This is a genomic window from Myxococcota bacterium (genome assembly GCA_041389495.1).
In the GTDB taxonomy this organism is placed as follows: domain Bacteria; phylum Myxococcota_A; class UBA9160; order UBA9160; family UBA4427; genus JAWKRT01.
Window position 1 is genome coordinate 1 of sequence record JAWKRT010000005.1, and the last position, 230,000, is coordinate 230,000.

Consider the following 230,000-nt stretch of genomic DNA (forward strand, 5'->3'; position numbering starts at 1 on the left):
CGCTTCAGTCAGTCGGTGTGACTCCACCGCGTCGCGCGCGACGTCGCGACGCCGTCACCCACCCCGCGAGATCGCCTGCACGCCGATCACGTACTTCGAGTTTCTCGCGAGGCGGAGCGGGAAGCCCTGGACGATCGCGTTCGCGTGGGCGTGCTCGGCGACTGGGAACTTGAGCTCGACGACGATCGTGTCGGGGAGGTTGGCGCGGCGCTCGAGGTTGGGCGTGTCGCGGAGCTTCTGGTCGTGGACGCGCTGGTTCCAGTCGACGGTGAGGCGGACGGCGCCGTCGCCGGAGAGGAAATAGCGTCGGTCGTAGCGGTTGATCAGGACGGCGAGCGGGTGCGCGTCGAGCCAGACGCGGCCCGCGGGAGGGAGCGAGGCGCGCAGCGCGCGTCTTCGCGCGAGCCAGCCGCCCGGGGTGGTGGCGCGCAGGTCGAGGCCGGCCGTGCGGTAGGAGAGCTTCCAGCCGAGTCCGCCGCGGCGGCGCTTGATCTCGAGCGTGCCGCGCTCGGGCTCGTGCGTGTCGCCGTACCAGCGCCAGCGCACCTTCGAGCGGCGGCTCGTTCCCGAGAGGTTCTCGTGGAAGGTCGCGAGCGTGTAGCTGTCGAAGTAGACGTTGTTGATGCGGCGCGGCGGGTAGGGCTCGACGAAGCCGGCCCAGTGGCCGCGCACCCACTCGAGCACGAAGTCGCGCTGGTGCGCGGGCGCGACGAACTTGATCTCGTAGCGGAGCGCCTCGAGCGGGGGCGGGCCCGACGGGCGCGGGATCGCGAGCGCCTCGCTCACGCGCTCACACGCTCGGCAGCTGGTTCTGGTCGACGAAGGTGATGCCCGCGCCGGGGAAGCGCGCGCGGATGGCCTCGACCATGCGGCTCACGACCTCGGGGCTCGCGACGTCGACGAAGTAGGTGACCGAGAAGCCGCCGTCGCGCGTGTCGACGCGGCGCAGGTCGGCCGCGGCCGCGCTCTCGGACACGACGGCCGAGAGCGCCTCGAGCGGGCGCGGCGCGCCGTCGTCCGGCCAGTCGATCGACAGGTAGAGGCCCGTGTGCTCGCGGCCGCGGCGGCTCCAGCGCAGGAACGTGACGACGCCGAGGATGATCGCGAAGGCCGCGACGGTCGGGACGAACTGGTCGGCGCCGAGCCCGAGACCGCTGCCGATCGCGATGAAGAGGTAGGCGAGCTCTTCGGGCTCCTTGATGGGCGTGCGGAAGCGCACGATCGACAGCGCGCCCACGAGGCCGAGCGAGAGCGCGAGCGAGCTCTTCACGACGGTGATGATCAGGACCGTCGTGAGCACGATCAGCGGGAAGACCTGCGCGAACTCGCCGCGGTTCGAGAGCGTCGACCCGAAGCGCTCGAAGTGCCAGCGCAGGACGACCGACAGCACGGACCCGATGGCGAGCGCGATGACGAGCGCCGTCAGCGAGAGCGGCGCGCCGACGGGGAGATCGAGCCCGAGGCCGTTCATCGTCGCTGACCACTCCCTCGACGCGCAGTGGACCGGGGGCGGGGAGGTAGCACGGCGGCGGCGCAGCTGCCGACGCGCGGCCCCGTGCGCGGGCGGCGGACTCTACCATCCTGTAGAAAGACGGCGCTCCGGCGCGGCCGTGCCTCCGCATCGGGGCGGAAGCGCACCGGCAGCGCGGCGGAAGGCGCCCGCGGAACGCGCGCGCACTCCGCTACGCAATGGCGGTTTCGGGCCACGCACTTCCGACGCGCGGCTCGCGCCCGCGGCGTCGGACGGCACGGAGTGGGACGCGTTGAACCCGATCGCGAACGCACTCAACAAGCGCGTCTACCCGCGCCTCCCGATCGCGCTCCAGAACGCCGCGTGCACGGCCGCCGGCTACGTGCGCTTCCGGTCGCGCTTCAATCGGCACTTCTACCGGACGCTCGGCGACTGGACGCGCTCGCCGGGGCGCACGCTCGGCGAGCTCCACGCGCTGCAGCGCGAGCGGCTCGACGCCCTCGTGCGCAACGCGCGCGCGAACGTCCCCTACTACCGCGACCTGCCTCCGCCGTCCGACGCGCGCGATCCGCAGGACGCGATGCGCGCGACGCTGCGCGCCATCCCGCCGCTCGAGAAGCGCGCCTACCGCGACCAGCCCGAGGCCTTCCTCTCGCGCCTCGTTCCCGTGCACCGGCTCTACACCGCGCAGACGAGCGGCACGACGGGCACGGCGCTCACGCTGTGGCACTCGCCCGAGACGCTCGCGGAGGAGTACGCGACGGTGTGGCGCATGCGGCGCTCCGTCGGCGTCGACGTCAAGGACCCGTACCTGTCGTTCGCGGGCCAGATGCTCGTGCCGTTCGACCAGTCGACGCCGCCGTTCTGGCGGATCAACTACTACGGACGCCAGACGCTCTTCTCGATCTACCACATGACGCCGACGAATCTCCGCGACTACGTCGACGCCGTCCACGCCTCGCCCGCGCGCTACGTGCAGGGCTATCCGTCGTCGATCCACCTGGTCGCGCGCGCGATGCTCGAGGCGGGCCGGCCGCTGCCCCCGGGCCGGCTCGCGTGCGTCTTCACGTCGTCGGAGTCGCTGCTCGCGTTCCAGCGCGAGGCGATCGAGCGCGCGTTCGGCGCGCCGATCCGCGACCGCTACGGCGTGAGCGAGTTCGCCGTCTCGATGACGCAGTGCGAGGCCGGCCGACTCCACGTCGACATGGAGTTCTGCATCGTCGAGGTCGAGGTGACGGAGGAGACGGACGAGTACGAGCGCGGGCCGCTGCTGATCACGGGCCTCTCGCACGATGCGACGCCGATGTTCCGCTACCGGATCGGCGACGTCGGCACGCGCGCCAAGAAGCCGTGCGCGTGCGGGCGCGAGGGCGACTCGTTCCTCGAGGTCGACGGGCGCATCGAGGACTACGTGCTCACGCCGGACGGTCGCCTCGTCGGCCGCATGGACCACGTGTTCAAGGAGCAGCTCGCCGTGGCGGAGGCGCAGATCCGCCAGCGCGACACGGGCGAGATCGAGGTGCTGATCGTCCCGCGCGACGACTACAGCGAGGCGAGCGAGCGCAGCGTGATCCGCGAGATCCGCTCGCGGCTCGGCAGCGAGATCGGCATCCGCATCCGGCTCGTGTCGTCGATCCCGCGCGAGCCGAACGGCAAGTTCCGCGCGGTGAAGTCGAGGGTCGGGAGGAACGCCCCGTGACGGCGGCCGAGGCGGCCATGCGGCCCGACGTCGGCCTCGCGCGCGCGCGCCCGAGCTATGCCGGGCTCGCGCCGCCGTTCGGCCCGGGCGTGGCCTGGCCCGAGCTCGTCGCCGGCGGCCTCGCCGATCCCGCCGGTGCCGTCGGCGCGCCGAGCCCCGTCTACGCCGCCGTGCGCCGCGCGCTCGCGGGAGCGGGCCTCGACCGAGCGCGCTTCGGCACCGCTTCGTGGAACCCGCTCGGCGCGCTCGCGGCGCCGGGCAGCCGCATCGTGTTGAAGCCCAACTTCATCCGGCACTGGAACCCGTGCGCGGAGGGCACGCTCGACTCGCTCGTGACGCACGGCTCCGTGCTGCGCGCCGTCGCGGACTACGCCTGGCTCGCGGCGGGCGAGGCGGGCAGCGTCGTCGTCGCCGAGGCTCCGCAGCACGACTGCGACTGGGACGTCGTCGCACGCTTCGCCGGTCTTCCCGAGCTCGTCGCGCACTACCGCGCGCGACTCGGGCGCGAGCTCGAGGTCGTCGACCTGCGCCGCGAGTGCGTGCGCTACGAGGACGGCGTGATCGTCGAGCGGCGCGCGCTGCCCGGCGACCCGGCCGGCTACCGCCTCGTCGACCTCGGCGCGCGCAGCGCGTTCGAGGGCTCGGGCCTCGACCCCGCGCGCTTCCGCGGCGCCGACTACGACCCCGGCCCGACCACCGGCCACCACTCGGGGGGCCGGCACGCGTACCTGCTGTCCGAGACGGTGCTCGCGTCCGACCTCGTCGTGAACCTGCCCAAGCTCAAGACGCACAAGAAGACGGGCGTCACGCTCGCGCTCAAGAACCTCGTCGGCATCAACGGCGACAAGAACCTGCTGCCCCACCACTGCGTCGGCGGCGTCGACGAGGGCGGCGACGAGTATCCGGGAAGCGGCGCCCTCGACCGCTGGCGCAGCCGCGCGACCGAGGTCGCGCGGCGCCTGCTCTCGCGCGGCATCGGCACGCGGATCGTGCGCGCGGTGCGGCGCGCCGAGGATCGCGCGCGCGGCGCCGACTTCGTGCGCAGCGGCAACTGGCACGGCAACCGGACGACCTGGCGCATGTGCCTCGACCTGAACCGCGCGCTCTACTACAGCGACGCGTCCGGCGCGCACTTCGACGCCTCTGCGCCCGTGCGGCCGGTGCTCACGGTGCTCGACGGGGTGGTGGCCGGGGAGGGCGAGGGGCCGCTCGCGCCGCGCGACCGCGCGCTCGGCTGCGTCGTGGCCTCGACCGACCCCGTCGCGCTCGACCTCGTCGCCGTGCGCCTCATGGGCTTCGAGGCCGAGCGGATCCCCAAGATCGCGGAGGCGCTGCGCCGAGGCGGCCCGCTGCCCGTCACGTCGGTCGGGGCGCCCGGCGACGTGCGGGTGGTCGCGTTCGACGAAGGCTCGGACGCGCCCCGAACGCTCGGGCTCGACGCGGTGTCGGCCGATGCGGCCTTCGCGCCGCATCCGGGCTGGCGCGGTCACGTCGAGGCGCGCGGGCCCGAGGGCGGCGCGCGCGTGGACGGCGAGAGCCGGCAGGCGGGGGAGACGGCGCGATGTGCGGGATAGCCGGCTTCTCCGGCCGCTTCGACGCGGCCCTGCTCGACCGCATGAACGCGGCGATCGTGCACCGCGGGCCCGACGACGCGGGCACGGCGTTCGACGTCGCCGCCGGCATCGGGCTCGCGCACCGGCGGCTCTCGATCATCGACCTCTCGCCGCGCGGCCACCAGCCGATGGTCGACGCGACGGGCACCGTCACGGTCGTCTACAACGGCGAGATCTACAACTACCGCGAGCTGCGCGACGAGCTCGTCGCCGACGGCTACGCGTTCCGCAGCGACTGCGACACCGAGGTGCTGCTGAACCTCTACCTGCGCGACGGCGACAAGATGATGAGCCGTCTCAACGGCATCTACGCCTTCGCGCTGCACGACTCGCGCGACGACTCGCTGCTCGTCGTGCGCGACGGCCTCGGCGTGAAGCCGCTGTACTGGGCGGAGACCTCGCGCGGCTTCGTGTTCGCGAGCGAGATGAAGGCGCTGCTGCAGGAGCCCTCGATCTCGCGCGAGCTCGACCACGAGAGCGTGCGCCACCACCTCACCTACCTGTGGACGCCGTCGCCGCTCACGATGCTGAAGTCCGTGCGCAAGCTCGAGCCCGGGCACGCGCTGCGCGTGCGCGACGGGCGCGTCGAGCGCCACTGGAAGTTCTACGAGCTCCCGTACGAGCAGGAGATCGTCGACTGGCCGAAGGGCGACGCCGTCGTGCAGGTGCGCAAGTACCTGACGCGCGCCGTCGAGCGACAGCTCGTCGCCGACGTGCCGGTCGGCGCCTTCCTGTCGGGCGGGCTCGACTCGAGCGCGGTCGTCGCGCTCGCGCAGCGCGCGATGGGCACGCAGCGCCTGCAGTGCTTCACGATCGGCTTCAAGGACGCGCGCGCCGAGGTCGAGGGCATGGCCGAGGACCTGCCGTACGCGCAGCGCGTGGCCAAGCACCTCGACGTCGACCTGCACACGATCTACGTGGGCCCGGAGATGGTCGACGAGCTGCCCAACATGGTGTTCCACCTCGACGAGCCGCAGGCGGACCCGGCGCCCATCAACGCGCTGTTCATCAGCCGGCTCGCGCGCGAGCACGGCATCAAGGTGCTGCTCTCCGGCGCGGGCGGCGACGACGTGTTCACGGGCTACCGCCGCCACCGCGCGCTCACGATCGAGCGCTACTGGAGCTGGCTGCCGCTTCCGGCGCGGCGCGCGCTCGCGACCGCGGCCGGCCACGTGCGCCCCGCCAACGAGTTCCTGCGCCGGCTGTCGAAGGCCTTTCGCTATGCGGACCTCGACGGCGACGACCGGCTCGCCTCCTACTTCCAGTGGATCGACGGCGACCAGCTCGCGCCCGTCTTCCACCCGCGGCTGCGCGAGGAGTTCGCGCGCTCGCCGCGCAGCCCAGTGCTGCGCGCGCTCGACGGGCTGCCGAGGAGCGTCGCCCCGCTCAATCGCATGCTCTTCCTCGAGACGAAGTTCTTCCTCGCGGACCACAACCTGAACTACGTCGACAAGGTGTCGATGGCGAACGGCGTCGAGGTGCGCGTGCCGCTCCTCGACCCCGAGCTCGTCGCGCTCGTGGCCCGCCTGCCCGTCGGGTACAAGCAGCGCGGCAACACCGGCAAGTGGGTGCTGCGGCGCGCGATGGCGCCGTACCTGCCGCGCGAGGTGCTCTATCGCGGCAAGACGGGCTTCGGCGCGCCGCTGCGCAACTGGCTCCGCAGCGAGCTCGCTCCGCTCGTCGACGAGCTGCTCGCGGAGCGGGCGCTCGAGGCGCGCGGGCTCTTCGACCCGGCCGGCGTGCGCGCGCTGGTCGACGCCGATCGCGCCCGGCGCCAGGACGCGAGCTACACGATCTTCTCGCTGATGTGCATCGAGCTGTGGTGCCGCATGTTCGTCGACGTGCCCGCGCCGGCGCTCGCGCCGCGCGTCGAGTCCCGGAGGACGCGGTGAAGCAGGTCGTCCAGACGCCGCGCAGCGGCGCGCTCGAGCTCGTCGAGGTGCCGGCTCCGACGCCGGGGCCGGGCCAGGTGCTCGTGCGCACGCACTACTCGGTGATGTCGCCCGGCACCGAGAAGATGGCGATGGAGTTCGCGCGCAAGTCGCTGCTCGGCAAGGCGCAGAGCCGGCCCGACCTCGTGAGGCAGGTGGTCCGCAAGCTGCGCCACGAGGGCCCGCTCCAGACCTATCGCGCCGTGCTCGGGCGGCTCGACGCGCCGCAGCCGCTCGGATACTCGAGCGCGGGCGTCGTCGAGGAGTGCGGCCCGGGCGTGCGCGGCCTCGCGCCCGGCGACCGCGTCGCGTGCGCGGGCGCCGGCTATGCGAATCACGCCGAGCTCGTCGTCGTGCCCGAGAACCTCGTCGCGCGCGCGCCCGACGGCGTCGGCCTCGACGATGCGGCGTTCGCGACCGTGGGTGCGATCGCGATGCAGGGCGTGCGCCTCGCGCGCCCCGAGCTCGGCGAGGTCGCGGTGGTCGTCGGGCTCGGCCTGATCGGCCAGCTCGCCGTGCAGCTCCTGCGCGCGGCGGGCTGCCGCGTGCTCGGCGTCGACACCAACGAGGCGCGCGCGAAGCTCGCGCTCGACAACGGCGCCGAGTGGGTCGCCGCGCCCGGCTCGATCGCGCCGTCGTGGAAGGACGTCGCGACCGAGGGGCACGGCGCCGACCTCGCGGTCGTCGCCGCGTCCGCCGATTCGTCGGCGCCGATCGCGCTCGCGGCCGATCTCTGTCGCGCGCGCGGGCGCATCGCGGTCGTCGGCGCGATGCCGATGGAGCTCGACCGCCGCGTCTTCTACGACAAGGAGCTCGAGCTCGCGGTCAGCAAGTCGTACGGCCCCGGCCGCTACGACTACCGCTACGAGGAGCAGGGCTACGACTACCCGCTCGCCTACGTGCGCTGGACGGAGAACCGCAACCTCGGCGCGTTCCTCGCGCTCGTGCGCGCGGGCAGCGTCGACCCGAAGCGGCTCGGCGCCGAGACGGTCGCCTTCGACGACGCCGTCGCGAGCTACGAGTCGCTCGCGAGCGGGCGGAGCGCCGCGCTCTCGGTGCTCTTCCGCTATGCGCCGGACGCCGCGTCGGCGGCGCGCCGCATCGAGCTCGCGTCGCCGCGCGAGGCGAAGGACTCCGTCGGCGTCGCCTTCCTCGGCGCGGGCACCTACGCGAAGGGCGTGCTGCTGCCGGCGCTCGGGCGCGGCGCGGCCGTGCGGCCCGTCTCGCTCGTGACGGCGACGGGCGCCTCGGCGCGCAAGACGGCGGAGCGCTTCGGCTTCGCGCGCTGCGCGACGGACCCCGACGACGCGCTCGCCGATCCGTCGGTCGACCTCGTCGTCATCGCGACGCGGCACGACTCGCACGCGGAGCTCGCGTGCCGCGCGCTGCGCGCGGGCAAGGCCGTGTGGCTCGAGAAGCCGGTCGGCCTCGATCTCGACGAGGTCGACGCCGTCGCCGCCGCCGCGCGCGAGACCGGCGGCTTCCTCACCGTCGGCTACAACCGGCGCGCCTCGGCGCACGTGCGCGCGGTGCGGGACGCGTTCGCCGGGCGCGGCGCGCCGCTCTCGATCCAGTACACGGTGGCGGCCGGGCCGCCTCCCGCCGGCACCTGGATCACCGACCCGCGCACCGGCGGCGGGCGCGTCGTCGGCGAGCTCTGCCACTTCGTCGACCTGTGCACGCACCTCGTCGGCGCGCCGCCCGCGCGCGTGTTCGCGCAGGCGCTCGGCCGCGACCCGGAGCGCGACGACTCGGTCGTCGTGCAGCTCGGCTTCGCCGACGGCTCGGTCGCGAGCATCGGCTACCTCGCGCGCGCGAGCGCGGAGCTCCCCAAGGAACGCTTCGAGGTCTCGGGCGAGGGGCGCACGATGCGCTGCGAGAACTTCCGCTCGACGACGGGCCACGGTGCGCGCGGGCTCACCACGGTGAACCAGGACAAGGGCCAGGAGGCGGCGCTCGCTGCCGCCGTCGAGGCCGTCCGCGCCGGTGCGCCGTCGCCCATCCCGCTCGACGAGATCGTCGCCGGCGCGCGCGCGACGTTCGCCGTGCTCGAGTCGATCGAGACGGGGCGGGCGGTCGAGGTCGCGGGATGAGCGAGGCCGCGCCCGTCCCGATGTCCGGCGCGGCACCGGCGGAGCCCGCGCGGCGGCGCACCGAGGGCGGGCCCGACCTCCGCCTCGCGGCGATCCTGTTCGCGGCGATCCCCGCGGTCGCGTTCCTCGTGTGCGGCATCGCGTTCGCGTCGGGGACTCGCGGCGACGAGATGACCATGGTGGTGATCGCCATGTTCACGTTCGTCGTCGGCGTCCTGCCCATCGCCGTCCAGGCGCTGCTCCCGGCGAGCCGTCGCCACCTGTTCATCTCCCTCTTCGCGCTCGCCTTCCTCGTGTACTTCGTGCTGCCGGTGTTCCCGGAGTACTTCTGGAGCGACCACGAGGGCTTCCAGCGCGATCGCCTCATCAACATCGCCCCGGCCGACATCGTCAACGGTCAGCTCGCCGCGCTCGTCGCGCTGTGCTCGGTGCTCGCGGGCTTCGCACTGCCGCTCGGCAAGGTCGCGGCGGCCGTGCTGCCGTCGCCGCGGTACGACTGGGGCTACGCGAACACCCTGCTCATCGCCGTGCTGATGATCGCGTTCGGGTGGCTGATCTTCCTGCTCGGTCAGTTCGGACTGCTTCCGCGCGACCTCGGGACGGGCTTCCTCGGCACCCTCAGCTCGAGCTACTACCTCGGCAACGGCATGCTCGTCATCGCGGCGCTCCGACACCGCTCGCGCGCCGCGGTCCTGCTTCTCCTGGTGATGTTGCCGCCGTCGATGGGCTTCGCCTTCTTCACGGGCTCGAAGAAGCTCGTGCTCGCCCCGCTCGCGACCATCGCACTCGCCCACATCGTGACCACCCGACGCGTGCGAATCTCGTGGTTCCTCGGCGGCCTCGTGGCGATCACGTTCCTGTATCCGATCGCGCAGTTCTACCGCGACGTCGTCCAGGTCGGGAACCAGCTCGGCGCGGTCGAGGTGCTCCGCAATCCCGGTCGCGCCATCGGATTGTTGTCCGCGTTCGTGAGCTCGGTCGACTGGGGCGAGTACCTCCTCGCCGGGCTGAACGCGACGTCGTCGCGCATGAGTGCGCTCGGCATCCTGTCCGTGATCGTGCGCGACACGCCCGACGCGGTCCCGTTCCAGGGAGGCTGGACCGTCGGGCTCGTGTTCATCTCCTACATCCCGCGCATCGTCTGGCCGGACAAGCCGATCACCACGATCGGGCAGTGGGTCACCGACAACTACGGCGCGGGCCCGATCGTGACGTCGCAGACAGGGCCGTCGCAGGTCGGGGAGCTCTTCTTCAACTTCGGGTGGCCCGGCATCATCCTCGGGATGCTGGTGATCGGGATGCTCTTCCGCCTGATGAGCGAGATGGTGTTCCGGCCGAACGCACCGACGGTCGCGCTGATCACGGCCGTCACCGCGTTGTGGACGATCCTGCTGAGCCTGCAGGGCGCGCTCACGGGCCTGATCAACGGCTTCGTCTTCGCATTGATCCCGATCGTCGCCGCGCACCTGATCGTCCGCTTCGTGCTCGGTGGGCGGCCTGCGGCGCGAGGAGCGGAACCCTACTCCGCGTAGCCGAGGTTTCGCAGCAGCTCGATCGGGATGTCGGATTCGGTGTCGCTCTCGACGGGGTGCCAGTACGGAACCGCCGCCTCGAGCGCCGCTCGCAGTCGGTCCAGTCGCGCTCGATCGCTTCCGGCGACGTCCCGATGCTCGGTCGGATCGCGCAGGAGGTCGTAGACCTGCGTCGTCTCCCCGTAGCCGGACCAGACGAGCTTCGCGTCAGCGAGGTCGATTCCGCGTTGCACGATCAGCGTCTGGTACGGGCGATGCCACGCGGACGGAGTCCGGATGTACGACGATGCGTAGCGCTCGTCGCGCCGAAGGCGAACGCGCGCGTCGACCCAGCGATCGAGGGATTCCACGCGCTCGCCGCGCGGGCGGGCGGCGAGTCGAGGAAGGAGGTCGAAGAAGTCGCGGGCTTCGAGGCGTCCCCCGACCCGCTCCGCGGCGACGTCTTCGGCGCACAGGATCGCGGGGAGGTGGAGCAGCTCGGGATGGAGCGACAGGCCGTGCCCGAGCCCGCCGTGCTCGCCGAACTCCTCGCCGTGGTCGGACGTGAGGAACACGAGTGTCGACGGCCCGAGGGCGCGCACGGCGTCGCCGATGAGTGCGCTCACCTGACCGTCCGCGAACGACAGCTCGCGCTCGTACGCCCGGTGCGCGTTGGCCGGCACCTGGAGGTTGGCGTCGCTTCCGCCGCTGAGATAAGGCATGTGCGGGTCGAGGTAGTGCACGTACAGGAACAGTGGCCGAGCCCCCGGCGAGGTGCGCGCGCGCTCGGCCAGGAAGCGCCGGACGGCTTCGTTCACGTCGGTGGCGCGCGCGTACGGTGCAGTCGGAGAGTCGAGCTCCTCGAACCGGTCGAAGCCGCGGCTGAAGCCCGACGCGATGCCCACGTTCGCGTAGTTGGCCACGAACGCGGCAGTCTCGTAACCGGCGCGCCGCATCACCTCCGCGAGCGTCGTCGCACCGCTCGCGAGGCGAAGTCCGCGATCGATCGCTCCGTGCTCCTCGGGAAGGAGGCCCGTGAAGAACGAGGCCACCGACGGACGCGTCCACGGCGCATTCGCATGCACGTCGGCGAAGCGCACACACTTCGCTGCGAGCGCGTCGAGAGCGGGCATCGAGTGCGTGGTGTTGCCGTACTCCGCGAGCGAGTCCGCTCGCCAGGTGTCGACGAGCACGAAGACGAGACTGCGCGGGTCGAGGTCGCCGTTCGCGCTCGCGAGCGGCGACGGCGCCACGGGCGCGCTCGTCGACGCCGCGCGGCCGCGCGCCCATTCGGCCTCGCGCACGTCCTCGATCGGCGTCGCGAGCGCGTAGTACGCGGGCGTCCCGAGCAGGGTGTTGTGGCGGAGCAGGTGCCAGCGCGACCCGTCCGATGCGTGGAAGGCCAGCAATACCGCCGCGGGCGTCGCGATGAACCCCGATGCGGCCGTCGCAGCGAGAGGGGCGGCCGGAAGCGAAGCGCGCCCGCGATCGACGATCCACGCGTAGAGCAGACCGCCGAGGAGGGTCGCCGCGAGGACGCTCGCGCCGTCGTCGGGCCGGTGCGTGAGCTCGCGGACGTGCCACACCGCGACGGCGGCGACGCCGAGCGATGCCACCGCGCCGAGGGGGCGTGCGAGCCGCGCTGCGAGACGAGCCGTCGCGTGCAGGGCGACGGCGAGCGCCGCGTAGGCGAGTGCGACGGGGACGAGGTCGGCGGCCGGATGCGTGTAGCGATCGCACGCGAGCGCGAGGCCCTGGAAGCCGGCGGCAAGGGCGAGCGCCTCGGCGACGAAACGTACGCCTCCATGTCGCGCTGCGGATCCGTCACTCGCGGTCATGTCGCTCTCCGCTGACACCGGTGGGGGACTGTCGGGTCCACACGCTCCCGCGGCATCGCTCACGGTCCGCGACGGGTAGCGCGAAGCGCGGGTGGTTGCGCCTCACCGGCGGTCTCGCGGAGGACGGTGCACAGGGCGTCGACCGAACGTTCCCAGGTGAGCTCCGCGACGCGCCGCGCGCCGACCTCGACGCGGCGTGCGACATCGGGCCGCCCGACGAGCACGTCCTCGATCGCGCGTGCGACGTCGTCGGGATCGGTCGGGCGGAAGTAGCGCGCGGCGCCTCCCGCGATCTCGCGGAACGACGGCAAGTCGCTCGCGAGGATCGGTGTCCTCGCGAGCATCGCCTCGAGCAGCGGATGCCCGAAGGTCTCGAGCAGGGAAGGGAACACGAGCGCGAGCGCGCCGCGGTAGTACGCGAGCACCTGGGCGTAGGGTACGGCGCCGAGGAAGCGCACACGGCTCGCAACGCCGAGCCGGCGCGCCTCGGATTCGAGATGGCGCGCCCAGCCTGGGTCGAGATCGCGTCCGCCGGCGATCCAGAACTCGACACGCGGGTCGACGCGGAGCAGCGCCTCGAAGACGACCTCGAGATTCTTGTGTCGCTCGAGGTTCGCGGGCACGAACAGGTAGGGCGGGAGCGGGCCCTCGGCCGCGGCGGCGATTGGCGCCGTCTCGAACGCGGCGGCGTCGATCCCGTGCGGGACGATCGTGAAACGCTCCGGGGCGATGCCGACGAGCGGGCCGATCGCGTCGGCGGCGGCGCGCGTCGGCGTCACGACGCGCACGTCCGGTCGACGCACGCCGCGGCGGACGAGCCGGAAGAGGAGCCGCGTGCGCGGCGTGTCGTAGAAGCGACGGTCGTAGATGTTGAGATTGCGGAGCGCGACCACCGTCGGCGCGTGGCCGACCGCGGGGGCGACGTCCGCCGGGCAGTAGAGCACGTCGAACTCGCGCGCGGCGCGTGGGAGCCACAGCTGCTCGACGGCCACGCGTGCGAGCGTGCCCACGCCGCGCGACTCGGGCAGGTCGACCTCGATCCTCGGCAGCCCCGCCGCCTCCTCCGCGGACAGCCGACCCCGCGCGATGGCAACGTGGAACGAAAGGCCGCGATCGACGCGCGCGGCTTCGCGCAGGAGATTGCGCAGATAGCTCCGACTGCCGCCGGTCGAGGCGAGCGACAGCCCGTTGACGAGCACGCGGACGGACACGGCGGCGCAGGGTAGCGGCCCGGTGCGGGCCGCGGCTGGCAGCCGTGCCGACGATCTCCGATCCTCGCCGCGCCGGCTCCCCCACGAGAGATCGAATGCGGATCCGACCTTCGACCGCGCTCGTCTGCGCGCTCCTCGCGAGTGGCGGCGCCGCGCACGCCTGGGACATCTGGCCTTCGCCCTTCGGCGGCGGCGAGCGTCTCGACCAGCATCAGGACGAGACGGCCGACGGGAGCGCCGTCCACGTGCGGCCCGGCGCGCCGGTCGGCCAGACGTTCGTTCCGGACCGGGCCTTCCTCGCGCGACTCGACGTCGCGATCGGAAACCAACGCGACGAGCGTCCCGGGTGGATCGGTCTGTGGCGATGGCGCGGCTCGCGCGAGCGGACCGTCGCGAGCGACCCGCTGTGGAGCGATCGAGTCGATCTCGCGGGACCACCGAGCTTCGCGACGCGTTCCTTCTTCCCGATGCTCGCCGTCGAGCCCGGGCGCGCGCTCTACCTCGAGCTGCGCGCCGACGGGCGCGGCTCCTTCCGCGTGAAGCACTCGCCGGTCGGTGGAGACGCCTATCCGCGCGGCGGCGTGATCGGCCCTCCCGATCGGTCCTACGCGCGGTTCGACCTCTGGTTCCGGACGTTCGATCGCGGCGATCCGGCGGGCTCGCCCTCGATCGCGGACGATGGCTACGACGCAGCGCCGCGCTGGCGCCGGCCGAAGGCGCCCTCCTCGATCGCGGGGCGCGACGCATACCTCGCTCGCGTCCGCGCCTTCGCGGGCCATGTTCGCGCCGATGCCGTGCGCAACTGTCGGCAGCCCGACGGAGGCAACGCATTGCGCGAGGCGCTGCTGTACCGGATCTCGTGCGCCGACGGCGCATGCGACGAGACGCATGCACGGGCGGCGCGCGACATGCTGCGCGCGGTGTACTCGTGGCGGACGTGCTCTCACGAGGTGCATCCACTCGGCAGCCGTTGTGCTCGGCGCTGCGAGGCGTCGCCGAAGCCCTGGCCCGGCTGGATGCTCGAGCCCGCGCTCGCCGCACTCTGGCTCGAGTCCTCGCCGAGCTTCGGACCGGACGATCGCCAGCGCACCCGAACGCTCGTCGCGGAGGCCGCGCGGCGCGCATTCCCCGAACGCGAGCACGGGGCTTTCAATCGCGCGATGCAGGCCGCCGCGGCCTTCGCGCTCTCCGCTCGGCTCTCCCCCGACGACCCGGACGCGCCCCGATGGCGCGCCTATGCGGACGAGGTCTGGTCGGCGTTCTGGTCGGTGCGCGACACGCGAGAGGACTCCTCGAGCTACACGGGCGCCGTCTTCGTGCCGTCGCTGCTGCTCTACGCGGACGCTGCGGGCCGCGACGAGGAGCTGTGGCGAGACGCCGGATTCCGTCTGTTCGTGGACGGTCTCGCGAACACGATCCTCCCGGCCGGGCTGCCGGCGACGTTCGGCGACGGAGTCGGAGCGTCGCACGAGATCGGAGGTCTGGTCTGGCTCTTCGAGCGCGCCGCGACGCGCCTGCACGAGCCTCGGTATCGCTGGATCGCCCGGCGTCTCTTCGACTACCACCAGCGCTTCGTCGCCGATGCGCCGCCCGCCGCGGAGTCACTCCAGAAGTCGATCACGTGGCTCGGCCTCGCATGGCTCGACGCGGATCCGGCGCTCGCGCCGGTTGCCCCGACGGCGCTTCGCGATCGCCGCCTCGTCGATCCCGCGTCGGTGGAGCCGCGCTCGCTCGATCCGGGGGAGGAGTTCGTCCACGAGATCGCGCTGCCGCTCGACGCCGGTCCGCTCGCGGGTCTCGACGTCGACCTGCGCACGGCAACTGCCACGGAGCTGCGACTCGAGCTCCGCAGGGACGACGGCACCCGCGTCTTCTCCGAGCGTCGACCGATCCCGGCGGGAGCCCAGCGCGTCGAGTTCCGCCCGCTCGCGCCGGACGGCGAGGGCTCGTCGCGTTCGGGAGTCGGTGGGCCGCGCGCGCTCACGCTCGCGCTGCGAGCCGATGCCGCGCTCGAGCTCGCGAGTCGCGCGTCCGGGAGCGGTTCGGGGTGGCTGACCGTCGTACTTCTCGAAGGCGAGGGGTCGCGCATGGTCGAGCGGCGCGAGGGCGCGTTCCTGCCGAACGAGCGCCGTGTCGAGGGACGGTCGGACTTCGCCTTCGGCCCGGCGCGCGTGCCCTCGAAGCTGGTGCTGCGCTCGGGCTTCGCGGCCGACGACCTCGCGGCCGTTTTCAACCTCCTCAGCGCGTATGGGCACGGCCAGGAGGAGACGGGCGCTCTCGTGACGCTCATGGACGGCGGGTCGCTGCTCGTCGAGGACACGCCGACGCCCTATTGGGAGCACGAGCGGCGTCGTCACGACGAGTCGGTACCCGTCCTCCGTCGTTATTCCGGCTCGACCGCGGACGCGCCGGCGCCGCCGGCGGCGTCGGTCTCGGAGTGGATGGACGGTCGCGGTGTGACGATCGCCGCGATCGACTGGCAGGACCGCGGCGGTGCGCGCGCGACGGAGCAGCGCCGCGTGCTGTTCGTCAAGAATCGATTTCTCGTCGTGCGCGATCGCTTCCGGTTCGGCGGCCCGATGGTCGCGAGTGCAGGTGTCGTATGGCACGTGGGCTCGGTGCTCGGGCGCATGGGCGACGACTTCGACGCAGTGCTCCCCGCTCCACTCTCGAACGTGTGGGTGATTGCGAATCCCGCGCGCCATCTCTGGCTGTCGCTCGTCGGTCGCCCCGGTCAGCGCGCGCGCGCGTTCGTGGAGCCATCCTACCTGCCTCCCCCCGGCTGTTCGCGCCACCCGCTCGAGGCCTCGGTGACCGCCGAGTGTCGCCGCGGCTCGCCGTGGGTGATCGCGACGCGCTGGACGGGCGCGGCGCAGACGGGCGACGAGCTGTGGTTCGACGCCGTGCTCGTGCCGACCTCGCAAGGTCTCGATGGGCCGAAACGCGAGGACTCCGTCCGCGTCGTACGAGCGTCGGGGGCGGACCTCGCACTCGAGATCCGCATCGGGGACGAGCGGTGGTCGGTGTGCGATCGCCCGGGCACTGCCGCCGGTGCGCCGCGTGCATGCGGGGCCGACGTCGAGACGGACGCCGAGAGCGTCATCGCCCGGCGCGACGCGACAGGCCACTACCTGCTCGCCCACCGCGTCCGGACGCTCGACACGCGCGGCCTGGTTCGGCGATGGGAGACTCCAGCGACGATCGAGGAGGGTCTCGATCGCTCGCGCGATCGCGTCGCGGGCCCGTGAGCGGGCGGCGGTCGCCGACCGGCGCCCGTCTGGCGACTACGCGCCGGCCGTCGCGATGCGCGCGGCGATGCGCAGCGGCGCGAGCTCGGGCGCGGGGGCGGCGAAGGGGACCGCCTCCGCGACCGGGGCCGCCGTGCCGTCCCGGTCGCCGGCAGCGAGCTCGTCGAGCACGGCGAGCAGGGCCGCGGCACTCCGACGCCAGGTGAACTGCGTCACGCGCTCGCGGCCGCGTTTCACGAGTGCCTCGGCCGCGCCTCGCGCGAAGAGAGCCTCCTCGATCGCCTTCGCGAGTGCGCTCGGCGAGAAGGGATCGGCGTAGAACGCCGCGTCGCCCGCAATCTCGCGGAAGACGGGAATGTCGGCGGCGACGAGCGGGACGTCGGCCGCCATCGCCTCGAGGAGCGGGTGCCCGAAGGTCTCGAGGTAGGAGGGGAAGACGAACAGGTCCGCGCCGCGGTAGTAGCGCCGGATCTCCGCGTACGGCACCTCGCCGAGCAGGTGGATGCCTTCGGCGAGCTCGCCCGCGGCGTCGCGCGCTTCGCGCATCGCCGCGGCGGCGGCCGCATCCGGCTCGTCCCCGACGATCACGAGGTCGGGAACGTCCGGCCGGCGCTTCGCCAGCTCGACCCAGGCCTCGATCAGTCGCACGTAGTTCTTGTAGGGATAGACGGAGCTCACGGACAGGATGTACCCGCGCTCGTGCGGCTCGCGCTCCTCCCGCGCATCGCGCCACGGCGCCACGTCGATTCCGTGGTGGATGACCTTCCGGCGCGCGGGCTCGAGGCCGATCGCGTCGCCGATCCAGCTCGCCGAATCGCGGCTCACGAACAGGATGCGGTCGGCGCAGCGGGCGGAGAGCCGAGCCAGTGCGTTCAGCGCGAAGACGCGCGCGCGCTGGACCCAGGTGAGCCCCTGTCCTTCGCCGAGCGTGAACACGTTCGGATTCCGGAAGGCGGCCATGGTCGGGCAGCCCGCGTCGAGCGGAGCCATCTCGCCGGCGGAGAAGTACGCGTCCGCGCCCCACTCGCGCGCGAGGCGGCCTGCTCGGCGGTACGTGAACCGCAGGCGGTCGAGGAGGCCGAGCGCACCGAGGTACTCGACCTCGACGTTCGCGCACGGCGCGAGTGCAGCGGCCACGCGCGCATCCGCGCACAGCACCTTGAAGCGGTGGCGCGGCGCCTGGCGCGAGAGCTCGGGGACGATGTTGACGAGATAGGTGAAGCCGCCGCCGCCCTTCGCCATCGAGCCGTCGATCACGATGCGCCGGCCGCGCGCGTCCGTTTCCCGAAGCCGCACTCCGTCCTTCGTTCGTCCCACGGCCTTCCCTCGCCCCGGCCCGATGCGCCGGATTGCCTGCCTGGTGCGGGGTGGCTGCGCGGCGGCGTTTGTGGCAGGAATCGCCGCTCGCCTCGCGAGAACGCTCGGTCCGATGTGCAGTGGAATGCCGGCCGAACGCCGGGTCGCGCGGCTGCAGGCCCCCCGCCCGGGGAAGTGGTATCTGAGGTCCCGTGTCGCGTTCCGACGACGAGCTTCGCCCCGGTGACGCGACCGAGCCCGGCGCTGCAGGCGCGCTCGGCCGCCGGTTCCTCATCGGGACCGTGCTCCTCGGCGCCGGCAACACGGCCGTCTCGGTCGTCAACCTCGTCGTCGGCGTCCTGCTCGCTCGCTGGCTCGGGCCGGAGGAGTTCGGCCTCTTCGCCTTCGTTCTCGCGATCACGGAGGTGCTGAGCCTGTTCGGGGGGTTCTCGTTCGGCGTGGCCCTCATCCAGGCGCGAGAGGAGTCGCAGCGGCTCTACGACACGGCCTTCGCCGTCTACGCCGCGCTCGGCGCGGCAATGATCGCGACCGGCGCGGCGATCGCGGCCGTGCTGTTCGCGGTGCGCGGCCGCGAGGAGGCGGTCTTCCTCGTCGTGCTCGTCGGTGCGCGCTGGTTCCGGCTCACCGCGCAGGTGCCGCGCGCGAAGCTCGAGCGCACGCTGCGCTACGACCTGGTCACCCGCACGTCGGTGCTCGCGACCGGGCTCCCGAACGTCGTGGCCCTCGGTGTCGCGTGGATGGGCGTCGGCGCCTGGGCGCTCGTGATCCGCGACGTGCTGGTGAGCGTGCTCACCTACTTGCTGGAGAGCCTCGCGTCCGGCTACCGCTTCCGTCGCGACGTCGGTCGCGATGCGTACGCGCAGCTGATGGGGTTCGCGAAGCCCGTCTTCCTCGCGCGCGTGATCGACCTGCTCGTCGAGCGCGTCGACCGCGTCGCGGTGGGCGCGTTCCTCGGCAATGCTTCGGCCGGGCTGCTCGACCGCGCGCGCTTCCTCGCCGACGTGGGGCTCTACGTCATGCGCCCCGTCGAGCGCGCGAGCCTGAACCTGCTGTCGCGCGTGCAGGACGATGCGCGACGCTCGGCGCGTTCCTACGAGCTCGTGACCTACTTCCTCGTCCGCCTCATGTTCGCCGGCTCGATCGTGCTCGTGCTCGCGCCGGTCGAGACGCTGCGGCTCGTGCTCGGCGACGAATGGACGGGGGCCGCACCCGCGCTGCGCTGGCTCGGCCTCCACGGTGCCGTCTTCCCGGTCTTCACGATGACGAAGGTGCTCGTCCTCGCGCGCAACGAGGGAGCGCGCCTCGCGCGCATCTCGGCCGTGCAGGCGGCGATCCTGATTCCGGGCACGATCGCGGCCGCCTGGCTCGACCAGCTCGCCGCCGTCGCGGCCGTCGTCGCGTGCACGACCTGCGTCGGCACGGCGTTCATGTTGCGCTGGACGCGGGATCTCGCGGCGATGTCGTACCGCGCGGTGTTCGCGGTGCCGCTCGCAGCGGCGCTCGTCACCGCGGCGGCGGCGCTGGGGAGCGACGCGCTCGGCGGCGCGGACTGGATCGCGTGGTACGCCCGGCCGTTCGCGATCGGCGCGACGTTCGTCGTCGTGCTGCTCGCGGCCGAAGGGCGCCGGCTCGCCTCCGAGCTCGGCTACCTCCGCGCGCAGCTCGCGCAGGGGAGGGCGGCGTGATCGCGCGGCGCTGGCTGCTCGCGCTGACGGGCCTCGAGATCCCGGGCGGGATCGCATCGGTCGGGCGCACGATCGCGCGCGTCCTCGACGAGGAGATCGCGGCCGGGCGCGTCGAGCGCGCGGATCGCGTGCTGCTCTACGACGACGAACGGTCGCCCGCGCCACCCGCGCGCGGCGTGCAGTGGCGTGCGCGCGCACGCCAGCCCCTGTTCGCGGCAGAGCTCTGGCTCGCGCGCGTCGCGCTCCGCCCGGATCTCCTGCTCTTCGATCTCGTCGGGCTCGCGCGGAGCCTCGCGCTGCCCGGCCCTACGCCGTCCTACGCCGTCCTGTGTCATGGCATCGAGCTCGAACGCATCGAGCCCGGCAGCGCGCACGAGCGCGCGCTCCTCGGTGCGGCGCGCCTCGTCGCGAACTCGCAGACGACGGCGCGCTTCGTGCGCGAGCGCTTCCCGGCGGCGGCCGCGCGCGTGCGCGCCGCGCCGCTGTGCATCGAGCCGCGGCTCACCGACCGGTGGAGCGAGCAGAGGGCGGCGGCCGCGCGCGAGGGTGCGACCGGCGCCGCGGAGCGCGCGCATGACGCACCCGTCGTCCTGATCATCGGGCGCGTCTGGTCCGAGGAGCGCGGCAAGGGCCACGACGAGCTGATCGAGGCGTGGCCGCGCGTGCGCGCCGCGATCCGCGACGCCGAGCTCTGGGTCGTCGGCGACGGCGACGATCGACCGCGCCTCGAAGAGAAGGTGCGCGCGGCTGGGCTCGGCGACGCCGTGCGCTTCTTCGGCCGCGTCTCGGACGACGAGCTGGCGCGCTGCTACGAGCGCGCGTCGCTCTTCGCGATGCCGAGCCGGCAGGAGGGCTTCGGGCTCGTGTACGCGGAGGCGATGTGGCACGGGCTCCCGTGCCTCGCGAGCACGCGCGACGCGGGCGCCGAGGTGGTGCGCGACGGCGAGACGGGCGTGCTCGTGCCGTACGGCGACGTCGCGGCGATCGGCGCCGCGATCGCCGGACTGCTCGGCGATGCGGAGCGCCTCGCCCGGATGGGGCGCGCGGCCTTCGCCGAGGCGCGCGAGCGCTTCGGCTACGCGCGCTTCCGGCGCGACCTGCTCGCCGCCCTCGACCTGGGCGACGAACGTTAGGCGGCTGCCGGGGGCTTGAAGGCGACCGCGAGCAGGTTGCGCGTGAACACGTGGCCCGAGGCCTCGCCCGTCTCGGCGGCGGCGCAGACGCGGAGGGCGGTGCGGATCGCGCTCCAGAGGACCGCGCGCGCGCGGCTGCGCAGGCCGTGCGGGACGGGCGCGTCCTCGAACACGTCGACGCGCGCGAAGCCCGAGGCGAGCAGCAGCTGGCGCAGCGACTGGCGCGTGAATGCGAGCTCGTGCGTGAGGTCGCCGTACCGGACCTGGCCGAAGAAGGGCGATTCGCCGTTCGGGACGTGCACGATCCAGCGCCCGCCCGGCGCGAGCGCGCGGTGCACGGCGTCGACGAGCGGGATCAGCTCGTCGCGCGAGAAGTGCTCGAGCACGTCGAAGGCGACGACCGCGTCGAGCGCGCCGGCGGGCTGCGCCGCGAGCGCGGCGAGGACATCGCCGTGTGCGATGTCGTCGATCCCGAGCGCCCGCGCAGCAGCGACCTGCTCTGCCGACACGTCGACGCCCGCGACGTTCGCATAGCCGCGCTCGCGCGCGACGTGGACGAGCGCGCCGTAGCCGCAACCGACCTCGAGCACGCGCGCGTCGCGGTCGCTCGGGAAGTGCGCGTCGACGAGCTTGCGCAGGTAGGGGAGGCGTGGAGCGAGCCCGGCGAGGGTGGCCGGCGGGTGGGCCTGTCCGGCGGAGACGTAGCTCGCGTACAGACGCTCGCGCAGCGCGTCGCTCATCGAGAACTCCAGTCCCGCTCGTCGGCCGACGCGGTCGCGCGGCGGGGCGAGGCGTAGCACGCCTCACCTCTCGTTCCTACAATGCGGCGCTCCCGCTCCAACGCGCGAGGATGTCCGCCTGTCGTCCGATGCCTCGACACGCCCGCCTGCGCACCTCGCTCCGCTGCGCTGGATCGGCGCCGTCCTTCACGCCTGCCGCGACTTCCCGGGTCGCGACACGCTCCAGGTCCTCGTTCGCGATCGCATTCTCGCCATCGACGCCGAGATCGAGGGCGAGTGGGGGGGCGGACTTCGGTTCGCGGGCAACCCCCACGTCGACTCGAGCGTGCTCGAGCCGCTGCGGCTCCGGTTCGGCGCGCCGTCCCTCGCGCCGGTCTTCGACGCTGCACTGCGACCGGGGGACACGTTCGTCGACATCGGAGCCAACATCGGGGTCTACGCGATGTGGGCGGCGCGACTCGTGGGCGATCGCGGCCGTGTGTTCGCGTTCGAGCCGGTCCCGGGCACGCGTGCGCAGCTCGAGCGCAACGTCGTCGAGAACGGGTTCTCGCAGGTCGAAGTCGTGCCCAAGGGCGTGGGCGCGGAGCCGAGCACGTTGACCCTGCACGTCGTTCCCGGCTCCTCCGGGCTCAGCTCGCGCTATGCGCGCGACGACGCGGCATCCGTCGCAGTCGAAGTCGAGGTCGCGACGCTCGACGCGTTCTTCGCCGGCCGTGCAGCGCCGCGCGCGATGAAGATCGACGTCGAAGGAATGGAGCTCGACGTGCTGCGGGGCGCGGCCGGACTGCTCGCCTCCCCGACGCCGCCGGCGATCGTGTTCGAGGCGCACGCGCCGCACTTCGACCGCGCCGGAACGACCTATGCGTCGATCCTCGCGTATCTCCGCGACGCGGGTGGCTATCGCGTCTTCGCGCTCGGGCCGCGCGGCGTGTGCGCCGAGAGCGTGGACGCGGTACGGCCCGGCTCGGGCGACGTCCTCGCGGTGCGTACGGGCTGGGGGCCGCACGACGAGCTCCTGGCGCGCCTGTCGCGCGTGCGCTTCCAGCTCTGAACGACCCGCCGGAGCGACGCGCCCGCTACGAGCCGCATCCGGCGGTGCGTCAACGCGGGTCGGCCGTTCGCACCGCCTCGATCCGCGGCATCGGGTGGCCGCTCGCGCCGCCGAGCACGGTGTCGACCAGCAACGCGAGCCGGTGGCGGAACGTGTGCTCGCGCAGCGCGCGCGCGCGGCCGCGCTCGGCGATGGCGCGCCGCTCCTCCTCGCGCGGGAGGTAGTGGTCGAGCTTCGCGCGGAGATCCGCCATGTCGCGGAACGAGACGACCTCCTCGCCGTCGACGAAGAGGTCCGCGAGCGCCGGGCGCCAGTCGAGCAGCTGGAAGCCGCCGCAGCCCGCGATCTCGAAGGCGCGCGCGTTGAGACCCCAGATCTCCGCCGGGTTCAGGTTGTTGATGCACACCTTCGCGGCGCGGAAGGCGCGCGCCTTGTCCGCATTGGCGACGTAGCGGTTCTGCACCATCGGCGCGATCGCCTCGGTACGCATCCACAGCGGCGCCGGATGACCCCACAGCTTGACGTCGTAGTCGGCGAGTCGCGCAAAGAACTCCGCGCGATAGGTGTAGAGGTTGCCCGCGGTGCAGATGTCGCACCCGAAGGTCGCGCGTTCAGCGTCCGTGAGGGGAGGAGCGTCGTGTGCCTTCGGGTTGAACGCCTCGGGCAGGTAGTACACCGGCTTGTCGAGGGCTCGGCGCAACACGTCGACCGCATACGGATCCTTGAAGAAGAGCGCGTCGTAGGGGCCGTTCAGGAACCACGCGCGCCCGAAGCGCGAGATCGCGTCGGGGAACCAGAGCGCGATGGGCGCACCGGTCGCCTCGCGTACCCGCTCGATCTCTCGGGGATCGAGGTAGTCGTGGCAGACGATCGTCAGGCCGATCGGTTCGCTCCGCGCGACTTGCTCGAGCCGCCGTGTGAAGCGCGCGCGAGCGGCGGGGAGTCCGCTCGTGAGGTCGGCGAAGCGAGCGCGGACGGACTCGAAGCGCCGCCGGAGTGGCGTCGCATCGACGCGGAACGGAAAGCCGGTCTCGAAGCGGACGACGCGCGACCCCATCTCGGAGAGCGCATCCGCGATGTGAGCCGCGACCCCGTCACTCAGGAACTTGCCGACGACGAGTGCGGCTCCGCTCGGCAGCGGAGCGCCGGGCTCCGTCGGCGTGCGCGACGAGGGCGGAGTTCCGAGCGGCATGCGGGCGAGCCTAGCGAGCCCGGGCCTGCGCGCGCAGGTAGGCGAGCTCGCGGAGCGGGCGGCGACCCTCGATCGCGAGCACGAGCGCGGCGAACGCGACCGGCGGCAGCAGCGGAAGCGCGAGCGGCGGCAGGGCGTCGAGCGCGCCGGCGGCGCTCGCGGTGCGCAGGCCGGGCGCGACCACCGCGAGCACGGCGAAGGGCGTGACGAGGTCGGCGCGCGGAGGCGGCGCGACGCGTCGGCTGGCGCGCTGCCACGCGAGCGCGAGCGATGCGCACGTCGTCGCCAGCAGGGCGGCCGCCATGGCCGCGACGCTCCCGACCCACGCCGCCGCGCCGACGCTCGCGACGAAGACCGCGAGCTGCACGTAGCGCACGCGCACCATCTCGCGCACCGCGCCCGTGCCGTACAGCAGGTTCTTCGCGTTGTGGAAGACGGGGAAGAGCCCGGCGTAGAGCGCGAGCCAGCGCAGCACGTCGCCCACGTCGTCCCAGCCGTCGCCGTAGAGCAGGCGCGCGATCACGTCCGGGAACACGAGCAGCGCGGCCGCGCCCGCGAGCATCGTGCGCAGCAGGAAGTAGTTGGTGAGGCTCCAGGCGCGCGCGAGCCGCGCCGGGTCGCGTTGCACGCGCGCATAGAGGTTGAGGCTCAACCGCTCGACGGGCCGGGTCGCGACGAAGCCCGCCTCCGCGACGAAGCGCCCGGCGTGGTAGTAGCCGGCCGGCTGGTTGCCGAAGGCGAGCGCGACCGCGGCGCGGTCGAGCTGCTCGAGCGCGATCTCGATCGCGCGCGACCAGAACATGGGCCGCGCGAAGTCCATCAGCCGAGCCCTCGCCTCGGTGCTCCACGCGCCGCGAAAGCGGTAGGACGAGACGGAGAAGCTCGCGGCGGCGAGCAGGAGCGTCACGAGCACGTCGCGCCCCACGAGGCTCCAGGCGCCGAGCCCGCGCCAGGCGAGCACCACCGCGACGACGTTCGGCGCCGTCCCGACGACCGTGTTGATGCCGGACACCGCGCCGTAGCGCAGCGAGCGCTCGAGCTCCGCCTGCGGGACCTGCGCGAGCAGCCGGAAGACGCGTGCGAACGCGAGGGCCACGAGCATCCAGCCCGCGTCGGCCGACCGCTGCGCGCCGAGTACGGGCGCGGCGAGGGCGGCGAGCGCGAGACCGGCCGCACCCTGCAGCGCGCACAGCACGAGGGCCGTGTCGTACTCGCGCTGGCCGACCTCCTCGTCGGACTGGATCAGCGCGAACGAGATCGAGAACGCGCCGACCACGTTCAGCACCTGGTCGATCGCGAAGCAGAGCGCGTAGAGCCCGTACTCCGCGGGCCCGAGGAAGCGCGCGATCGGGATCTGCATCGCGAAGTTGGCGGCGTTGACGACGAGCTGGCTGCCGCCGAGGTAGACCGAGCCGCGGACGAAGCTGCCGCCGAGGCTCACGCGCCGTTCGCCTCGCCGCCGGCCCGGGCGACGAAGAGCTCGCCCGCGCCCTCGATCGCGTGCGCCCCGGCGCAGGCCGGGATCCATGCGGCGGCGCCGCGCGGGAGGGGGAGGGCGCGCCCTGCGCGCGCGTCGCGCACGCTCGCGCCGCCGCTCGCGCAGAGCACGATCTCTGCGGTGCCCGGCCCGTCCTCGCGCGCGAGCGGCCCCGACGCGAGGTCGTGCACCTCGAGCGCGAAGGCGTTCGTCGCGGCCGCATAGCGTCGCGAGCCGGGCCGCGACGTCGGCGCCGGGTGGAGCACTTCGGGCGGCCGCGTCTCGAAGTGCAGGTTCGCGAGCAGCTCGGCCGGGTCGACGTGCTTCGAGGTGAGCCCGCCGCGCAGCACGTTGTCGGAGCTCGACATGAGCTCGACGGCGACGCCGCGCAGGTAGGCGTGGATCTCGCCCGCGTCGAGGAAGAGCGCCTCGCCCGGCGCGAGCGCGACGTGGTGCATCCAGAGCGGGGCCAGCACGCCGACGTCGCCGGGGTAGTCGGCGGCGAGGCGCCGCACGAGCTCGGCGCCGGGCGACGCGTCGCGCGCTCCGCTGCGCGCCGCCTCCGCGGCGATCGCGCGCTTGTCGTCGTCGGCGAGCTCGAGGAGCGCGCGGAATCCCGTCGCGACGCCGCCGCGCTCGAGCGCGTCGAGCACGCCGCGCAGCGCGGGCGCGCGCAGCGGCGCGAGCGACTCGTGCACGCGCTCGGCGCGCCGGAAGCCGCAGAGCGCTTCGAATCGCGAGAGCGCGCACACGAGCTCGGGCTTGGCGTGCGGGTCGCGGTAGCGGCGGCGCGGGTCGTCGAGCGCGATGCCTTCGCGGTTCTCGCGCTCGAAGCCGCGCGCGGCGCGCTCGGCGTTGGGATGGGTCTGGATCGAGAGTGCGCGCTCGACGGCGAGCACCTTGAGCAGGAACGGGAGCTCGCCCCGGAAGGCGCGCGCCGTCTCGGCGCCGAGCGCGGCGGCCGGGTCGCGCGCGATCCACGCGTCGAGGGGCGTCGTCTCGACGCCCTCGTCGTCGAGCCACAGCGCGGACGGCGCGCTCGGATGCGCACCGAACCACAGCTCGGCCTCGGGCTCGGGCGTGGGCGACGGGCGGTGGCAGAGCTCGGCGAGTGCTCGGTGCGAGCCCCACGCGTAGCTGCGCACGCGCCCGTGCAGTCGCCGAATGCGGTCCAACGCCCGACCTCTCCGCCCGCCCGGCGCGCGGGCCCGGGCCGGTGCGCGCCGGATCGGACGCCGGCGCCCGTGTGCGCGCGCGTGCCGGTGGGTAGCGATTCCACAGCGACTTCACTACTTCCCGGCGCGCATGTGCGGCATCGCCGGCATCGTCCACCACCGCCGCTCGACCCGCGTCGACGAGGGCGAGCTCGTCGCGCTGCGCGACGCCCAGACGCATCGCGGCCCGGACGACGCCGGCGCCTGGCTCGACCCGAGCGGGCGCATCGGGCTCGGGCACCGGCGCCTCTCGATCATCGATCTGTCCCCCGCCGGCCACCAGCCGATGGCGACGGCCGACGGCCGCTTCCACGTCGTCTTCAACGGCGAGATCTACAACTTCCGCGCGCTGCGCAGCGAGCTCGAGCAGGACGGTGCAGTCTTCCGCACGGGCTCCGACACCGAGGTGCTGCTGCACGGCTACCGCGCGTGGGGGCTCGGCCTGCTCGACCGCCTGCGCGGCATGTTCGCGTTCGCACTGTGGGACGCCGAGACGCAGGAGCTCGTGCTCGCGCGCGACCCGCTCGGGATCAAGCCGCTCTACACGTGCATCGACGGCGACCGGCTCTGCTTCGCGTCGGAGGTGCAGGCGCTTCGCGGCGTCGTCGACGACGGCGGGCTCGACGTCGAGGCGCTCGCCCGGTACCTCGTCTGGGGATCGATCCCCGCGCCGCGCACGCTCTACCGCCGCATCCGTGCGCTGCCGGCCGGCGCCTACCTGCGCGTCGGGCGCGGCGGCGTCGACGGCCCGCACGCCTACTACGCGCTCGAGGACGCCTTCGGGCGCGCGCGCGCCATGAGCGACGTCGAGGCCGGCGTGCGCATCCGCGAGCTGCTGCGCGACAGCGTGCGCGCGCACCTCGAGGCCGACGTGCCGGTCGGGGCCTTCCTGTCCGGCGGCGTCGACTCGTCCGCGCTCGTCGGGCTGCTCGCCGAGCGCGACGCGCAGGTGCGGACCGTGACGCTGTCGTTCGACGTCGCGGCGCTCGACGAGGGGGAGCTCGCGCGCGAGGCCGCCCGCCAGTACGGCACCGACCACCGCGAGGTGCCGATCCGCGCGGACGACGTCCGCGACCGCATGCCCGATGCGATCCGTGCGCTCGACCAGCCGTCGGTCGACGGCGTGAACACGTACTTCGTGTCGGAGGCGGCCGTGCGCGCGGGCCTCAAGGTCGCCGTATCGGGCGTGGGCGGCGACGAGCTCTTCGGGGGGTACGGCACGTTCGATCGCATTCCGCGCATCCGCCGCGCGCACGACCGGCTCGACGTCGTTCCGCGCTTCGCGCTGCGCGCGGCGGCGCGCGCGGCGGAGTGGCGCGTCGGCGGGAGCGTCGCGGGCCGCGTCGCGAAGGCCCTGCGCCACGGCGGCGACGACGCGGGCGCCTACTTCGTCGAGCGCTCGATCTTCTCGGAGCAGGACGTGCGGCGGCTGCTCGCGCCCGACCTCGCGCACGCGGCGGAAGGCGCGGTCGACGAGCTGCGCGCGACCGTCGACGTCGCGCGCCTCGACGAGCGGGAGCGCGTGAGCGCGCTCGAGCTTTCGCAGTACCTGCGCTCGCAGCTGCTGCGCGACACGGACGCCGTGAGCATGCGGCACTCGCTCGAGGTGCGGACGCCGCTCGTCGACCGGACGCTGCTCGAGTCGCTGTGCACCGTGCAGCCGCAGCAGCGCCGCATGGGGCCGGCGAAGCGCTTCCTGCGCGAGGCGCCCGTACCGCCCGTTCCCGACGCGCTGTGGAACCGGCCGAAGCAGGGCTTCACGCTGCCCTTCGATCACTGGCTCCGCAGCGGCGGCATCGAGCTGCGCCTGCCGCGCCACGAGGCCCTGCGCCCCGACGCGATGCGCGCGCTCGAGCGCAGCTTCCGCGCAGGGCGCCTGCATTTCTCGCGCGTGTGGCTGCTGCACGTGCTCGCGCACTTCCTCGAATAGCGAGGCGGCTGCTAGCATGCGCGCCGCGCGCCGCGCCGCCGCGCGCGACATCCGCCGGAGCGCCGCCGTGCCCACGCGATCGCCGCAGCGAGCCCCGTCCGTGTCCGCGCCGCGCGTCCGCGCGCGGCGCCGCCGCGCGGTGGCCGCGCTCGTGCTCGTCGCCGCGCTACTGGTCGCCTCGCCCGCCGCCGCCTACATCGACCCGGGTACGGGCAGCATGCTCGTGCAGGCCCTCGTCGCGGGGGTCGCGGGCGCGGCGCTCGCGACGAAGACGTACTGGCGGCGCATCCGGGCGTTCTTCGGCGGCGCGCCGGACGACGACGCGGCCGCGCGGCGCGCGCCGGACGGGCGCGACGGAGCGGCGCGGAGCGAGCCGGACGACGCGTGACCCACGCGGCGGCGGCAACGCGCGACGGCGCCTCGTTCCGGGACCCGAGCGGCTTCGTCTTCCGGCGCGACGGCGTGCTGTACCGCCAGGTCGCCGCCCGCCATGCCGCGCACTACCGGCGCGCAGTCGATTCGGGGCTGTACGTCGATCTCGCGCGCGAAGGTCTCCTCGTCGCGCAGGAGGAGGTCGGCCTCGAACACGCGGCGGCGCCGGGCGCCGTCGCCGTGCTGCGGCCCGAGCCGTTGCCCTTCGTGTCGCACCCCTACGAGTGGGGCTTCGCCCAGCTGCGCGCGGCGGCGCTGCTCACGCTGCGCGTGCAGATCGAGGCGCTCGCGCGCGGGATGACGCTCAAGGACGCGAGCGCCTACAACGTGCAGTTCGTCGGGCACCGGGCGGTCTTCATCGACCACCTCTCGTTCGAGGTCTACGAGCCGGGGCGTCCCTGGGTCGCCTATCGCCAGTTCTGCGAGCACTTCGTCGCGCCGCTCGCGCTCGCGGCCCACGGCGACGTGCGCTGGCTCGCGCTGCTGCGGTCGTGGCTCGAGGGCGTTCCGCTCGACTTCGCGTCGCGCGCCCTGCCGTGGCGAACGCGGCTGCGGCCGGGTCTCTTCGCGCACCTGCACCTGCACGCGCGCTATCAGCGCGCGCACGCCGACGACGCGCGCGCGCCCGCCGAAGCGGGCCGGGCCGCGCGCGCGCGCGTGAGCGAGCGCGGGATGCAGGGGCTCGTCGCGAGCCTCGAGTCGACGGTGCGCGGGCTCGCGCTCGCACTCCCGACGACGGCCTGGGGCGACTACTACGCCGACACGAACTACGACGACGCGGCCTTCGCGGCGAAGCGCGCGGCGGTGGCGGGCGCGATCGACGGCGTGCAGCCGCGCCTCGTCTTCGACCTCGGCGCGAACACGGGCGTGTTCACGCGGCTCGCGAGCGAGCGCGGCGCCTACGCCGTCGCGTTCGACGTCGACGCCGCCGCGGTCGAGCGCGCGTACGAAGGCGCGGTCGAACGGCGCGACGAGCGCCTCCTGCCGCTCCGGCTCGACCTCGCGAACCCGAGCCCCGACCAGGGTTTCGCGCACGACGAGCGCGCGTCGCTCGCGTCGCGCGGGCCGGCCGACCTCGTGCTCGCGCTCGCGCTCGTCCACCACCTCGCGATCGGGGCCAACGTCCCGCTCGATCGCATCGCGGCGTACTTCGCGCGGCTCGGGCGCGCGCTCGTCGTCGAGTTCGTGCCGAAGTCCGACTCGCAGGTCGCGCGCATGCTCGCGACGCGGGAGGACGTGTTCCCCGACTACGCACGGGCGCCGTTCGAGGCCGCGTTCGCGCCCTGGTTCGCGATCGAGTCGGCGACCGCGATCGAGGGCTCGGAGCGCGTGCTCTACCGCATGACGCGGCGGGCGGGCTGACGCGCGCGATGGACGCGTCCGCGCGCATCGTCGTCGACGGCTCGACCGCCGTTCGCGGAGGCGGCTTCACCTACCTCGTGAACGTCGTGCCCCACCTCGTCGAGATCGCGCCCGAATGGCGCATTCGCGTCGTGCTGCGCCATCCGCCGCTGGTGCGCGCGATGCCGCAGGCGCCCAACCTCGAGATCGACGTGCTGCCGGCGGCAGGGTGGCTCGGCGCGTTCCGCTTCGTGTACCTCGAGGCGGCCCGTCGCGCCGCGCGGTGGGGGGCCGACCTGTACTTCTCGGCGGCCGAGTGGACGCCGCTCGCCGCGCCCTTCCCGACGATCGCGAGCTTCCGCAACCCGAACGCCTTCACGCGCCTCGACCAGGGCTGGCCGCTGCACCAGCGCATCCGGCTCGGGACGCTGCGTGCGATGGCCGCGCTCTCCGCGCGGCGGAGTGCGCGCATCCTCTTCGTCTCGCACGATTCCGCGCACTGGATCGGCGATCGGATGGGGATTCCCGAGGCAAAGCGCCGCGTCGTCCACCACGGCATCGACGTCGAGGCGTGGTCGCAGCCGAGCGGGGCGCGGCCGCTCGCACGGCCGTACTTCCTGTCGGTGAGCTCGATCTACCGCTACAAGAACTTCGTGCGGCTGATCGAGGCGTGGACACGCGCGGCGGCGGTCGAGCCCGAGCTTCCCGACCTCGTGATCGCGGGCGACGCGCACGACGCGGTGCACGCGCGCGACATGCAGCGTGCGCGCGAGGCGGCCGGCCCGCGCGCACCGCGCATCCACCTGCTGGGCGAGGTCGCGTACGCGGACGTGCGCGCGTGGTACGCGCACGCCGACGCCTTCGTCTTCCCGTCCTACCTCGAGACGTTCGGCCACCCGCTCGTCGAGGCGATGGCGAGCGGTCTGCCCGTGCTCGCCGCCGACATCCCCGTGTTCCGCGAGATCGCGGGCGATGCCGTCGCCTACGCGGACCCGTTCGAGGTCGCCGCGCTCGCGGACGGGCTGCTCGCGCTGGCGCGCGACCCCGCGCGCGCGGCCGCGCTCGGTCGCGCCGCGCGCGAGCGCGCCGCGGGCTTCACGTGGCGTCGGAGCGCGGAGGGGCTGCGCGGGCTGTTCGCCGAGGTGCTCGCCGAACGCTAGGCGCCCGTCGTCCGCGCGAGCGTGCGCTCGAGGAACGCGAGCATGCGGCGGGCGAGGGCGTCGCGGACGAACTCGCGCTCGACGAGCGCGCGCCCGTTGCGCGCGCGTCGCGAGGCCTCGGCGGGCTCGCGCTCGATGTGCTCGATCGCGGCGGCGAGCGCCGCGGCGTCCTCGGGCGGAATGGCGGTGCCCGCGTCGGCCTCGACCACGAGGCGCCGGCACTCGCCGTCGGGTGCGGCGAGCACGATCGGCCGCTCCTGCGCCCAGAACTCGAACAGCTTCGACGGGATGACGGTCTCGAAGACCGGGAGGTCGCGGAGCAGCACGAGCAGCACGTCGCTCGACGCGATCCACGCCGGCACCTCGGCGCGCGGGCGCAGCCCGAGCAGGTGCACGTTCTCGAGCCCGCGCTCGGCGACCTCGCGCTCGAGGGCCGCGCGGTCCGCGCCGTCGCCGATCAGTGCGAATGCGATGCGCGCGTCGCCACGGAGCCGCTCCGCGGCGTCGAGGATCGTGCGCAGGCCGTGCGCGAGGCCGAGCGTGCCGATGTACGCGACCACGCGCCGGCCCTCGAGACCATTCGCGCGCAGCAGCGCCTCGTCGCGCGGCTGCGGTGCGAAGAGATCCGGGTCGATGCCGTTGTAGACGAGCTCGATCCGTTCGCGCGCGATGCCGCGACCCGCGATGTGGTCGATGAACGCGCGCGTGTTGACGACGATGCCGGCGGCGCTCCGGTAGAGCGCGGTCTCGACGGCCTCGAGCACGCGCACGATCGCGGGGGAGCGCAGCTGGCCGAGCTGCACGATCGAGTCGGGCCACAGGTCGCGCACCTCGAGCACGAACGGGCGCCAGCGCAGCCACGACACGACGGCGCCCGCGAGCCCGCAGAAGAACTGCGGGCTCGTCGCGACGACGACGTCGGGCCGCTCGACGCGCAACGAGGCGAGCACGGCCGTGATCGCGAACAGCACGTAGTTCGCGGTGCGGCGCAGGAAGCCCTCGTTCGCGGTCACGTACATCCACGTGCGCACGACGTGGATGCCGTCGCGCTCCTCGCGCTGGAGCCAGCGGTTCTCGTAGCCGGGGAAGAGCTCGCCGCGCGGATGGTTGGGGACGCCGGTGATCACGGTGACGTCGTGACCGTCTGCGGCCCAGCGGCGCGCGTGCTCGTGAGTGCGGTTCGCCGGTGCGTTCACCTCCGGCGGGAAGTAGTGCGTGAGGAAGAGGATCTTCACGACGTCGCGCCTAGCGGGGGAGATACGGATCGAAGCGCGGGGTGAGGTCGCGCGCGAGATCGAGGATCGCGCGCTCCGCGGCCTCCTCGTCGCCCGCCTCGCCCTCGCGGAAGGGGGCGGTCAGCCGCACGAGGGCGCCGTCGCTGCGTCCGCGCGTCGCGCGATCCCAGAACTTGTACAGGATGACCTCGTGATTGCGCGCGAAGACGCGGCCGTTCGACTGGTACCAGAAGTACACGAGCGAGCGCGCGTCGCCCTTGGCGATGACGAAGCGCTTGGCCTCGCCCTCGAGGCCGCCCGAACGGATCGGGACGATCGCGCGGTTCATGATGCTCCAGCCGCCGCCCGGCAGGCAGTGCTCGGGCGGATGGATCGACGTCACCTTGTCGCCGCTCTCGTCGTAGCGCCGCACCTGGCTCGCGTGGTAGCCGACGTAGACGGTGACGGAGCGCGCGTCGCGGGGATCGCCCGCGTCGCGCGGCGCGAAGTCGCACAGCAGGTAGTCGGTGACGCCGAGGACGTCGTGGACCTCCTGCTCCATCTCGAGCGGCCGCGCACAGCTCCACGCGGCGAGGTCGCGCGGGAACGCCGCGAACGTCTCGCGCGGCGGCACGACCTCGCGCGTCCCGAGATAGGAGTAGACGAACGCGTTGAGCGCGATGAACGCGAAGGCGGCGGCGATCCGCGTCACGCGAGCGCCCTCCGCACGCGCGCGGGGAGACGCCTCCAGAGCTTCGAGAGCAGCGCCGCCTCGGCGAACAGGATCGCGAGCGCGATGACGTAGGTGGCGACACCCTGGAGCTCGTGCACGACGCCGGTGGCCGCCTGCTCGCCGTACGCGTGCGCGAGGACGCCGGTCAGCGCGACGCGGAACGCGTTCACCAGGATCGCGATCGGGATCGTCGATGCGACGAGGATGGCGCGTTCGCCGAGCGACTTGCGGAAGAAGTACGCGAACAGGACGCCGACCGTGACGAGCGCCGTGAGCGAGCGCAGGCCCGAGCACGCCTCCTCGACGAAGAGCGACGTCTGCGCGAGGTGGATGATGTTGCCCTCGAGGAGCACGGGGATGCCGAGCGCCTGCATCGCGGCCACCGCGGCCCGCGCCGCGACGAGCTGCAGCGGGAAGGCGACGACGTTCACGAGCGACTGCGGCAGCGGGATCATCAGGAAGAGGAACAGGAGCGGGAAGGCGAGGATCCGGAACACCTCGCGTCCCAGCAGCAGCAGCACGAGACCGATCAGCGACAGCACGAAGCCCGCGCGCATCGTCGTGAGCTCGACGCCGAGCCTTCCGACCGCGAGCGATGCGACGCCGAGCGCGAGCGGGACGAGGCCGAGCCAGCTCCCGTCGAGCGCGACGCGCCGGAGCTTCGCGCGCCGCTCCCACGCGAAGTAGAGCGCGAGCGGGGCGACGATGAACGCGTGCTGGTAGTCCTCGACCTGCGTCCAGTGGAGGACCATGTAGCGGAGGATCTGGCCGTACACGGCGACGAGTGCGGCGACGGCGGCCGCGAAGGCGACCCAGGTGCGGGAGCGCGCGCCCGCGTCGGCCGGGCGTCCGCCGCCGCGCGCCGGCGCGCTCGCGCTCATCGCGCTCCGCCGAGGTCGCGTTCGAGGACGTCGACGATGCGCTGCGCGGCGCGGCCGTCCCACTTCTCGGGGATGCGGCCCGCCTTCGTCTCGCCGGCGAAGAGTCGCGCGAGCTCGCGGCGCAGCACGGCCGAGTCGAGGCCGACGACCGTGTTCGTCCCGTGCGTCACGGTGACGGGGCGCTCGGTCGAGTCGCGCAGCGTGAGGCACGGGACGCCGAGCGCGGTCGTCTCCTCCTGCAGGCCCCCCGAGTCCGTCAGCACGACCTTCGCGTCGCAGACGAGCGCGAGGAACTCGAGGTAGCCGAGCGGCTCGAGCGCCGTGAAGCGCGGTGCGCGGCCGAGCCCGAGGCCCTCGATGGCCTTCGCGGTGCGCGGGTGCACGGGGAAGACGACGGGCAGCCGCTCGTTGAGCTCCTCGAGGATCTCGACGAGCTCGCGAAGGCGCGCCGGATCGTCGACGTTGCTCGGGCGGTGGAGCGTGACGGCACAGTAGGCGCCCGGGTCGAGGCCGAGCCGCGCGAGCACGTCGAGCCCGCGCGCGCGCTCGACGTTCGCGAGCAGGGTGTCGATCATGACGTTGCCCGCGAAGTGGATGCGCTCGCGCGGGATGCCCTCGCGCAGCAGGTTCTCCTCGCCCGCGGGCTCGGTCGTGAACAGCCACTCGCACACGACGTCCGTCATCAGCCGGTTGATCTCCTCCGGCATGCGGCGGTCGCCGCTGCGGAGTCCGGCCTCGACGTGCGCGACGGGGATGTGGAGCTTCACCGCGGCGAGCGTCGCGGCGAGCGTCGAGTTCACGTCGCCCACCACGAGCACGGCGTCCGGCCGTCGCTCGACGAGCTCGCGTTCGATGCGCGCGAGCACCTCCGCCGTCTGCGCGCCGTGCGCGCCGGACCCGACGCCCAGGTTCACGTCGGGGCGCGGGATCCCGAGGTCGCGGAAGAAGCCCTCCGACATCGCCTCGTCGTAGTGCTGGCCGGTGTGGACGAGGACGGGTTCGAAGCTCGCGCGCGCGTGCATCTCGCGCAGCAGCGGCGCGATCTTCATGAAGTTGGGCCGGGCGCCCGCGACGGCGAGGATGCGGATCTTCCGGTTCGGCATGCGCGCGCTGGTCTCCTCGATCCGGGACGGCCGCCGGACTTTCGTCGCGGGCGGGGTCCACTCCTTAGGGGTTCGGGGGGGCCGTCGTCCAGTCCCGCGCCGTCACCGTCTTCCGGCGTCCGTGCCCGTCGGGCAGCGCCTCGTCGCGGCGCCGCTGGGCCGCGAGCGGCCGCTCCCGCGACCGTCCCGTTCCGGGGCGGGAGGAATCCACATCGGATCGGATGCGCTCCCACCCGCAAGCTGGGTGTCCAGGTGCGCGTCGGCGGTGGCGGTTGCGAGAAATTTCGCTGTAAACGCGCCACCTGTGCCGCCGAAGAGGGAACCTACGTTCCCAGAGGAGACTCTTCTTCCCACAACGAGAAGAATCTTTCACACTTCGGGGCCCTTCTGCAGCTCCGGAGCGGTTCAGGCCCGGAGGAAGTCCCTAGCGCCGGTGCGCTCGAGGCCGCGGATCCGGAAGCGAATAACGAGCCGGCCGCTGCGAGCGCTGCCCGGAAAGGGACCCAGCCGGGTGAGGAAGACAGGTTCCATGGCGGAACGATTTCGCGTCCTGGTGATCGACGACGACCCGGGCATCCGGGACTACCTCGAGGCCGCGGTCTCGCGGCAGGGGTACGAGGTGTCTTCGGCCGCGACCGGCGAGGACGCGCTCGCGAAGCTCCACGAGTCGCGCCCCGACGTGATCACGCTCGACGTCGTGCTCCCCGGGATGGATGGGCTCGAGACGCTGCGCCGGCTCAAGCAGCGGCTTCCCGACGTCCCCGTCGTCATGCTCTCGGGCCACGGCCAGGCGCGCACGATCGTCGACGCGATGCGCCTCGGCGCCTCCGACTTCCTGCGCAAGCCGTTCGAGGTCGAGGAGCTCGAGATCGCGTTCCAGAAGGCGCTCGAGAACTCGAAGCTCAAGGAAGAGGTGGCCGAGCTGCGCGGTCGCGTGAGGAGCGAGGCCGAGATGCTCCTTCTCTGGGGGGACAACCCGCGGATGAAGGAGGTCCGCGAGATGATCGAGCAGGTCGCGGACACCGACATCACGGTGCTCATCCGCGGCGAGAGCGGCACGGGCAAGGAGGTCGTCGCCCGCGCGCTCTACCAGCTGTCCGGTCGTCGCTCGCGCACGTTCGTGAAGGTGAACTGCGCGGCGCTGCCGAGCGAGCTCCTCGAGAGCGAGCTCTTCGGCTTCGAGAAGGGCGCGTTCACCGGCGCCCAGAAGCGCAAGCTCGGCAAGTTCGAGTACGCGAACCAGGGCACCATCTTCCTCGACGAGATCAGCGAGATGCACCCGTCGCTGCAGGCGAAGCTGCTGCAGGTGCTCCAGGACGGCGAGTTCTCGCGGCTCGGCGGCGAGGCCGACGTCAAGGTCGACACGCGCATCATCGCGGCGACGAACCGCAATCTCGAGGAGGCGGTCAAAGAGGGAAGCTTCCGCGAAGACCTCTACTACCGCCTCAACGTGGTCACGGTGAACCTGCCTCCGCTCCGCGAACGCAAGGACGCGATCCCGCTGCTCGTCGAGCACTTCCTCGAGAAGTACAACGAGCAGTACCGCAAGTCGGTCGTCGCGCTGTCGGGCGAGGCCGTGGGACTGTTCATGCAGTACCACTGGCCCGGCAACATCCGCGAGCTCGAGAACATGGTGAAGCGCATCGTCGTGCTCGGGAGCGAGCAGGCGGTGCTGTCCGAGATCCACCTCGCGGAGCCCGAGGAGGCCGCGGCCGACGGCGGCGACATGCTCGACCTCTCCGCGCTCGGCGTCGACTTCGACGACGAGGACACGATGGACCTGAAGGCCATCTCGAAGCGCGCGGCGCAGATCGCCGAGAAGCGCGTGATCGAGAAGGTGCTCGGGCAGACGCGCTGGAACCGGAAGGAGGCCGCCGAGCGGCTCAAGATCTCCTACAAGGCGCTGCTCTACAAGATGAAGGAGAACGGCCTCTCGGAGGGCCGGTGAGGACGATGGGACGCGAGCGCATGGACATCGGAACGACTTCGCCGCTGCGCGCGGGGGCCCTGTGCGGTGCAGCGCTGCTCGCGAGCCTCACCGTGCTCGCGTGCGCGACGCCCGTCGAGCCCCCGCCCCCCGACCGCGTCGTCGGCGAGGTCGAGGAGTACGTGATCGGCATCCCCGACGTCCTCCAGATCACGGTCTGGAAGCAGGAGCAGCTCACGACCGAGGCGCTCGTGCGCAGCGACGGGAAGATCTCGATGCCGCTGCTGCAGGACGTGCAGGCCGAGGGGCTCACGCCCGACGAGCTGCGCGCCGTGATCGAGGAGCGCCTCGCCGAGTTCATCGTCGCGCCGCACGTGAACGTGCTCGTCAAGGACATGCGCAGCAACGTCGTCTCCGTCGTCGGCGGCGGCGTCGCGCGCTCGGGCCTCGTGCCCCTCCAGCGCAACACGCGCGTGCTCGACGCGATCGCGACGATGGGCGGCTTCACGCCCTTCGCGCGCAAGGGCGACATCCGCGTGCTCCGCAACCGCGACGGCCGGCAGGTCCAGTACGGCTTCGACTACGACGCCTTCATCAAGGGCCGTGCGCCCGGCTCGAACATGCTGCTCGAGCCCGGCGACACGGTCGTGGTCCCGGACTGACCGCCGTGGACTGCCGCGCGATGCGACACGGCCGGCGCCGCGCCGCCCTCGGAGGGCTCGCGATCGCGTGCCTCTTCGGTGTGCGCGCGTCCGCCGAGGAGGCGCGCTTCTCCGTCGTCGTCGACAACGAGTACAACTCGAACGTCGTGGGTCGTGCGCGCGGCGAGATCGATTCGTACCTGGTTCGCCTCGGGCCGTCGCTCGAGCTGAGCGACCCGTACGGACGGTTGACCTATGCGACACGCTATCTCGGTACGTACGCCTGGTACGCGAACGCATCCGGGCTCGACGCGTACGAGCAGCAGCTCGACGTCACCGGAGGCTACGCGCTCTCACCCCGCACGCGGATCGACGTGAAGGAGACCTTCCGCGATCTCCGCAACATCCGCTTCACGATCGACGAGAGTCGCAACGGCGCCGACACGCTCGACGGCGAGCGCGATCGGTTCCTCCGGAACACGCTCGACCTGCGGGTTCGGCACGCATTCTCCCGTCGCATCAGCGGCTCGATCGATCTCCAGAACGACTGGATCGACTTCGACGACGACCGGTTCCGCAACGACGCACTCACCATGGGGGCACGAGGAGGCCTGTCCTATCAGCTCACGCCCGCCGACTCCGTGGGTGTCTCGGGCGGATTCGCCTACCAGAGCTTCGCGTCGGTGAGAGGAGTGGCGGGCTCGCGGTCGCGCATCTGGGACGCCGCGCTCACGCTCGAGCACGTCTTCGACGAGTCGTTCCGCGTCGCCCTGTCTGGGGGACCGAGCTTCGTCGAGACCGATTCGGACACGCGCATCGCGTTCGAGAGTCCGTCGAGGAGCAGCGGCGACCCGCCGGAGTACCGCGACATCAACGCGTGCGACGTGCAGATCGGAGTGGGGCTGTTCCTCGCGAGCAGCTGCGACTCGCTTCCGGCAGGAGCCGCGCCGGCGTCGGGAACGTCGATCGTTCGCATCGCCCTCCCCGGTGCCGAGCCGACCCGCAACGACGCCACGTTCTTCGCGAGCGCGCTCCTCTCCAAGCGCTGGCAGGAGTTCGAGGTCACGCTGCGGTATTCGCGCGCCCAGTCGGTCGTGTCGGGCGAGGGCGGAACCTCGGTGCGCGATACCGTCCGCTTCAATCTCGACTATCGGATCGACGACCTCTGGAACGTCTTCGCCGGCACCGCGTGGACCCGCCGCGAACGCCTCGGGACGAGCGTCCAGGTCGCGGACGTCATCGTCACGGCATCGGCCACGGACCCCGGTTTTGCCTTTCCGGTCGCCGTCCTTACCGTGCGACGCCCCCGAAGTGCCCAGAACGAGCAGTTCACGACCGTGATCGGAACGACGAGGCGCTTCTCACGCCACCTCTCGGCCACGCTGGACTTCCGGCACCGCCTGCAGTCGCGCGAGAGCGCGGTCAACGATCAGCGGAACGTGCAGTGGTTCATCGTCGCTCTGCGACTCGACTACGACTTCGCCCCCATCCGCTTCTAGAGACGCACAGGAAGACCAGGTAGACAGGCCATGAACGTCGAATCCGGATTCCAGCTCGACCTCGCCGGAGCGCTGCGGCGCCGCGGTGTGATGATCGCTGCGACGGCAGGACTGATCTTCCTGGTCGGATTCTGGATCGCGATGGCGCTGCCCAACGAGTACCGAGCCTACGCGACGCTGCTCGTGCAGCCCCAGACGGTCGACCAGGGCCTGGTGAAGACGACGGGTGCCGAGACCGACCTCAACGACCGCCTGCACTTGATGAGCGCCCAGATCCTGTCGCGCCCGCGCCTCTCGCGCGTCATCGACGACCTGGCGCTCTACGAGGACGAGTCGCGCAGCATGACGCGCGACGAGGTCATCGACCTCATGCGCGACAAGGTCGCCGTCGTACCGGTCCTTCCCGAGCTCGAGGCGACGTTGCGGACCCGACGCGACATCGAGATCAACACGTTCCGCGTCGAGTTCGCGTCGGGCGACGCGCGCGTCGCGGCCAACGTCGCGCAGCGTCTCGCCAACGACTTCATCCAGGAGCACATCAGCGAGCGCGTGCAGGTCTCGCAGAAGAGCCTCGACTTCATCGCCGCCGAGCAGGAGCGGCTTGCGAAGCAGATCGCGGACGTCGAAGCGCGCATCGCCGAGGTCAAGGACGCGAACCCCGGGAGCCTTCCCGAGGACATGATGCAGACGCAGCGGCTGATCGAGCGCGCACACGAGGCGAAGCGGGTCGCGCAGCGGGACCTCGACACGGCGCGCAGTGACGAGGCCTTCTGGGGCAACCAGGCGAGAGCGAGCGACGGGGGCTCGGAGGACGTGAGCCCCGGGCGACGCCTGCAGCAGCTCGAGCTCGCGCTCGACGCGCTGCGCGCGCGCGGCTTCACGGAGAAGCACCCGGACGTGATCGTCACGCTGCAGGAGATCGCGGAGGTCAAGGAGAGCATCCGCCAGGACGCCGCCCGCGGCGCGCCGGCCGAGGGCGAGCCGAAGACGGCGACCCAGCGCGGCGCGCTCGCGCAGCAGCAGAGGGCCCAGACGCGAATCCAGACCGCCGAGCTCGAGATCGAGCGCCTGGATTCGACGATCGCGGACCTGCAGAAGCAGCTCGAGGCGACCCCGCGCGTGGCCGAGCAGCTCGAGGCGCTCACGCGCTCGCACCACTCCCTGAGTCAGCAGCTCGGCGACTTCAACAACCGCCGCCTCGAGGCCGAGGTGCGCGCGAACCTCGAGCGACGACAGCTCGCCGAGCAGTTCCGCGTCATCGAGCCCGCCTTCCCTCCGATGCAGCCGAGCGCGCCGAACCGCATCGTCATCCTGGTCGTCGCCCTGATGATCGGCATGAGCCTCGGCGTCGCGGCGGCCGTGGTGGCCGAGAGCGCGGACAGCTCGGTGCACGGCCCCGTCCAGCTGCAGAACGAGGTCGGCATCCCGGTGCTGGCGAGCATCCCGGCGATCCTGCTCGCACCGGACATCGCGGCGCGGCGGCGCCGGTGGCTGCGCAATCTCGGGGTCGCTGCGGCGATCACGCTGTTCATGATGCTCGGCGGCGTCGTCTCGTACTTCGTCGTCAACGGCGCGTCGGGAGGAGCGGTGGTCGAGGCCGACGACGAGGGCGCAGCAAAGGTGCGCGATCGCGCGCTCGATCTCCTGCGCGAGCCGGGTGCGCGGCGCGGCGACCGCGGCGGCGAAGCCGAGCCGGAGCTCTGACGTGTACCGGGAGTTCTACGGCTTCGTCCGCGACCCGTTCGAGCTGACGCCCGACCCGTCGTTCCTGCACCTCGGCGAGGCGCACCGCGAAGGGCTCGCGACGCTCGTCTACGGCGTGCGCTCGGGCAAGGGCTTCGTCCTGCTCACGGGCGAGGTGGGGATGGGCAAGACGACGCTGCTGCACGCGCTGCTCGGACAGCTCGATGCCGCGACGCCGTCGGCGTTCATCTTCAACCCGCGGCTCGAGCCACTCGACTTCCTGCGCATGCTGTTCGAGGAGCTCGGCATCGAGCAGAAGTGCGCGACGAAGGCGGAGTACCTGCTCGCGCTCAACCGGTTCCTCATCGAGAGGCTCGAGGCGGGAAGCCCGACGCCGCTGCTCATCGTCGACGAGGCCCAGAACCTCTCGGCCGAGATGCTCGAGGAGATCCGGCTGCTCTCGAACCTCGAGACGCCGCGCTCGAAGCTGATCCAGATCATGCTGGTCGGGCAGCCCGAGCTGAAGGAGATGCTCGCGCGGCCGGAGCTCCGACAGCTCCGCCAGCGCATCGCGCTGCGTCACGACCTGCGGCCCTTCGACGAGGCGGAGACGGAGCGCTACATCGCCGACCGGCTCGGGAAGGCGGGATACACGGGAGGCGGCCTGTTCAAGAAGGCCGCCCTGCGCGCCGTGCACGAGGCGTCCGGAGGCGTTCCGCGCCTCGTGAACTCGCTCTGCGACGGCGCGCTCCTGCTCGGCTACTCGCGCGGGCAGCGGACGATCGGGGCGGATGCGGTGCGCGAGGTCGCGGCCGACCTCGAGCTCGTGCCGCGCGCCGATGGCGACGGATCGAAGGGCGCGGAGTCGTCGTCGCGTCGACGAGGTTGGCTCGGGCTCTTCCGCTAGGCGGGCGAGAGCGATCGAGCGAGGAAGGGCGTATGGCCAAGGTCTACGAAGCGATGAAGCGCGCCGAGGAGGAGCGCAAGCGGAAGCTCGGCGCGGACGCGTCGGCGCCGGCTCCCGTGCACTGGGACGACGCCGCGAGCGACGTCCTCGACGAGCCCCAGCCGCGCGCGTCGTTCTTCCAGCGCTGGTTCCGGCGCAATCCCACCAACGCCGTGATCGACACGGCCAACGACGTCAACAAGCGGAGGATCGCGATCCTCCAGCCCGACTCCTACGTGGCGGAGCAGTTCCGGATGCTGCGCGGCCGGATCGATTCCGTCGCGGCACAGCGGCCGATCCGCACGATCGCGGTCACGAGCGCGAATGCGCACGAGGGCAAGAGCACGGCGTCGATCAACCTCGCCATCGTCACGGCGATGAGCCTCGGGCGACGCGTGCTGCTCGTGGACTGCGACCTGCGCCGCCCGAAGATCGCGACCTCGCTCGCCATCGATGCCCGGGCCGGGCTCGCGGAGATCCTCCTCGATCGCAACACGCTCGACGAGGCCGTCGTGAAGGTCGACAACCTGAACCTCGACGTCGTCGGCGTGCGGTTCCTCCCGCCGAACCCGTCGGAGCTCCTGGCGTCCCCGCGCATGCAGGCGTTCATCGAAGAGGCGGCGTCGCGCTACGACCGCGTCATCTTCGACACGCCGGCGACGCTCGGGCTTCCCGACGCGAAGATCGTGAGCGAGCTCTGCGACGGGCTCGTGATGGTCGTGCGCGCGGACGTCACGCCGCGCGAGGACGTGCACGCGGCACTCGAGGTGCTCGACCGCCGGCGCGTGCTCGGCCTCGTCCTGAACGGCGTCGACCAGACGCGCGAACGCTACGGCTACTACTGATCTCGCGCGCCAGGTGCCAACCCCCCGAGGCCCTCGTGAACCCGTTCCAGCTCATCCTTCCGTTCGTCGTGGCATGCGCCGTTGCGGCGATGTCGACGCCGGTCGTGTCGCTGCTCGCGCGGCAGATCGGCGCGATCGACCGGCCGAACGAGCGCAAGGTGAGCCGGCGCGAGGACATGCCGCTGCTCGGCGGTCTCGCGGTCGCGCTCGGGTGCGCCGTGGGGCTCGCGGCGGCCGTGATCGCGCTCGGCGAGGACTACGTCCGGATCGCGCAGATCGAGGGCTTCCTCGTCGGCGGCTTCGCCGTGCTCGCCGCCGGCGTGCTCGACGACCGGTGGACGCTCTCGCCGTGGGCGAAGCTCGCGTTCCAGGTCGGCGCCGGTCTGCTCGCCGTCCGCTACGGCTACGTGATCGAGTCGTTCCGCGAGCCGCTCACCGGCGAGGTGTTCGATTTCCCGTTCTGGTTCGCCGCGATGATCACCACGTTCTGGATCGTCGCGGTCTCGAACGCCATGAACCTCATCGACGGCCTCGACGGCCTGTCGACCGGCGTCGGCGCGATCATCGCCGCGACGCTCGCGATCATCTGCGCGCAGGCGGACCAGCCGGTCGGCATGATCCTCGGCGTCACGCTGGTCGGTGCGCTGCTCGGCTTCCTGCCGTTCAACTTCCCGCCCGCGCGCATCTTCCTCGGGGACACGGGCGCGCTCTTCATCGGCTACTCGCTCTCGCTCGTGGCGCTCGAGGGCTACGTCGGCGGCTACCGCAAGGCGTCGATCATGGCGTTCCTCGTGCCGCTGCTCGCACTCGCGGTTCCGCTGCTCGACACGGCGCTCTCGATCCTCCGCCGGTGGCGCGCCGGACAGCCGATCTTCGACGCCGATCGCCAGCACATGCACCACCGCCTGCTCGAAGCCGAGGGCTCCGACCGCGGCGCGGTGCTCGCGCTCTACTTCCTGACGGCGTGCTTCTGCGTGATCGCCGTGTCGTTCACGAAGCTCGAGGGCTCGGCAGCGTTCGTGTTCCTCGTCGCCGTCGTCGTGCTGACGGCGCGCCTGCTGCGGAACCTCGGTGTGCACCGCGCCGACGCCGCGAAGGCGACGCCGAAGGGAGGGAATGGCGCGTGAGCCGCGCACTCATCACGGGCATCACGGGCCAGGACGGCTCGTACCTCGCCGAGTTCCTGCTCGAGAAGGGCTACGAGGTGCACGGCATGGTGCGCCGCTCGAGCACCGAGACGTTCGAGCGCATCGCGCACCTCGAAGGGAAGGTCGTGCTCCATCAGGCCGACCTGCTCGACCCGAGCTCGCTCGTCGACGCCCTTCGGCGGTCGCGGCCGACCGAGGTCTACAACCTCGCGGCGCAGTCGTTCGTGCCGACGTCGTGGGCGCAGCCGTCGCTCACCGGCGAGTTCACCGCGCTCGGTGTCACTCGCCTGCTCGACGCGGTCCGCCAGGTCGACCCGACGATGCGCTTCTACCAGGCGTCGAGCTCCGAGATGTTCGGCCGCGTGCGCGCCACGCCGCAGAACGAGGACACGCCCTTCTACCCGCGGAGCCCGTACGCCGTCGCCAAGACCTACGGTCACTACATCACGGTGAACTACCGGGAGAGCTACGACCTGTTCGCGGTGTCGGGAATCCTGTTCAACCACGAGTCGCCGCGCCGCGGTCGCGAGTTCGTGACGCGCAAGGTCACGGAGCACGTCGCGCGCATCAAGCTCGGGCTCGCCGACGCGCTGCCGCTCGGCGACGTCGAGGCGAAGCGCGACTGGGGCTTCGCCGGCGAGTACGTCCAGGCGATGTGGCTCATGCTGCAGCAGGGCGCCGCCGAGGACTACGTGATCGGAACGGGCGTGCAGCACTCCGTGCGCGACTGCTTCGAGATCGCCTTCGCACGCGTCGGCCTCGACCCGGCGGACTTCGTCCGCGTCGACGAGCGCTTCCTGCGGCCGGCCGAGGTCGACACGCTGCTCGCCGACCCGCGCAAGGCGCAGGAGAAGCTCGGCTGGCGCGCGCGCGTCTCGTTCCGCGAGCTCGTCGAGATGATGGTCGACGCCGACGTCGAGCGGCAGGAGCGCGCGAGCGGGCGGCGCATCGGAGGCCCCGGGACGCGATGAGCGCGCGCGAGCACGTGCTGGTGACGGGAGCGGCGGGCTTCATCGGCTCGACGCTCGTCGATCGCCTGCTCGCCGAGGGGCGGACGGTCGTCGGCCTCGACTCGTTCGACCCGTTCTACCCCGCTCCGCTCAAGCGCGCGAACCTCGCCGCCGCCGCCGCGAGCTCGCGCTTCGAGCTCGTCGAGGGCGACATCCGGGACGCCGCGCTCGTGGAACGGCTCTTCGCGCGCGGCTTCGACGGCGTCGTGCATCTCGCCGCGCTCGCCGGCGTGCGACCGAGCCTCGAACGTCCGGCCGCCTACGCCGACGTGAACGTCAACGGGACGACGATCCTGCTCGAAGCCGCGGTGCGGCACGGTGCGCCGCGCTTCGTGTTCGCGTCGTCGTCGTCGGTCTATGGCGAGCGCAGCGACGGGCCCTTCCGCGAGAGCGACCGCGTCGACCATCCGATCTCGCCGTACGCCGCGACGAAGAAGGCGGGGGAGCTGATCGCGCACGCCTTCCATCACGCGCACGCCCTGTCGGTCGCGTGCGTGCGCTTCTTCACGGCCTACGGTCCGCGCCAGCGGCCCGATCTCGCGGTGCGGAAGTTCGCGGAGCGCATGCGCGCGGGCGAGCCGGTTCCGGTGTACGGCGACGGCTCGGCACAGCGCGACTTCACGTACATCGACGACGTCGTCGACGGCGTCGTCCGCGCGCTCGATCGCGGCCCCGAATGGGGCGTCTTCAACTTCGGCGCGGGGCGGACCGTGACGGTGGCCGAGATGATCGAGAGCCTCTCGAAGGCGCTCGGCGTCGAGCCCCGCATCGAGCGCCTGCCGCGGCAGACGGGCGACGTGTCGAAGACGTGGGCGGACATCGAGGCCGCGCGGGTCGCCCTCGGCTACGCGCCGCGGACGAGCTTCGACGACGGCATCGCGCGCTTCGTCGCGTGGCTGGAGGTGCAGGCGTGAGCGCGGATCGCGTGCTGGTCACGGGAGGAGCCGGCTTCATCGGCTCGCACCTGGTCGAGCACCTCCTCGCGGAGGGGCTCGAGGTCCGCGTGCTCGACGACTTCTCGCGCGGCTCCCGCGCGAACCTCGCGGCGGTCGGCGCGGCGGACTGCGAGATCATCGACGCTTCCGTCTGCGATGCGGACGCGGTCCATCGCGCCGCCAAGGGCGTCCGCTGGATCCATCACCTCGCCGCGATTCCATCCGTGGTCGAGAGCGTCGCGCAGCCGGCGCGCACGAACGCGATCAACGTCGAAGGGACGCTGCACGTCCTCGACGCCGCGCGGGCGTCGCGCGTCGAGCGGGTCGTGTTCGCGTCGTCCTGCGCGATCTACGGCGACGGGCCCGAGCTCCCGAAGCTCGAGACGCTGCCCCCCCGGCCCGCGTCCCCGTACGCGCTGCAGAAGCGGACGTGCGAGCAGTACTGCCGGCTGTACGGCGAGCTCTACGCGCTCGAGGCGGTACCGCTGCGCTTCTTCAACGTCTTCGGCCCGCGACAGGACCCGTACAGCGACTACGCGGCCGTGGTCCCGCGCTTCGCCCTGGCGGCGGTGCGCGGGGAAGCGGTGCGCATCTACGGCGACGGGGGCCAGACGCGCGACTTCGTCTACGTGGGCGACATCGCGCGCGCGTGCCACGTGGCCGCGCAGACCGCCGGCATCGCCGGCGAGATCATCAACGTCGCGCGCGGCGAGGCCACGTCGATCTCCGAGCTCGCGGAGCTCGTCGGTCGCTGCGTGGGACGTCCGCTCGCGATCGAGCACTTCCCCGAGCGCGCGGGCGAGGTGCGCGACAGCGTCGCCGACACCTCTCGCGCGAGTGGACGCATGGGCTTCCGGGCGGCGGTCGACCTCGAAGAGGGGCTCCGTCGCACGGTCGAGAGCTTCACGAAGGCCGAGCTCGACGAGGCGGCCGCGGCGGGCGCGCGCGCGCCCGAACGAAGGGAGAGCGCACGATGAACGTCACCGTCGTCGGATCGGGCTACGTCGGGCTCGTCACGGCCGCCTGCTTCTCCGAGTTCGGTGTCCGCGTGACCGCCGCCGACAAGGATGCGGACAAGATCGCTGCGCTCGAGCGCGGCGACATGCCCATCTACGAGCCCGGGCTCGACGACATCGTCGTGCGCAACGTCCGCGCCGGCCACCTCACGTTCACGACGGACACCGCGGAGGCGATCCGCAACGCGCTCGTCGTGTTCATCGCGGTCGGCACGCCGCCGGCGGCGGACGGAAGTACGGATCTCGCGTTCGTCGAGTCGGTCGCGCGCGAGATCGGCCGGCAGATCGACGGCTACAAGGTCGTGGTCACGAAGAGCACCGTTCCGGTCGGGACGGCGGCGCGCGTGCGGGCATGGATCCAGGAGGAGCTCGATCGCCGCGGCGAGCCGGCGAACTTCAGCGTCGCTTCGAACCCGGAGTTCCTGCGCGAGGGCGCCGCGATCGGCGACTTCATGCGGCCGGATCGCGTGGTGATCGGAACCGCACCCGGCGACGAGCATGCGCTCGCGATCCTCCGCGACCTGTACCGTCCGCTCTATCTCAACGAGACGCCCTTCGTGCTCACCAACGTCGAGACGGCGGAGCTCTCGAAGTACGCGGCCAACGCGTTCCTCGCCACGAAGATCTCCTTCATCAACGAGCTCTCGGGGCTCTGCGAGCGCGTCGGCGGCGACGTGCAGGCCGTCGCGCGCGCGATGGGCCTCGATCGGCGCATCGGCTCGAAGTTCCTGCACGCGGGGCCGGGCTTCGGCGGCTCGTGCTTCCCGAAGGACACGCTCTCCGCGGCGCACTTCGCGCGCGAGCTCGGACAGCCGTTCGAGATCGTCGAGGCGACGATCCGCGTGAACGAGCGCCAGCGCGAGCGCATGGTCGAGAAGCTGCTCGCGGCGTACGAGGGCGACGTCCGCGGCCGGACCTTCGCCGTGCTCGGCCTCTCGTTCAAGCCCGAGACCGACGACATCCGCGAGGCCCCCGCGATCGGGATCATCCGCGCGCTCCTCGCGCGCGGAGCGTCGGTGCAGGCGTTCGATCCGCAGGCGATGGCGGCCGCCAGCGCCGCGCTCCCCGACGTGACGATGTGCAAGGACGTCTACGAGGCGTGCTGCGATGCCGATGCGCTCGTCATCGTGACCGAATGGAACCAGTTCCGGATGCTCGATCTCGAGCGCGTGAAGGAGCGGCTGCGCGACCCCGTGATGTTCGACCTCCGGAACATCTACGACCCGGCGCGCATGCGCGAGGCCGGCTTCCACTACGTGAGCGTCGGGCGCTGAAGCGTGGCGCGTTCGAGCTCGACCTCGCGGCACTCGGACGCCGCGCCGCGCGCGGGCGCGAACGTGCACGCCGTGATCCTCGCGGGCGGCGCGGGAGAGCGCTTCTGGCCCGCCTCGCGCCGCCACCACCCGAAGCCGTTCCTGCAGGTGGTCGGCGGCAAGTCGCTGCTGGCGGCGACGCTCGAACGCGCGCGGCACTTCGCGCCGCCGGCGCGGACGTGGATCGTGTGCGGGAGCGAGCACGCCAGCGCCGTGCGCCGCGCGGCCGGACTGCCGCGCGGGCACGTCCTGGTCGAGCCGCGGCGTCGCAACACCGCGCTCGCGTGCGCGTGGGCGAGCCACGTCATCGCCGAGCGCGACGCCGACGCCGTCGTCGCCGTGCTCCCGGCCGACCATCACATCCCCGACGCGCGCGCGTTCGCACGCGACGTGCGCGCCGCGGCCGCCGCCGCGGCGTGCGAAGGTGTGCTCGTCACGCTCGGCGTCGTGCCGACGCGTCCCGACACCGGGTACGGGTACATCCAGGTGGGCGCACCGGTCGGGCCCGCGCACCCGCGCCTGCGGCGCGTCGCGCGCTTCGTCGAGAAGCCCGATGCCGCCCGCGCGCGACGCTACCTGCGCGGTGGTCGGCACCTGTGGAATGCGGGCGTGTTCGTCTGGCGCGCGGAAGCGCTCCTCGGCGAGGTCGAAGTCTGCGCGCCCGATCTCCACCGTGCGCTCGCGCCGCTTCGAGGCGCCTCCGCGCGCGGCCGCGCGGCGATCGAGGCGACCTATCGGCGCGCGCCATCGCTGCCGGTCGACGTCGCGGTGCTCGAGCGCAGCCGGCGCGTCTGGACCCTCCCCGTCGACTTCCACTGGAGCGACGTCGGGACGTGGGCATCGCTCGCCGCCGAGCTCGGTGTCGACGCGCGAGCCGGCGTCGCCGGGAACCGGGTCGTCGCCGGCGATGTCCTCTGCGACGGCGCCGCGGGAAACCTCGTGTGGGGCGATCGGCGGCTGATCGCATTGCTCGGTGTAGAAGGGCTCGCGGTGGTCGATACGGGCGACGTGATTCTCGTCACCCGGCTCGAGCGCAGTGCGGACGTAAGGCGCCTCGTCGCCGAGCTCGGAAGGCGCGGACGGGCCGATCTCACCTGAGGACGGCATCCTCCCGCAAGCCGGCGGCGAGTACCGGGGCGGGACCGGAAGGGGAGGGGTCGCTCATGTCGACGCGTTCGGAGGCGCTCGAGTCGCTTCGCTCCATCCAGCTCTTCAGCAAGGTTCACGACGACGATCTCGAGGCGCTCGCGCGCGTCGTGATCGAGCGTCGCTTCCCCAAGCACACCACGATCGTCGAGGAAGGGCTTCCCGGCGACTACATGTACGTGATCCGCGAAGGACGCGTGAAGGTCACGAAGGCGTCCGACGACGGGCGCGAGAAGATCCTGAGCTTCATGGAGACGGGGCACTTCTTCGGCGACATGGCGTTGTTCGACCAGGAGCCGCGGTCGGCGAGCGTCAAGACGCTCGAGGACTGCCGCGTGCTCGCGCTCTCGCGGCGCGACGTGCTCGACGTGCTTCGCCGCAGCCCCGACTTCGCGCTGTCCGTGATCGGCGCGCTGATCGCGCGGCTGCGCGAGACCGACGAGCAGGCGAGCTCGATGTCCTTCCAGCGCGTCAAGGCCCGCACCCAGGGCCTGCTCGACCGCATCGCGAAGACCGAGGCCGACGGGCGTCGCATCACGCCGGCGCTCACCCACCAGCAGATCGCCGACATGATCGGCACCTCGCGCGAGACCGTCACGCGCGTGGTCAAGCAGCTCAAGCAGGACGATTGGCTCCAGCAGGAGGGCAAGCGGTACGTCGTGCCCGTCGAGGGCTTCGACGCCGGCTACTCCTCCTGATCGCGCCCGCCGCGCCGCGCCTGCTCGCGCGGCCGTTCCCGCTCCTCCAGCACTCCCGCGCGCGGGCCGACACGGCCGGTCATGGGCGACGCGGGAAGCGAGCCGATCTTCGCGAACGCGCCCGCGATGCGGGAGGCGGTCGACGTCGCACGTCGGGTCGGCCCGGCGCGCTCGACCGTCCTCGTCACCGGCGAGACGGGCACCGGAAAGGAGCTCGTCGCCGCGCTCGTCCACGCGAGCTCGCCGCGTCGCGGCGGGCCGTTCGTCGAGGTGAACTGCGCGGCCGTCCCCGACACGCTGCTCGAGTCCGAGCTGTTCGGACACGAGCGCGGGGCCTTCACGGGAGCCGAGCAGCGCCGCCGCGGGCGCTTCGAACAGGCGAGCGGCGGCACGCTGCTCCTCGACGAGATCGGCGAGCTGTCCCTCGCGACGCAGGCGAAGCTGCTGCGCGTCCTGCAGGACCAGGCATTCCACCGGCTCGGCGGCACGTCGCTCCTGCGGACGGACGCGCGCATCGTCGCCGCGACGAACCGCGACCTCGAGGCGTGCGTCGCCGAGGGCGCCTTCCGACGCGACCTCTACTACCGACTCGCCGTCGTGCCCATCCACGTTCCCCCGCTGCGCGAGCGTCCACAGGACCTGATGCCGCTCGCCGAGCACTTCCGCGCGCGCTTCGCCCAGGAACTCGAGCGCGACGTCCGGTGTTTCAGCCCCGGCGCGATCGATCGGCTCCGCTCGCACGCGTGGCCCGGAAACGTGCGCGAGCTGCGGAACGCGATCGAGCGCGCGGTGCTGCTCTGCGAGGAGTCGCGGATCGACGCCGAGGACCTCTCGCTCGAACGATCCGGCCTGCGTGAGGCCGACGCCGGCTTCCGACTGGAGCTGCCCGACGGCGGCGTGTCGCTCGACGCGATCGAGCGTCGCGCCGTGCAGCTCGCACTCGAGCGAGCAGGCTATGTGCAAAAGGACGCGGCACACCTGCTCGGAGTCTCGAGGCGCAAGCTCAACTACGCGGTCCGGCGCATGGGCATCACGCATCCCACCTGGCGCCGGAACCGCAGCCGTTCGGACGGCGACACCTAGGCTCGGGCGCCGGCCACCCACGCGGAGGCACCGGCGCGCGTCTCCGCCGGGCTCGGGGCGTTCGCTCTTGCTGCCGGCGGGCCCATCGGATAGGTAGGGGCCCGCTCCAGGACCGGGATCGCCCGAATCCGCACCACGAGGACCGTCGCGATGCGTCTTCCGAAGCTCCGCTCCCTCCTCCCCGTTCTCTCCGCGGCCGCGCTGTGTCTCGCGCTCGCGGCGTGCAAGAGCGACGAGCAGAAGCTCGCGGAGTTCCTCGATCGCGGGAAGCAGGCGCTCGACGCCGAGAAGTACGACGAGGCGGTCATCGAGTACCGCAACGTCCTGCAGCTCGACCCCAATCATCCCGAGGCGCACTACGCGCTCGCGCGCTCCTACACCGCCTTGCAGAAGCTCAAGGAAGCGTACTGGGAGCTGCACGAGGCCGTCCGTCTCGACCCGTCCAACATCGACGCGCGCGTCTCGTTCGCGCAGTTCTCGCTGCTCGCGAAGGACTACGAGGAGGTGCTCGCGCAGGCGGACGCGATCGTCGCGCAGGAGCCCGATCGTGCCTCCGCCTACACGCTCCGCGGCGAGGCGCTCACCGCGCTCGAGCGCTTCGACGAGGCGGAGCAGGCCTTCGCGAAGGCGATCGAGGTCGCGAAGCCCGAGGACGCCCCGTCGCACCTGTCGAACATGGTGCAGTTCCAGAGCCGGCGCGGGAACCTCGAAGCGGCGCGCACGTACATCGACCGGCTCGTCGAGCTCGAGCCGAGCTTCCGCTCGTACTCGATCCTCGGGCGCCATCTCGTTCGCACCGGCGAGTCGGCCGGGGCGGAGGCGGCCTTCAAGAAGGCGCTCGAGGTCGCGAAGCAGTCGCGCTCGGTGGGCTACCGGAACCTCGCGGGCTTCTACTTCAACGAGGATCGGCTCGGCGACGCGGTCGCGACGCTCGAGAAGGGCATCGAGGTCGCCGACGACGACGGCAAGCTCGACCTGATCTACCTGCTCGCGCGCTTCTACATCTCGCAGGGCGACACGGAGAAGGCGGACGCGCTCGTCGAGCAGGCGACCGAGGCGAAGGCGGACGACGCGCAGCCGTGGCTCGTCCTCTCGGCCTATCGGGGCCGCCAGTCGGACTTCGACGGTGCCCTCGCGGCCGTGGACAAGGCGCTCGAGATCGACCCGAAGAACCGCGCCGCGCAGCTTCGCAAGGCCGAGCTCAAGGTCGACACGGGCTATCGCAACAAGGACGATGCCGCGATCGCCGAGGGCCGCGCGATCGTCGACGACGTGCTCGCGGTCGAGCCCTCGAACCCCGAGGCGCTCTTCGTCCGCGCGAAGATCGAGATGGCCGAGCTCGACCCGAAGGCGGCGGCCCAGACGCTGCGCTCGGCGCTCGACATCCGGCCGGACTGGGCGCAGGGGCGCTTCGTGCTCGGCTCGGCGCTCATGCTGCTCGGCGACCAGAACGGCGCCCGCGCCGAGCTCGCGCGCGCCGTCGAGCTCGACCCCGCCCTGCTCGAGGCGCGCCGCGCGCTCGCGCGCATCCACTCCGCGCTCGGCGAGCACGAGTACGCGATCGAGCAGGGGCGCGCGTACCTGCGCGAGAAGCCGGACGATGCGGCCACGCGCATCCTCGTCGCGCAGAGCCTCGTGAACCTCGGCAAGCGCGACGAGGCGTTCGCCGAGCTGTCGAAGATCCCGGAAGCCGATCGCGACGCCGACTCGTGGTACGCGGTGGGCCGCATGAACATGGTCGAGGGCAAGCTCGACGCGGCGCGCGAGGCGCTGCTCCGCGCCGATGCCGGACGGCCGAACCACCCGGACATCCTCGATGCGCTGCACCGCATCGACGTGCGGACGGGTCGCCTCGACGAGTCGCTCGCGCGCATCCGGAAGGCCGTCGAGGCCGAGCCCGAGAATCCGAAGCTGGCGATGCTCGAGGGCAACGCGGCGCTCGCACAGCGCGATCTCGCGGGCGCCGAGGCGGCCTACAAGCGCGCGGTCGAGCTCGACCCCGCCGACTCGTCGGCGTTCCAGCGGCTCGCGGGCTTCTACAGCATGACGAACCGCCTCGACGAGAGCGTCGCGACCTTGCAGCGGTCACTGGAGAAGAACCCGAACGACGCGCGCCTCCACGAGCGGCTCGCGACCCTCCTCGAGTACCAGGGCAAGGTCGACGACGCGATGCGCCACTACGAGGAGGCGATCGGGCTCGACTCCTCGCTCGGCGAATCCAAGAACAACCTCGCGTACCTGATCGCCGAGAAGGGCGGCGACCTCGATCGCGCACTCGATCTCGCTCAGGAGGCCAAGGCCCTGCTGCCGGACAACCCGAGCGCGGCCGACACCCTCGGCTGGGTCCTCTTCAAGCGCGGCATCCCGTCCGCGGCGATCGGCTACCTGCGCGAAGCGGTCGCCGGGTTCGGTGCCGAGGACGATCGCCTCGGGATCGTCCGCTACCACCTGGCCCAGGCCTACGAGGCGAACGAGCAGCCCGACAAGGCGCTCGAGACGCTCGAGGAGGCCCTCACCGCCGCGCAGCGCGGCGCGTCCAAGGGGCGTGAGCCGTCCTGGCTCGCGGACGTCCGCACGATGGCGGAGCGCTTGCGCAAGTCCTGACGCGGGCGCGTTCCTCACCGGGCCGCGCACCCCCGCGGCCGAGACTCGGTGAACCTCGATTGGAGCGGGCGCGGCCATCGGCCGCGCCCGCTCTCGCGTTTCTGTGGGCCCGCCCCCGTGACCCGGGGCACGAGCGGCCCCCCTCCGACCGGCGGGAGCCGCCCCGAAGCGTCAAGCCGCGATCGGGTGGGACCGATAGATGCCCGCAACACGTGGACTCGCGGAGCGCATTGCGCGTTCCGTTCGCTCGTGCGTCGGCCGGTGGGGCCGCGCGCGGCGACGAGGTGGCACGCCGACCGGCGTGCACGCGCGCCGCTCGGATGCGGCGAGCGTGGGAGGGGATCGCATGAATTCCTGGACGCGCGCGCTCGTGGCCTGCGCCGCCCTGTTCCTCGCGCCCGGTGCTTTCGGCGCCGACGATGGCGCGTCGGACGCCGGTTCGGACGCCGGCTCGGTCTGGGAGCTCGACAGCGGCGATGGTGCAGCTGCGCTCGCCCCGACCGAGGTCGCGCCCGCGGCTCCCGCGCCCATTCCCGCCGCTCCCGCGGACGACACGAGCGACGCCGACGCCGCGACGGTGGCCGAGGTCGCAGTGCCCGCCGCACGCGTCGAGTCGGCCGATCCCAGTGAAGTCGCGCCGGTTCCGAGCGCGGCTCCCGCACCTTCCGTCGAACCCTCGCTGCCCGCGTCCGCGTCCGTCGCGCGTCCTGTCGTTCGCTCCGGCACGCCCGCGGTGGACGCTGAGGGTCGTCGCGGCGTGATCCACGTGGTCGCCCGGGGCGACACGCTGTGGGCGATCTCGAACGCCTACCTGAAGACGCCGTGGGTGTGGCCGAGCGTCTGGAAGGACAACGGCGACATCGCGAATCCGCACCTCATCCATCCCGGCGAGCACATCTGGATCAGCTCGACCGAGATGCGCAAGGTGACGCCCGCCGAGGCGGCCGAGATGATCGAGGCGCAGTCGGAGCTCGAGGTCGCCTCGGACGTCGAGCTCGGCGAGGAGCTCCCGGCCGCGATCGACGAGGAGGAGATCGCGTTCGACGAGGAAGCCGCTCCCGCCGCGATCGGCGACGAGGACGTGATCGCCGTGGCGCCGCCCCCGTCGGTCGCGCTCTCTCGCGCACTCCGCATTCCCGGCGTCGACGTGTGGAGCTACGTGAGCGAGGACGTGCTCGAGGGTGCCACGAGCATCGTCTCGAGCGTGTCTCCGCGCACGCTGCTCTCGCAGACGGACACGATCGTGATCGGGCTCGGCGAGGGCGAGACGAAGGTCGGTGACCAGTTCGACGTCTTCGTCAACGCCGACCCCGTGCGCGATCCGCGCACGGGTCGCACGCTCGGCTACTACGTGGACGTCGCGGGCTGGGTCGAGGTGACGCGCGTCGAGGGCGACGCCGCGGTGGCCGAGATCCGCCAGTCGACCAGCGAGATCATGCGCGGGTACCGGCTCGTTCCGCGCGAGCCGATGCCCGAGGAGTTCGCGACGAAGGCGGCGCCGACCGATCTAGAGGCCCGCATCGTCTACGCGCCGAAGCGCCGCACGCAGCTCGGGAACCTCGACTACGTGTTCATCGATCGCGGCAGCGTCCACGGCCTCGAGATCGGCTCGGAGATCACCGTCTACGAGAGCGGAAACGTAGTGCGCGACCGCGCGCGCGGCGTCGACGTCCGCACGCCCGACAATCACGTGGCCGACCTCGTGATCGTGAGCGTCCAGCCGACGTCGGCTGCTGCGTTCGTGCTCGAGGCGCGCCGCGAGCTGCACATCGGCGACACCATCCGCAGCGGAGCCGTGAGCACGGTGACGATGCGCTGAGGGGGCGGCGCACCCGCGAGAGCGGGTACGCGGGAAGCGTCCGGAAGGGCGGCGCGGGCGACCGTGCCGCCCTTCGTGCTACTGAAGGACTCCCCGGTCCCCGGGACGCTCCCGTGCCCGATCGCTCGCACGTCCCCGCTTCGCGTCCGCCGTCCGGCCGGCGCGCCGGCGGCTCCGTTCTCGACTCCGCTGCCGCATCCGAGGGGCGCGCGCCCGATGCCGAGGCGAGCGCGCCGCTCGACCCCACCGATTCCCGGCCCCACCGCCGCGCCGAGCTGCTCGCGTGGCTGCGGCTGCAGGCGGCGCTCGGACTGCGTCCCGTCGACGCGATCGAGGGCCTCCGCGCCGGGCATGCGCCCGACACCCTGTGGCGGCTCGCCGACGCGGCGGGGCGGGCGCGGGCGCTTCGCGTTCGCGAAGGCGGCAGCGCGTGGCGCGCTCTCGTCCGTCACCGCGTGTGCGCCGTGCCCTGGTCGTCGCCCGCGTATCCCGCGCGGCTGCGGCCGCTGCGCGATGCGCCGCCCCTGCTCCTCGTGCAGGGCGACTGTGCCGCCTGGCGCCGCCCCTGCGTCGCGATCGTCGGCGCCCGCGCCGCGACGGGCTACGGGCGGGGCGTGGCGCGCGAGCTCGCCCGCGCGCTCGCGGCGCGCGGCGTCGTCGTCGTTTCCGGGCTCGCGCGGGGCATCGACGCGGCGGCGCACGAGGGCGCGCTCGATGCGGAGGGGGCGAGCATCGCCGTCCAGGCGCGCGGGCCCGACGACGTCTACCCGGCCGCGCATCGCGCGCTCGCGCTGCGCCTGCGCGAGCGCGGCGCAGTCGTCACCGAGCTCGGCCCCGGCGTAGCGCCGAGGCGCGCGTTCTTCCCGCTGCGCAACCGGCTCATCAGCGCGCTGGCCGGGGCCGTCGTCGTCGTCGAGGCGCGCCGGCGCAGCGGCTCGCTCGTCACCGCGCGGCACGCGGCCGACCAGGGCGTCGAGGTCCTCGCGGTTCCCGGCCGCATCGACGCGCCGACGAGCGAGGGAACGAACGAGCTGCTCCGCGACGGGGCGGCCGTCGCACTCGGCGCCGACGACGTGCTCGCGGCCCTCGGCATGGATCCGGAGCCCGCACCCGGGCCGTCCCGCGCCGCGGAGGCGGCCGACTCGCCGCTCGTGCGCGCGCTCCGCGATGCCCCCGCGACGCGCGACGAGCTCGCGGCACGGCTCGGCGCGCGTCCCGAGGCGCTCGCGCTCGAGCTCGCCGAGCTCGAGATCGACGGCCGGATCGCGCTCGAGCGCGACGGGAGGCTGCACGTTCGCACGCGCCGCTAGACTCGCCGGCCGAGCACGGAGGCCTCGGCTTGCCCACTTCGTCCACGAGCGGAGCTCATACGCGTGTCGCGGTCGTCGGCGCGGGGCTCGCGGGCTGCGAGGCCGCGTGGCAGATCGCGTCGCGCGGTGTTCCGGTCGTCCTCCACGAGATGAAGCCGCTGCGCCGCTCGCCCGCGCACGTCGCGGACGGTTTCGCGGAGCTCGTCTGCAGCAACTCGCTTCGCGGCGCGTCGCTGCACAACGCCGTCGGTCTGCTCAAGGAGGAGATGCGGCGACTCGGGTCGCTGGTGATGCGCGCCGCGGATGCGACGGCGGTGCCCGCCGGACGCGCGCTCGCGGTCGACCGGCTCGCGTTCTCGGAGTACGTCACCGACGCGATCGCGCGCCATCCCGCGATCGAGGTGCGGCACGCGTGCGTCGATCGGCTCCCCGAAGACGCGATCGCGGTGCTCGCGACCGGGCCGCTCACCGCACCCGAGCTCGCGCGCGAGCTGCGCGCGCGCACGGGCGAGGAGGACCTGTACTTCTACGACGCGATCGCGCCGACGATCTACGCGGACTCGATCGATCTCGACGTCGTCTTCCGCGCCTCGCGCTACGAGAGCGACGGCGACGGCGACTACCTCAACATCCCGCTCGATCGCGACGGCTACGAGGCGTTCGTCGACGCGCTGCTCGAGGCCGAGGCCGTCCCGCTCCACGCGTTCGAGGCGGAGCTCTACTTCGAGGGCTGCCTGCCCATCGAGGAGATGGCGCGCCGCGGCCGTCAGACGCTCGCCTACGGACCGATGAAGCCAGTCGGCCTCGTCGACCCGCGCACGGGCCGGCGTCCTCACGCCGTCGTGCAGCTGCGACAGGAGGACAAGGCGGGCGCGCTCTACAACCTGGTCGGCTTCCAGACGAAGCTGCGGGTGGGCGCCCAGCAGGCGGTGTTCCGCGCCTTGCCCGGGCTCGGGAACGCCGTCTTCGCGCGCTACGGCTCCGTCCACCGCAACACGTACGTGAACGCGCCGCGCTGCCTCGCGCCGTCGCTCGAGCTGCGCGGCCGTCCGGGGCTCTTCGTCGTCGGACAGATGGCGGGCGTCGAGGGCTACGTCGAGTCCGCGGCACTCGGGCTCGTCGGCGGCGTCAATGCGGCGCGACGCGCGCTCGGTCTCCCGCTCGCACTGCCGCCCGAATGCACGGCGCACGGCGCGCTCCTGCGCCACCTGCGCGACGCCGACCCCGCCCACTTCCAGCCGATGAACGTGAACTACGGACTCTTCGAGCCGCTCGCCGCGGAAGGCGGGGCCGCGCGCGGGCCCCGCCGGATGCGCCGCGCCGAGCGCAACGAGGCACTCGCCGCGCGCGCGCTCGATGCGATCGCGCACCACGCGACGCTCGTCGCGCCCGAGGGCGAGCGATGAGCGGCGGAGGCCGCGCGGACGCGCCGGCGCTGTCGCCGCGCTGGTCCGCGGCGATCGCGGACTTCGCGCGCCACCTGCGCGTCGAGCGCAACGTGTCGCCCCACACGATCCGCGCGTACGTCTCGGACGCCGAGCAGTTCGCGCGACACGCCGGTGTCGCCGCGCCCGGGGAGGCGACGCCGACGCAGCTGCGCGCGTGGCTCGCGAGCCTGCACCGCTCGCACGGTGCGGCGAGCATCGGGCGCAAGCTCTCGGGCGTGCGTGCGCTCTATCGCTTCCTCCTGCGCGAGGGCGCCGCGGCGCGCGATCCGAGCGTCGGCCTTCCGGCACCGAAGCAGGCGTCGCGGCTTCCGCGCCCGCTCGGCGTCGACGACTGCGAGGCGCTCGCCGACGCCGATGCACGGGCGGCGACCGACGAGTCGTCGCGCGATCGCCTGCGGCGGCTGCGCGACCGCGCGCTCGTCGAGCTGCTCTACGGGACGGGGATCCGCGTCGGCGAGCTCGTCGCGCTCGACGTGCGCGACGTCGACCCGGCCGCGCACCAGCTGCGCGTGCTCGGGAAGGGACGCAAGGAGCGCGTCGTGCCGGTGCCCGCGCTGGCGCTCGAGGCGCTGCGGGAGTGGCTCGATGCGCGCGCGCGGCCCGGGGTGCTGGGCGAGCCGCTCTTCGTGTCGTTGCGGCGCGCACGCGCGCGGGAGACCTCGGAAGCGCGCGGCGCGCCGGACGTGCCGTCGCCCGCGCGGCGGCTCTCCGACCGCGAAGTGCGTCGCGTGCTCGCGCGCCGCGCGTCGCGCGCGGGCATCGACGACCGCGTCCACCCGCACCGGCTGCGCCACAGCTTCGCGACCCACCTGCTCGACACGGGCGCTTCGCTGCGCGACATCCAGGAGCTGCTCGGCCACGCGAGCCTGTCGACGACGCAGAAGTACACCGAGGTCTCGGTGGAGCACCTGCGCACCGTGTACGACGGCGCGCACCCGCGCGCGCGCCGGGGGAAGGAGTGACGGAGTCGTGATGCCCGGAGAGCGAGTGCGCTCGACCACCGTCGTCGCCGTGCGCGGCGGCGGTCGGATCGCGATGGCCGCCGACGGCCAGGTGACGGTCGGCGACACGGTGATGAAGCAGCGCGCCGAGAAGGTGCGGAAGCTCGCGAAGGGCGGGGCGGTGGTCGGCTTCGCGGGGGGCGCGGCCGACGCGCTCACGCTGCTCGAGCGGCTCGAGGCGCGGCTCGACGCGCACCCCGGCCAGGTCCGGCGCGCGGCGGTCGAGCTCGCGCGCGACTGGCGCACCGACCGCATGCTGCGGCGCCTCGAGGCCATGCTGCTCGTCGGCGATCCGGACACGCTGCTCGTCGTCTCGGGCAACGGCGACGTGATCGAGCCCGACGACGGGATCGCCGCCATCGGCTCCGGCGGAAGCTATGCGCTCGCCGCCGCGCGGGCGCTCGCGCGGCACACCGACCTCGACTGCGAAGCGATCGCGCGCGAGGCGCTCGGCGTCGCGGCCGAGATCTGCATCTACACGAACGCCGACCTCCACCTCGTCGCGCTCCCCTAGCGTCGCGACGTCCCGACCGCGAGAGACCCGAACGTGTCCGACCCCGCAGAGACCCCGTCCTTCACGCCGCGCGAGATCGTCTCCGAGCTCGACCGCTACGTCGTCGGTCAGCGCGACGCGAAACGCGCGGTCGCGATCGCGCTGCGCAATCGCTGGCGCAGGCGCCGCGTGGCCGAGGAGCTGCGCGACGAGATCGCGCCGAAGAACATCATCATGATCGGCGCGACGGGCGTCGGGAAGACGGAGATCGCGCGGCGGCTCGCGAAGCTCTCGCAGGCGCCGTTCGTGAAGGTGGAGGCGTCGAAGTTCACGGAGGTGGGCTACGTCGGGCGCGACGTCGAGAGCATGATCCGCGACCTCACGGAGGTCGCGTTCGCGATGGTGACGGAGGAGCAGAAGCGCAACGTGCGGGCACGCGCCGAGGAGATCGCCGAGGAGCGCATCCTCGACGCGCTGCTGCCCCCGCCCGCGGCCGCGCCGCCGGCGCTGCCCGGGGGCGCGGCGGGGGCGGCGGGCGAGACCTCGCCGGCCTCCGGCCGATCCGAGACGCGGGAGAAGCTCCGCAAGCTGCTGCGACTCGGAGAGCTCGACGAGCGCGAGGTGGACGTCGAGCTGCCGGAGGAGCGCGCGGGCGCGCAGCTCTCGATCATGACGCCGCAGGGCTTCGAGGAGATGGGCGTCCAGTTCAAGGACCTGCTCGGCTCGCTCGTGCCGAAGCGCACGCGACCGCGCCGCATGAAGGTGCGCGCGGCGCGCGACGCCCTGACGGAGCTCGAGGCGCAGTCGCTGATCGACCCCGACGAGACGCGCGACCGCGCCGTCGCACGCGTCGAGCAGAGCGGCATCGTGTTCATCGACGAGATCGACAAGGTCGCGGGCCGGCAGGGCGGGGGGCAGGGCCCGGACGTGTCGCGCGAGGGCGTGCAGCGCGATCTGCTGCCGATCGTCGAGGGCTCGAGCGTCCAGACGAAGCACGGCATCGTGCGCACCGATCACGTCCTGTTCATCGCGGCCGGCGCCTTCCACGTCGCGAAGCCTTCGGACCTCATTCCCGAGCTGCAGGGGCGCTTCCCGATCCGCGTCGAGCTCGCGAGCCTCACGCGCGCCGACCTCGTGCGCATCCTCTCCGAGCCGGACAACTCGCTCGTCCGCCAGTACGCGGCGCTGCTCGCGACCGAGGGCACGACGCTCGACTTCCGCACGGACGGCATCGAGGCGATCGCCGAGATCGCCGCCGCGGTGAACGACGCGACGGACGACATCGGGGCGCGGCGGCTGCACACGGTGATGGAGCGGCTGCTCGACGAGGTGAGCTTCGACGCCCCCGACCGCCCGGCGCAGACGATCGTGGTCGACGCCGCCTACGTCCGGGAGCGGCTCGCCGATCTGGTCGCCGACCGCGACCTGTCCCAGTACATCCTCTGAGGCACCGCTCGGCGGCTGCGCTGCTTCACCGGGCGCGGCGGATCGGTTAGGTTCCGCCGCCGAGGGGAGAGGCATGGGCGACCCGACCGCGCGCATCCTCGTCTGCGACGACGAGAACTTCTACCGCGAGGCGATCCGGGACATCCTCGGCGCGGAGGGGCTCGAGGTCGTCGAGGCCTTCGACGGGGAGAGCGCGATCGAGCTCGCGGCCGATCCTTCGCTCGGCGTCGCGATCCTCGACATCCGCCTTCCCGGCATCGACGGCATCGAGGTGCTGCGCACGTTGCGCGACGCGCGCCCCGACATGCGCATCATCATGCTCTCCGCGCACACCGACCAGGAGCTCGTCCTCGAGGCGCTGCGGCTCGGCGCGAACGACTATCTCGCGAAGCCGCTCCACGACGAGGAGCTCGTGCTCGCCGTGCGCCGCGCGCGCGACGCGTTCCGCGTCGCGGACGATCTCGCGGCGCTGCGCGCGCGGCTCGCGCGGCTCGCGGACGCCTGCGACGCGCCCGGCCGCTGGGGCGTCGACGGCGACGCGGACGAACGTGCCGAGGCCGTCGCGCGCGCGGCCGTGGACGTCGCGGCCGAGGTCCTCGACGCCGCGAAGACGTCGCTGCTCTGGCTCGACGACTCGGGCGACACGCTGCGCGTCGCCGCCGCGCACGGGCGCAAGATCGACGCGGCCGACATGGACGGAGTCGCGATCGGCGAGGCCGTCGCGGGCGCGGTCTTCGCCTCGCGCTCCGCGGCGCTCGTCGCGTCGGCCCATCCGAGCGATCGCTTCACACCGCGCGACCCGGGCGAGCGCTACGACTCGGCGTCGTTCGCCGTCGCTCCGGTGGTCGCGGCGGGAGAGGCGCTCGGCGTCCTCTGCGCGACCGACCGCACGGGAGGCGGCGAGTTCGCGCCGGACGATCTCGTCCTGCTCCGCGCGCTCGCCGCGCACGTCGCCGCGCGCGTCCTCGCGGGAGAGGGCACGGCGGCCAGCGCCGAACGCGCCGTCGATCCGGGGTTCGACACGAGCGAGCTCGACGAGGGGGCGGCCGAGGCGGCGCGGCACGTCGCGAGCGTCGAGCGCGACGCCGATCTCGTGCGCGCGGTGTGCGAGGCGATGACGACCGAGGTCGAGCCGGCGCGGGTGTTCGCGAAGGGGCTCGAGGCCGTCGCGAAGGGGCTCGGCGCCGCGCCGGCCTCGCTCTTCCTCATCGACAACGCGGCCGACGTGCTCCGGTGCGAGGCGGCCGACGACGGCGGCGAGCGCGAGGAGCGCGCCGAGCTTCCGAAGCGCGGCGGGCTGACGGGGGCGGTGCTGCAGACGGGCCGCCTCGTCGCGACGGATGCGCCGACGGCCGACGCCCGCTTCGACGCGTCGATCGACACGCCGGCCGACGGGCGATCGGGGCCGATGGTGTGCGTGCCGCTCTCGCTGCGCGGCAAGGTGGTCGGCGTCTTCCGCGCCTTCCCGCGCGATGCGGCCGAGGCCTCGGCCCGCAGCGCAGAGCTCCTCGCGGCCGCGCTCTCGGCGGCGGTGCGCAACGCGCTCCTGTACCGTTCGCTGCTCGAATCGATCGACGAGGTCGCGGAGGCGCGCCGGGCGGCGCGGCGCTAGCGATCCCGGCCCGCGGGCCGCCGGCCGGGACGACGGCGTCCTTCGCGCGTCGCGCGGCGAGCCGGTCGCAGGTCGCGGTCCCTCGTCGTTCTCGACTCCCCCGGATCGGGTGGGGTCACTCCTCCGAAGCGCCTCCGCATCCACCGCTCTCGCTCGCAAGGATTCGCCGTGAAGGACCTCGTCGACAAGGCCGCCATCCTGATCGAGGCGCTGCCGTACATCCGGCGCTTCTTCGGCAAGGTGATCGTCATCAAGTACGGCGGCCACGCGATGACGGACGACGCACTCCGCGCGTCGTTCGCGACCGACGTCGTGCTGCTCAAGTACGTCGGCATCCAGCCGGTGATCGTGCACGGCGGCGGGCCGCAGATCGGCGCCACGCTCGATGCGCTCGGGCGCCAATCGACCTTCGTCGACGGTCGCCGCATCACCGACGACGCCACCATGGAAGTGGTCGAGATGGTGCTCGGCGGCAAGATCAACCGCGAGATCGTCGGGCTCGTGCAGCGCGGCGGCGGCCGCGCCGTCGGCCTCACGGGCAGCGATGGCGGGATGATCCAGACGCGCCTTCGCGACCCGAAGCTCGGCCGCGTCGGAGAGGTGGTCGGCGTCGAGCCGAGCGCGATCCGGGCCGTCGTCGATGCGGGCTTCATCCCGGTGATCGCGCCAATCGGTCTCGACCCGGACGGCCGCACGACCAACGTGAACGCGGACGAGGCCGCGGGCGCCATCGCGAGCGCGCTCCGCGCCGAGAAGCTCATGCTCCTGACGGACGTCGAGGGCGTGCTCGACCGCGAGGGGAAGCTGCTGCCGCAGCTCACCGTCGCGCAGGTCGATGCGCTCGTGCGCGAGGGCACGATCAAGGGCGGCATGATCCCGAAGGTGGAGTGCTGCCTCGACGCGCTGCGCGGCCACGTCGCACGCACGCACATCGTCGACGGCCGGATCAAGCACGCCATCCTGCTCGAGATGTTCACGGACGAGGGCGGAGCGGGAACGCTGCTGGTTCCCTGACGCGCGAAGGGGCCGCGCGACGCAGCCCCGAGAAGGCGCCCCGCGAAGGAGGAGGGAAGAGGTCGAGATGCGATTGCCGGCGCGGAGCTTCCTGACGATCGCCGACTGGAGTGCGGACGAGCTCCTGGCGATGCTCGCGCGCGCGCGCGACCTCCGGCGCATGTGGCGCGCGGGCGAGCGGCCGCAGACGCTGCTCGGCCGCACGCTCGCGATGTACTTCGAGAAGCCGTCGCTGCGAACCCACGTGACCTTCGAGGCGGGCATGACCCAGCTCGGCGGCCACGCGATCCTGCTGCGCCCCGAGCAGGTGGGCATCGGCACGCGCGAGAGCCCGACCGACGTCGCGCGCAACCTCTCGCGCTGGGTCGACGGCATCATGGCCCGCACGTTCAGCCACGCGCTCGTCGAGCAGCTCGCCGCCGAGGCGACGATTCCCGTGATCAACGGGCTGACGGACCTCCTGCATCCCTGCCAGGCGATGGCCGACCTGCAGACGGTCGCCGAGGTGATGGAGCCGAAGGCCGCGCGCATCGCCTACGTCGGCGACGGCAACAACGTCGCGAACTCGCTCCTGCTGCTGGCCGCGGTGCTCGGGCTCGACCTGCGCGTCGCGACGCCGCGCACGCACCGCCCCGCGCAGCGCATCGCGAAGCAGGCCGCGGAGCTCGCGCGCCGGAGCGGAGCGCGCATCGACGTGCTCGACGATCCGGTCGAGGCCGTGCGCGGCGCGAGCTTCGTCTACACCGACACCTGGACGAGCATGGGACAGGAGGCCGAGGCCGAGCAGCGCCGGCAGATCTTCGCCGCCTACCAGGTCAACGACGCGCTGCTCGCGCACGCGCCCGACGCGTGGGTGATGCACTGCCTGCCCGCCCACCGCGGCGAGGAGATCACGTCCGACGTGCTCGACGGCGAGCGGAGCCTCGTCTACGAGCAGGCCGAGAACCGGCTGCACGCGCAGAAGGCCGTGCTCGAGGCCGTGATGCTCGGGCCGCGCTAGCCGCCGCCCCGCGGTCCGAGACCGGATCGATCGGTCCAGATCGGGCGGCCGAGGTGCGGCACCGCCGCCGGCCGCGGCGCCGGTCCGGGCCGAGCGCGCGACACCCGCTGGCCGGCCGCGGGGCCCCGACTTCCCGCGCCTCTTGCCGGCTCACTGCTAACGCTGGCGCGGTCGCCCACCGATGGAGCCCCACGCGTGCGCGCGTCCCGCGCGCCGTCGGGGGGTGTCCGCATGCCGGACGGCTCGGAGAAGGATCGGGCGACGCGGATCCCGAGGCTCGGTGCCTCGGCGGATCCCACCGCGCTCGTCCTGAGTCCGACCGAGGGCTTCCTCCTGTCGCGCATCGACGGCGCCACGCCGTGGGGCGTGCTGCGCGCGATCGGCGGACTGACGCCCGACGAGGTCGACGCCCGCCTCGAGGCGTGGCTCGAGGGCGGCATCCTCGAGCTCGTCGACCCCGCCGCGCGGCGCCCGAAGCGCCGACTCGCACCCGGCGAGATCGACGAGGACGCGCTCGACGAATCGCTCGGCATCGACCTCGACACGCAGCGCCGCATCCTCGAGTTCGAGTCGCGCCTCGGCGCGGCCTACCACGACCTCCTCGGCGTCGCGCGCGACGCCGACGCGAAGGAGATCAAGCGCGCGTACTTCAAGCTGTCGAAGGAGTTCCATCCCGACCGCTACTTCCGGCGCGAGATCGGAGGCTATGCGAAGCGGCTCGAGGCGATCTTCAAGCGCATCCTCGAGGCCTACGAGCTGCTCTCCGACCCGACGGCGCGCGCCGAGGTCGAGAAGTCGATGTCCGCGGCCGCGGGTGCGCGGCCGCAGCCCGCGGCGCCGGTCGCGAGCGAAGGCGACGCGCCGACGGCCCCGCCGCGGCCGCTCACGAAGCTCGAGAGGCTGCGCGCGCGGATGCCGTTCAAGCTGCCCGAGTCCGTCTTCGCCGAGCGGCGCCAGCGCGCGCGCGAGTTCTTCGACGCCGCGCAGAAGGAGCTCGCGCGCAACCGCTTCATCGAGGCCGCGCAGACGATCCGTCTCGCGATCGCGTTCGACCCGTTCGAGGACGCGTACCGCGAGCGCTTCGGCGAGGTGCAGGCGCGCGCGGCCGAGCTTCGCGCCGAGGCCCTCGTCGCCGAGGCCGAGGAGGCGACGACCGCCGGCGGCATCGCGGACGAGAAACGCTATGCGCAGGTGCTCCGCCTCTACGAGGAGGCGCTCCTGTACCGCCCGCACGATCCCGCGCTGAACGATCGGGCGGCGCGCGCGGCCATCCAGTGCAAGCAGCTCACCAAGGCGGTCGAGTATGCGGAGACCGCGCTCGCGCACAGCCCCGACGTCGCGCAGCACCACGTGACGATGGCGCTCGTGCACCGGGCGCGCGGCAACCGGGGCCACGCGATCAACGCGCTCGAGCAGGCGCTCTCACTCGACAAGGGGCACGACGAGGGCCGCAAGCTGCTCGCCGTCCTCCGACGTGCGGCGGGCGCGGGCGGCTGAACGAACACGGATTCGCGGCGAGCGGGAGCCGGCCTCCCGCGCCGCGACACGCCTTCATGGAAGAGGGGACGACATGGGCCGAGTGATCGGTATCGACCTGGGGACGACGAACTCGGTCGTCGCGGTGATGGAGAACGGCCAGCCGGTCGTGATCCCGAACACCGGCGGCTACAAGACGACGCCGTCGATGTTCGCGATCTCGCAGGACGGCAAGCGCCTGGTCGGACACCTCGCCAAGCGCCAGGCGATCACCAACGCGCAGAACACCGTGTTCGCGTCGAAGCGCCTGATCGGCCGCCGCTTCGAGGCGCCCGAAGTCCAGAAGATGATCGACCTCTCGCCGTACGAGATCGTCGAGGGGCCGAACGGCGACCCGCGCATCAAGGTCGGGGCGAAGACGTTCACGTGCCCGGAGATCTCCGCGATCATCCTGCGCGAGATGAAGCGCGTCGCCGAGGAGTACCTCGGCGAGCCGGTCTCGGAGGCGGTCATCACCGTCCCCGCCTACTTCAACGACACCCAGCGCCAGTGCACGAAGGACGCCGGCAAGATCGCCGGCCTCGAGGTACTGCGCATCATCAACGAGCCGACGGCGGCCGCGCTCGCGTACGGAATCGGCCGCCAGGGCGAGGAGAAGATCGCGGTCTACGACCTCGGCGGAGGCACGTTCGACATCTCGATCCTCGAGATGTCCGACGGCGTGGTCGAGGTGCTGGCGACGTCGGGCAACACCTTCCTCGGCGGCGAGGACTTCGACCGTCGCATCGTCGCCCACCTCGTCGAGTGGTTCCAGAACGAGCAGCACATCGACCTGCGCCAGGACACGATGGCGCTGCAGCGGCTCAAGGACGCGGCGGAGAAGGCGAAGTGCGACCTCTCCTCGCGCGAGGCGACGGAGATCAACCTCCCGTTCATCGCGACCGACGCCGACGGCCCGCGTCACCTGAACTACGAGCTCACGCGGCAGCAGCTCGAGCAGCTCGTCGGCGGCATCGTCAACTCGACGCTCAAGAGCGTCGAGCAGTGCGTGAACGACGCCGGCCTGTCGCCCGGCGACATCGACCAGATCGTGCTCGTCGGCGGACAGTCGCGGATGCCGCTCGTGCAGCAGGCCGCGACGGAGTTCTTCGGGAAGCGCCCCCACAAGGGCGTGAATCCGGACGAGGTGGTCGCGCTCGGTGCGGCGATCCAGGCCTCGTCGCTCGTCGACGCCGACTCCAACATGCTCCTGCTCGACGTGACGCCGCTGTCGCTCGGCATCGGCACCTACGGCGGCCACTTCGCCCGCCTGATCGAGCGCAACACCACCGTTCCCGTCAGCAAGAGCCACATCTTCACGACGACGCGCGACAACCAGTCGGCGGTGAAGATCCGCGTGCTGCAGGGCGAGAGCGACACGGCGGCGGAGAACGACCTGCTCGGCGAGTTCGTGCTCTCGGGCATCCGGCCGGCACCGAAGGGCGAGCCCGAGATCGACGTGCACTTCGACATCGACGCGAACGGCATCGTGAGCGTCTCCGCGCGCGATCTCGCGACGGGCAAGGAGCAGTCGATCACGGTCAACGCGACGGGCACGCTCTCCGAGGACGAGATCAACCAGATCATCGAAGAGAACGAGCTCTACGAAGTGACGCTCAAGGGCTGAGGCGATCGACGAGATGGCTGCGAATCGCGACGAGATCGATCGCCTCCTGCGCGAAGGGCTCGACCTCTACGGCAACGACGACGTCGATGGCGCGGTGCACGCGTGGAAGCGCGTGCTCGAGCTCGACGCCGGCAACGCGGACGCGCGCGACTACATCGAGGCCGCGGGCGCGGAGCCCGCGCGCGGTGCCGCCGACACGGCGCACGACCGCCGCGATGCGACGCTGCTCGAGGAAGCGCTCGCGCTGGCCGCCGGCGGCGGGCTCGCGGACGCGCACGCGCTGCTCGAGGGGGGCCTGCGCGCCGACGACCTCGACCTCGAGTCGCTCGCCGTGCTCGAGCTCGTCCGCGCGCGCCTCCTGCCCGCCTATCGCGATCGCTTCGCGACCGGCGGCGCTCCGCGGCTCGCCGTGCCCGCGGGCGACCTCGCCCGCTATCACCTCCCCGCGCAGGCCGCCTTCCTCGTCTCCCTCTGCGACGGGCGCACGCCGCTCGACGACCTGGCGGAGGCGGCGGGGATGGACGAGTTCGACGTGCTCCACAACCTCGGTGGCCTCGTCGACTCGGGCCTCGTGAGCATCGCGTCGTGAACGCCGCCGGTGCCTCGCTGCTCGATTTCCTCGACGAGCCCGTGCTCGTCGGCGACCCCGAAGGCCGCGTGATCTACGCGAACCCGGCGTTCGAGGAGTCGTTCGAGTTCGGTCCCTCCGCGCGCGGCATGAGCTTCGCGCAGCTGTTCGAGGGGGGCGGTCGCGAGGCCTTCCTGCAGGCCGTCGCGCAGGTGTGCGAGACGGGTGAGACCGTGCGCTTCCGGCTGCGGGAGGAAGGGCGGGGCTACATCGGCGTCGCCTCGCCGATCGAGGCGGAGACCGACCGCGTCGGCGTCATCATCGCGCTGTCCGACGAGCCGTTCTCGCTGCAGCGCCTGCTCGGGCTGCAGCGCGACATCGACGAGCCGCTCGCCGAGGCCGTCGGCGCGCTCGAGGAGCTGCGCGAGCGCATCGGCGGCCCGGGGTCGCGCCACGTCCGCGAGGCGATCGAGGGGGCGCTCCGCTCGGCCGAACGCGCGCGCAAGGCGGCGGTCGACCTCCGCGCGCTGCTCACGGCGCAGAACGCACCGGCCACGAAGGGGCAGCGCGTCGACGCGACGCGCGCCGTGCGATCCGTGGCGAATCGCGCGCGCGGCGAGTGTGCGCGCGCGGGCGTCGAGCTCGACCTGCTCGCGCCGCGCTCGCTGCCGCCCGTCGAGGGCGATGCGCGCCATCTCGAGACGGTGCTGCTGCGCATGGTCCGCGATCGCGTCGCACAGTGCGACGCGGGCGAGCGCATCGTGCTGTCGCTGCGCGCCGCGCGCGTCCAGGGCGAGGAGTGTGCGGTCGTCGCGCTGATCGCGCCGAGCCTGCCCGAGACCGGCCCCGGCCTTCGCCGCGTGCGCGACTCGATCGCCGCCCTCGGTGGCTTCCGGCACGCCTGCGTCCAGTCCGCATCCGGTCGCGCGACCGTGATCCCGCTGCCGTTCGCGGAGGAGGACGAGGACGCGCGTCGCGCGTCGGCTCGTTAGTCGGCCTCGGCGAGGAAGCGCAGCAGGTAGGGGAGCGAGATCCGCATCGCGTCGACGTCGGGCGCGATCCGGCCTCCGAGCGCGAACAGATACGAGAGCGTCTTCGCGTAGAGCAGCAGGTCGTTCGGCAGGCGCAGCCCCGGCGTCTCGCCGAGCAGGCGCTTCGCCTCGTCCTTGAGCCCGAGCACCTGACCGCCCGAGAGCGCGAGCGCGCCACCCTGCTCGCGCAGCCGCTCGAACATCGCGGAGACGGCGCGCTCGACGCCGGGGCGCGCGCCGTCGGCGATCATCCCCATCTCGTCCATCCGCGACACCACCCCTTCGACGTCGCGCGCGATCACGGCGTGCAGCGCGCCGCGGAGCGCGCGGCGCAGCTCGGGTGCGAGCCGCCGCGACAGGCCGAAGTCGAGGAACAAGACTCGCGGCGCTTCCGCGGCGCCCGGCTCGTCGACGACGAACAGGTTCCCCGGGTGCGGGTCGGCGTGGAACAGGCCGTCGCGGAACACCATGCGCGCGTACGCGCGCACGAGCGTCTCCACGACGCGTTCGGGTGCGATGCCGCGCGCGCGCAGCGCGCCGCCGTCGCGCAGGTCGATGCGCGGGTGGTGCGTCATCGTGAGCACGCGCCGCGTCGAGTGCGAGGGCACGGCGCGCGGGACCACGATGCGGTCGAGCTCGGCGAGGTTCGCGGCGATCTCGGCGGCGACGCGCGCCTCGCGCTCGAAGTCGAGCTCCTCGCGCAGGCCCGCGGCGAACTCCTCGAGGAGCGGCTCGACGGCGTCGCGACGGTTTCGCGCGACGCGCCTCAGTGCGAAGCGCAGCAGCCGCAGGTCGCTCGGCAGCGCGGCCTCGATCCACGGGTACTGCACCTTCACCGCGACGTCCGTGCCGTCGTGGAGCCGCGCGCGGTGCACCTGAGCGATCGACGCGGCGCCGATCGGCGCGGGGTCGAACGTCGCGAACGACCGCGCGATCGGTGCGCCGAGCTGCTCCTCGACGAACCGCTCGACGACGCGGAACGGGAGCGGCGGCACGCGCTCCTGCAGCACGTCGAGCTCGGCGAGCGCGGCCGCGGGCAGCACGTCGTGGCGCAGCGACGCGAACTGGCCGGCCTTCGCGAACGCGCCCTTGAGCGCGCCCGCAGTGCGGGCGAGCCGACGCGCGCTCGCGACGAGGGCGCGTTCGCGCGCCGCGCGGCCGCCGCCGCGCGCGGCGAGGCGCCGGACACCGATCGCCACCGCGCACCAGGCGAGGCGCGCGGCCGCCTCGACGCCGCTCGCGCGCAGCCGCTCGCGCGCGCCGCGGGGCGTGCGCGAGCGCTCGATCGCCGTCGTCGTCGTGACCATCGGTCAGCTCCGCCGCGCGCTCGCGCGCCCGGTTCCGCGTCCGCGAACCGTCGACACTGCGCGAGGTTGGCCGCGAGACTGCTGCTTGACACTGTCCGAGCGCGCCGTTTAGATAGCTCGACCGATCGCGCGGCGGGCCCGGCCGTCGCCGCTGCCGCGAGCCGCACGGCTCCGGCGCTCACCGCACCGAGGGGTACCGCATGTCCCGCGCCCACTGGCTCGCGTCGGCCGTCCTCGCATCGCTCGCGACGTTCGGCTGCCACGAGGTGCACCTCGACTTCGACGTTCCGTCGGGCGACATCGAGGTGCTCGACAACCTGTTCTCGGTGTCGGCGCCCGACGCCGACCACGCCGTCGCCGTGGGCTACTACGGCGCCGCCTACTGGACGGACGACGGCGGCACGTCCTGGCACCTCGGCAACACGGGCACGCAGGCGCTCCTCTACAGCGTGTCGATGGCGGACGCGCAGCGCGGGTGGGCCGTCGGCCAGCGCGGGCTCATCCTCCGCACCGAGGACGGCGGGAAGTCGTGGGTGCAGCAGCCCAACCTGAAGGAGAAGGAAGGCTCCCACCTGTTCTCGATCGCCGCGATCGACGCGAACACCGCGGTCGCGGTCGGCGAGTGGGGCACGCGCATCCGCACCGTCGACGGCGGCGCCTCGTGGCAGGACCGCAGCTTCACGATCACCGAGGACCACCCGCAGTACGTGTGGCTCGCACCGGTCGAGAAGGAGCGCGTGCGCAACGGCGAGACCGTCTACGAGGACGTCGGGCTCAACGACGTCACGTGCCTGCGCGCTCCGTCGCAGGCGTGCTGGTTGATCGGGGAGTTCGGATACATCTTCTTCTCGACCGACGCCGGCGACACCTGGCAGCGGTCCGAGATCGCGGGCTCCGTCGAGATGGAGCCCGTGCGACTGTCGTTCAACGAGATCCGAGTCGCACCCGACGAGGCCGAACGCATCCGCGAGTTCGGGCGGTCGATCGTCGACTCGAAGCACCTCAACGTCGCGATCGAAGCGGTGGGCTCGAAGGAGGAGATGGACCGCCTCGGCCGACAGGCCGACGACGTCTTCCCGCTGTTCGAGATGCTCGAGGCGCGCGCCCGCGAGGTGATCGCGATCCTCGAGGACACGGACGTCGACTCCGATCGGCTCCGCATGCGCGGCCAGCCGCCGTGGGACTTCGAGGACTTCCTCGACGACGACCCGGGCTTCCTCGACCGCTACCTCGAGCGCGAGACGTGGGCGTACCCCGGCGTCAAGGTCCGCGTCATCCAGAACCCCTATCTGTTCACGGTGCGGTTCCGCGACGAGCAGCACGGCCTCATCTCGGGCCTCGGCGGCGTCGTCCTGCGCAGCGACGACGGGGGCCGCTCGTTCGAGTACGTGCGGATCGACCGGCAGCAGGCGCTGTTCGCGGTCGCGGCCGTCGAAGGCCGTGCGGTCGCCGTCGGCGAGAAGGGGCTCGTGCGCGTCTCGAGTGACGACGGGGCCAGCTGGCACGAGATGCCGGAGGGCACCTTCCCGAACGTCTTCACCTTCATGCGCGACGTCGAGTTCGCGCCGGACGGGACCCTCGGCCTGATCGTCGGGCAGACGGGGCGCATCTATCGCAGCCGCGACGCCGGCTTCCGCTGGGAGCTGGTGATGGGGCCGAGCGTGCTCCGGGGCGAGTCCGAGGACACGGGCGCCTGACGCCGCGCCCGGCCGGCCGAGCCGGGCGCGCTCTCGCGGACGCCGAGCGCCTCAAGGGCGTCCCCGCCGGTGCCGATGCGCCCGCAGCGACTCCGCGCGCCCGGATCGCGTGCGGAGTCGCGCCCCTCTCGACTTCCGGAGGAGCGCGGCAGGCGATGGCTTCGGTGGACCAGAGCGAACCGGTGCGCGCACCGGGGCCTGCGGGCGCGCCGCGCGCCGCGGCCATCGCTCTCGTCTCCGCCGACCCCGCCGTCGTCCGCGATGCCGAGGCGGCTCTCGCGCCCCTCGGCGACGTCGTCGCGACCGACGTCCCTCCGCCTGCCTCCGCGCTCCGCGCTCGCGATCTCGTCGTCGTCGACCTGGCGAGCGTCGCCTCGCCCGAGGAGGCCGCCGCGTCCGTGGCCCGACTCCTCGGTGCGACGGCGGCCGGCGCCATTCTCGCGCTCTGCCGGTCCGAGGCCGTCGCGGCCGCGCTCCAGGCCGGCGCGGCCGACGCCGTGCCGGCGCCGTTCTCCGCCCTCGAGCTCCGCTCCCGCGCCGCCCTCGCGCTCGAGCGGGCGCGCGCGAGCGCCGAGCGAGAGCGCCTCGCGGCGACCGTGCGCGCGCTCGAGGCATGCCGGGCGCTCGCGCCGTGCCTCGAGCCGGGCGAGGTGTACCCCGTCGCGCTCGATCTCGTGCTCGGTGCCGTCGGCGCGTCGCGCGGGTTCGCGCTCTTCCGCCGCCTGTCCGCGCCGCAGGGCGACGGCATCGCGTTCCGCGGCTTCCGCGAGGCGGAGGCGCGCGCGCTGCGCGTCGAGCTCGTGGAGTGCAAGCGCGTCGATCTCGCGCTCTTCCAGGACGTGCGCGCGAGCCGCCAGGGGCCCGCGCTCGAGGCGCTGCGCGCGGCGGGCGCCGACGCGCGCTCGCTCGTCGCGGTGCCGGTGCGCGGAGCGGAGCGCGAGGAGGGCGTGATCTGGATCGCGGACGACGCGGTCGAGCTCGGCGCGGCCGAGCTGCGGCTCGTCGAGACGATCCGTCAGCACGCCGAGGCCGCGCTGCGCAATGCGGAACGCTATGCGAACGCGAAGGAGAGGGCGTTCGTCGACGACGTCACCGAGGTGTACAACGCGCGCTACCTGATGTCGGCGGCCGACAACGAGATCCGCCGCGCCGAGCGCTACGGCAACTCGCTCTCCGTGGTGTTCCTCGACCTCGACCGCTTCAAGCTCGTCAACGACAGCCACGGCCATCTCGTCGGGTCGCAGACGCTGCGCAACCTGTCGAAGCTCCTGCTCGGCGAGATCCGCCAGGTCGACACGCTCGCGCGCTACGGCGGCGACGAGTTCACGATCCTGCTCGCGGACACGTCGCACGAGGCGGCGCTCATCGTCGCCGAGCGCATCCGCCGCCGCGTCGAGGAGCACCTGTTCGAGTGTCCGGGCGCCGCACCGCTGCGGCTCACCATCAGCGCCGGCGTCGCGAGCTTCCCCGAGCACGGGCGCTCGCGCGTCGAGCTGCTCGAGGCCGCGGACAAGGCGATGTACCGGGCCAAGTCGCTCGGCCGCAACCGCACCTGCTCGGCCCACGAGCTCGCCGGAGCCGAAGCCGTCGAGGGCGCCGCGCGGAGTGTTTGACCCGCGCGCGGCCGTGGGCTACCCAGCCGCGCGGTCCGGGCCCGCACTCGCGGGCCCTTCCCCGATGCTCGGCAGCCACCCGCTCCACTCCCGCGTCCGCGACGGGCGAGGGGAGCGGCCGGGAGCGGACGCGCTGCCGGCGGAGCACTTGGCTTGGGCGCGAAGCTCGACGGCATGACCGGTCTGCGCCGCACGCACGCCTGCGGCGCACTGCGCACGGACGCGATCGGCACCGAGGTCGTCGTCGCCGGCTGGGTCCACCGTCGCCGCGACCACGGCGGTCTCATCTTCGTCGACCTGCGCGACCGCGAAGGGCTCGTGCAGGTCGTCTTCCGCCCCGAGCAGGCGCCCGAGGTCCACGCGCGCGCACACGACTTGCGATCCGAGTGGGTCGTCGCCGTGCGCGGGACGGTCGAGCGCCGCAGCGCCGAGACGGTGAATGCCGACCTCGCGACGGGCGAGGTCGAGATCGCCGCGTCCGAGCTGCGCGTGCTGAACACGGCCACGCCGCCGCCGTTCCCGATCGAGGACGACGCGGAGATCGCCGAGAACACGCGGCTCGAGCACCGGCTCCACGACCTGCGCCGCCCGGTGATGCAGCGCAACATGCGCGTGCGCCACGAGCTCGCGCAGGCCGCGCGGCGCACGCTCAGCGCGCTCGGCTTCCTCGAGATCGAGACGCCGATGCTCGCGCGCTCGACGCCCGAGGGCGCGCGCGACGTGCTCGTGCCGAGCCGCCTCCAGCCCGGCGAGTTCTACGCGCTCCCGCAGTCGCCGCAGCTGATGAAGCAGATGTTCATGATCGCGGGCTTCGACCGCTACTTCCAGATCGCGCGCTGCTTCCGCGACGAGGACGGCCGCGCGGATCGCCAGCTCGAGTTCACGCAGATCGACCTCGAGCTGTCGTTCTGCGACGTCGAGGAAGTGCTCGCGGTGCTCGAGGAAGTGACCGCCGAGTGCGCGCGCAGCGCGGCGGGCGTCGAGCTCGCGCGCCCGTTCCGCCGCATCTCGTATCGCGAGGCGATGGATCGCTTCGGCATCGATCGGCCCGACACGCGCATCCGCCTCGAGCTCGTCGACCTGACGGACGTGTTCGCGACGAGCGAGTTCCGCGCGTTCCGCGGCGCCGTCGACGCGGGCGGCATCGTGAAGTGCCTGCCGATCGCCGACGCGGGCGACGCGCTGTCGCGCAGCGAGATCGACCGTCTCGAGTCGTTCGTCAGGAAGGAGCTCGGCGCGAAGGGACTCGGCTGGATCCGCATCCAGCCCGACGGCACCTGGCAGTCGCCGATCGCGAAGTTCCTCTCCGACGACGACAAGGCGCGCATCACCGAGCGCACCGGCGCCAAGCCCGGCCACGTGCTCTTCTTCCAGGCCGACGCGGCGGACAAGGCGAACGCCATCCTCGCGCGGCTGCGCGTCGACCTCGGCCAGCGGCTCGGCCGCGTCGAGGATCGGCCGTGGGACGTGCTGATCGTCGTCGACTTCCCGGTCTTCGAGCGCGACGAGAAGGGCGCGCTCACGTACGTGCACCAGCCGTTCGTCGCACCCGTCGACGAGGACGTTCCGCTCCTGTGGCAGGAGCCCGAACGCGTGCGCGGCACGCACTACGACGTCGTCCTGAACGGCGTCGAGCTCGGCTCCGGCAGCCTGCGCAATCACCGCAGCGACGTGCAGCGGCGCATCCTCGAGGTGATGGGCTACTCGCCGGCCGAGATGGAGGAGCGCTTCGGCTTCCTGCTGCGCGCGCTCGACGCCGGCGCGCCCCCGCACGGCGGCTTCGCCTTCGGCTTCGACCGCTTCGCCATGGTGCTGTGCGGCGCCGACAACCTGCGCGACGTGCTGGCCTTCCCGAAGACGCAGCGGGGCCAGGACCTCCTGATGCAGAGCCCGTCGCCGGTCGCGCGCGAGCAGCTCGACGAGCTGTCGCTGCGCGTCGTCGCACGGCCGAAGGCCTAGGGAGCGGCGCGCCGCGGCGCCTCGGCCGGCGCCCGCACACCCGCTCCGGCGTACGCTCCAGAACGGCGTTCCGCGGGCTCCTCCGGCCCCGTCTTCTGCATGGCGTCGGCCGCGTGAATCGCGTATCTACTGCGCCGCCATGACCACCACCGGAACCAAGATCACGCTGGATGCGAGCGGAGTCCTCTCCGTTCCGAACGACCCCATCATCCCGTTCATCGAGGGCGACGGCACCGGGCCCGACATCTGGGCCGCCTCCGTGCGCGTCTTCGATGCCGCGGTCGCGAAGGCCTACGGCGGCGAGCGCAAGATCGTCTGGAAGGAAGTGCTCGCCGGCGAGAAGGCGTTCAACCAGACGAAGAGCTGGCTGCCCGACGACACGCTCGACGCGTTCCGCGAATACCTCGTCGGCATCAAGGGGCCGCTCACGACGCCGGTCGGCGGCGGCATCCGCAGCCTCAACGTCGCGCTGCGACAGATCCTCGACCTCTACGTCTGCCTGCGCCCGGTGAAGTGGTACCCGGGTGTCCCGTCGCCCGTCCGCAGCCCGCAGGACGTCGACATGGTGATCTTCCGCGAGAACACCGAGGACATCTACGCCGGCGTCGAGTGGGAGGCCGGCACGCCCGAGGTCAAGAAGGTCCTCGACTTCCTCCAGACGCAGATGGGCGTGAACAAGATCCGCTTCCCCGGCTCGTCGGGCATCGGCATCAAGCCCGTGTCGAAGGAGGGCACGTACCGCCTCGTGCGCGCCGCCGTTCGTTATGCGGTCGAGAAGAAGCGCGCGAGCGTCACGCTCGTCCACAAGGGCAACATCATGAAGTTCACCGAGGGCGCCTTCCGCGACTGGGGATACCAGCTCGTGAAGGAGGAGTTCGCGGGGAAGGCCGTCGGCTGGGACGACTGCGGCGGCAACCCGCCGGCGGGCCAGGTGCTGATCAAGGACTCGATCGCGGACATCACGCTGCAGCAGGTGCTGACGCGCGCGAACGAGTTCGACGTGATCGCGACGATGAACCTGAACGGCGACTACCTGTCCGACGCGCTCGCGGCGCAGGTGGGCGGCATCGGCATCGCGCCCGGCGCGAACATCAACTACGACACGGGCCACGGCATCTTCGAGGCGACGCACGGGACGGCGCCCAAGTACGCCGGCCAGGACAAGGTGAACCCGAGCTCGGTGATCCTCTCGGGCGTGATGATGCTCGAGCACCTCGGCTGGAACGAGGCCGCGGACCTCATCGAGAAGGGCATCACGAAGTCGATCGCGAACAAGACCGTGACCTACGACTTCGAGCGCCTCATGGACGGCGCCACGAAGCTCAAGTGCTCGGAGTTCGGCGACGCGATCATCTCGAACATGGGCTGAGGCGCGGCCCCGCGCGGCGCGCCGCAGCCGGACGCACGAACGCACGAACGCACGAACGCACGAACGGAACGCACGGGACGGAGACTGGAAGGATGGCTCGACCGAAGATCGCTCTGATCGGGGGTGGCAACATCGGCGGCGTGCTCGCCGAGCAGATCGCGTACCGCGAGCTCGGCGACGTCGTGATCTTCGACGTCGTCGAGGGCCTGCCGCAAGGCAAGGCGCTCGACATGGCCGAGGGCGCGCCGCTCGTCGGCTCCGACGCGCACATCAGCGGCGCCAACTCCTACGAGGGCATCGCCGGCGCGGACCTCGTGATCATCACCGCCGGCCTCGCGCGCAAGCCCGGCATGTCGCGCGACGACCTGCTCGCCACCAACCTCAAGATCATGACGCAGGTCGCGGAAGGCGTGCGCACGCACGCGCCGAACGCCTACGTCATCGTCGTCAGCAACCCGCTCGACGCGATGGTCTACACGTTCAAGGAGAAGTCGGGCTTCCCGAAGAACCGCGTCGTCGGCATGGCGGGCGTGCTCGACTCGACGCGCTTCCGCAGCTTCGTCGCGTGGGAGCTCGGCGTGTCGGTCGAGGACGTGACGGCGCTCGTGCTCGGCGGCCACGGCGACACCATGGTGCCGCTCGTGCGCTACTGCACGGTGGCCGGCATTCCCGTCGAGAAGCTGCTCGCGAAGGAGAAGATCGACGCGATCGTCGAGCGCACGAAGGGCGCGGGCGGCGAGGTCGTGGCGCTCCTCAAGACGGGCTCGGCGTTCGTCTCGCCGGCGCTCTCCGCCATCGAGATGGCCGAGTCGATCCTCAAGGACAAGAAGCGCGTGCTCGCGTGCGCGTGCCTGTGCGAGGGCGAGTACGGCGTCGACGGGCTCTACGTCGGCGTGCCGTGCGTGCTCGGCGCGAACGGCGTCGAGCGCATCATCGAGGTCGAGCTGAACGGCGAGGAGCAGAAGCTCTTCGACGCCTCCGTCCACCACGTGAAGACGCTCGTCGACCAGATCCAGCTCTGAGCGGGGCCGGCCCGCACCCCGCCGACGGGGCTCGCCCGTCGGCTCCCCGCCTCTCGCGGAGGCCACTCCCGCGCGCGCCGCGCGCGAACGAGGATGCGCGATGAACGTTCACGAGTACCAGGCGAAGCAGCTGTTTCGCGACTTCGGCGTGGCCGTGCCCGAGGGCGGGCTCGCGGAGACGCCGGCCGAGGCGGAGGCCGTCGCGAAGCGCCTCGGCACGGGTGTCGTCGTCGTGAAGGCGCAGATCCACGCGGGCGGTCGCGGCAAGGGTGGCGGCGTCAAGCTCGCGAAGTCGCCCGGCGAGGCGAAGCAGCACGCGAGCGAGATCCTCGGCATGCAGCTCGTCACGCACCAGACGGGGCCCGAGGGCAAGCTCGTCCGCAAGGTCTACGTCGAAGCGGGCAGCGACATCGCGCGCGAGCTCTACCTCGCGATCACGCTCGACCGCGCCACCGAGGACTTCGCGATCATCGCGTCGACCGAGGGCGGCATGGACATCGAGGAGGTCGCCGCGAAGACGCCCGACAAGATCCAGACCGTCTTCGTCCACCCGAACGTCGGGCTGCGCCCGTGGCAGGCGCGCCAGATCGGCTTCGGCCTCGGGCTCGACAAGGACCAGGTCGCGAAGTTCGAGGCGTTCCTCGGCGCGCTCTGGAGCCTGTACGTCGAGAAGGACTGCTCGCTCGTCGAGATCAACCCGCTCGTGGTGACGAAGCAGGGCGACCTGTTCGCGCTCGACGGCAAGCTCAACTTCGACGACAACGCGCTCTATCGCCACCCGGACGTCGCCGCGATGCGCGACCCCGAGGAGGAGGATCCGCGCGAACGCGAGGCCAACGAGATCGACCTCTCCTACGTCGGCCTCGACGGCAACATCGGCTGCATGGTGAACGGCGCCGGCCTCGCGATGGCGACGCTCGACATGATCCACCACTGCGGCGGCCGGCCGGCGAACTTCCTCGACGCGGGCGGCGGCGCGGACAAGGAGAAGGTGAAGCAGGCCTTCAGCCTCATCCTGCGCGACGCCAACGTGAAGGCGATCCTCGTCAACATCTTCGGCGGCATCGTGCGCTGCGACCTGATCGCCGAGGGCGTCGTCGCGGCCGCGAAGGAGCTCGGCCTCCAGGTGCCCCTCGTCGTCCGGCTGCAGGGAACGATGGCGCAGGAGGGCCGCGCCATCCTCGCCGACTCCGGGCTCGACATCACTCCTGCGGAGACGCTCGCGGAGGCCGGCGAGAAGGCCGTGGCCGCCGCCAAGGGCGCGAGGTAGCTGGCCATGGCGATCCTGTGCGACAAGAACACGAAGCTCCTCGTCCAGGGCATGGGCAAGATGGGGCAGTTCCACGCGAAGCTGTCGATCGAGTACGGCACGAACGTCGTCGGCGGCGTGCACCCCGGGCGCGGTGGCTCGACCATCGAGGGCATCCCGGTGTTCGACACCGTGAAGGAGGCGGTCGAGAAGACGGGCGCGAACGCGTCCGAGATCTTCGTGCCCGCGTCCGGCGCCGCGGATTCGGTCGCCGAGGCGGCCGCCGCGGGGCTCGACCTCGTCGTCTGCATCACCGAGCACATCCCGGCGATCGACATGGCGAAGACGAAGGCCGCGCTGCGCGGCACGAAGGTGCGCGTCGTCGGTCCGAACTGCCCGGGGCTCGTGACGCCCGGCCAGTGCCGCATCGGCATCATGCCGGCGCAGATCACGCGCCCGGGCCCCGTCGGTGTCGTGTCGCGCTCGGGGACGCTGACCTACGAAGCGGTCGACCAGCTCTCGCGCCTCGGCATCGGCCAGAGCACGTGCGTCGGGATCGGCGGCGATCCGATCATCGGCAGCACGTTCGTCGACGTCCTCGCGCAGTTCGAAGAGGACCCCGACACGAAGGCCGTCATCATGATCGGCGAGATCGGCGGCAGCGCCGAGGAGACGGCGGCCGCGTTCATCCGCGACCACATGACGAAGCCCGTCGCGGCGTTCATCGCGGGCCAGAACGCGCCGCCCGGCAAGCGCATGGGCCACGCTGGCGCGATCATCGCGGGCGGCAAGGGCAAGGCCGCCGACAAGATGGCCGCGCTCGAGGCGTGCGGCATCGCGGTCGCGAAGGCGCCGAGCGAGATGGGCTCGACGCTCGCGAAGCACGCGGCGAAGGTGCTCTAGGCGGCGCGCGCCTCGCGCGCGCCGTTCCCGTTTCTACAATCGCGCTCCACAGGACGCGCGCGTCGCGCATCGCCGCGCGCTGCGTCGCGCCACGCTCCGCGCCTCGCCGCGCGCGCGGCGGCACGCCCTTTGCTCTTCCTCGTCGGGTCGACGACCGGCCTCGAGGGAGGGCTCGCACCATGACCATCTCCGCGGCGCTCGCGCTGCTCGGCGGGCTCGCGCTCGTCTTCGTCGGACGTCCGCTGCTGGGCGCCGCGGCCGCGTGCGCCGCGATGCTCGCGGCGTGGGCGGTGTCGGGCCCCGCGTCGTGGGCCGCGTTCGGCGCGGTCGCGCTCGTCTTCGCAGCGCTCGTCGTCACCTTCGCGATCCCGCCGCTGCGCCGCCGTCTCGTCACCCGTCACGTCCTGCCGCGACTCGCGCGCATGCTGCCGCGGCTCGGCGAGACGGAGCGCACCGCGCTCGAGGCCGGCGGCGTCGGATGGGACGGCGAGCTCTTCTCGGGCGCGCCCGACTGGAAGCGGCTGCTCGCCGAGGAGCGCGGCGAGCTCGGCGCGCGCGAGCAGGCGTTCCTCGACGGGCCGGTCGAGGCGCTCTGCGCGCGGCTCGACGAGTGGGACGTCACGCAGTCCGGCGACCTCCCCGACGACGTCTGGCAGCGTCTGCGCGACGAGCGCTTCTTCGGCCTCGTGATCCCCGAGCGCTACGGCGGCCTCGGCTTCTCGGCGCGCGGCCATGCCGCGGTGGTCGAGAAGCTCGCCAGTCGCAGCGTGACGGCGGCCGTCACCGCGATGGTCCCGAACTCGCTCGGCCCCGCCGAGCTCCTGCTCGCCTACGGAACCGAGGAGCAGCGCGAGCACTGGCTGCCGCGGCTCGCGCGCGGCGAGGAGATCCCGTGCTTCGCGCTGACGGGCCCCGAGGCCGGGAGCGACGCGGCCGCGACGCAGAGCGAGGGCGTCGTGTGCCGCGGCAAGTGGCGCTCGGACGAGGTGCTCGGGATCCGACTTCGCTGGAGCAAGCGCTACATCACGCTCGCGCCGGTCGCGACGCTGATCGGTCTCGCGTTCCGCCTGCGCGACCCCGACCACCTGATCGGCGAGCGCGAAGACCTCGGCATCACGTGCGCGCTCGTGCCCGCCGACCTGCCGGGCATCGAGATCGGCGACCGCCACGACCCCAACGGCGTGCCGTTCCAGAACGGGCCCATCGAGGGCGACGACGTCTTCGTCCCGATCGACGCGATCATCGGCGGTGTCGAGGGCGCGGGGCGCGGCTGGAAGATGCTGATGGAGTGCCTCGCGGCCGGGCGCGCCATCTCGCTCCCGTCGGTCTCGGTCGCGGGCGCGAAGCTCGCCGCGCGCGTCACGAGCGCCTACGCGATGGTGCGCGAGCAGTTCGACACGCCGATCGGACGCTTCGAGGGTGTGGAGGAGCCGCTCGCGCGCATCGCCGGCCTCACCTACGCGACGACCGCGGCGCGCAGCCTCGCGCTCGAGGGCGTCGACGCCGGCGAGAAGCCCGCCGTCCCGTCGGCGATCGTGAAGTGCTACTGCACGGAGAGCCTGCGCCGCATCGCCAACGACGCGATGGACATCCGCGCCGGCGCCGCGATCATGCGCGGCCCGCGCAACGTGCTCGGCCGCCTCTACGCGACGGTGCCCATCGCCATCACGGTCGAGGGCGCGAACATCCTCACGCGCTCGATGATCATCTACGGCCAGGGCGCGATCCGCTCGCATCCCTTCGTGCTCGCCGAGATGAGCGCGTCGCGCGACGGCGACCTCGCGGCCTTCGACCGCGCGTTCTTCGGACACGTCGGCTTCGTCGCGACGACGGCGCTGCGCGCCTTCGCGCTCGGACTCACGGGCGGCCGCCTGCAGCGCGGGCACTCGCCGCACCCGCTCGTGCGGCGCGGCTGCCGGCGCCTCGGACGCGCGAGCGCCGCGTTCGCGCTCGTGTCCGACCTGTCGATGGCGAGCCTCGGCGGCGAGCTCAAGCGCCGCGAGAAGCTGACGGGACGCCTCGCCGACGCGCTCGCGTGGCTCTACATCGGGTCGGCCGTCGTGCAGCGCTTCGCGCAGGACGGCGCGAAGGAGCGCGACCGCGCGCTGGCGCGCTGGGCGCTCGACCACGCGCTCTCCGAAGTCGACGCCGCGCTCGACGGCGTGCTGCGCAACCTGCCGTCGCGCGCACTCGCGCGCGCGGCGCGCGTCCTCGTCTTCCCGCTCGGTCGGCGCGAGCGCGGCCCCGACGACGCCGCGGGCACCGCGTGCGCGCGCGCGCTGCTCGACGACCCCGACGCGCGCGAGCACCTCACCGCCGGCATCCATCTCCCGCGCGGCGACGAGCCCGGGCTCGGCCGGCTCGAGAGCGCGCTGCGGGACGCGCGCGCCGCGCTCGCCGTCGAGGCCAAGCTGCGGCGCGCGGTCGCGGAGGGCCGCATCGAGCACGCGCCGGGGCGCGAGCTCGCCGAGCGCGCGCGCGCTGCGGGATGCATCGGCGACGACGAGCTCGCCGCGCTCACCGCGGCCGACCGCGCGCGCGACGAGGCGATTCGCGTGGATGCGTTCGCGCCGGGGGCCTACGCGGAGCTGCGGCGATGAGACCGGACGGCGCGCGGCCGCGGCGCGGGGCCGAGGGGCCGCGGGCGCCGGCGTCCGCGCGCGCGCCGCTGCGCTTCGCACGCCGGCCGGCGCGCGCCGGGCTGCTCGTCGAGGGCGAGAACTGCTGGCGCATCGCGCGCGCGCGCCGCCTGCGCTTCCTCGTCGACGGCGAGGAGACGTTCGCGGCGATCGCCGACGCGCTCGAGCGCGCGCGCCATCAGATCTGGCTCGTCGGATGGGACTTCCACAGCGAGGTCGAGCTGCGGCGCGGCGCGCCGCGCGCCGACGAGCCCGGCGAGTGGCCGACGGAGCTCGTCGCGCTGCTCGACGCGCTCGTGCGCGCGCGGCCCTCGCTGCGCGCGAACGTCCTCGCGTGGGACTTCGCCGCCCTCTACTCGCTCGAGCGCGAGTTCCTGCCCCTGCTCCGCTTCGGCGCGCGCACGCACCGGCGCGTGCGCTTCGCGATGGACGGCGCGCATCCGGCCGCGGCGAGCCACCACCAGAAGCTCGTCGTCGTCGACGATTCGATCGCGTTCGTCGGTGGGCTCGATCTGACCGCGCACCGCTGGGACACGCGCGCGCACGCCGCGGACGAGCCGCGGCGCACGACGCCGTCCGGCGCGCCGTACGGCCCGTTCCACGACGTGCAGGTGGCCGTCGACGGCGAGGCTGCGCGCGCCGTCGGCGCCCTCGCGCGCGAGCGCTGGCGGCGCGCGACGGGCGAGCGCCTGCAGCCGCCGCTCGTGCGCGGCGACGCCTGGCCGCCGCGCCTCGAGCCGAGCGCGCGCGGCGTGCGGGTCGGCATCGCGCGCACGGTCGCGAGCCACGCCGGCGCGCCGGAGGTGCGCGAGGTCGAGGCGCTCTACCGCGATGCGATCCGCTCGGCGCGCCGCTGGATCTACGTCGAGAACCAGTACCTGACGTCGTCGCGCATCGCGGGCTGGCTCGCGGAACGGCTCGAGGAGGCCGGCGGGCCGGAGGTCGTCGTCGTCGGCCCGCGCGCCAACGAGGGCTGGCTCGAGGAAGGAACGATGGGAACGCTGCGCGACGCCGTCGTGCGGCGGCTGCGCGCGGCCGACGCGAGCGGGCGCCGGCTGCGCGTGCTCTACCCCGCGCGCGCGGATCTGCCGTCCGGTGTCGGGATCAACGTGCACGCGAAGGTGCTCGTCGTCGACGACGAGCTCGCGCGCGTCGGGTCGGCGAACCTGTCGAACCGCTCGATGGGTCTCGACACGGAGTGCGACGTCGCGCTCGTCGCGCAGGGCGCCGACCGCACGCGCGCCGCGATCGCGCGCTTCCGCAACGACCTCCTGGCCGAGCACCTGGGCGTCGCGCGCGCGCGCGTCGCGGAGGCGCTCGACGTCACGCACTCGCTCGTGCGCACGATCGACGCGCTCGGCGCGGAGGGGGACGAGGCGCGCCAGCTGCGCCCGATCGAGGTCGAGACCGGGCCCGACGGAGCGGCGCTCGTGGATGCGATCGGCGCGGTCGACCCCGAGCACCCCGCGCCGCTCGAGGAGCTCGTCGAGCGCTTCGAGCAGGAGGCGATGCCGGCACCGCTCGCGACCGGGCCGTCGCCGCGCCGCCGCCTCGCCGGCCTGTTCGCAGTGCTCGCGGTCGTCGCCGTCGCGGCGCTGCTGTGGACGGCGACGCCGCTCGGCGATCGCATCGACGCCGCGCGGGTCGCCGGCGCCGTCGAGGCGCTCCGCCACTCGCCCGCGGGCCTGGTCGGCGTCGTCGCGCTGTTCGTCGTCGCGAGCCTGCTGCTCGTCCCGGTCACGCTGACGACGGCGGCGACGGGAGCCGCGCTCGGGCCCTGGCTCGGGGCGGCCGTCTCGTGGGTGGGCGTCGTGCTGGCCGCGATCGCCGGCCACGCGATCGGGCGCCGGCTGTGGCGCGAGACGGTGCGCCGCGTCGCGGGCGCGCGCGCGAACGCGCTGAACGAGCGCCTCGCGCGGCGCGGCGTGCTCGCGACGGTGATGGTGCGGATCGTCCCGATCGCGCCCTTCGCGGTGTTGAACCTCGTCGCCGGGGCGAGCCGCGTGACGCTGCGCGATTTCGCGCTCGGCACGGCGATCGGCACGCTGCCGGGATCGCTCGTGCTCGCCTTCGGCGGCGATCGCCTGCGCGCGGCGCTGGTCGCGCCGAGCGCGGCCAACGTCGCGCTCGCGCTGCTCGCGCTCGCCGCCGTCGTGGGCGCGGCCTTCGCCGCGCGCCGCATCCACGCCCGTTCGAGGGGCTCGACGGGCCGTGGCGCGCCGAGCCCCTGAGGCCGGCGCGACGCCGCACGTGCACGGGCCGCGCGCGGCCCGCGACGAGAGGAGGACCGACATGTCGCGACCGCGATTTCCCGACGATGCGCGCCCCGTGCGCCGTGGCCTCACGCTCTTCCGCATCGCGGGGACGGAGGTCCGCATCGACGTCAGCTGGGCGATCCTGTTCGCCCTGGTGCTGGTGAGCCTCGGCGCAGGGTTCCTTCCCTCGATGCATCCCGGCGCGTCGACGCCGGCGGTCTGGGCGGCGGCCGTCGTCGCGACGGTCGGCTTCTTCGCATCGATCGTCGCGCACGAGCTCGCGCACACGCTCGTCGCGAAGCGCGCGGGCATCGAGGTCCCGTCGATCACGCTCTTCCTGTTCGGCGGCGTCTCGCAGATCGCCGACGAGCCGCGCGACGCGCGCACCGAGCTGCGCGTCGCGGTCGTCGGCCCGCTCGCGAGCTTCGCGCTCGCGGCGGCGTTCGCGTCGCTCCACGCGGCGATGGCGGGCCTCGCCACGCCCCTCGCGGCGGGCGTGACGCTCTATCTCGCGTGGATCAACACGGCGCTCGGCGTGTTCAACCTGCTGCCCGGGCTTCCGCTCGACGGCGGGCGCATCCTGCGCGCGCTGGCGTGGTGGCGGACGGGGTCGCTGCGCCGCTCGACGCGCGTGGCCTCGAGCGCCGGCAAGGGCATCGCGGTCGGGCTCATGGTGCTCGGCGGGCTCGAGATCTTCTCGGGCGCGCTCGTCGGCGGGCTCTGGCTGATCCTGATCGGGCTCTTCCTGCGCGGAACGGCCGAGGCCGGCTACCAGAACCTCGTGCTCGTGCAGTCGCTCGCGGACGTGAGCGTCGGCGACGTCGCGATCGCCGACCCGGTCGGCGTCGCGCCGCAGCTGTCGCTCGACGACCTCGCCGAGCACTACTTCCTGCGCCACGGCTACCGCGCCTACCCGGTGCTCGACGGCGAGACGCCCGTCGGCATCGTGGCGGTGACCGCGCTGCGCGATCTCGATCGCGAGGAGCGCGCCGCGATGACGGTCAAGGATCGCATGACGCCGATCGACGACGCGCTCTGCATCGGACCGCAGGCGCCGCTGACCGATGCACTGAAGCAGCTCGCGCGCACGCGCAGCGGACGCCTGCTCGTCGTGCACGACGATCGCCTGGTCGGCCTGCTCACCAAGGATGCGGTCGCGCGCTTCCTCGAGATCCGCCGCGTGCTCGAGCCCGCCCGCGGAGAAGACGCGGGCGCGCGCGCGTGAGGGCGGTCTGGGGGCGCCCTCGCGCGCGCGCGCGTCGGCGAACGCGGCGCCGCCGATACAATGCGGGCGTGGGCGGACCCTTCGACACCGGCAGCCCCGGACCGCGCCTCCCGATCGCCGTCGCGGTCGTGGCGTGCGCGGTCTCGATCTGGATGTGGGACGGGCTGCGGACGAGCCGCCGCGAGCGCGTGCTCGCGACGACGAGCTCGATCGCCGCCGATCTCGACGACAGCGTCGTGCGCGACGTCGTCGCGGCGCGCTCCGTCCTCGCGTCGTTCGCGGCGCGCTGGGAGCGCGCGGGCGCGCGCGATCCCGACACCTGGCGCCGCGAGGCCGACACGCTCGTCGCGATGATCGACGGGCTCGACGCCATCGAGTGGCGCAGCGGCGACGCGCCCGACCGCGCCGCGACGAGCGACGAGAGCGTCGCGACCTACGAGATGCGCATTCCCGTAGAGCCCGGCGGTGGCGCGGCGTCGCCCGCGCCGCCGCTCGCGCTCGTCGCGCGCTTCGGCGTCGAGCGGCAGCTCGACTCGATCCTCGGCGAGCGCGCGCGCGGCTACGCGATCGACGTGCGGCGGGCGGGGCGGCGCGTCTTCGCGCGCGACCTCGAGGACGTCGGCGACGCCGCGGGCTGGTGGCACGCGACGACGACGATCCGCGTTCCCGACGCGGGCGCGTGGGAGCTCGAGCTGCGGCCGACGCGCGCGCTCGCGCGCACGACGCTCTGGCCCTATCCCGAGTACCTGCTCGGCGCGAGCATCGCGCTCTCCCTCGTGCTCGCCGTGCTCCTCCACGAGTGGCGGCGCGCGCGCCACCAGACGCGCGTCCTCGCCGCGAGCAACCGCCTCCTCGAGGACGAGCAGCGCGCGCTCGAGCGGCTCAACGTCGAGCTCGAGTCGCGCGTCGCCGAGCGGACCGAGGATCTCGAGGACGCGATCGAGGAGCTCCAGGCGTTCAACCACTCGGTCTCGCACGACCTGCGCTCGCCCCTCGGCGCGATCCTCAACTTCGCGGCGATCCTCGAGGAGGACTACGCGAGCCGGGCGCTCGACGACGACGGCCTCGCGCTGATCGGCCGCGTGCGGCGCAGCGCGCTGCGCGGCGTCGACCTGCTCGACGGGCTGCTGCACCTGTCGCGCGCGGGGCGCGCCGAGCTCGCGCACGACCGCGTGGACATGACCGCGCTCGCGCGCGACGCGTTCGCGCAGGCGCGCGCCGCCGAGCTCGACCACGGCGACGCCGAGCTCGTGCTCGAGCCGCTCCCGCCGGCGCGCGGCGACCGGCGACTGATCGGCGACGTGCTCGCCAACCTGTTCTCGAACGCGCTCAAGTACTCGCGCGGGAACGACAAGAGGCGCGTCGAGGTGCGCGGATGGCGCGACGGCGGCGAGCTCCACTACGAGGTGGCCGACAACGGTCGCGGCTTCGACATGCGCTATGCGGGCAAGCTATTCGGCCTGTTCGAGCGACTCCACGCGGACGACGAGGTCGAGGGCACGGGCGTCGGCCTCGCGACCGTCGCGCGCATCGTGCGGCGCCACCGCGGACGCGTGTGGGCGCGCGGCGAGATGGGTCGCGGCGCCGTGTTCGGGTTCGCGCTTCCCGAGCTCGGCGCGCCGGCCTCGGGCGCGGCATCGGAGACGGAATGACATGAGCGGCCGGGTGGACGTCCTGCTCGTCGACGACGACCGCGACGAAGTCGACGTGGCGCTGCGCGCGCTGCAGCGCTCGGGCGTCGACGCGAGCGTCGCCGTCGCGCGCGACGGACAGGAAGCGCTCGAAGCCCTCGGCCTCGAGGGCGACGGCGAAGTGCGCGCGCCGCGACCCGCGGTCGTGCTCCTCGACCTCAAGATGCCGCGCGTCGACGGGCTCGAGGTGCTGCGCCGCATCCGCGCCGCGGACGCGATCGCCGACGTCCCGGTCGTCGTGCTCTCGTCGTCGGACCGCGAGGCCGACGTCGAGCGCTGCTACGCGCTCGGCGCCAACAGCTTCGTCGTGAAGCGACACGATGCGCGCAGCCCGGGCGCGTACATCGCGGAGGCGGTGCGGTACTGGCTGTCGCTGAACCAGCCGCCGCCGGCGCGTGCGCGAGAGGGGCGGGGGAGGGAGCCGCGATGGCGGGACTGACGGCGTTGATCGTCGAGGACGACACCGACCTGCGCGAGAGCCTCGTCGCACTCGTCGCGCGGGAGGGGTTCGCGACGCGCGAGGCGTCGACGCTCGAGCGCGCGCGCAAGCTGCTCGACGCCGAGCCCGCCGACATGGTCCTGCTCGACCTCGCGCTCCCCGACGGCGACGGGCTCGACCTGCTCGCCGGCGACGACGCGGCGCGCGCCGGCGAGGTCGTCGTGACGACCGGGCGCGCCGATGCCGAGAGCGTCGTGCGCGCGCTGCGCGCGGGCGCGCTCGACTTCCTGCAGAAGCCCGTCGACCGCGCGCGCCTGCGCACGATCCTGACGAACGTCGCGCGCACGCGCGGGCTCAAGCGCGAGGTGGCGTCGCTGCGCGACGAGCTGCGGGAGCTCGGGCGCTTCGGCGCGCTCGTCGGGCGCTCGCAGCCGATGCGCGAGATCTACGACCTCGTCGCGCGCGTCGCGCCGACCGACAGCACCGTCTTCGTGACCGGCGAGAGCGGCACCGGCAAGGAGCTCGTCGCCGAGACGGTCCACCGCCTCAGCCGCCGCAGCGAGCAGCCGTTCGTCGTGCTCCACTGCGGCGGCGTCTCGCCGTCGCTGATCGAGAGCGAGCTGTTCGGCCACGAGAAAGGGAGCTTCACGGGCGCCGATCGCCTGCGGCGCGGCTACTTCGAGCAGGCGAGCGGGGGAACGCTCTTCCTCGACGAGCTGACCGAGATGCCGATCGAGCTGCAGGTGAAGCTCCTGCGCGTACTCGAGACGGGGTCGATCACGCGCGTCGGCTCGACGACGCCGATCGACGTCGACGTGCGCGTCGTCGCAGCGTCGAACCGCGAGCCGCACGAGGCCGTGCGCGACGGCGCGCTGCGCGAGGACCTGCTCTACCGGCTCTCCGTCTTCCCGATCGAGCTGCCGCCGTTGCGGGCGCGCGGCGACGACGCCGTGCTGCTCGCGGAGGTCTTCCTCGACGCGCTCAACGAGCGGGACGGGACGGGCAAGCGCCTCGGCGACGACGCGCGCGAGGCGCTCCTCGCGCACGACTGGCCGGGCAACGTGCGCGAGCTGAAGAACGCGATCGAGCGCGCGGCGATCCTGTCGGAGGAGCGCATCGACGCGAAGGCGCTGCCGGCGACATCGGCGCCCGGCGCCGCGTCCACGGCGCCCTCGGTCGCGATCGACGCGCGCGTCGGCGCCTCGATCGCGGACGTCGAGCGGCGCCTCATCCTCGCGACGCTCGAGGCGTACGACGGCGACAAGAAGCGCTCGGCCGAGGTGCTCGGCATCAGCCTCAAGACGCTCTACAACCGGCTCAGCGTCTACCGGGCGCGCGAGGAGGGCTGAGCGTGGCGCCGCGCGTCGAGCGCGACAGCATGGGCGCGATCGAGGTCGCCGACGACGCGCTCTGGGGCGCGCAGACCCAGCGCGCGCTCGAGAACTTCGGGCGCGCGGCCGAGCGCATGCCGGCCGCGATCGTGCGCGCCTACGGGATGCTCAAGCGCGCGGCCGCGGAGGCGAACCAGGCGCTCGGGCTGCTCCCGCCCGACGTCGCCGGCTGGATCGCGCGCGCGAGCGAGGAGGTCGCGCGCGGCGAGCACGCGGCCGACTTCCCGCTCTCGATCTGGCAGACGGGCTCGGGCACGCAGACGCACATGAACGTGAACGAGGTCGTCGCGAACCGCGCGAACGAGCTCGCGGGTGCGCCGCGCGGCGCGAAGGCGCCCGTGCACCCGAACGACCACGTGAACCTCGGGCAGTCGACGAACGACACGTTCCCGACCGCCATGCACGTCGCCGCCGCGCTCGCCGTCCGCGACGCGCTCGACCCCGCGCTCGACGCGCTGCTCGCGACGCTCGACGCGCTCGCCGCGCGGCACGCGGGCCTCGTGAAGCTCGGCCGCACGCACCTGCAGGACGCGACGCCGCTCACGCTCGGCCAGGAGATCGGTGGCTGGGCCGCCCAGGTGCGCACGGCGCGACGCGCGATCGCGGCCGCGCTGCCGCTCGTCCACGAGCTCGCGATCGGCGGCACGGCCGTCGGCACCGGGCTGAACGCGCACGAGCGCTTCGGGGACGAGGTCGCGCGCCGGCTCGGCGAGCGGACGGGGCTGCCCCTGCGCACCGCGCCCGACCGGTTCGCGGCGCTCGCCGGCCGCGAGGCGACGACCGCGCTCATGGGCGCGCTCGCGACGCTCGCCGGCGCGCTGCTCAAGGTCGCCAACGACGTGCGCTGGCTCTCCTCGGGGCCGCGCAGCGGCCTCGGCGAGCTCCGCATCCCGGCGAACGAGCCGGGGTCGTCGATCATGCCGGGGAAGGTGAACCCGACGCAGGCGGAAGCGCTCGCGATGGCGTGCCTGCACGTGCTCGGCAGCCAGACGTCGGTCGCGATCGCCGGTTCGCAGGGCAACTTCGAGCTCAACGTGTGCGCGCCGCTGATCGCCCATCACCTGTTGCAGGCGATCGACGTGCTGGCGGCGACCGTCGCGCACTTCGAGGCGCACTGCCTGCGCGGGCTCGAGCCCGTGCCGGAGCGGATCCGCGAGCACCTCGAGCGCTCGCTCATGCTCGTGACCGCGCTCGCGCCGCACACGGGCTACGACGCGGCGGCGCGCATCGCGAAGAAGGCGCACGAAGAGGGCCTCACGCTGCGCGAGGCGGCGCTCGCGCTCGGCGAGGTCACGGGCGAGGAGTTCGACCGGTGGGTGCGGCCCGAGCGGATGACCCGCCCGGGCCGCGAGGGGTGAGAGAGGCGAGGGTGTCTCAGCTGCGGCCGTGCTCGGCGCCGCTGCGCATCGCGAGGGCGACGTAGAGGCGGACGGGCATCGCGCCGTCCGCCGGCACGTCGAGGGTCCGACGCTCGGTGGCTCCACCGTCGCTGCGCGTCGCCTCGACGGTGTACCGGCCGGCGTCGAGCTCGACGAGCAGCAGCGGCCCGTTCGTGCGCGTGTCGAGCTTCGTGTTCCCGTCGGCGTCCGCGATGCGCACGTGCACGTCGCTCAGATAGGCGCCGCCCGGGTCGGTGAGCGTGATGCGCACGTTGTAGTCGCGCGCGGGCTCGGCGAAGAGCTCCGTCTGCTCGGCGTCGCCGACGCCACCGGTCACGAACTCGACGCCGTGCTGCATCTGCGGTGCGAGCGGCGGTGGCGGGCTCGCGTCCATGGCCGCAGACGGCTCGGCCCGCGCGCCCGTCGCCGCGGCGAGCAGGCCCGCCGCGGCGATGCCCACGGCTCGCAGCATCGCGTTCCTTCGTTCCATGTCGTGTCCTCCTTCTCCTTGCTTCGCCCACTTCGGGGCCTTCGCAGTCGAGGGCGCCGCGCGCGCCGGCGGGGGGGCGCGGCGCGCGCGGCGCGGGTCGGGCCGACGGGGCCGTGGGATCGCCGCGGTCACGCGGCGAGCAGCGGCACCACGGCCTCCGGCCCGTTGATCTCCGCACTGAAGCTCTCCTCGAGGTACAGCCAGACCTTCTCGTCGTCGTGCTTGCGGTAGCCGATCGACGCGTCGCGGCCGCACACGAGCTTGAAGTCGCCGCCGCGCAGGCTCGCGACGAGCCCGCCGCGCAGCGACGGTGCCCACACGACGGGCGCGTCGATCAGGCGCTGCACGTGGCGCAGCACCGGGTAGCCGGCAGCCGCCGCGCGATCGAGTCGCGCGTAGGCGGCGGGGCCGAGCGCCAGGGCGTACGGCCCACCGACGCCGGCCTCGCGCAGGAGCTCGAGGGCGTCGCTCACCGCGTCGCGCAGCTGCTCGGGCTCCTTCGGAAGCGCGATGCCGTCGTGCTGGGCGTCGGTGACGAGGCCCGGGATGTCGGCGTCCGCATAGCCTTCGAAGACGGCGGTGTCCTCGGCGGCGGCGAACGTGCGCGCCGCCTCGGCGAGCGGCTCGAGGTCGACGCGGCGCGCGCCGCGGTCGACGCGCTCGAGCTCGGCGCGCTCGAGCGCGAAGGGAACGCGCAGCTCGATCAGCGGGCGCACGACACGGCGACGCACGGTCGTTCCGCCGTCGGGAGCGCCCTCGAGCAGCTCGACCCGGCCGAGGTCGAGCGCGGACGTCTCCCAGCCGACGGGCCCCTCGAACTCGACGATGCGCCGCGCGGCGAGGTGGACGTTCAGCACGTCGCGCGCCTGCGCCTCGATGCGCTTCCAGGCCGCGCCGCTGATCGGTGCGAGGTGGCGGTTCAGCTCGATCACGAGGCTTCCTCCATGGCGGGCGGATCCGTCGGCGCGCCGCGCAGGCTCCCGATGCGGAGCGTGTCGTCGGGCGCTGCGTCGTGCGCCGCTTCGCCGCCGACGATGGCGCCGTCGCGGAACAGGAAGCGCCGCAGCAGCCGGTCGAAGCCCGGGTCGCGGCGGCGGATCCACTCGAGCGTCATGCAGGCGTGCTCCTTCTCCTCGTCGCGGCTGTGCGCGAGCACGGAGGCGAGCTCGTCGTCGCGCGTCGCGTCGACCCGCTGTGCGTACCAGTCGACCGCCTCGAGCTCCTCGATCAGCGAGACGAGCGCGCGGTGCAGGTCGACCGTCTCGGTGCTCAGCTCGTCGCGCGGCTCGTGCAGGTGCGGGGTCGACATCGATCCTCCCGGTGCGGCGCGCCCGAGGCGGGACGCCGGTTCGATGCGGCGGGAAGGAGCAAGCGACGTGCCAGCTGGCCGTGCGTCGCGTCGCGCGCGCCGCGCGCCTGGCACGCGGCTCGCACTCGCGAAGGAGCGGCTCCCGCGGCCGGCGATGGAGTCGTGAGTCGTCCGCCGCGATCGAAGGCGCGGGAGCTTTGTACAAACGACAGCGCGCGATGGGCGGCGGCATCGACGCGCGATGGAGGACGTCGCGATGGACTACCAGGACATCGTCGTTCCGTACGACTTCTCGGATCCCGTTCGCCCCGCGCTCGCCACCGCCGTCGACTTCGCGAAGCGCTTCGGTGCGCGTCTCCATCTCGTGCACGTCGTGCAGTGGCCGGCGTACACCTACGCCGCGTTTCCCGGCACGGGCGCGCCACCGGCGCCGGTCGGGCTGGCGGACGGCGCGGGCCGGCTGCTCGAGGACGTCGCGGGCGAGATCCCGGACGGCGTCGAGGTGCGCACGCACGTGCACGAGGGCTCGAACGTGGCACTCGTGCTGGCCGAGACGGCGCGCAAGCTCGAGGCCGACCTGATCGTGATGGGCACGCACGGACGCACGGGCTTCGCGCACGTGTTCCTCGGGAGCGTCGCCGAGCGACTGCTGCGCAGCGCGCCGTGCCCGGTGCTCGTCGTGCCCGCGGCCCGGGAGGAGTAGGCATGGAGACGCTGCGCGACGCGCTCCGGCGCTTCGAACGCGCGGGCTTCCGCGACGCGTTCCGCGCCGAGCGCGAGGGGCTGCGCGCCATCGCGGCGAAGCGCACGTACGCTCCCGAGGAGCTCGTGATCGACGAGGTCGCCCGCTTCGAGGGCGACACCGACCCGCAGGACGAGGCCGTCCTGTTCGCCGTGCGCGCCGACGACGGATCCGTGCGGGGCACGCTGGTCGCGACCTACGGTCCCCAGGGCGACGCGCGGCTCGCCGAGCTCGTGCATCGCCTCGAGACGGCGCACCGCGCGCGCACCGCGTGAGGGCGCGGTGTCGCAGTCGCCCGCGCGGCGCGCCCCCGCTATCTCCTCGCTGCGAGGAGGGCAGGCGATGCCGCTCGACAGCGTGAACCCGGCGACCGGCGAGCGCGTGGCACGCCGCGAGGCGATGCCCGCGCACGAGATCGAAGGCGTGCTCGAGGCGGCGCGGCGCGCGCAGCCCGCCTGGGCCGAGCGCACGCACGCGGAGCGCGCCGACGTCCTGCGCGCGATGGCACAGGGGCTGCGCGGCGACGTCGAGGCGCTCGCGGCACAGATGGCGACCGAGATGGGCAAGACGCTCGACGCGGGGCGCGGCGAGGTCGAGAAGTGCGCGTGGGTCTGCGACTACTACGCCGAGCACGCGGAGCGCTTCCTGGCCGCGGAGCCGATCGCGACCGACGCGACGTCGAGCTACGTCGCGTTCGCACCGCTCGGTGTCGTGCTCGCGATCATGCCGTGGAACTTCCCGCTGTGGCAGGTCTTCCGCTTCCTCGCGCCGACGCTCGCGGCCGGCAACGCGGGCGTCCTGAAGCACGCGTCGAACGTGACGGGCTGCGCGCTCGCGATCGAGCGTGTCGCGCACGCGGCGGGCGTCCCGCGCGACCTGTTTCGCGCGGTGCTCGTCGAGGGGCGCGAGGCGGGGACGTGGATCGAGCATCCGGCGATCGCGGCCGTGACGCTCACGGGCAGCACGCCCGCCGGCCGCGACGTCGCGCAGCGCGCGGGCCGCGCGCTCAAGAAGTGCGTGCTCGAGCTCGGCGGCAGCGATGCCTACGTGGTCCTCGAGGACGCCGACCTCGAGGCCGCGCTCGAGACGTGCGTGACGAGCCGCCTGATCAACGTCGGGCAGAGCTGCATCGCCGCGAAGCGCTTCGTCCTGCCGGCGCGGCACCGCGCGCGCTGCGAGGAGATCGTCGTCGAGGCGATGCGGCGGCGACGCGTCGGCGACCCGTTCGGCGACGCCGACCTCGGTCCGCTCGCGCGCGCCGACCTGCGCGACGAGCTCCACGCGCAGGTCGACGCGTGCCTCGCGCGCGGCGCGCGCCTCCTGCTCGGGGGCGAGGTGCCCGCCGGACGCGGCGCCTACTATCCGCCGACCGTGCTCACCGACGTCGCGCCCGGGATGCCGGCCTACGACGACGAGCTCTTCGGCCCCGTCGCCGCGCTCGTCTTCGTCGAGGACGAGGACGAGGCCGTGCGGGTCGCGAACGCGACGAGCTTCGGTCTCGGGGCCGCCGTCTTCACCCGCGACGTCGCGCGCGGCGAGGCGATCGCGCGCGATCGCCTCGAGGCCGGTTCCTGCTTCGTCAACGCGTTCGTCCGCTCGGACCCGCGGCTGCCGTTCGGCGGCATCAAGGCCTCGGGGTTCGGTCGCGAGCTCGGCGCCTTCGGCATCCGCGAGTTCGTGAACGTGAAGACGGTGGTCGTCGCCTAGCGACGTCGTGGCGCCGGGCGGTCGGCGACGGCATCGTCTCCCGCCCGGCGCGCGAAGCCCCTGCGCTCAGAGCTCGGCCGCGGGCACCGCACGGATGCGCTGCCAGTTCGACTGCGCCTTGCGGACGTTCCCCGCCACGTCCTTCGTCCACAGGCCCTGGATCTTCGTGTCGAGGTTCAGATAGAGGCGGTCGTCGACGACGGCCCACACGTCGGGGTCGCCGACGAACTTCTTGCCGACCGCGACTCCGTAGGCGCAGTAGCCGCCGAACGCCGGCGCATAGCGTTCCGGGTCGCCCCGGAACGTCTTCGCGTTCGCATCGCTCTGGAACAGGTAGGTCACTCCGTCGTGGACGACGACGTGGTTGCCGTTCCCGCGCACGGGCTTCTCGCCCGTGCGGTAGGAGACGACGTCGTAGCCGCCCGCGGCGACGACGCTGTGCGCGACGTCGCCGGGCACCGCGGGCGACATCGCGCGTGCGCTGGGAGTGGCGATCGCGAGGCTCGCGAATGCGAGCAGGGAGAGGAGAGCGTGGTTCATGGTCGGAATCCTCCTGGGCAGCGTGCCCGTTGCGTGCGCGCATGGATGTCGCGGTGCACGCGCCGGTCACGCGCAGCGCTCGCGCGCGGTGCGCGCGCAGTGCGAGCGGTCGCGCGTTGCGCGCGCGGTGTGACGCGCGCGCGCGCGCGGCATCGACTGCTTCCGATCACGTCCCGCGTCGCGGCCCGACCCGGCCGCGCGTGCGGCCCGTCGGGAGGAGCCATGCGAGCAGCGAGAGGGATCCGAGGAGTTCGAGGGGCCCGGCGCACCCCGGCGCTGCGCGCGCGCGTCGCCGCGCGACGTGCGGCCAGGGTCGTCGTCGCGGCGATCGCGGCGATCGCGGCGTCGACGTCCGGCGCGCAGGACGGCGGCGCGCCCGACGCCACGGGCGGCGCGCCGCCGCGCGCGCTCGACGGCTTCGCGCGCTTCGTCGGCGCCGACGGCTCGTTCCGCTTCGCGGGCGCGCGCGACACGGAGCGACTCGCGCACCTCGGCAGCTGGTTCGTACCCGAGGGCCCGGCCTCGGGGCTCCACCACGTCTACACGCAGCCCGAGGCGATCGCCGCGCACCGCGAGACGGGCGTCTTCCCGGACGGGACGGTGCTCGTGAAGGAGGTCGTCGACGTCGCGCGCGCCTCGTACACGACGGGGGCCGACGTCGCGTCGGCGACCGTGACGAAGCAGTGGTTCGTGATGGTGAAGGACGCGCGCGGCCGCTTCCCGGGGAATCCGCTCTGGGGGAACGGGTGGGGCTGGGCGCTCTTCGCGGGCGACGCGCCGAGCACCAACACCGCGCGCGATCTGCGGACGGACTGTCTCGCGTGCCACGTACCGGCGCGCGCGACGGACTGGGTCTACGTGCAGGGGTATCCCGCGCTGCGTCGCGCGACGCCGCCCACCGCGGAAGGAGAGGGCGGCGGCACCGCGCGCTGAGCGATCGCCTTCGTCGAGGCCTACTCGACCTTCCAGGTGTCGCCGCTGTGCAGCAGCTTCGCGAGGTCGCCGCGTCCGCGCTGCGCGATCGCGCCCTCGACCTGTGCGCCGAGCATCGTCTCGTAGCAGGGCTTCTCGACCGCGCGGAAGACGCCGACCGGCAGCGGGAAGCTCGGGCGGTGCAGGCTCGCGAGCTGGAACGCGTAGGACGCCGACGGGCTCGCCTCGTCGTGCACGACGACGCCCTTCGCGACCGGGTCCTCGCCCTCGGCGAGATCGACGACGTAGGGCTGGCCGTCGCGCATGCCGATGCCGCGGCGCGCGCCCGGGTCGCCGTACACGAGGGGCTGGCCCTGCTCGAGCACGATCGAGTTCGCGGCGCGCGTCTTCTTGTCCTCGACGTCGCCCCACGTCCCGTCGTTGAACACGGGGCAGTTCTGGAGGATCTCGACGAAGGCGGTGCCCTCGTGCGCGTGGGCGCGCCGCAGCGTCTCCTGCATGTGCGCGGCGTCGACGTCGATCGTGCGTGCGACGAACGTCGCGCCGGCGCCGATGGCGAAGGAGATCGGGTCGACGGGATGGTCGATCGAGCCGCCCGGTGTCGACTTCGTCTTGAGCCCGACCTCGGAGGTCGGCGAGTACTGGCCCTTCGTGAGACCGTAGATGCGGTTGTTGAAGAGCAGGATCTGGACGTCGAAGTTGCGGCGGATGGTGTGCAGCAGGTGGTTGCCGCCGATCGAGAGCCCGTCGCCGTCGCCCGTCACGACCCACACCGAGAGATCCGGGTTGCTGGCCTTGATGCCGCTCGCGAACGAGGGCGCCCGGCCGTGGATCGTGTGGAAACCGTACGTGTTCATGTAATAGGGAAAGCGGCTCGAGCAGCCGATGCCCGACACGAACACCACGTTCTCGCGCGGCACGCCGAGGTCGGGCATCACGCGCTGCACGTTGGCGAGGATCGAGTAGTCGCCGCAGCCCGGGCACCAGCGCACGTCCTGGTCCGAGACGAAGTCCTTGCGATTCACGTCGGCAGCAGCGGACATCAGCGGGCCTCCGAGGCGAGCGCCTTCTCGATCGCTTCGACCAGCTCCGCCACCTTGAACGGCTGGCCTGCGACCTTCGTGTACGGCTCCGCAGGGACGAGGTACTCGGCCCGGAGCACGCGCGACAGCTGGCCCGTGTTGAGCTCGGGGACGAGCACGCGCGGGTAGCGCCGGAGCACGTCGCCGAGATCGTTGGGCAGCGGGTTGAGGTGGCGCAGGTGCACGTAGGCGACCTTGTGCCCGGCGCCGCGCGCGACCTCGAGCGCCGCGGTGAGCGCACCCTTCGTCCCGCCCCAGCCGACGACGAGCAGGTCGGCGTCCGCGGGCCCGTCGACCTCGACCGGCGGGAGGTCCTGCGCGATGCGCGCGACCTTCTCCGCGCGCAACGCGATCATCTTCGCGTGGTTCTTCGCGTCGTAGACCACGTTGCCGGTCTTGTCGGCCTTCGTGAGGCCGCCGATCCGGTGCTCGAGCCCCTTCGTTCCCGGGATGGCCCACGGGCGCGCGAGCGTCTCCGCGTTGCGCTCGTACGGCAGGAACTTGACGTTGTCGCCCGCCGGCTCGCGCGCGGGCGCGAACTCCACCTTGCCGCGCGGAAGCGTCGCGACGTCCGGGATGCGCCACGGCTCGGCGCTGTTCGCGAGGTAGCCGTCCGAGAGGACGAAGACGGGCGTCATGTAGCGGACGGCCATCTGCGCGGCCTCGATCATGGCGTGGAAGCAGTCCGACGGCGAGGAAGCGGCGATCACCGGGATCGGGCTCGCGCCGTGGCGCCCGTACATCGCGAGCAGCAGGTCGCCCTGCTCGACCTTCGTCGGCGAGCCCGTCGACGGGCCGGCGCGTTGCACGTCGATCACGACGAGCGGGAGCTCGACCATCACGGCGAGGCCGAGCGCCTCCTGCTTGAGCACGATGCCCGGGCCGCTGCTCGCGGTGACGCCGAGGTGCCCGGCGAAGGACGCGCCGATCGCCGATGCGACGGCCGCGATCTCGTCTTCGGCCTGGAACGTCTTCACGCCGAAGTTGCGGTGGCGCGCGAGCTCGTGGAGCACGTCCGAGGCGGGCGTGATCGGATAGGCGCCGAAGAACACCGGCCGATCGAGCTGCACGCCGGCCGCGACCACGCCCCACGCGATCGCCGTGTTCCCGGTGATGTTGCGGTACGTGCCCGCCTCGATCTTCGCCTTGCCGACCGTGTACGAGATCGGGAAGAGCTCGGTGGTCTCGCCGAACGCGTGCCCGGCGCGGAGCGTGCGGAGGTTCGCCTCGAGCACCTCGCCCTTGAACTTCGAGGCGAGCCAGCGCTCGGTCGGCTCCATCGGCCGGTTGTAGAGCCAGTACAGGATGCCGAGCGCGAAGAAGTTCTTGCTGCGGTCGACGTCGCGCGCGCCGAGCCCGAGCCCCTGGAGCGCCTCGCGATTGAGCGTCGTGACCGGCACCTCGACCACGCTGAACCGCTCGCGCAGTGCGGGGAGCGGATCCTCCTCGTAGCCCGCGCGCGCCAGCGACTTCTTGTTGAACGCGTCGCTGTTGATCAGGACCATTCCGCTCGGGCGCACGTCCTCGACGTTGGCCTTGAGCGCGGCGGGATTGAACGCGATGAGCAGATCGATCTGGTCGGCGGGCGTGTGGATGTCCTGCGACGAGAAGTGGATCTGGAAGCCGGACACGCCGGCGAGCGTTCCGGCGGGCGCGCGGATCTCGGCGGGATAGTCGGGGAACGTCGACAGGTCGTTGCCCGCGAGTGCGGTCGACTCCGTGAACTTGGTTCCGGTGAGCTGCATGCCGTCGCCCGAGTCGCCGGTGAAGCGGATGGCGACGCGGTCGATCTCCTGCACGCGCTTGCCGCCGCCCGAACTCGTGGAGGCGTCGGCGTTTTCACGGGTCATGGGTGCCTTCTCCTGCGCGGATGTGGCCGAGGGCGGCCGATTGTATCTCGCCGCCTACCCCGCGAAAGGGCCGATAACGGCGCGGGCCCTCTCCGATCGAATGCGCGCGGCGTCGCCGAAAACCGCGTCGGCGCGGGGGATTGGCGCACGGAGTGCGCAGCGGCGAGCCTCAAGTCGCCGCGCGCCTTCGCCGATGGTTGCCGACATGTTTCACGTGTGTGCGGAGCCGTTCCTGTTCAGCGAGGCCGGCGTCCACGGCCTCTGCGTCTCGCTGAACACGCCCGTCCTCAACATCGAGGAGCTCCCCGTCGGGCCCGCGCGCGCGGCCATCGTGCTGTTCGAGAACGGATACGGCGAGCTGCAGCTCGGCGTCGGCGTACGTTCGATCGAGACCCGTCAGGTCGTCCTCTTCTCGTACCAGGACGCGATCCGCGCGCGTCGCTCGACCGCCCGCGCCATGGAGGCGGCGACGAAGTTCGCCGAGGGAATGGGCTTCCTGTTCGACGACGACCTCGTCGCGGGCGACCCGAGCGGCGGCCGCGGGCGCGCGATGCAGGTCTGGACCGAGCTCACGGACGTGCCGCACGTGCCCGAGGAGGTCGCACCGGCCTCGCCGGCGATCCCCAGGCTCTCTCCCGCGATTCCGCTCGAGCAGCCGCCCGAGGAGCTCGAGCTCGAGGAGCTCGTCGAGTTCGACCTCGGCGGCGATGCGCGCGACGACGACATCGAGGCGCCGTTCGGCGAGCCGGGCGCGCTCGCCGACGACGCGAGCAGCGAGCTCTGGCTCGACGACCTCACGCAGCCGACCGCTCCGGCGGCGCCCACACGGCCCGCCGCGACCGAGCGCGCGGCGGCGCCCGCAGGCGCGCCACCGGCTGCGCGCGCGCCCGCCGAGCCCGCGCCGCCGGCGCGTCGCGACGCCGCGAAGCAGCGAGAGGCGCCGCCTCTCCGCGAGCGCACGCGCGACGCCGAGCCGGCCGCGCCGACGACGTCGCAGCGCGTCGCCCTGTCCAAGTTCCGCCAGCCGCCGGCGCCCGATCGCTCGGCCCGCGAGATGCTCGCGGCCGCGCGGGCCGCCGCGGACGAGGAGCCGAACGAGACGAGCGCGAGCGGAGCGGCCCTCGGCCGCGTCGCGCTCGTGCGCAAGCGCGTGGGCGGCAAGGAGGGCGAGGAGCGCCCCCCGCTGCTGATGCGTCTGCTTTCCCAGTTCTAGGAGGCCGGACGCGGGGCGCACGCGCCGCCGCCGACCTCGGGAGGATCCGCCGTGCGGCTGCAGAATCGAAGCGCCCGGGTGCCCCGTCGCCGCGTGCCGCGCGCCGCGCGCGCGGTCGCACTCGTCGGCCTGCTCGCGCTCGGGAGCGCGTGCGTCTCGCCGCCGCGGGAGTCGGAGCCGCCCCAGGCGCCGCCGGCCGAGCGCGCGGCGGCGCGCCGCAACCTCGGCATCGACCACATCGTGAACGGCCGCATCGCCTGGGGGCTCCGCGAGCTCCAGCACGCCGAGTCCCTCTACGCCGAGGACGCGCTCACGCAGCTCTGGCTCGGTCAGGCGTTCCGCCTGCGCGGCCGCCCCGACGAGGCGCTCGCGCACGCGCGCCGCGCCGTCGAGATCGACCCGACGCACCAGGAGGCGCGGCTCAACCTCTCGACGATCCTCACGGACCACCAGCTCTACGCGGAGGCGATCGAGCACGCGCAGGTGCTCGTCGACGACCCGACGTTCGCCACGCCCTGGCGCGCGCTGACGAACCGCGGCTGGGCGCAGCTCAAGCTCGGCTACCTCGCGGACGCGCGCGCGAGCTTCGACGAAGCGCTCGAGTACGCGCCGAAGTACTGGCCCGCGCTGCTCGACCTCGGCATCCTGTCGTCCATCGAGCGAGACTACGTCGGCGCGATCCGCCATCTCGCCGACGTGGTCGCCCTCGAGCCGGGACCCGGCGCCGAGGCCGAAGCCAACTATCGTATGGCCGAGGCGTACGTCTCGATCGGGAGGCGCGATCGCGCGATCCAGCATCTGACGCTCGCGATCGACCGCGAGCCGAACGGTCGCTGGGGACGGCAGTCGCGCGCGTATCTGCAGCGGCTCCAGTAGGGCGGCTCCAGCCGGCTTCCGGGCGGGGCGGTCGCTCGCCGCGGGGCCTGGGGGCGAGGCCATACCGTGAGCGGACGCGCCGGCTCGCACCGACCGAGGCCGACCCCGAGCGCGGACGCGAGCGCGGCCGCCGAGCCGAACGCCTTCTCGATCGGCTCCTACCTGCAGCAGCAGCGACGCCTGCGCGGCATCTCGCTCGAGGACCTGTCGCTGCGGACGCGCATTCCGCTGCGCTCGCTCGAGCGGCTCGAGGCGGGCGCGTTCGACGGCGATCCCGACGGGTTCGTGCGCGGCTTCGTCCGCACCGTCGCCGACGGACTCGGGCTCGACGCCGACGCGACGCTCCTCCGCATGCTGCGCGAGCCGGCGACGGCCGGCGTGCTGTCGACCGGGCTCGCGCTTTCGGCGCGGCTGTGGCTCCCGCTGCTCGCGGTCGCGGCCGCCGTCGTGCTCGGCGCCGCCGCGGTGCGCTGGGTGGCGCGCCTCGGCACCGCGGTGCCGAGCGGGCCGGAGGTCGTGCTGCGACGCGACCCGGTGCGCGAGCTCGCCGAGGCCCAGGCGGCCGCGCTCGCGGCCGCGCCGCCCGAGTCGGCGTCGCACGTCGCGCGCGACGAGGAGGCGCTGATCGACTCGGCCGACGGCGCGCGGCGCGCTCCGCCGCCGGTGCCCACCTCCGTTCCCGCGCGCCGCCGCGACGACGCGCGTCCCCGGCCCGCGCCGCGCGCCGAGTCCCCGTCGCCGCCGCCGCCGCCGCCGCCGCCGCGCGCGCCGGCGGCGCCCGCCGCGCCGGCGCCCGCGTCTCCCGCCCCCGCCGTGCCGGCGCCGCCCGCGCCGGCGCATCCCTGACCGCGTGTCGGAGCTGCGGCTCAAGTCGGAGGCGGTGCTGCTGCGCGCGGTCGACGTCGGCGAGTCGGACCGCATCGTGCACCTGCTCGTTCCGGGCCGCGGGCGGCTGACGGCGATCGCGAAGGGCGCGCGCCGCAGCGTGCGCCGCTTCGCGGGCACACTCGACCTGTGCAACGTGCTGCGCGTGCACGTCGAGCGGCGCGGCCAGCGCGCGCCGCACGCGATGGCGCGGCTCGAGCAGGCGACGCTCGTCGATGCGCACCTCGGACTGCGCGCGATGCCCGCGCGCTTCGCGCTCGCTTGTTATGTCGTCGAGGTCGTCGACCGGATGGCGCCCGAGGGCGGCGTCGCGAGCGACCTGCGGAGGCTCTACGACTTCACGCGGAGGATGCTCGCGGCGATCGAGCACGCGGTGCCCGACGAGCGCTTGCGCCTGTGGGTCGAGCTGCGGGCGCTCGACGCGCTGGGCCTGCGGCCGGAGCTCCGCGTCTGCGTCGCGTGCGGGCGTCCGCCCGCGGCCGGCGCGAAGGTCGGCTTCCGGGTCGCGGACGGCGGCGTGCTCTGCGGCGCGTGCGCGCTGCGCAGCGACGGGCTCGTCCCGCTCCACCTCGGCACGGTGAAGACGCTCGAGCGCGTGCTCGCGCTTCCTCTCGAGGGGCTCGGGCGGCTCGCGATCCCGAAGGCGACGCTCGACGAGGCGCGCGCCGTGGTCGCGCGCTTCCAGCGCTTCCACGTCGGGATCGAGATTCGCAGCGAGCGGGTGCTCGACGGGCTGCTGCGCGCGCCCGCGCGCGCAGCGTCCTCTGCTTGACCGCTTCCTGCCCACGGGGAATACTCGCGCGCCCAGGAGATCGCTCCCCAACCCTCCAGACCGGGCGGCACACCGGCCCGCCCGGGCACGAACCGGTATCTCCACCCCATGAGTTCCGATCGCTCCGTGGATGCCGCCGATCGACCGGTGGCGATGGACAAGCTCGTGTCGCTGTGCGCGCGCCGCGGCTTCCTGTTCCAGTCGAGCGAGATCTACGGCGGCATCAACGGCTTCTGGGACTACGGGCCGCTCGGCGCGGAGCTCAAGCGCAACCTGCGCGAGCGCTGGTGGCAGTTCATGGTGCGCGCGCGCGAGGACGTCGAGGGCATCGACAGCGCGATCATCGCGCACCCGCGCACGTGGGAGGCCTCGGGCCACGTCGAGTCGTTCACCGACCCGATGGTCGACTGCCGGACCTGCAAGCGCCGCTTCCGCGCGGACCAGATCGCGGGCGAGCGCTGTCCCGAGGCGCCCGCGCAGCGCGCGATCACGGACTGCGACCTGACCGAGGCGCGCAACTTCAACCTGATGCTGACGACGCAGATCGGCGCGCAGGAAGGGACGGGCCAGACCGCCTACCTGCGTCCCGAGACGTGCCAGCCGATCTTCAACGACTTCAAGCGCGTGCGCGAGAGCGCGCGGCAGAAGCTTCCGTTCGGCATCGCGCAGATCGGCAAGGCGTTCCGCAACGAGATCACGCCGCGCAACTTCACGTTCCGCTCGCGCGAGTTCGAGCAGGCGGAGATGGAGTTCTTCTGCCATCCGTCGGAACGCGAGAAATGGTTCGACTACTGGCTCGCGGAGCGGCTGCGCTTCCACCGCGAGCTCGGCTTCCGCGAGGGAAGCCTGCGCACGCGCCCGCACGCCGCCGACGAGCTCGCGCACTACTGCGCGCGCGCGATGGACCTCGAGTTCCGCTTCCCGTTCGGCTGGCAGGAGATCGAGGGCATCCACGATCGCGGCGACTGGGACCTGTCGCGGCACAGCGAGTACTCCGGCAAGGACCTCGCGATCACGGACGAGGAGACGAAGGAGCGCTTCGTCCCGATGTGCATCGAGACGTCGGTCGGCGTCGACCGCACCGTGCTCGCGCTCCTGTGCGACGCGTACGACGAGGAGGCGCTCGAGGGCGGTGAGTCGCGCGTCGTGCTGCGCTTCCATCCCGCGCTCGCACCCGTGACGGTCGCCGTGCTGCCGCTGTCGAAGAAGCTGCGCGACGAGGTCGCGCCGATCGAGCGCGAGCTGCGGCGACACTGGAACGTCGAGGTCGACCACGCGGGCAACATCGGGCGCCGCTACCGGCGCCAGGACGAGATCGGCACGCCGTACTGCGTGACCTTCGACTTCGAGTCGGCGACGGATCGCTGCGTGACGGTGCGCTCGCGCGACTCGATGGAGCAGGAGCGCGTCCCGATCGAAGGGCTCGCGCGCGCGCTCCGCGAACGATTGGACCGCGCGGACCAGGAGGGGGCGCAGTGACCGGCAGGAAGAAGACCGCCCGACGCGCCGCGACGAAGAAGAGCGGGCGGACGGCGAAGGCGGCGTCGCAGCCGAAGAAGGCCAAGAAGGCGGGCGCGGCGTCCCGCGCCGCCGTCCGCGGCAAGGCAGCGGCGGGCAAGGGCGCGCGGACGCCGAAGGCGAAGAAGAGCGGGGCGGCGAAGGGCGCGGCGAAGACGCGCGCCGCGGCGGCGCCGCGCACGTCCGACCGCAAGGTCTACTTCTTCGGCGCCGGCAAGGCCGACGGGCGCGCCAACATGAAGGAGATCCTCGGCGGCAAGGGCGCGAACCTCGCCGAGATGAACCGGCTCGGCCTCCCCGTCCCGCCCGGCTTCACGATCTCGACCGAGGTGTGCGCCGAGTTCAACAAGCTCGGCGGCAAGCTCCCCGTGCGCGTCCGCGCCGACGTCCTCACGGCGCTCGCTCGCGTCGAGAGCGTCATGGGCACCCGCTTCGGCGACGCGAGCGACCCGCTCCTCGTCTCGGTCCGCTCGGGCGCGCGCGTCTCGATGCCGGGCATGATGGACACGGTGCTGAACCTCGGCCTCAACGACGCGACGGTCGAGGGGCTCGCGCACAAGGTCGACGCGCGCTTCGCCTACGACTCGTACCGCCGCTTCATCCAGATGTACGGCGACGTCGTGCTCGGCGTCCCGCACGACCGCTTCAGCCACCGTCTCGACGTCGCGAAGCGCGAGCGCGGCGTCGTGCACGACACGGAGCTCGACGCCGAGGCCCTGCGCACGCTCGCGCACGACTTCCGCGAGATCGTCGAGGAGGAGACGGGCGCGGCGTTCCCGCAGGACCCGGCCGAGCAGCTCTGGGGCGCGATCGGCGCGGTGTTCCAGTCCTGGCAGAACGACCGCGCGATCACGTACCGGCGCCTCAACGACATCCCCGAGAGCTGGGGCACCGCGGTCAACGTGCAGGCCATGGTCTTCGGGAACATGGGCGACGACTGCGCGACGGGCGTCGCGTTCACGCGCGATCCGTCGACCGGTGCGAAGAGCTTCTACGGCGAGTATCTGAAGAACGCGCAGGGCGAGGACGTGGTGGCGGGCATCCGCACGCCGCAGCCGATCAACGAGGAGAGCCGCACGGCCGACACGCGCGACCTCCCGACGCTCGAGCAGGAGATGCCGCGCGCGTACAAGGACCTCGTGCGCATCTACAAGGAGCTCGAGAAGCACTACCGCGACATGCAGGACATCGAGTTCACCATCCAGAACGGGAAGCTCTGGATGCTGCAGACGCGGAGCGGAAAGCGCACGACGGCGGCGGCGGTGAAGATCGCCGTCGACATGGCGAAGGAGCGGCTGATCACCCGCGACGAGGCGCTGATGCGCGTCGACGCGCGCGCGCTCGACCAGCTGCTGCACCCGACGCTCGACCCGGACGCGCCGCGGCTCGTGCTCGCGCGGGGGCTTCCGGCGTCGCCGGGGGCCGCGGTCGGCAACGTCGTCTTCTCGGCCGACCAGGCGGAGACGCACGCGAAGGCCGGCGAGAAGGTCGTGCTCGTGCGGATCGAGACGTCGCCCGACGACATCCACGGCATGCACGCCGCCGAGGGCATCCTGACCGCGCGCGGCGGCATGACGTCGCACGCGGCGGTCGTCGCGCGCGGCATGGGCAAGTGCTGCGTCGCGGGCTGCGGCTCGCTCGACATCGACTACGCGGCCCAGACCATGCGCGTCGGCGACCGCGTCGTGCGCGCCGGCGAGCCCATCACGATCGACGGGTCGACCGGCGAGGTGATGCTCGGCGAGGTCGCGACCGTGCTCCCGCAGCTCGGCGGCGCATTCGACGAGCTCATGGCGTGGGCCGACAAGGCGCGCAAGCTGCGCGTGCGGACGAACGCGGATTCGCCGCAGGACGCGCGCGTCGCGCGCGACTTCGGCGCCGAGGGCATCGGCCTCTGCCGCACCGAGCACATGTTCTTCGAGCCGGATCGCATCCTCGCCGTCCGGAAGATGATCCTCGCGGGCACGTCCGAGGCGCGCGAGGCGGCCCTCTCCGTGCTGCTGCCGATGCAGCGCGGAGACTTCATCGGGATCTTCGAGGCGATGGACGGCCTGCCCGTCACGATCCGCCTGCTCGACCCGCCGCTCCACGAGTTCCTGCCGCACACCGACGACGAGGTGCGCGAGGTCGCCGACGCGATGGGAGCGCCGCCGGCGAAGCTGCGCGCCGCGCTCGAGGGGCTGCGCGAGTTCAACCCGATGCTCGGGCATCGCGGCTGCCGGCTCGGCGTGACCTATCCCGAGATCTACCGCATGCAGGTGCGCGCGATCATGGAGGCGGCCGTCGACGTGGCCGAGCGCGGCGTCGTCGTGCGGCCCGAGATCATGATCCCGCTCGTCGCGCACCCGCGCGAGCTCGCGCGCCTGCGCGCGGACGCGGAAGCGGTGATCGCGGAGGTGCGCGCCGCGCGCGCCGATCGCGCGAGCGCGCGCGTGCGTCCGACGATCGGCACGATGATCGAGGTGCCGCGCGCGGCGCTGACGGCGGACGTGATCGCCGAGCACGCCGACTTCTTCTCGTTCGGCACGAACGACCTCACGCAGATGGGCTACGCGCTGTCGCGCGACGACGCAGGGAAGTTCCTGCCCGACTACATCGAGCAGGGCATCCTCGAGGACGACCCGTTCGTGTCGATCGACGTGGAGGGCGTGGGCCAGCTCGTCGAGATCGCGGCCGAGAAGGGGCGCTCGACGCGCGCCGACCTGAAGCTCGGCGTCTGCGGCGAGCACGGCGGCGACCCGAAGAGCGTGCGCTTCTTCGCGAGCGTCGGGCTCGACTACGTCTCCTGCTCGCCGTACCGCGTGCCGCTCGCGCGGCTCGCGGCCGCTCAGGCCGCCATCGAGGCGGCCGAGTGAGAGCGGGCCGCCGCGGCGTCGCACGCTGCGCGGCCGCGGCCTTCGCGGCGCTCGCGCTCGCGGGCTGCGCCGCCCCGGGTGCCGGCGGCCGCGCGACGGACGGCGATGCGATCGAGGTCGCGACGGAAGACGGGCGCCTCTCCCGGCTCGCCCGCGACTTCTACGCGCGCCTCGAGAACCGCCGCTTCAACAGCATCTCGACGTTCCAGGACCCCGGGCTGCACGAGCTCTTCCGGTCGCCCGAGGCCTACCAGGACTACTACGCCGACCTCGCCTACGACCTCGACGTCGCGCACTTCGAAGCGAGCCGGCCGACGAGCGTGGTGGTCGAGGGCGCGCGCCGCGAGAGCGAGCGGCGCGTCGTGCTCGAGGTGCGCTTCGTCGGCGAGAACGGGCTCCCGCTGCGCTGGTGGAAGGTCGAGCTCGTCCGCGAGGACGTCTGGGAGCGCGACGACGCGGGCCGCTGGTGGATCCAGCCGGGCAAGGTCTGATCGGGCTCGGCGCCCCGCGCCAGCCCGCTGCCCCGGGGACGCGCGCCGGCGTGGAAGACGCGTTCACGCCCGTGAGAAGCGCCGGCTACACAAACGGAAGCGATTTTCCCTCTCGTCGTGGTGAGAACGCCCTCCCTCATACGGGGGATGGCCGCGAGAAACCCTCGCTCGCTCGAAGGCTTGCGGAGGGAGTCGTCCGGAGGCCTGCGCGACGGGGAGCTGGCACGCGGCTTGCTCAACCCCACGCCCGAGGGCGTGAGCCCCACTCTTGGAAAGCGCAACGGTTTCGCGAGGATCGCTGGAGTAGAGGACGCTCGGGAACAGGGAACCGCGACTGCACCGCCCGAAGGGGCGACGCGACGCGGGCCGGAAACGGCAATCCCGGGCACCTCCTTCCCTCCAGCCACTGCGGCCCACCGGGCCGCAGCCGACGGATGTCGGGCCTCGCGCGACCCCGAGGAAGCGAGGCGACCGTGAACCACCGAAAGACCTGGGACTCCGATACCGAGCTCGTCGAGCAGATCCTCGGCGGCAGCGCCGAGCACTTCGATCTCCTCTACGAGGCGTACTTCCCGCGCGTGTACCGCTTCGCGCTGAAGCGCCTGCGCGACGCCGGCGAGGCCGAGGACGTGACGCAGGAGGTCTTCATGACGCTCCTGAGCGCGCTCCCTTCCTACAAGGGCGAGTCGTCGCTGATCGTCTGGATCTTCGGGATCACCCGCAACAAGGTGAATCGGCGCTTCCGCGGCGTGCGCCCGCGGTTCGAGTCGATCGAGGGCGGCGAGGCCTCGGAGGTCCCCGCGCGCGCGGCGTCGACGGAGGATGCCGTCGACGCGCGGCGCATCCTCGGCCGCTGCGAGCGCGCGATCGAGAACGACCTCACGCCGCTCCAGCGCCACATCTTCCAGCTCAAGCACCTTCGCGAGCAGCCCATCCGGGCGATCGCGCAGGCGCTCGGCAAGTCCGAGGACGCGATCAAGGCCAACCTCTACCGGATGCGCCGCTCCATCTCGGACGGCACGCCCGGGCTCGAGGCGCTGCTGCGAGGCTGAGCTGCGACGGCGGAGCTGCGAGAGGGAAAGCCTCCTCTCACTGCGAAATCTTCTGCCACATGGACCCGAAATCGGCCACTTAGCTGTGTGAAGCGGACGGGGGGAACCTTCTGACTTCACGGCCGGGAGGGCTGCGGTCGCAGCCGGACCGGCCACTGGGAAGGGGTGACGCGACGGAGTACCCGCGTTGCCCAGGACTCGTGCGACAACTGCGCCTGCTGCTCGAAATGCTGCCGTAGCACCGCCTGCGACGTCACAGCGCCTCGCCGCGATGAGCGACGAGGCCCTGCTCGACCACATCCGCCGGGGGAGCGAGCCGCACTTCGGCGAGCTCTACAACCGCTACTTCCAGCGCATCTACACGTTCGCCTACGTGCGCGTGCGCAATCACGCGGACGCCGAGGAGATCGCGCAGGAGACGTTCACCGCCGTGTTCCGCTCGATCGGGGCGTTCGGCGGCCGGTCGACGCTCCTCTCCTGGATCTACGGCATCGCCAAGAACACCGCGAACAACCACCTGCGTCGCGCGAAGCCGCACGACGCGCGCATCGACGACCTCGACGAATCGGTGATCGCGACGACCGACGCCTTCGAGAGCTCGCGGCCCGACGAGGAGTTCGAGCTGCACGCCTATGCGCGAACGGTGGCGGCGCGGCTCGACAAGCTCGCGCCCTGGCAGGTCGACGCCTTCTGCATGCGCCACTTCGACAACCTCTCGATCCCGGAGATCTGCGAGCGCACGGATCGCTCGAGCGATGCCGTGCGGTCGAGCCTCTACCGGGTGAAGCGCGTCTTCCTCGAGACCGTGGGAGCCGAAGCCCGATGAGCCGCCGCCCCGTCTCCCGACGCGCTCCGCTCCGCGCCGTCACGGCCTCGCCGGGCGTGTCCGCCGCGCTGCCGGCCGACGCCGACTTCGGCCTCGAGGCCGACGACGGCGACGTGCCCCTCGACGAGCTGCGCGAGTTCCTCTCCGCCGACCTGTTCGAGGTGCCGGCCGACCCCGGCTTCAAGAACCGCCTGCGCGAGAAGCTCTGGGAGCTGGTCGAGTCGCGCGCCTTCGGGTTCGGCCCGCCTCCGACGCGCGGCGACGACTGACGCGCGGCGCGCGCGCCCGCGCGTCGACGCGTTGCCCGCGCATTCGCGCGGGGTACCGTTGCGCGCCGTGCGCAACCCGTTCCGCCGCAAGCTGATGCAGGCGCGCTTCCTGCCCTTTGCGGCAGGCGGAGGGCTCGCGCTCGCGGCCGCCGCTCCGTCGCGCGCGCTCGTCGCGCTCGGCGTCGCACTCGTCGCGGCCGGCGTCGCACTCCGCACGTGGGCGGCCGGGCATCTCGAGAAGCGCGAGATCCTCGCGGTCTCGGGCCCCTACGCGCGGCTGCGCCATCCACTCTACGCAGGGACGCTCGCCATCTCGCTCGGCATCGCGGCGGTGCTCGGCGGTGTGGGAAGCGCGCTCGCGGCCGCGCTGCTCGCGGCGTGGTTCGTCGGGAGCTACTTCCCGCGCAAGGAGCGGAGCGAGAGCGACGCGCTCGAGGCGCGCTTCGGCGGCGCCTTCACGGCGTACCGCGCGCGCGTCCCGGCGCTGTGGCCGGCGCGGCGTTCGTACGCGCCGAGCCGCGAGGTCGCGTCGAGCGTCGACCTGTCCACCGGCTGGACGGCGCGGCGCTACGCCGACAACCACGAGCTCGCGACGCTCGCGGCCGTCGCGCTCGCGCTCGGCGTCGCGCTGCTGCGGGTGCGCGCGCTGCTCGGCGCGCCGTGAGCGGCGGCGCGCGCGGCGCGCCGCGCGTGCTCCCGACGCGGGCGGAGATCGCGCGAGCACCGTCGCGCCTGCTCAAGCGCGGCCGCGGCGCGAAGCCCGACGTGCTCGCGGTGGCGATCGCGGGCGAGACCCTCGTCGTGAAGGACTACGCGCCGCGCGCGGCATGGGTGCGCCGGCTCGTCGCTCCGCGCGTGCTCGCGCGCGAGGAGCGCGTCCACCGCGCCCTCGCTCCGCACGCGGCGGTGCCGGCGTGTCTGGGCCGCGTCGACGCGCTCGCGCTCGCGTTCGAGTACCGGCCGGGCGAGCCGCTGTCGCGCGCGCTCGCGCAGAGGCTCGGTGCCGATGCGAGCGCGCGCCTGCTCGAGCGCCTCGCCGACGCCGTCGCGCGCATGCACGCGCTCGGCGTCGTCCATCTCGACCTCCGCCACCGCGACAACGTGCTCTGCGATTCCGACGGGTGCCCCGTCCTCGTCGACTTCGCCTTCGCGATGTGCTTCCGGCCGGGGAGCTTCTGGTACCGCTGGTACCGACCGACCGTGCTCGTCTACGACGAGTACGCGATCGCCAAGTGGCGCGACCGCCTGCGGGAGGGAGCGCCACCGCGCCGGCGGAGCGCCTTCGGGCGGTGGCGGTCGCGGCGGCGCCGCGACCGCGGGCGCTAGTCGCTCGCGGCCGCGGGCCCGGGCTCGGCCGTCGGTGCGCGCACGCCGAGCGCCCCGACGTAGTGCCGGAACGTCTCGAGCGTGAGTCGCGCATCGTCGAGTGCGCGGTGCGGCACGGGGCCGTCGATCAGTCCGGCCGTGGTCGCCGCCTGGCGCAGCGACAGCGCGGGCACCTTCTCGCCCGCGACGAGCGACCAGGCGTAGAAGAGCGACGCCAGGTCGATCACGTGATAGTCGAACGGCGACGCGACTTCACAGGCCGCGAATGCGCGCTCGAGGAACATCACGTCCATGCGCACGTTCTGCCCGGCCGGGACGACCTTGCGAGCGTCCGGGTCGCCGGGCAGCGCGGCGCACATCGCGACGATCTCGCCGAGCGCCTGGCGCACGGGGACGGCGTCGGCCCAGAGCGCCTCGTCGTAGCCGAAGATCTCGCGGGCGCTCGCGGTCGAGCGCTCCATGCGGAAGCGGACCCGCCAGTGGCCGCACGCGAGCTCGGCCAGGCGGTAGTCCGTCAGGACGACGGCGATCTCGGTGATGTCGTGGGCGTCGGGGTCGAGGCCCCCGAACTCGCAGTCGAGCCAGGCAAAGGCGAAATCCGCCACGTCGGTCTCCGGGCGCCGGCCGCGGGCGACGGCGCTCGGCGGGGCGCGAGGCACGGGTCGACGCGCGAGGAAGGGTGGAGTGGTGCTCCCAACGGGACTCGAACCCGTGTTTGAGCCTTGAGAGGGCCCCGTCCTAGGCCGCTAGACGATGGGAGCACGCAAGAGAGGGCGGCAACCTACGGGTGACGCTCGGGGCTGTCAACGGCCGGCGCGCATTCGGCGCGGGCCCGCGCGCGCTCGGTTCCAGCGACGTCGATGCGCGCCCGCGTGAGGGGGCGCTGCCGCAGTCCGGCTCCGCGGTGACGAGGATCGTCACCCCTTCGAGCCGCGTGTTCAGCTCGGCTGCACCCGACCTACCACCGGCAACGCGCCGAGATTCCCGAGTGCTGGCTCAAGTTCGCGTCGCATCGCTGCCGATGACCTACGCCGCCTCCTGTCGCTTGGCACGAGCGTTGCTCAACGTGCCGTGTGACGGATGAACGTTGAGGGTCGCAGCCCAAGGTCGGGTCCAAGGCCCCAACCATCGAACGACAAGGTGCTTCACCCATGAAGAAGACCCTCCGCAGCCGCAAGGGCGGCTTCACGCTCATCGAGCTGATGATCGTGGTCGCCATCATCGGAATCCTCGCGGCGATCGCGATTCCGAACTTCCTCCGCTTCCAGCTCAAGTCGAAGACCTCCGAAGGCAAGGTGAACCTCGCCGCGATCCGCACGGCCGAGGAGGCGTACCTCGCCGAGTTCGGCGCGTACGTCGCCGACGTCCAGTCGCCGGCCGCCGCGCCGACGACGACCAAGCAGGCCTGGCCGAACCCGGCTCCGGTGGGCTTCGACACGATCGGCTGGGCGCCCGAGGGCGACGTGTACTTCGTGTACGCGGTCGCGATCGGTGCGGCGCCGCTGCAGTACACGGCCGACGCGATGGCCGACCTCGACGGCGACGCCGCGACGCAGATCTGGGCCTACGGCTCGGCTCCGGCGGGTGGTGCGGCGATTGCCGGCCCGCAGGGCTGCACGCCGGCACCGGCGAACTCGGTGGTCGGCTGCTCGGTCGGCGCCGGTAACTCGGTGTTCTAGTCCGACCGTCCGATTGCGAGGGGGGCCGGGCTCGCTCGGCCCCCCTCCTTCCTCCCCGCGAGCGCGCCGCGCGCCGCACCGACGAACGAACCGACGAGACGGGAACCAAGACGATGGACCGGCACAACGAGCGACGAAGCGGCTTCACCCTGATCGAGCTCATGATCGTGGTCGCGATCATCGGTCTGCTCGCCGCGATCGCGATCCCCTCGTTCCGCAACTACCAGTTCAACGCGAAGCGCACCGAAGCCTTCGCGAATCTCGCCTCCCTCGCCAAGTCCGAGGTGGCCTTCTTCTCCGAGTTCGGCGCCTACATCGGTGTCCCCGTCGCCGAGCCCGGGTTCACGCTCGGGAGCCCGCCCGGCCCGGTCAAGCGCAACGTCGCACCGGTCCAGGCCGCGTTCGGCGCGGTGGGATGGTCGCCCGACGGCGACGTCTACTACGAGTACGAGGCCGTCACGACGGGCTCGTACAACGGCGCGGACTGGGGCGGCTGCCCCTGCCCGACGTGCCTCACGCTCACGGCGTTCGGCGACGTCGACGGCAAGAACGGAGTCGGCGCCGTCATCTACGTCTCGCCCGACGCGACCGGAGCCGTGTCGTGCACGTCGGCGATCGGCGGCCTCGCGGCACCGATCGATCCCGCCACGGGCCTGCCCGTCTACAACCAGGTTCGCGCGTATCCCAAGACGCCGGGCGTCGCGGACGCGTACTGAGGAGGGAGTGGCGTCGCGCGCGACGCCGCCTCGGATCCTGCGCCAACGATTTCGGGGGGAATCGTCGTGCTGGCCACGGCCGCGAAGCTCATCGTCGCTGCCGCTCTCGTCGTCGCGACACACCAGGTCCACGAGCGGCTGCCGGCCCGGCTGCCGAGCGATCTCGGTGAGGAGTTCGTGCCGAGGCCGAGCGTCGCCAAGCTCGCCTCGCTCGGCTTCGACGCGGCGCTCGCCGACTACTACTGGCTGCGCGCAGTCCAGATCGTCGGCGGCGAGAACGGAGACGTCGGCCGCCACGCGCGCCTGATCGGGCGCATGGTCGACGTCGTCACGACCCTCGATCCGTGGGTCGACCACCCGTACCGCTTCGCCGCGGTCTGGCTCACCGACAGCCCCGAGAGCGTGCGGAAGGCGAACGACCTGCTCCGACGCGGCATCGAGCACCACCCCGACGAGTGGCGCAACCGCTTCTACCTCGGCTTCAACCTCTACTTCTACCTCGGCGAGAACGGCGCGGCGGCCGACGTGCTCGAGGAGACGATGGCGCTCGACGGCGCGCCCGCCTACCTGCCGCGTCTCGTGGCGCGGCTCCGCTCGCACGCCGACGACCTCGACACCGCCGCGCTCTTCCTGATCGAGCTCGCGAAGAACGAGCCCGACGAAGGACGCCGCGCGAACTACTACGACGCGCTCGACGAGATCGAGGTCGAACGCCGCGCACGCCGGCTCGACGACGCGCGCGCTCGCTTCCGCGAGCGCACGGGCCGCGACATCGAGCGCGTCGAAGAGCTCGTCGCCGGGCCGGACCGCGTGCTGCCGCAGCTCCCGAGCCCCGTGCCGTCGTCGGTGCCAGAGGCGCTCCGCCGCAATGCGCACTGGCGCGTCGACCGGGACCAGGATCGGATCGTCTCGACGTTCTACGAGCGCCGCTACGCGCTGTCGTTCCACGAGCGCGAGGCGAGGCGGCGAGACGAGTGGCTGGGAGAGAAGGCGCGCGGAGGGAACCGACTGTGACGCGGGAAGCGGAAGAGCACGTCGTCGTCGTCGAGAACGTGACGAAGGACGTGCGGCCCGGGCTGGGACTGCGACGGAAGCGGATCCTCCACGACGTCTCCTTCACCGTGCAGCGAGGCGAGATCTTCGGGTTCGTCGGGCCGAACGGCGCGGGGAAGACGACGACGCTCAAGGTGCTCATGGGGTTGATCCGCGCGACGAGCGGGCGCGCGCGCATCCTCGGCCACGAGGTGGGAGCGACCGCGTTCCGTCGCGAGATCGGCTTCCTGCCCGAGCACCCGACCTTCTACGACTACCTCACGGGCCGCGAGATCCTGCACTTCTACGCAAAGCTCTCCGGACTCTCCGCCGCCGAGCGCGACGCGCGCGTCGCGCTGCTGCTCGACTGGGTCGGTCTCGCGCGCGCGGCCGACGACCGGCTGCGCACGTACTCGAAGGGCATGGTGCAGCGCGTCGGCATCGCGCAGGCGCTCGTCCACGACCCGAGCGTCGTCTTCCTCGACGAGCCGATGAGCGGCCTCGACCCGATCGGTCGCAAGGAGATCCGCGACCTCGTCCTGCGCCTGCGCGAGGAGGGCAAGACCGTCTTCATGAACACGCACATCCTCTCGGACATGGAGATGGTGTGCGACCGGGTCGCGATCATCATCGGCGGCCGCATCCGCTACCAGGGCCGGATCGAGGAGTACCTGCGCACCGACGAGCACGAGGTCGACGTCGCGCTGACGGGCGTGTCGCCCGACCTCGCCGCCGCGCTCGAGGAGGCGTTCGAGGTCGAGCTGCGCGGCGTGCGCGAGCGCATCGAGCTGCGCGTGCCCGAGAAGGCGACCGAGCGGCTGCTGCGCCTCGCGATGGATGCGGGCGCTCGCATCGTCTCCGTGCAGCCCCACCGACCGTCGCTCGAGAGCGTGTTCCTCACCGCCGTGCGCGACGCCGAGCGCGGTGCGGTCGCCGCATCCGCGCTGCAGCAGGAGGAGACGCGATGAGCCCGATGCGCATCGCCACGATCGCCCACAACACGATCCGCGAAGCGGTCCGCCACAAGCTCCTCTACGCGGTGCTCGTCGTCTCGGTGCTGATGATCTTCGCGAGCGTGCTGATCTCGACGCTGTCCTACGTCGAGGGTACGCGCATCATGCAGGACTTCGGATTCGCGGCGATCCGCATCTTCAGCGCGGCGACGGCGGTGTTCATCGGGATCAACCTGCTGCACAGCGAGGTCGACCGTCGGACGATCTACACGATCCTCTCGAAGCCGATCTCGCGCGTCGAGTTCCTGCTCGGCAAGTACGCGGGCCTCGTCCTCACGACGTGGCTGATGCTCGCCGCGCTCGGAGCGATCTTCCTCGGCGTGTCGCTGCTCGCGGGCGCGCCCGTGCACGCCGGGCACGCCGCCGCGATGTGGCTCATCGCCGTGGAGCTCACGATCGTGGTCGCGATCGCGACGTTCTTCTCGTCGATCACGACCCCGATGCTCGCTGCGCTGTTCACGTCCGGCCTCTACGTCGCCGGCCATCTGACGCAGAACCTCTACCACCTCGCGATGGCCTCGGACGACGCGGGCGTGCAGCGCATGGCCGTGTGGATCTACCGCGTGCTGCCCGACCTCGAGCTCTACAACCTGACGGTGCAGGCCGTGCACGGGCTCGCGATTCCGGCGGGCGAGATCTGGCTGCCCGTGGCCTACGCGGCGCTCTACACCGCGATCCTGCTGATGGCGGCAAGTGCGCTCTTCGCGCGCCGCGACCTGCGCTGAACGTCGCGCGCGCGTCTGCGCGCGCGGCTATGGTCTCGCGCGGCGCGCGGCGCGCGCGAGGGGAGGGCGCGATGGGCGGTGCGGCGGAGTCGCTCGGCGGCGCTGCAGAGGTGCTGCTTCCGTGGCTCGCGGGCGTGTCGTTCGTCCTCGGCCTGCTGATCGGCTCCTTCCTCAACGTCGTCATCCACCGGCTGCCGCTCGGCGAGTCCATCGTGTCGCCGGGCTCGCGCTGCCCGCGCTGCGAGCGCGCGATCCGGCCGTGGGAGAACGTGCCGGTCCTGTCGTACGTCGCGCTGCGCGGGCGGTGTCGCGGCTGCGGCGTGCGCATCTCGCCGCGCTATCCCGCGATCGAGCTGCTGACGGGCCTCCTCTTCCTCGCGATCGCGCTCGAGTTCGGTGCGTCCGTCTGGACTCCGGTGTTCATGGCCTTCGCGGCGGCGGTCGTCGCCGCGGGCGCGATCGACGTCGACCACCAGATCATCCCGGACGAGATCTCGCTCGGCGGCCTCGCGGTCGGGCTCGTCGCGGTGCCGCTCGCGGCGATGGCCGACGGAGCGGCGCTCGCCGACGCGGTCGCGCACTCGTTCGTCGGCGCGCTCGTCGGCGGCGGCACGCTCTGGGTGGTCGGGTTCGCGCACGCGCGCGTCTCGGTCGCGCTCGGCCGCGAATTCGAGCACTGGCCGGGCGAGGGCGAGTCGCTCCCGACGCCGTCGTCGCTCGACTACTGGACCTGGTTCCCGGGCCTCGGGTTCGGCGACGTGAAGCTGCTGGCGATGGTCGGTGCGTTCCTCGGGCCGCTCGGCGTGATGACGACGATCGTGATGGCGTCGGTCGCCGGGCTCGCGCTCGGCCTCGGCTGGGCGCTCGTGACCCGGAGCTTCGCGAGCCCGTTCGGGTTCGCGCCCGCGATCGCCGCGGGGGCGCTCCTCGCGCTGCTCGCTCCGCCCGCCCTCCGGCTCTTCTGACGGCGCGCCGCGTCGCGCGGCCGCGGGTCGCTAGGCGGCGCTCGCCCGGTGCAGGCGCACGTGGAGTGCGCCGCTCGCGTCGACGACGATCGGCCCGCGCGGAGCGAGGCCGGCCCCGCGCGCGAGCGCGGCGAGCGAGCGCGGCCCGAAGGCGTTGACGTGCTCGAGCGGACGCAGCGCGTCGTCACTCGGCATCCAGTAGGCGCGTGCCGCGGCGTCGACCGCGCTCCGCCCGTCGGGCACGCGCACCGAGGCCGTCGCGTGCGGTGCGAGCGCGCGCGCGACGGCGCCGAGCATGGCGAGGGGGTCGACGGCGTGCTCGAGGACGCCGTCGCAGCGCGCCCACGCGAAGCTCGCCGCATCGAGCTCGCGCGCGTCCGCGACCGCCTCGAAGCCGAGCTCCGCGAGATGCTTGCGGCGGCGCTCGCAGAGCTCGACGGCCACGGGTGCGAAGCCGCGCGCGCGCGCGTCGAGGCAGAAGGCGCCGTCGCCCGCGCCGACGTCGAGGACGCGCGCGCCGGGCCGAAGGGCCGCGAGCGCGCGCTCGTCGTCGAACGCGGTGCGCGGGTCCGCGGCCGGCGCGTCGGCCGCGGCGTCGTAGAGCCGCTCGAGGCCCGGGGGCGTCAGCACGAAGCGCTGGAAGGCGAGCCCGCACACGTCGCAGCGATCGATCGCATGGCGTCGGCCGGCGAGCTCGCGCGCGCGCACGCGGCCCCGGTAGTGCGCGTCGACGAAGCGGCGGACGCTCGGGTGCTCGAACGGCACGGAGCGCAGCGCCGATACCGCGCCGGCTCCGCACACCGGACAGCGTTCGCGCTCGGCCATCGACGCCACGCCCGTCCTCCGGAGCGCGCCGTTCCCGTGCCGCGGTGCGGCGGCGACGCGCCCGGCACCGATCGGTCGCCCGCGCGCGCGACTCGAGGCGCGCGGGCCCGCGCGCGCGCTTTACGAGCCCGAACGGGTCGCCTACGCTGCGCGCCGCTCGTGGTCCCCGGTCGTCTAACGGCAGGACAGCGGACTCTGAATCCGTCAATGAAGGTTCAAATCCTTCCCGGGGATCCAGCGCGAGCGCCTCGCCCTCGCCATCCCGGACGGGCTCGGCGCGCTGCATCGGCGGCGCCCTAGGCGATCCGCTCCGCGGCCGCCGCGATGCGCGCGACGGCGCGCTCGCGAGGAAGCACCGCCACCGTCTCGAAGATGCCCGGCGACGCCGCACTGCCCGTGAGCGCGACGCGCACGGGCTGCGCCAGCTTGCCCATTCCCGGGCTCCCGTTCGCCGCGCGCACCGCCTCGAATGCGCCCTCGATCGCGGCGGCGGTCCACGGCTCGACCTCGGCGAGCGCGCATGCGAGCGCTGCGAGCAGCGGCTTCGCGTCGGGCTTCCAGTGCTTGGCGACCGCCTTCGCGTCGAGCTCGAGCTGGTCGTCGGCGACGACGAGCCACCGCGCCTGCGCTGCCATGTCGGCGAGCGTGCGGCTGCGCTCGCGCAGCAGCTCGAGCAGTGCGCGCAGCCCGGGCGCATCGTCGACCGCGCGCCCGGTGGCGGCCTCGAGGAACGGACGCACGCGCGCGAACAGCTCCTCGCCGTCGAGGCGCGCGAGGAACTGCTGGTTCTGCCAGTCGAGCTTTCCGAAGTTCGCCTGCCCGGCGGAGCGCCCGACCGCGTCGAGATCGAAGAGCGAGGCGAGCTCGTCGAGCGTGAAGACCTCGTCGTCGCCGTGCGACCACCCGAGGCGCGCGAGCCAGCTGCACATCGCCTCCGGCAGGTAGCCATCGTCGCGGAACTGCTGCACGGAGACAGGGTCGCGTCGCTTGCTGAGCTTCTTGCCCGATTCGCCCACGAGCAGGGGCAGGTGCGCGAAGACGGGCAGCTCGGCGCCGAGCGCGCGGTAGAGCGCGATCTGGAAGGCCGTGTTGATCTGGTGGTCGTCGCCGCGGATCACGTGGGTGATGCGCATGTCGATGTCGTCGACGACGACGGCGAGGTTGTAGAGCGCGGTGCCGTCGCTGCGCCGGACGATGCGGTCGCCGATCTCGGCGCCCGCCTGGCCGAGCGGCCCGAACACCGCGTCGTCCCAGCGCAGCGCGTCGTCGGGGTCGACGCGCAGCCGCACGGTGTGCGGGCCGCAGGCGGGGCCGTGCGCGGCGTCGCGGCAACGACCGTCGTACGTCCACTTGCCACCCGCGGCGATCGTCGCCTGCTTGCGCGCCTCGAGGTCCTCGGCCGTGCACGTGCAGCGGTAGGCGCGTCCCGACGCGAGCAGGCGCTCGACCGCGTCCGCATAACGTTCGCTCCGCTCGCTCTGGCGGTACGGGCCCTCGTCCCAGTGGAGCCCGAGCCACTCGAGGCCCTCGAGCACGCCGCGCTCGGAGGCGTCGGTCGAGCGCTCGCGGTCGGTGTCCTCGATGCGGAGCACGAAGACGCCCCGGTGGCGGCGCGCGAAGGCCCAGCTGAAGAGGGCGGTGCGGGCGCTTCCGATGTGCAGGAACCCCGTGGGGCTCGGCGCGAAGCGCGTGCGGACGGTCTGGGACGGCATGGGCGCGGCAGCATACCCCGCAGCGCTCCTTCCAAGTATGGAGGCCCCCGGGGTGGGGAAGGGGCGGCGCGCGCCTCCGCGTTGACTGGCTCCGGGGCCCGCGCTACTTCGGCCGCGCTCGCCGCGGCGCGCGGACTCCTCCGCCGTCGCCGCGTGCGGCGACGCCGCTCGCGAGGCCGCGCCGCTCGCCGCCCCCGGAGCCTCCGTGAAGCTCAACCTCGACCGGCTCGACGCGACGCCGTCGCATCACGCATTCGAGGCCACGGCGGCCTGGTGGGCCGAGCGCGTCGCCGAGGCCGACGAGGGCCCGTACGAGGTCGTCGCCCCGTTCCGGTTCGAGCTCGACGCGCACAAGATGGGCGAGGACGTGTACCTCGCCGGCGCGATGTCCGGGGCGCTCGAGCTCGAATGCGGGCGCTGCGTCGCGCGCTATCGTCAGGCGCTTCGCGAATCGTTCCGGCTCGTCCTCGAGCCCGCCCGCGGTCGGGTGCCGCTCGACCCGGAGGGCGACCTCGCCCTCCGGCGCGACGGGATGTGCCTGGGCGACGAGGTCGAGTCGGGCTGGTACCGCGGGAGCGAGATCCAGCTCGACGCGTGGTTCGCGGAGATCATCGCGCTCGCGATGCCGGTGCAACCCCTGTGCGACGAAGCGTGCAAGGGGCTCTGCCCGGTGTGCGGCGCGGACCGCAACGCCGGCGACTGCGGCTGCGTCGTTCGCGAGGATCGACCGCGGTCGCCGTTCGCGATGTTAGGCGCCTTGAAGGGCGCGTCCGATCCCAACCGAGGAGAATGAGCCATGGCGGTTCCGAAGCGCCGCACCTCCAAGTCCCGGCGCGACATGCGCCGCTCGCACCACGCCCTCGCGGCGCCGAAGCTCGCCAAGTGCCCCGAGTGCGGCGCACCGAAGCAGCCGCACCGCGTCTGCCCGGCCTGCGGCTCGTACAAGGGCCGCGCGGTCTTCGAGTCGAACGAGGAGTAGCCGGGCCGTGCTCGCGCTCGTCTTCCCCGGGCAGGGGTCGCAGGAGGTCGGCATGGGCCGCGACGCGTACGACGCGTCGCCGGCCGCGCGTGCCGTGTTCGACGCCGCGAACGCGGCGCTCGGCTTCGACCTCGCGCGCCTGTGCTTCGAGGGGCCCGAGGACGACCTGCGCCGCACGGAGATCCAGCAGCCCGCGATCCTCACGGTGAGCATCGCGCTGCTGCGCGCGCTCGAGGAGCGCGCGGCGGTCGCGCCCGCCTTCGTCGCGGGCCACAGCCTCGGCGAGTACTCGGCGCTCGTCGCCGCCGGCGCGATCGACTTCGAGGACGCGGTCGCGCTCGTGCACGCGCGCGGGCGCTTCATGCAGGAGGCGGTGCCCGAGGGCCGCGGCGCGATGGCCGCGGTGATGGGCATCGGGCCCGAGGAGACGGCGGAGGCGTGCGTGCGCGCCGCCCGCGAGACGGGCCTCGTCGTCGCCCCCGCCAACTACAACTCTCCGCAGCAGACCGTGATCGCGGGCGACGCGGCCGCGGTCGAGATCGCGTGCTCGCGCGCGAAGGAGGCGGGGGCGAAGCGCACGATCCCGCTCCCCGTGTCCGCGCCCTTCCACTGCGCGCTGATGGCGCCCGCGGCGAGCAAGCTCGCCTTCGAGCTCGAGCGCGTGCGCTTCCGCGACGCGCGTCCGCCCGTCGTGACCAACGTCGAGGCGGAGCCGAACCGCGAGGGCGACCGCATCGCGGGCCTGCTGCGCGAGCAGGTGACGGCGCCCGTGCGCTTCACCGAGATGGTCGAACGCCTGCGCGCGCTCGGCGTCGAGCGCTACCTCGAGGTCGGGCCGGGCAGCGTGCTGTCCGGGCTGATCGCGCGCATCGACCGGCGCGCGCGCCGCGCCGGCATCTCGTCGCTCGCGGATCTCGACGCGGCGGTGGCCTTCGTCGCGGAAGCCGGAGCCTGACGCGCGGCCGCGGCTTGCGCGTTCGTGGGTGACGGACCACGTTCTCGGCACCGTCGGCGTCGCGGCGCCGCGGAGGGGGGGAGGACATCCATGGATGTCGACGATCGGATGGCGGCGTTGATCGTGGAGCAGCTCGGCGTGTCCAAGGACGCGATCTCGCCGAAGGCGTCGTTCGTCGACGATCTCGGCGCCGACTCCCTCGACATCGTCGAGCTCGTGATGGCGATGGAAGAGGAGTTCGACGTCGAGATCCCCGACGAGGACGTCGAGCGCATGCAGACGATCGGCGACGCCCTCGACTACCTCAAGGAACGCATCGAGGCCTGACGCGTGCGCGCCGACGCGGAGCGCGTGGTCGTCACGGGCCTGGGCTGCGTCTCGCCGCTCGGCCTCGACGCGCCGTCGACGTGGGAGGCCGCGGTCGACGGGCGCGGCGGCGTCGCCGCGATCACGCGCTTCGACGCTTCCGAGCTTCCCGTGCGGTTCGCGGCCGAGGTGAAGGGCGAGCCCGACGCGGGCGACCTCGAGCCCAAGGAGCTGCGCCGCTTCGATCGGGTCGTGCGCTATGCGCTCGCGGCCGCGCGCGAGGCGCTCGCCGACGCCGTCCTCGAGCCGAGCGACGCGAACCGCGACCGCATCGGCGTCGCGATCGGGTCGGGCATCGGCGGGCTCGAGACGCTCACGACGAACCAGCAGGTCCTCATGGAGCGCGGCGCGCGCCGCGTGTCGCCGTTCACGATCCCGATGTCGATCGCGAACATGCCGAGCGGCTACGTGTCGATCGCGCACGGCCTCCGCGGACCCAACGTCGCGCACGTGAGTGCGTGCGCGTCGGGCGCGCACGCGCTCGGCGAGGCCGCGGCGTGGATCCGGAGCGGCGCGGCCGACGTCGTGCTCGCCGGCGGCGCCGAGGCGCCGCTCGCGCCGCTCGGCGTCGCGGGCTTCGCGGCGATGCGCGCGCTGTCGACGCGCAACGACGACCCCGCGCGCGCGAGCCGTCCGTTCGACCGCGCGCGCGACGGCTTCGTGATCGGCGAGGGCGCCGGCGTGCTCGTGCTGGAATCGCTCGCCCACGCGCGGGCGCGCGGCGCGCGCGTGCGGGCCGAGCTGCTCGGCTACGGCGCCGCCGCCGACGGGCTCCACATGGCCGCTCCCGACGAGACGGGCGAGAGCGCGGCGCGCTGCATCGCGCTCGCCCTCGCGGACGCGGGCCTCGACGCCGCCGCGGTCGACTACGTCAACGCGCACGCGACGAGCACGCCCGTCGGCGACGTGGCGGAGGTCGCCGCGCTGCGGACCATCTTCGGCGCCGCGCTCGAGGCCACGCCCGTCTCGGCGACGAAGTCGATGACCGGGCACCTGCTCGGTGCGGCGGGCGCGGTCGAGGCCGTCTTCTGCGTGCGCGCGATCGAGACGGGCCTCCTGCCGCCGACGATCAACCTCGACGACCCCGACCCGGACTGCGCCCTCGACCACGTCGCCGGCAAGGCCCGGCGCGCCGAGGTGCGCGTCGCGCTCTCGAACTCGTTCGGGTTCGGCGGCACGAACGCGGCGCTCGTGATCGGACGCGCCGACTAGCCGAGGGCCGGGTCGTGCCGGCGCGGCCGGCGGCGCGGCGGCGCTCCGGGGCCGGCGCTATGGTCCGCCGAGCCCCCACGGCCACCCACAGGTCGAGTGCTCCTGCTCCGGGCGTGTGCGTCGCGCCCGGCGGGCGCGCTCGTTCGCGCGTGCGGAGGCGCGCGGGCGCTGCCATCGGCCCACTTCGCCCACTTCGGACGCGATCGCGTCCCAGCCAGGGGAGACGACGACATGGCGAACCCCCCGAAGCCCGCCACCGAGCCGCTCGCGGTCGCCGACCCGCAGATCGCCGCGCTCGTCCGCCAGGAGGCGCGCCGGCAGGCGCTCTCGATCGAGCTGATCGCGTCGGAGAACTTCGTGTCGCACGCCGTGCTCGAGGCGGCGGGCAGCGTGCTGACGAACAAGTACGCGGAGGGCTATCCCGGGCGCCGCTACTACGGCGGCTGCGAGTTCGTCGACGAGGTCGAGACGCTCGCGATCGAGCGCGCGAAGCAGCTCTTCGGCGTCGACCACGCGAACGTGCAGCCGCACTCGGGCTCGCAGGCGAACGCGGCCGTCTACCAGGCGCTGCTCGACCCGGGCGACACCATCCTCGCGATGAACCTCGACCACGGTGGGCACCTCACGCACGGGAGCCCGGTCAACTTCTCGGGCAAGCTCTATCGCATCGTTCCCTACGGTGTGCGCCAGGACACCGGGCGCATCGACTACGACGCGCTGCGCGAGCTGGCGCGCGAGCACCGCCCGAAGCTCATCCAGTGCGGCGCCACCGCGTACTCGCGCACGATCGACTTCGACGCGTTCCGCTCGATCGCCGACGAGGTCGGCGCGCTGCTCTTCGCCGACATCGCGCACATCGCGGGGCTCGTCGCGACGGGCGTGCACCCGAGCCCGGCGGGCAGGGCGCACGTCTTCACGACGACGACCCACAAGACGCTGCGCGGCCCGCGCGGCGGTCTCATCCTGTGCGACGCCGACTTCGCCCGGAAGGTCGACAGCGCCGTCTTCCCGGGCGGGCAGGGCGGCCCGCTCATGCACGTCATCGCGGCGAAGGCCGTCGCGTTCAAGGAGGCGCTCTCGCCCGACTTCAAGACCTACTGCGAGCAGATCGTCGCCAACGCGAAGGCGCTCGCGGCGGGCGTGATGGAGCGCGAGTTCGAGGTCGTCTCGGGCGGCACCGACAACCACCTCTTCCTGCTGTCGCTCGTGAACCGCGACACCACGGGCAAGGCCGCGCAGCTCGCGCTCGAGCGCGCGGGCATCACGGCGAACAAGAACATGGTGCCGTTCGATCCGCGCAAGCCGATGGTCACGTCGGGCGTGCGCATCGGGACGCCGGCCGTCACCACGCGCGGCATGCGCGAGGTCGAGATGGCGGAGATCGCGCGGCTGATCGCGCGCGTGCTCGCGAACCCGGGCGACGTCGACGAGCTCGACGCCGTGCGCGGCGACGTCGAGGCGCTCTGCCGCCGCTTCCCCATGTATCCCGGCCGCTGGGACGACTAGGAGCCCGGCCCGCGCATGCGCTGCCCGTTCTGCGGGGACGAGACGACGCGGGTGATCGACTCGCGTCTCGCGAACGCGGGGCAGGAGATCCGCCGCCGACGCGAGTGCCAGGAGTGCCAGCGGCGCTTCACGACGCGCGAGCGCGTCGAGGAGCCGCTTCCCCGCGTCATCAAGCGCGACGAGCGCCGCGAGGACTTCGACCGCGCCAAGCTGCGCACCGGCATCCTGCACGCCTGCGAGAAGCGGCCGATCGCGACCGACGCGATCGAGCGCGTGATCGATCGCATCGAGCGCCGGCTCGTCGAGAGCGGCGAGCGCGAGATCGCGAGCGGCTGGATCGGGGAGCGCGCGATGGAGGAGCTGATCGCGCTCGATCCGCTCGCGGCCGTCCGCTTCGCCTCGGTCTTCCACGACTTCCAGCGCGCCGAGGACTACGACGCCTTCTTCGCGTCGCTCGCGCGCGAGGAGGGCTGACGCGTGCAGCCCGAAGCCGCGATGCGGCTCGCGCTGCGCGAGGCCGCGCGCGGGCGCGGCACGACCTTCCCGAACCCGTGCGTCGGCGCGGTCGTCGTGCTGGGCGATCGCGTGCTCGGCCGCGGGCACTCGCGCCCGGCGGGCGGCGCGCACGCCGAGGTGGTCGCGATCGAGCGCGCGGTGCGCGCGGCCGGCGCGGCCGCGGTGCGCCGCGCCACGCTCGTCGTCACGCTCGAGCCGTGCGCGCACTTCGGGCGCACGCCGCCGTGCACGGAGGCGATCGCGGCGGCGGGCCTCCGCCGGGTGGTCGTCGGCGCGCGCGACCCGCACCCGAAGGCGGGCGGCGGCGCGCGTGCGCTGCGGCGCGCCGGGGTCCGCGTCGAGCCGGGAGTGCTCGAGGACGCCTGTCGCGCGCACCACCGCGGCTTCCTGTCGGTGTGCGAGCGCGGGCGCCCGTGGCTCGCGCTGAAGCTCGCGAGCACGCTCGACGGCCGCATCGCGACGGCGTCCGGCGAGTCGCGCTGGATCACGTCGCCGCGCGCGCGCGCCTTCGTGCACGCGCTGCGCGCGCGCACCGACGCGGTGCTGGTCGGAACGGGCACGGCGCTCGCGGACGACCCGGCCCTCACCGCGCGCCGCGGCGCGCGCGTCGCCCGCGCGCCGGTGCGCGTGCTGGTGGACCGGCGCCTGCGCGTCCCGGTCGCCGCGCGGCTCTACACCGAGCCCCGCGGCGAGGCCTGGGTCGTGTGCGCGCGCGGCGCGCGCGGGCGCCGCGCGCGCGCGGACGCGGGCGCGCGCGTGCTCGAGGTGGCCGCGCGCGCCGGCGCGCTCGACCTGCGCGCCGCGCTCGAGCGGCTCGCGCGCGAGGGCCTGACCGAGGTGCTCTGCGAGGGAGGCGGCGGGCTCGCGGCCGGCCTCCTCCGCGCGGGGCTCGTCGACGAGATACATTGGCTCGTCGCGCCGAAGCTCCTCGGGGGCGACGCGCGGCCGGCGCTCGCGGCGCTCGGCCTCGGGCGGCTGCGCGACGCGGTCGCGCTCGAGGACGTCGCGGTGCGGCGGCTCGGCGACGACGTGCACGTCCACGGAACGACGGCGCAGGGGCGCGACGCGCTGCGCGCGACGCGGAGGCGACGGGGCGGGTGATGCGGCACTACGCGGCGAGCGGCGATGCGACCGGGCTGCGCTTCGGCGTGGTCGTCGCGCGCTTCAACCACCTCGTGTGCGTGCGGCTCCTCGAGGGCTGCGTGCGCGAGCTCGAGCGGCGCGGCGCCGAAGCGGACGCGATCGACGTCGCGTGGGTGCCGGGGGCCTACGAGATCCCGCACGCCGCGCGCTCGCTCGCCGCGAGCGGCCGCTACGACGCGATCGTCACGCTCGGCGCGGTCGTCCGCGGCGGCACTCCGCACTTCGACTTCGTCTGCCACGGCGTGACCGACGGCGTGCGCGAGGTCGTGCGCGACACCGACGTTCCCGTCGCGTTCGGCGTGCTGACCACGAACGACGTCGACCAGGCCTTCGAACGCACGGGCGGGCGCGACGGCGACAAGGGCGCCGAGGTCGCCGCTGCCGCGGTCGAGATGGCGCGACTGCGCGCGCAGCTCGGGCGCCGTCCGGGAGACGCCGCGTGACGAGTGCCGCCGGGAGTGCGCGCCACCGCTCGCGCGAGGTCGCCGTGCAGGTGCTCTTCGCGCTCGACGTGCACGTCGCGAAGGGGCCGGCGCCGCCGGCCGCGCAGGAGGTGTTCGACGACGTGGCCGCGCACTTCGAGATGCCCGAGGCGGCGCGCGCATTCGCGAAGGAGCTGGTCACGGGCGTCGCGCAGCACCGCGATGCGCTCGACGCGCTCGTGCGCGAGGCGGCGCGCAACTGGCGCCTCGAGCGGATGGCGGTCGTCGACCGCAACGTGCTGCGGCTCGCGGCGTTCGAGCTCGCGTTCAGCGACACGCCCGTCGAGGTCGTGATCGACGAGGCCGTACAGCTCGCGAAGCGCTACGGCGACGATCCGTCGCCGGGCTTCGTGAACGGCGTGCTCGACGGCGTCGCGCGCGCGACGCGGGGGGCGGGGCGGTGAGCGGCTCGCTCCGGATCGGGCTCGACACGCGGCCGCTCGAGCGCGTGGAGGCGGACGTCGCGATCGCGGGCGTCTTCGCGGACGAGCGCCCGCTGCGCGGCGCGGCGGGCCGCGCGGACTGGCGGCTGTGCGGACTGCTCACGCGGCTCGTTCTCGACGACCGGCTCGATGCCTCGCCCGGCGCCGCGACGCTCGTCGGAACGTCGGGCCGGCTCGCTGCTCCGGCACTGCTCGTCGTCGGGCTCGGCGCGCGCGCGCGCTTCGGCGCGCAGGCGCTCGAGGACGCGACGCGCTCGGCGGTCGCGCGCGCGGTGGCGCTGTCGAGCGCTCGCGCCGCGCTCGCGCCGTTCGGCATCGACGGCGACGAGCTCGTGCGCCACGCGCGCGCGCTCGTCGAGGGCGCGCTCGCGGGGCTCGGCACGGCGACGCTCGCCGTGCGGCTGTGCGTTCCCGAGGCGGAGGAGTCGCGCGTGCGCCGCGAGCTCGTGCGCGTCGTCCGCAGCGCCGCCATCGAGATCGAGCCGCCGGCGCCGACGGCCGACGGCGCGCGCGCGGGTGCCACGTCCCCGCCGTCGGCCGCTCCCCGCTAGCGCGCCCGGGCGCCGCGCGCGGCGCGACGCCTCCGCGGTTCGCCCCAGTACCCCGTGCCGGGCCGGTTCAGCTGTCGCGGCCGTCGGCCGATCGAACGCCCCACGCATTGCCCTGCGCCCCTGCGCTCCGCGTTCGGATCGCGGCGGGAGTCGCTCGGCCGTGGCTCGGAAGCGCCGAGCCCCGGAGAGACCATGAGCCTGATCGGCAGTCTCGAGGACCTGAGTCTCGGGGACATCCTGCAGATCATCAGCCTGTCGCAGAAGTCGGGAGTGCTCGCGCTGCGGTCGGGCGGCGGCGAGGGCCGCATCCGGTTCCGGGCCGGGCTCGTGTGCGCGGCGGCGACGAAGGCGCGGCCCGACGACCTGCGCGGGCTGCTCGTCGACGGCGGCTTCGTGCCCGCCGCGGAGTTCGAGGCGGCCGAGTCCGCGAGCGAGGGCCCCGCGGCCCTCGGCGACCTGCTCGTGGCGGCCGGCGTGATCGCGCGCGAGCGGCTCGACGCGCTCGAGCGCGAGGCCGTCGAGGCCGCCGTCGTCGAGATGTTCCAGTGGCGCACGGGCGACTTCAGCTTCGACGTGCGCGAGACGGCCGAGCCCGAAGACCCGAAGCTCGTGCTCGCCGTCGGCATCAACGCGCAGTACCTGGCGATGGAGGCGGCGCGCTTCGGCGACGAGAGCGATCGCGGCGCCGAGCCGGAAGAGGCGCTTCCCGAGCTCTCGGCGCACGCGATGTTCGGCGTCGTCGAGGACGACGACGCGAGCGACGAGGGAGCGGCCGCGTCGACGGACGCGGGCGAGGCCGACGTCGCTCCGGACGCGGTCGGCATCGTCGCATCGGCCGCCGTCGACCGCGCGCTCGCCGCGGAGGAAGCGGAGCTCGACGCGACGACCGGGGAGGACGAAGCCGAGCCGGAGGCGACGGCCGACGGTGGCGCGCAGCGCGATGCGGCCGCCGAGGCCCACGTCGCGCACGCGGCGCCCGAGCGCGAGCTCGATGCGGCATCCGCCGCGGGGGCCGCGACGGCAGTGCCGTTCGACGCGGCGCGCCCCGTCGTCGTGATCGACGCGGAGCTCCCGGCGCTCGAGTGGGCGAAGGCGGCGCTCGGCGATGCGTTCGAGCGCGTCCACATCTTCCAGCGCTCGGATCTCGGGCTCACGCGCATCCGCCAGTACCTCGCGCGCGCGACGCCGCCGATCGTGCTGCTCTCGCCGCACACGTCCGTCGACCAGCTGAGCGGCATCCGCAACGCCGCGGACTTCGTGCGCCGCCTCAAGCAGCAGGCGCCGCAGATCCGCATCGCCTGGCTCGTCGAGGACGGGACGGAGGCGGTCGCGAGCCCGCAGCCCGCGGATGCCGTCGCGACGCGGCCCGCCGGCCACCAGCTGCGCGCCGGTGCGGCGCGGCCCGCCGCTTCGGGTCTGGCCGGGGCGTTCGCCGACCTGGTCCGCGACCTCGCCCGCGGCGTCGAGCCCGGCCGCGCCGCCGGGCGCGCGGGCGCCGACGTCGCGGAGGCCGACCTCGAGGATCTGCGCCGCGCGACGCAGCACCTGCGCGATGCGTCGTCGCGCGGCGAGGTGCTGCCGCTCGTGCTCGACTTCGCCGCCCAGCGCTTCCGGCGCGTGGCGATGTGGATGGTGCGCGACGGTGTCGCGATCGGGATGGCGCAGCGCGGCCTCGCGCAGTGCGGCGGCCCCGACGACACCGCGCTGCGCGACGTGACGCTCGAGGCAGCGGCGAGCGCCTGGCTCGCGCGCGTGCTCGAGACCCGGCGCCCGGTGGCGGGCCCGCCGCGCAACGAGGGCGACCGGGCCCTCGCCCTGGCGCTCGGCGATCGGCTCCCCGAGCACGCGTACCTGGCTCCGATCGAGTCGAGCGGGCGCGTGGTCGCGGTCGTCTACGCGGACGACCTGCCGGGCGGCGCTCCGCCCGCCGACACGAGCGCGCTCGAGGTCGTCCTCCACCACGCGGGGCTCGCGCTCGACCGCGCCGCGCTCGAGCGCGCGCTCGCCGAGGCCGACCCCTCGCGCTGAGCCGCCGGCCCCGCCGTGGCCCGCTCCGGGGTACGCGGCGCGCGCGCGTCGAGGGGACGGAAGTCCCGGCGCCACCTCAAGAAACGCAGACCGTCGCCGATACGCAACGCGCCGCGCGTCCGCGCGACGCGGCGTGCGCCCGTCCGCGCGGAGGGGCCGCCGGTGCGCGCAGCGCCGGCCGACGGGGAGGCGACGTGTACAAGATCCTGATCGTCGAGGATTCCGCCACGATGCGGTCGATGCTCTCGACCGCGCTCGAGGAGCTCGACGTCCCGGTCAAGATCGCGGAGGCGTCGAGCGGCTTCGAGGCGCTGCGCCAGCTCCCCACCGACGACTTCGATCTCGTCGTCACCGACATCAACATGCCCGACATCAATGGGCTCGAGCTCGTCTCCTTCGTCAAGCGCAACGAACGTTATGCGGGCGTGCCGCTCGTGATCGTCTCCACCGAGGGCGCCGAGCGCGACCGCGCCAAGGGCATCGAGCTCGGCGCCGACGCGTACCTCGTGAAGCCCTTCGATCCCGCCGAGCTGCGCGACATCGTCGTCGCGCTGCTCGCGCGTGCCGGCGAGCGCGGGTAGGAGCGCGCGATGGCCGCCCGCCGGAGGTCGACGCGAGCCTCGAAGGCCCAGCGCGAGTTCGTCTCCGAGGCCGAGGAGGTGCTCGAGGCGCTGCGCACGGACCTCGCGCAGCTCGAGGACCAGCGGACCTCGCTCGGCGCGGGCGAGGTCGACCCGGATCTCGTGAATCGCATCTTCCGCTCGGCCCACTCGCTCAAGGGCATCAGCGGCATGTTCGGCTTCGACGCGATGTCGGAGCTGACGCACCACCTCGAGGACGTGCTCGACGGCCTGCGCATGGGCCGCGTGGACGTGGGTTCTCCCGCGCTCGCCGTGCTCGACGACGCCGTCGCCCTCGCGGCCGAGCTGCTCGAGCACGCGGGCGACGACGCGCACGCCGAGGCCGCGGCGAGCGCCGTGGCCGCCATGCTGCGCCGCATCGACGACGCGCTCGCTGCCGACGCGGGTGCTGCCGCGGCGCCGGAGCCGACGCTCGACCTCGACCCGTCGATCCAGCGCGCCCTCACGGAGTACGAGGAGCACCGGCTCGAGGAGAACGTGCGCAAGGGGCGCCACGTCTCGCTCGTCGACACGACCTTCGAGATCGCCACGTTCGAGGAGGGGCTCTCGGAGCTCTCGAACGCCGTGCGCGAGGTCGGCGAGGTGGTGTCGACGTTGCCGTCGCCGGGCGACGCGCCGGAGTCCCACATCCGCTTCTCGCTGCTCGTCGCGACGCGCGTCGACGCGGAGGAGCTCGCGCGTCGCCTCGATGCGCCGCAGACGACCGTGCGCGTCGTGCGCGCCGGGCAGGCGCCCGACGACGCGCCGCCCGCGAGCCCGCCGCCCGCGGCGGAGGTCGCGGCCGCGCTCCCGGAGCCGATCGAGGCCACGCCCGCGTCCGACGACGCCGCGCCCACGGCGCACGCCGGCGACGCCGCCGACGTCGAGTCGCTCAAGTCGCTGAGCGAGACGGTGCGCGTCGACATCCGAAAGCTCGACGAGCTGATGACGCTCGTGGGCGAGCTCGTGCTGCAGCGCTCGGCCGTCGACGTGATCGCGCAGCGGCTCGCCGCGGATCCCGCGACGCGCAAGGCGGGCGCCGAGCTCGGGAAGGTGCACAAGGCGCTCGCGCGCAAGCTGGCCGAGCTGCAGGCCGGCGTGCTCGACGTCCGCATGGTCCCGCTGCGACAGATCTTCGAGAAGCTCTCGCGCGTCGCGCGGCGGCTGAAGCGCGACCTCGCGAAGGAGGTGCGTCTCGAGTTCAAGGGAGCGGACACGGAGCTGGACAAGCTCATCGTCGAGGAGCTCGTCGACCCGCTCGTCCACCTCGTGCGCAACGCGTTCGACCACGCGATCGAGGGCGAAGCGGAGCGCGCCCGCATCGGAAAGCCGCTCGAGGGGCTCGTGCGCATCGAGGCCTCGCAGCGCGGGAACCACGTCGTGATCGACGTGGCCGACGACGGTCGCGGCATCGACCCCGAGCGCGTGCTCTCGCGCGCCGTCGCGCTCGGCATCGTCGACGCGGAGACCGCGCTGTCGCGCAAGGAGGTGCTCGGGCTCGTGTTCGAGCCGGGCTTCTCGACGCGCGACGAGGTCAGCGAGACGAGTGGCCGCGGCGTCGGGATGGACGTCGTCCGCGCGAACCTGACGGCGCTCGGCGGCGTCGTCGACGTCGAGTCGGAGCTCGGGGTCGGCACGACGATCGCGCTCACGCTCCCGATCACGCTCGCGATCATCCAGGCGCTGCTCGTCGGCGTCGGCGACCAGCGCTTCGCGATCCCGCTCAACGCCGTGCTCGAGACGCTGCTCGTGTCGCCGTCCGACATCCAGCGCAGCGAAGGGCGCGAGCTCCTGAACCTGCGCGGAGAGCCGCTCGTCCTGCGCCGGCTGTGCGACGAGTTCGACATCGCGTCGGCGGGCGCCGACGACGCGCTCTACGTCGTGGTGCTCGGTCTCGGCGATCTCCGCATGGGGCTCGTCGTCGATCGGCTCGAAGGCCAGCAGGACACCGTCATCAAGCCGATCCAGGGTCCGGTGCGCCAGGTGCGCGGCATCGCGGGCGCGACCGAGCTCGGCGACGAGGCGGCGGTGCTCGTGCTCGACGTCGCGAGCTTCGTCGAGGACGCCGTGCGGCGGAGGGAGGCGGCGTGACGCGAGCGTCCGACTGGCAGGCCGTCGCGCGCGACGCGTTCGGAGCGCGCGCGGGCGACGACGTCGTCGCGCAGCCGCCGATCGAGCTGCTCGCGATCGAGCTCGACGGCGCGTCCTACGCACTGCCCGTCGAACGCGTGCGCGAGATCGTGCGGCCGCGCTGCCTGACGCCCGTGCCGCGAACCCCCGACTGGGTGCTCGGCGTCGTCGCGCTGCGCGGCGAGGTGGTGCAGGTCGTCGACCTGCGGCAGCGGCTCGGGCTCGCGCCCGCGACCGTGGGCCGCGCGTCGCGCATCGTCGTCGTCTTCGGCGAGGACGACGGCATCGCCGGGGTCCTCGTCGACGCCGTGCGACAGGTGCTCCGCGTCGATGCGTCCGCGCTCCGTCCGAGTGCCTCGGCCGACGCGCGGGCCGTGTCCGAGATCTGCGCGAACGGCGACGCGTTCGTGTCCGTGGTCGATCTCGACCGGGTGCTCGGCGATGGCGACTGACCGGCGACTCGCGATCGACGAGGCGCGCGTCGACCTCGCGTGCTTCGAGGTCGACGGGCAGGTCTACGCGCTCGACGTCGCGCAGGTGCGCGAGGTCGTGCGATGCCAGGAGGTGACGCCGCTGCCGAAGGCGCCGGCGCTCATCGAGGGCGTCATCGACCTGCGCGGCACGATCGTCCCCGTGCTCGACCTCGGCCGCGCCCTCGGCCGCGCGCCCGTTCCCGGCGACGACCCGCGCGCGCGCATCGCGATCATCGCGGCGGACGGCCTCGTGCTCGGCCTGCGCGTCGCGGCGGCGATCGACGTGCTGCCCGTCGCGGCGAGCGCGCTCGAAGACCCGCCCGAGCTCGCGACGCAGTCGGGCTACGACGCGGTGAGCGCCGTCGTGCGACGCAGCGGGGCGGGCGGCGCGCCCGTGCTCGTGCTCTCCCTCGACCACATCCTCGAGTGCGTGCACCGCTCGAGCGTCGCCGGCGCCGCGGACGTCGCCGCGACGGCATCCGGAGGCCGCGCATGAGGGCCGCGATCCGCAGCGAGAACGACTTCCGGCGCGCGGTCCTCGCGATCGACCTCGGCGTCGGCATGGGCGCGCTCGCCGTCATGGTGTTCTACCTGGCGATGCTGCTCGACCTCGGCGCGGGCGAGTGGCGCGACTTCGCCGCCGCGCTCGCCGTGATCAGCGTGCTCGCCGGCGCCGGGCTCGAGCCCGTGCGGAGGCGGCTCCACGCTCCGATCCGCACCTACCTGCGCACGCCGCCCGACGCGCGCGAACGCGCGCTCGTCGAGTCGGCGTTCGCCGCGATCATGCGGCTGCCGCAGACGATGCTGCGGCTCACGCTCGTGAGCTGGGCCGCCTGCGGCGCCGCGACGTGCGTCGCGATGGTGGTGCTCGGCCATCCGTCGTGGCTCTTCGGCCAGCGGTTCTGGGGCATCGTCGTGTCCGCGACGGCCGGCGGCCTGATCTCGATGGGCTTCGTCTACTTCCTCACGAAGCGGGCCTTCGAGCCGCTGTGCGCGGAGATCGCGCGCGGTGTGCCCGACCCGGAGCGCCGGCGCGAGCTGGTGCGTCCCGTGCGGATCGCGCGCAAGCTGCAGTTCGTGGTGGCCGGCTCGGGCGTTGCCTCGCTCGTGTTCGCGATGGGCGTCGCGTACGAAGGCGCGGTGCGCGCCCTCGTCGACGAGGCGCTCTCCGACCGCGCGCGCGCGATCGAGGCCCTCGTACCGAATGCGGGGGCGGGCGACCTCGACGCGGCGATCGCGCGCACCTGGCCGGTCGCCGGAACCGCGCCGGAGGCGACGCGCTTCGAGCTCCTCGCGCCGAGCGCGCTCGCGACCTCGTTCGGCCTCGACGCGGGCGCGTTCGACGAGCGCGCGAGCGGCACCGCCCTGTCCGACGACGGCGAGCGCCTCGTGGCGTGGTCGCGTCTGGCCGACGGCCGCCTGCTCGTGGCCTCCGCCGAGGCGAGCACCGCACGGCGCGCGCTGGTCGGCCTGCGTCCGCTGCTCGCGGTCGTGCTCGTCACGGCGGTCGCGCTGTCGCTCGGAATCACGTGGATGCTCGCCGAGGACGTGCGCCGCACGGTCGACGTGCTCGCCGCCGACGCCGATCGGCTCGCCTCGGGCGATCTCGCGTCGGCGACGTGCGTCGAGTCGGAGGACGAGCTCGGCGACCTCGCGCGCGCGTTCGCGCGCATGGGCGCCTCGTTGCGAGCGACCGTCGCGCGCGTCGCGGAAGCGGCCGATCGCGTCGAGTCCGCGGCGTCGGAGATCTCGCGCACGGGCGCGAGCGTGGCGGAAGCCAATGCCGAGCAGGTGCGCCGCATCTCCGAGGCCGGCCAGCTCATGGAACGCATCCGCGACGAGGTCGGCGGCGTCGCGACCTCGGCGCAGCAGCTCGGCTACTCGGTCGAGGAGTCGAGCAGCTCGATCCTCGAGCTCGGCGCGGCCGGCCACGAGCTCTCCGAGACGGCGGGCGCGCTCTCGCAGCGCGTCGACGAGGTCTCGAGCTCGATCGAGCAGATGGTGCGCAGCGTGAAGCAGGTGGGTGCGACGGCGGAGGGGCTGTCGCAGGCCGCGAGCGAGACCTCCTCGAGCATGGAGGAGATGGCGAGCGCGATGCGCGCGGTGGACACGACCGCCGCGAAGACGGGCGATCTCGCGGCCGACGTCGTGCAGAGCTCGGAGAGCGGCGTCGAGAAGGTCCGGCAGACGATCGAGGGCATGCACGCGATCCGGGACGCGACCGACGCCGCGGAGAACGTGATCCGCGCGCTCGGCCGCCGCACCGACGAGATCGGCGCGATCCTCGACGTGATCGACGACGTCGGCGCGGAGACGACGCTGCTCGCGCTCAACGCCGCGATCATCGCGGCGCAGGCGGGCGAGAACGGGCGTGCGTTCTCCGTGGTCGCGGACGAGATCAAGGAGCTCGCCGACCGCGTGCTCGTCTCGACGAAGGAGATCGCGGACGTCGTCCGCGCCGTCCAGCTCGAGGCGTCGAACGCGGTGGGCGCGGTGGAAGCGGGGTCGGCCAGCGTCGCGCTCGGCGTCGACGTGGCCGCGGAAGCGGGCGTCTCGCTCGAGCAGATCGCGCGCGCGGCGCGGGAGAGCGGACAGCACATCGCGCGCATCGTCGCCGCCGTGCGAGAGCAGACGGCCGCCGCGGCCCACGTCGCCGCGCTGATGGATCGCGTGAACGGCGGGGTCGAGGAGATCCGCTCCGCGGGCGAGGACCAGGATCGCGGCAACGAGGTCGTCTTCCGCTCGGCGGTGACGATGCGCGAGATCGCACTCCAGGTGCGGCGCACCACCGAAGAGCAGAGCCGCGGCTTCGCGCGCATCCGCGAGACGACGGAGGGTGTGCGCGGGGCGGTCGAGTCGATCAACGCGTCGCTGCGCCAGCAGTCCGAGGCGTGCACGCAGATCGCGAGCTTCCTGGAGCAGGTCGAGGATCGCACGCGCGAGAACGACCGCTCCGTGCAGCACATGGGCGAGGCGATGAACGGACTCGCGCGCGAGGCGGAAGCGCTTCGCGCCGAGGTCGCGCGGTTCCGGATCTGAGGCGTCGGCGCGGCGGTCGAAGCCGACGCCGGCGGCGCAGGACGACAGGAGTGGATCGATGATTGCGGCATGTCCCCGATGTTCGGCGCGTTACCGCGTGGACCCGGCGCGAGTCGGCCCGCAGGGCGCGCGCCTGCGGTGCGCGAAGTGCGAGGCGGTCTTCCGCGTGCGCGCGCCGGAGCTCGCGACGCCGGCGACGCCCGGCGTCGTCGAGACGACGCGCCCCGACCCGCCGACGCCCACTCCGGCTCCCGCGCCCGCGCCGGCGCGCGCGGACCGCGCCCCTTCGCGGGCCGAGGTGCCGCCGAGCGCCGACGAGCGCGGCGTCGAGCGCGATCGGCTCGTGCTGATCGCCGACGCCGACGTCGACGAGGGCAAGCGCACCGCCGCCGCCGTCGCGGCGCTCGGACTGCAGCCGATCCTCGTGCACGACGGCGTCGAGGCGATGCTCACCATCCAGCGCATGCTGCCGCGCGCGGTCGTCCTCGATGCCGCGCTGCCCAAGATGTTCGGGTTCCAGGTGTGCGAGGTCGTGAAGCGCAACGACGCGCTGCGCGACACGCACGTCGTGCTGATCGGCGCGATCCACCACCGCGACCGCTATCGCCGACCGCCGAGCGAGCTCTACGGCGCCGACGTCTATCTCGAGCGCCCCGACGTTCCCGACGGCCTCGAGGACGTGCTGCGCCGCTTCGGGCTCGCCGTGCGCGCGCCCGACGCGCCGTCGCCCGTCGCCGCTCCCGCGCCGCGCGCCGTTCGGGAGCCCGCACCGGCGCCCGCTCCGGCCCCGCGGCCGAAGCCCGCGCGGAGCGCTCCGGAGCCGGTGGCGCGCCCCGCGGCGGCAGCGGCCTCGGTGTCCGACGAGCTCGCTGCCGAGCGCGCGAAGGCCGAGCGTCTCGCGCGCATCATCGTCTCGGACATCGTCCTCTACAACGCCGAGAAGTTCGACGAGGCCGTGCGCGGCGGTGGCGACGTCGTCGCCGCGATGGAGAGCGTGCTCGCCGACGGGCGCGACCTCTTCCGGCAGCGCATCGACGAGCGCGTGCGCAACGAGCGCGACTACCTCGACGACGAGCTGCAGCGCGTCGCGCGCGAGCGGAGCGGGCGATGAGTCGCGCGCACGCCGACCGCGCGTGCGGGAGCATCGACTACGACCTCGCGAGCGGGGACGAGGAGGTGCGACGCCTCGGCGTCGAGCGGCTCTCCGAGCTGCCCGACGACGAGGCGCTCCCCCGACTCGTGGCGAGCATGGGCGACGCGAGCTGGCGCGTGCGCAAGGCGGCCGTCGCCCGCGCGGCGACGCTGCGCGACGGCGACGCCGTCGTCGCGGCGCTGATCGCCGCGCTCGCCGACGGCGAGAACTCGGGACGCCGCAACGCGGCGGTCGAAGCGCTCATCGAGTGCGGTCCGCGCGCGGTTCCCGCCCTCGTCGGTGCGCTCGACTCCGAGGACGTCGACGTGCGCAAGCAGCTCGTCGACGTGCTCGCGGGTATCGGCGACGCCTCCGCAGGCCCCGCGCTGCGCGCGCGGCTCGCGGACGCCGACGCCAACGTGAGCGCCGCGGCGGCGGACGCACTCGGCGTGATCGGAGGCGACGGGGTCGGCGCGGCGCTCGCCGCGCTCGCCTCCGAGCCCGGCGCCGACGCACTCGTGCGCATCTCGGCGCTCCGTTCGCTCGGGCGCCTCGGGATCGCGATCGACGTCGACGTCGCCGAGCGGCTCGCGGGCGACGCGCTGCTGCGCCCCGCGGTCTTCGAGGCGCTCGGTGCGTCGGACGATCCGCGCGCGGCGGACTGCCTGCTCAAGGGTCTCGGCTCGCACGGTCGGACCTCGCGCGCGGCGGCCGTGGCGGGGCTCGTCGCGCTCCTCGGCCGCGAGGACGGCGGTGCGCTCGTCGCGCTCGCGGCCCGCGTCCGCGAGGTCGCGCGCAGCGAGCCGTCGATCGTCGAGGCGGTCGCCGAAGGGCTCCCGGCGAGCGACCTCGCGCAGCGCATGACGGCGATCCAGTTCCTCGCGGTCGCGGGAGGCGAGCGCGCGGCGCTCGCGATCCTCGAGGCGGCGCGCGACGAAGCGCTCGAGGAGCTCGCCGTGCGCTCGCTCGTCGACCTCGGCGCCGAGGCGGAGGCAGCGATCGAGGGTGCGTGGAGCGCGCTCGACGGCGCGCTGCGGCGCGTCGCGTGCGCCGTGCTCGGCGCGACCCCGGGAGACACGGGGCGGCGGCGGCTCGTGCAGTGCGTGGACGACGCGGACACGGGGACGCGGCTCGCCGCGATCGGCGCGCTCGGCGCGAGCGGCGACGTCGATTCCGTGCCCGCGCTGCTTCGCGCGCTCGACGCCGCGAGCGAGGAGGACGACGACGCCGACGACCACGCCGGCGCTGCGGTCGATGCGCTCGCGCGCATCTCCGAGCGCCGCAGCGGGGCGGCAGCGCGCATCGTCGACGGCATCGTCACGAGGCTCGACGGCGCCTCCGAGGGGTTCCGGTGCGCGGCGGCCGAGCTGCTCGGTCGCCTCGGTCGCGAGGAGGACGCCGCGCACGTCGCGCACCTCGCGCGCGACCCGAGCGCGGACGTCCGCAGGGCGGCGGTCGCGTCGCTCGCGCGGATCGCGGACGGCACCTGGCTCGAGTCGCTGCGCCTCGCGCTCGCGGACGAGTCGTGGACGGTGCGTTGCGCCGCGGCCGCTGCGCTCGGCGCCGCCGAACGCGAGGGCGTCCTCGACGACCTCGAGCGGCTCGCACTCGACGAGGACGCGCGCGTCCGCGCCGCGGCGGTGCGCGCCATCGGCGAGCACGGCGCGCGCGTGGCGAGCGTGCGCGAACGCGCGCGCGAGCGCATCGCGCGCGCATTCGGCGACGACGTCCCCGTCGCGATCGCGGCCGGCGAGGCGCTCGCCGCGTTCGGCGATGCCGCGGCTGCGCGCCTCGCGACCGCGTTGCTCGACCATCCCGTCCCCGAGGCCGTGCTCGCCGGCGTCGCGTGCATCCGCGAGCACGGCGACGCGAACGACGCGGCCGAGCTGATCGCCCTCGTCGGACACCCCGACTGGACGGTGCGCGCCGACGTCGTGCAGACGCTCGGGCGGCGCCGCGTCGCTCGCGCGGTGCCGGCCATCCTCCGGCGTCTCGAGGTCGAGCGCGACGCATTCGTGCGCGAGACGATCCTCGACGCGCTCCGCAGGCTCGAGGGCTAGCCCGCGATGGCGGAGACGGCGGCCACGACGATGACCGACGCGCAGTTCCGACTGCTGTGCGACGTCGTCCGCGCGCACGCCGGCCTCCACTTCGACGAGGGCACGCGGTACCTGGTCGAGAAGCGCGTCGCGCGACGCATGCAGGCGGTGGGCGCGACGAGCCTCTCCGCCTATCTGTGGTCGTTGCGCAGCCCGGGCCCCGGGAGCGAGGAGCTCGTCGCGCTCGTCGACGAGCTCACGACCAACGAGACGTACTTCTTTCGCGAGATCCGCCAGCTGCGCGCGCTCGTCGACGAGATCGTGCCCGAGCGGCTCGTCGCCGGCGGCGCGCGGCGCGGCCGCGGGCCGGTGCAGATCTGGTCGGCGGGGTGCGCGAGCGGCGAGGAGCCGTACTCGATCGTGATGCTCGCGCTCGAGGCCGGGCTCGTGCCCGGGCGCGACCTGCACGTCTATGCCTCCGACATCGCGCCTTCGGTGCTGACGAAGGCGCGCCGCGGCCACTACCGGCCGGCGTCGTTCCGGGAGACGCCCGACCCGCTGCGCGACAAGTACTTCGTCGAGAAGGACGGGCTGTTCCGCATCCGCGACGAGGTGCGCGCGTGCGTCGACTTCATCCACCTGAACCTGCTCGACCCGTCGAAGATCGCGCTGCTCGGCGCGATGGACGTGATCCTCTGCCGCAACGTGATCATCTACTTCGACGCGGCCACGAAGAAGCGCGTGATCGACACGTTCTACGAGCGCCTCGTGCCCGGCGGCTACCTGCTGCTCGGGCACTCCGAGTCGCTGATCACGGTCTCGACGGCGTTCGAGCTGTGCCACCTGCGCAGCGACCTCGTCTATCGCCGGCCGATCCCGGGCGAGGAGCGCGACGATCCGTGGCATCGCATCGCCGCGCACGCCGCGGCCGCCGTCGACGGCGGGCCGGAGGGCGGGCGATGAGGGCCCGGCCGACGATCCGCGCGCTCGTGATCGACGACTCGGCGTACAGCCGGCAGACGATCACGCGCATGCTCGCGGCCTCGCCGCTCGTCGAGGTCGTCGCGACCGCTCGCGACGGCGAGGACGCGCTGCGCAAGACGCTCGAGCTGCGCCCCGACGTCGTGACGCTCGATCTCGAGATGCCGCGCATGGACGGCTTCACGTACCTGCGGCTCGTCATGGCGCAGTGCCCGACGCCGGTGATCGTCGTGAGCGGTCGCGGCGGCGACGCCGACGTCTTCAAGGCGCTCGACCTCGGCGCGACGGACTTCATCGAGAAGCCGACGCCGCACGCGACGCCCGAGCTCGAATCGATCCGCGACGAGCTGATCCGCAAGGTGCACGCGACGCGCGAGCTGCGCATCGAGAAGGTGCGCGAGCGCATCGCGAGCCCGGCGCCGGCCGCGCCGCGCCGCGCGCGCGGCACGGCTCCGGGTGCGCCGCCCGTCGTGGTCGTCGGCTCGTCGACGGGCGGCCCGTCGGCGCTGATGCAGATCCTCGGCGCGTTCGCGGAGGCGCCGCCGTGCGCGATCGCGATCGCGCAGCACATGCCCGCCGGGTTCACGCGCGGCTTCGCCGAGCGTCTCGACCGCCTGACTCCGTTCCGCGCGCGCGAGGCGGAGGGCGGCGCGCGGCTCGAGCCGGGCTGCGTGTTCGTCGCGCCGGGCGGCCGGCACCTCGAGTTCGAGTCGGTGGGCGGACGCGTCGTGACGGCGCTGCGGCCCGACCTGCCGCGCGACAAGTACGCGCCCTCGGCCGACCGCCTGTTCGCGTCGGCGGCGAAGCACTTCGGCGCCGACGTGCTCGCCGTCGTGCTCACGGGCATGGGCGACGACGGGCGCGCCGGCGCGCTCGCGGTGAAGGCCGCGGGCGGCACGGTGATCGCCGAGTCCGAGGCGACCGCCGTCATCTTCGGGATGCCGCGCCAGGCGATCGAGGCCGGCGCGGTCGATCGCGTGCTGCCGCTGCACGAGATGCCGGCGGCGATCCTCTCCGGCGTCCGGTCCGTCGAGCGGGCGCAGACCAGGAAGGAATCCGTATGAGCGACGATCGCAACGACCTCGCGGACCGGGCCGAGGCGGTGCTCTCGGTGTTCCGCCGCGGCGCGGAGTTCACGAAGGAGCTCCTCGACGACAACCATCGCCTGCGCTCGCAGCTGCGCGAGACGCAGGAGCGCCAGCAGTGGGCGGCGCGCGACGACGGCGACTGGGCCAAGCTGCGCACCGAGCTGCTCGAGCGCATCGACCTCCTCGAGTCCGAGAACGAGTCGATGCAGCAGCAGCTGCGCGCGATCGAATCGGAGAACCAGCAGTTCGCCGCGCGCTACGTGGAGATCGAGGAGGAGAACAACAACCTCGCGAACCTCTACGTCGCGAGCTACCAGCTGCACTCGACGCTCGATCCGAACGAGGTGCTGAAGGTCATCCTCGAGATCGTGATCAACCTGATCGGCGCCGAGATCTTCTGCGTCTACCTCCACGATCAGAAGGAAGGCGCGCTCGAGCCCGTCGTCTCCGAGGGAGCGCCCGTCTCGCACTTCCCGCGCGCCCGCATGGGCGAGGGCTTCGTCGGCGGCGCGGCCGCCTCGGGAGACGTCGCGACGCGCGATGCGATCGCCGACGGGCGCGGCCCCGTCGAGGGCGGCGAGCCGCTCGTCGCGATCCCGCTGTGCGTCGACGACCGCGCGATCGGCGCGATCGCGATCTACTCGCTGCTGGCGCAGAAGGAAGGCTTCTCGGCGCTCGACCACGAGCTGTTCACGCTGCTCGCCGGCCACGCGGCGACGGCGATCTTCGCGTCGCAGCTCTACTCGCAGAGCGAGCGCAAGCTGAACACCATCCAGGGCTTCATCGACCTGCTCACCAAGTAGGGCGCGCTGCGCCGCACGCACCGGCGGAGCGCGCGGGCTCCGCGGAGGTTCGAACGATGGCGAAACACCGGATCCTGATCGTCGAGGACAGCCCGACCATGCGGCAGCTGCTCGTCTTCGCGCTCAAGCGCCTCAAGGACGTCGACATCGTCGAGGCGCAGGACGGCATGGACGGGCTGCGCAAGGTGACGAGCGACCACTTCGACGTGGCGCTGATCGACATCAACATGCCCGTCATGGACGGGCTCAAGCTGATCCACCTCATCCGCAGCGAGACGTCGATCCGCGACATGGCCATCTGCGTGATCACGACGGAGGGCGCGGAGGAGGACAAGCAGCGCGCGCTGCAGCTCGGCGCCGACGAGTACCTGACGAAGCCGATCCAGGCGAACAACGTGCTCGCGGTCGTGAAGGGGCTGCTCAAGATCTCCTGAGGTCGGCTGCGGCGCGCGGCGCCGCCCGACGCGCACGAGGGGGAGCGCGTGTCCGACGCTTCGAGGTCGACCTCGCAGTCCGGAACGGAGACGGGGAGGGGGGCGCGGGACGCGACCCCGCTGCCGCGAAGCGGTGCCGCGTTCGAGCGCGGCCTGAACGCGCTCCTCTCGGGCGCGTCGGCGCTCGCGGTCGTGCTCGTCCTCGCCTACCTGCGCTTCGCCGTCGCGCTCGACGCCGCGCAGTGGCTCGCGCTCGCGGCGGTGTGTGCCGGTGCCTTCCCCGTGCTGCTCGCGTCGAACCTCGTGTACAACCGCTGGTTCCTGCGGCCCATCGCGGCGTGGCTCGACGGCGACGCCGGCGCGTCCGCGCGGGCCGCGCACGACGCCGTGCTGCGGCTTCCCCGCTACCTGTGGGTGCAGGGCGCGATCACCTGGAGCGTCGGGAGCGCGCTCGTCGCCGCGCTCGCCCGCTGGGTCGACGACGCGATCGACGCGCGCACCGCGTGGGCGATCGCGCTCTCGGGGATCTCGGCGGGCTTCGTCTCGATCTCGCATCTCTACTTCCGCGTGAAGTCGCGCCACCGCGCGCTGCTCGCCGCGCTCGCCGCGCGCGCGCGCGAGGAGCGCGGCGGCTCGACGATCGCGCGGGCGCCCATCGTCCGGCTCCGCACCAAGCTCCTGACCGCCACGTGCGGCGTCGCGCTCGCCGCGACGGGGCTCGCGGTGTGGGTCGTCGTCGACGCCTCGGGCGTGCGCCACGAGCGCCGCGAGCTCGACCTGCTCGCGCGCGCAGTCGCCGCCGAGCTCGCCGACGCGCCGGCCGCGCTCGCGGCCGCGCGCGCGCGACTCGTCGCGCTCGGCATCGCCGATGCGCTGGCCCTCGTCGACGCGGATCCGCAGCGCGCGCCCGCGGAGCTCGCCGTCCCGGACGCCGGAGCCGTCGCCGCCGTCGTGCGCAACGGGCTCGCGCGCGGCGCGCGCGCCGGCGCCGAGCGCGTCGGTCCGGTGCTCGTCGCCTGGCACCGCCTGTCCGGCGCGGCGGGCGACCGCGCCCTCGTCGCGGTGGCGCCGCGGGTCGGCGCTGCGCTCGACGCGACCTCGCTCGCGCTCGTCGCCGCCATCGCCGCGGCGCTCGCGTTCGGCGTCGCGCACCTGCTCGCGCGCGATCTCGCGACGAGCGTCGACGACCTCCGGCGTGCGGCCGACGACGTGGCGGGCGGCGATCTCGGCCCGCGCGTGCGCGTCGACGCCGAGGACGAGCTCGGCGACCTCGGACGCGCGTTCGACGCGATGACGGACGCGCTGCGCGCCGCGGTCGCGGGCGTGGTCGCGACCGTCGACGGCGTCGAGTCGCAGGCCTCGCTGCTCGCGAGCGACGCGATGGACGTGGCCGCCGGCGCGAGCGCGCAGCGCCGCGGCATCGCCGGCGTCTCGGCGGCCCTCGACGCGGTGCGCGACCAGGCGGCCGAGATCGAGGCGAGCGGTCGCGACCTGCGCGCGGCGGTCGACGAGTCGGCCGGTGTGATCGCGGAGCTCGCCGCGTCGAGCCGCGCAGTCGAGGGAATGGCGGGCGCATTCGGCGAGCGCCTCGACCTGGCGAGCTCGTCGGTCGAGCAGCTCGTGCGGAGCGTGCAGAGCGTCGGCGCGAGCACGCGCGCGCTGTCCGACGCGGCGAGCCACACCGCGGGCGCGATGCGCGACACGGCGTCGGCGCTGCGCGACGCGGAGCGCGTCGCCGAGGACGGCGCGGCGCTCGCGCAGGACGCGATGGCCGGGGCGGAGCGCGGCCGCGCGACGGTCGGCCTCGTGCAGGACGGGATGGCGTCGATCCGCTCCGCGACGCACGGCGCCGAGGCCGTGGTCGGGCGTCTGGCGGGACACGTCGCGCAGATCGGAGCGATCCTCGACGTGATCGACGACGTCGCCGCCGAGACCAACCTGCTCGCCCTGAACGCCGCGATCATCGCCGCGCAGTCGGGCGAGCACGGGCGCGCGTTCTCGGTGGTCGCCGACGAGATCAAGGAGCTCGCCGACCGCGTGCTCGCGAGCACGAAGGAGATCGGCGCCGTCGTGCGCGCCGTGCAGAGCGAGAGTGCGAACGCCGCGGTCGCGATCGGCGAGAGCGCGCGCTGCGTGGACGCGGGCCTCTCGCAGTCCGCCGAGGCCGCCGTCGCGCTCGAAGCCATCGAGTCGACCTCGCGCGAGACGGGCCGCCGCATCGAGGCGATCGCCGCGGCGGTGCGCGCACAGGCGCACGCGGCGGCGGGCGTGGTCGACTCGATGGACCGCGTGCGCGTCGGCGCGGCCGAGATCGATCGCGCGATGGAGGAGCAGGAGCGCACGAACCGGCTCGTCCTCGACGCAGCCTCGGGCATCCGCGACCTCTCGGCCCAGCTCGCGCGCACGACGTCGGAGCAGACGCTCGGCACCGCGGCCATCGCGCACGGCGTCGAGGGCGTGCGCGGCGCGGTGGACGAGATCGAGGCCTCGGTGCGCGGCCAGATCGCGGCCTGCGCGGAGGTCGTCGCGTCGATCGGCGCGGTCGCCGACGGGACGGTGTCGCACGAGGAGGTCGCGCAGCGCATCGGCGTCGCGACGGCTGCGCTGCGCGAGCACGCGCACCGACTCCGGAGCGAGGTCGAGCGCTTCCGCGTCGAGGGCTAGCGCGCGCGTTCGCGCGCGCGGCGGCGCGACCGCGCGCGGACCTGCGGCGACGCGTCGGGGCGCGCACGCGACGCCGGAGCGCGCGGCCGCGCATGCTACGGTGCCGCGCGTGCGCTCCCCCGCCGTCCTTCGCGCGTTCGTGCACGTCCTCGCGATCGCCCTCGCCGCGAGCGGCTGCGGCTACACGCTCGTGCGGCACGCAGGGCCGCTCGCCGACGACGCGCCGCGCATGCTGCTGCGGACGCTCGACAACGACTCGACCGAGCCCGGGCTCGAGCGCATCGTGAGCGAGGCGCTGCGGCGCGAGTGGCTGCGGCGCGGGCGCTACCGCCTCGTCGCGGACCCGGACGCAGCCGACTGGCTGCTGACCGGACGCGTGCTCCCCGTGCAGGTGCGAACGGACACGCTGTCGCCCGTCGTGCTCGCGGTCGAGCAGACGCTCACGCTCGGCGTCGAGCTCACGGTCGCGCCGCTGCGCGCGCGGAAGGAGGGCGCGGCGGGCGCCGCGCTGCCGACGGCCACGCTGCGCGAGTCGGAGATCTTCTTCTCGAGCCCCGATCTCGAAGTCGGGCGCAAGAACCGCCGCGAGGCGCTGATGCGCGTCGCGGCGCTCGTCGCCGAACGCGCGCACGACGCCGTCGACCAGGAGATCGCGCCGTGACCCCGGGCGAGCTCGCCGCCGAGCTCGACGCCGGCACCGTCCGCCCGGCCTACCTGCTCGCGGGCGAGGAGGCGCTGCTGCGCGACGACGCGCTCGCGGCGATCGAACGCGCCGTGCTCACCGATGCGTCGCGCGACTTCAACCACGACCGGCTCGCCGGCGACGCGACCTCGCCGGCCGCGCTGCAGGACGCGCTCGCCGCGCTCCCGGTGATGGCCGCGCGCCGGCTCGTCGTCCTGCGCGACCCGGACGGGCGCCGCGCCGGCGCGAAGGCGCTGCTCGACGCGCTCGGCGACCTCGTCGCCGCGCAGCTCGCGCAGGCCGAGTCCGTCCTCGTCGTCGTCTGCGAGAAGCCGGACAAGCGACAGCGCTGGGTGAAGGCGTTCGGCAAGGCGCCCGCCGCGATCGTGGCGTGCGACGCACCGCGCACGGCGCGCGAGATCGCCGCGTTCGCGAAGGCGGAGGCGAAGCGGCAGGGCGTCGCGCTCGACGCGGGCGCGGCCGAGCGGCTGGCCGAGCTCGTCGGCCCCGTCCTCCTGCTGCTGCGCCAGGAGATCGCCAAGGCGGCGCTGCTCGTCGAGCCGGGCGCGAAGGTGACGGCGGCGATCGTCGAGGCGTCGACGAGCCAGCTGGCCGAGCAGCCGATCTGGGACCTGACGGACGCGATCGGGGAAGGGCGCACGGCCGACGCGCTGCGCCTGCTCGGGCGGATGGCGGACGTCGCGCCGCCCGCCGTGCTCGGCGCGCTCGCCTCGCACTTCCGCAAGCTCGCGCGCGTGCGGCACGGCGCGCGCGTCGCGGGGCCGCCCTTCGTCGCGCGCAAGCTCGAAGGGCAGGCGCGGCGCTTCACGCACGCGCGCATCGGCGCGTGCCTCGAGGCGATCCACGCGGCGGACGTGGCGCTCAAGGGCGGGAGCGCACTCGCCCCCGCGCTCGCACTCGAGCGGCTCGTTCTCGGGCTGGCTTCGTGAACGCGGGCGGGGCGGCCGCGCCGCCGGGTGCCCCGGCCGCCTAGCGACCGAGCGCGGCGAGCTGCTTGGCGAGCCGGCTGACGCTGCGGCTCGCACGGCGCGCCGGGATGACGCCCTTCGTCGCCGCCTTGCGGATGGAGCTCTCCGCGATCTTCAGCTGCGCCGCCGCCGCATCGGCATCGCCGGCCTCGACCGCCGCGCGGAAGCCCTTCACGTGCGTGCGCATCGTGCTCTTGATGTGCTTGTTGCGCTTGTTGCGGCGGAGCGCCTGGCGGGCGCGCTTGAGGGCGGACTTGTGGTTGGCCAACGGGTGGTTCTCCAGGTTCGTCGGAGGCGATCGGCTCCGGTCGGGTCGAGTCGTGTCGCCCGGCCGGCGGTGCGGCCGCCGCCTCGCGGCGGCGTACGGGCGGCGCGGGACCGGCTCGGGGCGCGCACCGGAACGGGCCCGGCCCGGTCCGGCGCGTCGAGGCTGCGCTTCGAGGCGCGGGAACATACGCGGGGGCCTCTGTGCTGTCGACGGGCGCGCGGGGCGCCGGCTCGGGCCCTCCCGCCGGTTCAGCCTGCTTCCACGGCGGCCGATAGGCGTCCGCGGGCGCGCCAGCGTCCGCGTTCCGCATGTCCGTCGGTGGAGGGGTCCCCGTGAACGCGAGGGTCGAGGTCGTGCGCAGGCCGTCGCTGGCGCGCGCGCGGACGCGCCGCGCCGTCGCCGTCGCGCTCGCCTCCCTGCTCGCGTCCGCGGCCTTCGGCGAGGGCCTCGCGCCCGACGGCGCCGGCGCGAGCGACCCGAGCCGCTCGGAGCCGCTGGCCGCACCGCCCGAGGTCGAGGGCCGCGATCCGGGCCGCTCGCCTGCCGCCGCCGTGCCCGCCCCGATCGCGCAGGTCGTGCACTCGGATCCCGAGGAGATCGTGGGCTCGGGGCTCCCCGAGGCCCCACCCGTCGACGGCTACCGCGACGATCTCGAGCGCAGCTGGTTCGGAGGCGGCGCGTCCATGACGAGCCGGGCGACGGCTGCGCGCGTGCGCAAGCTCGAGCTCGGTGCGCAGGCGGTGCTCGGGCCCGCGCACGCGCTGCTCGCCGAGCAGGGCGGCGGCGAGCTCGGGCAGGCGATGCTCGCCGCGAAGCTCGCGCCCGATCTCCCGCTCGCGCACGTCGCGCTCGCGCGCGCCCACTGGGCGGAGGGCGATCGCGGCGAGGCCGCACGCGCGTTCGCCGACGCGCTGCTCGCGATCCCGCGCAACCTCGAGGCCGCGCTGTGGCTCGCGAGCTCGGCCTTGTGGATCGCCGTGATCGCGTTCGCGCTCGGCGCCCTGGGCTTCGTCGCGCTCGCGAGCGCGAGTGCGCTGCCGCGCGCCGCGCACGATCTCGGTGACCTCTTCTCGAAGCACGTTCCCGCGTTCGGGCGCGCCGCGCTGCTCGGCGCACTCCTGCTCGTTCCCGTCGCCCTCGGAGAGGGCGTGCTCGGGCTCGCGCTCGCGCTGTTCGCGGTGGGCGTCGCCTACGGCACCTCGTCGCACCGCATCTCGCTCGCCGTCGCCGCGACGCTGCTCGTGCTCGCGCTCTTCCCGGTCGCCGAGATGGCGGGGCGCGTCGTCTCGATGTTCGCGGCCGACCCGGTCGCGGACGCCGCCTACTCGGTCGCGCAGGGGATCGAGACGGACGACGACGTCGCGCTGCTCGCGGACGCCGCCGCCGGCGACCCGCTCGCTGCGCACGCGCTCGCCGTGCGCGCGCGGCGGACCGGGCACCTCGACGAGGCCTATCGCCGCTACCGCGCGCTCGTCGAGCAGAAGCCGCGCGACCCGGTCGCCCTCACGAACCTCGCCAACCTGCAGTTCCAGCGCGGCGCCATCGACGAGGCCATCGCGCTCTACACGCGCGCGACGGCCGTGCACGACTCCGCCGTGCTCTGGTTCGACCTGTCGCAGGCCTACGCGCGCTCGTTCCGCATGGAGGAGTTCGAGACCGCGCTGCGCCGCGCGCAGGAGCTCGACGCGGACGTCGTCGCCGAGCTCTCCGGCCAGAAGGATCCGAGCCTGATCGCCGACCTGCCCCTCGACGAAGTGGCGCTCGCCGCGCGCATGTTCGAGCACGCGCGAGGCGACGCGTTCGCCGCGTGGCTTCGGCGACCGCTCGCGCCCGCGTGGCTCGGCGCCGACGGGAGGCATGCGGCGCTCGCGTTCGCCGGCGCGTTCCTCCTCGCGCTGATCGTCGGTACGCGGTTCGACCACGCGGGAGCCTGCAGGCGCTGCGGCGTCCGCATCTGCGCCCGCTGCGACGGCACGGTCTGGAACAACCAGACGTGCGAGAACTGCCACCGGCTCTTCAACCACCCCGAGACCACCGAGGGCGGGCTTCGCGCCGCGCGCCTCGCCGCGCTGCGCCGCCGCGAGGCGCGCGTCGAGCGGCTCGCGCAGGCGGTCGCGCTGGTGCTGCCCGGCGCGGGCGGGCTGCTCGCGCGGCGTCCGGACCTCGCGTTCGTCGCCGTGATGCTGTTCGCCTGGGCCGCGACGGCGTGGGCCTGGCGCGAGGGCGCGCTGCCCGACCCGCTCGTCGTCGGCGCCGCGGGTCCGGCCGTGTTCCTCGCGACGGCGGTCGCCTCCGGTCTCGCCTACGTCGTGCTCGTGTTCGCCGCGCTCGCGATCCGGAGGAGCCAGTAGTGGGCGCCGCGCTGAACGGGAACCTGCGCGACTTCGGCATCGCCGAGGTCTTCCAGCTCATCGGCCAGCAGCGCAAGACGGGCGTGCTCGAGATCGCGCACGACGAAGGCCGCTTCCGGCTCGCGTTCGACGCGGGCTCGGTGGTGAGCGCCGCGTGGGGCGGCGGTGCCGACCACGTCGCGCTCGCCGATCTGCTCGTCCGCTGCGGTCTCCTGACGCGCGAACGCGCCGCCGACCTCGGTCGCGCGAGCGTCGAGTCGGCGCGTCCCTATCACGTCGTCGCGGTCGAGCGCGGCGACGTCTCGCGCAAGGACATGGAGCAGATCGTCGAGCTCCTCACGCAGGACGTCGTGTTCCGCGTGCTGCGCTTCAAGACGGGGAGCTTCCACTTCTCGGCGCGTGCGGTCGAGCACGACCGGCCGCCGGAGAAGATGCTGGGCGCCGAGCAGATCCTGATGGACGGGCTCCGCATGGTCGACGAGTGGGGCACGTTCGCCGACCTCGTGCCGAGCGGCGACACCGTGTTCCGCCGCGCGGGGTCGTTCGAGCTCTACCGACAGCGCACGCGCGATGCGCGCGAGGCGGGCGAGCGCGCGGAGCGCGTGTTCCAGCTCGTCGACGGGCGCCTTCCGGCGCGTCGCGTGATCGACCTCTCGCGCCTCGGCACCTTCGAGGGCACGCGCGCGCTCGCGGCGCTGCACCAGTGCCGGGCCATCGAGGTCGTCGAGGGCGTGGCGCTGGCATCGGCGCCGCCGCTCGGCGCGCGCTTCGGCGCGGCGCTCGCGTCGTTGCGCTCGGCCGCGCTCGGCGCCGCGGCGCTCGCGCTGCTCGCGGTCGCGGGATGGGCCGTCGGCCGCCCGTGGATCGAGCCGCCCGCGCTCCCGGGCGTCGCGATCGAGACGTACCCGCTCGAGCGCGCGGCCGCGCGCTTCGAGCGGCGGCGCCTGCGCCACGCGCTCGACGCGCACCGCTACCGCTGGTCGACCTGGCCCGCCTCCCTGGCCGACGTCGCGGCCACCGGGACGCCGGGCGCGATGGCAGCGCCCGAACCGCGCGCCTACTCTTACGCGGCGCGCGGGCGGGACGTCGAGCTGATCGCTCCCGCGCAAGGCCCGGACCAGGCATTCGAGCAGCGCGGCATGCGCCATCCGCTGGGGGCGACGAGGTCGCCCGCTCGCTAGTCGCGCGCTCCCTCGCCGGAGCGCGCCGGGCCCGCGGCCCGCGGATGCCACGCCGCCGAGCGGAGTCGAACCTGCCCGAAGATCGCGCCCGCCAGACCCTCGTCTTCGACGACAACCACGCTGCGGCCCTGTTGTACGGCCCCGCCGAGGCGACGCTCCGCGCCGTCGAGGACGCCTTCGGTGTGTCGGTCCACGCGCGCGGCAACGAGGTGCGCGTGGTCGGCGCGGGCGAGGGCGTCGCGGCCGCGCGCAAGGTGCTCGAGGAGCTGTACGCGCTCGCGAAGGCCGGCCGCGACCTCGAGGCCTCCGCCGTGCGCGACGTGATCCGCATGGTCGACGAGCGCCCCGACGTGAACGTCGCCGAGGTGCAGGAGGACCTGCTCTCGACGGTCGGCGCGCGGCGCCGCATCGGCGCGAAGAACCTCGCCCAGAAGCGCTACGTCGACCTCATGCGCTCGCACGACGTCGTGATGGCGATCGGCCCGGCGGGCACGGGCAAGACCTATCTCGCGATGGCGCTCGCGGTCGCGGCGCTCAATCGCCACGAGGTGTCGCGCGTCATCCTCGCGCGGCCCGCCGTGGAAGCGGGCGAGCGGCTCGGCTTCCTGCCCGGCGACCTCGCCGAGAAGGTGAACCCCTACCTGCGTCCGCTCTACGACGCGCTCCACGACATGATGGACATGGGCCGCGCCGCGAAGCTCATGGAGCGCGGCGTGATCGAGGTGGCGCCGCTCGCGTTCATGCGCGGCCGCACGCTGAACGACTGCTTCGTGATCCTCGACGAGGCGCAGAACACGACGCCCGAGCAGATGAAGATGTTCCTCACGCGGCTCGGCTTCAACTCGAAGGCGGTCGTGACGGGCGACGTCACGCAGACCGACCTCGCGCCCGGCACGACGAGCGGCCTCGCGCAGGCGCTCGAGGTGCTGCGCGACGTCGAGGGCATCGGCGTCATGCGCTTCACGAACGCCGACGTCGTGCGGCACCCGCTCGTGCAGTCGATCATCGAGGCCTACGAGCGCTCCGAGGGTGCGGCGAAGCGGCGCGCGGAAGAGCGCGACGGCGGGCGATGAGCCTCGTCGTCGTCGGCCCGCCGCAGGGCGCGGCGCCGCGGCTCGACCTCGCGCGCCTGCGCCTCCGCGGCGCGGCGGCACTCGCGGCCGTCGATCGCGCGCGCGACGAGCTCGTGCTCTCGCTCGTCGACGACGCCGCGATCCGCGCGCTCAACGCGAGCTACCGAGGCAAGGATCGCGCGACCGACGTGCTGTCGTTCTCGCTGCTCGAGGGCGAGCACCGCGAGCGCCGCGGGCGGCTGCTCGGCGACGTCGTGATCAGCGTCGAGACGGCGCGTCGCCAGGCGCGCGCCGCGCGCCGCTCGCTCGACGACGTCGTCGCGCGCCTGCTGATCCACGGCCTGCTGCACGTGCTCGGCCACGACCACGAGCAGGACGCGGAGGCGCGCGCCATGCGCGCGGAGGAGCGTCGGCTCTGGGCGCGCGCATGCGCGTGAGCGCGCGCGGCGCGGCGATCGCGCTGGGCTACGTCGCGGCGACGGCGCTCGCGTTCCCGCATCCCGTCGGTGAACGCGTGCTCGACCTCGGGCTCGTGCTCGCGTGGCTCTCGCCCGCGTTCCTCCTGCTCGCGATCGACGGGCTCGCGCCCGCGCGCGCGCTGCGCCGGGGCTTCGCGCTCGGATGGGTCGCGCACGCGATCGTCCTCCACTGGGCCTGGGTCGTGACGGTGCGCTACGGGGGCGTCGACCCCGTGCTCGGCCTGCTCGCGCCGCCGGGCATGGCGCTCTATCCCGCGCTCTTCGTCGGCGCCTTCGCCGCGCTCGCGAGCGCGCTGCGCGCGCGCGGCGCGTCGGGCCCGTTCGCGCTCGCCGCGCTCTTCACGGCGCTCGACCACGCGCGCTCGTGGCTCCTCGGCGGCTTCCCATGGGCGACGATCGGGTACGCGCAGCACGAGAACCCGGCGCTGCTCGGGCTCGCGGCGGCGACCGGCGTGTACGGGCTGTCGTTCGCGGTCGCGCTCGGCGGTGCGGCGCTCGCGCGCATCGCGCGCGCGCGCCGCATCGACGCGCCCGCGCTCGCGGCGCTCGGTGGCGTCGCGCTGCTGCACGCGGCCGGCCTCGCGGTGCGCCCCGCGGAGATCCCGGCGGATGCGCCGCGCGTCCGCATCGGCGCCGTGCAGGGAAACGTCCCGCAGGACGCGAAGTGGGTGCGCGAGCGCTTCGCCACGACGCTCGCCGACTACGAGGAGGGAACGCGCGTCGCGGCCGAGCAGGGCGCGCGGCTCGTCGCCTGGCCCGAGTCGGCGATCACGCGGCTCCTCGAGCTCGACGGCGCCGTGCGCGAGCGGATCGAGTCGCTCGCGCGCTCGACCGGCGCTGCGCTCGTCGTCGGCTCGGTCGGCAGCGACACGGACGCGCTCGGCCGGGTCACCGACTACTACGACAGCGCCTTCGCCGTCGCGCCCGACGGAGGCTGGGTCGACCGCTACGACAAGACGCACCTCGTCCCGTTCGGCGAGTACCTGCCGCTGCGGAGCCTGCTCGAGCGCATCGCGACCGCGATCGCGACGGGCATCGCGAGCGGCGACGTCACCGCGGGCGAGCGACCGCGCGCCGTCGACGTGCCGCTCGCGGGCGGCGCGGCGGACGGGATCGAGGCGGCGCGCGCCGCCGGCCGCGCGCCGGCGTCCGTCCGCATCGGCATTCCCGTGTGCTACGAGCTCCTCTTCCCCGACCTGGTCCGGCGCTTCGCGCGCGACGGGGCGAGCGTCCTGGTCGCGATCACGAACGACGCCTGGTACGGTCGCACCGGGGCCCCCTACCAGTTCCTGGCGATGACGGCGCTGCGCTCGGCGGAGACGGGCCTGTGGACGGTCCGCGCGGCGAACACGGGCGTCAGCGCGGTGATCGACGAGCGGGGCCGCGTGCGGGAGGAGACGCGCATCTTCGAGCCGGCCGTGCTCGTGGCCGACGTGCCGCTGCGCACGGCCGCGGGCGGCGCGACGCCCTACGTCCGGTTCGGAGACGTCTTCGCGTACGGTTGTTATGTCGTTGCCGCGTGCGCCGGGCTCGTCGCGCGCCGCGGTGCGGCGCGCTCGGCGGGCGGCGCGGACGCCGCAGAGGGGTGAGGGGAGCGATGGCAGCGAAGGAGCGGAACGGAGCGGGCGACGCGGGGCCGGCGCTCGATGCCAACGAGGTCGACGAGCGCGTCGCCGCACTGCGGGCGCGCTTCGACGAGTTCCGGGGGCGTCTTTGACTTGACCGCGCTGCGCGCGCGCCTCGAAGCGCTCGAGGCGGAGTCCGCGCGCCCGGACCTGTGGAACGACCGCGACCGCGCGCAGCGCGTGAGCCGCGACAAGACGGCCGTCGAGCGCGAGCTCGCGCTCTACGACGAGCTCGCGGCGGGCCTCGACGACGTCGAGGCCCTGGCCGAGCTCGCGCGCGAGGAGACCGACGCCGAGACGCTGCGCGAGGCGGCCGACCAGTGCGAGCGCCTGGGCGACCGGCTCGCCGACGCCGAGCTGCGCCAGCTCCTCGGCGGCGAGTACGACGCGGCGACGGCGATCGTGTCGATCAACTCGGGCGCCGGCGGCACGGACGCGGCCGACTGGGCCGAGATGCTGATGCGCATGTACCTGCGCTGGGCCGAGCGGCGCGGCTTCAAGAGCGAGGTGCTCGACCTCCAGCCCGCCGAGGAGGCGGGCGTGCGCAGCGCGACCCTGCGCATCGAGGGCGACTACGCCTACGGCTACCTCCACACCGAGAAGGGCGTGCACCGGCTCGTGCGCATCTCGCCCTTCGACGCGCAGGCGCGCCGGCACACGGCGTTCGCGAGCCTCTCGGTCGTGCCCGAGATCGACGACGACGTCGACATCGAGCTCGACGAAGCGGACTGCCGCATCGACACGTTCCGCGCGAGCGGCGCGGGCGGCCAGCACGTCAACAAGACCGAGTCCGCCATCCGCATCACGCACCTGCCGACGGGCATCGTCGTGCAGTGCCAGAACGAGCGCTCGCAGCACAAGAACAAGGCGCAGGCGCTCAAGGTGCTTCGCGCACAGCTGTTCGAGCGGCGGCGGCGGGAGCAGGAGGAGCGCGTCGCGGCGCTCGCCGGCGAGAAGCGCGAGATCGGCTTCGGCAGCCAGATCCGCTCCTACACGCTGCACCCGCAGCAGCGCGTGAAGGACCACCGGACGGACGTCGAGATGGGCAACGTCGAGGCCGTCCTCGACGGCGACCTCGATCGCTTCATCCGCGCGACCCTGCTATGGCAATCGGCGCACAGGGCGCCCGCCGGCGCGGGAGCGGTGGCGGGCGCGGACGGGGGAGGCGAGCGATGAGCGAGTACGAGCGCGCGGCGCGCCGCGAGCGGCTCGACGCGCTGCGCGCGACCGGGGTCGACCCGTACCCGGCGCGCGTGGCGGCGACCGAGCCCGTGGCCTCGGTGCGCGCGCGCTTCGACGGCGCGAGCGCGGAGGCGCTCGACGAAGCGCCCGAGCGCGTCGCGATCGCCGGGCGCGTGATGGCGCAGCGCAGCTTCGGGAAGCTCGTCTTCCTGCAGCTGCTGCAGGACGGTGCGCGCATCCAGGTCTCGGCGCGCAAGCAGGAGATGGACCCGGAGGCGTTCGCCTTCGCGAGCCGGCAGCTCGACGTCGGCGACTTCGTGCGCGTCGAGGGCCGCGTGTGGCGCACGAAGAAGGACGAGCTCACCGTCGACGCTTCGCGCGTCGAGATGCTCGCGAAGAGCCTGCGCCCGCTGCCCGAGAAGTGGCACGGGCTGGCCGACGTCGAAGCGCGCTTCCGCCAGCGCTATCTCGACCTGCTCGTCAACGAGCGCGCGCGCGCGACGGCGCTCGCGCGCTCGCGCGTCGTGGCCGCGATGCGCGCCTTCCTCGACGCGCGCGGCTTCGTCGAGGTCGAGACGCCCGTGCTGCAGCCGCTCTACGGCGGCGCCGCGGCGCGCCCGTTCACGACGCACCACAACACGTACGACCAGGATCTCTACCTGCGCATCTCGGACGAGCTCTATCTCAAGCGACTCGTCGTCGGCGGCCTCGATCGCGTCTACGAGATCGGCCACAACTTCCGCAACGAGGGCGTGTCGCGGAAGCACAACCCCGAGTTCACGATGATGGAGTGCTACCAGGCCTACGCCGACTACGCGGACATGATGGACCTGACCGAGGCCATGGTGGTCGAGATCGCCGAGCGCGCGGTCGGCGCGCGCGCGATCGAGTACCAGGGCGAGCGGCTCGACCTGGCGCCGCCGGCGGGCTGGCCGCGCATCACGATGCGCGACGCGATCGCCGAGCACTGCCGCGGCGTCGACATCCTGGCCGCGAAGGACCTCGGCGCGCTGCGCGAGGCGGTGCGCGGCGCGGGGCTCGACCCGGGCGACGCGCCGACCTGGGGCGTGCTCGTCGACGAGCTCTTCAGCGCGCACGTCGAGCCGCGGCTCGTGCAGCCCACGTTCGTGACGCAGCACCCCGTCGAGCTGTCGCCGCTCGCGAAGCGCAGCGCCGAGGATCCGCGCGTCGTCGAGCGCTTCGAAGCGTTCGTCGCCGGCGTCGAGCTCGGCAACGCGTTCAGCGAGCTCAACGACCCGATCGACCAGCGCGAGCGCTTCGAGTCGATGCGCGCGGCGCACGACGCGGGCGACGAGGAGGCGCACCCGGTCGACGAGGACTTCCTGCTCTGCCTCGAGCACGGCATGCCGCCGACCGGCGGGCTCGGCGTCGGCGTCGACCGCCTCGTGATGTTCCTGACCGATGCGCCGAACCTCCGCGAGGTGCTGCTCTTCCCGCACGTGCGGCCGCAGGCGCGCGGCGCCGACGCCGATGGCGACGCCGCGAGCGACGCCGGCGACGGCGCGGACGCCGGCGGCGAGCGCTAGCGGCGGCGCGCGGAGATGGGCGAGGCGGCGGAGATCGGCGGCGCGGCCGCGAGTGCGTTCGGCTGGCTCGCCCCGCTGGCCGCGGCCGGAAGCTCGCTCGCACTCGCCTTCCTGGTCGGCCTGATCGCCGGTCTCGTCGCGCTCACCGTCGTCTTCCTGGGCTCGTCGATCGTCGTGCTCGAGCGCTTCGCGCGCGTCGTGCGCCGCCCGGGCTGGGTCGCCGTGTTCGGCGTCGCGCTCGCGGCGGGCGTGGCCGCGGTGCTCGTCCACGACCAGATGCCGGAGCTCGCAGGGCGTCCGTGGCGCGAGTGGCTCGAGGCGTGGGGCGCCGTCTTCGCGCGCGCGCTCGCAACGACGGCGATCGCGGTCGCGCTGTGCGCGGCCGCGCTGCGCTTCCTGCGTCCCGCGTGGCTCGCGCGCGGCGCCATGCTGTGGCTCGCGCTCGCGGTCGCGCTGTGGACGGCGGGCGCGAGCGCGGCGGTTCCCGTGCTCGCGCCGGCCGGCATGGGCGCGCTCTTCGCGCTCGTCCTCGCGTGGCGCCGCCGGCGGACGGCGCGCGGCCCGGTGCCGCCGCCCGGCGCGTTCGAGCGCGACGTGCGGCTCGCCGTGCTCGCGCTCGCGACCGCGCCCGCATGGGCGTGGCTCGCGGCCGGCGAGCCGGGTGCCGACGTCGCTTCCGCCGCGACGGCGCTCGCCGCGCTCTTCCTCACGCTCGTCGTCTTCGGCCTGCTGCCGCTCGCCGCGGCCGGGCTCGTCGCGCTGCGGCACGGCCCGGAGTGGTTCATCGCCGTCCGCTACCTCGTCGCGCGGCGGCGCCAGGTGTTCATCTCCGCGATCACGGCCATCTGCGTCACGGGCATCGCCGCGGGCGTGTGGCTCATCATCACCGTGCTCTCGGTGATGAACGGCTTCGAGCGCACGTGGCGCGAGGAGATCATCGGCAACCGCGCGCACTTCACCGTGCACAGCGGGTTCGGGCCGTTCGGCGACTACGAAGGCGTGCTGCGCGTCGTCGCCGGCGTGCCGGGCGTGACGGCGGTGTCGCCCTACCTCGACGCCGAGGGCATGGTGCGCACGCAGCACGGCGAGATCTTCGCGGTGCGGCTGCGCGGCGTGGACCCGGTGCGCGTCGGCGCGGTGACCGACCTGCGCGACGACCTGCGCGTCGGCTCGCTCGAGCAGCTCGCCGCGTTCGACGCCGAGGCGGCGCGCGGCGAGGGCGACGCCGGCATCCTCGTCGGCAGCCAGCTGGCGGCCGCGACGGGCGTGTCGCTCGGCGACTCGATCCTGCTCATCTCGCCCTACGGCGGCGCGCCGACGCCGCTCGGGCCGGCGCCGCGCCTCGCGCGCTTCCGCGTCGCCGGCATCTTCCAGTCGAGCTTCTTCCAGTACGACGAGGTCTACACCTACACGTCGCTCGCCGCGGCGCAGGACTTTCGGCGCTCGGGCGACGTGGTCGACGGGCTCGAGGCGCGCACGACCGACTTCTACCGCTCGCGCCAGGTCGCGGCCGAGGTCGTGCGCGAGCTCGAGTACCCGTTCTACACGCGCGACTGGAAGGAGTACTTCCCGGCCTTCTTCCAGGCGCTCAAGACCGAGCGCGTGATGATGTTCGTGCTGCTCAGCATGGTGATGGTGGTGGCGGCGTTCTCGATCGTCGCGACGCTCATCATGATGATCATGGAGAAGTCGAGCGACATCGCGATCCTGAAGACGATGGGCGCCGAGGACGAGAGCATCGAGCGCATCTTCGCGCTCGAGGGCACGCTGATCGGGCTCGGCGGGACGCTGCTCGGCGTGCTCGCCGGGCTCGCCGTGACGACGCGGCTCGACTGGGTCCAGCGCCAGATCGAGGCGCTCACCGGCATCGACACGCTGCCCGCGGAGATCTACCAGCTCTCGACGCTGCCGTCGGAGGTGAACCCGGTCGACGTGCTCGTGATCGCGTCGATCGCGATGGTGCTGTCGCTCGGTGCGACGCTCCTCCCGAGCCGGCAGGGCGCGCGCGTCGACCCCGTGGAGGGGCTGCGCCATGAGTGACGCACCGGCGCCCGCGCCGACCGGCTCGCCCGCGGCGGGCGGCTCGCCCGCGGCGGGCGAGGTGCTGATCCGCACCGAGGCGCTGCGCAAGACGTTCGCGACCGGCGACGCGCGCATCGACGTGCTGACGGGCGTCGACCTCGAGATCCGCGCGGGCGAGCGGCTCGCGATCGTGGGGCAGTCGGGCGTCGGCAAGTCGACGCTGCTGCACATCCTCGGCACGCTCGATCGCCCGACCTCGGGGCGCGTCGAGTTCCGCGGCGAGGACGTGTTCGGCCGCACGCCGTCCGAGCTCGCGCGCCTGCGCAACGCGTCGATCGGCTTCGTGTTCCAGTTCCACCACCTGCTGCCCGAGTTCAGCGCGCTCGAGAACGTGATGATGCCCGGGCTCGTGGCGGGCCGGAGCTTCGACGAGATGGGCGCGCGCGCGCGCGCGATGCTCGGCGAGGTCGGGCTCGCGCACCGGCTGACGCACGCCATCGGGAAGCTCTCGGGCGGCGAGCGCCAGCGCGTCGCGGTGGCGCGCGCGCTCGTGCTCGAGCCCGCGCTCGTGCTGGCGGACGAGCCGACGGGCAACCTCGACCCGGCGACGGGCGACCAGGTGGCCGAGCTGCTGCTCGACATGAACCGGCGCCACGGCACGACGCTCGTCGTCGTGACCCACAGCGCGCGGATGGCCGAGCAGCTCGGGCGCGCGATGGCGCTGCGCGACGGACAGCTGACGACATCGCTCGCGGGCGCCGCGCTCGTCTAGGCGGGCGCGCCCCGCGCGCCGGCCCGTGCGGCGCCGGGCGAACGCGGCGCCGTCGCCCGTCAAGTGTTCGGGAACACAAGGGAAACCCGAGCGGCTTCCTTGCCCGCCGCGCGCCTTCTGCGTACCATGCGCGCGCCTTCCGCCCCGCCTCCCGAGCGGGCATCTCCCCCACGCCTCCCCTCGCGCTTCGGAGGTCCCGCTTGTCGCGTCGCTCCCGGCTGCACGGCCTCGCCGCCGCGTCGACGAGGCGTGTCGGCGCGCGCCCGGCGCTCGCGTGCGCACTCGCGTGCGCGCTCGCCGTCGCTGCGCACGCCGCGCGCGCGCAGGACGTCGCGCCGGACGGTGCCGCGGGCGACGCCGAAGCGGCGAGCGCGACGGCACCGCGCGAGCTCGCCTTCGCCGTGCTGCCGTTCCGCGTGCACGCCGGCCGCAACGTCGCGCCCGTGCCGCGCCCGTTCGCCGAGCTGCTCGGCGAACGGCTCGCGACGCTCGACGACGTGCGCGTCGTCGGGCTCGGCCGCGCGACCGGGCTTCCGGCCGAGGACGCGTTCGCGGCGCTGTCGGACGCAGAGCTGCGGCGCATCGGGCGCGAGGTCGGCGCCGACGCGGTCGTCACCGGCAGCCTCACGCAGCTCGCCGGCCGCCTCAGCGTCGACGTGCGCGTGACGCCGACGTCGGGCGGTGCGCGCGCGCGCAGCCTCGTCTTCACGGCCGCGTCGGGCGAGGACCTGCTCGCGCAGCTGCCCGAGGTCGCGTCGCGCGTGGCGGCGACGTTCTCGTCCGGCGAGGCGTCGCCGCGCGTCGCGGCCATCCAGGTGCTCGCGCCGCCCGAGCTCGAGCAGTCGCTGCGCGCGCGGCTGCGGTCGAAGGTGGGCGAGCCGTTCGACCCGCTGCGCCTGCGCGACGACCGCGAGGCGCTCGAGGCCGACGCGCGCGTCGGCTCGGCGAGCGTCGAGACGCGCCGCACGGAGCGCGGCGTCGAGCTCGTGTACCGCGTCGTGCCGGCGGAGATGCTGCTCGGGGGCGGCGCGCGCGACGCGGGCGATGTCGTGGCGGAGGTGCGCGTCGAGGGCAACCGCCGCATCGAGGCCGACGCCATCCGCACGCGCATCCGCACGCGCGAGGGCGAGCCGCTGCGCGAGACGCAGGTCGCGGCCGACGTGCGCGACGTCTTCGCACTCGGGTTCTTCCGCGACGTGCGCGTCTACACGGAGCCCGGCGACGCCGGCGTCGTGCTCACCTTCGACGTGACCGAGAACCCGGTCGTCCGCCAGATCTCGCTCTCGGGCAACGACGAGGTCGACTCGGACGACATCCGCGAGGCACTCACACTCACCACCGGCTCGACGCTCGACTACCCGCTGCTGCACGAGAACGAGCAGCGCATCGAGGCGCTCTACCGCGCCCAGGGCTTCTACCTCGCGAAGGTGGAGAGCGAGGTGGACGAGGTCGCCGAGGGCTCCGTCGGCATCCTGTTCCGCGTGAACGAGGGCGAGAAGCAGAAGCTCCGCACGATCGAGTTCGAGGGCAACGAGGCCTTCGACGACGACGAGCTCGCCGACGACTTCAACGTCAAGACGTGGAAGTTCTACTCGCTCGCGACGAGCTGGTTCGACAAGACGGGTACGTACTCGGAGCCGATCTTCCTGCGCGACCTGCGCAGCGTGGAGAAGAAGTACACCGACGCTGGCTACCTCCAGGTCGAGATCGGCGACCCGGAGGTCGCCGCCGACGAGGACGGGCTGCGCGTGACCGTCCCGGTCTACGAGGGGCCGCAGTTCTCGGTCGGCGCGCTCGACGTCGCCGGCGACGAGACGGTCGACCTCGAGGCGCTGCGCGAGCGGCTGCGGCTCTCCGAGAAGGCCGTGTTCAACCGCTCGTACCTCACCGCCGACGTCGAGTCGCTCGAGCGCTACTACACCGACCGCGGCTTCTACTTCGCCAAGGTCGAGCCGCTCACGCGCCTCGACCCGGAGACGAAGACGGTCGACGTGCAGTTCCACGTCGAGAAGGGCCCCCTCTACTTCATCCGCCACATCGACGTGTCGGGCAACACGCGCACCGTCGACCCGGTGGTCCGCAACGAGATGCGGATCGTCGAAGGGCAGCTCTACTCCGCCCGCGCGATCCAGATCTCACAGGTGCGCGCGCGCAACCTCGGCTTCTTCGAGGACGTCGCGTTCGAGCCGCGCACGACCGCCGACCCGTCGCAGCTCGACCTCGACGTGACGGTGGCCGAGCGCCCGACCGGCTCGTTCAGCTTCGGCGCCGGCTTCTCGTCGCAGGACCGGCTCGTGCTCACCGCGTCGCTGTCGCAGGCCAACCTGTTCGGGCTCGGCCTCGGCGTGAACCTGTCGGCCGACATCGGCGGCCGCACGAACCGCTTCTTCTTCTCGTACCAGGACCCGTACTTCTTCGACTCGCAGTTCAGCTTCGGGACGACGGTGTTCCTGACCGACGTGCGCTTCCAGGACTTCGAGCAGCGACAGGCGGGCTTCGACCTGAGCTTCGGGCACCCGCTCTCCGAGGACAACACGTCGCGCCTGTTCCTCCGCTACGGCTACTCGCAGCGGCGCGTCCGCCAGGACACGGGCGTGAACGCGGCGGCGGTCATCTTCCGCGAGATCCTGCAGCGCAACGAGAGCAGCTCGACGATCGGCGCGTCCTATCGCTCCGACACGCGCGACGACCGCTTCTCGCCCGTCTCCGGCGACGTCGTCGGCCTCACGCTCGACTACTCCGGGCTCGGCGGCTTCACCAACTTCCTGCGCATCGAGGGACGTTATGCGCACTACTTCGGCGCGCCGGACTGGCTGCCCTACCGCTCGACCTTCGTGTTCTCGACGCGCGCGGGGTGGGCGATCCCGTTCAACACGATCGACGACTTCGACTTCGACGTGAACGAGGTCGCCGGCTGCCAGGCCGCGGGCGACTGCGTCAACGTGAACCCGCTCAGCCTGATCGACACGGACGTCGAGCTGCCGCTGACGGAGCGCTACTTCCTCGGCGGCGTGGGCGCGTTCCAGCTGCGCGGCTTCCGCGCGCGCTCGGTCGGGCCGCGGCGCGCCATCCTGCGCCGGAGCGGCGCGCAGGGGCAGGGCGACCTGTTCCTGCCGGTCGGCCGCGAAGTGAGCTTCGTCAACGGGCAGCCGCGCGGCGTCTGCAACGACCAGCGCGACCCGAGCACCGGGCTCAACTTCAACCAGGGCAACCGCAACGGCGTCTGCAACGACATCACCGACCGCGAGATCGACGACTTCGAGGACCTGAACGAGACGGATGTCGTCGGCGGCAACAAGTTCATCGCGTCGAGCTTCGAGTACCGGTTCCCCATCTCGGAGGAGGTCGGCCTCCAGGGCGTCGTGTTCGCCGACATGGGCAACGCCTTCGATGAGAAGGACGACAACCTGTTCGACGTCACGGAGTGGCGCTACGGTGTCGGCGGCGGCGTCCTCTGGTTCTCGCCGTTCGGCCCCCTGCAACTGGTCCTGGGATTCCCGCTGGATCCGCTCGCGATCGAGGACAGCCCCGTCTTCGAGTTCTCGGTCGGAGGCGCGGGGCTCTGACGGACGGCGAGCGGCGGCGCGCCTCGGTTCCCCTTCGACAGGGCCCCCCGCACCTCGGGCCCGCACACGGACGACGGAGACAGCACATGCGGTTCGGCAGCAAGGCGGTTCGGACGATCGGCGTCGCGCTCGCGGCGGGTGTCGCGCTCGCGACGGCTTCGCCCGCGGTGGCGGAGGACGCGATCAAGATCGGCGTCGTCGACATCGAGCAGGCGCTCGTGTCCACCGAGGACGGGAAGGCCGCGCGCGACGAGTTCGAGCGCAAGGTGCGCGAGGCCGAAGCGCAGCTCCAGCCCATGGCCGACGAGCTCAAGCGCATGCTCGAGGACGTGGAGAAGAAGCAGTTCGTGCTGTCCGAGGACGCGATCCGCCAGAAGCGGCTCGAGGTCGTCGAGCTGCAGAACAAGATCCAGAACCGCAAGCGCGAGATCGAGGGGCAGCTCCAGGTCGATCAGGAGCGGCTGATCGCGCCGATCCGCGATCGCCTCGCCACCATCATCGGCGACCTCGGTCGGCAGGACGGCTACACGCTGATCCTGCACCGGCGCTCGCCCGGCGTCGTGTACGCGCGCGAGGCGCTCGACATCACCGACAAGGTCGTCGCCGCCTACAACAAGAAGTAGCGGCCCCGGCGGCGTCCCCGACATGGCCGACGTGCACCCCACCGCCGTCGTCGAGAGCGGAGCCGAGCTCGCGGAGGACGTCCGCGTCGGCCCGTTCTGCTATGTCGGCCCGCACGTCGCTCTCGGCTCCGGCGTCCGTCTCGACGCCTACGCTTCCGTCCACGGCCGCACGCGCATCGGCGCGCGCACGCGCCTGCACCCGCACGCGTGCGTCGGCGGCGAGCCGCAGGACCGGCACGCCGACGGCGCGGGTCGCCTCGAGATCGGCTGCGACAACCAGATCCGCGAGTTCGCGACGATCCACGTCGGCACGGAGCGCGGCGGAGGCTGCACGCGGCTCGGCGACGCGAACCTCGTCATGAACAACGCGCACGTCGCGCACGACTGCCAGGTCGGGAGCCACTGCATCCTGACCGGTCCGGGCGGGCTCGCCGGGCACGTCACGATCGAGGACCACGCCGTGCTCGGCGCCTTCACGGGCGTCCACCAGTTCTGCCGCGTCGGCGAATCCGCCATGTGCGCGGGCAACGCCAAGCTGCGCAAGGACGCGCCGCCCTACGCGATGGTCGCGGGCGACGGCGCCCGCGTCGTCGGCCTGAACGTCGTCGGGCTGCGTCGGCGCGGCTTCGCGCCCGGGACCATTCGCGAGCTGAAGCACGCCTTCCACGTGCTCTTCAACTCGCGCCTGCTCTTCCGCGACGCGGTGAAGCGCGTGCGCGAGGAGGTGCCCGCCTCGCCCGAAGTCGCCCACCTGCTCGAGTTCCTCGAGCAGTCGCCGCGCGGCTTCTGCCGCTAGGCCGGCTCGGACCGCGACGCGAGATGGCGCGCACGGCGCGGCGGATCCCGTAGCATGCCGTCCATGGCGCAGCCGCTGGGACTGATCGCGGGCGAGGGCCGCTTCCCGCTCGAGGTGGCGCGCGCGCTGCGCGCGCGCGGCGAGCGCGTGGTGGCGCTCGGCCTGCACGGTCTGACGGACCCGGCCCTCGGCGCGAGCGTCGACGCCCTGCACTGGCTCGACCTCGGGCAGGTGGTGCGGGGCCTCGACGCGCTCGCCGAGGCCGGTGTGCGCGAGGCGGTGATGGCGGGGAAGGTGCCGAAGGCGCTGCTCTTCGCGCGCGCGGGCGGCGCGCACCTCGACGCGCTCGCGCGCGGCGCGCTCGACGCGCTCCCCGACCGCGCGGACGACACGCTGCTCGGCGCCGTCGCCGCCGTGCTCGCGGCGCGCGGCATCGCGCTGCACGGCCAGGCCGCGTTCACGCCCGAGCTGCTCGTCGAGGAGGGCGTCCTCGGCGCGCGCGCGCCGAGCGACGACGAGCGCGCGGACGTCGCGTTCGGCCTGCCCGTCGCGCGCGCGCTCGCCGGGCTCGACGTCGGGCAGAGCGTGCTCGTCAAGCAGCGCGCGGTGATCGCGGTCGAGGCGATCGAGGGCACGGACGCGGCGATCGCGCGCGCCGGCGCGCTGGCGGGGCCGGGCTGCGCGCTCGTCAAGGTCGCGAAGCCGCGCCAGGACGCGCGCTTCGACGTGCCCGTCATCGGCCCCGGCACCGTCGAGGCCCTCGCGGGCGCGGGCGCGCGCGCGCTCGCCATCGAGTCGGGCAGCGCCGTCCTGCTCGACCGCGCGCGCGCGATCGCGCTCGCGGACGCCGCCGGCATCGCGGTCTTCGGCCTCCCCGCGCTCGCTGCGCCGCCCCTCGACGCGGGAGCGCCGCGCGGCGCCCGGTCGGCCGCGCCGCCCTCGCGCGCACGCGCGGGCGGGGGCACGGCGTGACGCCGCTGCGCATCGCCGTCGTCGGCGCGGGCTACATGGGCAGCCGCCACGCGGAGCGCGTCGTCGCGCTCGCGGGCGAGCCGCCCGACCGCGGCGACGGCGCGGAGCGCGTGTCGCTCGTCGGCGTCGCGGACATCGATCTCTCCCGCGCGCGCGCGGCGGCGCGGCCCGCGCGCGCGATCGCGACGCGCGACGCGCGCGAGCTCGTCGCGCTCGCCGATGCCGTGCTGATCGCCGTTCCGACGCTCGCGCACTTCGAGGTCGCGCTGCCGTGGCTCGACGCCGGACGCGACGTCCTGATCGAGAAGCCGATCGCCGCGACCGTCGCGCAGGGCGAGCGCCTCGTCGCGCTCGCTGCCGAGCGCGGCGCCATCCTGCACGTCGGGCATCTCGAGTGGTTCAACGCCGGCATGCGCGTCGTGCGCGAACGCGTCGATCGCCCGCGCTTCGCGGAGGCGCACCGCATGGGGCCCTTCCCGGACCGCGCGATGGACGTCGACGTCGTGCGCGACCTCATGATCCACGACATCGAGATCCTCCAGCGCCTGCTCGGCGAGGAGCCCGCGACGGTCGACGCCATCGGCGTCGCCGTGCTGTCGCGCGACTTCGACATCGCGAACGCGCGCCTGCGCTTTCCGAGCGGCTGCGTCGCGAATCTCACCGCGAGCCGCGTGTCGGCGACGCCGACGCGCAAGCTGCGCTTCTTCCAGGACGAGGGCTACGTCGCGATCGACTTCCTCGCGCAGACGGCCGTCGCCTTCCGGCGCGAGCTGCCGTCCGAGGAGGGCGCGACGCCGAAGCTCTCGATGGAGCGGCTGGCGACCGATCGCACCGACGCGCTCGCGCTCCAGCTGCGGAGCTTCGTGCGCGCGGTGCGCCGGCGCGCGCCCGCCACCGTCGACGCGGCGAGCGGGCTCGCCGCGCTGCGGACGGCGCACCGCGTGCGCGACGCGATCCGACGAGGTGCCGCGCCGACCCGCCGGCCATGACGTCGGCCGTGCGCGCGCCGACCGTCCTCGTGTCGGCGGGCGATGCGTCGGGCGACCCGTACGCCGCCGCGGTGGTGCGCGCGCTGCGCGCGCGCCGCGGCGACCTGCACTTCGCGGGGCTCGGCGGCGAGGCGATGCGCGCCGCCGGTGTCGAGCTCGCCGTGCACCAGCGCGAGGTCGCGATCGGCGGCCTCGTCGAGGTGGCGGCGGGCGCGCTGCGTCTCGCGCGCGCGTGGCGCGCGCTCGGGCGCGTCGTCCGCCGTGCGCGCCCCGCGCTCGCGCTGCTCGTCGACACGGCCGACTGGAACCTGCGCCTCGCGGGTGCGCTCGCGCGCGCGGGCGTTCCCGTCCTCTACTACGTGCTCCCCCAGGTCTGGGCGTGGCGGAGCGGCCGTGCGCGCGTGCTCGCGCGCCGCTGTGCGCGGCTCGCGGTCATCCTCCCGTTCGAGCGCGACGTGTGGCGCGGGCACGGCGTGGACGTCGCGTTCGTCGGTCATCCGCTCGTCGACGAGGTCGCGTCGCTCGACCCGGGCGCGGGCCCCGCGCTGCGGCGCGCGCTCGGGATCGCGGCCGACGCGCGCGTCGTCGCGCTGCTGCCGGGGAGTCGCCGCAACGAGCTCGCCTACCAGCTCCCGCTCCAGCTCGCCGCGCTGCGCGCGCTCGCCTCGCGCGTGCCGCGGGTCGAGGCCCTGTTGCCCGTCGCGCCGTCGCTCGACGCGGCGCGCGTGCGGGCACGGCTCGCGCGGCACGCGCACGGAGCGCCGCGCGTGCACGTCGTCGAGCGCGCCGACGGCGCGCCGCCTGCGTCGCACGCCGCGCTCGCGGCCTGCGACGCGGTGCTCGCGAAGCCCGGCACGGCGACGCTCGAGGCGGCGCTGCTCGACCGGCCGATCGTCGTGGCGGGCCGCGGCCACGCGCTGTCGGCGGCGCTCGCGCGGCGGCTCGTGCGCGTCGACGCGTGGGCGCTCCCGAACCTCGTCGACGGCTCGCGCTTCGTCCCCGAGCTGCTGCAGGAGGACGCGCGCCCCGAGGCGATCGCGAGCGCGCTCGCCCCGCTGCTCGACGCGTCGCCCGAACGCGAAGCGCAGCGCGCGGGCCTGCGGCGCGTGCGCGACGCGCTCGGTGGCGGCGGCGCGGCCGAGCGCGTCGCCGACATCGCGGAGGACATGCTTGGGGCCGCTCGCGCATAGCATCACCGCTCTCGCCACGCTCGGCGCCGCGCCGTTCGGTGCGCTCGCGCTCGCCCTGGTGCCGCGCTGGCGCGTCGGGCTCGACGCGCGCCTCGGCGCGGTTCCGCGCGCGCCCGGCCGCGCGCCCGGAGGGCTGTGGGTCCACGCGGCGAGCGTCGGCGAGACGCGGGCCTGCGCGCCGCTCGTGCGCGCGTGGTGCGCGCGCGGCGAGTCGCTCCACGTCACGCACACGCGCGCCGACGCGCTCGCCATCGACGTCGGCGCGGATGCGCGCCGCACGTCGCGCGCGCTCGCGCCGCTCGAGCACCCGTGGTGCGCGGCGCGCGCGCTCGCGGCCGTCGCGCCGCGCGCGATCGCGCTGGTCGAGACCGAGATCTGGCCGGTCGGAATCCGCGTCGCCGCCGAGCGCGGCGTGCGCGTCGGCGTCGTCTCCGGCGCGCTCTCGGAGCGCTCGTTCGCGCGCTACCGCGCGCTCTCCCGCGTCTTCCGGCCGACCTTCGGCCGGCTCGCGTTCGTGGCCGCGCGCAGCGAGGCGGACGCGGAACGCTTCCTCGCGCTCGGCGTGCGCGCGGCAGCCGTTGCGGTGACGGGCGATCTCAAGGCGGAGCTCGCGGCGCGGCCGGCCGCGGCGCCGCCGGCCGCGCTCGTGCGCGCGCGCGGTGCGCTCCGGCTCGTCGTCGCGGGCAGCACGCACGAGGGCGAGGAGGAGGCGGTGCTCGATGCGTTCGCGCGCGTCGTGCGCGCGCGCACGGACGCGGCCTGCGTCGTCGCGCCGCGCGACGTCGCGCGCGCGCCGCGGGTCGTCGCGGTCGCGCGCGCGCGCGGCCTGCGCGCGCGACTCCGGAGCGCCGGGCTCGACCCGCCGCTCGCCCCCGGCGAGGTGCTCGTCGTCGACGGGCTCGGCGAGCTCGCGGCGTGGTACGCGGTCGCGCTCGTCGCATTCGTCGGCGGCACGTTTGCGCCGGTCGGCGGACACAACCTGTGGGAGCCCGCGCTCGCGGGGGCCTTCGTGCTGCACGGTCCGCGCATCGAGAACGTGCGCGACGCGGCGGCGGAGCTCGCGAGCAGCGGGGCGGCGACCGCGGTCGACGACGCGCGCGCCCTCGCGGCCGCGCTCGACGCGCGGCTCGCGGACGAGGCGGGAACGCGCGCGCGCGCAGCGTGCGCGCGCGCCGCGCGCGAGGCCGCGCCTTCTCCGCTCGCGCGCACGCTCGCGTGGGTCGACGCGCACGTCGGTGCCGGCCCGCCGGCTGCGGCACCGGTCCGGAGCGGCGCGTGAGCGGGCGCGCGCCGTGGCGCGGCGGGGTCGAGGACGAGAGCGTGCTCGCGCGCGTCGCGTTCGCTCCGCTCTCGCCGTTCGCCGCGCTCTACGCGCTCGGCGCGCGCGCACACCGCGCCGCGTGGGGAGCCGCGCCGCGCGCGGGCGCGCGCTCGATGCTCCGACCGGAGCGCCTGCCGTGCCGCGTCGTCGCGGTCGGGAGCGTCGTCGCGGGCGGAGCGGGCAAGACGCCGCTCGCGGCCTTCGTCGCGCGCGGTCTCGCGGCGCGCGGTCACCGCGTCGCCGTCGCGAGTCGCGGCTATGGGCGCCGCGGCGCGCGCGGACGCGAGCCGCTCGTCGTGTCCGACCGCGAGCGTCTGCGCGGCGACGTCGCGAGCTGCGGCGACGAGCCGATGTGGCTCGCAGCCGCGCTCCCGGGCGTTCCCGTCCTCGTCGCGCGCGACCGCGCGCGCGCCGGGCGCCTCGCGCACGCGCTGTTCGCGACCGACGTGCTCGTGCTCGACGACGGCCTGCAGCACCACCGCGTCGAGCGCGACGTCGCGATCGGCGTCTTCGACGCGGCGGCCGGGCTCGGCAACGCGCGCGTGCTCCCGCGCGGCCCGCTGCGCGAGCCCCTCGCGGCGCTCGGCGCGTGCGACGCGATCGCGGTCGTCGGCGGCGCGCTCCGCGCGCGCGACGAAGCGCTCGTGGCCGCCGCCGCGCCGCGGGCGGCGCGGTTCGCGGCGCGGCGCGACGTGGTCGGCGTGCGCGGGCTCGGGCTGCGCGAGAGCGCGCCGCCGTCGCTCCTGCGCGGCCTTCGCGCGGGAATGCTGTGCGGCATCGCGAGCCCGCGCTCGTTCCGCGCCTCGCTCGAGGCGGAGGGCGCGGTCGTCGTCGCGGAGCGCGTCTTCGCCGACCACCACCGCTTCCGCGCGCGCGACCTGCGCGGCCTGGGCGCGGCCGCGCCGCTCTGGCTCGCGACCGAGAAGGACGCGCCGAAGCTCCGCGCCGACTGGGCGCGCGCGGCGGGCGTCGACGTGCGCATCGTCGCGAGCCGCGCGCGCGTCGAGCCGGAGGCGCCGTTCTTCGACTGGCTCGAGCGCGCGCTGGCCTAACGAGAGGCGCGCGCGAGCGCGAAGCCCAGGCGGTGGAGGAGGACGCCGGCGCGGGCCCGCGGCCAGGCGCGGGTGAGCGCGCGGCCGAGGGCGTCGTCGCCGCGCAGGTAGGCCGCCGCGAAGGCCCGCGTCCCGGCCTCGCCGACGCGCTCCGCGAGACCCTGCTTGTGGAGCGAGCGCAGCAGGCGCGCGAGCTCGCGCGCGCGCCGGGCGGGCGAGGGCGCGGCGCCCGCGACCGCGCGGTCGAGGTCGACGACCCACGCGCGCGCTCCGTCCGCGTCGACGAGCAGGTTGCCGAGGTGGAGATCGGCGTGGCGTCCGCCCGCGTCGTGGAAGGCGCGCACGGCCGTGCCCGCGGCCGCTGCGACGCGCGCGACCTCGTCGGGCGTCGCGGCCCGCAGCTGCGGCGCGGGCGGCGCGGCGTCGTCGATGCGCACGCTCGCCACCACCGCGTGCCAGCGGCGCGCGCGCGCGGTGCGGCGCGCGACGGCGAACGCGGGCTCTGCGACGGGGGCTCCGCGGTGCCAGAGTGCGACGTGCGCGCGCAGCTCGGCGAGCGGACGTGCGGGCGTGGGGAGCGAGCGCGCGCGCAGCCGCGCCAGCAGGCCGCCGGGCGCGTACGCGCGAGCGACGATCGACACCTCGATCCCGTCTTCGTCGTGGGCTTCGTCCTGGTCTTCGCCGCCGCGGCCCGACGCGCGGCGCGCTGCGAGCACGGCGACCGGCGCGCGGCCGGGGGCCTCTCCGCCGCGCATCGCGCGCGCCGCCGCGTCCCGCGGTGGCGCGGCGAGCGCGAGCCAGGCGTCGCGCGGCCCGTGCGCGAGCGAGCGCGCCGCGTCGAGGAAGGCCGGCGTCGCGAGCAGCGCGACATCGCCGCGCCGCAGCTCGTGCAGGCCGTCGCGCACCGTCACGGCGCGACCCGACGCCCGCCGCGCCGCAGCACGACGAGCGCGACGATCGCGGTGACGAGCATCGGGACCCAGATCGCGAGCGCGGGCAGGATGCGGTGCTCGCGCGTGAGGTAGCGACCGAGGCTCGTGAGGCCGTAGAAGCCGAAGACGGCGGCCGTGCAGGCGAGGATCGCGAGCGAGCGAGAGCGGCGCGGCGTCGCGAGCCCGAGTCCGATCGCGACGAGACCGAACGCGGGAGCCGCGAGCGGAGCCGCGAGACGGCGGTGTCGCTCGAGCTCGTACAGGTCGCGGCGCGGCTTGCGCACGCCTTCGAGCGTCTGCCCGGCGTCGATGCGCGCGATGACGCGGGCGAGCTCGTGGAACGCGAGCTCGTCGGGGTTGCGGCGGTCGTGGCGATCGTCGAGCAGGCTCTCTGCGGCGACCGAATAACGAGCGGTCTCGAAGCGGACGCTCCGCACGCGCGGGGGGGCCTCGTCCGGCGCGTCGATCGCGATCGTTCCCCGCTCGAGCGAGAGGTGCAGCACGCCGGTCGCGTCGTCGCTCTCGAGCCGGCCGCCGCGCGCGAACAGGGCGAACGAGCGCTCGGGCGTGGTGCGATCGTAGATCACGATGCCGTGCAGCTCGCCCTCGGCCGTGCGCTCCTCGACGAAGATCACGCGGTCCTCGACGCCGCGGAAGCGCCCCTCCTGCACGATGCTCCCGCGCAGGGCGAGCTCCGTCAGCATGCGCCGCAGCGAGACGCGCGCGTGCGGCTCGACGTCGCGCACGAGCCAGCCGGTCAGCGCGACGACGGCGAGCCCGAGCGCGAGCGCGGGGACGACGAGCGCGGTGAGCCCGTTGCCGAGGCTGCGCATCGCGAGGATCTCGCGCCCGGCCGCGAGCCGTCCGACGGCCAGCGTGACGCCGAACGCGAACGCCATCGGGAGCGCGTGCGGAGCGAGGATCGCGAAGACGTACTGCAGCACGAGCAGCGCGTGCGGGCCGTCGAGGCCGACCTCGAGCAGCGTCTCGAGCCGCTCGAGCAGCTGCTGGCAGACGAGCACGAAGGCGATGCCGGAGAAGCAGAGCAGGGTGAAGAGCGACATCTCGCGCGCCAGGTAGAGCGACAAGGTGCGCGGGAAACGCATGCCGGCGTATCCTACTCGCGGCTCCATCCCCAGGCGAGGCCGTGCCCGACTCCCTCCTCCACCGCGCCCCGCTCCCCGCGCACGCACGACGCGTGCTCGTGATCCGCCTCGGCGCGCTCGGCGACGTCGTGCGCACGCTGCCGGCGGTCGCGCTGCTGCGCGCGCGCCGGCCCGGGCTCGCGATCGACTGGCTCGTCGAGGAACGCGCGCGCGGGCCCCTCGAAGGCTTCCGCGCCGTCGATCGCATCGTCGAGCTGCCGCGTCGCGCGCTCGTCGCCGACGTGCGGGCCGGCGCGCTCGGGCGCGCGGGCGCGCGGCTGCGCGCCGTCGTGCGCGCGCTGCGCGCGGCGCGCTACGACGCCGCGATCGACTTCCACGGCATCGCGAAGAGCGCGTTGCTGGCGCGGCTGTCGGGCGCGCCGCTCCGCTACGGCTATGCGCGGCCGCACGCGCGCGAGGGTGCGTGGCTGCTCGCGACGCATCGCGCGCGGCTCGCGCGCGGCGAGCTCTCGCGCCACGCGCGCAACCGCGCGCTGGTCGACTTCGCGGCGCCGGCGGCACCGACGGCGGAGGGCGAGGACGGCGAGGGTGGCAGCGCGCGCGACGAGCGCGCGGCGCTCGCGCACGCGTTCGCGGTCGACGCTCGCGCGCGCGCCGCGCTCGCGCACGCGCTCGCCGGCGGCGGCGCGGTCGCACCCGCGCGTCCGCCCGTGCTCCTCCATCCCGGAACGAGCGCCGGCGCCGCGCACAAGCGCTGGACGCCGGACGGATTCGCCGCGCTCGCGGCGCGGCTCGCGCGCGCGGGGGAGCGCGTGCTCGTCGCGCGCGGCCCCGGCGAGGACGCGCTCGCGCAGGCGATCGTCGACGCCGCGGGCGGCGCCGCGGCGCTCGCCCCCGCGACCGCGACCTTCGCCGATCTCGCCGCGCTCGCGTCGCTCGCGTCGGTCGTCGTCGCGCCCGACAGCGCGGCGATCCACGTCGCGTCGCTCGTCGGCACGCCGGTCGTACAGCTCGTCGGCCCGACCAACCCGGTCGAGAACGCGCCGGGCGAGGGCGCGCCGTGGCGGCGCGTGCGCGCCGCGCGGCCGCTCCCCTGCGCACCGTGCCGGCGCGGCTGCGCGGCCGCGGCGTGCATGCGCGCCGTCCGCGCCGCGGACGTCGAACGCGCGGTGCGCGAGCTCGTCGGCCCCCGGCGCGCCGCGTGCGGGGCCACGGTCGAGGCCGCGGTCGAGGTGTCTCGAGCGACGGAGGGCGCGGCGGCGGCCCGCGCGACCGGCGGCGCGGAGGCGACCGCGCGCGCGGAAGGTCGCGCCCGCGACGGCGCGCGCGCGCGCGCGTGACGGCGTCCGGCGAGCGCCTCCCTGCGACCGGTGCGGCGCGCCTCCCCGAGCGCATCGCGGCGCGCGTGCCGGCGCTCGCGTCCGGGGACGGTGCCGCGCGCATCGCCGTGCGCCTTCCCAACTGGACGGGCGACGCCGTGATGGCGACGCCCGCCCTGCGCGCGCTGCGCGCGGGCTTCCCGCGCGCGCGCATCAGCGCGCTCGTGCGCGAGGGGCTCGCGCCGCTCCTCGAAGGGCTCGCGCACTGCGACGAGGTCGTGTCCCTGCGGTCGTGGCGCCGCGGTGCAGTCGCGCTGCTCGACGAGGCGCGCGCGCTGCGCGCGCATCGCTTCGACCTCGGCGTGTGCCTGCCCGACTCGTGGTCGTCCGCGCTGCTCCTGCGCGCGGCCGGCGTCGCGTGCGTGGTGGGCCACGCGCGCGCGGGGCGAGCGCCGCTGCTGCACGTCGCGGTCGCGCCCGAGCGAGCGTGGGGGCCGCGGCGGCGCGTGGCGCGGGAGCTCCGCGCCCTGCACGTCGTCGAGGCGATCGGATGTCCGCCGCGCGGCACGCACCTCGAGCTCGCGATCGGCGCGCGCGACGCGAGCGAGGCCGATGCGCTGCTCGCCGCGGGCGGCCTCGCGCCGCGCGATGCGTTCGTCGCGCTCGCGCCCGGCGCCTCGTACGGCGACGCGAAGCGCTGGCCGCCCGCGTCGTTCGCGCGCGTCGCGGACGGCCTCGCGGAGATCGGCGTGCGCGCCGTCGTCGTCGGCGCGCCCGAGGAGGCCGAGCTCGCTCGCGCGGTCGCGCGCGCCGCGTCGTGCGAGGTCGTCGATCTCGTCGGACGAGCGGGGCTCGGCGCGCTCAAGGCCGTGCTCGCTCGCGCGCGCGCGCTCGTCGCGAACGACGCGGGCGCGCGGCACGTGGCCGTCGCGGTGGGGACGCCGGCCGTCGTGCTGTTCGGGCCGACCGACCTCGCGCGCACCGACTGCAACCTCGAGCGCGTGACGCCGCTCGCGACCGACGTGCCGTGCCGTCCGTGCGGGCGGCGGAGCTGCCCGATCGACGGCCGCTGCATGGCGGGCATCGCGCCGGAAGCCGTGCTGCAGGCGGTGCGCAGCGCGCTCGCCGGCGCGACCTAGCGCCGCGCTCGCTCCCGCGGCGCATCGCCGCGAGCTCGGCGTCGGTACCGCCGTGCGGTGTGCGCGCGGCGGGCTCGACGCCGATCGCCAAAGCTGGAACCCTTGCGCCCCGCGCTCCGCCCCGGCCCTCGCGCACCGCGCGCGCCGCGCGTCGCGCCTCGCAGAGGAATCCGCGCTTGGCTCGACGCCACGACGACCACGAGCGCGCCCGCACCGGCGCGGTCGCGCCCCGGCGCGCGGCGCGCGCAGCCCGCGCGGACGCGCCTGCTCCGGCGCGGTCGCGGGCCGGCGCAAGGCTCGACCGCCGCCGCATCGAGCGGCTCCTCGATCGCTTCCCGACGCTCGAGATCCTGGTCGTCGGCGACGTCGTGCTCGACGAGTACCTGATCGGCGACGTCTCGCGCATCAGCCCCGAGGCGCCGGTGCCCGTCGTGCACGTGCGGCGCGAGGCGACCGCGCTCGGCGGCGCGGGCAACGTCGTGCGCAACGTCGTCGCGCTCGGTGGGCGCTGCCGGCTGTGCTCGTGCATCGGCCGCGACGCGGACGGCGACGAGGTGATGCGCCTGCTCGCCGCGCTCGGCGTGCCGGGCGACGGCGTGCTGCGCGTCGCGGGGCGCCCGACGACGCGCAAGTCGCGCGTCGTCGCGCAGAGCCAGCAGATCGTCCGCGTCGACCGCGAGACGCACGAGCCGCTCGCGAAGTCGGCCGCGAAGGCGCTCGCGGAGGCGGTGCGCGGCGCGGCCGCGACGGCCGACGGCGCGATCCTCGAGGACTACGGCAAGGGGCTCTTCACGCGCGCGACGATCCGCACCACGATGCAGATCCTCGCCGACGCGGGCGTGCCCGTCGCGGTCGACCCGAAGGACGAGCTCGCGCCGTTCCGCGGCGCCGAGCTCGTGAAGCCGAACCTGCGCGAGGCCGCACTGCTCGCGGGCGCGCGCGACGCGACGCCGCGCGACCTTCCGCGCATCGCCGCGCGGCTGCGCGCGAAGCTCGGCGGCGCCAAGCTCGCCATCACGCGCGGCGCCGACGGCATCCAGCTCTTCGAGGGCACCGACCCGGGCGAGGGCGTGCACGTCGCCGCGCCCCGGCGCGAGGTGTTCGACGTGCAGGGCGCGGGCGACACGACGATCGCGGCGCTCGCGCTCGCGCTGCGCGCGGGCGCCACGTTGCGCGAGGCCGCGGTCGTGGCGAACGCGGCGGCCGCGACCGTCGTCGCGAAGGTCGGAACGGCGACGGCGTCGCGCGACGAGGTGCGCGCGCAGCTCGCCGACGCGATCGCGGTCGCGGAGGCGTCGGCGTGATCCGCAGCATGACGGGCTTCGGGCGCGCGGACTTCGCGGTCGGCGAGCTCGCGTTCGAGGTCGAGGTCCGCTCGGTGAACCACCGCTATCTCGACGTGCGCGCGAAGCTCCCGCGCGTGCTCGCGCGCTGCGAGGCCCGCGCGGTGGCCGCCGTCCAGGCGCACCTGCAGCGCGGCAAGGTCGACATGACGATTTCGCACGCGTCGTCGTCGGCGGCGCCGGCGCGGCTCGAGATCGACCGCGAGGCCGCGGGGCAGTACGTCGAGGCGGCGCGCGAGCTCGCGCTGCGCTTCCACCTCTCGAACGAGCTCGACGTCGCGACGCTGCTCGCGCTCCCGGGCGTCACGCGGCTCACCGAGCCCGAGCTCGCCGAGGACGAGCTCGAGCGCGCGCTCGACGACGGCGTCGCCCGCGCGCTCGCGGCGCTCGACGCGATGCGCGAGCGCGAGGGCACCGCGCTCGCGAGCGAGCTCGACGGGCGGCTCGAGCGCGTCGCGGCGCTCGCGGGCGAGCTCGAGAGCCGATCGGACGTCGTGCGCGAGGCCGTGCGCGAGCGGCTGCGGCGGCGCGCGCGGCAGCTCGAGCAGGACACGGGCCTGCTCGACGAGGCGCGCCTGCACCAGGAGATCGTGCTCGCGGCCGATCGGCTCGACATCACCGAGGAGGTCGTGCGCCTGCGCAGCCACGTCGACCAGTTCCGCGCGATCGTCGCGGAGGCGGGCCGCGCGACGCCCGTCGGGCGCCGCCTCGACTTCCTGCTCCAGGAGATGGGCCGCGAGGCGAACACGACGGGCTCGAAGGCCAACGACGCGGAGCTCGCGCACTTCGTCGTCGAGCTCAAGACGGAGCTCGAGCGCGTGCGCGAGCAGGTGCAGAACGTTGAGTAGCGCGCGGAGCCGGACGGGCCCGGCCGCGCGCGACGCGGCCGAGGGCGGCGGCTTCGAGGCGCCGCGCCTGTTGAACATCGGCTACGGCAATCTGCTCGTCGCCTCGCGCGTGATCGCGATCGTGGCCTCGCAGTCCGCGCCGATGCGGCGGCTGCGCGAGGAGGCGGCCGAGCGCGGGAAGCTCGTCGACGCGACGCAGGGGCGGCGCACGCGCTCGATCCTGATCACCGACAGCGACCACGTCGTGCTCTCGGCCGTGAACCCCGAGACGCTCGCCGCGCGCCTCGCGCCCGGGGACGGCGGCGCGTGAGCGCTCGCGAGCGCGGGCGCCCGTTCCTCGTCGCGGCGCCGTCGGGCACGGGCAAGACGACCGTGTGCCGCGAGGTGATGCGGCGCGACCCGCGTCTGCGCTTCTCGATCTCGCACACGACGCGCGCGCCGCGCGCGGGCGAGGTGGACGGCGAGCACTACCACTTCGTCGACGTCGCGACGTTCCGGCGCATGGTCGACGCCGGCGCCTTCCTCGAGCACGCCGAGTACGCGAACAACCTGTACGGCACGAGCTGGGCCTCGCTCGAGACGCCGCTCGCGCAGGGCTACGACCTGCTGCTCGAGATCGAGGTGCAGGGGGCGAGGCAGGTGCGCCGCAAGCAGGGGCGGCACGGGCTCGACGTGTGCTTCATCTTCCTGCTCCCGCCCTCGCGCGCCGAGCTCGAGCGCCGCCTGCGCGCGCGCGGCACGGACTCCGAGGACGCGATCGGGAAGCGTCTCGCCGTCGCCGACGTCGAGCTCGAGGCCGCCGAGATCTTCGACTACGCGGTCGTCAACGACGAGCTCGCGACGGCGGTCGAGGACGTGCTCGCGATCGTCGGCGCGGTGCGCGAGGGCCGCGCGGCCGCGATCGCGGAGCGCTTCGGTCGCGAACGCGTGGTGGAGCGCTGGCGGCGGACGGCCGAGGAGGGCGCTCTGGGCGTCTAGCCCGCTCCGCGCTCGATTGCCGAGCGCGGGCGCGCGCCGGTACCCTCGCCCGCGGACCCGGACGGCATGCTGCGCTTCAACGACATCCTCGACCGCATGCTCGAGAGCCAGCCCGACGTCGACGTCGCGCTGCTGCAGCGGGCGTACGTGTTCTCCGCCAAGGTGCACGAGGGCCAGGAGCGGCTCTCGGGCGAGCCGTATCTCGTGCATCCGCTCGAGGTCGCCGGCCTGCTCGTCGACATGCACGCGGACGACGTGACCGTCGCCGCGGGCCTCCTGCACGACACGCTCGAGGACACGCTGACGACGCGCGACGAGCTCGAGCGCAGCTTCGGCGAGCCGGTCGCCTTCCTGGTCGAGGGCCTCACGAAGATCGCGAAGCTCGAGTTCACGTCGGCGCGCGAACGGCAGGCCGAGAACTTCCGCAAGATGCTGATCGCGATGTCGAAGGACATCCGCATCCTGCTCGTGAAGCTCGCCGATCGCCTGCACAACATGCGCACGCTCGAGCACATGCGCGAGGACTCGGCGCGGCGCATCGCGCAGGAGACGCTCGACATCTACGTGCCGCTCGCGCACCGGCTCGGCATGCAGTGGGTGAAGCGCGAGCTCGAGGACCTCGCGTTCCGCACGCTCCACCCCGACATCGCGGCCGAGCTCGAGTCGCAGCTCGCCGGCCGGCGCGACGAGCGCGAGCGCTACATCGAGGAGGTCATCGGCGTCCTGTCGGCGAAGCTCGCGCAGGCGGAGGTGCCGGCCGAGGTCGTGGGCCGCGTCAAGGACGTCGCGTCGATCCACGCGAAGATGGAGGCGCAGGCGCTCTCGCTCGACGAGCTCTACGACGTGATCGCGTTCCGCATCGTGATCGAAGGCTCGGTGGCCGCCTGCTATCACGCGCTCGGCCTCGTCCACACCACGTGGCGCCCCGTGCCCACGCGCTTCAAGGACTACATCGCGAACCCGAAGCCGAACGGATACCAGTCGCTGCACACGACCGTGATCGGGCCCTACGGCGAGCGCATGGAGGTGCAGATCCGCACGCGCGAGATGCACCGCGACGCCGAGCTCGGGATCGCCGCACACTGGAAGTACAAGGCCGGTCGCATCGACGCCGGCAAGGACGACGCGAAGTTCGCGTGGCTGCGCCAGCTGCTCGAGTGGCAGCGCGAGATCGCCGACCCGCACGAGTTCCTCGACGCCGTGAAGGTCGACCTCTTCCCGGACGAGGTCTTCGTGTTCACGCCGCGCGGCGAGGTGATGAACCTGCCCGTGAACGCGACCGCGCTCGACTTCGCGTACGCCATCCACAGCGACATCGGCGACCACTGCTCGGGCGCGCGCGTGAACGGGCGCCAGGTGCCGCTCCGCCACGCGCTCCACGACGGCGACACGGTCGAGATCCAGACGAGCCCGACGCAGTTCCCGCGCCGCGACTGGCTCGAGTTCGCCGTGTCGAGCAAGGCGCGCGCGCGCATCCGCCACGCGATCCGCCACGCGCAGCGCGAGCGCAGCCGGGAGATCGGCCGCGGCATCCTCGAGTCCGAGCTCAAGCGCCGCGGGCTCGCGCTCGCGCGCTTCGAGAAGGGCGGACAGCTCGCCGAGCTCACGGCCTCGACGCTCAAGCGCGGCGGCTCGGTGGCGGACCTCTACTCCGCGATCGCCTACGGGCGGCAGTCGGCCGGACCGATCGCGACCGCCCTCGAGAAGACGCTCGGCGCCGCGGCCGCCGAGCCGACGCCGGCGCCCCCTGCGCCCGCGGCGCCGTCGCGCTCGCTGCGCTCGCTGTTCCGGCGCGAGCGCCGCGACGCCGACCGGCCGGGCGTCGTGGTGAGCGGCCACCCCGACGTGCTGGTGCGCTTCGGCGGGTGCTGCGAGCCGCTGCGCGGGGACGAGGTGACGGGCTTCGTCACGCGCGGCCGCGGCGTCACCGTGCACACGAAGGATTGTCCGCGCATCTTCGAGCTCGACCCCGAGCGCCGCATCGAGGTCGACTGGGACGACGGCGGCGACGAGATGCGCAAGGCGCGCGTGCGCATCCTGTCGCGCGACCGGCCGGGCATCCTGGCGGAGATCAGCCGCTCGATCTCGGCGGCCGGCATCAACATCGGCTCGGCCAAGATCACGACGGAGTCGGGCGGGCCGGCCGTGCTCGAGTTCGAGCTCTGGGTGAAGGGCGTCGGTCAGCTCCGCGACGTGCTGAAGCAGGTCGAGAAGGTGAAGGGCGTGCAGTCGGCCGAGCGCGTCCGCACATGAGGCCGCGGCTCTCGGTGTGCGTGATCGCGTGCGACGAGGAGCACGTCCTGCCGCGCTGTCTCGACGCGATCGCCTTCGCCGACGAGCTCGTCGTCGTGATCGACGCCAAGAGCAGCGACCGCAGCGAGTCCATCGCGCGCTCGCGCGCGCAGCGCGTCGAGGTGCGGCCCTACGACGGCGACATCGGGCAGAAGAGCGCGTGCACGAGCCTCGCGACCGGCGACTGGATCCTGGTCGTCGACCCCGACGAGGTCGTGCGGCCCGAGCTCGCGCGCGAGATCGCCGCGCGGGTGGCGGACGACGGAGGCGGCCGAGCGGGCTTCGAGATCGACCGTCTCACGTGGCATCTCGGCCGCTGGATCCGCCACGGCGACTTCCACCCGGACTGGACGCTGCGCCTGTTCCGCCGCGACGCGCATGCCTGGCAGGGCCGCGACCCGCACGGCCGCGTGGCCGTGCGCGGCGCGGTCGGTCGCATCCGCGGCGCGGGCCGCGTGATCGAGCACTACAGCTACCGCGACGTGGCCGACCACGTCGCCCGCGTGCAGCGCTGGAGCGCGCAGGCCGCGCGCGCGCTCCGCGCCGAAGGGCGGCGCGCGCGCGCGATCGACCTCGCGCTGCGTCCCGCCTGGCGCTTCTTCCGGGGCTTCGTCCTGAAGCGCGGCTTCCTCGACGGCCTCGCCGGGCTCGAGATCGCGTCGATGAACGCGTTCTACGTGTTCCTCAAATACGCGAAGCTGCGCGAGCTCGAGCGCCTCGAGCGCGGCGGGTGAAGGTCCTCTTCGCGACCAGCGACTGGAAGTGGACGGGGCCGGCGGCGCCGATGCTCGAGGCCGCGCGCGCGCTCGCGGCGCGCGGGCACGACGTCGCACTCGCGTGCCCCGAGGCGCCGGAGGGCGAGCGGGGCGTCGCCGACGAGGCGCGCGCGACCGGCTTCGGGCCTTCGCTCGAGCTCGCGCGCGCGCGCGGCGTGCACCCGCTCGCCGACGCGCCGGACGCGCGCGCTCGCGGCGCTCGCGCGCGCGCGGCGCTTCGACGTCGCCCACGTCTGGCACACGCGCGCGCACGCGCTCGCGCTGCGCGCGCGCCTGCGCGCGGCAGGCGCGGCGCTCGTGCGCGCGCACGCCTCGGGCCTGGCGCCTCGCGCCGCCTCGTTCGAGCGCCTGCTCCTCGAGCGCGGCTGCGACGCGCTCGCGTGCCCGAGCGCGCGCTGCGCGCGCGCACGGCTCGCGAGCGATGGCGCACGGCGTCGCGGGCGCGGTCGACCTCGCGCGCTTCGCCCCGCGCGCGCCCGCGGCGCGCGCGCGCGTGCGCGCCGGCCTCGGGCTCGACGCCGCGGCACCGCTCTTCGGTGTCGTCGCGCGCATCCAGCGCCACCGTCGCTTCGACCTCGTGCTCGACGCGGCCGCGGCGCTGCGCGCGCTCGCGCCGGGCGCGCGCATCGCGATCCTCGGGCGCGGCACGCACGCCGAGGCGCTCGTCGACGCGCCCGTGCGCGCGCGCGGCCTCGGCGACGTCGTCGTGCGGCTCGGTCGGCGCGACGCCGACTACCCGGACGTGCTCGCGGCGCTCGACGCGCTGCTCTTCCTCGTGCCGGGCTCGGACGGCGGATGCCGCGCGGTGCTCGAGGCCGCCGCGTGCGGCGTGCCCGTCGTCGCGTCGCGTCGCGGCGCGCTGCCGGAGCTCGTGGCCGCGGGCGGAGCCGCGGCGGGCGTGTGCGTGGACGAGGGCGCCGATGCGATCGCCCGCGCGCTCGCGTCCGTCGCGTGCGCGGGCGACGCCGCGGCGCGCGAGCGCGCGCGGAGTGCCGTCCGCGCGCACGCGGAGCGCGCCTTCGCGCCGGCGCGGCTCGCGCGCGACCTCGAGGCGCTCTACGAGGCGGCGCGGGCGCGCCGCGCGGGCGCGCCCGCTCAGACCGACTCGTGCTCCGCCTGCAGCGAGACGAGCTCCCTGTAGAGACCTTCGCGTGCGACGAGCTCGTCGTGCGTCCCCTGCTGGACGATGCGGCCGCCCTCGAGCACGAGGATGCGGTCGGCGCGCCGGATCGTGGACAGCCGGTGCGCGATCACGAACACCGTGCGGCGTCCGCGCAGGGCGTCGAGCGCGTCCTGGACGATGCGCTCGGTCTTGGCGTCGAGCGCGCTCGTCGCCTCGTCGAACACGAGCACCGACGGGTCCTTCATCAGCGCGCGCGCGATCGTGATGCGCTGGCGCTGACCGCCCGAGAGCATGACGCCGAACTCGCCGACGGGCGTCTCGTAGCGCTCGGGCAGCTTGTCGGCGAACTCGTCGACGTGGGCCGTGCGCACGGCGGCCTCGAACGCGGCCTCGTCCGCGCCGGGACGCGCGTAGCGGATGTTCTCGCGGATCGAGGTGTCGAACAGGAACGGCTCCTGCGTCACGACCGCGATCTGGTCGAGATAGGAGTCGCGCGTCGCGTCGCGCAGGTCGACGCCATCGATGCGGATCGCGCCCTCGTCCGGGTCGTAGAAGCGCAGCAGCAGGTCGGCGAGCGTCGTCTTCCCCGCGCCGGTCGGGCCGACGAGCGCGACGACCTCGCCGCGCCGGGCCGAGAACGACACGTCGTGGATCACGCGCCTTCCGCGGTAGCCGAAGCTCACGTGGTCGAACACGATCTCGCGCTGCATCGGCCCGATCGCGACGGCGTCGGGGCGGTCGGCCGCCTCTTCGGGCTCGTCGAGGATCTCGAAGAAGCGCTCGGTCGAGGCGAGCGCGTCCATCAGCTCGGGCCAGCTCTCGGAGACCTTCTTGATCGGCGCGTAGGTCATCGCGGCCGCGAGCACGAAGGCCGAGAGCCCGCCGACGGTGAGCCCCCAGATGTCGTTCATCACGAGGTAGCCGCCGACGAACACGATGCCGATGCCGGTGCCGCTGTTGAGCAGCTCGATCGTCGACCGCGAGAGCGTGCCCTGCAGGACGACCTTCATCTGCTTCTGGTAGAAGCGCCGCGCCGCGGCGTGGAACGAGTCGCGCTCGAGCGCCTCGCCGCGGAACGCCTTGATCACCTTGATGCCCGACAGGATGTTCGCGAGCCGCTGCGTCACCTCGGACAGCTTCTGCTGGCGCACGGCCGCCTTCTTGCGGATGCGCCGCGCGAAGAAGCCGAGCACGAGCGCCATGAGCGGCAGCGAGAGCAGCGACAGCAGCATGAGCTTCCACGACAGGAAGAGCATCGTCGCGAAGCCGCCGATCACCGAGATGAACGACTGCAGCAGCTCGTAGAAGACGAGCCGGTTCGCGCGCTGCGCCTGGGCGGCGTCCATCATCGTGCGCGTGAGCGTGTCGCCCGTGTTGACGGAGTGGTGGCGCGTGAGCGGGAGGCGCAGCAGCTTCGCCGTGAGCTCCGTGCGGATGTCGAGCAGGATGCGGCCGAGCGCGAGCTTCGTGAGGAACGTGCGCCCGAAGAGGCTCACCGGCATGATGAGCACGAGGCCGAGCGCGATCAGCGTGAGGCGCAGGAAGGCCGCGAAGTCGCCGCTCGGGATGACGTCGTCGAGCAGCGGCTTCAGCAGGTAGGCGCGGCCGTTGCGGCCGAGCGTGAAGAGCAGCGCGAAGCCGGTCGCCGACAGCAGCAGGGGCAGGTAGGGACGCGCGTAGACGACGGTGCGGCGCAGCAGCGCGAACGCGCTCACCGTGCGGTCGGGAGCGGGCCCCGCGTCGCCCGCGCCCTCGTCGTCGAGTGCGATGCCGTCGAACGTGTCCACTGCGCTCGGAGCTCCCGTTCCCGTCCCGCGTCGTCGTCGCGGCCGCGATCGCGTGCCGCCGCGCGCGGGCGCGATCGATCGGCGCCGTGTCTCCGGGGGGTGTCGCTAGGCGAGGTCGGCGGCGATCGCGTCGCCCGAGCGCCAGCCGAGCACGAGATCGCCCTCGAGGCCGAGGCCCGCCAGGGCCGGGCGGTCGAGACGGTACACCGGGGGGCGGCTCGACACTCGCAGCTCCGCCTCGGCGGGCCACGTGCCGCCGGCCGGCAGCTCCTCGAGCCATTCGTCGTCGTCCCAGCGCGGAAGCTCCGTGCGGACGCGCTCGAGGCCGGCGGCCGCGAACGGCATGAGCTCGCGCAGCGCGGCCTCGACGCGCGCGGCCGCGTCGGCGGGCGTCTCGTCGGCGGCGGGGAGCGTGCGGACGACGAGGTCGACGCGCTCGGCGCGCGGGCCCGGCGCGTGCACGGCGAGGCTCGCGACGCCGTCCTGCGGATCCTTCGCGTCGGGGCGCGTCAGCAGGACGACGCGCGCGCCCATGCCCTCCGGCAGCCCGGCGGCCGGCGCGCGGTAGTGCAGGACGAGCCGCCGCGCGGCGCCCGGAGCGCGCGCGCCGAGCGCGCGCGCGATCGGCGCGGCGGCGCTCGCATCGTCCGCGCGGCCGCCGGCGCGCGACGCGGCGTCGGCCGCGATCGCGGCCGCGAGCGCGCTCGGCGACACGGCGACGACGAGCGCCTTGCCGAGCCACACCTCGCCCGATTCGCGCAGCGCGAGGCCCGGCAGGCCGTTCGCGTTCACGAGCTCGAAGGCGGCGCCGCGCACGCTGCGGAGCTCGCCGTAGAGGCTCTCGACGCGGCGGCGGAGCACGTCGAGCAGGCCCGGCGACCCGGGCTCGACGCAGGCGCCGCCGGCCTGCGCGTCGCCGAGCACGCGCGCGCACGCCTCGCCGGAGGGCCCGCCGCTCGCGTGGCCGGCGAGCGCGCGCACCTGCGCGGCGAACACGCGGCCGAGCGCGGCCGGCGCGTTCGCGACCTCCGGCGGGAGGCCGCGCGCTCCGCGCGGTGCGGTGGCGGGGGCCGGTGCGGCGCCGCGCGCGAGCGCGCGCAGCCCGCCGCTGCGGACGACGGGCGACGCGAGCAGGTGCTGGCGCTCGAGCTCGCCGGCCTGCGCGAGCGCGTCGACGAGCGCGCGCGCCTCCTCGGGCTTCGCGAGCCCCCACGCGACGAGCTCGTCCGCGCCGTGCGCGAGCCCGCCGACGTCGAGCCGCAGCTCGGGGCCGACGACCTGGTAGGCGAGAGCGTCGGGCTGGAAGCGGCGGCGATCGATCAGCGGCAGCTTGAGCTCGCGCAGCGTCGCCTCGAGCGCGCCGCCGTTCTGCGCGCCGGCGAGCAGGAAGGGCTCGCGCAGCGGCGCGGCGAGCTTCGCCGCGGCCTCCTCGCCGACGACGAGCACGCGGTGTCCGTGGAGGCCGATGCGCGCGGCCGCGACGAGCGCGGGTACGCCGCTCCCGAGCACGATCGCATCCCAGCGGCGCGCTCGGTGGCGCGCGTCGATCGCGATGGAGCGCAGCGCGCTCATCCCTCGCCCGGGCCGGCCGCGCCGCCCGCGTCCGCCGCGAACCCCGGGTCGAGGAGGAGCGGCGGCTCGCCTTCCTTGCGCCGCTCGACCGTTCCGATCCGGTAGGCGCGCTCGCCCTGCGCGCGCAGGCGCTCCGCGACGTCCTCGGCCTGGTCGCGCGGCACCGCGAGCACCATGCCGATGCCGCAGTTGAACACGCGCAGCATCTCGGCCTCGGGGATCTCGCCGTGGCGCTGGATCCACCCGAAGACGCCGGGGCGCGGCCAGGCCGTCGGGTCGATGCGCGCGCGCACGCCCTTCGGGAGGATGCGGTGGACGTTGCCGTCGAACCCGCCGCCGGTGATGTGCACGATGCCGTTCACGGTGAAGTCGCGGATGACGTTGAGCACGGGCTTCACGTAGATGCGCGTCGGCGCGAGCAGCGCGCTCGCGAGCGTCTGGTTGGTGCCCTCGAGCTCGCCGAACAGCTCGAACTTCCCGGCCGCGAGGCCCTCGTCGAGCACGCGGCGCACGAGCGAGTAGCCGTTGCTGTGGAAGCCGCTCGACGCGATGCCGACGAGCGCGTCGCCCTCGCGGACGGTCGAGCCGTCGATCACCTTGTCGCGGTCGACGACGCCGACGCTGAAGCCGACGAGCTCGAGATCGCCCTCGCCGTACATGCCGGGCATCGTCGCGGTCTCGCCGCCGAGCAGCGCGCAGCCCGCGCGCTTGCAGCCCTCGGCGAGCCCGCGCAGCGCGTCGGCCGCGATCTTCGTGTCGAGACGACCCATCGCGATGTAGTCGAGGAAGATCACGGGCTCGGCGCCCTGGACGACGAGGTCGTTCACGACCATCGCGACGCAGTCGATGCCGATGGTGTCGTAGCGGCCGATCTTCGCGGCGAGCCGGAGCTTCGTGCCGACGCCGTCGGTCGCGGCGACGAAGATCGGATCCGCGTAGCGGTCGGGCGCCTTGAAGAGCCCCGCGAAGCCGCCGATCGACGACAGCACCTCCGGCCGGAAGGTGCCGCGCGCGATCTCCTTCACCTCGTCGATGAAGCCCTCGTCGTGGTCGAGGTCGACGCCCGCCGCGGCGTACGCGGGCGCGCTCGGAGTGCGCGAGGCCTTCGCGCTCGGATCGTCGCTGCTCATGGAACCTTCCGGGGGAGGATCGGGCCGGATGGGTAGCGAAGTGCCCGCCCCGCTGCGACTGCGCGCCCGCGCCGAACGACACGGCGCCCGGCGCGGAGGATGCCCCGCCGCCGCCGGCTTTTCGTCGCGCATTCGCCGGCGGGGGCCTAGATTGCGCGCGTGGCGATCGCGGTGGTGATCCCGGCGAAGGACGAGCACCTCGCGATCGGCACGGTCCTCGAGCGCGTGCTCGCCGGCGATTCCGGTGACGTGTCGGATGGCGTGTCAGATGGCGCGTCGGGCGTCGGGCCCGCGCGTCCGCCGGAGTCGCCGGGCGGCGGCGACCCTGCGTCGACGCCGCGCGCGGCGTCGCCGGCGCTCGACGTCGTCGTCGTCGACGGGGGGAGTCGCGACGCGACGCGCGAGCTCGCGCGCGCGGGGGGCGCGCGCGTGATCGAGTGTGCGCCCGGGCGAGCGCGGCAGCTCCAGGCGGGGCTCGAGGCCGCAACGGGAGAGGTCGTGCTGTTCCTCCACGCCGACACGCTGCTGCCGCGCGGATGGCGCGCCGCGGTCGCGCGCGCGCTCGACGACGCGCGCTGCGCGGCGGGTGCGTTCGCGCTCGGCTTCGAGCGCACCGGCGCCACGCCCGCGCAGACGCGCGCGCTCGCGCGCATCGCGCGCGCGGGGAACGCTCGCGCGCGCTGGCTCGGCCTCCCGTTCGGCGACCAGGCGCTCTTCGCGCGCCGCAGCGCGCTGCGCACGATCGGCGGCATTCCGCAGGCGCCGCTCTTCGAGGACGTCGACCTCGTGTGGCGGCTGCGGGGGTGCGGGCGCGTCGCGCTGCTGCGCGAGTGCGTCGAGACCTCGCCGCGCCGCTACCTCGAGCGCGGCGCGGCGCGCACGGTCGCGGCGCACGCGGTCGCGCTCGCGGGCTGGGCGCTCGGCGCGCCGCGCGCGCCGCTCGCGCGGTGGCTCGGGCGATGAGCGCCGCGGCCCCCGCGCACGGCGCCGGCGGCGCGGTCGCCGAGGCGAGCGACGGCTCGGTCCGTCACGCCGTCCGGCGCCTGTTCCGCTACGTGCGCCGCCATCCCGTCTACTACTCGGTCTGGGCCGGCGCGACGCTCGCCTACATGGCGTGCTTCCTCGCCATCCCGGTGCTCACGGGCCGCGTCATCGACGCGGCGATCGCGGGCCTCGGCGAGGGCGTCGTGCGGACGCGCGCGCTGTGGCTGTTCGCGGCGGCCGTCGTCGCGGCGACGCTGCGGTACTTCTCGCGCGTGCTCGTCTTCGACGCCGCGCGCGAGGTCGAGTACGAGATGCGCAACGACCTGTTCGCGCACCTGCAGCGGCTGCCGCAGTCCTTCTACGCGCGCTGGCGCACCGGCGACATCATGAGCCGCTGCGTCAACGACCTGAACTCGGTGCGCCTGCTGCTCGGCCCGGGGCTCCTCACGACGCTGTCGGCGCCCGTCCAGTTCGCGGGCACGATCGGGATCATGGCGACGCGCGACCCGCTGCTCGCCGTGCTCGTGCTCGTCCCGTTCCCGAGCTTCGTGTTCATCGCGCGCTACTTCGGCTCGCGCATGTTCGCCCGCAACCTGCTCGTGCAGGAGGGGCTCGGCGAGATGTCGAACCAGGTGCAGGAGGCCGTCTCCGGCATCGCGGTCGTGAAGTCCTACGCGATGGAGGACGAGCAGGCGCGGCGCTTCGACGCGAAGAACCGCGAGCTCTACCGCCGGCAGCTCGGGCTCGTGCACGTGAACGCGGGCATGCAGGCGGTGATGATGCTGCTGCCGGCGTTCGCGATGTTCGTCGTGCTGCTCGTGGGCGGGCGGCTCGTCGAACGCGGCGGCCTCGCCGTCGGGCAGTTCTTCGAGTTCACGATGTTCGTCTACCAGCTGTCGTTCCCGACGTTCATCCTGGGCTGGACGGTCTCGATGCTCCAGCGCGGCGCGGCCGCCATGCAGCGCATCGACGAGGTGCTCTCGATCGACCCGTCGATCCGCGACCGCGAGGTCGACGACGTGCGCGAGCTGCGCGGCGAGATCGAGTTCCGCGGCCTGACGTTCTCCTACGACCTCCCGGGCGAGGACGCGGGCAGGGCGGAGGCGCTGCGCGGCGTCGACCTGCACGTGCCGGCGGGCACGTCGCTCGGCGTCGTCGGGACGGTGGGGTCGGGCAAGACGACCCTCGCCGCGCTCGTGCCGCGTCTCTACGAGGTGCCGGACGGCCAGCTCTTCCTCGACGGCGTCGACGTGAACCGCATCCCGGTCGCGACGCTGCGCCGCGGCATCGCGGCCGTGCCGCAGGACTCGTTCCTGTTCTCGATGTCGCTTTCGGACAACGTCGCCTACGGCGACCCGGACGCGCCGCGCGAGCGCGTCGAGGAGGCGGCGCGCCGCGCGCAGCTCGCGAAGGACGTGGCCGAGCTGCCGGAGGGCTACGACACGCTCGTCGGCGAGCGCGGCGTGATGCTCTCGGGCGGCCAGCGCCAGCGCACCGCGCTCGCGCGCGCGCTGCTCCTGCAGCCGCGCATCCTGATCCTCGACGACACGCTGTCGGCGGTCGACGCGGCGACCGAGGCGGCGATCCAGGAAGGGCTGCGCGAGGTCTTCCGCGGCCGCACGGTGATCGTCGTCGCGAGCCGCGTGAGCTCCGTGCGCGCGTGCGACCAGATCGCCGTGCTCGACGACGGCGAGATCGTCGAGCGCGGCACGCACGAGCAGCTGCTCGCGCGCGGCGGACTCTACGCGCGCCTCGCGCGCGAGCAGGCGGAGGAGGCGGCCGAGCCCGCGCCCGGCGCGTCCGCGCGCGCGGACGGCGGCCGGGAGGCGCGCGCGTGAGCGTCGCGCTCCACGAGGAGGAGTCGCTCGGCCGCGCCTACGACGTGCGCCTGCTGCGCCGGCTGTGGGCGTACGTGCGGCCCTATCGCGGCCAGGTGGTCGCGACGCTCGCGCTCGTCGTCCCGATGTTCGCGGTCGAGGTCGCCCAGCCGTTCCTCGTGAAGCGCGGCGTCGACGGCTTCGTGTCGCGCTACGGCGTCGTCGAGCACGCACCGAGCGGGCTCGATCGCACGATCGAGGCCGTCGGGCTCGCGGGGCCGATCGAGGCGATGCTCGACGCGCCCTTCGGCATCCCGCCCCTCGCGTGGCTCGCCGTTCTCTACCTGTTCTTCGCGATCTCGCTCGGGCTCATGCAGTACCTGCACATGGTGCTGATGACGATGACGGGCCAGAACGCGATGCGCGACCTGCGCCGCGTCGTGTTCGACCGCATCCAGAAGCTCCACATGGGCTTCTTCGACGACTACCCGGTCGGGCGCCTCGTCACGCGCACGACGAACGACGTCGAGAACATCTCCGAGATGTTCTCGGCCGGCATCGTCGCGCTCGTCACCGACGTCGCGAAGATGGCGGGCTTCGGCATCGTGCTGTGGCTCGAGTCGCCGACGCTCGCGTGGAAGTCGTTCCTGGTCGTTCCCGTGCTGGCGATCGGTGCGTCGATCTTCCGCTGGAAGGTGCGCGAGGCCTTCCGCGACGTGCGCGTCCGCATCGCGCGCATCAATGCCCACATCCAGGAGACGGTGACGGGCATGAAGGTCGTGCAGCTCTTCTCGCGCGAGGAGCGCAACCTGCGCGACTTCGACGCGATGAACGCCGGCCACCGCGACGCCTGGCGCCGCTCCATCCACTACGACGCGCTCCTGTTCGCGACGGTCGAGGCCGCGAGCCAGATCACGATCGCGATCATCCTGTGGGCGGGCACGGGGATCGCGTCGCCCGGCGTCCTGTACTTCTTCATCGATCTCATGCGGCGCTTCTTCATGCCGCTGCGCGACCTGTCCGCGAAGTACTCGGTGATGCAGTCGGCGATGGCGAGCGCCGAGCGCATCTTCCAGCTCGTCGACACGCGGGTCGCGATCGAGGACCCCGCGCCCGACGACGTCGTCGTGCCCGCCGCGCGGCGCGGCGAGGTCGAGTTCGACGACGTGTGGTTCGCCTACGACGACGCGGACGCGGCGGCGGGGGCCTGGGTGCTGCGCGGCGTCTCGTTCCGCGTCGCGCCCGGCGAGAAGGTCGCGCTCGTCGGCGCCACCGGCGCGGGCAAGTCGACGATCATCGGTCTGCTGACGCGCCTCTACGAGGTGCAGCGCGGCGCGGTGCGGATCGACGGCGTCGACGTGCGCCGCATGCCGCAGGCGGAGCTGCGCCGTCGCGTGGCGACGGTGCTGCAGGACGTGTTCCTGTTCAGCGGCACGGTCGCGGAGAACATCGGGCTCGGGCGCGCGGACGTCCCGCCGGACGCGATCCGGCGCGCGGCCGCGGCCGTGCGGGCCGACCGCTTCATCGAGCGCCTGCCGCACGGCTACGACACGCCCGTGCGCGAGCGCGGCACGAACTTCTCCGCCGGTCAGCGCCAGCTGCTGTCGTTCGCGCGCGCGCTCGCGCACGGCGCGGACATCCTCGTGCTCGACGAGGCGACGAGCTCGATCGACACGGAGACCGAGGCGCTCGTGCAGCGCGGCATCCACGTGCTGATGGAGGGGCGCACCGCGATCGCGATCGCGCACCGGCTCTCCACCATCGAGGACGTCGATCGCATCTACGTGCTCGATCGCGGCCGCATCGTGGAGCAGGGCTCGCACCGCGAGCTGCTGCGCAGCGGCGGCCGGTATCGGGAGCTCTACGAGCTGCAGGTCGAGGCGCAGGAGCCCGCGGCGTGAGCCGCGCGCGCCGCGCGCTCTTCGCGGTCGTCGGCCTCGTGCTCGCGGTCGCGATCGTGGAGGCGCTCTCCTGGATCGCGCTCGCCGCGCTGCGCGAGGAAGCGGCGGGCGCCGCGGCGCCGTCTTCGGCCGAGGCCCGGGGTGGCGAAGCGGCGGGCCGCCGAGACGGCGCGCAGGCCGAGGACGCGGGCGGCGACGCCGCGGGGGCGGAGGCGCTCGACGCCGCGGCGCGCGCGCAGCGCGCGGAGCGGCGCCGCTACTGGGCCGTGCACCCGTACGCCGGCTACGTCGCGGCGCCGGGCTCGCCCGTCGAGTTCGGCGACGCCGTGCCGGGCCTCGCGGTCAACGCCTACGGCTTCGTCGACACCGCCGGGCCGCTTCGCGAGCGCGCTCCCGATCGCGTGGTGGTCGCGGTCGCGGGGGGCTCGGTGGCCGAGCGCTTCGGCCTCGAGGGCACGGCCGCGTTCGAGAGCGCACTCGCGCGCGACCCTCGCTATGCGGGCAAGCGCGTCGAGTGGGTGCGCCTCGGCCTCTCGGGGTGGAAGCAGCCGCAGCCGCTCACCGCGATCGCCTACCTGCTCGCCGACGGCGCGCAGATCGACGTGCTGCTCGAGATCGACGGCTTCAACGAGATCGCGCTGCCGCGCATCGACCTCGTGAGCCACGGCGTCGCCGCCATCTTCCCGCGCTACTGGAAGCAGCAGACGGCGCCGCTCCCCGACGCCGCGATGCTGCGCCGCATCGCCGAGATCGAGCGCCTCGAGCATCGGCTCGACGCGCTGCTCGAGGCGCCGTCGGGCGCGCTCCGCTTCTCGGGGCTCGCGCGCCTCGTCGCGCTCGTGCGCGCGCGCCGGCTCGACGCGCAGGTCGCGCGCGCGCATGCCGACTTCGCCGCCGCGGCGCGCGCGCGCGCCGACGGAGCTCCGATCGGCCCGTACCGGGAGTACGCGAGCCGCGTCGAGCTCGCCGAACACCTCGTCGGCATCTGGGCGCGATCGTCGCTCGGCCTGCACGCCCTCTCGCGCACGTTCGGCTTCCGCTACGTCCACGTGCTGCAGCCGAACCCGCACGTGCCCGACACCAAGCCGCTCTCCGAGTCGGAGCGGGCCCTCGTCGCCGACGCGACGATGCTCTACCGCGACGACGCGCGGGACTTCCACCCGCTGCTGCAGCGCGCCGGCCGCGAGCTCGCCGCGAGCGGCGTCGAGTTCGTCGATGCGACGCGCGCCTTCGAGGCGCACCCCGAGACGCTCTACGTCGACAGCTGCTGTCACTTCGGCCCGCGCGGGAACGAGATCCTCGCGGAGCTCGTCGCCGGGGCGATGCGGGAGCGCGATCCCCAACCCCGCGATGCGCGCGGCGTCACTCGGCCCCGGTGAGCCTTCCGAGGAGACCGGAGACGAGTCGCCGCAACCGCTGCGGATCGGCGAAGCGCTCCTCGACCGGGCGTCGCGACCGGGTCTGCTGCAGGAAGGTCTCGAGGTTGTCGCCGCCGTTGCGGATCGAGTAGAGCACCCGTCCGTCGAGGTCGACGATCTCGAGGTCGAGACACGCGTTGACGACGAGCGTGGCGGACTCGCCGATGCTCCACGAAGCCGGCCAGTAGAGCGTGTCCCAGCGCCCGCAGACCGGCGCCTCGCGCCCGTCGAGCCGGCGGATCTCGACGGCCAGGGTCGTGTAGAGCACCGCGTCGGCGCGGTGGACCGCGGCGAGCTCGCGGTAGGTGGCCTCGCGCACCGCGTCCCACTTGTCGCCGTCGGCCTCACCCGTCTTCGGGTCGTAGAGCCCGCCGACGGCCTCGGCAGCCTCCCGCCACGCGGTCTCCATCGCGTCGGCGCCGACGACTTCGAAGCCGCTCCCGGTGAGGTCGGACGCGATCAGGGCGTGGACCCGCTCCTGCACGGCGGCGCGGTCGACGAGCCCGTTCGGCGCCCGCAGCGATGCGAGGGCGATGCGGCGTACCCGCGCGCGCAGCTCCTGCTCGGGTATGCGGAGGGGGTCGTAGCCGCCGGCGCCCTGGCAGGCGATCGTCCACGCCGCCAGGGCGAGGGCCGCGCCGCACCTAGCAAGCCTGGGCGCGGCGCGCGTCCGTCGCGCACGCGGCGCGGCTTGCGTTCGCGTTCCGCCTCCGTCCACAGGCTTCCCCGTCGTTAGGCCCGCGCATGATACAGTACGCGGGATGCCTCGTTGCCGCGCTCCGTCGGCGTTCGCGATCGCAGGGCTGCTGCTCGTGGCTCCCGCCGTCGGCGCGCTCGCAGGGGACGAACCGGTCTTCGCGAGCGGCGCGCGCCTCTGCCTCGAGTCCGTCGCGATCCCCACCGGTGAAGCCGACGATCCGCGGCGCGCTCGGCTCGAGGACGCGCTCGTGGAGTACCTCGAAGCGTCGTCGTTCGCGGTGCGTCGTCCGAGCGAGGTCGCGCCGCGCCTCGAGGCGCTCGTCGAAGCGCGGCCGCCGTACATCGACACGGCGACCGGCGAGCGTCTGCCCGAGGTGTGGGACGCCTTCCTCGACGGCGTCGCGGCGGATCTGCGCGACGAGCTCGGTTGCGACTTCCGCGTCGAGGCGCGCATCGTGCAGGTCGCCGCGCCGTTCCGCAACGGCAGCGCGCGCGTGGACGGCAGGACGATGCAGGTCTCGTCGCCCGGGCGCGTCGTCCGCAACGTCTTCGCCGGTGTGAACGAGTGGGGGTGGGTTCCCGCCCTCTCGCTCTGGGTCGAGGTGACGGACCTGCGCGGCGAGCTCGTCGCGTTCCGGAGCGCGGGCGTCGAGCCGCTCGTGAGCCTCGCCGTCCTCGTCGACCAGGATCTCAAGCCCGAGGATGCCTGGCTGTCGAACCCGAAGGACGTCGGCCTGGCACTCGTGCTCGCGCTCGGGCTCGATGCCGAGCTGCTCCTCGAGCGCGGCGTGCCGGGCGGTCGTCGGCGATGACCCCGTGACGGGCGCGCGTCGCGCGGGAGCCGCGGTCGCGATGGTCGGTGCCTTCGCCGTCGCGGCATGCGTCTCGCCGCCGCCCCCGCCGCCCGTTCCCGAGGTGGCGGGTTGGGATGCCGTCCCGGGGACGGGCGAGGCGGAAGCCCGGAGCGAGATCGCGCTGCGCGAGCGCAGCGACGCGGCGCATGCGAAGGTCGCCGAAGCGGATCTGCTCTTCGTCGACGCGCGGCTCGACGCCTATCTCGTCTCGGTGGTCGGCCGGCTCGAGGCGGGGGCGGGACTCTCGCTGCCCGAGGCGGCGCCCTCGGTCGCGCCGTTCGTGCTCCGGGCGCCGTTCCGCAATGCGTTCGTCGATGCCGCCGGTCGCATCTACCTCACGACGAGCCTGCTCGCGGCGCTCGAGAACGAGGCGCAGCTCGCCGGCCTGCTCGGCCACGAGCTCGCGCACTTCGTCGCTCGCGACGACTCGCGCGAGGACGCCTATCGCGCCGTCACGACGTCGACCGTGCATCGCATGACGCTCTCGCGCGACTCCGAACGGGCCGCCGACGCGCGCGCCGTCGCCTGGATGTCGGCAGCCGGGTACGACGCGCGCGAGATGGCGGCGATGCTGCATCGGCTGCAGGAGGGCGAGCCGATGCGCGGCGGCGTCGTGCTCGCGTGGGAGAGCCATCCGGCGATGCCGGAGCGCGTGCGCGAAGTGCGCGCGCTCGCCGCGTCGCTCGAGCGCGCAGGCGCGGCGGAAGAGGCGGACGCGGCCGATCCGCGAGGTCGGCGGGCGTACGAGAGCGTGCTCGCGCCGGTGCTGCGCGAGGCCGTCGACGTCGAGCTCGGAGCGAACCGGCTCGACGCCGCGTGGGAGGCCGTCGAGCGCTGGACCGCGGTCGCTCCCGCGAGCGCCGACGCCTTCCATGCGAAGGGGTGCGTCGCCGCGCGCCGGGACGACGCGCGCCGCGCGGCGCCGGCGGTGAGCGAGGCGTGGGAGCACGCGCTCGAGCTCGACCCCTCGCACCCCGACGCGCTGCGCGATCTCGGGCTCGCCCTCCGCCGGGCCGGGGACGCGGAGCGCGCGCGCGAGCTGCTCGTCCGGTACCTCGAGGTCGCGCCCGAGGCGTTCGACCGCAAGCTGATCGAGCGCCTCCTCGAGCGCGAGCCGGCGGCGCGTTAGGCGGGCGAAGGACGGCTTCCCGGGCTCGCGCGGGAACCATCCCGCACCGGAGGGCGTCCACGCCCGGGTCTCCCGACGCCGATCGAGGTCCGCCCTGACCGCGCACGCGCCCCCGTCGCACGCCCTCGAGGCCCCTTCCGCCGCGCACGGCGCCCGCCGGGCGCGCGCGTCGTCCGCGCGTCGCGCACCGGGACGGGTCGCCGGCGATCCTCGCCACGCGCAGATCGCGGTGCTCGCGACGCTGCTCGCCGCCGGCGTCGCGTGGCTCGACCTCGACGTGCGGCCGGCGAACGCGGCCGCGATCCTCGCCGCGGCGCAGGCCGCGCAGCTCCTCGTCGCGCGCGCGCGCGGCGAGCGCTTCGATCCGCGCAGCGCGCTGATCTCGTCGCTGTCGCTCTGCCTGCTGCTGCGCACGGGGAGCGCGACGACCGCCGCGGCCATCGCCGCCGTCTCCGTCGGCAGCAAGGCCGTGCTGCGCGTGCGCGGCAGGCACGTCTTCAACCCGACGGCCTTCGGCCTCGTCGTCGGGCTCGTCGCGAGCGACGACGTGTGGGTGTCGCCGGGCCAGTGGGGGCAGGCCGCGTGGGCGGCGTTCGCGATGGCGAGCGCCGGTGTCGCCGTCGTGCACCGCGCGCGGCGGAGCGACGTGACCGTCGCCTTCCTCGCCTGCTATGCGGGCGGTCTCTTCGCGCGGGCCGCGTGGCTCGGCGACCCGCTCGCCATTCCGCTCCACGCGCTGCAGACGGGCGCGCTCGTGCTGTTCGCGTTCTTCATGATCTCGGATCCGCGCACGACGCCCGACGCGCGCGCCGGGCGCATCGCGTTCGCGGCCGCGGTCGCGGCGGGCGCGCTCTTCGTGCAGTACGGCCTCTTCCGGCCGAACGGTCTGCTCCTCTCGCTCGTCGCGTGCGCGCCGCTCGTGCCGCTGCTCGACGCGCTCGTCCCCGCGCCGCGCCACGCGTGGCGTCCCGGCTCTCCCGCGAACCTTCCAGGAGGCATCCGATGATCCGCAACGCGCTCTTCCGATCGCTCGGCGTCGCCGCCGCGGCGGCGTGGCTCTCGCTCGCGGTGACCGCGTCGTCCGACGCGTTCTGCGGCTTCTACGTCGCGAAGGCCGACACGAAGATCTTCAACCGCGCCTCGCAGGTGGTGCTCGTGCGCGACGAGGACCGCACGGTCGTCACGATGGTCAACGACTTCCGGGGCGACCCGCGCGAGTTCGCGGTCGTCGTCCCGGTGCCGACCGTGCTCGCGGAAGGGCAGATCCACGTCGGCGACAAGGCCGTCGTCGAGCACCTCGACGCGTACACGTCGCCGCGTCTCGTCGAGTACTTCGACGGGGATCCGTGCGCGCCGGTCTACCCGATGGCGGCGATGCGGGCCGAGGCCGCGGACGGCGCGAGTCGCTTCACGCAGGCGAGCGAGCGGGCGAAGTCGCTCGGCGTGGCGATCGAGGCGTCGTACACGGTCGGCGAGTACGACATCCTGATCCTCTCGGCGAAGGAGAGCGCGGGCCTCGAGACGTGGCTGCGCGAGAACGGCTATCGCATCCCCGACGGCGCGGCGCCCGTGCTCGGCAGCTATCTCAAGCAGGGCATGAAGTTCTTCGTCGCGAAGGTGAACCTCGAGGAGCAGGCGAAGCTCGGCTTCCAGAGCCTGCGCCCGCTGCAGGTCGCCTACGAGTCGCCGAAGTTCATGCTGCCGATCCGGCTCGGCACGGTGAACGCCGAGGGCCCGCAGGAGCTGTTCGTCTACGCGCTCACGCGCAAGGGGCGCGTCGAGACGACGAACTACCGCACGGTGAAGCTCCCGACCGGCGACGAGATCCCGCCGTTCGTGAAGGACGACTTCGCGCGCTTCTACCGCGCGATGTTCGACGAGCAGACGCGCCGCGAGCGCGGCGCGGCCGTGTTCCTCGAGTACGCGTGGGACATGGCGTGGTGCGACCCGTGCGCGGCCGACCCGCTGACGCCGAAGGAGCTGCGCGACCTCGGCGTCTTCTGGGTGCCCGCGCCGAGCGGGGAGTCCGGGCCGCGGGACGCGCGCTCGCCGCGCATCGCGCCGCCGCCGTTCGGGGCGCCCGTCGACGTCTTCGTGACGCGCCTCCACGTGCGCTACGACCGCGACGCGTTCCCCGAGGACCTCGTGTTCCAGACGACGGGCGACCGCGAGAACTTCCAGGGGCGCTACGTGCTCCGGCACGCGTTCGCGGGCGAGGCGACGTGCGACGCGGGCGTCGCCTATCGACGCGGGCTCCCGAAGCGCTTCGAGGACGAGGCGCGCCGGCTCGCGAACCTCACGGGCTGGGACATCGCCGAGATCCGCGAGCGGCTGCCGCGCGTCGACGGCGTCGAGCCCGCGCGCGCGGCGGACGACGAGCGCACGTGGTGGGAGCGGCTCTGGGGCAGCGAGGGCTGAGCCCGGCACGCGGTCAGCGCTCCGCAGCGCGCCGCGGCGGGCGGACGTCGAAGACGTCCGGGGCGCGCTCGCGGATCGTCACGCCGGCGAAGCGGCCGAGCAGGACGCCGAAGCGCGCCGCGCTCGCGCGCAGCGTCTCCTCGGTCACGCCCGGGAAGCGGTGGCGTTGATAGTCGGCGCTGTTGCGGTTGCCCGGGATGCGCGCGCGCGCGCGCTTGAACACCGCGCGCCCCTCGGCGTGCAGCCACGCCGCGGCGCGCGCGAGCGGGCGTGCCGGCGCGAGCGGCCGGCCGGCCGCGTACAGGTCGTCGAGCACGTCGAGGATGCGGTCGCACGCGAGCTCGCCCGAGAGCGACGCCATGTGGCGGGCCGCGCGGGCGTCGCGCTCGGCGTCGCCCGCGCTCGGCGCACCCGCGAGCACCGCGCGCACCTCGGCGACGAGCGCGTCGAGGTCGGCGACGCGGCGCGACAGCGCGTTCGGCAGCTCGCTGTCGAAGCCGGCGCCGGGGATCGGCTCGTACGCGAGCGCGGGCACGCCGAGCGCGTAGGCCTCGACGCCGGTCGTGCAGCCGCTGTGCACGAGCGCGCGCGCGGCGAGCAGCCAGGGCAGCACGTTCCCCTTCTGCGCGACGGCGACGTTGGCGTGCTGTCGGGCGATCGCCTCCCACGGCGCGTGCTTCTCGACCGGGTGCGGACGCACGACGATCGCGAGGTCGGGGAAGGCCTTCGCGAGCGTCGGCACCATCTCGCGGAAGGCGTCGAACATGGCGCCGCGGTAGACGACGAGCGCCTCCGCCGCGGCGCGCTCCTCCGGCGTGTGCTCGCCGGGCGGGAGCGGCGGCGCGCCGCTCATCGCGTCGACGTAGTGGTTCACGAGCCCGAAGTTCGTGTTCACGAGCAGGAAGTCGCCGTGGCGCGCGCGCAGCGCGGCGACGTCGTCCGCGAAGGTGGCGCGGAGCTCGGGACGCGTGAGGTCGAGCCGCGGGTTGCCCGTCGCGTGCACGGGCGGCACGCCGCCGCCCGGGAACGCGCGGATCTGTGCGGCGTCGTCCTCGCCCCAGGCGAAGAAGGCGCGCACGTGCGCGAGGGCGGCGGCGGACAGTCGCCGCCGGTACCAGAACGCGGCGTTCGGATTGCGGACGAGCGACTCCTCGTCCCATGCGACGATCTCGCTCCCGAGCCCGCGGTAGATGCGGAACATCCGCTCGCTCAGCGCGCGCGCGCTCTTCGCGACGTAGACGCCGCGGGGGAGGCGCGCCGCCTCCTGGTGCAGCGTGGCGCGCGCGCCCAGCACGCACGGGTAGCCGCGCTCGGCCGCGGCGAGCGCGAAGAGCAGCTTCGCGTCGAGCTCGCGCACCTGGTTCTCGACCGGGAGCAGGAGGGTGGGCCGCTGCGCGCCGGACTGCGTCTCGCGGGGATCGTGGGCCACGACGCGGCTCCGAGTAGCACGGATCGGCGGCGGACGGCGCCGGGCGCGAAGCCGCGCGCGCGTCCGGGCGTGACGCCGTGCGCCGCCGGGCGGTCGCGTCCGTGCGGGGGCGTGCGCGCTCGCTCCCGGGCGCGGGCGGGCGCACCGGTCGGGGCTGGTCGCGCGCGGACGAAAGTGGAAACTACCGCGGATCCCCCTCGACCCGGTCCCGCCGCCCGCGCGGCGCGCGCCCGCGCGCGCGTTCGCCCGAGGTGGAGCCGCGTCGAGGGTCGGCGCTCCCGCGCGGGGCGGCCGAACGAAGCCGGACACGACCGGACGCAGAGGAGCGCGATCGAGCATGCCCGAGACGAAGCCGACGGCGACGAAGTGGGGCCTCCCGGAGGAGGTCCTCTTCTGCAAGCGCTGCGTGATGTCCAACCAGCGGCCCGCGAGCTCGCCCGAGTTCCGCAAGGACAGGTCGGCCCCGACGCGCGTGTCGGGCTTCGGCAAGGACGGCGTCTGCGACGCCTGCCGCTACGCGGAGTTCAAGGCCACGATCGACTGGGAGGCGCGCGAGGCGGAGCTGCGCGAGCTGTGCGACCGCCACCGGCGCAGCGACGGCCGCTACGACGTGATCGTTCCCGGCAGCGGCGGCAAGGACTCGATCTTCGTCAGCCACATGCTGAAGTCGAAGTACGACATGAACCCGCTCACCGTGACGTGGGCGCCGCACATCTACACCGACATCGGCTGGCGCAACATGCAGAACTGGATCCGCGCCGGCTTCGACAACGTGCTGGTCACGCCGAACGCGAAGGTGCACGCGCACCTCACGCGGCTCGCGTTCGAGAACCTCGTCAACCCGTTCCAGCCGTTCATCATCGGGCAGAAGAACGTCGCGCCGCGCGCGGCGCTCCAGTACGACGTCGACCTCATCATGTACGGCGAGAACCAGGCCGAGTGCCACGACTCGTTCGATCAGAACGCGAGCCCGCTGATGGACCCGTCGCACTTCACGCGCACGTCGACGACCGAGCCGCTCTTCTTCGGCGGCGTCCCGTGGGCCGAGCTGCCGGCCGAGGGCATCCCGCACAAGGAGATGGGCCCCTACCTCCCGCTGCTGCGCGAGGACTGGGACGGCCGCGGCATCGAGGTGCACTACTTCAGCTACTACGCGAACTGGTCGCCGCAGGCCTCGTACTACTACGCCAAGGAGAACGCGGGCTTCGAGTCGAACCCCGACGGCCGCAGCGAGGGCACGTACTCGAAGTACGCGAGCCTCGACGACCGCATCGACGGCCAGCACTACTACACGATGTACGTGAAGTTCGGGCAGGGGCGCGCGATGAACGACGCCTGCCGCGACATCCGCGACGGCATCATCACGCGCGAGGAGGGCGTCGCGCTGTGCCGGCGCTTCGACGGCGAGTTCCCGGGCAAGTACTTCGCCGAGGTGCTCGACTACATGGGCATCACGGAGGAGCGCTACTGGGAGGTGATCGACGCCGCCCGGTCGCCGCACCTCTGGGAGCATCGCGACGGCCAGTGGGTGCTCACGCATCCCACCGTGTGACGGCCCGGCGCGCGCGCGACGCGCGATCCGGCGGGAGCGCGCAGCGCGCGCGAGGGTGACGCCCGGGAATGGCATCGTCGAAGTGGAAGACGTGGGACGAGCTCGCCGAGACGCTCCGCGACAAGCGGGTCGTCTTCTGGGGCGCGTCGAACTGGATCGAGCGCATGCTCGAGAAGCTGCCCGTCGCGCCCGAGCGCGGCGCGATCGTCGACAACAACCCGAACAACCACGGCATCCGCTACTGCGGCTTCGACGTCCACCCGCCGAGCTGGCTCGAGGGCCAGCCGCGCGACGCGATCTACGTCGTGATCTGCACGGTCAACTACGCGAGCGTGATCGACGAGCTGCACGCGCGCGGGTTCGTCATGGGCGAGGAGTTCTGCTGCAACCCGCTGCTCAACGAGCGCAAGGCGAAGGACGACCTCAAGTCGCTCGCCCGCAAGGTGCTCGTGAGCTCGCCCGAGCACGCGTCCACGGCGACGCGCGGCGGGGGCATCTACGAGGTCGACACGGCGAGCGGCGACGTGCGCAAGCTCTACGCCGGCAAGTGCCGCGGCATCTCCTACATGGGCGACGACCTGCTCGCGATCGACATGCTGCGCGGGCTCGTCGTGCTCGACCCGGAGTTCCGCGTCGCGCGTACGATCCCGCTGCCGCCGAACTCGGAGCCGCACGGCGCGCACTACGACCCGTCGTCCCGGCTCGTGTTCGTCGGCCAGCCCGGACGCGACTCGATCGGCGTCTACGACATGGCGAGCGGCGTGCCGGTCGACGAGTTCTTCCTCTCCGGCAAGTGGGCGCGCAACAAGAAGGACAACCACCACGTCAACGACTGCTGGGTGGGAGCCGACGACACGCTCTACGTCTCGATGTTCTCGTTCTCGGGGAACTGGCTCCACGAGGCCTACGACGGCGGCATCCTCGAGCTCGACAAGCGGACGGGCGAGATCCGCGGCCCGGTCGTGACCGGCCTCTGGATGCCGCACAGCGTGGCGCTCTTCGACGGCAAGCTCTGCTACGTCGACTCGATGCGCGGCGAGCTGCACGACAACAGCTGGAACGTGCTCGGCAAGTTCCCGGGCTTCATGCGCGGGCTCGACTACGACGGCCGCTACTTCTTCGTCGGCTCGACCGAGCACCGCTACCCGGAGAAGCTCAAGGGCGCGTCGCTCAACATCGGGCTCGACACGGGCTTCGTCGTCTTCGACCCCGAGTCGCGGATGTCGCGATTCTGCCCGCTGCCGCAGACCGAGGCCGTCCATTCGCTGACGCTGCGCCGCGAGAACGGCGTGCCCGTCGGCCGCGGATGAGCGCCGGCCCCTCCGTCCTCGTCGTCGACTACGCGCTCGGCAACCTCGAGAGCGTGCGCCTCGCGCTCGCGCACGTCGGCGTCGAGGCGGCGACGAGCGGCGATGCGGGGGCGGTCGCGGACGCGGCGGCGCTCGTGCTGCCCGGCGTCGGCGCGTTCGGCGACGCGATGCGCGCGCTCGAGGAGCGCGGCCTCGCGCGCGCGCTGCACGACTTCGCCGCGAGCGGGCGGCCGCTGCTCGGCATCTGCCTCGGCATGCAGCTCCTGCTCGGCGAGAGCGAGGAGTTCGGGCGCCACGAAGGCCTCGGCCTCGTCGCGGGTCGCGTGCGGCGCTTCCCGTCGCCCGTGCTCGGCCCTGACGGCCGCTACGGACCGGGCGCCAAGGTTCCGCAGGTCGGCTGGAACCGCATCGCGCCGCCGGACGATCGCCGCGACGCGTGGCGCGGCTCGCTGCTCGACGGCGTCGCGCCGGGCGCGCACGTGTACTTCATGCACTCGTACTACGCCGAGCCGGCGAGCCGCGACGTCGTCCTGTGCGAGACCGACTACGCGGGCGTGCGCTTCTGCTCGGGGCTCGCGCGGGGCAACGTCACCGGGCTCCAGTTCCACCCGGAGCGCAGTGGCGAGCCCGGGCTCGCGATCTATCGCGCGTTCGCCGCGCGCGTCGCGGCCTGAGCGCGCGTCGCCGCCGCGCTCACGCGCCCGGCTCGCGCCCGAGCATCCGCAGCGCGTTGTCGCGCACGATCATCCGCAGCTCGTCGTCCGTGAGGTCGCGCGCGAAGGTGCGCACGAGGTCGGCGGAGTGCGGCCACGTCGAGTCCTGGTGCGGGTAGTCGATCTCGAACGTGATCTGCTCGAGGCCCACGTCGCGGCGCGCGCGCACGCCGAACGCGTCGTCGAAGAAGCACCCGTAGACGCGGCCGCGGAAGTAGTGGCTCGGCGGCTCGGTGATCGCGGGGTCGAGGCCCGCCCAGGCGCGCGAGCGGTGGAAGAGCGCGTCGACGCGTTCGAGGAGGAAGGGGATCCAGCCGATCTGGCTCTCGCTGTACGCGATGCGCAGCCGCGGGAAGCGCGCGAGCACGCCCGACAGCAGCCAGTCGGCGAGCGACGTCTGTGCGTTCGCGAACGTGAGCGCGATCGTCACGCCGGGCGGCGCGTCGGGCGACGACGTCGGCATCTTCGAGCCCGACCCGATGTGCATGCACACGACGGTCGACGTCTCCTCGCACGCGGCGAAGAGCGGGTCCCAGTGGCCCGTGTGGATCGACGGCAGGCCGAGGTTCGCGGGCAGCTCGCTGAACGTGACGGCGCGGACGCCGCGCGCCGCGTTGCGGCGCACCTCCTCGGCGGCGGCGACCGGGTCCCACAGCGGCACGAGGCACAGCGGGATCAGCCGCCCGCCCGAGTCGCCGCACCACTCGTCGACCATCCAGTCGTTGTAGGCGCGCACGCACGCGAGCCCGAGCTCGCGGTCGGGCTGCTCGTGGAAGAGCTGCCCGCAGAAGCGCGGAATCGTCGGGAAGCAGAGCGAGGCTTCGGTGTGGTTCGCGTCCATGTCGGCGAGCCGCGCCTTCGGCTCGTGGCAGCCCGGGCGCATCGCCTCGAAGCGGATCGGGTCCATCGTGAGCGCCTCGGGCGGGAAGCCCGCGCACGCCATCACCTGCGGAATCGGGAAGACGCCGCCCGCGAAGAGCCAGACATCGGTCGGCGGGCCGTCGCCGCCGAGCGCGAAGGCGAGACGTCCGTCGCGATAGGTGCTCGTCACCGGTGACTCGACGACGCGCGGGCCGCGCTCGCGGAAGCGCGCGGGGAGCCAGCGCTGCCAGACGTGGGGCGGCTCGACGACGTGGTCGTCGACCGAGACGAAGCGCGGGATCGCGCGCTCGGGGCCGGCGTCGGGGGCGGCGTCGGGGGCGAGCGTCACGGGGCGACCTCCGGAGTGGGAGCGGAATCGCCGCGAGTCTACCCGCCGCGGTCGCGCGCGGACGCGTCGACGCGCCAAAGCGCCAAAGCGCCGACGCGCGGGCGGCGGAGCGGCGCGGGTGGATCGGGTAGCGTGCGGCGCCGCGCGGCCCGCGCCGCGGCCCCGACCCTGCTTCCGCACGCGCAGCCACGCGCGAGCGCACTCGCGAGGACGCCATGCAACCGCTCGCCGCCGAAGGCCCGAACGCGCAGCAGATCACCTACTGGAACGAGGTGTCGGGCGCGAAGTGGGTCGCCCTGCACGAGGTGATCGACGCGCAGATCGAGCCGCTCGGAACGGCGGCCATGGATCGCGCGGCGCCCGCGCCCGGCGAGCGCGTGCTCGACGTCGGCTGCGGGTGCGGCCAGACGAGCCTCGAGCTCGCGCGGCGCGTCGGGCCGTCGGGCGCGGTGGAGGGCGTCGACATCTCCGCGCCGATGCTCGCGCGCGCCCGCGAGCGCGCGCGCGACGCCGGGCTCGCGAACGCGCGCTTCCACCAGGCCGACGCGCAGACGGCGCGCTTCGGCGGCGACGCCGAGGGCGCGCTCCCGGCCGGCTTCGACCTCGTCTTCTCGCGCTTCGGCGTGATGTTCTTCGCCGATCCGCAGGCCGCGTTCGCGAACCTGCTGGGCGCGCTGCGTCCGGGCGGCCGCATCGCGTGGGCGACGTGGCAGGCGCTCGCCGACAACCCGTGGATGCGCGTGCCGATGGCCGCGGCGGCGGCGCACCTGCCGAAGGCCGACCCTCCGCCGCCCGACGCGCCCGGCCCGTTCGCGCTCGCCGACGCGGCGCGCGTCGAACGGCTGCTCCGCGCCGCGGGCTTCGAAGACGTCGCGCACGAGTCGGTCGTGCGCGAGCTGCGCGTGGGCGGCGGCGGCACGCTCGACGAGGCCGTCTCGTTCCTCGTGCAGATGGGGCCGATGGGCGCCGCGCTGCGCGACGCGACCGATGCGGTGCGCGCCGCGGCGACGGCGGACGTGCGCGTCGCGTTGGCTCCGTACTACGACGGCACGGCCGTCCGGCTGCCGGCGGCGTGCTGGGTCGTGACGGCGCGGCGGCCCGCGACCGCTCGCTAGGCGTGGCGAACGCGTGACGGGAACGTGACGAATTCGCGGGACGGCCTCGTTCCGCGCGATTCGCGCGCCGCATGCGGGTCGAGGCGGCCCGACGATCCGTAGACTCGTCCGTCATGGCCACGGCACGGCGAGTCGATCGCGAGGCGCGCAGCGCGCTGGCCGTGCTCGCGCTGGTCGCCGTCGCGTTCGCCGCCTACGCGCCCGCCTACGCCTACGACTTCGCGAAGTGGGACGGGTACGTCTGGGACGACGACGACCACTACCTGCACGACCCCCTGATCGCCGCGCCCGACGGCTGGTGGCGCATCTGGCTCGATCCGCGGCCCGGGCTCGTCGGGACGCAGGGCGGGGCGGCGGTCTGGAACTACTGGCCGCTCACGCGCGGCTCGCTGTGGCTCGACCGCCACCTGTTCGGCGAGCTCGCGCCGGGGCGCCCGAACCTGTTCGCGACGCACGTCGCGAACGTCGCGCTGCACGCGCTGAACGCGGTGCTCGTGTTCCTCGTGCTCCGCGGGCTCGGCGTGCCGGGCGCGCTGCTCGCGGGCTTCGTGTTCGCGGTGCATCCGGTCACCGTCGAGAGCGTCGCGTGGATCACCGAGCGCAAGAACCTGCTGTCGACGGCCTGCTTCCTGCTCGCGGTCGACGCGTGGCGGCGCCTCGCGGCGGGAGGCCGCGCGCGCTGGTACGTCGCGACCGCGGCGTTCCATCTGCTCGCGCTGATGGCGAAGACGTCGACCGTCGTGCTGCCGGTCGTGCTCGGGCTGCTCCACTTTGGCGCGCGCCGTCGCTTCGACGCGCGCACGTGCGCGCGCCTCGCGCCGCTCTTCGCGATGTCGCTCGTCGCCGGCGTCACGAGCATCGTGTTCGAGCGGGACTTCATCGACGCGGGAGGCGCGGTGACGGCGAGCCTCGCGGAGCGCGTCGCGATCGCGATCCGGATCCCGTGGTTCTATCTCGCGAAGGTCGTCGCACCGGTGGGTCTCGCCTTCAACTATCCGCGCTGGCGCATCGACGGGCTCGGCGCGCTCGAGATCGCGCTCGGCGCGGCGACGGTCGGGCTCGCGTGCGGGGCCTTCGCGCTGCGCGACCGCCACCCGCTCGCGCGTCCCGTCGCCGTCGGGCTCGGCGCCTTCCTCGCCGGCCTCTTCCCGGTGCTCGGCGTCTTCGACCTCTACGGCATGCGCTACGCGAACGTCGCGGACCACTGGCAGTACCTGCCGTGCATCGCGCCGATCGCGCTGATCGCGGCCGGCGTCGCGCGCGCGAGCGAGCGCCTCCCGCGCGGCGGTCGCGCGGCGCGCGTCGCGATCGGCGCCGCCGCGGTCGCGGCGCTCGGCTCGCTCACCTTCGTGCAGAGCGGCGCCTACCGCGACGCCGCGACGCTCTGGCGGCACACGATCGAGCAGCAGCCGCGATCGGCGATCGCGCACAACAACCTCGCGACGCACCTGCGCGAGGCGGGGCGCCCGGACGAGGCCGAGACGCACTACCTGCGCGCGATCGAGGCGGACCCGCGCTTCGTCGAGCCGTACGTCAACCTCGGGAACCTGATCGACGCGCGCACGGGCGACCGCCGGCGGGCCGCGCCGTGGTGGCGGCGCGCCCTCGAGCGCGACGCCGCGCAGCCCGTCGCGCTCTACAACCTCGCGATGACGGCGATCGACGCGCAGGACCTCGCGACCGCCGAGTCGCTGCTCGTGCGCGCGCTCGATGCGCAGCCGACGTTCGCCCCCGCGCTCGACCTGCTCGGGCAGCTCTACCGCCACCAGCACCGCGAGCGCGCGCTCGCGGCGCGCGTCGAGCGCGCCCGCGCCGTCGTCGCGGCGCGGGAGGCCGGCGGGCGCGGCATCGCCGCGCGCATCTGGCTCGCGATGGGAGCTGCGCTCCTGGCGGTCGCCGTCGTCGCGGCGCGCGAGCGGCGCGCCGCGGCGCGCGCGGCCTAACGTCGTACCTCGATGCCGCGCGCCGCGAGCGCCTCCTTGACGGCGCCGACCGAGCTCCCCTCGATGCCCGAGCGCCGCTGCAGCTCGGCCGCGTGTCCCGTCCCCGTGCCCTCGGGCGGCGAGAGGTCGGCGCGGTCGCGCAGCGCGCCGTAGTGGAGGAGGCCGGCGACGCACACGGCGTCGGCGCGACCGTCGACGACCGCGTCGACGACGTCGCTCGGCGCGCCCGCGCCGCCGCTCGCGATCACGGGGATCGACAGCGACTCGGCCAGCGCGCGCACGAGCGCGAGGTCGTAGCCGCTCCCGGTGCCCTCGCGGTCGATCGCGGTCACGAGCAGCTCGCCCGCGCCGAGCGACTCCGCCTCCTTCGCCCAGCCGAGCACCTCGCGGCCGGTCGCCTCGCGGCCGCTGTCGGTGAAGCACTCGTAGCTGCCGTCGCGCCGCTGCTTCGCCTGGATCGACACCACGATCGTCGACGAGCCGAAGCGCTGCGCGGCCGCGCGCACGAGCTCGGGCTCCGCGATCGCCTGCGTGTTGAGCGCCACCTTGTCGGCGCCGGCGCGCAGCACGTCGCGGATGTCGTCGAGCGAGCGCAGGCCGCCGCCGACGCAGAGCGGCACGAAGATCTCGCGCGCCGTCGCCTTCACGATGTCGAGCAGGCTGTTGCGGCCGTAGAGCGACGCGACCGCGTCCATGTACACGAGCTCGTCGATGCCCTGCTCGTAGTAGTGGCGCGCGAACTCGCCCGGCAGCCCGAGCGCGCGCAGACCCTCGAGATGGATGCCCTTCACGAGGTTGCGCCCCTTCACGTCGAGGCGCGCGATGACTCTCACCGACATGACCGGCCAAGCTAGCGCGCGCGAGCCCCCCACAGGGAGCCGAACGCGGGCCCGCTCCGCGAACGAGACCGGATCCCGCACGCGACGCGCCGCGACGACCGCGCGCATCGCGCGCACGCACCCACCGGGAGCGGGGCGCGGGCCGGCGCAGCGAACTCGAGCGGACCCCGCGCTCCCGAGCCACGACCGGGCCCCGGCACGCGACGCGCGCGCGACGGCCGCGCGCATCGCGCGCACGCACCCACCGGGAGCGGGCGCGGGCCGGCGCAGCGAACTCGAGCGGACCCCGCGCTCCCGAGCCACGACCGGGCCCCGGCGCGCGACGCGCCGCGACGGCCGCGCGCATCGCGAGCACGCACCCACCGGGAGCGGGGTGCGGGCCGGCGCAGCGAACTCGAGCGGACCCCGCGCTCCCGAGCCACGACCGGGCCCGGCGCACGCGACGCGCCGCGACACCGCGCGCATCGCGCGCACGCACCCACCGGGGCGGGGTGCGGGCCGGCGCAGCGAACTCGAGCGGACCCCGCGCTCCCGAGCCACGACCGGGCCCCGGCGCGCGACGCGCCGCGACGGCCGCGCGCATCGCGCGCACGCACCCACCGGGAGCGGGGCGCGGGCCGGCGCAGCGAACTCGAGCGGACCCCGCGCTCCCGAGCCACGACCGGGCCCCGGCGCGCGATACGCGGGGGAGCCATTCGCGGAGCCGGCCCGCGCCCCGCTCCCGCGCGCACCGGCTCCCGCGAGCATCGTCTCCCGCGAGCGCTCGGTCCCGAGCCCGGCCTCACCGCAGCCGTGTCGCCGACGTCACCGCGCCGCCGCCGACCCGCGCCGATCAACCGCCGTCTCGTGAGCCGTTTGTTGCACCTCCGCGCGGCGGAGTGGTACTTAGGAGTCCCCCCCACAGGAGGCCGTGCGGCGCTTCGGCGTCGTCCGGTCGCCCGGTCCCCGTTGGAACCGGGAGCCCAGGGTCGCTTCGGCCGCTCGACCCATGGATGGGCCCCCAGCGCGGCTTCGCTCGCGCGGTGCGTCGCACCGCGTCGTCGTTCCGCGCGCGCCGGCCAGCGTCGAGGCGTCGAGTGCGCATCAAGTCGCTCCAGCTCCACGGCTTCAAGTCCTTCGTGGACCGCACGCTGTTCACGTACGACGACGGCATCACGGCCGTGGTCGGCCCGAACGGCTGCGGGAAGTCGAACGTGGTGGACGCCGTGCGCTGGGTGATGGGCGAGCAGTCGCCCCGCAAGCTGCGCGGCAAGGGGATGGAGGACGTGATCTTCGCGGGCTCGGAGACGCGCCCGCCGATCGGCATGGCCGAGGTGGTGCTCACCTTCGACAACCGCGACGGCACCGCGCCCGAGCCGTTCACGACCGTTCCCGAGATCGAGATCGCGCGCCGCCTGTACCGCTCGGGCGAGTCCGAGTACCGCATCAACAAGCAGGCGTGTCGGATGCGCGACATCCAGGACTTCTTCCGCGACTCGGGCATCGGCGCCAAGGGCTACACGATCGTCGAGCAGGGAAAGGTCGCGGAGATCGTGTCTGCGAAGCCCGAGGAGCGGCGCATCCTGATCGAGGAGGCCGCGGGCATCTCGAAGTTCAAGGCGCGCCGGCGCGAGGCGGAGAGCAAGATGGCCTCCACCGAGCAGAACCTCGTGCGCGTCAACGACGTCCTCGGCGAGATCCGCCGCCAGATCGCGTCGCTCGAGCGGCAGGCGAAGAAGGCGGCGAAGTACAAGCGGCTGCAGGAGACGCTGCGCATCGTCGAGCTGTCGCTCGCGCAGGACGAACGCGCGGAGCTGCTCGGCCACGTCGAGCGCGCGAGCGGCCAGCTCGCGCGGCTGCGCGACCAGGTGACGGCGCTCCAGACCAACCTCGCCGAGCGCGAGCTCGCCGTCGAGAACCAGCGCATCCAGCTCACGGAGGCCGAGAAGGCCGTCGCGCGCGGGAGCGAGGCGCTCTATGCGCTGCGCAGCGAGATCAAGGAGCTCGAGGGCCGCATCGAGTTCGCGCGCCGCGAGCGCGAGAGCATCGACGAGGCGAACGCGGGGCGGCGCGCCGAGATCGGGCAGCTCGTGCAGCAGCGCGACGCGGCGCGCGCGGAGGCGGAGGAGAGCGAGGCCGAGCTCGCGCGGCTCGAGGCCGCGGTCGCCGGCGAGGCCGACGCGATCGCGTCCGCCGAGGCCGAGGCGCGCGCGGCGACCGAGGCGCTGCGCGCGCTCGAGCGCGAGCGCGACGCCGCGAACGAGGCGTTCGTCGACGTGCTGACGACGATCGCGCGCGGTGAGGATCGCGTCGCGGGCATCCAGGATCGGCGCGACGCGATCGCGCAGCGGCTGCGCACGGCGGATCGCGACCTCGAGGTGCAGCAGACGCAGGCGGCCGAGGCGACGCGCGACCAGGACGCGCTCGAGGAGGGCCTGCGCAACCTGCTCGCCGAGCGCGACCGCTTCCAGGAGTCGCTCCTGCGCGCGATGCAGCGCCACGACGCCGCGCACGCGGCGGTGCGCGGCGCCGGCGTCGCGCTGCGCGAGAAGCGCGAGCGGCTCGAGGCGCGCCGCGCGCGGCTCGCGTCGCTCGAGGAGGTGACCCGCAGCCTCGAGGACGTCGGCGAGGGCGCGCGCCACCTGCTCGGCGGCGGCGACGAGGCGCGCGCGCGCTTCGGCCTGCGCGGGCTCGTGCGCGACCTGCTCGAGGTCGACGTCGAGGTCGAGCGCGCCGTCGAGGCCGTGCTCGCGGAGCGCGCCGAGGCGATCGTGGTCGACCGCGCGGAGGGCGCCGTCGAGGCGCTCGCCGCGCTTCGCCGCGACGAGGCCGGGCGCGGCGTGTTCGTCGCCGCGGGCCACGGCGAGCGGCTCGCGACCGGGATCGTGCCGCTCGGCGCGCCGCTCGCGTCGCGCGTGCGCGCGCGCGCGGGCTTCGAGGGCCTGGTGCGCCGGCTGCTCGACGACGTGTATCTCGTTCCCGATCTCGCCGAGGCCGTCGCCCGCTACGGGCACGGCGACGTGCCCGCGACGTTCGTGACGCCGCAGGGCGACGTGCTCGAGCGCGGCGGCGTGATCCGCGGTGGCGGCGGCGCGGCCGCGTCGAGCGGCGCGATCGGACGCGTGCGCGAGGTGCGCGAGCTCGGCGAGGAGGTGGCGCGCCTCGAGGGCGAGGTGGCCGCGGCCGAGGCGGCGCTCGCCTCCGCCGAGAGCGAGTCCGCGCGCGCCGGCGAGGAGCTCGAGAACCTGCGCAACCGCCACCACACCGCGGCGCTCGCCGTGACGAGCCACGAGAAGGATCTCGACCGCTCGAAGGAGCGCGTGAAGACGCTCGGCGACGCGCACGAGACGCGCGTGGCGGAGCGGGCGGAGCTGATCGCGGAGAGCGAGGCGCTGCAGGACGAGCTCGCGCGCCTCGGCGGCCAGCTCGACGCGCGCCGCGGCGAGCGCGCCGAACGCCAGCGCGCGCTCGACGCGCTCGGGCTGCGCATCCACGCGGGCGCGCGCGACGTGTCGCGCAACGAGAGCCGCGTCGCCGAGCTGCGCGTCGCGCACGCGAGCCGCGTCGAGAACCGCGACCGGCTGCGCGCGGCGTGCGAGCGCGCGCAGGGCGCCGTGGCCGAGACGGGCGAGTGGATCGCGCGGCGCGAGCGCGAGATCGAGGCGGCGACCGAGCGCTTCGGCAAGCTCGCGTCGACGATCGCGGACGCGGAGACGGCGCTGGCCGCGAAGCTCGAGGCCGAGGAGGACGCGCGCGTCCGCAGCGAGGAGCTGCGCGACGAGTACGAGCGCATCGCCACCGCGCTGCGCGGCGTCGAGGACGAGGTGCGCGACGTGCGCGGGCAGCTGTCCGCGCAACGCGAGGAGGCGAGCGCGGCCGAGCTCGCGCTGCGCGAGAACGAGCTGCGCCTGCGCCACCAGGACGAGCACGTCCGCGAGAAGTGGGGCGTCGACCTGGCGACGTGGGCGCCCCCGAGTCCCGACGACGTCGAGGGCGGCGAGGACGAGGCGGCCGACGCGCTCGCGGCGGCCGAGGCGGCGGACGGCGACGCGGGCGACGGCGACGAGGGCGACGAGCGCGGGACGGCGAGCGAGGCCGCGCAGGCGCGCCGCGACGCGCGCCGCAACGCGCAGCTCGCCGGCCTGCCGCGCGAGGAGCGCGAGCGCGAGCTCGCGCAGCTGCGCGGCCAGCTGCAGTCGCTCGGCGACGTGAACCTCGGCGCGATCGAGGAGCACGAGGAGCTCGCCGAGCGCTTCCGCTTCCTGTCCGAGCAGAAGACCGACCTCGAGGCGACGATCCACTCGCTGCGCGAGGCGATCGCGCGCATCAACCGCACGAGCCGCAAGCGCTTCCGCGAGACGTTCGAGGAGGTGAGCAAGCGCTTCGCCGAGAACTTCCCGCGCCTGTTCGGCGGCGGCCAGGCGAGCCTCCAGCTCACCGAGTCGGAGGACGTCCTCGAGGCCGGCATCGACATCATGGCGATGCCGCCCGGCAAGCGGCTGCAGAACGTGAACCTGCTGTCGGGCGGCGAGAAGACGATGACGGCGCTCGCGCTGCTCGTCGCCGTCTTCCAGGTGCGCCCGTCGCCGTTCTTCCTGCTCGACGAGGTGGACGCGGCGCTCGACGACGCGAACGTCGGCCGCTTCAACCAGCTCATCACGGAGCTCGCCGTCTCGTCGCAGTTCCTCGTCATCACGCACAACAAGCGCACGATCGAGGTCGCGGACGTGCTCTACGGCGTGACGATGGAGCAGAAGGGCGTGAGCAAGCTCGTGTCGGTGAGCCTCACCTAGCGTCGGTCATTCGTCCCCGCGCACCGGCGCGGCTCCCGGCGGTGGTGTCAGCGCCTGGTAGTCCGCTGCCCGCCGCTCGAGGGCGAAGCCCGGTCGCGGCGGCCCCTCGAACACCGTGAACCGGTAGTCGGGCGTGAGCTTCGCGAGCGCGCCCGGGAGGCGGCGCTTCATCGCGGCGTCGCGGTCGCGGCCGAGCTCGCCGCGCCGTTCGACGTCGATCGAGTGGCCGACGGCGTCGATCGCGGCCGCGAGCTGCGCGCGCTGCGCGAGGAACGACCCGACGTAGCCCGTGACGAGGAAGACGCGCTCGAAACGCGGCGGCACGCCGCGCGCGGCCGCGCAGTCGACGCCGTGGTACCAGTCGGGCGCCACGCTGCAGGCGACCCACGGGTCGTCGCTCGCGCGCGCGTGCTCGTGCAGCGCGAACGCGAGCGCGGGATCGTGGGTGAAGAAGACGGCCGGACGGCCGCGCGCGGTCGAGCGCGCGAACGCGACGACCTCCTCGTAGTGGTCGTTGAAGCCCGTCTTCGAGGTGCCGACGCGAAGCCACAGGTGCGCGAGGCTCGTCGCGATCCACGCGGCGACGAGCGCGACGACCGCGCCGCGCAGCGCGCCGCGCCGGACGCGCTGCCATGCGAACGCGAACAGATAGGCGAAGAGCGGCCCGAGCACGACGAAGCTGCGCGGCTTGCGCCCGAGCCCCGTCGCGAGCGCGAGTGCGAAGAGCGCGGCGTAGACGCCCGCGATCGCGACCCACGCGGGCTGCGGGCCGCTCGCGAGCCCGCGCGTGCGCGCGTGGCGAACGAGCGCGGAGGCGAGGAGTGCGAGCAGCGGCAGCGTCGCGACCCCGAAGACGACGGCGAGCGGATGCCACGGGAGCAGTGGCTCGCCGACGACCGCGCCGGGCACGAGCTTGAGGAGCACCATCAGTCGGTTCGCGACCTGCGCCTGCGTCGCCTGCATGTGCACGTGCCACATCGGGGACAGCTGCGGCGCGAAGGCGAAGGCCGCGATCGCGAAGGGGAGGGCGAGGCGCGCGAGGCGCCGCGGGCGTGCGGGCGCGATGCCGAAGCGAAGGGCCACGCCGACGGCGAGCGCGACGGCGAACGGGATCGTCAGGTAGTTGAGGTAGAGCATGCCCGCGAGCGCGAGCCCCGCGCCGACCTGCGCGGGCAGCGTCGGGACGAGCGCATCGTCGTCGTCGTGTCGTCGTGCGGGTGCGCCGCGCGTCGCCGGCCGAGACCGAGGGCGAGCACGAGCGAGACGAGCGCGAGCGCCGTCCACGCCGGCTGCCAGCGCAGCGACGTTCCCCACATCGCGACCTGCGGGTGCAGCACGGCGACCGCCGCGAACAGCGCGCGCGCGCCGCCGCGGAGCTCGCCCTCGCGCAGCAGCGCGGCGACGAAGAGCGCGAGGCTCCCGTAGAGCAGCGCGATCGGGCCCAGCATCGCGCGCCGCGGCGAGCCGGCGAGGCCGAGGAAGAGCCGCCCGAGCGCGTACTGTCCGGGCGGGTGCACGTCGTGCGCGTTCGCCTCGCGCCAGAGATCCGCATAGCCCTGCGTCGCGAGGCGGAACGACGCGACCTCGTCGTCGTAGAGGTTGCGCGTCGCTGCGAAGGCGACGGCGAACGCGACGCCCGCGGCGAGCGCGATCCACGGCGCCGCGGACCGTGCGCGTCGCGCCGCGCTCGCGAGCGGCGCTCGGCCGGGCGCGGCGGCATGCGCCACGTGGGCGGGGTCGGCGGGCGCGGACACGGCGAGGGAGCGTAGCGGCGCGCGTCGCGTATTCTCCCGCCCCCGATGACCGGCAACGAGCTCGCAGCCTGGATCGCGTCGCATCCCGAGGCGGTGGCCCTCGCGATCGTCGCGCTGTCGCTCGCGGCCTTCGCGCTGGTCCGCGCTCTCGAGCCGGCGCCGCGGCCCGACGTGGAGTCGGCGCCGCGGCCGAAGCGCGCCGGCGGCGCGGCCCGCGGATCGCGCGCCGGCCCCATCGCCGACGCAGACCGCACCGCCGTCGCCGCCCGCGCCGCCGGCCGTCCGCGCCGAAGGACCCGCGCCGACGGCTTCGCCCGCGCCGGTGGCTCCGTCGGCGCCAGTGGCTCCGCCCGCGCCGCTGCCTGCGCCGACGCGCGCGCGCGAGGACGCGCTCGCACCTCCGGTCGCTCCGGCTCCCGAGCCGGCTCCCCCGTCGCGCCCGCCGCGCCGCCGCCTGCGCCGCGCTCGGCGCCGCCGCCTGCCGCGCTCGGCGCCCGCTGCGGCCGCGCCGGCACCCCGCTCCGGCGCCCGCTGCCGCGGCGCCCGCCGCTGCGCCGCGCGCGCCGCTGCGCGAGCGGCTCGCGCGGACGAGCGGCGCGTTCGTCGGCCGGCTCGGCTCGATGCTCGGCGGCCGCAAGGTCGACGACGACGTGCTCGAGGAGCTCGAGGCGCTGCTGTTCACGGCCGACCTCGGCGTGCCGACGGCGGAGTCGCTGCTCGAGACGGTGCGCGCGAAGGCGAAGGGGCGCGACGCGAGCGAGGTGCGCGGCGTGCTGCGCGCGGCGATCGCCGAGAAGCTGGCGCGCGTCCAGCCCGAGGGCGCGCCGCTCGCGACGCGCGGTGCGCCGCACGTCGTGCTGGTGCTCGGCGTGAACGGCTCGGGCAAGACGACGACGATCGGCAAGCTCGCCGGTCGCTATGCGCGCGCCGGCAAGAAGGTGGTGCTCGGCGCGGGCGACACCTTCCGGGCCGCGGCGATCGAGCAGCTCCAGGTCTGGGGCGAGCGCGTGGGCTGCGACGTGGTGGCGGCGAAGCAGGGGAGCGACCCGGCCGCCGTCGCATTCGACACGGTGAAGGCCGCCATCGCGCGCAAGGCCGACGTCGCGATCATCGACACGGCCGGCCGGCTCCAGACGAAGAAGCCGTTGATGGAGGAGCTCGGGAAGATCCACCGCATCCTGTCGCGGGAGCTTCCCGACGCGCCGCACGAGGCGCTGCTCGTGCTCGACTCGAACACCGGGCAGAACGCGATCTCGCAGGCCGAGCTCTTCACCGACGTCGCGAAGGTGACGGGCCTCGTGCTGACGAAGCTCGACGGCACGGCGAAGGGCGGCGTCATCGTCGGCCTCGCCGACCGCTTCGGCATCCCGGTGAAGTACGTGGGCGTCGGCGAGGGCGTCGAAGACCTGCGCGACTTCGACGCCGGCGAGTTCGTTGCGGCGCTCTTCGGCGAGGACGCCTGAGACGCGCGCCCGCCGCGCGCGGCGGAGGGAGCGACGACGCATGGCCCGCTACGTGATGGCGCTCGATCAGGGGACGACCTCGTCGCGAGCGATCCTGTTCGACGCGCGGGGCGCGGTGGTCGCCGTCGATCAGCACGAGTTCCCGCAGCACTTCCCGAAGCCCGGCTGGGTCGAGCACGACGCGCACGAGATCTGGGACAGCCAGCTGCGCGCCGCGCGCGGCGTCCTCGCGAAGGCGGGCGCGTCCGCGGCCGACGTCGCCGCCATCGGCATCACGAACCAGCGCGAGACGACGCTCGTGTGGGACCGCGCGACCGGCGAGCCGATCCACCGCGCGATCGTCTGGCAGTCGCGACAGACGGCGCCGATCTGCGAGGCCCTGCGCGAGCGCGGCCTCGCCGACCACGTCGCGCGCACGACCGGCCTCGTGATCGACGCCTACTTCTCGGCGACGAAGGTGCGGTTCGTGCTCGATGCGGTGCCGGGCGCACAGGCGCGCGCCGAAGCCGGCGAGCTGTGCTTCGGGACCGTCGACAGCTGGCTCGTCTGGAAGCTCACGAACGGCGCCGTGCACGCGACCGAGTACTCGAACGCGTCGCGCACGATGCTCTACGACATCCGCGCGCTCGACTGGGACGCGCGCATGCTCGAGGAGCTGCGCATCCCGCGCGCCATGCTGCCCGAGGTGCGCGACTCGAGCGGCGTGTTCGGCACCGCGGACGCCGCGTGGCTGGGCGCGGAGGTTCCGATCGCCGGCATCGCGGGCGACCAGCAGGCGGCGCTCTTCGGGCAGGGCTGCACGCGGCCGGGCCTCGCCAAGAACACGTACGGAACGGGCTGCTTCCTGCTGATGAACACGGGCGCCGAGGCGCCGGCGTCGACGACGGGCCTCGTCACGACACTCGCCTGGGGGCTCGGAGGGCGCGTCGAGTACGCGCTCGAGGGCAGCATCTTCGTCGCGGGTGCGGCCGTGCAGTGGCTGCGCGACGGGCTCGGCCTCGTGCGCGAAGCGGCGGAGACGCGGGCGCTCGCCGAGTCCGTGCCGGACACGGGCGGCGTCTACCTCGTGCCCGCGTTCGTCGGCCTCGGCGCACCCTACTGGGACGAGCGCGCGCGCGGCGCGCTGCTCGGCATCACGCGCGGGACGAGCCGGGCGCACGTCGTGCGCGCGACGCTCGAGTCGATCGCCTACCAGACGCGCGACGTCGTCGAGTGCGTGCAGCGCGACGCGGGCATCGCGCTCGGGCGGCTGCGCGTCGACGGGGGCGCGTGTCGCAACGACTTCCTGATGCAGTTCCAGGCCGACGTGCTCGGTGTCGAGGTGGAGCGGCCCGGCGTGCTCGAGGTGACGGCGCTCGGCGCCGCCGCGCTCGCGGGCCTCGGCGTCGGCTTCTGGCGCGACGCCGACGAGCTGGCGGGAACGGCGAGCGTCGAACGCGTGTTCGCGCCGCGCCTCGGGGCGGCCGAGCGCGACGCGCTCTACGCGGGCTGGAAGCGGGCGGTCGAGCGCTCGCTCGCGTGGGCCGACGCGTGAGCGCGCGCGCTCCCCTCGTCATCGCGCATCGCGGCGCCTCCGCCTATCGGCCCGAGAACACGCTCGTCGCCTACGAGCTCGCCGTCGAGATGGACGCGGACATGATCGAGATCGATCTGCACACGACGAAGGACGGCGTCGTGGCGATCTCGCACGACGCGACGCTCGAGCACCTCGGCGCGCCCGGCGAGGTCGGCGACTACACGATGGCCGAGCTGCGCGCGCTCGACGCCGGCGAGGGCCAGCGCATCCCGACCCTCGACGAGGTGCTGGATGCGTTCGCGGCGCGGATCCCGTTCAACCTCGAGCTCAAGATCGGGACCGAGCGCGCGTACCGCGGAATGGAACGCGTCGCGCTCGATGCGGCCCGGGCGCGGGGTGTGCTCGCGCGCACGCTCTACTCCTCCTTCTACGACGGCGTGCTGCGCGTGCTGCGCGACGAGGCGCCGGAGGCGCGCATCGCCGTCCTCGTCGACTGGAAGCACCCCGAACGCATGTTCGAGCGCGCGATCGAGCACCGCGCCGAGGCGATCAACCCGTTCTTCGGGCTCGTCGACGCGGAGTTCATGCGCCGCGCGAAGGGCGAGGGGCTCGCGGTCCATCCGTACACGGTCGACGAGCTCGACTGGATGGAGCGGCTGCTCGACCTCGGCGTCGACGGCCTGTTCACGAACCGCCCGGATCGCATGCGCGCGCTGCTCAAGGATCGGGCACGCACGTGAGGCCCGCGGGGCCACCGCGCTCCGATCGGTTGACAAGCGCGGCTCGCTTCGACTAGGGTGATCCGTCCGAAAAACATCGGACTCTCGCGTACTTCGGCGCCCCAGCCTGCTCGGGCGGTCGGCGGCAGGCGGTCGTCGCGAGCCGGTCGATCGGCGGATCGGTCGGCGAGAGGGCCGCAGGCGCGCGGCCCGCCCGGATCCCGATCGCAGAGGAGCTCTTCCGCACGTCGCGTCCCCGGCGCGGCCCGCGAGAAGAGTGTCCGCGCGATCGGAGCGCGAGAGTCCCGTGCGAGTCAGGTGAGAGCGCAATGAGCGAATTCGGTCTTCCGCGCAAGCAGGGCCTCTACGACCCGGCGAACGAGCACGACGCGTGCGGCGTCGGCTTCGTCGCGCACATCAAGGGCGCGAAGTCGCACGACATCGTCGAGATGGGCCTCGAGACGCTGCGCAACCTCGAACATCGCGGCGCGTGCGGCTGCGATCCGGATTCGGGCGACGGCGCCGGCATCCTGATCCAGATGCCCGACGCGTTCCTGCGGCGCGAGACGCGGGCGCTCGGCATCGAGCTTCCCGAGGCCGGCGCCTACGCCTGCGCGATGGTGTTCCTCGCGCTCGACGAGAGCGCGGCGACTGCGCAGAAGGCGGAGTTCGAGCGCATCGTGCGCGAGGAAGGCCAGCGCGTGCTGGGCTGGCGCGCGGTTCCGAACTCTCCCGCCGCGATCGGTCCGGTCGCGCGCGAAGGGCTGCCGCGCATCGAGCAGCTGTTCATCGGCGCCGCCGACGGCGTCCGCGAGCTCGCGTTCGAGCGCAAGCTGTACGTGATCCGTCGCCTGGTCGAGAAGGCGAACGCGAGCGACGAGCACTTCTTCTACGTGCCGAGCTGCTCGAGCCGCACGCTCGTCTACACGGGCATGCTGATCTCGCGGCAGATCCACGACTTCTTCCCGGACCTCGCCGACCCGGCGCTCGTGTCCGCGATCGCGCTCGTCCACTCCCGCTACAGCACGAACACGATGCCGACGTGGTCGCTCGCGCATCCGTTCCGGTACCTCGCGCACAACGGCGAGATCAACACCCTCCGCGGCAACCGCAACTGGATGCTGGCGCGCGAGGGCACGATGGCGTCGGACGCCTTCGGCGACGACCTCCACAAGCTCTACCCGATCATGCGCGACGGGGCTTCGGACTCGGCGCAGTTCGACAACGCGCTCGAGTTCCTCGTGCTCACCGGCCGGGAGCTTCCCGAAGCGATCCTGATGATGATCCCGGAGGCGTGGGAGAACCGGGACGACATGGATCCCGATCTCCTCGCCTACTACGAGTACCACTCGTTCCTGATGGAGCCGTGGGACGGCCCGGCGTCCATCGGCTTCAGCGACGGCAAGCTGATCGGCGCCGTGCTCGACCGCAACGGCCTGCGCCCGAGCCGCTACATCGTGACGAAGGACGACATCGTCGTGATGGCGTCCGAGGTCGGCGTGATCGAGATCGAGCCCGAGCGCGTGCTGCAGAAGGAGCGGCTCCACCCGGGCAAGATCTTCTGCATCGACCTCGAGGAAGGCCGCATCATCGAGGACGCGGAGATCAAGCGTCGCTACGTCGAGCGCCGGCCGTACCGGGAGTGGGTGGAGCGCAACCGGCTCGTGCTGTCGGACCTCCCGACGGCCGAGGTGCCGGTCGAGCACGGCAACCCCGAGCAGCGCTTCACGCTGCAGCAGGCGTTCGGGTACACGATCGAGGACATGAAGATCCTGCTCGGGCCGATGGCCGAGCAGGGCAAGTGGCCGATCGGCTCGATGGGCAACGACGAGGCGCTCGCCTGCCTCTCGGACCGCCCGCGGCTCCTCTACCACTACTTCAAGCAGCTCTTCGCGCAGGTCACGAACCCCGCGATGGACTCGATCAACGAGCGCCCGGTGATGGCGCTCTACTCGACGCTCGGCGCCGAGCGGAACCTCCTCGAGGAGACGGAAGCGCACGCGCGCATGATCCGGATCGAGCACCCCGTCGTCACGAACGAGGAGCTCGAGCGGCTGCGACAGATCCGCGCGGACGGCTTCCGCAGCGTCACGCTGCCGTGCCTGTTCAAGGTGGCGGACGGCGGAGACGGCCTGCGCGGTGCGCTCGACGCGCTGTGCGCCGCGGCCGAGCAGGCGGTGCGCGACGGCGCCAACATCCTGATCCTGTCGGACCGCGGCGTCGGGCCGGACCTCGCGCCGATCCCGATGCTGCTCGCGACGGGCGCCGTCCACCACCACCTGATCCGCAAGGCGCTCCGCACGAGCTGTGGCCTGGTGTGCGAGACGGGCGAGGCGCGCGAGGTCGCGCACGTCGCGCTGCTGATCGGGTACGGCGCCGCCGCCGTGAACCCGTACCTCGCGATCGAGACGATCGAGGAGATCGTCGAGGACGGCGTCTACGTCGCGGCCGGCCTGGATCGCGACGAGGCGATCCACAACTTCGTCTACGCGAACGACAAGGGCCTGCTCAAGACGTTCGCGAAGATGGGCATCTCGACGCTCGCGAGCTACCGCGGGGCGCAGATCTTCGAGGCGGTCGGGCTCGACCGCGCGCTCGTCGACCGCTGCTTCGCCGGGACGGCGTCGCGCGTGTCGGGCGTCTCGTACGACGTGATCGCGCGCGAGTGCGCGATGCGGCACGAGCGCGCCTTCCCGGGCGACGCCTACGCGTATCCGGAGCTCGACGCGGGCGGCTCGTACCAGTGGCGCGCCCGCGGCGAGCGCCACACGTTCAACCCGGACACGGTCTCGCGCCTCCAGATCGCCGTGAAGCGCGGCAGCTACGAGGACTACAAGGCGTTCTCGAAGGCGGCCGACGGCGAGGCGGAGTCGGCGTGCACGTTGCGCGGGCTGTTCACGTTCAAGGAAGACCGCCCGCCCGTGCCGCTCGACGAGGTCGAGCCCGCGAGCGAGATCGCGAAGCGCTTCTGCACGGGCGCGATGAGCTACGGCTCGATCTCGCTCGAGGCGCACCAGTCGCTCGCGATCGCGATGAACCGCCTCGGCGGCAAGTCGAACACGGGCGAGGGCGGCGAGGACCCGGATCGCTTCACGCCCGACGCGAACGGCGACCTGCGCCGCAGCGCCATCAAGCAGGTCGCGTCGGGACGCTTCGGCGTGACGAGCCACTACCTCGTGAACGCGGACGAGCTGCAGATCAAGATCGCGCAGGGGGCGAAGCCGGGCGAAGGCGGCGAGCTCCCGGGCCACAAGGTCAACGAGACGATCGCGCGCGTGCGCCACTCGACGCCGGGCGTCGGCCTCATCTCGCCGCCGCCGCACCACGACATCTACTCGATCGAGGACCTCGCGCAGCTGATCTACGACCTCAAGAACGCGAACCGCTACGCGCGCGTCAGCGTGAAGCTCGTGTCCGAGACGGGCGTGGGGACGATCGCGGCGGGCGTGTCGAAGGGGAAGGCGGACGGCGTCCTGATCTCGGGCCACGACGGCGGCACGGGCGCGTCGCCGCAGGCGTCGATCAAGTACGCGGGCCTCCCGTGGGAGCTCGGGCTCGCCGAGACGCAGCAGACGCTGGTGCTCAACGATCTGCGCGGGCGCATCCGCGTGCAGACGGACGGCGGCCTCAAGACGGGACGCGACGTCGTGATCGCGGCGCTCCTCGGCGCGGACGAGTTCGGCTTCGCGACCGCACCGCTCGTCGCGCTCGGCTGCATCCTGATGCGCGTGTGCCACCTCAACACGTGCCCCGTCGGCATCGCGACGCAGGATCCCGAGCTGCGCAAGCGCTTCGCCGGGCAGCCGGAGAGCGTGGTGCGCTACCTGCTGTTCATCGCGCAGGAAGCGCGCGAGTACATGGCGAAGCTCGGCTACCGCACCGTCGACGAGATGGTCGGGCGCGTCGAGCGGCTCGACGTCAACCGCGCGGCGTCGCACTGGAAGAGCCGGGGCCTCGACTTCTCGGACCTCTTCCACAAGCCGGACGTCCCGCACTCGATCCACAACGATTCCGGGCAGACGCTCGCACGCGAGCTCGAGAGCGTCCTCGACATGCAGCTGCTCGAGCGCGCGCGGCCCGCGCTCGAGCGCGGCGAGAAGGTGGTGATCGAGCTTCCGATCCGGAACACGGACCGCACCGTCGGGACGATCCTCGGCTCCGAGGTGTCGCGGAAGTACGGAGCGGAGGGGCTGCCCGAGGACACGATCACGATGCGCTTCAAGGGGAGCGCGGGCCAGTCGCTCGGCGCGTTCTGCACGAGCGGCCTCACGTTCGAGGTCGACGGCGACACGAACGACTACTGCGGCAAGGGGCTGTGCGGCGGCCGCATCGTCGTCCGCGTGCCGGCGGGCGCGACGTTCGACCCGTCGACGTCGATCATCACGGGCAACGTCGTGCTCTACGGCGCGACGAGTGGCGAAGCCTACTTCCAGGGCATCGCGGGCGAGCGCTTCGCGGTCCGCAACAGCGGTGCCAACGCGGTCGTCGAGGGCGTCGGCGACCACGGCTGCGAGTACATGACGGGCGGGCGCGTGATCGTGATCGGGCCGACGGGCCGCAACTTCGCGGCGGGCATGAGCGGCGGAATCGCCTACGTGCTCGACGAGGACGGGCGCTTCGCGAGTCGCGTGAACCCCGTCACGGTCGAGCTCGACCCGCTCGAGAACGAGGACATCGAGCTGATCCAGCGCATGCTGCGGCGGCACTTCCAGTACACGCGGAGCCGCAAGGCGGACGAGGTGCTGCGGAAGTGGGACGCGATGGCGCCGAAGTTCGTGAAGGTCTTCCCGCAGGACTACAAGCGCGCTCAGTCGGAGCGGATCGCGGCGGAGAGCGGCAATGGGTGATGTGCGTGGCTTCCTGAAGCACGGGCGCGAGAACACGCGCTACCGAAGCGTCGAAGAGCGGCTGCACGACTACCGCTGCGTGCAGGAGGATTTCCCGCGCGACGTGCTGCAGACGCAGGCGTCGCGCTGCATGGACTGCGGGATCCCGTTCTGCAACAACGGCTGCCCGCTCGGGAACATCATCCCCGACTTCAACGACCTCGTCTTCCGCGACAAGTGGGAGGACGCGCTCGCGCGGCTGCACTCGACGAACAACTTCCCGGAGTTCACCGGGATGGTGTGCCCCGCTCCCTGCGAGCAGGCGTGCGTGCTGGGGATCAACCAGGATCCGGTCGCGATCAAGCAGGTCGAGTGGGAGCTCGTGCGGCGCGGGTGGGACGAGGGTTGGATCCAGCCCGTGCTCCCGGCTCGCCGGACCGGTCGCTCGGTGGCGGTCGTCGGCTCGGGGCCGTCCGGGCTCGCGGCCGCCCAGCAGCTGGCCCGTGCCGGCCACTCCGTCACGGTGTTCGAGAAGAACGATCGCGTCGGCGGGCTGCTCCGCTACGGCATCCCCGACTTCAAGCTCGAGAAGGTGCTCATCGATCGGCGCGTCGAGCAGATGCGCGCCGAGGGCGTCGTCTTCCAGACGGGCGTCCACGTGGGCGTCGACCTGTCCGTGCCCGAGCTGCGCAAGAGCTTCGACGCGATCGTGCTCGCGCTCGGCTGCGAGAAGCCGCGCGACCTCCCGGTCGAGGGCCGCAGCCTCGACGGCGTGCACTTCGCGATGGAGTTCCTGCCGCAGCAGAACCGGCGTGTCGCCGGCGACGAGGTGCCCGCGTCGGAGGCGATCCTCGCGACGGACAAGCACGTCGTCGTGATCGGCGGCGGCGACACCGGCTCGGACTGCATCGGCACGTCGCACCGCCAGGGCGCGAAGTCGGTCACGTCGCTCGAGCTCCTTCCGACGCCGCCGAAGGGGCGCCACGCCTCCGAGCCGTGGCCGCTGGCGAAGAAGTACTACTTCAACGTCTCGAGCTCGCACGTCGAAGGCGGCGAGCGGATCTACGCCATCCAGACCACGCGGCTCGAGGGCCGGGACGGGCGCGTCACCGCGCTGCACGCGATCGAGGTGGCGTTCGACCGCGACGAGCTCGATCGCCCGATCATGTCGTCGATGCGCGAGGTGCCGGGGAGCGAGCACGTGTTCCCGGCCGATCTCGTGCTGCTCGCGATGGGCTTCGTCCATCCCGTGCGCGAGGGACTGCTCGCGGGGCTCGGCGTCGATCTCGACCCGCGCGGCAACGTCGCCGCCGACACCCGCACGTTCGGGACGAGCGAGCCGGGCGTCTTCGTCGCCGGTGATGCGCGCCGTGGCCAATCCCTCGTCGTATGGGCGCAGTGGGAAGGGCGGGAGTGCGCGCGGCAGGTCGATGCCTTCCTGATGGGGAGCACGCGGCTCCAGTCGCGCAACGCTGTCTACTAGGCGCGCCGTCGCGGAGCGCGCACCGCGCGAGCTGGTTCCGAACGCAGTTTGAGTATCGAGCGCGTTGCTGCGTTCGCAGCAGCGGTCGTCGTGCTTGACGCCACCGCGCACGCGCCGGATGATGTCGCTTCGTCGACGGTCGGCGCGACGATCCGCCGGGGAGCACCGGCGTGCGGAGGGGCGCGTGACCACATCGCGCAGCGGCGACGCCTTCGATCTCGCGAGATTGGCTCGCGCGGTCGAGTCCCTCATCGACCACCGCGATGGGCTCGAGCTCCAGGTTGCCGCGCTCCACGACGAGTTGGCCGTGCGCGATGCGCGCATCGCGGCTCTCGAAGCGGAGCTGGCGACCGCTTCCGCGCGCCGCGGGGCGGCCGTCGAGCGGATCGACGCGCTGGTGGCGCGCCTCGAGCAGCTCGACGAGATGCTCGACCGCACCGAAGAGGGCTCCGGTGACAGCGATGCGGCCTCGCCGTCGCGGCCGACCGCGGGAGCGATGCCGTCGTGAGCGCGGCCAGACGTTCGATCGCGGTGCGGATCTCGGGCAACGAGTACCGGATCCGCAGTGACGCGGACGAGGACGCACTGCAACGCGTCGCGCGCTACGTCGACGAAACGATGGAGCGCATCCGCACGCGGACGGGTGCCGTCGACTCGCTCGAGATCGCGCTCCTCACGGCGCTCAACATCGCGCGCGAGCTGGTCGAGCTCCGAGGCGAGCGCGCCGCCGCGCCGCCGCCCGAGGCGCTCCGCGCGCTCATCGAGCGGGTAGAGGCGGCCGTGCCGTCGAGTGGCGCTCCTCGCTGACGACGGGCGGGCCATGGACTCCGTCGCACGCGCGAAGCGCGAGCTGCGGCTCGCGATGCGCGCGCGCGCGCTTCCCGCGCCGGGCTCGGTCGCCCGCGTCGAAGCGGGTCTCGCGGCAGCGGGCTCGGTGGCATCGCTGCCGGCCTTCGAGCGCGCGGAGACGATCGCGCTGTTCGCGTCGATCGGGCGCGAGATCGCGACGCGCCCGCTCTTCGAGCGGGCGCGCGCGGCCGACAAGCGCACTCTCTTCCCTCGGATCGTCCGCGACGCGCACGGCCCGTCCGCGCACATCGAGCTCGCGCCGATCGATGCCTGGGACGAGTTCGTGATCGGCGAGCTCGGTGTTCCGTCGCCACCGCCAGGCGCGCGGACGTACACGCTCGACGAGGTCGGGCTCGTGATCGTGCCGGGGCTGGCCTTCGACGCCGCGGGCGGGCGCCTGGGCCGCGGCGGCGGATTCTACGATCGGCTCCTCGGCCGCGATCCGGTCCCGTTCACCTGTGGGCTGGCCTACGCTGCGCAGCTCGTCGACGCGGTGCCGATGGCGGCGTGGGACGTGCGCGTGCGCGCCGTCGCGACGGAGCGAGGCTGCGTGATCGCGGCCGGCGCGCAGGCCATCGGCGACCGGTGCGGCGAGGAGAGCGGACGGGCATGAGCGGCGGTGTGAAGGCCGAGGTCGAGCGGCAGATGGCGGAGATCCGGCGCGGGTGCGTCGAGATCTACGGCGAGGACGAGCTGCGCGAGCGGCTGGCCGAGTCCGTGACCGAGAATCGTCCGCTCCGCGTCAAGCTCGGCATGGATCCGTCGTCGCCGGACCTCCACCTCGGCCACACGGTCGTGCTCCGAAAGCTGCGCACGTTCCAGGAGCTGGGGCACCTGCCGATCTTCCTGATCGGCGACTTCACTGCGCGGATCGGCGATCCGTCGGGACGGAAGAAGACGCGGCCCGCGCTGTCGAGCGAGCAGGTCGCCGAGAACGCGCGCACCTACGTGGACCAGGTGGCGCGCCTCCTCGACGTCGAGCGCGCCGAGGTGCGGTTCAACAGCGAGTGGATGGATCGGCTGACTCCCACGGACTTCATCCGCCTCTGCTCGACGCAGACGGTGGCGCGCCTGCTCGAGCGGGACGACTTCGCAAAGCGCTATGCGGCCGGAGAGCCTATCTCCGTGCACGAGTTCCTGTACCCGTTCGTGCAGGGATACGACTCGGTCGCGCTCGAAGCCGACGTCGAGCTCGGCGGAACCGATCAGACGTTCAACCTGCTCATGGGGCGGGATCTGCAACGCCACTACGGACAGCGCACACAGGCGGTGCTCACGTTTCCGCTCCTCGTCGGGACCGATGGCAAGGAGAAGATGTCGAAGAGCCTCGGCAACTGTGTGGGCATCACGGACGAGCCCGCAGATGTCTTCGGCAAGATCATGAGCATCTCCGACGAGTGCATGCTCGACTACGTCGGCATCCTCTCGTTAGGCGAGTGGCCGGAGGTGGAAGCCGGCGCGGCGGAGCAGCGCGCGGGGCGGGGTGCGCCGATGGAGCTCAAGCAGGCTCTCGCGGGCCGTGTCGTGGAGAGGTTGCACGGCCGCGACGCGGCAGTGGACGCGCGCGAGCACTTCCGTCGGGTCGTTCAGTCGCGAGGCGTGCCCGAGGACGTTCCCGAGACGCGTCTCCCGCTCGGCGGCGGTCCGGACCTGGGGCTCCTCGAGGTGCTCGAGGCGGTCGGTCTCGCGTCGAGCCGGAGCGACGCGCGGCGGCTCGTCCAGCAGGGCGCCGTCCACGTCGACGGTGAGCCACAACGGGACGCCCACGCGCGGCTGGGGCCCGGGCCCTACCTGCTGAGAGCCGGCAAGCGGCGCTACGCTCGAGTTTGGCTCGACTGAGGGCCGAGTGAGAGGGCGGCCCGGCGGTCGGAGCCACGCGGAAAAATCGGTCATCGAGGGCGCGAAAATGCCCTTGACCCGTCCCGCAAGCTCCTTTAGATTCCGCCGCCCTGTCGAAATGATTGTGTGTCCGACGGGATGGCGCGGCCGACTGCCTCTCTCCGAGAGGAACCAAGCGGCGCCGCATGAGACGCTTGCCGGGTGAGCTCGAAACAGGCTCGTTCTCGGCTTCGTTCGGTCTTTGAAAACTGAATAGCGTTCTGGTTCCAAACGAGTCGCGGGCCTTCGGGGGCACTGCGGTTCGGGCGGAGCCGAGTTCTGTGTACATCAACCGCGATTCGCGCATCGGCCTGTTGCGCGAATCCGGCCCCGAAACACCGAGCTCGCACTTCGGTGCGGGCTCGAAACAGGTTTGAACTGGAGAGTTTGATCCTGGCTCAGAACGAACGCTGGCGGCGTGCTTAAGACATGCAAGTCGAACGAGAAAGTCACTTCGGTGATGAGTACAGTGGCGCACGGGTGAGTAACACGTGGGTAATCTGCCCTCAGGTCTGGAATAACTCCGGGAAACTGGTGCTAATACCGGATGAGACCACGACGTCTCCGGACGACGTGGAAAAAGATGGCCTCTCCTTGGAAGCTATCGCCTGGGGATGAGCCCGCGTCCCATTAGCTAGTTGGTGGGGTAATGGCCTACCAAGGCTCCGATGGGTAGCTGGTCTGAGAGGATGATCAGCCACACTGGGACTGAGACACGGCCCAGACTCCTACGGGAGGCAGCAGTCGGGAATTTTGTCCAATGGGCGCAAGCCTGAGACAGCAACGCCGCGTGAGGGATGAAGGCCTTCGGGTCGTAAACCTCTGTCAGGAGGGAAGAAAGCTCCATTGCGAATAGCTTTGGAGTCTGACGGTACCTCCAAAGGAAGCGCCGGCTAACTCCGTGCCAGCAGCCGCGGTAATACGGAGGGCGCAAGCGTTGTTCGGAATCATTGGGCGTAAAGCGGGTGCAGGCGGTGGAGTAAGTCAAATGTGAAATCCCGGGGCCCAACCCCGGAACTGCATTCGATACTGCTTCACTAGAGTCTCGGAGAGGAAGGCGGAATTCCCGGTGTAGAGGTGAAATTCGTAGATATCGGGAGGAACACCAGTGGCGAAGGCGGCCTTCTGGACGATGACTGACGCTCAGACCCGAAAGCGTGGGTAGCAAACAGGATTAGATACCCTGGTAGTCCACGCCGTAAACGGTGAGTGCTCGTCGGTGCGGGTATTGACCCCTGCGCTGACCAAGCTAACGCGATAAGCACTCCGCCTGGGAAGTACGGCCGCAAGGCTAAAACTCAAAGGAATTGACGGGGGCCCGCACAAGCGGTGGAGCATGTGGTTTAATTCGAAGCAACGCGCAGAACCTTACCTGGGCTTGACATCCAGAGAACCTCGCTGAAAGGCGGGGGTGCCTTCGGGAACTCTGAGACAGGTGCTGCATGGCTGTCGTCAGCTCGTGTCGTGAGGTGTTGGGTTAAGTCCCGCAACGAGCGCAACCCCTATCGTTAGTTGCCATCAGCTCGGCTGGGCACTCTAATGAGACTGCCGGTGTTAAACCGGAGGAAGGTGGGGATGACGTCAAGTCCTCATGGCCCTTATGCCCAGGGCTACTCACGTGCTACAATGGTCGGTACAGAGGGTCGCCAACCCGCGAGGGGGA

The 230,000-nt window shown here is 73.7% G+C and carries 186 protein-coding genes, 2 tRNA genes, 1 rRNA gene and 1 pseudogene (1 of these 190 running past the window's edge); 154 read left to right on the top strand and 36 right to left on the bottom strand.

Annotated features, from left to right (window positions below):
• Positions 1 to 54: 54 nt before the first annotated feature.
• Together R3E88_19895 and R3E88_19900 are read right to left on the bottom strand one after the other, a co-directional pair.
• Positions 55 to 786, bottom strand: coding sequence for a polyphosphate polymerase domain-containing protein (locus tag R3E88_19895; protein MEZ4218744.1), 732 nt, complete (start codon positions 784 to 786; stop codon positions 55 to 57).
• A gap of 4 nt (positions 787 to 790) precedes the next feature.
• A complete protein-coding gene (locus R3E88_19900; protein MEZ4218745.1) occupies positions 791 to 1,471 on the bottom strand; it encodes a DUF4956 domain-containing protein in 681 nt (226 codons plus the stop codon).
• Between the two features lie 292 nt (positions 1,472 to 1,763).
• Here R3E88_19900 and R3E88_19905 point away from each other — a divergent pair, with 292 nt between their 5' ends.
• Genes R3E88_19905 through R3E88_19925 form a run of 5 tightly spaced genes read left to right on the top strand, consistent with a single transcriptional unit; the run spans position 1,764 to position 10,339 of the window.
• On the top strand, positions 1,764 to 3,170 hold the full coding sequence (locus tag R3E88_19905; protein MEZ4218746.1) for a hypothetical protein: 1,407 nt from the start codon (positions 1,764 to 1,766) through the stop codon (positions 3,168 to 3,170).
• Entirely contained in the window at positions 3,167 to 4,744 is a 1,578-nt protein-coding gene (locus R3E88_19910) for a DUF362 domain-containing protein (GenBank protein MEZ4218747.1), read from the top strand. Before R3E88_19905 ends, R3E88_19910 begins: the two co-directional genes overlap by 4 nt.
• Positions 4,732 to 6,675: an asparagine synthase (glutamine-hydrolyzing) gene (gene asnB / locus R3E88_19915; GenBank protein MEZ4218748.1), complete on the top strand. Its 1,944-nt coding sequence runs from the start codon at positions 4,732 to 4,734 to the stop codon at positions 6,673 to 6,675. Before R3E88_19910 ends, asnB (R3E88_19915) begins: the two co-directional genes overlap by 13 nt.
• On the top strand, positions 6,672 to 8,807 hold the full coding sequence (locus R3E88_19920; GenBank protein MEZ4218749.1) for a Gfo/Idh/MocA family oxidoreductase: 2,136 nt from the start codon (positions 6,672 to 6,674) through the stop codon (positions 8,805 to 8,807). Before asnB (R3E88_19915) ends, R3E88_19920 begins: the two co-directional genes overlap by 4 nt.
• On the top strand, positions 8,804 to 10,339 hold the full coding sequence (locus tag R3E88_19925) for a hypothetical protein (GenBank protein ID MEZ4218750.1): 1,536 nt from the start codon (positions 8,804 to 8,806) through the stop codon (positions 10,337 to 10,339). Before R3E88_19920 ends, R3E88_19925 begins: the two co-directional genes overlap by 4 nt.
• Here the strand turns inward: R3E88_19925 and R3E88_19930 are convergent.
• A complete protein-coding gene (locus tag R3E88_19930; GenBank protein ID MEZ4218751.1) occupies positions 10,327 to 12,156 on the bottom strand; it encodes a sulfatase in 1,830 nt (609 codons plus the stop codon). The two genes, R3E88_19925 and R3E88_19930, sit on opposite strands and share 13 nt — an antisense overlap.
• 59 nt (positions 12,157 to 12,215) lie before the next feature.
• The gene (locus R3E88_19935; GenBank protein MEZ4218752.1) at positions 12,216 to 13,367 is read right to left on the bottom strand and encodes a glycosyltransferase family 1 protein; all 1,152 of its coding nucleotides are present in this window, start codon (positions 13,365 to 13,367) and stop codon (positions 12,216 to 12,218) included.
• Between the two features lie 95 nt (positions 13,368 to 13,462).
• On the opposite strand from R3E88_19935, the gene R3E88_19940 reads away from it, so the two are divergent.
• Positions 13,463 to 16,615 carry a hypothetical protein gene (locus R3E88_19940; GenBank protein ID MEZ4218753.1) on the top strand — a complete coding sequence of 1,051 codons (3,153 nt, stop codon included), beginning with the start codon at positions 13,463 to 13,465 and terminating at the stop codon, positions 16,613 to 16,615.
• Positions 16,616 to 16,651: 36 nt separating this feature from the next.
• Here R3E88_19940 and R3E88_19945 read toward each other — a convergent pair whose 3' ends face one another.
• A complete protein-coding gene (locus R3E88_19945) occupies positions 16,652 to 17,911 on the bottom strand; it encodes a glycosyltransferase family 1 protein (GenBank protein MEZ4218754.1) in 1,260 nt (419 codons plus the stop codon).
• A 212-nt stretch (positions 17,912 to 18,123) separates the two neighbouring features.
• On the opposite strand from R3E88_19945, the gene R3E88_19950 reads away from it, so the two are divergent.
• Positions 18,124 to 19,617 (top strand): oligosaccharide flippase family protein, encoded by a 1,494-nt coding sequence (locus R3E88_19950; protein ID MEZ4218755.1) that lies wholly within the window; start codon positions 18,124 to 18,126, stop codon positions 19,615 to 19,617.
• On the top strand, positions 19,614 to 20,750 hold the full coding sequence (locus R3E88_19955) for a glycosyltransferase family 4 protein (protein ID MEZ4218756.1): 1,137 nt from the start codon (positions 19,614 to 19,616) through the stop codon (positions 20,748 to 20,750). Before R3E88_19950 ends, R3E88_19955 begins: the two co-directional genes overlap by 4 nt.
• On the opposite strand, the gene R3E88_19960 is transcribed toward R3E88_19955, so the two are convergent.
• A complete protein-coding gene (locus tag R3E88_19960) occupies positions 20,747 to 21,490 on the bottom strand; it encodes a class I SAM-dependent methyltransferase (GenBank protein ID MEZ4218757.1) in 744 nt (247 codons plus the stop codon). The two genes, R3E88_19955 and R3E88_19960, sit on opposite strands and share 4 nt — an antisense overlap.
• Before the next feature lie 325 nt (positions 21,491 to 21,815).
• On the opposite strand from R3E88_19960, the gene R3E88_19965 reads away from it, so the two are divergent.
• Positions 21,816 to 22,541, top strand: coding sequence for an FkbM family methyltransferase (locus R3E88_19965; protein ID MEZ4218758.1), 726 nt, complete (start codon positions 21,816 to 21,818; stop codon positions 22,539 to 22,541).
• Positions 22,542 to 22,590: 49 nt separating this feature from the next.
• Here R3E88_19965 and R3E88_19970 read toward each other — a convergent pair whose 3' ends face one another.
• The 3 genes from R3E88_19970 to manA are packed head-to-tail and all read right to left on the bottom strand — an operon-like array spanning position 22,591 to position 26,385.
• The gene (locus tag R3E88_19970; protein MEZ4218759.1) at positions 22,591 to 23,733 is read right to left on the bottom strand and encodes a glycosyltransferase; all 1,143 of its coding nucleotides are present in this window, start codon (positions 23,731 to 23,733) and stop codon (positions 22,591 to 22,593) included.
• A gap of 10 nt (positions 23,734 to 23,743) precedes the next feature.
• Complete coding sequence (locus tag R3E88_19975; GenBank protein ID MEZ4218760.1) at positions 23,744 to 25,174, bottom strand: oligosaccharide flippase family protein; 1,431 nt, start codon at positions 25,172 to 25,174, stop codon at positions 23,744 to 23,746.
• On the bottom strand, positions 25,171 to 26,385 hold the full coding sequence (manA, locus tag R3E88_19980) for a mannose-6-phosphate isomerase, class I (GenBank protein MEZ4218761.1): 1,215 nt from the start codon (positions 26,383 to 26,385) through the stop codon (positions 25,171 to 25,173). Before manA ends, R3E88_19975 begins: the two co-directional genes overlap by 4 nt.
• A 130-nt stretch (positions 26,386 to 26,515) precedes the next feature.
• Here manA and asnB (R3E88_19985) point away from each other — a divergent pair, with 130 nt between their 5' ends.
• The 4 genes from asnB (R3E88_19985) to R3E88_20000 all read left to right on the top strand — a co-directional run bounded on the left by asnB (R3E88_19985) (position 26,516) and on the right by R3E88_20000 (position 31,287).
• The gene (gene asnB, locus R3E88_19985; GenBank protein ID MEZ4218762.1) at positions 26,516 to 28,354 is read left to right on the top strand and encodes an asparagine synthase (glutamine-hydrolyzing); all 1,839 of its coding nucleotides are present in this window, start codon (positions 26,516 to 26,518) and stop codon (positions 28,352 to 28,354) included.
• A 100-nt stretch (positions 28,355 to 28,454) separates the two neighbouring features.
• On the top strand, positions 28,455 to 28,742 hold the full coding sequence (locus R3E88_19990) for a hypothetical protein (GenBank protein MEZ4218763.1): 288 nt from the start codon (positions 28,455 to 28,457) through the stop codon (positions 28,740 to 28,742).
• Positions 28,739 to 30,148, top strand: a complete 1,410-nt coding sequence (locus R3E88_19995; GenBank protein MEZ4218764.1) for an SAM-dependent methyltransferase — start codon at positions 28,739 to 28,741, stop codon at positions 30,146 to 30,148. The genes R3E88_19990 and R3E88_19995 overlap by 4 nt, the downstream gene beginning before the upstream one ends.
• A gap of 8 nt (positions 30,149 to 30,156) precedes the next feature.
• Entirely contained in the window at positions 30,157 to 31,287 is a 1,131-nt protein-coding gene (locus R3E88_20000; protein MEZ4218765.1) for a glycosyltransferase family 1 protein, read from the top strand.
• On the opposite strand, the gene R3E88_20005 is transcribed toward R3E88_20000, so the two are convergent.
• Genes R3E88_20005 through wecB form a run of 4 tightly spaced genes read right to left on the bottom strand, consistent with a single transcriptional unit; the run spans position 31,284 to position 35,218 of the window.
• A complete protein-coding gene (locus tag R3E88_20005) occupies positions 31,284 to 32,522 on the bottom strand; it encodes a glycosyltransferase family 4 protein (protein MEZ4218766.1) in 1,239 nt (412 codons plus the stop codon). The genes R3E88_20000 and R3E88_20005 overlap by 4 nt on opposite strands.
• A 10-nt stretch (positions 32,523 to 32,532) precedes the next feature.
• Positions 32,533 to 33,213, bottom strand: coding sequence for an EpsI family protein (locus tag R3E88_20010; protein MEZ4218767.1), 681 nt, complete (start codon positions 33,211 to 33,213; stop codon positions 32,533 to 32,535).
• The gene (locus tag R3E88_20015) at positions 33,210 to 34,115 is read right to left on the bottom strand and encodes an exosortase/archaeosortase family protein (protein ID MEZ4218768.1); all 906 of its coding nucleotides are present in this window, start codon (positions 34,113 to 34,115) and stop codon (positions 33,210 to 33,212) included. The genes R3E88_20010 and R3E88_20015 overlap by 4 nt, the downstream gene beginning before the upstream one ends.
• Positions 34,112 to 35,218 carry a UDP-N-acetylglucosamine 2-epimerase (non-hydrolyzing) gene (gene wecB, locus R3E88_20020; protein ID MEZ4218769.1) on the bottom strand — a complete coding sequence of 369 codons (1,107 nt, stop codon included), beginning with the start codon at positions 35,216 to 35,218 and terminating at the stop codon, positions 34,112 to 34,114. The genes R3E88_20015 and wecB overlap by 4 nt, the downstream gene beginning before the upstream one ends.
• A 529-nt stretch (positions 35,219 to 35,747) precedes the next feature.
• Between wecB and R3E88_20025 the strand changes: the two genes are divergently transcribed.
• From R3E88_20025 to R3E88_20160, 28 genes and pseudogenes are all read left to right on the top strand, one after another.
• On the top strand, positions 35,748 to 37,166 hold the full coding sequence (locus tag R3E88_20025) for a sigma-54 dependent transcriptional regulator (protein ID MEZ4218770.1): 1,419 nt from the start codon (positions 35,748 to 35,750) through the stop codon (positions 37,164 to 37,166).
• Between the two features lie 5 nt (positions 37,167 to 37,171).
• Entirely contained in the window at positions 37,172 to 37,807 is a 636-nt protein-coding gene (locus R3E88_20030; GenBank protein MEZ4218771.1) for a polysaccharide biosynthesis/export family protein, read from the top strand.
• 20 nt (positions 37,808 to 37,827) lie between these two features.
• The gene (locus R3E88_20035; GenBank protein MEZ4218772.1) at positions 37,828 to 39,285 is read left to right on the top strand and encodes a hypothetical protein; all 1,458 of its coding nucleotides are present in this window, start codon (positions 37,828 to 37,830) and stop codon (positions 39,283 to 39,285) included.
• Between the two features lie 30 nt (positions 39,286 to 39,315).
• Positions 39,316 to 40,989, top strand: a complete 1,674-nt coding sequence (locus R3E88_20040) for a hypothetical protein (protein MEZ4218773.1) — start codon at positions 39,316 to 39,318, stop codon at positions 40,987 to 40,989.
• Position 40,990: 1 nt separating this feature from the next.
• Complete coding sequence (locus tag R3E88_20045) at positions 40,991 to 41,875, top strand: AAA family ATPase (GenBank protein MEZ4218774.1); 885 nt, start codon at positions 40,991 to 40,993, stop codon at positions 41,873 to 41,875.
• 32 nt (positions 41,876 to 41,907) lie between these two features.
• Positions 41,908 to 42,759 carry a CpsD/CapB family tyrosine-protein kinase gene (locus R3E88_20050; GenBank protein ID MEZ4218775.1) on the top strand — a complete coding sequence of 284 codons (852 nt, stop codon included), beginning with the start codon at positions 41,908 to 41,910 and terminating at the stop codon, positions 42,757 to 42,759.
• Positions 42,760 to 42,794: 35 nt separating this feature from the next.
• Entirely contained in the window at positions 42,795 to 43,886 is a 1,092-nt protein-coding gene (locus R3E88_20055; GenBank protein ID MEZ4218776.1) for an MraY family glycosyltransferase, read from the top strand.
• Positions 43,883 to 44,878, top strand: a complete 996-nt coding sequence (gene gmd / locus R3E88_20060) for a GDP-mannose 4,6-dehydratase (protein ID MEZ4218777.1) — start codon at positions 43,883 to 43,885, stop codon at positions 44,876 to 44,878. The genes R3E88_20055 and gmd overlap by 4 nt, the downstream gene beginning before the upstream one ends.
• A complete protein-coding gene (locus tag R3E88_20065; protein MEZ4218778.1) occupies positions 44,875 to 45,831 on the top strand; it encodes a GDP-mannose 4,6-dehydratase in 957 nt (318 codons plus the stop codon). The genes gmd and R3E88_20065 overlap by 4 nt, the downstream gene beginning before the upstream one ends.
• Positions 45,828 to 46,829 carry an NAD-dependent epimerase/dehydratase family protein gene (locus tag R3E88_20070; protein MEZ4218779.1) on the top strand — a complete coding sequence of 334 codons (1,002 nt, stop codon included), beginning with the start codon at positions 45,828 to 45,830 and terminating at the stop codon, positions 46,827 to 46,829. The genes R3E88_20065 and R3E88_20070 overlap by 4 nt, the downstream gene beginning before the upstream one ends.
• Positions 46,826 to 48,142: a UDP-glucose/GDP-mannose dehydrogenase family protein gene (locus R3E88_20075; GenBank protein ID MEZ4218780.1), complete on the top strand. Its 1,317-nt coding sequence runs from the start codon at positions 46,826 to 46,828 to the stop codon at positions 48,140 to 48,142. Before R3E88_20070 ends, R3E88_20075 begins: the two co-directional genes overlap by 4 nt.
• 3 nt (positions 48,143 to 48,145) lie before the next feature.
• Complete coding sequence (locus tag R3E88_20080) at positions 48,146 to 49,279, top strand: mannose-1-phosphate guanylyltransferase (GenBank protein MEZ4218781.1); 1,134 nt, start codon at positions 48,146 to 48,148, stop codon at positions 49,277 to 49,279.
• Positions 49,280 to 49,344: 65 nt separating this feature from the next.
• Positions 49,345 to 50,025: a Crp/Fnr family transcriptional regulator gene (locus R3E88_20085; protein ID MEZ4218782.1), complete on the top strand. Its 681-nt coding sequence runs from the start codon at positions 49,345 to 49,347 to the stop codon at positions 50,023 to 50,025.
• Between the two features lie 81 nt (positions 50,026 to 50,106).
• Positions 50,107 to 51,108, top strand: a complete 1,002-nt coding sequence (locus R3E88_20090; protein MEZ4218783.1) for a sigma 54-interacting transcriptional regulator — start codon at positions 50,107 to 50,109, stop codon at positions 51,106 to 51,108.
• Positions 51,109 to 51,258: 150 nt separating this feature from the next.
• Positions 51,259 to 53,712: a tetratricopeptide repeat protein gene (locus R3E88_20095; protein ID MEZ4218784.1), complete on the top strand. Its 2,454-nt coding sequence runs from the start codon at positions 51,259 to 51,261 to the stop codon at positions 53,710 to 53,712.
• 757 nt (positions 53,713 to 54,469) lie between these two features.
• Positions 54,470 to 55,531 carry a LysM domain-containing protein gene (locus R3E88_20100; GenBank protein MEZ4218785.1) on the top strand — a complete coding sequence of 354 codons (1,062 nt, stop codon included), beginning with the start codon at positions 54,470 to 54,472 and terminating at the stop codon, positions 55,529 to 55,531.
• 113 nt (positions 55,532 to 55,644) lie between these two features.
• Complete coding sequence (dprA, locus tag R3E88_20105; GenBank protein MEZ4218786.1) at positions 55,645 to 56,841, top strand: DNA-processing protein DprA; 1,197 nt, start codon at positions 55,645 to 55,647, stop codon at positions 56,839 to 56,841.
• Between the two features lie 29 nt (positions 56,842 to 56,870).
• Positions 56,871 to 58,247, top strand: coding sequence for a methylenetetrahydrofolate--tRNA-(uracil(54)-C(5))-methyltransferase (FADH(2)-oxidizing) TrmFO (gene trmFO / locus R3E88_20110; GenBank protein ID MEZ4218787.1), 1,377 nt, complete (start codon positions 56,871 to 56,873; stop codon positions 58,245 to 58,247).
• The gene (locus R3E88_20115) at positions 58,244 to 59,251 is read left to right on the top strand and encodes a tyrosine recombinase XerC (GenBank protein ID MEZ4218788.1); all 1,008 of its coding nucleotides are present in this window, start codon (positions 58,244 to 58,246) and stop codon (positions 59,249 to 59,251) included. Before trmFO ends, R3E88_20115 begins: the two co-directional genes overlap by 4 nt.
• 10 nt (positions 59,252 to 59,261) lie before the next feature.
• Complete coding sequence (gene hslV, locus R3E88_20120) at positions 59,262 to 59,804, top strand: ATP-dependent protease subunit HslV (protein MEZ4218789.1); 543 nt, start codon at positions 59,262 to 59,264, stop codon at positions 59,802 to 59,804.
• Between the two features lie 33 nt (positions 59,805 to 59,837).
• Positions 59,838 to 61,229: an ATP-dependent protease ATPase subunit HslU gene (hslU, locus tag R3E88_20125; GenBank protein MEZ4218790.1), complete on the top strand. Its 1,392-nt coding sequence runs from the start codon at positions 59,838 to 59,840 to the stop codon at positions 61,227 to 61,229.
• A 73-nt stretch (positions 61,230 to 61,302) separates the two neighbouring features.
• Entirely contained in the window at positions 61,303 to 62,841 is a 1,539-nt protein-coding gene (locus R3E88_20130; GenBank protein ID MEZ4218791.1) for a response regulator, read from the top strand.
• 168 nt (positions 62,842 to 63,009) lie between these two features.
• Entirely contained in the window at positions 63,010 to 63,855 is an 846-nt protein-coding gene (gene argB / locus R3E88_20135) for an acetylglutamate kinase (GenBank protein ID MEZ4218792.1), read from the top strand.
• A gap of 67 nt (positions 63,856 to 63,922) precedes the next feature.
• Entirely contained in the window at positions 63,923 to 64,855 is a 933-nt protein-coding gene (gene argF / locus R3E88_20140; protein ID MEZ4218793.1) for an ornithine carbamoyltransferase, read from the top strand.
• A 231-nt stretch (positions 64,856 to 65,086) separates the two neighbouring features.
• Complete coding sequence (locus R3E88_20145) at positions 65,087 to 66,352, top strand: DnaJ domain-containing protein (protein MEZ4218794.1); 1,266 nt, start codon at positions 65,087 to 65,089, stop codon at positions 66,350 to 66,352.
• A 73-nt stretch (positions 66,353 to 66,425) separates the two neighbouring features.
• Positions 66,426 to 67,976, top strand: a pseudogene (gene dnaK, locus R3E88_20150) (molecular chaperone DnaK).
• Positions 67,977 to 68,010: 34 nt separating this feature from the next.
• Positions 68,011 to 68,586: a hypothetical protein gene (locus tag R3E88_20155; protein ID MEZ4218795.1), complete on the top strand. Its 576-nt coding sequence runs from the start codon at positions 68,011 to 68,013 to the stop codon at positions 68,584 to 68,586.
• Positions 68,583 to 69,557: a PAS domain-containing protein gene (locus R3E88_20160; protein MEZ4218796.1), complete on the top strand. Its 975-nt coding sequence runs from the start codon at positions 68,583 to 68,585 to the stop codon at positions 69,555 to 69,557. The genes R3E88_20155 and R3E88_20160 overlap by 4 nt, the downstream gene beginning before the upstream one ends.
• Here R3E88_20160 and R3E88_20165 read toward each other — a convergent pair.
• On the bottom strand, positions 69,554 to 70,903 hold the full coding sequence (locus tag R3E88_20165) for an AarF/UbiB family protein (protein ID MEZ4218797.1): 1,350 nt from the start codon (positions 70,901 to 70,903) through the stop codon (positions 69,554 to 69,556). The two genes, R3E88_20160 and R3E88_20165, sit on opposite strands and share 4 nt — an antisense overlap.
• Before the next feature lie 200 nt (positions 70,904 to 71,103).
• On the opposite strand from R3E88_20165, the gene R3E88_20170 reads away from it, so the two are divergent.
• From R3E88_20170 to R3E88_20235, 14 genes are all read left to right on the top strand, one after another.
• A complete protein-coding gene (locus R3E88_20170; GenBank protein ID MEZ4218798.1) occupies positions 71,104 to 72,600 on the top strand; it encodes a YCF48-related protein in 1,497 nt (498 codons plus the stop codon).
• Positions 72,601 to 72,998: 398 nt separating this feature from the next.
• Positions 72,999 to 74,213 (top strand): GGDEF domain-containing protein, encoded by a 1,215-nt coding sequence (locus R3E88_20175; GenBank protein MEZ4218799.1) that lies wholly within the window; start codon positions 72,999 to 73,001, stop codon positions 74,211 to 74,213.
• Between the two features lie 153 nt (positions 74,214 to 74,366).
• Complete coding sequence (gene aspS, locus R3E88_20180) at positions 74,367 to 76,172, top strand: aspartate--tRNA ligase (protein MEZ4218800.1); 1,806 nt, start codon at positions 74,367 to 74,369, stop codon at positions 76,170 to 76,172.
• Between the two features lie 139 nt (positions 76,173 to 76,311).
• Positions 76,312 to 77,541 (top strand): NADP-dependent isocitrate dehydrogenase, encoded by a 1,230-nt coding sequence (gene icd / locus R3E88_20185; GenBank protein MEZ4218801.1) that lies wholly within the window; start codon positions 76,312 to 76,314, stop codon positions 77,539 to 77,541.
• A 92-nt stretch (positions 77,542 to 77,633) separates the two neighbouring features.
• A complete protein-coding gene (gene mdh, locus R3E88_20190) occupies positions 77,634 to 78,563 on the top strand; it encodes a malate dehydrogenase (protein MEZ4218802.1) in 930 nt (309 codons plus the stop codon).
• A gap of 100 nt (positions 78,564 to 78,663) precedes the next feature.
• Positions 78,664 to 79,833, top strand: a complete 1,170-nt coding sequence (gene sucC, locus R3E88_20195) for an ADP-forming succinate--CoA ligase subunit beta (protein MEZ4218803.1) — start codon at positions 78,664 to 78,666, stop codon at positions 79,831 to 79,833.
• Between the two features lie 6 nt (positions 79,834 to 79,839).
• Positions 79,840 to 80,715 carry a succinate--CoA ligase subunit alpha gene (sucD, locus tag R3E88_20200; GenBank protein MEZ4218804.1) on the top strand — a complete coding sequence of 292 codons (876 nt, stop codon included), beginning with the start codon at positions 79,840 to 79,842 and terminating at the stop codon, positions 80,713 to 80,715.
• 179 nt (positions 80,716 to 80,894) lie between these two features.
• Positions 80,895 to 83,315: an acyl-CoA dehydrogenase gene (locus tag R3E88_20205; protein ID MEZ4218805.1), complete on the top strand. Its 2,421-nt coding sequence runs from the start codon at positions 80,895 to 80,897 to the stop codon at positions 83,313 to 83,315.
• On the top strand, positions 83,312 to 85,585 hold the full coding sequence (locus tag R3E88_20210) for a VTT domain-containing protein (protein ID MEZ4218806.1): 2,274 nt from the start codon (positions 83,312 to 83,314) through the stop codon (positions 85,583 to 85,585). Before R3E88_20205 ends, R3E88_20210 begins: the two co-directional genes overlap by 4 nt.
• Positions 85,586 to 85,646: 61 nt before the next feature.
• A complete protein-coding gene (locus R3E88_20215; protein MEZ4218807.1) occupies positions 85,647 to 86,834 on the top strand; it encodes a site-2 protease family protein in 1,188 nt (395 codons plus the stop codon).
• A gap of 68 nt (positions 86,835 to 86,902) precedes the next feature.
• Positions 86,903 to 88,486 carry an ATP-binding protein gene (locus tag R3E88_20220; protein MEZ4218808.1) on the top strand — a complete coding sequence of 528 codons (1,584 nt, stop codon included), beginning with the start codon at positions 86,903 to 86,905 and terminating at the stop codon, positions 88,484 to 88,486.
• Between the two features lies 1 nt (position 88,487).
• Positions 88,488 to 88,964, top strand: coding sequence for a response regulator (locus R3E88_20225; GenBank protein MEZ4218809.1), 477 nt, complete (start codon positions 88,488 to 88,490; stop codon positions 88,962 to 88,964).
• Positions 88,952 to 90,313 (top strand): sigma-54 dependent transcriptional regulator, encoded by a 1,362-nt coding sequence (locus tag R3E88_20230; protein ID MEZ4218810.1) that lies wholly within the window; start codon positions 88,952 to 88,954, stop codon positions 90,311 to 90,313. Before R3E88_20225 ends, R3E88_20230 begins: the two co-directional genes overlap by 13 nt.
• 29 nt (positions 90,314 to 90,342) lie before the next feature.
• Complete coding sequence (locus R3E88_20235; GenBank protein MEZ4218811.1) at positions 90,343 to 91,713, top strand: class II fumarate hydratase; 1,371 nt, start codon at positions 90,343 to 90,345, stop codon at positions 91,711 to 91,713.
• A 16-nt stretch (positions 91,714 to 91,729) separates the two neighbouring features.
• On the opposite strand, the gene R3E88_20240 is transcribed toward R3E88_20235, so the two are convergent.
• The 3 genes from R3E88_20240 to R3E88_20250 form a co-directional block, all read right to left on the bottom strand.
• Positions 91,730 to 92,224: a carboxypeptidase-like regulatory domain-containing protein gene (locus R3E88_20240; protein MEZ4218812.1), complete on the bottom strand. Its 495-nt coding sequence runs from the start codon at positions 92,222 to 92,224 to the stop codon at positions 91,730 to 91,732.
• Positions 92,225 to 92,352: 128 nt separating this feature from the next.
• Positions 92,353 to 93,156 (bottom strand): family 1 encapsulin nanocompartment shell protein, encoded by an 804-nt coding sequence (locus tag R3E88_20245; GenBank protein MEZ4218813.1) that lies wholly within the window; start codon positions 93,154 to 93,156, stop codon positions 92,353 to 92,355.
• Entirely contained in the window at positions 93,153 to 93,533 is a 381-nt protein-coding gene (locus R3E88_20250) for an encapsulin-associated ferritin-like protein (protein MEZ4218814.1), read from the bottom strand. Before R3E88_20250 ends, R3E88_20245 begins: the two co-directional genes overlap by 4 nt.
• A gap of 241 nt (positions 93,534 to 93,774) precedes the next feature.
• On the opposite strand from R3E88_20250, the gene R3E88_20255 reads away from it, so the two are divergent.
• From R3E88_20255 to R3E88_20265, 3 genes are all read left to right on the top strand, one after another.
• The gene (locus R3E88_20255; GenBank protein ID MEZ4218815.1) at positions 93,775 to 94,236 is read left to right on the top strand and encodes a universal stress protein; all 462 of its coding nucleotides are present in this window, start codon (positions 93,775 to 93,777) and stop codon (positions 94,234 to 94,236) included.
• A gap of 2 nt (positions 94,237 to 94,238) precedes the next feature.
• Positions 94,239 to 94,550 (top strand): phosphoribosylpyrophosphate synthetase, encoded by a 312-nt coding sequence (locus tag R3E88_20260; GenBank protein ID MEZ4218816.1) that lies wholly within the window; start codon positions 94,239 to 94,241, stop codon positions 94,548 to 94,550.
• A gap of 67 nt (positions 94,551 to 94,617) precedes the next feature.
• The gene (locus R3E88_20265; GenBank protein MEZ4218817.1) at positions 94,618 to 95,982 is read left to right on the top strand and encodes an NAD-dependent succinate-semialdehyde dehydrogenase; all 1,365 of its coding nucleotides are present in this window, start codon (positions 94,618 to 94,620) and stop codon (positions 95,980 to 95,982) included.
• Positions 95,983 to 96,048: 66 nt separating this feature from the next.
• On the opposite strand, the gene R3E88_20270 is transcribed toward R3E88_20265, so the two are convergent.
• Entirely contained in the window at positions 96,049 to 96,522 is a 474-nt protein-coding gene (locus R3E88_20270) for a YHS domain-containing (seleno)protein (protein MEZ4218818.1), read from the bottom strand.
• Between the two features lie 222 nt (positions 96,523 to 96,744).
• Here R3E88_20270 and R3E88_20275 point away from each other — a divergent pair, with 222 nt between their 5' ends.
• Positions 96,745 to 97,455 (top strand): cytochrome P460 family protein, encoded by a 711-nt coding sequence (locus R3E88_20275; protein MEZ4218819.1) that lies wholly within the window; start codon positions 96,745 to 96,747, stop codon positions 97,453 to 97,455.
• 20 nt (positions 97,456 to 97,475) lie between these two features.
• Here R3E88_20275 and R3E88_20280 read toward each other — a convergent pair whose 3' ends face one another.
• Both R3E88_20280 and R3E88_20285 read right to left on the bottom strand, forming a co-directional pair.
• On the bottom strand, positions 97,476 to 98,498 hold the full coding sequence (locus tag R3E88_20280; protein MEZ4218820.1) for a 2-oxoacid:ferredoxin oxidoreductase subunit beta: 1,023 nt from the start codon (positions 98,496 to 98,498) through the stop codon (positions 97,476 to 97,478).
• Positions 98,498 to 100,387 carry a 2-oxoacid:acceptor oxidoreductase subunit alpha gene (locus R3E88_20285; GenBank protein ID MEZ4218821.1) on the bottom strand — a complete coding sequence of 630 codons (1,890 nt, stop codon included), beginning with the start codon at positions 100,385 to 100,387 and terminating at the stop codon, positions 98,498 to 98,500. The genes R3E88_20280 and R3E88_20285 overlap by 1 nt, the downstream gene beginning before the upstream one ends.
• 205 nt (positions 100,388 to 100,592) lie before the next feature.
• Between R3E88_20285 and R3E88_20290 the strand changes: the two genes are divergently transcribed.
• From R3E88_20290 to R3E88_20345, 12 genes are all read left to right on the top strand, one after another.
• Positions 100,593 to 101,600, top strand: a complete 1,008-nt coding sequence (locus R3E88_20290) for a hypothetical protein (protein ID MEZ4218822.1) — start codon at positions 100,593 to 100,595, stop codon at positions 101,598 to 101,600.
• Positions 101,601 to 101,678: 78 nt separating this feature from the next.
• Positions 101,679 to 102,476 (top strand): tetratricopeptide repeat protein, encoded by a 798-nt coding sequence (locus R3E88_20295; GenBank protein ID MEZ4218823.1) that lies wholly within the window; start codon positions 101,679 to 101,681, stop codon positions 102,474 to 102,476.
• A 66-nt stretch (positions 102,477 to 102,542) separates the two neighbouring features.
• Positions 102,543 to 103,322: a helix-turn-helix domain-containing protein gene (locus R3E88_20300; GenBank protein ID MEZ4218824.1), complete on the top strand. Its 780-nt coding sequence runs from the start codon at positions 102,543 to 102,545 to the stop codon at positions 103,320 to 103,322.
• 4 nt (positions 103,323 to 103,326) lie between these two features.
• Positions 103,327 to 104,133, top strand: coding sequence for a DNA repair protein RecO (recO, locus tag R3E88_20305; GenBank protein ID MEZ4218825.1), 807 nt, complete (start codon positions 103,327 to 103,329; stop codon positions 104,131 to 104,133).
• A gap of 108 nt (positions 104,134 to 104,241) precedes the next feature.
• Complete coding sequence (locus R3E88_20310) at positions 104,242 to 105,612, top strand: glycine--tRNA ligase (protein MEZ4218826.1); 1,371 nt, start codon at positions 104,242 to 104,244, stop codon at positions 105,610 to 105,612.
• Between the two features lie 275 nt (positions 105,613 to 105,887).
• Positions 105,888 to 108,506 carry a pyruvate, phosphate dikinase gene (gene ppdK / locus R3E88_20315; protein MEZ4218827.1) on the top strand — a complete coding sequence of 873 codons (2,619 nt, stop codon included), beginning with the start codon at positions 105,888 to 105,890 and terminating at the stop codon, positions 108,504 to 108,506.
• Entirely contained in the window at positions 108,503 to 108,997 is a 495-nt protein-coding gene (locus tag R3E88_20320; protein ID MEZ4218828.1) for a hypothetical protein, read from the top strand. The genes ppdK and R3E88_20320 overlap by 4 nt, the downstream gene beginning before the upstream one ends.
• A gap of 473 nt (positions 108,998 to 109,470) precedes the next feature.
• Positions 109,471 to 110,049, top strand: a complete 579-nt coding sequence (locus R3E88_20325) for a sigma-70 family RNA polymerase sigma factor (protein ID MEZ4218829.1) — start codon at positions 109,471 to 109,473, stop codon at positions 110,047 to 110,049.
• 271 nt (positions 110,050 to 110,320) lie between these two features.
• A complete protein-coding gene (locus tag R3E88_20330) occupies positions 110,321 to 110,875 on the top strand; it encodes an RNA polymerase sigma factor (protein MEZ4218830.1) in 555 nt (184 codons plus the stop codon).
• Positions 110,872 to 111,144 (top strand): hypothetical protein, encoded by a 273-nt coding sequence (locus R3E88_20335; protein MEZ4218831.1) that lies wholly within the window; start codon positions 110,872 to 110,874, stop codon positions 111,142 to 111,144. The genes R3E88_20330 and R3E88_20335 overlap by 4 nt, the downstream gene beginning before the upstream one ends.
• A 67-nt stretch (positions 111,145 to 111,211) precedes the next feature.
• Positions 111,212 to 111,808 carry a hypothetical protein gene (locus R3E88_20340; protein MEZ4218832.1) on the top strand — a complete coding sequence of 199 codons (597 nt, stop codon included), beginning with the start codon at positions 111,212 to 111,214 and terminating at the stop codon, positions 111,806 to 111,808.
• A complete protein-coding gene (locus tag R3E88_20345) occupies positions 111,805 to 112,470 on the top strand; it encodes a hypothetical protein (protein ID MEZ4218833.1) in 666 nt (221 codons plus the stop codon). The genes R3E88_20340 and R3E88_20345 overlap by 4 nt, the downstream gene beginning before the upstream one ends.
• On the opposite strand, the gene R3E88_20350 is transcribed toward R3E88_20345, so the two are convergent.
• Together R3E88_20350 and R3E88_20355 are read right to left on the bottom strand one after the other, a co-directional pair.
• Positions 112,467 to 113,075 carry an exonuclease domain-containing protein gene (locus R3E88_20350; GenBank protein MEZ4218834.1) on the bottom strand — a complete coding sequence of 203 codons (609 nt, stop codon included), beginning with the start codon at positions 113,073 to 113,075 and terminating at the stop codon, positions 112,467 to 112,469. The genes R3E88_20345 and R3E88_20350 overlap by 4 nt on opposite strands.
• Before the next feature lie 80 nt (positions 113,076 to 113,155).
• Positions 113,156 to 113,231: transfer RNA gene (locus tag R3E88_20355), tRNA-Glu, on the bottom strand.
• A gap of 390 nt (positions 113,232 to 113,621) precedes the next feature.
• On the opposite strand from R3E88_20355, the gene R3E88_20360 reads away from it, so the two are divergent.
• The 6 genes from R3E88_20360 to R3E88_20385 all read left to right on the top strand — a co-directional run bounded on the left by R3E88_20360 (position 113,622) and on the right by R3E88_20385 (position 118,600).
• Positions 113,622 to 114,149 (top strand): prepilin-type N-terminal cleavage/methylation domain-containing protein, encoded by a 528-nt coding sequence (locus tag R3E88_20360; GenBank protein MEZ4218835.1) that lies wholly within the window; start codon positions 113,622 to 113,624, stop codon positions 114,147 to 114,149.
• 113 nt (positions 114,150 to 114,262) lie between these two features.
• Positions 114,263 to 114,865, top strand: a complete 603-nt coding sequence (locus R3E88_20365; GenBank protein MEZ4218836.1) for a prepilin-type N-terminal cleavage/methylation domain-containing protein — start codon at positions 114,263 to 114,265, stop codon at positions 114,863 to 114,865.
• A 66-nt stretch (positions 114,866 to 114,931) separates the two neighbouring features.
• On the top strand, positions 114,932 to 115,879 hold the full coding sequence (locus R3E88_20370) for a hypothetical protein (protein MEZ4218837.1): 948 nt from the start codon (positions 114,932 to 114,934) through the stop codon (positions 115,877 to 115,879).
• Positions 115,876 to 116,865, top strand: a complete 990-nt coding sequence (locus tag R3E88_20375; protein MEZ4218838.1) for an ABC transporter ATP-binding protein — start codon at positions 115,876 to 115,878, stop codon at positions 116,863 to 116,865. The genes R3E88_20370 and R3E88_20375 overlap by 4 nt, the downstream gene beginning before the upstream one ends.
• On the top strand, positions 116,862 to 117,635 hold the full coding sequence (locus R3E88_20380) for an ABC transporter permease (GenBank protein MEZ4218839.1): 774 nt from the start codon (positions 116,862 to 116,864) through the stop codon (positions 117,633 to 117,635). The genes R3E88_20375 and R3E88_20380 overlap by 4 nt, the downstream gene beginning before the upstream one ends.
• A gap of 71 nt (positions 117,636 to 117,706) precedes the next feature.
• Positions 117,707 to 118,600 carry a prepilin peptidase gene (locus R3E88_20385; protein ID MEZ4218840.1) on the top strand — a complete coding sequence of 298 codons (894 nt, stop codon included), beginning with the start codon at positions 117,707 to 117,709 and terminating at the stop codon, positions 118,598 to 118,600.
• Between the two features lie 30 nt (positions 118,601 to 118,630).
• Here the strand turns inward: R3E88_20385 and R3E88_20390 are convergent, their stop codons facing one another.
• The gene (locus R3E88_20390) at positions 118,631 to 119,425 is read right to left on the bottom strand and encodes a class I SAM-dependent methyltransferase (protein MEZ4218841.1); all 795 of its coding nucleotides are present in this window, start codon (positions 119,423 to 119,425) and stop codon (positions 118,631 to 118,633) included.
• Between the two features lie 163 nt (positions 119,426 to 119,588).
• On the opposite strand from R3E88_20390, the gene R3E88_20395 reads away from it, so the two are divergent.
• A tRNA-Gln gene (locus tag R3E88_20395) sits at positions 119,589 to 119,662 on the top strand.
• Positions 119,663 to 119,721: 59 nt separating this feature from the next.
• On the opposite strand, the gene gltX is transcribed toward R3E88_20395, so the two are convergent.
• Positions 119,722 to 121,137 (bottom strand): glutamate--tRNA ligase, encoded by a 1,416-nt coding sequence (gene gltX, locus R3E88_20400; GenBank protein MEZ4218842.1) that lies wholly within the window; start codon positions 121,135 to 121,137, stop codon positions 119,722 to 119,724.
• Between the two features lie 205 nt (positions 121,138 to 121,342).
• Here gltX and R3E88_20405 point away from each other — a divergent pair, with 205 nt between their 5' ends.
• The 26 genes from R3E88_20405 to holA all read left to right on the top strand — a co-directional run bounded on the left by R3E88_20405 (position 121,343) and on the right by holA (position 148,353).
• On the top strand, positions 121,343 to 121,930 hold the full coding sequence (locus R3E88_20405) for a DUF177 domain-containing protein (GenBank protein ID MEZ4218843.1): 588 nt from the start codon (positions 121,343 to 121,345) through the stop codon (positions 121,928 to 121,930).
• 3 nt (positions 121,931 to 121,933) lie between these two features.
• Complete coding sequence (rpmF, locus tag R3E88_20410; GenBank protein MEZ4218844.1) at positions 121,934 to 122,116, top strand: 50S ribosomal protein L32; 183 nt, start codon at positions 121,934 to 121,936, stop codon at positions 122,114 to 122,116.
• 7 nt (positions 122,117 to 122,123) lie between these two features.
• Complete coding sequence (gene fabD, locus R3E88_20415) at positions 122,124 to 123,071, top strand: ACP S-malonyltransferase (GenBank protein ID MEZ4218845.1); 948 nt, start codon at positions 122,124 to 122,126, stop codon at positions 123,069 to 123,071.
• A 90-nt stretch (positions 123,072 to 123,161) separates the two neighbouring features.
• Complete coding sequence (locus tag R3E88_20420) at positions 123,162 to 123,398, top strand: acyl carrier protein (protein MEZ4218846.1); 237 nt, start codon at positions 123,162 to 123,164, stop codon at positions 123,396 to 123,398.
• Between the two features lie 3 nt (positions 123,399 to 123,401).
• Positions 123,402 to 124,649, top strand: a complete 1,248-nt coding sequence (fabF, locus tag R3E88_20425; protein MEZ4218847.1) for a beta-ketoacyl-ACP synthase II — start codon at positions 123,402 to 123,404, stop codon at positions 124,647 to 124,649.
• Positions 124,650 to 124,880: 231 nt separating this feature from the next.
• Positions 124,881 to 126,155 (top strand): serine hydroxymethyltransferase, encoded by a 1,275-nt coding sequence (glyA, locus tag R3E88_20430; protein MEZ4218848.1) that lies wholly within the window; start codon positions 124,881 to 124,883, stop codon positions 126,153 to 126,155.
• A 15-nt stretch (positions 126,156 to 126,170) separates the two neighbouring features.
• Positions 126,171 to 126,629 (top strand): transcriptional regulator NrdR, encoded by a 459-nt coding sequence (nrdR, locus tag R3E88_20435; GenBank protein MEZ4218849.1) that lies wholly within the window; start codon positions 126,171 to 126,173, stop codon positions 126,627 to 126,629.
• Between the two features lie 3 nt (positions 126,630 to 126,632).
• A complete protein-coding gene (ribD, locus tag R3E88_20440; protein MEZ4218850.1) occupies positions 126,633 to 127,772 on the top strand; it encodes a bifunctional diaminohydroxyphosphoribosylaminopyrimidine deaminase/5-amino-6-(5-phosphoribosylamino)uracil reductase RibD in 1,140 nt (379 codons plus the stop codon).
• Positions 127,772 to 128,257 carry a 6,7-dimethyl-8-ribityllumazine synthase gene (gene ribH / locus R3E88_20445; protein ID MEZ4218851.1) on the top strand — a complete coding sequence of 162 codons (486 nt, stop codon included), beginning with the start codon at positions 127,772 to 127,774 and terminating at the stop codon, positions 128,255 to 128,257. Before ribD ends, ribH begins: the two co-directional genes overlap by 1 nt.
• Positions 128,254 to 128,700: a transcription antitermination factor NusB gene (gene nusB / locus R3E88_20450; protein ID MEZ4218852.1), complete on the top strand. Its 447-nt coding sequence runs from the start codon at positions 128,254 to 128,256 to the stop codon at positions 128,698 to 128,700. The genes ribH and nusB overlap by 4 nt, the downstream gene beginning before the upstream one ends.
• Positions 128,697 to 129,290, top strand: a complete 594-nt coding sequence (locus R3E88_20455; GenBank protein ID MEZ4218853.1) for a M17 family peptidase N-terminal domain-containing protein — start codon at positions 128,697 to 128,699, stop codon at positions 129,288 to 129,290. Before nusB ends, R3E88_20455 begins: the two co-directional genes overlap by 4 nt.
• Before the next feature lie 192 nt (positions 129,291 to 129,482).
• A complete protein-coding gene (locus R3E88_20460; protein ID MEZ4218854.1) occupies positions 129,483 to 131,318 on the top strand; it encodes a DUF4388 domain-containing protein in 1,836 nt (611 codons plus the stop codon).
• Between the two features lie 194 nt (positions 131,319 to 131,512).
• Entirely contained in the window at positions 131,513 to 131,899 is a 387-nt protein-coding gene (locus tag R3E88_20465) for a response regulator (GenBank protein MEZ4218855.1), read from the top strand.
• Positions 131,900 to 131,908: 9 nt separating this feature from the next.
• Positions 131,909 to 134,029, top strand: a complete 2,121-nt coding sequence (locus R3E88_20470) for a chemotaxis protein CheA (protein MEZ4218856.1) — start codon at positions 131,909 to 131,911, stop codon at positions 134,027 to 134,029.
• Positions 134,026 to 134,520 (top strand): chemotaxis protein CheW, encoded by a 495-nt coding sequence (locus R3E88_20475; GenBank protein ID MEZ4218857.1) that lies wholly within the window; start codon positions 134,026 to 134,028, stop codon positions 134,518 to 134,520. Before R3E88_20470 ends, R3E88_20475 begins: the two co-directional genes overlap by 4 nt.
• Positions 134,510 to 135,037, top strand: a complete 528-nt coding sequence (locus R3E88_20480; GenBank protein MEZ4218858.1) for a chemotaxis protein CheW — start codon at positions 134,510 to 134,512, stop codon at positions 135,035 to 135,037. The genes R3E88_20475 and R3E88_20480 overlap by 11 nt, the downstream gene beginning before the upstream one ends.
• Positions 135,034 to 137,580 (top strand): methyl-accepting chemotaxis protein, encoded by a 2,547-nt coding sequence (locus tag R3E88_20485; GenBank protein ID MEZ4218859.1) that lies wholly within the window; start codon positions 135,034 to 135,036, stop codon positions 137,578 to 137,580. Before R3E88_20480 ends, R3E88_20485 begins: the two co-directional genes overlap by 4 nt.
• A gap of 58 nt (positions 137,581 to 137,638) precedes the next feature.
• Entirely contained in the window at positions 137,639 to 138,691 is a 1,053-nt protein-coding gene (locus tag R3E88_20490) for a zinc-ribbon domain-containing protein (protein ID MEZ4218860.1), read from the top strand.
• Entirely contained in the window at positions 138,688 to 140,772 is a 2,085-nt protein-coding gene (locus R3E88_20495) for a HEAT repeat domain-containing protein (protein ID MEZ4218861.1), read from the top strand. Before R3E88_20490 ends, R3E88_20495 begins: the two co-directional genes overlap by 4 nt.
• Before the next feature lie 6 nt (positions 140,773 to 140,778).
• Positions 140,779 to 141,714, top strand: a complete 936-nt coding sequence (locus R3E88_20500; GenBank protein ID MEZ4218862.1) for a protein-glutamate O-methyltransferase CheR — start codon at positions 140,779 to 140,781, stop codon at positions 141,712 to 141,714.
• A complete protein-coding gene (locus tag R3E88_20505; protein MEZ4218863.1) occupies positions 141,711 to 142,796 on the top strand; it encodes a chemotaxis response regulator protein-glutamate methylesterase in 1,086 nt (361 codons plus the stop codon). Before R3E88_20500 ends, R3E88_20505 begins: the two co-directional genes overlap by 4 nt.
• Positions 142,793 to 143,623: a GAF domain-containing protein gene (locus R3E88_20510; GenBank protein MEZ4218864.1), complete on the top strand. Its 831-nt coding sequence runs from the start codon at positions 142,793 to 142,795 to the stop codon at positions 143,621 to 143,623. The genes R3E88_20505 and R3E88_20510 overlap by 4 nt, the downstream gene beginning before the upstream one ends.
• Before the next feature lie 56 nt (positions 143,624 to 143,679).
• Positions 143,680 to 144,057: a response regulator gene (locus R3E88_20515; protein MEZ4218865.1), complete on the top strand. Its 378-nt coding sequence runs from the start codon at positions 143,680 to 143,682 to the stop codon at positions 144,055 to 144,057.
• A gap of 48 nt (positions 144,058 to 144,105) precedes the next feature.
• The gene (locus R3E88_20520; GenBank protein ID MEZ4218866.1) at positions 144,106 to 146,721 is read left to right on the top strand and encodes a methyl-accepting chemotaxis protein; all 2,616 of its coding nucleotides are present in this window, start codon (positions 144,106 to 144,108) and stop codon (positions 146,719 to 146,721) included.
• 109 nt (positions 146,722 to 146,830) lie between these two features.
• Positions 146,831 to 147,382, top strand: a complete 552-nt coding sequence (gene lptE, locus R3E88_20525; GenBank protein ID MEZ4218867.1) for an LPS assembly lipoprotein LptE — start codon at positions 146,831 to 146,833, stop codon at positions 147,380 to 147,382.
• Positions 147,379 to 148,353, top strand: a complete 975-nt coding sequence (gene holA / locus R3E88_20530) for a DNA polymerase III subunit delta (protein ID MEZ4218868.1) — start codon at positions 147,379 to 147,381, stop codon at positions 148,351 to 148,353. Before lptE ends, holA begins: the two co-directional genes overlap by 4 nt.
• A 40-nt stretch (positions 148,354 to 148,393) precedes the next feature.
• On the opposite strand, the gene rpsT is transcribed toward holA, so the two are convergent.
• Positions 148,394 to 148,660, bottom strand: a complete 267-nt coding sequence (rpsT, locus tag R3E88_20535) for a 30S ribosomal protein S20 (protein MEZ4218869.1) — start codon at positions 148,658 to 148,660, stop codon at positions 148,394 to 148,396.
• Positions 148,661 to 148,992: 332 nt separating this feature from the next.
• Between rpsT and R3E88_20540 the strand changes: the two genes are divergently transcribed.
• The 17 genes from R3E88_20540 (at position 148,993) to lpxK (ending at position 171,401) form a co-directional block, all read left to right on the top strand.
• Complete coding sequence (locus R3E88_20540) at positions 148,993 to 151,011, top strand: hypothetical protein (protein ID MEZ4218870.1); 2,019 nt, start codon at positions 148,993 to 148,995, stop codon at positions 151,009 to 151,011.
• Entirely contained in the window at positions 151,011 to 152,192 is a 1,182-nt protein-coding gene (locus R3E88_20545; protein MEZ4218871.1) for a DUF4388 domain-containing protein, read from the top strand. Before R3E88_20540 ends, R3E88_20545 begins: the two co-directional genes overlap by 1 nt.
• A gap of 44 nt (positions 152,193 to 152,236) precedes the next feature.
• The gene (locus R3E88_20550) at positions 152,237 to 153,265 is read left to right on the top strand and encodes a PhoH family protein (GenBank protein ID MEZ4218872.1); all 1,029 of its coding nucleotides are present in this window, start codon (positions 152,237 to 152,239) and stop codon (positions 153,263 to 153,265) included.
• Entirely contained in the window at positions 153,262 to 153,702 is a 441-nt protein-coding gene (ybeY, locus tag R3E88_20555; protein MEZ4218873.1) for an rRNA maturation RNase YbeY, read from the top strand. Before R3E88_20550 ends, ybeY begins: the two co-directional genes overlap by 4 nt.
• Complete coding sequence (gene lnt / locus R3E88_20560; protein ID MEZ4218874.1) at positions 153,699 to 155,333, top strand: apolipoprotein N-acyltransferase; 1,635 nt, start codon at positions 153,699 to 153,701, stop codon at positions 155,331 to 155,333. Before ybeY ends, lnt begins: the two co-directional genes overlap by 4 nt.
• Positions 155,334 to 155,341: 8 nt before the next feature.
• Positions 155,342 to 156,545 (top strand): peptide chain release factor 2 gene (gene prfB / locus R3E88_20565; protein ID MEZ4218875.1). Its coding sequence is split into 2 segments (ribosomal slippage): positions 155,342 to 155,458 and positions 155,460 to 156,545, totalling 1,203 coding nucleotides; the frame shifts between segments, so codons are not numbered across the junction.
• On the top strand, positions 156,542 to 158,098 hold the full coding sequence (gene lysS / locus R3E88_20570; GenBank protein ID MEZ4218876.1) for a lysine--tRNA ligase: 1,557 nt from the start codon (positions 156,542 to 156,544) through the stop codon (positions 158,096 to 158,098). Before prfB ends, lysS begins: the two co-directional genes overlap by 4 nt.
• A gap of 15 nt (positions 158,099 to 158,113) precedes the next feature.
• Positions 158,114 to 160,138 carry an FtsX-like permease family protein gene (locus R3E88_20575; protein ID MEZ4218877.1) on the top strand — a complete coding sequence of 675 codons (2,025 nt, stop codon included), beginning with the start codon at positions 158,114 to 158,116 and terminating at the stop codon, positions 160,136 to 160,138.
• The gene (locus R3E88_20580) at positions 160,131 to 160,892 is read left to right on the top strand and encodes an ABC transporter ATP-binding protein (GenBank protein MEZ4218878.1); all 762 of its coding nucleotides are present in this window, start codon (positions 160,131 to 160,133) and stop codon (positions 160,890 to 160,892) included. Before R3E88_20575 ends, R3E88_20580 begins: the two co-directional genes overlap by 8 nt.
• 200 nt (positions 160,893 to 161,092) lie before the next feature.
• Entirely contained in the window at positions 161,093 to 164,458 is a 3,366-nt protein-coding gene (gene bamA, locus R3E88_20585; protein ID MEZ4218879.1) for an outer membrane protein assembly factor BamA, read from the top strand.
• A gap of 86 nt (positions 164,459 to 164,544) precedes the next feature.
• Positions 164,545 to 165,081 carry an OmpH family outer membrane protein gene (locus tag R3E88_20590; protein ID MEZ4218880.1) on the top strand — a complete coding sequence of 179 codons (537 nt, stop codon included), beginning with the start codon at positions 164,545 to 164,547 and terminating at the stop codon, positions 165,079 to 165,081.
• 22 nt (positions 165,082 to 165,103) lie between these two features.
• Positions 165,104 to 165,877 carry an acyl-ACP--UDP-N-acetylglucosamine O-acyltransferase gene (gene lpxA, locus R3E88_20595; protein ID MEZ4218881.1) on the top strand — a complete coding sequence of 258 codons (774 nt, stop codon included), beginning with the start codon at positions 165,104 to 165,106 and terminating at the stop codon, positions 165,875 to 165,877.
• 63 nt (positions 165,878 to 165,940) lie between these two features.
• Positions 165,941 to 166,849 (top strand): UDP-2,3-diacylglucosamine diphosphatase LpxI, encoded by a 909-nt coding sequence (gene lpxI, locus R3E88_20600; protein ID MEZ4218882.1) that lies wholly within the window; start codon positions 165,941 to 165,943, stop codon positions 166,847 to 166,849.
• Positions 166,846 to 167,838, top strand: coding sequence for a Gfo/Idh/MocA family oxidoreductase (locus tag R3E88_20605; GenBank protein MEZ4218883.1), 993 nt, complete (start codon positions 166,846 to 166,848; stop codon positions 167,836 to 167,838). The genes lpxI and R3E88_20605 overlap by 4 nt, the downstream gene beginning before the upstream one ends.
• Positions 167,835 to 169,028: a lipid-A-disaccharide synthase gene (gene lpxB / locus R3E88_20610; protein ID MEZ4218884.1), complete on the top strand. Its 1,194-nt coding sequence runs from the start codon at positions 167,835 to 167,837 to the stop codon at positions 169,026 to 169,028. The genes R3E88_20605 and lpxB overlap by 4 nt, the downstream gene beginning before the upstream one ends.
• Positions 169,009 to 170,307 carry a glycosyltransferase N-terminal domain-containing protein gene (locus R3E88_20615; GenBank protein MEZ4218885.1) on the top strand — a complete coding sequence of 433 codons (1,299 nt, stop codon included), beginning with the start codon at positions 169,009 to 169,011 and terminating at the stop codon, positions 170,305 to 170,307. Before lpxB ends, R3E88_20615 begins: the two co-directional genes overlap by 20 nt.
• The gene (gene lpxK / locus R3E88_20620) at positions 170,304 to 171,401 is read left to right on the top strand and encodes a tetraacyldisaccharide 4'-kinase (GenBank protein MEZ4218886.1); all 1,098 of its coding nucleotides are present in this window, start codon (positions 170,304 to 170,306) and stop codon (positions 171,399 to 171,401) included. The genes R3E88_20615 and lpxK overlap by 4 nt, the downstream gene beginning before the upstream one ends.
• Here the strand turns inward: lpxK and R3E88_20625 are convergent.
• Entirely contained in the window at positions 171,398 to 172,312 is a 915-nt protein-coding gene (locus R3E88_20625; GenBank protein ID MEZ4218887.1) for a lipopolysaccharide kinase InaA family protein, read from the bottom strand. The two genes, lpxK and R3E88_20625, sit on opposite strands and share 4 nt — an antisense overlap.
• Positions 172,309 to 173,439 (bottom strand): LptF/LptG family permease, encoded by a 1,131-nt coding sequence (locus R3E88_20630; GenBank protein MEZ4218888.1) that lies wholly within the window; start codon positions 173,437 to 173,439, stop codon positions 172,309 to 172,311. The genes R3E88_20625 and R3E88_20630 overlap by 4 nt, the downstream gene beginning before the upstream one ends.
• A gap of 41 nt (positions 173,440 to 173,480) precedes the next feature.
• Here R3E88_20630 and R3E88_20635 point away from each other — a divergent pair, with 41 nt between their 5' ends.
• The 9 genes from R3E88_20635 (at position 173,481) to R3E88_20675 (ending at position 183,275) form a co-directional block, all read left to right on the top strand.
• Entirely contained in the window at positions 173,481 to 174,779 is a 1,299-nt protein-coding gene (locus R3E88_20635; GenBank protein MEZ4218889.1) for a glycosyltransferase family 9 protein, read from the top strand.
• On the top strand, positions 174,776 to 175,897 hold the full coding sequence (waaF, locus tag R3E88_20640) for a lipopolysaccharide heptosyltransferase II (protein MEZ4218890.1): 1,122 nt from the start codon (positions 174,776 to 174,778) through the stop codon (positions 175,895 to 175,897). The genes R3E88_20635 and waaF overlap by 4 nt, the downstream gene beginning before the upstream one ends.
• 176 nt (positions 175,898 to 176,073) lie before the next feature.
• Positions 176,074 to 177,201 carry a PfkB family carbohydrate kinase gene (locus R3E88_20645; protein ID MEZ4218891.1) on the top strand — a complete coding sequence of 376 codons (1,128 nt, stop codon included), beginning with the start codon at positions 176,074 to 176,076 and terminating at the stop codon, positions 177,199 to 177,201.
• On the top strand, positions 177,198 to 178,088 hold the full coding sequence (locus tag R3E88_20650) for a YicC/YloC family endoribonuclease (protein MEZ4218892.1): 891 nt from the start codon (positions 177,198 to 177,200) through the stop codon (positions 178,086 to 178,088). The genes R3E88_20645 and R3E88_20650 overlap by 4 nt, the downstream gene beginning before the upstream one ends.
• Positions 178,089 to 178,155: 67 nt before the next feature.
• Positions 178,156 to 178,398, top strand: coding sequence for a DUF370 domain-containing protein (locus R3E88_20655; protein MEZ4218893.1), 243 nt, complete (start codon positions 178,156 to 178,158; stop codon positions 178,396 to 178,398).
• A complete protein-coding gene (gene gmk, locus R3E88_20660; GenBank protein ID MEZ4218894.1) occupies positions 178,395 to 179,066 on the top strand; it encodes a guanylate kinase in 672 nt (223 codons plus the stop codon). The genes R3E88_20655 and gmk overlap by 4 nt, the downstream gene beginning before the upstream one ends.
• 66 nt (positions 179,067 to 179,132) lie before the next feature.
• Entirely contained in the window at positions 179,133 to 181,319 is a 2,187-nt protein-coding gene (locus tag R3E88_20665) for a bifunctional (p)ppGpp synthetase/guanosine-3',5'-bis(diphosphate) 3'-pyrophosphohydrolase (protein MEZ4218895.1), read from the top strand.
• Positions 181,316 to 182,092 carry a glycosyltransferase family 2 protein gene (locus R3E88_20670; protein MEZ4218896.1) on the top strand — a complete coding sequence of 259 codons (777 nt, stop codon included), beginning with the start codon at positions 181,316 to 181,318 and terminating at the stop codon, positions 182,090 to 182,092. The genes R3E88_20665 and R3E88_20670 overlap by 4 nt, the downstream gene beginning before the upstream one ends.
• Before the next feature lie 463 nt (positions 182,093 to 182,555).
• The gene (locus R3E88_20675) at positions 182,556 to 183,275 is read left to right on the top strand and encodes a glycosyltransferase (GenBank protein MEZ4218897.1); all 720 of its coding nucleotides are present in this window, start codon (positions 182,556 to 182,558) and stop codon (positions 183,273 to 183,275) included.
• Here R3E88_20675 and R3E88_20680 read toward each other — a convergent pair.
• The 3 genes from R3E88_20680 to purM all read right to left on the bottom strand — a co-directional run bounded on the left by R3E88_20680 (position 183,230) and on the right by purM (position 187,746).
• Entirely contained in the window at positions 183,230 to 185,044 is a 1,815-nt protein-coding gene (locus R3E88_20680; GenBank protein ID MEZ4218898.1) for an ABC transporter ATP-binding protein, read from the bottom strand. The genes R3E88_20675 and R3E88_20680 overlap by 46 nt on opposite strands.
• Positions 185,045 to 185,149: 105 nt before the next feature.
• Positions 185,150 to 186,616, bottom strand: a complete 1,467-nt coding sequence (locus tag R3E88_20685; protein ID MEZ4218899.1) for a hypothetical protein — start codon at positions 186,614 to 186,616, stop codon at positions 185,150 to 185,152.
• Positions 186,613 to 187,746: a phosphoribosylformylglycinamidine cyclo-ligase gene (gene purM / locus R3E88_20690; GenBank protein MEZ4218900.1), complete on the bottom strand. Its 1,134-nt coding sequence runs from the start codon at positions 187,744 to 187,746 to the stop codon at positions 186,613 to 186,615. Before purM ends, R3E88_20685 begins: the two co-directional genes overlap by 4 nt.
• 159 nt (positions 187,747 to 187,905) lie before the next feature.
• On the opposite strand from purM, the gene R3E88_20695 reads away from it, so the two are divergent.
• The 4 genes from R3E88_20695 to R3E88_20710 are packed head-to-tail and all read left to right on the top strand — an operon-like array spanning position 187,906 to position 193,827.
• Positions 187,906 to 188,709 (top strand): TIGR04283 family arsenosugar biosynthesis glycosyltransferase, encoded by an 804-nt coding sequence (locus R3E88_20695; protein MEZ4218901.1) that lies wholly within the window; start codon positions 187,906 to 187,908, stop codon positions 188,707 to 188,709.
• Positions 188,706 to 190,568, top strand: coding sequence for an ABC transporter ATP-binding protein (locus R3E88_20700; GenBank protein MEZ4218902.1), 1,863 nt, complete (start codon positions 188,706 to 188,708; stop codon positions 190,566 to 190,568). Before R3E88_20695 ends, R3E88_20700 begins: the two co-directional genes overlap by 4 nt.
• The gene (locus R3E88_20705; protein MEZ4218903.1) at positions 190,565 to 192,448 is read left to right on the top strand and encodes an ABC transporter ATP-binding protein; all 1,884 of its coding nucleotides are present in this window, start codon (positions 190,565 to 190,567) and stop codon (positions 192,446 to 192,448) included. The genes R3E88_20700 and R3E88_20705 overlap by 4 nt, the downstream gene beginning before the upstream one ends.
• Positions 192,445 to 193,827 (top strand): hypothetical protein, encoded by a 1,383-nt coding sequence (locus R3E88_20710; protein ID MEZ4218904.1) that lies wholly within the window; start codon positions 192,445 to 192,447, stop codon positions 193,825 to 193,827. Before R3E88_20705 ends, R3E88_20710 begins: the two co-directional genes overlap by 4 nt.
• On the opposite strand, the gene R3E88_20715 is transcribed toward R3E88_20710, so the two are convergent.
• Entirely contained in the window at positions 193,811 to 194,350 is a 540-nt protein-coding gene (locus R3E88_20715) for a hypothetical protein (GenBank protein ID MEZ4218905.1), read from the bottom strand. The genes R3E88_20710 and R3E88_20715 overlap by 17 nt on opposite strands.
• A gap of 277 nt (positions 194,351 to 194,627) precedes the next feature.
• Here R3E88_20715 and R3E88_20720 point away from each other — a divergent pair, with 277 nt between their 5' ends.
• The 4 genes from R3E88_20720 to R3E88_20735 all read left to right on the top strand — a co-directional run bounded on the left by R3E88_20720 (position 194,628) and on the right by R3E88_20735 (position 198,966).
• A complete protein-coding gene (locus R3E88_20720) occupies positions 194,628 to 195,377 on the top strand; it encodes a hypothetical protein (GenBank protein MEZ4218906.1) in 750 nt (249 codons plus the stop codon).
• A 4-nt stretch (positions 195,378 to 195,381) separates the two neighbouring features.
• Positions 195,382 to 196,548: a M48 family metallopeptidase gene (locus R3E88_20725; GenBank protein ID MEZ4218907.1), complete on the top strand. Its 1,167-nt coding sequence runs from the start codon at positions 195,382 to 195,384 to the stop codon at positions 196,546 to 196,548.
• A gap of 229 nt (positions 196,549 to 196,777) precedes the next feature.
• Entirely contained in the window at positions 196,778 to 197,554 is a 777-nt protein-coding gene (locus R3E88_20730; GenBank protein MEZ4218908.1) for an RnfABCDGE type electron transport complex subunit D, read from the top strand.
• Entirely contained in the window at positions 197,551 to 198,966 is a 1,416-nt protein-coding gene (locus tag R3E88_20735) for a DUF2330 domain-containing protein (GenBank protein ID MEZ4218909.1), read from the top strand. Before R3E88_20730 ends, R3E88_20735 begins: the two co-directional genes overlap by 4 nt.
• A 13-nt stretch (positions 198,967 to 198,979) precedes the next feature.
• Here R3E88_20735 and R3E88_20740 read toward each other — a convergent pair whose 3' ends face one another.
• The gene (locus R3E88_20740) at positions 198,980 to 200,395 is read right to left on the bottom strand and encodes a hypothetical protein (GenBank protein ID MEZ4218910.1); all 1,416 of its coding nucleotides are present in this window, start codon (positions 200,393 to 200,395) and stop codon (positions 198,980 to 198,982) included.
• A gap of 337 nt (positions 200,396 to 200,732) precedes the next feature.
• Here R3E88_20740 and R3E88_20745 point away from each other — a divergent pair, with 337 nt between their 5' ends.
• The 3 genes from R3E88_20745 to hisH all read left to right on the top strand — a co-directional run bounded on the left by R3E88_20745 (position 200,733) and on the right by hisH (position 203,931).
• Positions 200,733 to 201,947 carry an N-acetyl sugar amidotransferase gene (locus R3E88_20745; protein ID MEZ4218911.1) on the top strand — a complete coding sequence of 405 codons (1,215 nt, stop codon included), beginning with the start codon at positions 200,733 to 200,735 and terminating at the stop codon, positions 201,945 to 201,947.
• A 68-nt stretch (positions 201,948 to 202,015) separates the two neighbouring features.
• Positions 202,016 to 203,257: a DUF4915 domain-containing protein gene (locus R3E88_20750; protein ID MEZ4218912.1), complete on the top strand. Its 1,242-nt coding sequence runs from the start codon at positions 202,016 to 202,018 to the stop codon at positions 203,255 to 203,257.
• Positions 203,254 to 203,931: an imidazole glycerol phosphate synthase subunit HisH gene (gene hisH / locus R3E88_20755; protein ID MEZ4218913.1), complete on the top strand. Its 678-nt coding sequence runs from the start codon at positions 203,254 to 203,256 to the stop codon at positions 203,929 to 203,931. The genes R3E88_20750 and hisH overlap by 4 nt, the downstream gene beginning before the upstream one ends.
• 19 nt (positions 203,932 to 203,950) lie before the next feature.
• Here the strand turns inward: hisH and R3E88_20760 are convergent, their stop codons facing one another.
• Positions 203,951 to 205,180, bottom strand: a complete 1,230-nt coding sequence (locus R3E88_20760; protein MEZ4218914.1) for an amidohydrolase family protein — start codon at positions 205,178 to 205,180, stop codon at positions 203,951 to 203,953.
• A gap of 215 nt (positions 205,181 to 205,395) precedes the next feature.
• Between R3E88_20760 and R3E88_20765 the strand changes: the two genes are divergently transcribed.
• On the top strand, positions 205,396 to 206,295 hold the full coding sequence (locus R3E88_20765) for a class I SAM-dependent methyltransferase (protein MEZ4218915.1): 900 nt from the start codon (positions 205,396 to 205,398) through the stop codon (positions 206,293 to 206,295).
• A gap of 113 nt (positions 206,296 to 206,408) precedes the next feature.
• Entirely contained in the window at positions 206,409 to 208,238 is a 1,830-nt protein-coding gene (locus tag R3E88_20770; GenBank protein ID MEZ4218916.1) for a tetratricopeptide repeat protein, read from the top strand.
• Here the strand turns inward: R3E88_20770 and R3E88_20775 are convergent.
• Positions 208,235 to 209,077 carry an imidazole glycerol phosphate synthase cyclase subunit gene (locus R3E88_20775; protein MEZ4218917.1) on the bottom strand — a complete coding sequence of 281 codons (843 nt, stop codon included), beginning with the start codon at positions 209,075 to 209,077 and terminating at the stop codon, positions 208,235 to 208,237. The genes R3E88_20770 and R3E88_20775 overlap by 4 nt on opposite strands.
• A gap of 1,076 nt (positions 209,078 to 210,153) precedes the next feature.
• Between R3E88_20775 and smc the strand changes: the two genes are divergently transcribed.
• On the top strand, positions 210,154 to 213,849 hold the full coding sequence (gene smc / locus R3E88_20780) for a chromosome segregation protein SMC (protein ID MEZ4218918.1): 3,696 nt from the start codon (positions 210,154 to 210,156) through the stop codon (positions 213,847 to 213,849).
• 6 nt (positions 213,850 to 213,855) lie between these two features.
• Here the strand turns inward: smc and R3E88_20785 are convergent, their stop codons facing one another.
• Both R3E88_20785 and R3E88_20790 read right to left on the bottom strand, forming a co-directional pair.
• Positions 213,856 to 214,986: a hypothetical protein gene (locus tag R3E88_20785; protein ID MEZ4218919.1), complete on the bottom strand. Its 1,131-nt coding sequence runs from the start codon at positions 214,984 to 214,986 to the stop codon at positions 213,856 to 213,858.
• Complete coding sequence (locus tag R3E88_20790) at positions 214,965 to 215,603, bottom strand: hypothetical protein (protein MEZ4218920.1); 639 nt, start codon at positions 215,601 to 215,603, stop codon at positions 214,965 to 214,967. Before R3E88_20790 ends, R3E88_20785 begins: the two co-directional genes overlap by 22 nt.
• Before the next feature lie 620 nt (positions 215,604 to 216,223).
• Here R3E88_20790 and ftsY point away from each other — a divergent pair.
• From ftsY to R3E88_20840, 10 genes are all read left to right on the top strand, one after another.
• Positions 216,224 to 217,066: a signal recognition particle-docking protein FtsY gene (gene ftsY / locus R3E88_20795; protein MEZ4218921.1), complete on the top strand. Its 843-nt coding sequence runs from the start codon at positions 216,224 to 216,226 to the stop codon at positions 217,064 to 217,066.
• 40 nt (positions 217,067 to 217,106) lie between these two features.
• On the top strand, positions 217,107 to 218,600 hold the full coding sequence (gene glpK / locus R3E88_20800; protein ID MEZ4218922.1) for a glycerol kinase GlpK: 1,494 nt from the start codon (positions 217,107 to 217,109) through the stop codon (positions 218,598 to 218,600).
• Positions 218,585 to 219,322, top strand: a complete 738-nt coding sequence (locus R3E88_20805; GenBank protein MEZ4218923.1) for a glycerophosphodiester phosphodiesterase family protein — start codon at positions 218,585 to 218,587, stop codon at positions 219,320 to 219,322. The genes glpK and R3E88_20805 overlap by 16 nt, the downstream gene beginning before the upstream one ends.
• Before the next feature lie 308 nt (positions 219,323 to 219,630).
• Positions 219,631 to 224,148: a glutamate synthase large subunit gene (gltB, locus tag R3E88_20810; protein ID MEZ4218924.1), complete on the top strand. Its 4,518-nt coding sequence runs from the start codon at positions 219,631 to 219,633 to the stop codon at positions 224,146 to 224,148.
• Positions 224,141 to 225,610, top strand: a complete 1,470-nt coding sequence (locus R3E88_20815) for a glutamate synthase subunit beta (GenBank protein MEZ4218925.1) — start codon at positions 224,141 to 224,143, stop codon at positions 225,608 to 225,610. The genes gltB and R3E88_20815 overlap by 8 nt, the downstream gene beginning before the upstream one ends.
• A 64-nt stretch (positions 225,611 to 225,674) precedes the next feature.
• Positions 225,675 to 226,118, top strand: a complete 444-nt coding sequence (locus R3E88_20820; protein MEZ4218926.1) for a hypothetical protein — start codon at positions 225,675 to 225,677, stop codon at positions 226,116 to 226,118.
• Complete coding sequence (locus R3E88_20825) at positions 226,115 to 226,417, top strand: cell division protein ZapA (protein ID MEZ4218927.1); 303 nt, start codon at positions 226,115 to 226,117, stop codon at positions 226,415 to 226,417. Before R3E88_20820 ends, R3E88_20825 begins: the two co-directional genes overlap by 4 nt.
• A 13-nt stretch (positions 226,418 to 226,430) precedes the next feature.
• Positions 226,431 to 227,072 carry a 5-formyltetrahydrofolate cyclo-ligase gene (locus R3E88_20830; protein ID MEZ4218928.1) on the top strand — a complete coding sequence of 214 codons (642 nt, stop codon included), beginning with the start codon at positions 226,431 to 226,433 and terminating at the stop codon, positions 227,070 to 227,072.
• Positions 227,069 to 228,298, top strand: a complete 1,230-nt coding sequence (tyrS, locus tag R3E88_20835; protein MEZ4218929.1) for a tyrosine--tRNA ligase — start codon at positions 227,069 to 227,071, stop codon at positions 228,296 to 228,298. Before R3E88_20830 ends, tyrS begins: the two co-directional genes overlap by 4 nt.
• A 414-nt stretch (positions 228,299 to 228,712) precedes the next feature.
• Positions 228,713 to 230,000: ribosomal RNA gene (locus R3E88_20840) — 16S ribosomal RNA — on the top strand (it continues 267 nt past the right edge of the window).

Coding starts and splice junctions, on each gene's coding strand:
- R3E88_19900 (MEZ4218745.1), bottom strand. CDS start 1,471: ATGAACGGCCTCGGGCTCGATCTCCCCGTCGGCGCGCCGCTCTCGCTG.
- asnB (MEZ4218748.1), top strand. CDS start 4,732: ATGTGCGGGATAGCCGGCTTCTCCGGCCGCTTCGACGCGGCCCTGCTC.
- R3E88_19925 (MEZ4218750.1), top strand. CDS start 8,804: ATGAGCGAGGCCGCGCCCGTCCCGATGTCCGGCGCGGCACCGGCGGAG.
- R3E88_19930 (MEZ4218751.1), bottom strand. CDS start 12,156: ATGACCGCGAGTGACGGATCCGCAGCGCGACATGGAGGCGTACGTTTC.
- R3E88_19940 (MEZ4218753.1), top strand. CDS start 13,463: ATGCGGATCCGACCTTCGACCGCGCTCGTCTGCGCGCTCCTCGCGAGT.
- R3E88_19960 (MEZ4218757.1), bottom strand. CDS start 21,490: ATGAGCGACGCGCTGCGCGAGCGTCTGTACGCGAGCTACGTCTCCGCC.
- R3E88_19970 (MEZ4218759.1), bottom strand. CDS start 23,733: ATGCCGCTCGGAACTCCGCCCTCGTCGCGCACGCCGACGGAGCCCGGC.
- asnB (MEZ4218762.1), top strand. CDS start 26,516: ATGTGCGGCATCGCCGGCATCGTCCACCACCGCCGCTCGACCCGCGTC.
- R3E88_20000 (MEZ4218765.1), top strand. CDS start 30,157: ATGGACGCGTCCGCGCGCATCGTCGTCGACGGCTCGACCGCCGTTCGC.
- R3E88_20015 (MEZ4218768.1), bottom strand. CDS start 34,115: ATGAGCGCGAGCGCGCCGGCGCGCGGCGGCGGACGCCCGGCCGACGCG.
- wecB (MEZ4218769.1), bottom strand. CDS start 35,218: ATGCCGAACCGGAAGATCCGCATCCTCGCCGTCGCGGGCGCCCGGCCC.
- R3E88_20025 (MEZ4218770.1), top strand. CDS start 35,748: ATGGCGGAACGATTTCGCGTCCTGGTGATCGACGACGACCCGGGCATC.
- R3E88_20030 (MEZ4218771.1), top strand. CDS start 37,172: ATGGGACGCGAGCGCATGGACATCGGAACGACTTCGCCGCTGCGCGCG.
- R3E88_20035 (MEZ4218772.1), top strand. CDS start 37,828: ATGCGACACGGCCGGCGCCGCGCCGCCCTCGGAGGGCTCGCGATCGCG.
- R3E88_20040 (MEZ4218773.1), top strand. CDS start 39,316: ATGAACGTCGAATCCGGATTCCAGCTCGACCTCGCCGGAGCGCTGCGG.
- R3E88_20050 (MEZ4218775.1), top strand. CDS start 41,908: ATGGCCAAGGTCTACGAAGCGATGAAGCGCGCCGAGGAGGAGCGCAAG.
- R3E88_20065 (MEZ4218778.1), top strand. CDS start 44,875: ATGAGCGCGCGCGAGCACGTGCTGGTGACGGGAGCGGCGGGCTTCATC.
- R3E88_20075 (MEZ4218780.1), top strand. CDS start 46,826: ATGAACGTCACCGTCGTCGGATCGGGCTACGTCGGGCTCGTCACGGCC.
- R3E88_20085 (MEZ4218782.1), top strand. CDS start 49,345: ATGTCGACGCGTTCGGAGGCGCTCGAGTCGCTTCGCTCCATCCAGCTC.
- R3E88_20090 (MEZ4218783.1), top strand. CDS start 50,107: ATGGGCGACGCGGGAAGCGAGCCGATCTTCGCGAACGCGCCCGCGATG.
- R3E88_20095 (MEZ4218784.1), top strand. CDS start 51,259: ATGCGTCTTCCGAAGCTCCGCTCCCTCCTCCCCGTTCTCTCCGCGGCC.
- R3E88_20115 (MEZ4218788.1), top strand. CDS start 58,244: ATGAGCGGCGGAGGCCGCGCGGACGCGCCGGCGCTGTCGCCGCGCTGG.
- hslV (MEZ4218789.1), top strand. CDS start 59,262: ATGCCCGGAGAGCGAGTGCGCTCGACCACCGTCGTCGCCGTGCGCGGC.
- R3E88_20130 (MEZ4218791.1), top strand. CDS start 61,303: ATGGGCGACCCGACCGCGCGCATCCTCGTCTGCGACGACGAGAACTTC.
- argF (MEZ4218793.1), top strand. CDS start 63,923: ATGCGATTGCCGGCGCGGAGCTTCCTGACGATCGCCGACTGGAGTGCG.
- R3E88_20145 (MEZ4218794.1), top strand. CDS start 65,087: ATGCCGGACGGCTCGGAGAAGGATCGGGCGACGCGGATCCCGAGGCTC.
- R3E88_20155 (MEZ4218795.1), top strand. CDS start 68,011: ATGGCTGCGAATCGCGACGAGATCGATCGCCTCCTGCGCGAAGGGCTC.
- R3E88_20165 (MEZ4218797.1), bottom strand. CDS start 70,903: ATGGTCACGACGACGACGGCGATCGAGCGCTCGCGCACGCCCCGCGGC.
- R3E88_20170 (MEZ4218798.1), top strand. CDS start 71,104: ATGTCCCGCGCCCACTGGCTCGCGTCGGCCGTCCTCGCATCGCTCGCG.
- icd (MEZ4218801.1), top strand. CDS start 76,312: ATGACCACCACCGGAACCAAGATCACGCTGGATGCGAGCGGAGTCCTC.
- mdh (MEZ4218802.1), top strand. CDS start 77,634: ATGGCTCGACCGAAGATCGCTCTGATCGGGGGTGGCAACATCGGCGGC.
- sucC (MEZ4218803.1), top strand. CDS start 78,664: ATGAACGTTCACGAGTACCAGGCGAAGCAGCTGTTTCGCGACTTCGGC.
- sucD (MEZ4218804.1), top strand. CDS start 79,840: ATGGCGATCCTGTGCGACAAGAACACGAAGCTCCTCGTCCAGGGCATG.
- R3E88_20205 (MEZ4218805.1), top strand. CDS start 80,895: ATGACCATCTCCGCGGCGCTCGCGCTGCTCGGCGGGCTCGCGCTCGTC.
- R3E88_20210 (MEZ4218806.1), top strand. CDS start 83,312: ATGAGACCGGACGGCGCGCGGCCGCGGCGCGGGGCCGAGGGGCCGCGG.
- R3E88_20215 (MEZ4218807.1), top strand. CDS start 85,647: ATGTCGCGACCGCGATTTCCCGACGATGCGCGCCCCGTGCGCCGTGGC.
- R3E88_20225 (MEZ4218809.1), top strand. CDS start 88,488: ATGAGCGGCCGGGTGGACGTCCTGCTCGTCGACGACGACCGCGACGAA.
- R3E88_20230 (MEZ4218810.1), top strand. CDS start 88,952: ATGGCGGGACTGACGGCGTTGATCGTCGAGGACGACACCGACCTGCGC.
- R3E88_20235 (MEZ4218811.1), top strand. CDS start 90,343: ATGGGCGCGATCGAGGTCGCCGACGACGCGCTCTGGGGCGCGCAGACC.
- R3E88_20240 (MEZ4218812.1), bottom strand. CDS start 92,224: ATGGAACGAAGGAACGCGATGCTGCGAGCCGTGGGCATCGCCGCGGCG.
- R3E88_20250 (MEZ4218814.1), bottom strand. CDS start 93,533: ATGTCGACCCCGCACCTGCACGAGCCGCGCGACGAGCTGAGCACCGAG.
- R3E88_20255 (MEZ4218815.1), top strand. CDS start 93,775: ATGGAGGACGTCGCGATGGACTACCAGGACATCGTCGTTCCGTACGAC.
- R3E88_20260 (MEZ4218816.1), top strand. CDS start 94,239: ATGGAGACGCTGCGCGACGCGCTCCGGCGCTTCGAACGCGCGGGCTTC.
- R3E88_20265 (MEZ4218817.1), top strand. CDS start 94,618: ATGCCGCTCGACAGCGTGAACCCGGCGACCGGCGAGCGCGTGGCACGC.
- R3E88_20270 (MEZ4218818.1), bottom strand. CDS start 96,522: ATGAACCACGCTCTCCTCTCCCTGCTCGCATTCGCGAGCCTCGCGATC.
- R3E88_20275 (MEZ4218819.1), top strand. CDS start 96,745: ATGCGAGCAGCGAGAGGGATCCGAGGAGTTCGAGGGGCCCGGCGCACC.
- R3E88_20280 (MEZ4218820.1), bottom strand. CDS start 98,498: ATGTCCGCTGCTGCCGACGTGAATCGCAAGGACTTCGTCTCGGACCAG.
- R3E88_20285 (MEZ4218821.1), bottom strand. CDS start 100,387: ATGACCCGTGAAAACGCCGACGCCTCCACGAGTTCGGGCGGCGGCAAG.
- R3E88_20290 (MEZ4218822.1), top strand. CDS start 100,593: ATGTTTCACGTGTGTGCGGAGCCGTTCCTGTTCAGCGAGGCCGGCGTC.
- R3E88_20310 (MEZ4218826.1), top strand. CDS start 104,242: ATGAGTTCCGATCGCTCCGTGGATGCCGCCGATCGACCGGTGGCGATG.
- ppdK (MEZ4218827.1), top strand. CDS start 105,888: ATGAAGGAGATCCTCGGCGGCAAGGGCGCGAACCTCGCCGAGATGAAC.
- R3E88_20330 (MEZ4218830.1), top strand. CDS start 110,321: ATGAGCGACGAGGCCCTGCTCGACCACATCCGCCGGGGGAGCGAGCCG.
- R3E88_20335 (MEZ4218831.1), top strand. CDS start 110,872: ATGAGCCGCCGCCCCGTCTCCCGACGCGCTCCGCTCCGCGCCGTCACG.
- R3E88_20360 (MEZ4218835.1), top strand. CDS start 113,622: ATGAAGAAGACCCTCCGCAGCCGCAAGGGCGGCTTCACGCTCATCGAG.
- R3E88_20365 (MEZ4218836.1), top strand. CDS start 114,263: ATGGACCGGCACAACGAGCGACGAAGCGGCTTCACCCTGATCGAGCTC.
- R3E88_20380 (MEZ4218839.1), top strand. CDS start 116,862: ATGAGCCCGATGCGCATCGCCACGATCGCCCACAACACGATCCGCGAA.
- R3E88_20385 (MEZ4218840.1), top strand. CDS start 117,707: ATGGGCGGTGCGGCGGAGTCGCTCGGCGGCGCTGCAGAGGTGCTGCTT.
- R3E88_20390 (MEZ4218841.1), bottom strand. CDS start 119,425: ATGGCCGAGCGCGAACGCTGTCCGGTGTGCGGAGCCGGCGCGGTATCG.
- gltX (MEZ4218842.1), bottom strand. CDS start 121,137: ATGCCGTCCCAGACCGTCCGCACGCGCTTCGCGCCGAGCCCCACGGGG.
- rpmF (MEZ4218844.1), top strand. CDS start 121,934: ATGGCGGTTCCGAAGCGCCGCACCTCCAAGTCCCGGCGCGACATGCGC.
- R3E88_20420 (MEZ4218846.1), top strand. CDS start 123,162: ATGGATGTCGACGATCGGATGGCGGCGTTGATCGTGGAGCAGCTCGGC.
- glyA (MEZ4218848.1), top strand. CDS start 124,881: ATGGCGAACCCCCCGAAGCCCGCCACCGAGCCGCTCGCGGTCGCCGAC.
- nrdR (MEZ4218849.1), top strand. CDS start 126,171: ATGCGCTGCCCGTTCTGCGGGGACGAGACGACGCGGGTGATCGACTCG.
- ribH (MEZ4218851.1), top strand. CDS start 127,772: ATGCGGCACTACGCGGCGAGCGGCGATGCGACCGGGCTGCGCTTCGGC.
- R3E88_20460 (MEZ4218854.1), top strand. CDS start 129,483: ATGAGCCTGATCGGCAGTCTCGAGGACCTGAGTCTCGGGGACATCCTG.
- R3E88_20470 (MEZ4218856.1), top strand. CDS start 131,909: ATGGCCGCCCGCCGGAGGTCGACGCGAGCCTCGAAGGCCCAGCGCGAG.
- R3E88_20480 (MEZ4218858.1), top strand. CDS start 134,510: ATGGCGACTGACCGGCGACTCGCGATCGACGAGGCGCGCGTCGACCTC.
- R3E88_20485 (MEZ4218859.1), top strand. CDS start 135,034: ATGAGGGCCGCGATCCGCAGCGAGAACGACTTCCGGCGCGCGGTCCTC.
- R3E88_20490 (MEZ4218860.1), top strand. CDS start 137,639: ATGATTGCGGCATGTCCCCGATGTTCGGCGCGTTACCGCGTGGACCCG.
- R3E88_20495 (MEZ4218861.1), top strand. CDS start 138,688: ATGAGTCGCGCGCACGCCGACCGCGCGTGCGGGAGCATCGACTACGAC.
- R3E88_20500 (MEZ4218862.1), top strand. CDS start 140,779: ATGGCGGAGACGGCGGCCACGACGATGACCGACGCGCAGTTCCGACTG.
- R3E88_20505 (MEZ4218863.1), top strand. CDS start 141,711: ATGAGGGCCCGGCCGACGATCCGCGCGCTCGTGATCGACGACTCGGCG.
- R3E88_20510 (MEZ4218864.1), top strand. CDS start 142,793: ATGAGCGACGATCGCAACGACCTCGCGGACCGGGCCGAGGCGGTGCTC.
- R3E88_20515 (MEZ4218865.1), top strand. CDS start 143,680: ATGGCGAAACACCGGATCCTGATCGTCGAGGACAGCCCGACCATGCGG.
- R3E88_20550 (MEZ4218872.1), top strand. CDS start 152,237: ATGCCACGCCGCCGAGCGGAGTCGAACCTGCCCGAAGATCGCGCCCGC.
- ybeY (MEZ4218873.1), top strand. CDS start 153,262: ATGAGCCTCGTCGTCGTCGGCCCGCCGCAGGGCGCGGCGCCGCGGCTC.
- lysS (MEZ4218876.1), top strand. CDS start 156,542: ATGAGCGAGTACGAGCGCGCGGCGCGCCGCGAGCGGCTCGACGCGCTG.
- R3E88_20575 (MEZ4218877.1), top strand. CDS start 158,114: ATGGGCGAGGCGGCGGAGATCGGCGGCGCGGCCGCGAGTGCGTTCGGC.
- R3E88_20580 (MEZ4218878.1), top strand. CDS start 160,131: ATGAGTGACGCACCGGCGCCCGCGCCGACCGGCTCGCCCGCGGCGGGC.
- R3E88_20590 (MEZ4218880.1), top strand. CDS start 164,545: ATGCGGTTCGGCAGCAAGGCGGTTCGGACGATCGGCGTCGCGCTCGCG.
- lpxA (MEZ4218881.1), top strand. CDS start 165,104: ATGGCCGACGTGCACCCCACCGCCGTCGTCGAGAGCGGAGCCGAGCTC.
- lpxI (MEZ4218882.1), top strand. CDS start 165,941: ATGGCGCAGCCGCTGGGACTGATCGCGGGCGAGGGCCGCTTCCCGCTC.
- lpxB (MEZ4218884.1), top strand. CDS start 167,835: ATGACGTCGGCCGTGCGCGCGCCGACCGTCCTCGTGTCGGCGGGCGAT.
- R3E88_20630 (MEZ4218888.1), bottom strand. CDS start 173,439: ATGCGTTTCCCGCGCACCTTGTCGCTCTACCTGGCGCGCGAGATGTCG.
- R3E88_20665 (MEZ4218895.1), top strand. CDS start 179,133: ATGCTGCGCTTCAACGACATCCTCGACCGCATGCTCGAGAGCCAGCCC.
- R3E88_20670 (MEZ4218896.1), top strand. CDS start 181,316: ATGAGGCCGCGGCTCTCGGTGTGCGTGATCGCGTGCGACGAGGAGCAC.
- R3E88_20675 (MEZ4218897.1), top strand. CDS start 182,556: ATGGCGCACGGCGTCGCGGGCGCGGTCGACCTCGCGCGCTTCGCCCCG.
- R3E88_20685 (MEZ4218899.1), bottom strand. CDS start 186,616: ATGAGCGCGCTGCGCTCCATCGCGATCGACGCGCGCCACCGAGCGCGC.
- purM (MEZ4218900.1), bottom strand. CDS start 187,746: ATGAGCAGCGACGATCCGAGCGCGAAGGCCTCGCGCACTCCGAGCGCG.
- R3E88_20700 (MEZ4218902.1), top strand. CDS start 188,706: ATGAGCGCCGCGGCCCCCGCGCACGGCGCCGGCGGCGCGGTCGCCGAG.
- R3E88_20720 (MEZ4218906.1), top strand. CDS start 194,628: ATGCCTCGTTGCCGCGCTCCGTCGGCGTTCGCGATCGCAGGGCTGCTG.
- R3E88_20735 (MEZ4218909.1), top strand. CDS start 197,551: ATGATCCGCAACGCGCTCTTCCGATCGCTCGGCGTCGCCGCCGCGGCG.
- R3E88_20745 (MEZ4218911.1), top strand. CDS start 200,733: ATGCCCGAGACGAAGCCGACGGCGACGAAGTGGGGCCTCCCGGAGGAG.
- R3E88_20750 (MEZ4218912.1), top strand. CDS start 202,016: ATGGCATCGTCGAAGTGGAAGACGTGGGACGAGCTCGCCGAGACGCTC.
- hisH (MEZ4218913.1), top strand. CDS start 203,254: ATGAGCGCCGGCCCCTCCGTCCTCGTCGTCGACTACGCGCTCGGCAAC.
- R3E88_20765 (MEZ4218915.1), top strand. CDS start 205,396: ATGCAACCGCTCGCCGCCGAAGGCCCGAACGCGCAGCAGATCACCTAC.
- R3E88_20770 (MEZ4218916.1), top strand. CDS start 206,409: ATGGCCACGGCACGGCGAGTCGATCGCGAGGCGCGCAGCGCGCTGGCC.
- R3E88_20775 (MEZ4218917.1), bottom strand. CDS start 209,077: ATGTCGGTGAGAGTCATCGCGCGCCTCGACGTGAAGGGGCGCAACCTC.
- R3E88_20785 (MEZ4218919.1), bottom strand. CDS start 214,986: ATGCTCTACCTCAACTACCTGACGATCCCGTTCGCCGTCGCGCTCGCC.
- ftsY (MEZ4218921.1), top strand. CDS start 216,224: ATGCTCGGCGGCCGCAAGGTCGACGACGACGTGCTCGAGGAGCTCGAG.
- glpK (MEZ4218922.1), top strand. CDS start 217,107: ATGGCCCGCTACGTGATGGCGCTCGATCAGGGGACGACCTCGTCGCGA.
- gltB (MEZ4218924.1), top strand. CDS start 219,631: ATGAGCGAATTCGGTCTTCCGCGCAAGCAGGGCCTCTACGACCCGGCG.
- R3E88_20815 (MEZ4218925.1), top strand. CDS start 224,141: ATGGGTGATGTGCGTGGCTTCCTGAAGCACGGGCGCGAGAACACGCGC.
- R3E88_20830 (MEZ4218928.1), top strand. CDS start 226,431: ATGGACTCCGTCGCACGCGCGAAGCGCGAGCTGCGGCTCGCGATGCGC.
- tyrS (MEZ4218929.1), top strand. CDS start 227,069: ATGAGCGGCGGTGTGAAGGCCGAGGTCGAGCGGCAGATGGCGGAGATC.